The sequence below is a fragment of the Microbacterium sp. ANT_H45B genome (assembly GCF_008369345.1).
GTDB lineage: Bacteria > Actinomycetota > Actinomycetes > Actinomycetales > Microbacteriaceae > Microbacterium.
On the sequence record NZ_VOBK01000001.1, the window covers coordinates 172594 to 398242 of the forward strand.

Here is a 225649-nt window from a genome sequence, read left to right on the forward strand (position 1 = left end):
CGGCGACACCGCGGTCCTGGCCTACATCTACACACGCACCGAGCTGCTGTGCGTGGCGGTCACGAACTCCGGCGCCACGATCGTCGAGCTGTCGTGGTCGCGGATCCAGGACGCGCTCGACGGGCTCCGCGCCGATCTCGACGTCGCGGCGCTGACCCGCGGTGGCGCGATGGCGGCGCTCGTCTCCCGCTCGCTCGACGAGCGACTGCGGATGCTCGACGACGCCCTCCTCGCCCCGGCGCGCGCGGCCGCGGGGGGAGCGCGGAGGCTGGTGCTGACGATTCCCGGCATTCTGGCGGGCGTCCCGTGGGCGATGCTCCCGGGGATGTCGGGGACGCCGTTCACCCTTGCGACGTCGGTCTCGCGCTGGCTGGGGGACGTCGCTCCGGCACCCGCGGCAGGCGTGCGGACCACCGCCGGTTTCGCCACCGGTCCGCGGGTCGCGCGCGCCGACGAGGAGGTGCGTCGAGCGGCGACGGCGTGGGGAGACGCCACGGTGCTCAGGGGAGATGACGCCGGGGTGACCGCCGTCACCGCGCTCGCCGAGGACGTCGACATCCTGCACATCGCCGCGCACGGGCGTCACGCTGTCGACAACCCGCTGTTCTCCGGCTTCGAGCTCGCCGACGGCACTCTGTTCGGCTACGACGTCGATCTCATCGCGCGCGCACCGCACACCGTGGTGCTCTCGGCCTGCGAGCTCGGTCGCTCATCCGTGCGCTGGGGCGAGGAGGCGCTGGGCATGACGAGGGTCTGGCTGCACGCGGGCACGCGCTGCGTCATCGCGGCCCCGGTCGTGGTCGCCGACGACGTGGCGTGCGAGCTGCTCGGAGCCGTGCACGATCAGCTCGCGGCCGGTGTCGCTCCGGCCGTCGCCCTGGCCGCGGCATCCGAATCGACCGGGCTGAGCTCACCCTTCCAGTGCCACGGCAGCGGACTCTGAGGAGATTTCTCCACTCGATGTATCAGGACGTCGAGCGGTCACTCCTTATTTCCAGAAGGTGCCACGCGAAGGGCTTCGGAGACGGAGTGCGAGGGAGGCGCAGTCGGTATGGGGTACCTCGTGCACTGGGGAGTGTGAGGCCGACAGACACCATCTGCTCCGGGGATGTCGCGAGAAGGGTCGCGGCATCCCCGCATGGAGTCCGGCACCGGGATGCTTGCAGGGGTCGGCTCCGGGTGCGAGCATTGCAGAGATTCGGCACGGATGGCCGCGTGAACTGCCGGGGAGCTGGTACTGATGAGATCGAGAAGCATGTTGCTCGTCGCACTGGCGGTCGCCTGCGCTGCGACGACGGTGGGGTGCACGGTCCAGGAGCAGAACTCCGTGATGCCGACCCCCACGCCGTCCGCCTCGACGCTCTCGCCGAGCGACGCACTGGTGGGCGCGTGGGCCTCGCCGGATGATCCGGATGTGTCGCTGACACTCAATGGGGATGGGACCATGGTGGGCTTCGACGGCTGCAACACACAGTCCGGGACCTGGAGCGGACCGAACGGGGGAGCCATCGGTCTCGAGTTCACCGGGCAGACCGAAAGAGGCTGCCCCGACGGTGTGGTGCCCTGGCTCGGCGCGTCTGATGGCGCGATGGTCGACGGCGGCGCGCTCATGCTCTTCGGGCCCACCGACGCTCCGACCGGCGAGCTGGTGAGGTCCGAGGACTGACGCCCGACACCGGTCTCAGGACGTGAGCACCCAGCCAGTGCAGCAGGTGGGTGCCCGCCCGAGGAACTCTTGACGATTCGGCTGTCGAACCGATGGACTTGGTGAATGATGTCGACACCTGATCCCAGCGATGTCCCCGAAGTGCTCACCATCATGCCCGAATGGGGAAGTTCGCAGCGGGTCGTCGGAATATTCTCACCCTCTTTGTCGAAAGACCTCCAGGCGCGGATCCGAGCATGGAACGACGAGTGGAAGTTCACACTCAACCCGCAGAAGACGATTCATTGGCCTGAGCCCGAGGTCGGGCGTCAGTGGATAGCTGAAGGGAACGCTCTCGTCGAAGCCATCCAAGCAGAGCTCGGGTCAAGGTATCGCGTGGTCGGCGGATTCGATGACTATGCCCCGACCCCTTGAGCCCGTGTCTACGGTTGGGCCTGAATGTCGACCAGACTGTCAGCCGGTAGTCCTGCTGAAGATGTATGCCGGCTGAACTTTGGCCGGCTGCCGATTATGGGGCCAGCGCCTGACTGCATAGTCCATGCGCGACAAACGCTCCGATCACTATCAGGGCGATCCCTGTCACAGGGACGAACGACATCGACCGTCGCCGGCCGAAGAGCAACGAGATCACTCCCGATGCGACGACGATCACGACACACGCCCAGGCAAAGCCATCGATAGCGGCATAGAGAAGGGTGCCGTCGCAGGTCTGGCCGCACCCGGGTGCTCCAAGTTGACGTAACCAGACAGTGCCCCCCGCCGCCATTGCGACAACGAGCTCCAAGAACCAGAAAAGGGTGGTGCGGAGCGGACGCGGGGGATTGTCCGGCAGACGCCTCATGAGGTCAGGACCTCGTAGCCTGCCGCGCGCAGGTCGGCGAGGGTCGCGGCATCCGCGCCGTCGTCGGTGAGGAGCACGGGGAACAGCTCCGCACCGCCGACGGCGGCGAACGCGACCGTGCCGAGCTTGCTGCTGTCGGTGACCACCACGGCACGACGCGCACGCTCGGCCATCATGCGGTTCACCGCGGCCTCGCGTTCGTCCTGCGTGGTGGCGCCGGCTGCGGCATCCATGCCGTTGACGCCGATGAAGGCGATGTCGAGTCGCACCCCGCGCAGCAGCTGCTCGACGAACGGTCCGACCAGCTCGTAGCTGCGCGAATGGATCACGCCGCCCGTGACGACGACCTTGATGTCAGGGCGGGTCGCGAGCTGCGCCGCGATGTTCACGGCGTTCGTGACGACCGTGATCCCCGGACCGACCGCGAGGTCGTCGCGCGCAGCGAGGGCAGCCGCGATCGCGGTGGTCGTGGTGCCGCCGGAGAGCCCGACGACCATGCCCGGGGCGACCAGGGCGGCCGCAGCCTGGGCGATGCTCTCTTTCTGCTGCGCGCGCTGGTGGCTCTTGTAGCGGATCGGCAGCTCGTAGGCGACCGAATGCGCGACCGCCCCGCCGTGGGTGCGGGTGAGCAGACGCTGCTCGGCGAGCGAGTCGAGATCGCGGCGGGTGGTCGCGGCGGATGCTCCGAATCGGTCGACGAGCTCGTCGACGTTCACCTCGCCGTCCGCGGCCAGCAGGTCGAGGATCGCGTTCAGTCGGGCGGCGCGCTTCATGTCACCATCCTGCCCGTGTTCACGGGGTCATCCCGCAACTCCGGCGCCCTCGAGCGCGAACAGTCGCAGCATCCGGGCAGCCTCGCCGGCGAGCGCCTCGCGCGCAGGGGTCAGGTACTTCCGCGAGTCGACCAGGCGCGGGTCGGCGTCGAGCGTCGCGCGGACCGCCCGAGTGAAGAACCCGTTCAGGTGCGTCGAGACGTTGATCTTGGTCATCCCCGCGCGCACCGCGTCGGCGATCACGGCATCCGCGACGCCCGACGAGCCGTGCAGCACGAGGGGCACGTCCAGCGCCGCGCGAAGGCGGCCGATCAGCTCGAGATCGAGGGATGCCGTGCGATCCGTCATCGCGTGCGACGACCCCACCGCCACGGCCAGCGCGTCGACGCCGGTCGCCGCGACGAACGCGCGCGCCTCGTCGGGATCGGTGCGCACTCCGGGCGCGTGGGCTCCGTCTTTGCCGCCGACCTCGCCGAGTTCGCCCTCGATGTAGACACCGGCGGCGTGCGCCCGCGCGGCGACGGCGGCGGTGATCGCGACGTTCTCGTCGTAGGGCAGTGCACCCCCGTCGAACATGACCGAGCCGAATCCGAGGGCGATGGCCTCGTCGACGAGCTCGGGCCGCTCCGCGTGGTCGAGGTGCACCGCCACCGGTGTCTCCGCGCGTCGAGCGACCGCGAAGGTCGCCAGCGCGATGGGCTCGAGGCCGCCGTGATAGTCGGCGCAGTTCTGCGAGATCTGCAGGATCACCGGCAGCCCTGCATCGGCGGAGGCCCGCACCAGCCCTTCCGCGGTCTCGAGGTGGATCACGTTGAACGCGCCGATGCCGGTGCCGCGGGCTGCGGCATCCGTCACGAGCTCGCGGGCGGAGACCAGGGTCACGGGGAGTCCTCTCGAAGGTTCGGGGTGAAGGGGCCGACGGTGAGGCGGGCTTCGAGAGCCTCCCAGTCGTCGGAGATCTCGCCGGCGAGTGGCATCAGCACCGCGGCGGCCGACCAGGCGGTCGCACGGCGCAGGATCGTCTCGGGGTCACGCACGCCGTCGGCGTAGAGCACGGCGCAGGCCGCGACGGCGGCGTCACCCGCACCGGTCGGATTGCCCGCGAGCGGGGTCTCGAGCCGTGCGTGCCGCACGTCGGACGCCGTCACCGCGAGCATCCCATCGGCACCGAGCGACAGCAGCACGAGCTCGACGCCGCGCGCGATCAGCGAGCGGGCGGCCTCGACGGGGTCGGCGATGCCGGTCGCCTCGACGAGCTCGGCGGCATTGGGCTTGAGGACGGATGCTTTGGCATCCGCGGCGAGCAGCATCGCGGGTCCGGACGTGTCGACGATCACGGGCACACCGGCGTCCTGGGCCGTGCCGATCAGCAGGGGAAGCAGCGTCTCGGGCGCTCCAGGAGGCAGGCTGCCGGAGATCGCCAGCACCCGCGCGCCGGGAAGAGCGTCGACGATCTCGCCGACGAGCGTGGCCCACTCGGCATCGGTCGGGTTGATGCCTCGTTCGTTCACGACCGTGGTGTCACCCAGTTCGCGATCGACAAGCGCGATACTCCGCCGGGTGGCGCCCGCCACCGGCACGAGTCGGTGCGGCACGCCGCTGGCCGCGAGTTCGGCCGCGAGCTCGATTCCGGTGCGACCGCCCGCCGTCGAGATCGCCAGCACGGAGGCTCCGTGCGCATGGGCGACCCTGGCCACGTTGAGACCCTTGCCCCCGGCTCGCGCCGCCCCGGCATCTGCCCGATGCGTCTCGCCCGGCGTGAGCCGGTCGACGTGCCAGGTGAGATCGAGCGCGGGATTGGGGGTGACGGTGAGGATCATGCGAGCTCCCTCGCGCGCAGCGCCGCGCCGAGAATGCCGGCGTTGCCCGACAGCTCCGCGGGGACGAGGGCGGGGATGCGGTGGAAGCTCAGCCGGGCGGTGAGCCGCGCCCGCAGCTCGTCGAACAGCGCACCGCCGGCGCGGGAGAGGCCCCCGCCGATCACGATGGCCTCGGGCGCGACGACCGCGGTGAGCTGTGCCAGCGAGAGGGTGAGGGCGTCGAGTGCGGAGTCCCAGATCTCGGCGGCGACGGGGTCGCCGGCCACGGCACGGGCGATCACGTCTTTCGCGCCGTCGGGGTCGACGCCGGTCGCCTCACGGTATCGACGGGCGATGGCCCCGGCCGATGCGACGGCTTCGAGGCAGCCTCGCGCGCCGCACGCGCACACCGGGCCGTCGGCGATCGGCGAGTGGCCGATCTCGCCGGCGTAGCCCCCGGCCGTGTACGGCTCACCGCCCACGAGGAGGGCGCCGGCGATGCCCGTGCCGATCACGAGCACGACCGAGTTCGCGTACGCGCGCGCGCCGCCGAGGCGGTGCTCCGCCCAGCTCGCCGCCCGCACGTCGTGGTCGAAAGCGACCGGGAGACCGAGTTTCGCCGAGGCGAGGTCGCGCAGCGGGGAGTTCTTCCAGCCGAGATTGCTGGCGAAGACGCCGAGCCCGGCATCCGCGTCGACGATCCCCGGCACCACGAGGCCTGCGGCGCGAGGGATGACGTCGGGGTGGTCGGCCTGCAGCTCCGCGGCGAGCACACCGAGGCGGTCGATGAGCACCGCGGTGCGATCGCCGTCGGCCGCGGGAGTCGGCGTGCGCCGAAGGCCCAGCGCCGTGCCGTCGGCGTCGAACAGCGCCGACTTGATGTCGGTGCCCCCGACGTCGAAGGCCAGCACGGGGACTCCGGGGCCGACCGTGCGCGCCGCGGCGAGCGTCTCGCCGGACGGGTCACGCACGACATCGGCGATGTGCGCGGCATCCTCAGCGCTGGTCATGGACAGCTCCGGACTCGGTTCGGGTCATGCGTCCAGGATGACGGATCGCGTGAGGTTGCGCGGCAGGTCGGGGTCGAGGCCGCGGGCCACGGCGCGGTCGAGCGCGACGCGGTGCAGCCGGACGAGGTCGGCCAGAGGGTCGACCGGATGCTGCACGAAGCGCGCACCGGTGGCGCGAACCTGCGCGGCCAGCCCCTCGGGCGCCTCGCCGAACTGCCAGGTGACGCGACCGGGCGCCGCGATCGCGATCGGACCGTGGCGGTACTCCATCGAGGGGTACGACTCGGTCCACGACTGCGAGGACTCGCGCATCTTGAGCGCCGCCTCGTGCGCGAGACCGACGGTCCAGCCGCGTCCGAGGAAGGAGTACTGCTCGGCGTCCCGCAGCTCGTCGTCGTAGTCGTCGGCCAGGACTGCCGCGGCATCCTCGATCGCCCCGGTGAGGTCCTCCCCGAGCGACGCGCGGAAGAGCGCGAGCGCTGTGGTGGCGAATCGCGTCTGCACGACCGACTTCTCGTCGGCGAACGGCAGCAGCACCGCCTCGTCGACGAGCGAGACGAGAGGCGAGGTCTCGTCGCCGATCACACCGATCGTGCGCACGCGCCCCTTGATGCGGTCGACGAGCTCGAGGACCTCGGTCGTGGTGCCCGAACGCGTCAGCGCGACGACGGCGTCATAGCCACGGTCGACGAAGGACTCGGAGGCGGCGAAGGCATCGGTCTCGCCGTGCCCTGCGGTCTCGCGGAGGAACGCGTAGGACTGCGCCATGAACCACGACGTCCCGCATCCGACGACCGCGATACGCGCCCCGGATGCCGGCAGCAGAGCCTGCGCGTCACGCAGATCGGCCGCGCGCGACCAGGTCTCGGGCTGCGAGTGGAGCTCTTCGCGCATGTGGGCGCCGGGCTGAAGTTCAGGCATGTCGGATCCTCCGGACCAGATGTTGCAGGTTTGTGATCGTTTTACAGCTTATTCGATCATAGTATTTCGTCATCAGGAATCGATGCAAGGTTCCTCTTGATTTGTTTATTCTCCTGACAAATAATCGAACAAGTTCCACCGCCCCTCCACCGACCCGGTCCCGGAGGACCCCCGAGCCGACCCGGCTTGACCGATCGCCCCGCCACCGGGAAGGGCGATCACACGCACCGTCGCGTGCAGTGCGTGCGCCTGTGCACCACCTACACAGTGAGGAATGCAATACACATGAAGAAGTCACTGCGATTCGGCGCCGTCGCCCTGGCGGCGACCGCCACTCTCACGCTCGCTTCGTGCGGGTTCGGCGGCTCGACCGGAGGCGGGGGAGACGCCGACGGCGAGACCACGCTCGACCTCCTCGTCCCGAGCTACTCCGACGCCACGAAGGGCCTGTGGGAAGACGTGATCGACGGGTTCGAGAAGGAGAACCCCGACATCAAGGTCGAGCTCGAGGTGCAGTCCTGGGACAACCTCGAGAAGGTCGTCTCCACCAAGATCCAGGCCGGCGAGGCTCCTGACATTTACAACGGCGGCCCGTTCGCCGGGTTCGTCGGCGACGAGCTGCTCTACCCGGTGGAGGATGTCGTCTCGGACGACACCTACTCCGACTTCCAGGACGCGTTCCTCGCGAACGCCGAGGTCGACGGCACCGCATACGCCCTGCCGCTGATCGCCTCCGCTCGCGCGCTGTTCGTCAACAACGCGCTGCTCGAGCAGGCCGGCGTCGAGGCGCCGAAGACCTGGGACGAGCTGCTCGACGCCGCGACCAAGGTGTCGGCGCTCGGCGGCGGAGTGGCCGGCTACGGCATGCCCCTCGGCTCGGAAGAAGCTCAGGCCGAGGCGGCCGTGTGGCTCTGGGGAGGCGGCGGCTCGTTCGGCGACGCCTCCGAGATCACGATCGACACTCCGGCGAACCTCGCCGGTGCCGAGCAGATCAAGAAGATGATCGACGCCGGCGCGACGCAGGCCGACCCCGGCTCCACCCAGCGCTCCCCCCTGATGGACATCTTCATCCAGGGCAAGATCGGCATGCAGGTGGGACTGCCCCCGACGGTCGGCCAGATCGAAGAGGGCAACCCCGAGCTCGACTACTCGATCGTCCCCATCCCGACCGAGGACGGCTCGCCGTTCACCCTCGGCGTGATGGACCAGCTGATGGCGTTCGAGAACGACGGGGACAAGCAGGAGGCGATCACCACCTTCTTCGACTACTACTACTCGGCCGACGTGTACGTGCCGTGGGTGCAGGCCGAGGGCTTCCTGCCCGTCACCAAGTCGGGTGCCGAGCAGCTCTCCGGCGAGGAGGCTCTCAAACCGTTCCTCGACGTGCTGCCGGACGCGCAGTTCTACCCGTCGACGAACGCGAAGTGGTCGGCCGCCGACGGCGCCTTCAAGTCGCTCTTCGGCCAGCTGCAGACGAAGTCCGCACAGGACGTCCTGACCGAGATCCAGGCGCAGGTCGACGCGGGCTGAGTCCCGCAGACGGAGAGGTTCGGGTATTCCCATGAGCCAGACGACAGAATCCTCGAACCTCGCGGGGGCGGCCACCGGTCGCCCCCGCACCCCCGGCCGCCGTACCGGCGGCACCCGCGGCAAGCCGAGCGGGAAGGACCTCCTGCAGGCGCTGCCGTGGATCGCGCCGGCGCTGCTGCTCATCATCGGCGTCGTGCTCTTCCCCGCCGGCGTGATGTTCTTCAACTCGACCCGCGACATCTCGCTCTCCGGCCTCGACAAGGGGTCGGTCGGCTTCGACAACTTCGCGACGGTGTTCGCGTTCGCCGAGTTCTGGCCGATCATCTTCCGCACCGTCATCTGGGTCGTCGTGGTGGTCGGCTTCACCGTGATGATCTCGCTCGGGCTCGCCCAGATCCTCAACAAGGCGTTCCCCGGACGACAGATCGTGCGCATGGCCGTGATCGTCCCGTGGGCCGCATCCGTCGTGATGACGACCATGGTCTTCTACTACAGCCTCGAGCCGTACTTCGGTGTCTTCAACAAGTTCCTCTACGACATCGGACTCTCCGACGACGCGGTCGGCTACGGGTGGACGAAGAACCCGGCGACCGCGTTCGCCTGGTCGATCGTGATCGCGATCTTCGTATCCCTCCCCTTCACGACCTACACGATCCTCGCCGGGCTCCAGACGGTTCCGTCCGACACCCTCGAGGCCGCGAAGATGGACGGCGCCGGCGCCACCCGCACCTACTGGACCATCGTGCTGCCGCAGCTGCGCAGCGCGCTCGCGGTCGCCGTGCTGATCAACATCATCAACGTGTTCAACTCGCTGCCGATCCTCAAGGTGATGACCGGATCGATCCCGGGCTACGGCGCCGACACGATCATGACGATGATCTTCAAGTACATCGAGCTGCAGAAGAAGGTCGACGTCGCGAGCGCGCTGTCGGTCGTGGCCTTCCTCATCGTGATCGTGATCGTCGCGATCTACGTCAAGGCCGTCAAGCCCATGAAGGAGGTCTGATCGTGACCCTGACCGAGACCGCCCTCGTCACCACCGCCGGAGACGACGCCGCACCCCGCATCCCCGGACGCAAGCGCCGGTACACCGAAGACCAGGTGACGCTGCCCCGCGTCATCCTGCGCATGGCCGCCGGGGTGCTCGTGCTCGCGATCTTCGTGCTGCCGTACCTGATCATGTTCTTCGGCAGTGTGAAGACCAAGCCGCAGATCCGGTCGGTCGACCCGACCTACCTGCCGATCGAGTGGCACTGGGAGAACTACATCTCGATGTGGTCGACCCCCGAGACGCCGCTGCCCTACAACCTGATCTCGACGATCATCATCGCCGTGTTCGCGACCCTGCTCGTGCTCCTGGTCTCGCTGCCCGCCGCGTACTACACCGCCCGCTTCAGGTTCCCCGGACGCATGGTGTTCCTGTTCCTGGTGATCGTGACGCAGATGCTGCAGCCTGCGGTGCTGACCTCGGGTCTGTTCCGCCAGTTCACGGTGCTGGGGCTCGGCGACACGTGGGCGGCGATGATCTTCATCAACGCGGCGTTCAACCTGTCGTTCGCGGTCTGGATCATGCACTCGTTCTTCGCCGGAATCCCCAAGGAGATCGACGAGGCCGCCCAGATCGACGGAGCAGGGCGCTTCACCGTGCTCTTCAAGATCAACCTCCCGCTCGTGTGGCCGGGAATCGTCACCGCGATCGTCTTCACGTTCGTCGCCTGCTGGAACGAGTTCGCCGCATCTCTGGTGATCCTCTCCACCGACAAGAACCAGCCGCTGTCGGTCGCGCTGACCAAGTTCGTCGGTCAGTACGAGACCAGCTGGCAGTACGTGTTCGGCGTCTCGATCGTCGCGATCCTGCCGGTCGTCATCCTGTTCATGCTCATCGAGAAGCGTCTCGTCGGCGGGCTGACCGCCGGCAGCGTCAAGTAGGCCGCCGGGGTGCCCGGGCCGTCTCGCCTCGTCCCGTCTGCAGGACTCCGGCGAGCCCGAGCGGCGGGCCGTCTGCTGCCGGCCCGGTTACGCTGGCACGGTCGACTCCGCCATCCGGTGCGGTGAGGCAGGGGGGGAATCAGATGACGTGGCAGGATGCGGGGCGCGTCGACAGACGCCCGGCGACCGATGCACACCCCGGCTGGGGCTGGGGCGTGATCCTCGTGCCCGTGGCGGTCGGGCTCGCCGCTCTCGGGATGTTCTTCATCCGAGAACTCGGCCAGGGAATGGGCATCCTGATCGGCGTCGCGCTCATCGCCTGGGCCGTGTCTCTCGCGATGCCCTTCTTCGTGATCGCCTGGTACGCGGCGCAGGCGGCATGGAAGTCGTCACGCGAAGAGCACGGGCAGACATTTCGCGCGCCGTCACGCGCGCTGCGGCGCATCGGGTTCAGCATGCGCTGGAGCTTCCACGCGCGCGGCGTGCTCTTCAACCCCGCGTCGTACGACGGGCCCGACCTGCCGATGCTCGTCGCCGGCAAGATCGTGCACATCCTCGCGATCGTCGTCCTGGTGATCGCCGGACTCGTCGCCGCGCTCGTCGGGATCGCCACGCGCTGAGCGTGATCCGGCGCCGTGGAGGCGTCGGGTGCGTCGGGTGCGTCGGCGTTGATCCTCGATCAGGATGCCGGGGCGGATGCCGCGCGCAGCTGCGCCGGACTCCAGCGCACCCCCAGCGCGCGGGACAGCGCCACCTGCGCGACGCCCGTCGAGATCGAGGCGTCGGCGGCCGAGTACCGCACGGACACACCGACGGTGCCCATCGCCGGGTAGTCGATCTCGCTCTGCACGAGTCGCAGGAACCGGTCTCCGAGGGCCCGCGCCGGCCCGCCGATCACGACCTCCCGGGCATCGAGGACCGCGGCGATGAGGCGGATCGCGCCGGCCAGCGCCTGCGCGCCGACGACCAGACGCCGCTCGTCGGCGGAGGCCGCGACCTCGGCGATCACCGCCTCGTCCATCGCGTCGTCGACGTCATCGCCGAGCATGGCCGTCAGCGAGGCCACGGCTTCGAGGCATCCCCGCCGCCCGCAGCGGCACGCAGGAGCGTCGTCACCGAACTGCACCTGCACGTGCCCGATCTCCCCTGCGCGGTCGCGCGGCCCCGGGGCCAGTTCGCCGTCGAGGGTGACCGCGGCGCCGATGCCCGTGCCGAGGTGGACGAAGAGGCGGTAGCCGTCGGCCTCGTCCTCGCGGGCTGCCTCGGCGATCGCCTCGGCATCCACGTCGTTGACCAGCAGCACCGGTACGCCGATCACCCGTTCGAGACGGTCGGCGAGCGCGACGTCGGTCCAGTCGAGCTGCACGCTCTCGAGCACACGGCGGCCGTCCGTGGTACCGGGCAGCTGCACGCCGACCACGAGAAGGCGACCCTCGTACTCGGCGCCGATGCGCGCGACGGCCTCGTCGAGGACCGCATCCCTCGAGCTCGGGGAATACGAGATCCGGCGCGACTCGACCTCGGTTCCGTCGAGGGCCACCAGAGCGAGCGCGGCCTCGGAGGGCCTGATCACGACGACGACGATGAGGTGACGGGTCGCATCGATCGTCAGCGTCGTCGCCCGCTTGCCGCCGGTGCTGGCGGCCTGTTCACCGTCGACGATGAGGTCGAGATCGATGAGTTCGGCGACGAGCGACGACGCGGTCGCCGCGGTGAGACCGGTGGCCCGCGCGATGCCCGCGCGGGTCTGCACGCCGGGTTCGCTGAAGACGAGCTGCAGAGCACGGCGCAGGTTCGCTCGGCGCAGAGCCGCCTGAGTGTCGAGGGTGTCGTCGCTGTTCAGCATGGATCCGATCCCGTCGACGCGATCTGTTGACAGGTGCGAGTGCCCTGCGTACGCTCAGTCATAGTTTATTCAATAAACTTAGTTCGGTCTCCGGGCGGGTGAGTGCTGCACACACTGTCATCCGCTCGGACGACCGGATCATCGTCCTTCTGCGGCTTCGGTGTGATGGCGGATGACCTCGGCCACCACGAAGTTGAACCACTTCTCGGCGAACTCGGGGTCGAGATGCGCCTCCTCCGCGAGCGACTTGAGCCTCGCGACCTGCTGCTCCTCGCGGCCGGGGTCGGACGCCGGCATCTCGTGCATGGCCTTGAGCTGGCCGACCTGCTGCGTCGCCCGGAAACGCTCGGCGAGCATGAAGATGAGGGCGGCATCGATGTTGTCGATACTGGCACGAAGGCGGAGGAGCTCAGCCCGAGGATCTTCGACGGCGGTCATGCCCCTACTCTACGGAAACACGGGGCCACACGACCCTGCGCGTGAGCGAGCGCGGGCTCCACATCCTGCAGGCGGCACCCGCGTCGGCAGTATCGTGAGCACATGAGCCGTGAAGATCAGGACCCCTCCTCGACAGCGCCCGATGCGGCATCCGAGGCTCCCGCGGCGGCCTCGCTGCCGGCTCTCACCGTCGACACGGCAGCAGCCACCGAGCATCCCGTTCCGGCGGACCCGCACGACGCCGAACCGCACGCGACCGACCCGCACACCACCGGCCCGGCCGACACCGCTGTCGCACACGCGCTCGCCTCCCCCCGCCCGGTGATCATCGAGCCGATGACCCCCAGCCGTTCGTTCTGGACCCGGATCGACCGCCCCTTCGTGTTCGGCTTCCTGGTGACGCTCGGCGGCCTGGCCGCCCTCGTCCTCGGCCTGGCGGTCGCCAACCTCTCCACCGTCCTCATCTACATCGCCCTCGCGCTCTTCGCGGCCCTCGGCCTCGACCCGACCGTGCGGTTCCTCGAGCGACGCGGGCTCTCGCGGGCGCTCTCCGTCGTCGTCTCGATCGCCGGGCTGGTCGTGGTGATCGCGCTGGCCCTCTGGATGGTGCTTCCGGTCGTCATCGATCAGATAGCCGGCTTCGTGAAGTCCGTCCCGGGCATGATCCAGGAGTTCACGCGCAGCGACCTCTACGCGACTCTCGACGCCCAGTTCGGCGATCAGTTCCAGAGCCTCGTCGCCGACGTGCAGAAGTTCCTCACCGATCCCGGCAACATCGCCACGATCGGTGGCGGGGCGCTGCAGGTCGGCGCCTCGATCGCGAACGCCATCTCGGGAATCATCGTCGTACTGGTGCTGACGCTCTACTTCGTCGCGACGCTGCCCACGATGAAGGCGGGGATGCTGCGCCTCGCTCCCGCCCGTGACCGCGCTCGTGCGAGCGACATCACCGATCAGATCACCGATTCGGTCGGCGCCTACGTCATGGGCATGGTGGTGCTCGCGCTCTGCAACGCGATCCTCGCGTTCCTGCTGTACTTCTTCCTCGGTCTGCCGTTCCCCCCGCTGATGGCGACGGTCGCGTTCTGCATCACGCTCATCCCGCTCGTCGGTTCGGTGATCTTCTGGATCGTCGGCACCGGACTCGCGCTCTTCAGCGATCCGATCGCTGCCCTCGTCTTCGCGATCGTCTACCTCGTCTACATGCAGATCGAGGCGTACGTGATCACCCCGCGCGTGATGAACCGCGCGGTCGCCGTGCCCGGAGCGCTGGTCGTGATCGGCGCCCTCGCCGGCGGCACGCTGCTCGGCCTGCTGGGTGCACTGGTCGCGGTGCCGGTCGCGGCATCCATCCTCATCATCATCAAGCAGGTGCTGATCCCCCGGCAGGACTCCCGGGTCTAGCGCTCGCGACCCGCCCGCGGACGCAGAAGTGCCCGGCCCCTGCGCGGGACCGGGCACTTCTGCGGCGGGACGACAGTGATCAGCTGAGGTCGTTGTCAGCCAGCCACTTCTTGGCGATCTCGGCGGAGGACTGCTGGTCGACCGTGCTCAGCACGTTGAGAGCGACGAGCTCCTCGCCGGTCAGCTTGGCGCTGATCGCGTTGAGCACATCGGACACGTCGTCGGCGATGTCACTCGAGACGATCGGCACGACGTTCGACGAGATGATGAGGTTCTCGGGGTCTTCCAGGGCCACGATGTCCTCGGTCTCGAAGGCCGGGTCGGCGGTGTAGATGTCTGCGACCTGGATCTGGCCGGCGAGCAGCGACTCGAGCGTGGTCGGGCCGGTGGCCGAGAACGTCAGATCGACGCCGTACACCTCCTTGGCCTTCGCCGGGCTGTACGGACGCTGCTCGAACTCGGGCGCCGCGCCGATGGTGACCGGCGAGGTGACCTTGCTGAGGTCGCCGATCGTCTTCAGGTCGTTCTCCTCGGCGAAGCTCTTCAGCACCGTGTAGGAGTCCTGGTCGGTCGCCTCGGCGAAGTCGAGGGCCGTGAGGCTGTCGGGCAGAGCATCCTGCAGGGCGGCGTAGACGTCGTCGGGGCTGGTCACGGTCACGTCGTCATCCGAGATGTACTCGAGCAGGCTGCCCGTGTACTCGGGGAAGACGTTGATCGCGCCGGACTCGACGTCGGGCATGTACGCGTCGCGCTGACCGATGTTGAGCTTCTTCTCGACGTCGAAGCCGGCACCCTCGAGTGCCTGCGCGTAGATCTCGGCGATGATCTCGTTGGAGTAGTACGCCTGCGATCCGACGACGATCGTGTCGCCGCCGCCCGAGCCGGAGCTGGATTCGGACGGCTCGTCGAGCGGGTTGCTCGAGCTGCAGGCGGACAGGGCGAGTGCCGCCGCGGCGACAAGGCCTACGGCGAAGACGGAGCGCTTGCCTCGTGCTGTGAACATGGACTTCCTCTTCTCTGGAACTGCTGTGGGGAATGGGACGGTGAGGGGCGGTTCAGGCAGCCGCGGGTGTCACGGCTGCGGGTCGCGCCGAGGCGCGGGACCGGCGTCCGGTCTGCGGGCCGGTGCGCAGGCCTGCCGGGACCGCGGCATGCTGAGCGGCCGCGAGGAGCAGATCGACGATCAGAGCGAGCACGGCGACGATGATCGCGCCGGCGAGCACCTGATCGAACCGACGCAGCGGGATGCCCTGGATGATCGGGTATCCGAGGCCGCCGAGGTTGACGTATGCGGCGATCGTGACGGTGGCGATGACCTGCAGGAGAGCCGAGCGGATGCCGCCGACCAGCAGCGGCAGACCGAGCGGCACCTCGACCTTCCAGAAGACCTGCCAGCCGGTCATGCCCATCGCCTTCGCGGCGTCGATGACCCGACGGTCGATGGCCTCGAGACCCGTGTAGGCCCCCGCGAGCAACGACGGGATCGCCAGCAGCACGAACGTGACCACTGCGGCCTGCGGCACGCGCAGCACGCCGAGCAGCAGGACGAGCAGCACCATCAGGCCGAACGCCGGGATCGCGCGAGCCGCTCCCGACACCGCCACCGCGATCTCGCGACCGCGTCCGGTGTGACCGATGAGCCAGCCGATCGGGAGGGCGATCACGGCCGCGATCAGCACCGAGATCGCCGTGAGCACGAGGTGCTGACCGAGCAGCACGGGCAGCGCGTAGCTGCCCGTCCACTGCGAGGGGGCGAGCATCCAGGCGATGGCCTCCGCGAAGAGGTTCATGCGGGAGCCCCCACGGCGAGAGCGCGGGCGGCGGTCGGCTTGGACGCGGCGCGGGTCCACGGCATCAGCGCGCGGCCGATCACCAACAGGATGAGGTCGATCACCAGCGCGATGACGACGACAGCGATCACGCCCGCGAACACCTCGGCGATGATGCGTCGTTCGAGGCCGTTGGTGAAGAGATAGCCGAGGTTCGTGACGCCGATCAGGATGCCGACCGTGGCGAGCGAGATCGTGCTCACCGCGGTGACGCGCAGCCCCGCGAGGATGACCGGCCCGGCGAGGGGGAACTCGACGGCCCAGAAGCGGCGGAAGGCGGCGAATCCCGTTGCGGTGGCGGCCTGCCGCACCCCGTCGTCGACCGAGTCGAGGCCATCGGACACCGCGCGCACGAGAATCGCGATCGCGTAGATGGTCAGGGCGATCACCAGGTTCGACTCGCTGATGGCCGAGTAGCCGAGTGCGGCCGGCAGCAGGATCAGCAGGGCGAGCGACGGGATCGTGTAGAGCAGACCCGTGAGCACGATGATCGGCCCGCGAACGAGTCGGAACCGCCACGCGACCCAGCCGAGCGGCAGCGACAGCACGAAGCCGAGCACGATCGGGATGATGCTCTGCCGCAGATGCACCAGGGTCAGTTCGAAGATCAGCCCCAGGTTGTCGGTGACCCAGTTCACGTGCGATCGTCGCCCTGGACGACGCCGAGTGCGGCGGCATCCGGTCCTGCGAGAGGACCGTCGGACCTCTCGACGTCGGCCACGATGGCTCCCTGCGTGCGACCTTCGGAGTCGACCACGACAGTGCCGTGCGGCGTCTCCCGCAGATGCAGCGCGCGGCGTCCGCGGTCGGCGCCGATGAAGGACGACACGAAGTCGTCGGCCGGGTTCTCGATGATCTCGCTCGGGCTGCCCACCTGCACGATGCGCGCCCCCTTGTCGAGGATCACGACCTGGTCGCCGAGCAGGAACGCCTCGTCGATGTCGTGCGTGACGAAGACGACCGTCTTGTCGAGCTCGCGCTGCAGCCGCAGCGTCTCGGTCTGCAGGTCGGCGCGCACGATCGGGTCGACCGCGCCGAACGGCTCGTCCATGAGCAGGATGTTGGGGTCGGCCGCGAGCCCGCGGGCCACGCCCACGCGCTGCTGCTGCCCGCCCGAGAGCTGGCTCGGGTACCGCTCGGCCAGGGACTGGTCGAGGCCGACGGTCGTGAGCAGCTCACGCGCACGGTCGTGGGCCGGTCCCTTCTTGACGCCGGTCAGGCGCAGCACGGTGGCGACGTTGTCGATCACGGTGAAGTGCGGCATGAGCCCGGAGTTCTGCATGACGTACCCGATGCTCCGCCGCAGCTGCACGGGGTCGCCCCCGAGGACGTTCTCGCCGTCGATCTCGATGTCACCGGACGTCGGCTCGACCATGCGGTTGATCATTCGCAGCAGGGTGGTCTTGCCGCAGCCCGAGGACCCGACGAAGACCGTCGTCTTGCGGGACGGCAGCACCAGGCTGAAATCCTTGACGGCGGTGGTGCCGTCGGGGAACTGTTTGGTGACGTTGCGGAATTCGATCATGGCTGATCTCCAGTCGGTGGATCGACGAGACGGGCGTCAGCGCCCCGGCTGCGGCATACGGAGGTCATTCGGAGATCTCGACCCGCGGATCGAAGGCGACGAAGCCCGAGAAGTCCTTGCCGACGCGGTCGAACGCACTGGGGAACGGCGTCGGGTACGACCACGCGTAGTCGGTGTGCAGCTCTCCGCCGGCCTGCACCGAGAAGTACTGGGCCGCGCCCTTCCACGGACAGGTGTACGGGGTCGGGCTCTCGACGAGCGCTCCCTCGGTGATCGATGCGGGCGGGAAGTACCAGTTGCCTTCGATGCGTGCGAGATCGCTCTCGTCTGCCTCGGCGATGACGGTTCCTGCGAGTACAGCCTTCATGGTCCTGCCTCCTCGGATGTGGGTTCGAGCGTATAAGAGGTCTGCGACATCCGTCCCGGGCTTGCGCCGGGGGCTGTCGATGTGAGTAACAATCCCGGGTCAGGGCGCGCGGAACGCTCCCTGTCTCCGACGTCTGTTCGGAGCGGATGCGGGAACGGATCGCCCACCGGCATCCGCTCCTGCCCCGCTCATGCGGAGTCCCGCCCGTAGGTCTCGAGGAGTCGCAGCCAGATCTCGCTGATCGTCGGGTACGCCGGCACGGCGTGCCAGAGTCGGGCGATCGGCACCTCGCCGACGACCGCGACCGTCGCCGTCTGCACGAGCTCCGCGACCTCCGGGCCCACGAACGTCGCCCCGACGATGACGTCGCGCGCCGTATCGATCACGATGCGGGCCTGACCCGCGAAGCCGTCCTCGTACAGGCTCGCGCCCGCGATGCCGCCCAGGTCGTAGTCGACGGCCGCCACGTCGATCCCGGCCTCGCGGGCCTGCGACTCGGTGAGCCCGACCGATGCGACCTCCGGGAACGAGAACGTCACCTGCGGCGCGGCCGCGTGATCGGCCGTCGCGACGTGCTTCCCCCAGGGCGCGTCATCGACATCCGCCCCCTGAGCGCGTGCCGCGATCACGTCGCCGGCCGCACGCGCCTGGTACTTGCCCTGGTGCGTCAGCAGCACGCGGCCGTTCACGTCGCCGACCGCGTAGAGCCAGTCGGAGCCGGGCACGCGCATCGTGTCGTCGACCGCGATCCAGCGCCCGGGCTCGAGACCGACGACGTCGAGTCCGACATCTCCGCTGCGAGGCGAGCGCCCGGCGGCGACGAGGACCTCTGTCGCGGTGACCGTCGAGTCGTCGTCGAGCACGATCGTCACGCCGTCGTCGCCGCGCGTCACGCGCGTCGTGCCGGTGTCGGTGCGCACGTCGACGCCGAGCTCCCGCAACCCCGCTGCGACGCGCTCGCCCGCGAAGGGCTCCATCGAGCCGAGCAGACCGCTGCGGGCGATGATCGTGACCGTCGAGCCGAGAGCCGCATACGCCGTCGCCATCTCGACCGCGACCACTCCGCCGCCGATCACGGCGAGCGAATCGGGCAGCTCCTCGGCGCTGGTCGCCTCGCGGCTGGTCCACGGAGACGCCTCGCGCAGTCCGTCGATCGGGGGGATCACGGCATCCGAGCCCGTGCTGATCGCGACCGCGTGGCGGGCGCGGATCACGCGGGTGCCGCCGTCGGCGTCGGTCACCGTCACCTCCCGCTCGCCCGACAGGCGGCCGTGACCGCGAGCCAGATCGATGCCGGCGGAGTCGAGCCACTTCACCTGACCGTCATCGGACCAGTTGCTCGTGAAGGAGTCGCGACGGTCGAACACCGCGCGCACGTCGAGCTTTCCGGTGACCGCTTCGGCTGCGCCCTTGACCTTCTGCGCCGCACGCAGAGCCTGGCCCGAACGCAGCAGCGCCTTCGACGGCATGCAGGCCCAGTACGAGCACTCACCGCCCACCAGCTCGCTCTCCACGATGATCGCGGTCAGTCCGTCCTGCACGGCGCGGTCGGCGACGTTCTCGCCCACCGGACCTCCGCCCAGCACGATCAGGTCGTATTCGTCGGTCTTCTCTGCAGTCATGGGGTGCACCTCTCCGTCGCCCAGTCTTGCTCAAGACCAACGTCGAGTCACGGGGTGGTGTTCCGCCGCGCGCTGTGCAAGAGAGCCCGGGCGCGTCGGCGGGGCCCGAACGCAGGACCGAGGCACGGATGCAGGGCCGAGACCGGCATCTGATCCTGCATCCGTGCTGCGGTCCTGCAGACGGCCCGGGAGGAGTGGCCGGCCGGTAGGCCCGGGGTGGCTGGGCATCCCGGTTCACAACTCAGCCAGCCACCCGCGGCGAGACCCGGGGAGCGAGCACCGCCGCGGCGAGCGCGATGATCCCCGTGAAGACGAACACGGTGACGAACGGGTCGGCGACCGCGGCGACACCCGTGAACAGGACCCCCGTGATCGCGAGGGCGAGTGCACTGCCGAACGAGTCCGCGACCGACATCGCCGAGCTGTTGAATCCCTGGTTCTCGGGTGCCGACATCTCGAGGGTGAGAGCGCTGGTCCGCGGGCTCATCAGTCCCATCCCGGCGCCTGCGACGATCCACGCGACGACGATGGAGGCGACCGGCGCGGCGAGCGCGGCGGCGACGAGGGTGAGAGCGACGCCCGCGGCGACGAGGATCGTGCCGATGCGCACGGCCACGGCGCTGGGCAGGCGGGTGCTCATACGCCCCTGCACGGTCGCGGCGACCGACCACGCGAGCGCCCCGCCGGTGAGCGAGAGTCCGGCCACTGTGGGCGAGACCGCGTAGCGCTCGGTCAGCAGATACGGGATGTACACCTCCGCACCCAAGAACCCTGCGGCCGCCAGCCCTCGCACGAGCATCACGGAGGGGAGGCCGCGCACGGCGCGGAGCGTTCCCTTCGGCAGCAGGGCCCGCACCGCGACGAGCGCCACCACCACCGCTGCCCCGGCGAGGACCAGGCCCGCCCCCGGCACATCGCCGACCAGGTTGAGGGCGAGCACCGCGGCCGCGGCGAGCACCGCCCACCCGAGTCGCCCGAGCGCCCACGGCGTCGTCGCGTCGCCGGCACCGGACAGCCCGCGGAGCGCCGGGACCACCATGAGCAGGGCCGGCACGACGAGGAGCACGACGCCGAGGAACACCCAGTGCCAGCTCCACAGCTCGGTGACGGCTCCGGCCACCGTGGGTCCGACGAGGGAGGGGACGACCCAGGCGGCGGCGAACCCGGCGAAGATCGCGGGATGCAGTGCGCGGGGGTACACCCGGGCGACGACCACGTAGAGGGCGACCATCAGGCCCCCGTTCCCCAGTCCCTGGGCGAAGCGCCCGGCGACGAGCACCTCCATGGTGGGCGCGAACCCCGCCACCAGCAGTCCGACCACGAAGAGTGCGACCGATGTGTACAGCGGTGCCACCGGTCCTCGTCGGTCCGCCCAGTTGCCCGCGATGACCATGCCGATCACCCCGGTGGCCAGCGGCCCGGCGAATGCCAGCGCGTACAGGCGCTCGCCGTCGAGGTCGGCGCTGACGACGGGCATCACCGTGGTGACGGCGAGTGATTCGAACGCCCCGAGGAACACGAGCGCGCACGCCCCGATCGTGACCCAGAGGTAGGCGCCGCTCATGATTCCGGGGGCCGCGACCTTCTCGGTCGGCACCCCATCCGTGTCGATGGTCATAGGCACGACGGTAGAACCTCAACAAAGGTTGAGGTCAAGCGAGCCCGTTGAGGCTACCGGACGGGCAGGAAGTGCGTCGGCGTCGGCACCTGGGCGGTGTGGCGGATGCCGAGCGGCGCCCCCGTGCGCTCGTCGAGGTCGAGCAGGGCGATGCTGTCGGATCGCTGCCCGGCCACGAGCAGCTTGCCCTCGTGCACGAGATGATGCCGCGGCCAGTCCACGCCGGAGTCGGCGAGCGCGATCGATTCGAGGCTCTCGCCCCCGCCCCGCACACGCAGCGCGGCGATCGTGTTGCTGCCGCGCAGCGCGGTGTAGAGGAACTGTCCGTCGCGCGAGCGCACCAGCTCGGCGGGGAAGTCCACCCCCACCTCGGCGATCGGGCTCGACAGCACGGCGGACACGACCGCCCATGTGCCGTCGCGGCTCGCGGCGAGCGTGAACACCTCGCACGAGTACTCGGTCACCACGTGCAGGTGGCCGCTGGGGTGCGCGACCATGTGGCGCGGTCCGGTGCCCAGCGGCAGCACGATCTCGTGATCGAGGATCAGCCCGCCCGCCGTCGGTCGCCAGATGCGCACGAGATCGAAGCCGAGATCGGTCGTGGCGATGCGTCCGTCGGCGAGGAAGACGGCGGAGTGCGCGTGCGACTCCCGCTCGTCGCCCGAGGCCGTGTGCTCGCCGGGGTAGGGGTCGGATGCCGCGGCGGCGACGCCCGCCGGCGCAGACGTCTCCAGGGTCTCGCCGAGCAGCGCCGCCCGCAGTTCCGCGGCCCTGTTCGCGGCATCCGCGACCAGACCTCCGTCGGGGGCTATGCCGATGCGCACGACGCGACCGTCGCCGTAGCAGCTGGCGACGAGGTATCCGCCGGACGGCGACACCGCGACGTGGCAGACGTTCTCTCCGGCCTCGACCGGCTCGCCGAGGGGTCGGAGCACGGACTCGCCGCTGCGGGAGAACGCCTGCACGGCGGCATCCCCCTCGAGCGCCGCGTAGACGACGTCGAGGGTCGGATGCTGCGCGAGCCACGACGGCGACGGCGTCTGCGTGACCGCCCCGCGGTACTCGAGGGCGGTCTGCCTGTCGGCGTCGCCCGCGAGCAGCCCGATGCCGTCGGCGGAGCCCTCCATCGCGGAGCCGTATCCGCCGAGCCAGAACCGGGTCACGATGCGCTCAGTCCAGCAGATCGTGGCGGACGACCACCTGGTCGCGCTCGGGGCCGACGCCGATGACCGAGATGCGCGTGTTGCTCATCCCCTCGAGCGCGAGCACGTAGTCCTGCGCGTTCTGCGGCAGGTCCTCGAACGTGCGAGCGGTCGAGATGTCCTCGCTCCAGCCCGGGAAGTACTCGAGGATGGGCGTCGCGTGATGGAAGTCCGTCTGGTTGACGGGCACCTCGTCGAAGCGCGTGCCGTCGACGTCGTACGCCACGCAGACCGGGATCTGCTCGAGTCCGGTGAGGATGTCGAGCTTGGTCAGCACCAGGTCGGTGATGCCGTTGACCCGGGTCGCGTAGCGCGTGATGGGGGCGTCGTACCAGCCGACCCGGCGCGGACGTCCGGTCGTGGTGCCGAACTCGAAGCCGCGCGAACGCAGCCACTCGCCCTGCTCGTCGAAGAGCTCGGTCGGGAAGGGGCCCGAGCCCACCCGGGTCGTGTACGCCTTGACGATGCCGACGATGCGGTCGAGCGCGCCCGGTCCGACCCCCGATCCGGTCGAGGCGCCACCGGCCGTGGCCGACGACGAGGTGACGAACGGGTAGGTGCCGTGATCGACGTCGAGCATGGTGGCCTGGCCGCCCTCGAACACGACGACCTCGCCGCGGCGCAGCGCGTCGTCGAGAAGGTGGCCGGTGTCGGCGACCATTGGCCGCAGACGCTCGGCGTACGAGAGCAGGTCCTCGACGACCTCGTCGGCGGTGATCGAGCGGCGGTTGAAGATCTTCACCAGCAGGTGGTTCTTCTGGTCGAGGGCGCCCTCGACCTTCTGCCGCAGGATGTTCTCGTCGAACAGATCCTGCACGCGGATGCCGACGCGGTTGATCTTGTCGGCATACGCCGGCCCGATGCCGCGGCCGGTGGTGCCGATCATGCGCTTGCCGAGGAAGCGCTCGGTGACCTTGTCGAGCGTCCGGTGGTACTGGGTGATGATGTGCGCGTTGGCGCTGACCTTGAGGCGCGAGACGTCGATGCCGCGGCCGCCGAGCGCCTCGAGCTCGCTGAAGAGCACCTCGAGGTCGATGACGACGCCGTTGCCGATGACGGGCGTGACCCCGGGCGAGAGGATGCCGGAGGGCAGCAGGTGCAGTGCGTACTTCTCGTTGCCGACCACGACCGTGTGACCGGCGTTGTTGCCGCCGTTGAACTTCACGACCCAGTCGGTGCGCTCGCCGAGCAGGTCGGTCGCCTTGCCCTTGCCTTCATCGCCCCACTGGACGCCGACGATAACGATTCCTGGCATGGGTATCCCCCTTGCTTCCGCCGGGTTTGCACCGGCTGATGAGCTGGCCCTCTGCGGGCGGTCCCATCCTACCGAAGGGGTGTTTCACCGCCGTGTCGGGGCGGTCGGGGCGGTCGGGCGGTCGGCGCGCCGCACAGATGCAGGACCGATGCACGGATGGCGGAAAAGGAACGGATGCTGTCGCTCGGGCGCATCTCCGATGTCGGTGGCCGGTGCCAGGATCGAAGGATGCCGAAGACCGGTCGCGTGCAGCGCGACGACACCCTGATTCCCGCGAAGCCCCGCTCACAGGGTCCGCTCGTGCTCGTCGCCGCCCTCGTCACGGTGGTGCTGTGGGCGTCGGCGTTCATCGGCATCCGCGGTGCGGGCACTCACTTCGACCCGGGCGCCCTGGCGCTGCTGCGCATGGCCGTGGGCAGCGCAGCACTCGCGATCATCGCGGTGCGCCACGGCATCCGTCTGCCCGAACGTCGCCACCGGTGGCTCGTCGCCGTGTGGGGCGTCGGCTGGTTCTGCGTCTACAACCTCGCCCTGAACGCCGCGGAGCGCTCACTCGACGCGGGCACGGCGGCGATGGTCGTGAACCTCGCGCCGCTGATGGTGGTGATCTTCAGCGGACTGTTCCTGCGTGAAGGTTTCCCGCGGCCGCTCGTCATCGGCGCTCCGATCGCGTTCCTCGGCGTGGTTCTGATCGGAATGAATTCGTCGACGAGCGAAGGACCCGACATCACCGGGCTGCTGCTCGCCCTGCTCGCCGCCGTCATGTACGCCGGGTGCACGCTGCTGCAGAAGCGGCTGCTCAGCGCCGGGTCCGATGCGACGACACTGACCTTCCTCGGGGCCGTGGCCGGCACGGTCGCCCTGCTCCCCTGGACGGGCAGTCTCGTCGGCGCCCTGCAGACGGCTCCGCTCGACGCGACGCTCTGGGTCGTCTACCTGGGCATCTTCCCGACCGCGATCGCCTTCACGACCTGGGCCTACGTCCTGCAACGCAGCACGGCGGGCCAGACCTCCGCCACGACCTACGTCGTTCCGGCGATCGCGATCCTGATGTCGTGGGCGATCCTCGGCGAGGTGCCTACTCCGCTCATGTTCGTGGGCGGGGCGCTGTGCCTGCTCGGAGTCCTCGTCACCCGCATGCGGTGGGGCCGCCGCACCTGACCTTTGCGCTCCGCCCGGCATGCCCAGGCCTCCCCTCCCGCTTCCCCCTCCTCGCCCGATAAGGTGTGCGCGGAGGCGAAGATGACGACCTGGTGGCCCTACGCACGACTCGCTGCAGCAGTGCTCTCACTCGCCGCGATCGTCGCCCAGCTGTCCCGCAGCATCGAGAACGCCCTCGACGCCACCACCGAGTGGGGGCAGCATCTGCCGACAGTCGCCGCGAACTTCCTCAGCTTCTTCACGATCCTGTCGAACCTGCTCGCAGCGATCGTGCTGATCATCGCGGCGGCCTGGGCACTGCGCCACCGCCGTGACGGTCGGCCGGAGCCGAACGGGCTCGCCGTCGCCCTCGCGTGCGCGAGCACCTACATGATCGTCACCGGCATCGTCTACAACACGCTGCTCCGCGGCGTCGAACTGCCCCAGGGCGTCACGGTCCCCTGGTCGAACGAGGTGCTGCACGTCGTGTTCCCTCTGTTCCTGCTGCTCGACGTGCTCTTCGCCCCGCGTCGACGCGCCCTCGCCTGGAGCACGATCTTCATCGCCGCGATCTTCCCGATCCTCTGGGCGATCTACACGATGATCCGCGCGAACTTCATCACCTCGCCCGCCACGGGGAACACCTGGTGGTACCCGTATCCGTTCCTCGACCCGCGCCTCGTCGGCGGCTACCTCGGCGTCGCCGGCTACATCATCGGCATCGCGGTCGCGATCATCGGTGTGGCCGCTCTCGTCGTCTGGGTCGGTCGCCGGCGCGGTGCCAGAGTGCCCGTCGACGCCTGACCGACGCCTGACCGGCATCCGCACCGGGACCGGCAGCGGCACAGGCGGGCGCGCCCATGGGCACAAGTCCCCATGGGCGGGCCGGATCGGCGCGTTCGGATGCGGTTACGCTGGTCGCGGGGGATCGTCGACGCGTCCCCGTGGCAACGAGGAGACACATCGATGAACGAGCCCTACGCGCCCGGCGCCTCTGCAGGTGCGACGCCGCCTCCCCCCGCGCCCTCCGGCTCGTCGATGCCCCCGGCCCCGCCCGCTCCGGCCACCCGCGCCGCGGCTGCGGCCGTCGCGCCGCCCGCGTCCCCCTCGGCGAGCAGGAAGTCCGAGGCCCCGACCGATGCCGAGCTGCGTCGCGCGAGCGAGGTGCTGAAGACCGTCTCCGACGCGTACTCGGCCAAGATGGTCGGCCAGGAGCGACTGCGCATGAGCCTGCTGATCTCGCTGATCGCCGGCGGCCACATCCTGCTGGAGAGCGTTCCGGGGCTCGCGAAGACGACCGCCGCGAGCACGCTCGCCGACACGGTCAAGGCGCAGTTCAAACGCATCCAGTGCACACCCGACCTGCTGCCCAGCGACATCACCGGCAACCAGATCTACGACGCGGCGACCGGATCCTTCCGCACGGTGCTGGGTCCGGTGCACGCCAACTTCGTGCTGCTCGATGAGATCAACCGCTCGAGCGCGAAGACCCAGAGCGCGATGCTCGAGGCCATGCAGGAGCACCAGACCACGATCGGCGGCGAGGTGCATCACCTGCCCAAGCCGTTCCTGGTGATCGCGACCCAGAACCCCATCGAGCAGGAGGGCACCTACGAGCTGCCCGAGGCGCAGATGGACCGCTTCCTGCTCAAGGAGATCGTCGAGTACCCCAGCCCCGCGGAGGAGTTCGAGATCCTCGGCCGCATCGACTCCGGCGTGCTCGATCCCGACCGTCACGTCTCGAGCGCGATCAGCCTCGACGACGTCGACATGCTGCAGGACGTCGCGAGCCGGATCTACGTCGACCCCGCGATCCGCAACTACATCGTCTCGATCGCCTACGTCACGCGAAACCCCGCGCCCTACATCGGCGAGGAGCGTGCCCGGTACATCAAGTACGGCGCGAGCCCCCGTGCGAGCATCGCCTTTCTGCAGGCCGCCCGCGCGCTCGCCCTGCTCAACGGCCGTGCGCACGTGCTGCCCGAGGACATCCGCTCGCTCCGCCACCTGGTGCTGCGCCACCGCGTGCTGCTGACCTTCGAGGCCGACGCCGAGGGCATCCGCAGCGAGGAGATCATCGACCAGATCTTCGCTGCGGTCCCCACGCCCTGACACCCCCATGGCCAGCCTGATCACCCAGGTGAAGAGCAAGCTCTTCATCCACTCGTCGCGCAAGTCGCTGCACGCGCTCGACGGCGCCTACGCGTCGTTGCTGCACGGGCGCAGCCTCGACTTCGAGGATCTGCGCAAGTACGAGTACGGCGATCAGGTGCGCGACATCGACTGGCGCGCGACCGCCCGACTGGGCACGCCGCTGGTCAAGCGGCACCGCGCGATGCGCATGCACACCATCCTCTTCGTGGTCGACACCGGACGCTCGATGGCCGCCCTCGCCCACGACGAGAGGTCGAAGAAAGACCTCGCGATCCTCGCCACCGGCGTGCTCGGGGTGCTGGCGCTGCGGCACGGCGACGATTTCTCGCTCGTGTACGGCGACTCCGACCGCATCCGTCGCCGGGCACCGGGCCGCAGCGAGGGCGCTCTCGAACACGCGCTGCGCACGATCGAGGGAGCCATCGACTCCAGCACCGCGTCCAGCGACCGCGACGCCCTGCTCTCGTACGTCACCCGCACCATCTCGCGCCGAATGATCGTCGTGGTGATCGCCGACGAGGCTCCCGTGACCGACGAGACCGAGCGGATGCTGCGGCGCCTACGCGTGCAGCACGACGTGCTGTGGCTGACCGTGAGCGACGCGGATCCCGTGCTCGACCACGCGACCGGAACGATCCGCAGCGACGTGGACAGCCTGTGGGAGGTCCCGGACTTCGTGCAGGGCGACCTCGACATCATCCGCGAGCTCACCGCGCAGACCGAGGCCGACGCCGCCCGCCTCGCCGAGGTCCTCAAACGCATGGAGATCAGCCACGGTGTGCTGGCCGGTCAGGACGACGCCGTCTCGCAGCTCCTGCAGCTGCTGAATCGGAGGTCGAATGCCCGGCTCTGACGAGCTCTACCCTCCGGCCCAGTACGGCTGGGGCTGGATCCTGCTCGCGTTCGGCGTCCTGGCGCTCCTGATCGCGGGAGCCTGGCTGGTGGCCGCCCTCACCCGGCCGCGTCGCGATCTCACCCTCACCGACGAGTCGCAGGGGCCCTTGCTGCTGACCGTCGACGTGCTGTCGCAGCTGCGGGTGGAGTACCTCGACCGCATCCAGCGCATCGAAGACGACTACCGCGCCCGCACGCTCTCGGCCCGCAACGCGAACCTCGAGTTCAGCCGCGTGGTGCGCACGTTCGTCAACGAGTACAGCGGACTCGAAGCCCCGGTGCTCGCCCTCGACGACCTCGTCGCGCGCGGGGTGCACCCGGCGCTGATCGACGCCATGGGACGCCATTACTATCCGAGCATCTTCCGTCAGGGCCCCGCGATCGATCCGGCCGCGGGCGCCGAGGCCGCGCGAACGGTGGTGCGCACATGGCACTAGCCCACGGATGGCTGATCCTCGTCGCTGTCGGCGTCGTCCTCGCCGCGATCGCGATCGGGGTGGTCGTCGGCCTGCGCAGCGGCGCCAGGACCGAGGAGCACGAGCGCGCCCGCGTCGCCCGCGCCGAGCGCCTGCGGGCGCTGCCCACCTTCCGCCAGGCGTTGAACCGCCGCGTGCTCGCCCTCTCCGCCGTCCTGCTGCTCGGCGTGGTCGCCGCACTGTCGGCGGGAGTCATCGCGGCGCGGCCGATGTCGTCGCAGACCATCCAACCGGTCAACACGAGCCGCGACATCATGCTCTGCCTCGACGTCTCGGGGTCGATGAGCGAGGTCGATGTCGAGGTGCTGTCGGTCTTCGAGGATCTGCTCGACGACTTCGAGGGGGAGCGCATCGGACTGACGATCTTCAACAGCTCCCCCGTGCAGATCTTCCCGCTCACGGACGACTACGAGTTCATCCGCGGTCATCTGCAGAGCATCCGGGAGAGCTTCGACTACACCGATCAGGTTCCGGAGCACTGGGTCGGCACGCTGAACGGCAACGGCGCCTCGCTGATCGGCGACGGGCTCGCCGCCTGCACGATGGCGTTCGACCATCCCGACGACGAGCGCTCCCGCTCGATCATCTTCGCCACCGACAACGAGATCAACGGCGCCTCGATCGTGACCCTCGACGAGGCGGCCTCGTACGCCGACTCGATCGGTGTGCGCGTGTTCGCACTCAACCCCGTCGCCGGCAAGGACGACGCCGTGAGCGCCGAGCTGGCGAAGGCGGCCGAAGCCACGGGAGGCGCGGCCTACGGCCTGCGCGACACGACCACCGTCAGCGACATCGTCACCCAGGTGCAGGAGCAGGAGGCGACGGAGCTGAAGGGACAGGCGCAGGTGGTGTGGACCGACACCCCGAACCTGTGGATCGTGGTGCTGCTGATCTCGATGCTCTCGTTCCTCGTGGTGCTGTGGAGGGTGCGACTGTGATCTTCCAGCCCGTGCTGAACGTCTTCCTCCTCGTGCTGCTGTGCGCGCCGGTCGGGGCGCTCGCCGTGATCGCGCTGGCGAAGGCGAAGGGCCGCGACAAGGCGCTGTGGGTCCTGCGACTCGTGCTGCTGCTGGCCTGCGTCGTCATGTTCCTGCGCCCCGGCATCCCCGGCGGCGCCACCCAGACCCTCGCGACCGACACCGACGTCGTGCTGGTCGTCGACACCACCGCGAGCATCGTCGCCGAGGACTGGAACGGCGACGAGCCGCGCCTCGACGGAGTGCGCGCCGACGTGCAGAGCATCGTCGACGAGTACCCGGGCGCACGGTTCGCCCTGATCACCTTCGACGCCTCGGCCGACCTGCGGATGCCGCTCACCACCGACACCACCTCCCTCATCTCGTCTCTCGACGTGCTGCGCCCCGAGGTGACGAGTCAGTCGCGCGGCAGCTCGATCGGCATCGCGAGCCCGCTGCTCACAGAGACCCTCTCGAACGCGGCGGAGTCCTCACCCGACCGCTCGCGCATGGTGTTCTACTTCGGCGACGGCGAGCAGACGGTCACCTCGGCACCCGAGCCGTTCGACGGCAGCGCGGAGTTCACCGACGCCGGCGCCGTGTTCGGCTACGGCACCGCGGAGGGCGGGCCGATGCGGCTGACCACCGGCGGTCTCGGCGACTCGGGATCGGGCGAGTACATCGAGTACCAGGGGTCGAACGCACTGTCGGTGATCGACGAGGCGAACCTCGAGGCGATCGCCGGTGAGCTCGGCGTCGAGTACCAGCACCGCACGGCGGATGCCGAGATCACGCTGCCCGATGCCCCCTCGACGACGACGAACTACGCCGAGTCCGGATCCGTCGGCAACGTCACCGAGCTCTATTGGATCGCAGCGCTCGTCGTCGTCGTCCTGCTCGGCGTCGAGCTCGCGCGGGCCAGCATGCTCGTCGCCCGGCTGCGGCTGCTGCGCACCCCGCGCTCCCGGGACCGGTCGACGCGCGACGCGTCCCGGTCGACGCGCGACGCGTCGGCGACCGGCCCCGACGACGGAGGTGCCGCATGACCCCTGTGGATACAACCCAGGCGACTGCACCCGAGGCGACGGCGCCCGAGGACATCCGCGCGAGAGCGGCATCCGCTCTTCTGGCATCGAACCGCAGGCGCCGCCGCATCCGTCGCTGGATCGCGATCGGCACCCTGCCCCTCACTCTCGCCGCGCTGCTCTTCGTCGGCAAGGTGCTGAGCATGTACGCCTTCGCGCACCAGTCGATCACGGCCTACGTCGCCGACGACTTCGCGGGATCGGAGTCCGCCGCCCACGGCCAGGAGTTCCTCAACTGGTTCGAGCCGTACAAGGCTCCCTTCAACGCGGGCACCGCCCTCGCCGGCGCCGAGGAGCTGTCGGCATCCCGCGCGAAGCTCGAGGAATCGCTCGATCTGGCCACCGGCCTCGAGGTCTGCAGCGTGCGCATCAACCTCGGGCTCGTGATCGAGCGCATGGGCGATGCGGCCAGGGCCGACGGCGACGGCACGGGAGCCGCGGCGCTCTACGGCGAGGCACTCACCGTCACGTCCGAGATGCCGCCGGAGTGCGACAGCGACGAGGCCGAGGAGCAGTCCTCCGACCCCGACCGCGACATGCAGCAGAGCAAGGAGGACCTCGAGGGTCGGCTGAAGCAGAAGCAGCAGCAGACGCCGCCCGAGGAGGAGCAGCCTCAGGAGGAGTCGGAGCCGCAGCCGTCGGACGACAAGCTCGACGAGCTCAAGGACAAGCTCGAGCAGGGCACGCAGGAGCGCGACCAGCAGCAGGGCGAAGACGGCGGCGGCTCGGGGACGGACAAGCCATGGTGATGGATCACGAGAAGCAGCGCGCCCGCTACGTCGCCGGCACCGAGGGCGCGCCGCCGGTGCCGCCGCCCGGAGGATACCGCAACGCACGCCGCGCATCCGGCCCCTTCGTGCAGCAGCCCGGTGTTCCGGGAGCCACGGCCACCGCGACCGGCTCGGCGCCAGGCTCGGCATCCGGCACCGCGGACGCGCCGAAGAGACCGGCGAACGCCCTGGGCTGGATCGCGCTGGTCGCCGGCATCCTGTTCGCCGCGATCCTGCTGATCACGCTGGCCGTGGGAGCGACCGACGTGCTCTACGGCGTCACGATGCTGACGCTGCAGCTCGTCGTGGTGGCGGTGATCGTCGGCGCGCTCTTCACCGCCCGCGGACGCACCCTGGCCGCCGTGGCGCTCACGGTCACGCTGATCTTCAACGTCGCCACCGTCGGCGGCATCGGTGCGCTGCAGACCTCGGCATCCGGAAGCTACGACGGCATGAAGACCGAGGAGCAGAAGCACGAGGAGGCCTACCCGGGCATCAAGGGCACCGACCCGCAGGCAGCCCTCCGTCAGCAGTCGCTCGAGGAGGTGCGGGCGGAGGCCGACAGCGTGTTCGCCGACATCCGCGCCCGCATCACCGCCGAGTACGGGTACGAGTGGGTGCAGGTCGGCGACGAGGACCTGCGTCCCGAGCGCAACGGGTACGGCGGAGAATCGATGCTGATCGAATACACGTCGGTGGGCTGGGCGACCACGCAGCCGATCCAGGACTACAACACCAAGCTCGCCGTCATGGCCACCATCGACGCGGTCGTCGCCGAGCACGGAATGCCGCCGCTCTACTCGTTCAACGGCGAGTACTCGGGCATCGATCCGACGATGATCGCGAAGCTCTACGGCAGCGAAGACCCGCGCGCGCAGCACACGTGGGAGTACTACACCGACAACTACCCCGATCCGACGCGGCTCTACGCCAACATCTACGACCTGTCGAACGACCCGACGGGCGACTTCCGCACCACTCGCGAGGCGCAGAGCGCCCGCACCGGCGAACCGCTCGAGGGGCTGCAGATGGTCGTGCTCGCGAGCGCCGTGCTCAGCGAGAACGATCGGGCGGAGTACGAGGAGAAGCTGAAGGACTACCCCGGGTTCCAGTGACCGGGGGCGGCGGCCGTGACACGCTCTGCGCGTCGCACGGATGCCGGGGCGTCAGCCGGCGAGCTGCAACAGCATCCGAGCGGTGACGAACCTCATCTGCCCCCGTGGCGTGCGCGGGTCGTATCCGAGCTGCTCGATCAGTGCCGTCAGGCGGTCCTGCACGCTGGAGTGGTGCCGTCCCAACCGCACCGCTGCGGCCCGCACGCTCTGTTCGTCGACCACCGCATCGAGCAGTTCGCGGCTGCGCGCATCCACGCGTCCGAGCGACGCGGCATCCGGATGCAGCTCTCCGGAGTCGGCGGCGCCGGCGATCAGCAGGAAGGCGCCGAGGTCCTCGGCGACGATGACCGGCTCGGCCGCGGTCGTCAGGCGCACGGCGATCAGGGCCTCGGCCCAGGAGTTCGGCAGGTGCTCCCCCTGGCCCGCTGTCCCTAAACCGACACGCAGGTCGCTCGGAGCTGTCCACACCTCCTCCGCGGTGATCTCCGCGGGCACGATCGTGGCCCTGGTCAATCCGTGACGTGTCGCCACGACGGCGGACGGATGCCGGGGCGATGGCGCGGGGTCGGGCGGAGACGCGATCACCCGCATCGGCTCGGGCGTGAGGCGCAGTCGCGACAGCGCGGACGCCCGCTCCCCCTCGCCCGCGAAGGAGCTGATCGCCAGCTCGACCGCGCTCTCCGCATCACCCGCTCTGCGCGCGCGCAGGATGCCGAGCGCGATGGTGAGCCGCTCCAGGATCATGGCGTCATTCGTGTGGGGCTCGCCCTCGCGTTCGATCCAGGCGACACTGTCGGTGCCGCTCTCGCGCAGCATCCACCTGTCGCCGGGGTCCACAGGTTCGACACGCACTCCGTCGGCCCGCACCCGGACGATCTGACGGGTATCGCGCTGTCCCACGGTCGCACCGCTCAACACAGCTGCGCCCCGCAGCATGCTCTCGACGCCGACTCCCCGCGCGACGAGCGTGTCGAAATAGGAGACGACCTTGAGGGTCTCGCTCGCATCCGGGTCGAGGGCGGTGAGCCGCCCCAGCAGATCTTGCATGTCGGGCTCCATCGCTGGCGGGGATTCCACCCTACGGGGTCGGCGTCCGACCCCGTAGGGCGGCCGGATCAGCCGAGCAGGCGGTTCACCCAGTCGTCGCGGGCGGCGAGCGATGCCTTCGAGACCGCGGCGTGCGGAGCGAATATCTCGAATCCGTGGAAGCCGCCGGCCCACACGTGCAGCTCGGCCTGGACCCCGGCCGCCCAGAGCTTCGAGGCGTACGCGACATCCTCGTCGCGGAACACCTCGGCGCTGCCGCAGTCGATGAAGGCGGGCGGCAGTCCGTTGAGGTCGGTCGCGCGGGCCGGCGCCGCATAGATCGACACCTCGCCCGTCCCCTTACGGGCACCGAGGAGCGCGGACCACCCGACGTTGTTGGAGCCGCGGTCCCACACGCCGATGCCGTCGATCTGCTGCGTCGACACGCTCTCGTCGCGGTCGTCGAGCATGGGGCACATGAGCAGCTGGCCGATCAGGGCCGGTCCGCGCCGGTCGCGAGCGAGCAGGCTGGTGCCGGCGGCGAGGCCCCCGCCGGCGCTGGCTCCGCCGATCAGGATGCGGGTCGGGTCGATGCCGAGCTCGGCGGCGTTGGTGGCGGTCCACACCAGACCGGCATAGCAGTCCTCGACCGGATACGGATCGGGGAACTCGGGTGCCAACCGGTACTCCACCGTGACGATGACCCCGTTGAAGCGCTCGGCCCAGTCAAGGAACCCGACGACGCCGAGCCAACGGTCGCCGACGATCATGCCGCCGCCGTGGGTGTGGAAGAAGCCCGGTCCCGTGCCGGTGCGGCCCGCCTTCTCGATCACCGTGACGACGATCTCGTCCCCCTGGTGGCCGGCGATGGTCACGTCGCGGCGGGTGAAGCCGCGCTCGTCGAGCACGATGAAGATCTCGTCCTGGCCGCTCATCGGGTTCTGGCGCATCGGCGGGATCATCTCGGCCGTCAGGGTCGTGGGCATCTGGTCGCGGACCAGAGCGAGGGCGGCCTCCAGTTCGGGGTCGAATGGAGGGCGGAGGGTCGTGTCGGTCATCAGAACTCCTTTGTTCTCGGTCGCCACTGCGGAGGCGTTCCGCCAGACTCCCCGACGTCGCCCACGAGCGTAACCCGCCAGCCGGTGCCGTTCCGCGCACCGGAGTCCGCCGAGTGGCGGGTGGCGGTTCCGACTGCTGTGGGGCGCACGGTCGCCGTGGTCGTCAGGAGGCGAGGGCGAGACCTGCGGCGAGCGCGAAGCCCAGCACGGTCGCGAGCCCCGTCGATTCCTTCGCCTTGGACTGCGCCTCCGGGATCATGGAATCCACCAGCATCACGAGCAGGGCTCCGGCCGCGAAACCGCTCGCTCCGGCACGGAATCCGTCACCGGTCACACTCGTGAGAGCGAAGCCCGCGACGGTCGCCGCCGCGCAGACGACCGCGACCCCGGCCCACAGCAGCAGCACTCGCGACTTCGCCATCCCGCCCTGCAGCAGGTCCGCCGCCGAGCCGATCGATTCCGGCAGGTTCGACACGAGGATCGCGACCACGAGCGCCACGCTCACCGGCTCGCCGGACGCCAGCCCGATACCGAGCACCAGCTGCTCAGGGATGCCGTCGAGCAGCGCACCCACCGCGAGCTGCCCACCACCGGCCTGCCCCTTCTTCTTCGCGGCTCTGGCGTCGAGGATGCGGGCGGCGATGTAGTAGCTGATCGCTCCCAGCGCGACGCCGAGCACGAGCGGGATGGGGCCGGCGAGTGCGAGCCCCTCCTCCCACAGCTCGAATGCGATCGACGCCATGAGCGCCCCCGCACCGAACCCGAGCACGATGCCGAGCCAGCGCGGCGGCCAGGCGCGCAGCAGTGCGAGCACCGCGCCGACGAAGAGGGGCGCCGCCGCCACCACGCCCCAGAGGATCGCTCCGCCCATGTCCTGCCTCCTTCAGGGCCACTCTGCCACTGCGACGCCGAAACCGGTGAGTCGCCGCCTCCGCCGTTCAGTCGCGTACGCGGCGATGGATACCGAGGTCGGTGCGTCCCGGCAGCAGATCCGCCCGCAGCGCTCGGGTGCCGTGGTACTCGCCGTCGCGCAGCCGGCGGTACGGACTGGTCGGCGTCTCGTCGTCGATCCCCGCGAGTCGTGTGCGCAGGCGGGCGGATTCCCGCTCGACGTCAGCGGCGCCGAAGCGGTCGACGTCGTGCACGACGTGCAGGTCGAGCGGCTCGATGCCGGTGTACCAGAGCGTGCCGTGGGTGAGCGGGAACATCAGCGCGTCGATGTCGCCGCTGATGCCGCGGGTGCCGATCGATCGGTCGTCCTCCCCCGCGGTCACGATCACGAGCGCGCGCCTGCCGGCGAGCAGTCCCTCCCCGTACCGCAGCGGCAGCCCGGTCTCGGGATCGGTGGGTCCGTAGGCGAATCCGTTCGTGAGCACGCGATCGAACCACCCTTTGAGGATCGCCGGCGGGCCGTACCACCACAGGGGGAACTGGAGCACGACCAGATCGGCCGCCTCGAGCTTGCGCTGCTCCTCGCGCACGTCAGACGGCACCGTGCCGTCGGCGTGCGCGGCACCCATGAGGTCGACGACGTTCCCCTCCCGTCCGCCTGGCGCACCGAGGTCGGCAGCGCCGAGCACCGGATCGAACCCCTGTCGGTACAGGTCAGAGACGTGCACGTCATGATTCCGCGACAGCATCTCCACCCCCTCTCGGAACAGACGGGCGTTGACGGAGCTCTCCTGGGGGTGGGCGAGGATCCAATGGACGGTCTTCCGGGGCGCGGACAAGCGAGGCTCTCTTCCGTGGGGATGGTGATGGCGGGATGCGGCGGCGAGTGTCAGCGGATGCCGGCGACATCGCGCGGGGAGCGTTCGGCGCCCTGCGGGGCGCGTCGCACCAACGGCACGAGCGCGGCGGCGGCCACCGCGACGGCGGCGACCACGAGAGCCACCGCGAATCCGCTCGCTCCGACGACCTGCGAGATCGTGCCGAGCACGGCGATGCCGAGCCCGCCGCCGAGGGCGAAGGCGACCTCCTGGATCGCGCCGACCTGCCCGGCGTCGTCCTCCGTCGTGACGTCGAACAGGGTCGTGGCCGCCAGAGTCGCTGCGACGCCGAATCCGGCGCCGACGAGCACGAGCGGCAGCGCCACGATCTCGGGATCCAGCGCCAACCAGACCAGCCCGAGGCCCTGGATCACGAGCGCGAGCACCGTGAGCGAGGGCGAGGTCAGCCACCGCAGGAACAGGGGTGCGGCGACGCCGCCGAGGGCGATCGCGACCGCCTGCGGCAGGATCGCGATCCCCGCCTCCGCCGCGGAGTACCCGCGCAGATCCTGCAGGTGCAGGCTGGCGAGGAGCACGCAGGCCGACGACACCCCGCTGCTCGCCACGATGCGCACCACCGCAGGACTGAAGCCGGACACGCGGAACAGGCGCAGGTCGATCAGGGGGTCACGCAGCGAGCGCTGCCGTCGGATGAAGAACGCGAGGGTCACCACGGCGATCAGGCCGGCGGCGGCCGCGGGCACGGGAGCGGCCAGAATCTCGTGCAGCGCGAACACCAGGGCACCCAGCGCCACGATCGACGACACGATGCTGAGGATGTCCCACGACACCGGCCGGGAGCTGCGCGAGTCCGGCACGAGCCAGAGGGCGAGTACCGCGGCGACCACCGCCAGCGGCACGCTCCCCAGCAGCAGCCAGCGCCATCCGGGCCCTTCGGTCACCAGACCGCCGAGAACGGGACCGAGGGCGCTGCCGGTGCCGAACGTCGCGGTCCACAGCCCGTAGGCGAGCACGCGCTGACGAGCCTGATAGTGCGCGCCGATCGTGGCGACGACGCCCGCGACGACAAAGGCCTCGGCCACACCGAGGAGGGCGCGCACGACGATCAGCACGAGGCCGTCCTGCGCGAGGCCGCCGATGAGGTTGAGGACCGCGAATCCGGCGAGGCCGAGGAGCACGATCCGCTTGCGCCCGACAGCATCTCCGATGCGTGCGGCGAGGATCAGCGTCGCCGCCAGAGAGAGGGAGTAGACGTCGACGAGCCACAGCGCGCCCGTGTCGCTGAGCGTCAGATCGCCGCGGATCGCGGGCAGCGCGGTCGACACGCTGCTGATCGCGAGCGCGCCGATCAGGATGCCGAGGAGGAGGGGGATCATGGCCAGCCACGGATGCCGCGGCGAGCGCGAACGGGTGGATGCCACGGGCACAGAGGAAGTCACGTGTCCAGTGTCGCGGACCGGTACGAGGCGAGCAAGTACGGTCATTCTGGTCACATACTGACGTTTCGGATACTATGGGACCGACGAAGGGCGGGTCCGGTGAGGGAGAAGACGGCGCGCATCGTGCAGGAGTGGACGGACGCCTGCGATGCGGAGATCTCGATCGCGGTGCTCGGCGGCGCATGGAAGCCCAGCATCCTCAGTCTGCTGCGCGAGCACGAGGTGCTGCGGTTCGGCGAGCTGAGCCGCCTGCTCGACGAGCCGACGGCTCGCGTTCTGACCCGCCAGCTGCGCGAGCTCGAAGACGACGGCCTCGTCATCCGCACGGTGTACCGACAGGTGCCGCCCAAGGTCGAGTACCGGTTGAGCAAGCTCGGCCGTGGATCCCTGCCGCTCGTCGACGCGCTGACGTCGTGGGGCGGGAGCTATGCCGAGCACCAGCGGAGCCTGCTGCCGGAAGCGAGCGCGCCGGTCGCTCGCTGACCCCGCGCTAACGGCCCCGAGAGATCTTCGGTCATCGCGCACCTCGCGGACATCGGGTGCGTCCGAAACAGCCGACACGCCGCCGATAGACTGGGAGCCATGTCCAAGGTCCTCCAGTCACTTCCCGTCGGCGAGCGCGTCGGCATCGCCTTCTCCGGAGGACTCGACACCTCCGTCGCCGTCGCGTGGATGCGCGACAAGGGCGCCGTCCCCTACACGTACACCGGTGATCTCGGCCAGTACGACGAAGACGACATCGCGTCGATCCCCGGCCGCGCGCTGGAGTACGGCGCCGAGGCGTCCCGCCTGGTCGACTGCAAGACGGCGCTGGTCGAAGAGGGCCTCGTCGCCCTGTCGTGCGGCGCGTTCCACATCCGCTCCGGCGGCAAGACCTACTTCAACACCACGCCGCTCGGTCGCGCCGTGACCGGCACGATGCTGGTGCGCGCCATGAAGGAGGACGGCGTCGACATCTGGGGCGACGGCTCCACCTACAAGGGCAACGACATCGAGCGGTTCTACCGCTACGGCCTGCTGGCCAACCCTCGCCTGCGCGTCTACAAGCCGTGGCTCGACGCCGACTTCGTGACCGAGCTCGGCGGCCGCAAGGAGATGAGCGAGTGGCTCGTCGCCCACGACTTCCCCTACCGCGACTCGGTGGAGAAGGCGTACTCGACCGACGCCAACATCTGGGGGGCGACGCACGAGGCGAAGACGCTCGAGCACCTGAACGTCTCGCTCGAGACGGTCGACCCGATCATGGGCGTCAAGTTCTGGGATCCGTCGGTCGCGATCGAGACCGAAGACGTGTCGGTCACCTTCGACGCCGGACGCCCCGTCGCCCTCAACGGCGTCGAGTACACCGATCCGGTGGCCCTCGTCATGGAGGCGAACACCATCGGCGGACGCCACGGCCTCGGCATGAGCGACCAGATCGAGAACCGCATCATCGAGGCGAAGTCGCGCGGCATCTACGAGGCACCGGCCATGGCGCTGCTGTTCATCGCGTACGAGCGCCTCGTGAACGGCATCCTGAACGAAGACACCCTGGCCACGTACCACGAGTCGGGTCGTCGCCTGGGTCGCCTGATGTACGAGGGACGCTGGCTCGAGCCGCAGTCCCTCATGCTGCGCGAGTCGATCCAGCGGTGGGTCGGTCTCACGATCTCGGGAACCGTCACCGTGCGTCTGCGCCGCGGCGACGACTGGACTATCGTCGACACCACCTCGCCGAACCTGTCGTACGGCCCCGAGAAGCTGTCGATGGAGCGCGTCGGCGACGCGGCCTTCGGCCCGGTCGACCGCATCGGCCAGCTCACCATGCGCAATCTCGACATCGCCGACTCGCGGTCCCGCCTCGAGCAGTACGCCGGCCTCGGCCTGATCGGCGGCGCCACCGGCGAGCTCGTCGGCCGCGTCACCGCGGGCGAGTCCGGAGAGATCACCGGCGCGGTCGAAGACGTCGACCAGGCGCTCGCGGGCGCGGTGGACACCGCCTCTGAGGGTGCGGCCTTCGACTCCGGCACCGACTGACCGGTTAGGTCACGAGAGGGGGCGGGTGCGCGATGCACCCGCCCCCTCTGCTGTCTGTCCGATGCGACCGTCGCACCTGTGAGTCCGTCGCACTATCTTGCACACTGCTGTGCAGATTAGCTACCATGGACGCATGACCACCCGTGCTCCCCGTCGCGATTCCGTCGAGAACCGTGCCGGAATCCTCGATGCGGCCCGAGAGACCCTCGCCGCCGATCCCCGCGCCTCGATCGACGTCATCGCCCGCAGCGCCGGCCTCTCCCGCCGCACTCTGTACGGGCACTTCGACGACCGCGAGGCGCTGATCCGCGAGCTCATCTCGGTGGGCGCGCAGCGCTTCAACGCGATCGCCGAGTCCGTGACCGACGCCGACGCGCGCATCGCGCTCGCCCGGCTCGCGGCCAGACTCTGGCAGGAGGCGTCCCACGTGCAGGTCGCTGCGGCCCTCGCCCTCGACGAGGCGCATGTGCAGCACACCGCCGACGCCCTCGCGCCGCTTCGCCGCACCGTCGCGGCCCTCGCCCGACGCGGCCAGGAGAACGGCAGCTTCCGCACCGACATCGCCGCACCGACGCTCGCGCGCCTCATCGAAGAGGTCGCCCGCACGGTCGTCTCCCGCACCGATGCCGCAAGCATCGGCGCCGAGAACCTCGCCGTGCGCACGCTCCTCAGCATCGCGGGGCTGTCCTGGCGCGATGCCGACGACCTGCTGACCGCGCACCCCGACATCATCGGATCCGAGCGGGTCGACGCATGAAGATCGCTCTCCACGAGGTGAGCAAGGGGCGTGGCGGCCAGGCGCTGCCCCCCACCAGCCTCGAATTCCACACCGGTGCCGTGCGCTTCGCGATCGCCGAGACCGAGCAGCGACCGAGCGTCCTCGGGCTGATCGCGAGCGGGCGCATGCGCCCGGACACCGGCCGCGTCACCATCGACGGCAGCGCCGACAACCGACAGCTGCGCCGCACGATCGCGCTCGTCGACGCCCCGGACGTCAGCGACCCGCATGCCGACATCACCCTCGCGGGCGTCGTCGGCGAAGAGCTCATGTTCGCCGGCGTCGGAGCGACACCCCTGCACTCGCGCCGCTGGCTCACGCAGCTCGGCTTCGGAGAGCTGGCGGGCGTGCCGATCGGCAACGTCGATCCGGCCGCCCGCGTGCGCATCCTGTGCGAGCTCGCGGTGCTGCGCAAGGGCACCGAGGGCGTGGTGCTCGTCTCACCCGACCGCCATGGCGGCAGCCCGGACGGCTGGTGGCGCATCGCGTCGGAGTTCGCCGACCGCGGCTACGCGATGCTCGTCATCGTCGGCGGATCTGCCGCGGTCGCGCTCGAACGCATGCATGAGCTCGAGGCCATCAACGCCTCGGGTCCGATCCCGCCGCTCGTCCTCGACTTCCCCGACGACGACGAGCCGACGGCGGGCGCAGACATCGTCACCGACACGGCTGCGGACGACGTCGCAGACCCGGATCCCGACCCCGACGCAGACACCGACACGGCTGCGGACGAAGACGAAGACGCCACAGCCACGGATCCCGTCACCAGCACCGGCACCGACACCGACACCGACACCGACACCGACACCGACACCGACACCGACATCGACACAGACACAGACACAGACACAGACACAGACCAGAACGGAGCAGGGCGATGAAGGTCCCCTCCATGATCGCCGCCGAGCTGCGGCGACTCACCGCGAGCAAGATGGGCATCATCGCGCTGATCGCGCTCGTGTGCGTGCCGATCCTCTACGGCGGGCTCTACCTCTGGGCCAATCAGGACCCATATGCCAAGTTCCCCGACGTCCCCGTCGCGCTCGTCGTCGACGACGAGGGCGCTGCGACCCCCACCACGGGGACGGATGCTCCGTCCGGCGAGACCGTCAACTACGGCGAGGATGTCGCCGACAACCTCATCGAGGGCAACGCCTTCGACTGGCAGCGGATGTCGGACGACGAGGCCGCGAACGCCCTGCGCGAGGGCACGGTCGACTTCGCGGTGACGATCCCCACGGACTTCTCCGCCGCGCTGACCTCGGCATCCGGCGACAACCCCCATCAGGCGCGGATCGAGCTCGAGACGAACGATGCCAACAACTACCTCGCCTCGTCGATGGGCACCCAGGCGGTCGAGAAGATCCGCAGCTCGGTCGCCGAGATGGTCGGGAGCGAGGCCGCGGAGCGGCTGCTCACCGGATTGAGCGAGGTGCGCGACAAGCTTGTCACGGCCGTCGACGGCGCGACTCAGCTGACCGACGGCGCCAACACCGCGGCGACCGGCAGCGCGACCCTCGCCGACGGCACGGCGCAGCTCGCAGACGGCACGGCGCAGCTCTCGACCGGCGCACAGACGCTCGCCGGCGGAGCGCAGACACTCGCGAGCGGGGCGCAGACGCTCGCCAGCGGCGCACAGCAGGTCAGTGACGGCAATCGGCAGCTCGCCGATGTCGCCGACCGCGCAGGCAACGCGGTCCAGCAGGCCGCGAACGCGCTGCCCCAGGTGCGCACCGACATCGCGAACGCGCTGACCGAGCAGGGGCTCACCCCCGCAGAGGTCGACCAGGTCCTCGCGAAACTCGACCCGCTCGGCACCCGCCTGCAGGAGGGCAACGCGCAGGTGCAGGGGGCCGTCGGCAAGGTCGACCAGCTCGCCGCCGGCGCAGCATCCGTCGCCTCCGGAGCCGCCGACCTCGCATCGGGCGCCGGTACGCTCGCCTCCGGCGCGGGCACGCTCGCCTCCGGCGTCGGCACCGTCGCGACGGGCGCCGCCGCCGCGAACGACGGTGCCGCACAGCTGCGCGACGGACTCGGCACGCTCGCCTCCGGCACGGCCGAGCTGCGCGACGGACTCTCCGACGGGGTCGCGCAGATCCCCGTCTCGACCCCCGAGCTGCGCACCCAGCAGGCCGACACCATCGCCGACCCGGTGAAGGTCTCCAGCGACAAGGTCGCCTCCGCCGAGGACTACGGCGCAGGTCTCGCGCCGTTCTTCGCCGCGCTCTCGGCATGGATCGGCATCTACGCGCTTTTCCTCATCGTCAAGCCGATCTCCCGCCGCGCCGTCACCGCGCTGCACTCGCCGCTGCGCGTCACCCTGGCGGGGTGGCTCACCCCGGCGATGCTCGGCGCCCTGCAGATGGTGGGGCTCATGGGCATCCTGGCCATCACGCTCGGCTTCACGTTCGACAACCCGATCGGCACGCTCGGGGTGATGGTCTTCGCCTCCGCGACCTTCGCCGCCATCATCCTGATGCTGAACGTGTGGCTCGGCTCGGTGGGGCAGTTCCTCGGTCTGGTGCTCATGGTGCTGCAGCTCGTCACCGCGGGCGGCACCTTCCCGTGGCAGACGCTGCCCGCCCCTCTCGCCGCACTGCATCACGTGCTCCCGCTCGGTTACGTCGTCGATGCGATGCGGCAGCTGATGTACGGCGGCAACCTGGGCCGGGCCGGCTGGGATCTCGTGGTGCTCGGCATCTGGCTCGTCGGTGCTCTGCTGCTCGCGGCGATCGGCGTGACGCGGATGACGCATCGGAGAACGCTGCGCGATCTGCAGCCGAGCCTGATCGGCTGATCCCCCGCTCGGTGCGACCGAGAACCCGGCGGCGTCCCACGCCGTCCGTGGGTGTGAGTAGGATTCCCAGAGTGCGTCCGATGAGACGCGCTCTGGGGCTCAGTGGGACCGGGTCCCACCATGCCGTCCGAAAGAGTTCTCGATGATGACAACCGATTCGCCCGATCCTGCCCCGGTCGCGCGCACCTCTCTGCGCGGTCGCATCGGCCGCATCGCCTTCCTCGTCGTGGCCGCGCTCGTCGTGATCGCCGTGGCCGCAGCGTTCGTCATCACCTGGACCATCCAGCGGTCCTTCCCGCAGACGGAGGGCACCCTCGCCCTCGACGGACTGCAGGCGCAGGCCACGGTGCAGCGCGATGATCGCGGCATCCCGACGATCACCGCCGAGTCGACGGACGACCTCTTCTACGCCCAGGGGTTTGTGCACGCGCAGGATCGATTCTTCGAGATGGACTTCCGCCGCCACGTCACCGCAGGCAGGGTCGCCGAGATGTTCGGAGAGTCGCAGGTGGCGACCGATGCCTTCCTGCGCACCCTGGGCTGGCGCGTGGTCGCCGAAGCCGAGGTCGCGGCGATGGACGAGGTGACCCTCGGCTACTACGAGGCGTACGCCGACGGCGTGAACGCGTACCTCGGATCCCGATCCGGCTCCGAGTTGTCGCTCGAATATGCCGTTCTGGGCATACAGAATCCGGACTACGCCCCGGAGCCCTGGGAGCCCGCGGACTCCGTCGCCTGGCTCAAGGCGATGGCCTGGGATCTCCGCGGAAACGTCGACGACGAGGCGGCACGCTCGCTGCTCGCCTCAGAACTCGCGACCGGCGCCGATCCGGACTCGGCGCAGGCCACACTCGAGCAGCTCTACCCGCCGTATCCGTTCGACGAGAATCCCGTGATCGTCCCGCAGATCTCCACCCTCGAGACGGGCACCGAGCCGGTCGTGTTCACCGACGACGCGCACGACGGTGAGATGCAGCAGGCGGCCACCACCATCGATTGGCAGGAGGCCTCCGACGTGATCGAGGCGGCGAGCCTGCTCGTCGGGGATGTCGGGGAGGGCATCGGCTCGAACTCGTGGGTGGTCTCGGGCGACCTGACCGAGAGCGGCCTTCCCCTGCTCGCCAACGACCCGCACCTGGGCGCCTCCCTGCCCTCGGTCTGGTATCAGGTGCAGCTGCGGTGCAGCGAGGTCACGGATGCCTGCCCGTTCGATGTCGGCGGCTTCTCGTTCTCGGGCCTCCCCGGAATCGTGATCGGACACAATCAGCAGGTCGCCTGGGGGTTCACCAACCTGACCACCGACGTCACCGACCTGTACGTGGAGCGCCTGGAGGGTGACCAGTACTGGCGCGACGGGGTGCTCGTGCCGCTCGATCAGCGCACCGAGACGATCGAGGTCGCCGGGGGCGACGACATCGAGCTCACGATCCGCTCGACCGTGCACGGCCCCCTCATCTCGGGACTCACCGACGACTTCACCGCGATCGCCGCCCATCCCGAACCCGGACTCGCGGCGGGCGGCTCGCCCGCCACCGCCCCCACCGGCGAGGGCGCCGAGTACGCCGTGAGCCTGCGGTGGACGGCGCTGGACCCCGGAACCGCGGCGACCGCGATCTTCGCCCTCTCCACCGCACGCAACTTCGACGACTTCCGCGTCGCCGCATCCCTCTTCGACGTGCCGGCGCAGAACCTCGTCTACGCCGACGTCGAGGGCAACATCGGCTACCAGGCGCCGGGGCGCCTGCCGATCCGCGGCGCCGGAGACGGATGGATGCCGCAACCCGGCTGGGACAGCCGCTACGACTGGACCGGGTTCATCCCGTTCGAGGAGCTCCCCATGTCGTACAACCCGCAGTCCGGGTACATCGTCACGGCCAACAACGCGATCGTCGCCGACGACTATCCCTACTTCCTCTCCCGGGACTGGGACTACGGCTACCGCGCCGATCGCATCGAGCACCTGATCGAGCGTCGAGCCGCCGCGGGGCCTCTGACCGCGCAGGACATGCGCGAGATCCAGATGGACAGCGAGATGTGGATCGGCAAGCGGCTGGCCTCGGCGATGGATGACGTCACAGTGACGGGCGCGGGCACCCGGGATGCGGTCGACCTGCTGCGCTCCTGGGACGCCCAGAACACGGCATCCTCGCCCGCCGCGGCGTACGCGAACGTGCTCTGGTCGAATCTCGTGCGCAACATCTTCGCCGAGCGCGAGGATCCGCTGCCGATCGAGGGTCATGGCCGCCTGTTCACCGTGGTCGGAGATCTCCTCGACTCCCCCGCGGACCCGCTCTGGACCAACCCCACCCTGGGTGTCACCAGCATGAACGAGATGCTCGCGGTGTCTGCTGAGGAGGCCTACGACGAGCTCGTGGGCCTGCAGGGCGACGCCGTCAACGCGTGGCGGTGGGGTGACTTGCACGCGATCACCCTGACCAGCGACACCCTCGGCTCGTCGGGGATCGCCCCGATCGAGATGCTCTTCAATCGCGGACCTTACGCCGTCGGCGGCGGCGCGTCGGTGGTCAACGCCACGGGGTGGGATCTCGGCAGCTCGTACGCGACCACGACCGTCCCGTCGATGCGGATGGTCGTCGACCTCGCGGACCTCGACGCCTCGACATGGATCCACCTCACCGGCGCCTCCGGGCACGCGTTCGACGAGCACTACATCGACCAGACCGCCGACTGGGCGGCGGGTGCGCAGAAGCCGTGGGCGTTCTCGCCGGCGGCGGTCGATGCCGCCACCCGGCACACCCTCGTTCTCGTCCCGGCGGGCTAGCGGGCGTCGGGATCCGCGGGCTTCGGGTCAGCCGGCATCGGAGTCAGCGGTCTTCGGGTCAGCCGGCATCGGAGTCAGCGGGCCTCGCGGTCAGGCAGGATCGAGGTCAAGCCGGGCCGGGTGCGGCCCCGGGGCGCACGGATGCCGCGGCGGCGCGGCGCGCGATGATCCAGATGCCGACGGCCGCCGCGAAGAAGATCGCGCCCAGCATCGCCCAGCCGGGCAGTCCGAACGTGATCGCGGTCGCATTCACGACGATCGGGGCGGCCAGCGCGCCGACAGAGAACCCCATGCCGAACACGCCCTGGTAGGCGCCGGCTCGCACCGGATCGGCCAGCTCGAAACTGAGTCCCCACGCCCCCGCCTGCGACAGGATCTCGGCGAAGGTGTGGGCGATCATCCCGACGATGAGAATGACGATGGCGGCCCAGGCCGGCATCCCTGCGGCGAACGCGTAGACCAGGCATGCGGCGACCATCAGCCAGCCGGCGATCATCGTCACGCGCCCGGCGACGCGCAGGTCGTGCGTGCCGCGCGACGCCCGCACCTGGAAGAGCACCACGAGAGTCGTGTTGACGATGAGGAGCACGGCCACCATGACCTCGGGGGCGTTCGTGTTCTGCGTGATCCACAGCGGAACGCCGAACTCGGCCACCCCGAACTGCATGCCGAAGATCGCCGAGAGTCCGCTCAGCGCGAGATACCTCGGGTCGCGCCACGGCGAGCGCCGGTTCCAGTCGCTGCGCTCGGCGGATGCGGCGGCCGCGGCCTTCGTGTCGATCGACCCCGTCTCGGTGCGGAGCGTCTTGATCCGCACGCGTGCCGGCGCATCGACCGCAGGGGTGAGGCGCAGCAGCGGCAGCGAACCGAGCGCGCAGATGGCCCCCGCGCAGGCGATGACGGTGCGGTATGCCTCGGGAGTGCCCAGCGCCAGCGCGATCGCGCCGAGTCCCGACCCTGCCGCGATCGCGATGTTGGTGACGGTGCGCAGCACGGCCCGCGCGTGCACACGTCGCTCCGACGCGAATCCCCGCGCGATGATCGCCGACCGCGCCGAGTGGCCGAGGGTGTCGAAGAAGCCGGCGAGGCTGGCGAGCAGAAGGGCCGATGCGAAGTCACCCACGAAGGCGTACCCCGCCAGCAGCGCGCCGCCGGTGAGCTCGAATCCGAACGCGAGGCGTCGCGCGCTCCAGCGATCGGCGAGCCAGCCGCCGAGGAACGACGCCACGACACCGCATCCGCTCGACACGGCCAGCACCACCGCGGCCTGCGCCGGAGACAGACCGATGATCTGGGTGAAGAAGAGCACGGTGACGGCGAAGAAGACGCCGCGCCCGATACGCGAGACCGCGGTCGCCGCGACCAGGGCGCGCAGCACCGGATCGTCGAATCCCGCCGCCAGTCGCGCGAGAGGACCGCGGGTGCGGCCGGTCGGCTCCTCCACCGCCGGGACCTGGTCGGGATCGGGTTGCGGGGAAGACACCACTTCATCCTCGCACGAGGGACGGACACGGCCCATCGTCCGAGCTGCGGTGCCCGCGGTCTCTCCCTCGTGCAGAGGCCTGCGGTTCGCCGCATCCGTCCTGCTCGGTTAGCGTTGACGGGTGGTCTCCAGCTATCTCGCCCCGAAAGGCACACCCGTCACCCTGCTCGAGTACGAGCACGGCGGTTCCACGCTGATCGCCGAGACCTTCGGCGAAGGCCCCCGCACCTTTCTGCTGCTGCACGGCATCGGCATGGGTCGCAGCGTCTACCTCGACGTGGTGCAGAGGTTGCACGGGCGGGTCATCGCCCTCGATCTGCCCGGTTTCGGCGAAGCACCGGAGCCCACCCGCACGCTGACCATGGAGCGGCACGCCGACCTCGTCGCCGCCTACCTGCGGCATGCCGAGGAGGGACCGGTCGTGGTGATCGGCCATTCGATGGGCAGTCAGATCGCGGCGGAGCTCGCGGCACGGCATCCGTCGCTCGTCGCGGGCGTCGTGCTCGCCGGCCCCACCGTGAACAAAGCCGCCCGCAACGTCGCGGCGCAGGCGAGCTACCTGCTGCGCGACCTCATCGGCGAACGCCCTCTGGTGATCTGGCGCGGCGCGAGGGAATACCTCCGCGGAGGCCCCCACCTCATCCGCAAGATCCGCGCGACCATCGTGCACCAGCCCGAGAAGGCGTTCGCGCGGATCGAGCAGCCGGTGCTCGTGCTGCGCGGCGAGGACGATCCCCTCGCCCCGATGAGCTGGTGCCAGGAGATCATCGACGAGATCCCCGGTGCCGACCTCCGGGTGATCCCCGACCACGGTCACGGCACGTTGATCACCGACTCCGAGCCCGCCGCCGAGCTGATCCAGCGCTTCGCCGACGACCTCTGACCCTGGCGACGGCGCGGCCTCCGGCGCGGTGTCTGGCGCACCGCTCGCACGGCGTCGCGGCTTCCCGGCGTCCCGGTTCCGACCCTCGCCGTTCACAATTCAGCACAGACGTCCTCCCAGCCGCAGAACAGCGCCGCGTCATATCGATCGGCGGCCGCTCCTGCTGAATCGCGAACGGCGACCGCGTGTGAATCGCGGTCCCATCACCTCGATGATCTGCTCCAGTGCCTCCCGCACGACCGTGTGGTCGCCGAGGAGGTCCACCGCCAGGGGCCGGACAGTGACGTAACCCAGCCGGGCCGCAGCGACATCGCGCGCCCGATCCTGCACCTGCTTCTCCCACCCCTCGTGGAACTCCTTGCTGTCGCACTCGATGATCAACCACCCGTCGACGACGAAGTCGACGTAGCCGACACCCTCCAGATAGACCTGCGTCTCATACGAGACGCCCATCGCCCTCAGAATCAAACGCATGTAGGTCTCCGGGCCCGAGGCCGCCGACGGATCCACGAGGGCGAGCAACGGACGGAACCTGGTGGGCAGCGACTCGAACAGCTGGGCGAGTTCGTCGAAGGTCATGAGTGCGTGATGCAGGATGCTGTCGAGGGTCGCGAGCGTCTCCCGCGGGGACTGGCAAAACACCGAATGGGCGACGGCATCGACGATCGGGGCCGCATGAAGACAGCCATCGACACTCGACCGCACCCGCCAGTGCAACACGGTCGTGCTGTTCTTCGACAGACGCAGGCGCGACGATCCGGGAGTCACGAGGACGTGCAACCCGCGGCTGCGGTGAACGAAGACCCCCATCGCCACGAGCAAGGAGAGGCACGACACGCGTCCGCCGATCCGCACCGCAGTGACCACGTCGCTCGGGGCCGTGGGCAGCGCATATCGGTCACGCCGGATGTGCAGGAGGTCGCTCCTCGCCACCGCGGCTGCAATCCGGCGCCCGGTCAGTCCCTTCCGGATCAGCTGGGATCGGGAGAACACCGTCGGCGCGTAGGCATCTCCAGCTCGCTCCGCCACAGTCCGCTTGTCGACATCACCGTGCTCGCTCATGAGGGAAGTGTGCGGATGGGCGGTGTTGTGCGTGAGCCGTTTTCCCACGATTTCGGGGCGGGTCGCCGTTCGAGGGTTTTGGTGCAGGAAGAAACCACCCCGGCATCGCCTTGGGTGGACGCGGGTCACCGATCAGGTCTCAGCACCGATCCTCGATATATCGGTGGCCGCGGGCTCGGATACTCGGTCCGAGAGAGCTCATGCTGAATTGCGCACCGCGACCCGGCGAGACCGGACGGGCCGGGCGGCCGGACGGAGCGGCGCCGGCCGGACGGGACGGACCCGGGTCAGCCGGCGGCGGGAGGGGTCTGCTTGGAGTCGGCGAGCTCGTCGACGACGAGGTTGCGCTCGTCGGTCGTCCCGTTGCGATACGCCTGCCGTCCGACGATATGGGCAGACAGCGGGGCGGTGGCGAACTGCATGAGCACGATCGGGGTCACGAGGGCGAGTCCCACGAGGATGCTGCCGAGGGTGCGCTGCGACAGCGCGATCGCGAGGCAGATGAGTACGAGTCCCAGCACCTGCGGCTTCGTCGCGGCGTGCAGTCGCGACGGCACGTCGCGGAACCGCAGCAGTCCGACTGCCGCGGACAGGCAGAGCACGGCGCCGAGCAGGATCAGCACGAGGACGGCGACGTCGATGACGGCGTCGGGGATGGCAAGGCCGAACACGTTCATGGTGTCGTGTTGTCCCTTCTCGCGACGAACCGGGCGACCGAGATCGAGCCGAACACGCCCACCGCGGCGATGATCAGCAGCACGGGGATGGTGCGGGTGTGCCCGTTGATCGCCATCTCGGCGCCGAGCACGCACATGACCTCGGTGAGGAGCACATCCGACGCCACGGCACGGTCGAGGATCGAGGGACCGCGCACGATCCGGACGATCGTGAGGATCGCGGCGATGCCGAAGATGACCATGATCGCCAGCAGGAGAACGTTCATCGCACACCGCCCTTCATCGAGTCGCCCGAGCGCGCCGCGCGCTCATCGGCCTTGAGGGCACGGTACTGGTCGGGGGCGCCGAGGGCACGGACGACCCGACGCTCCCAGCGCAGCACGCCCTCGCGCTGCTTCTCGACGTCGGCCATGCTGCGCACCCCGATCACGTGCAGGTAGAGCACCTGACGGTCGCGGTCGGCCTCGACCACCAGCGAACCGGGAACGAGCGAGGAGACGACCGACACGTGCGTCATCATCAGGTCGTCGGCGTAGCGCAGCGGTACGGCGACGATGGCCGCCCCCGGCTGACGTCGGAAGTCGAACACCTGCGCGGTCACGGCGAGCGCTCCCCGCAGCATCGCGAACAGGAACTGCACGAGCAGCAGCAGGGCGTACCAGACGTTGATGCGGCCGGACAGCTCCACCGTCGGCAACCGGAACACCCGCGTCACGAACACCGCGACCACGAGCCCCGAGAGGAACGAGAGCACCGTGAACTGGCTCCACAGGAGCATCCACAGCACGACGAGCCACGCGAGGAACGGCAGCTGCACGCGCGTGTCGCGCCAGAAGTGACGGCCGGTCTCGGAGGGACTCATCCGTCGACCTCGCCTTCCAGCTGCACCAGGCTCACGGGCTCGAGGAGCACCGCGCCGATCCGGTCGCACAGGGCGTAGAGGGGACCGGCGAACACGGTGAGAGCAAGCGTCACCCCGACCATCCCTGCCGTCGCGACGGTCATGATCCGCGGGATGCGGCGGCGCTCCTGCTGCTCGTCGGCGGCGGGCGCGTTGCCGAGGTACGAGATGCGCCCCTCGGTCTCGGTGGAGTCCTCCTCCTCGCGCCAGAAAGCGAGGTTCCAGGCGCGCATCAGCGCGTAGAGGGTGAGGAGCGAGGTGACGATGCCGCCGCCGATCAGAACGATCATCAGAGGCGTTCCGACCGACGCCGCCGCCTCGAAGAGAGCGAACTTGCCGATGAATCCGGAGAACGGGGGCAGTCCACCGAGGTTGATCGCGGGAATGAAGTAGAGCACGGCGATCACCGGGGCGACTTTCAGCAGCCCCTTCACCCGCAGGATGGACGTGCTCCCCGCGCGGCGCTCGATGAGTCCGACGGCGAGGAACAGGGTGGTCTGCACGACGATGTGGTGGACGATGTAGTACACCGTCGCGCCGATGGCCGCGGGGGTCGCGATCGCCAGGCCGAAGATCATGTACCCGACGTGGCTGACCAGGGTGAACGACAGGATTCTCTTCAACTCCGCCTGTGCGACGGCGCCGAGCACCCCGACGATCATGGTTGCGAGCGCGATGATCAGCAGCACGGTGTCGATGCTGTTCTCGGCGAAGAGCTGCGTCTCGGTGCGGATCAGCGCATACACGCCGACCTTCGTGAGCAGTCCGGCGAAGACGGCGGTGACGGGTGCAGGTGCCGTCGGATACGAGTCGGGCAGCCAGAACGAGACCGGGAAGATGGCGGCTTTGATGCCGAAGGCCACGACCAGCATGAGATGCAGCACGAGCTGCGTCTCTTGTGGGAGCTCGGTCATCCGCTCGGCGATCTGCGCCATGTTCACGGTGCCGAGCGCTCCGTAGATCATCGCGATGGAGGCGAGGAACAGGATCGACGACACCAGCGAGACCACGATGTAGACGGCACCGGTGCGGATGCGGGACTCGGTGCTCCCGAGCGTTATCAGCACGTACGACGCGACGAGGAGGATCTCGAATCCGACGTAGAGGTTGAAGAGGTCGCCCGCGATGAAGGCGTTGAAGATGCCGGCGGCGAGGATCAGATACGACGGGTTGAAGATCGAGATCGGCGTCTCGTCGGTGCCGTCGGCGGCACCCTGGCCGATGGAGAAGAGGAGGACGGCGAGCAGCACGATGCTCGAGATGAGCACGAGGAGGGCGGCGAGACGGTCGACGTAGAGCACGATGCCGAAGGGCACCGGCCAGCCTCCCACCGACACGGCGATCGGGCTTCCGCCGTCGACGGCGACCAGCAGCACGGCCGCGATGACCGACACCGCCGCGAGAGTCGCGACCGTGACGAAGACCTGCAGTCGGGGTCTGCGTCCGAAGATCAGGGTGACGGCGGCGCCGAGCAGCGGCAGCCCCACCAGCAGGGGGACGAGTGCGCTCATGGGCGGTCCTCCCTGTCGGTGTCGTCGGTGTGCTCGGGGGCGGAGTCATCGGATGCCGTGTCGGCCGCCGTGTCGTGGGCGGCGTCCGCCGCATCCGTCTCGTCGGCGTCGGACGCGTGCGTATCGGCATCCGCACGGAAATCGGAACGCTCGTCCGACTCCGGCGAGGACTCGCGCTCGGCGTCGTGGCCGTCTTCGGAGGAGCCCCCGTCGTCGCGGGGGGCCTGCGACGCGTAGGCCCGATCGACCGGTGCGTCGTCGTGGATGGCGGGGTGGTCGCGCATGTGCAGCACGGTGATGGGCGCGGTCTGCACGCCGACGAAATCGGTGGTCGCGGAGTCGTCGTCGGCGTCGGCCTCGTCGTCCATGAGGTCTTCGTCGGCATCGGTGCGCTCGCGGAGGGCGATGTCGGCCTCGTCGTCCTCGACCGTGTCGGCCTGACCGAGCTGCCAGGAGCGGTAGATCAGGGCGAGCAGGAATGCCGAGACCGCGAAGGTGATCACGATGGCGGTGAGCGTCAGCGCCTGCGGCAGGGGGTCGCTGAGCTCGCCCTCGGTGCCGAAGAAGGGGGCGTTGCCGGGAACGCCCATCACGATGAGCAGCAGCAGGTTCGTGGCGTTGCCGAGCAGTAGGAATCCGATCAGCACGCGGGTGAGGCTGCGCTCGAGCATCGCGTAGACACCGCAGGCGAACAGCACCGCCATGATCACGATCAGGGTCAGCGAGACATCCATCAGACGCTCACCCCCCGCTCACGGAACTCCTGGGCCTGGCGGTCGACCTCGGCGCCGAGGCTGCGCAGCACGTCGAGCACGAGGCCGATGACGACCAGGTACACGCCGACGTCGAAGATGGTCGAGGTCACGAACTCCATGTGGCCGATACCGGGTATCTCCCACTCCCAGAAGTTGCTGGTGAGGGGGGCGAGGCCGAAGAAGAGCGGCACGATCGCGGTTCCGACGGCGAGGATCAGGCCGGTGCCGAGCAGGCGTCCTGCATCCGTCGGCGCCGCGGCTCCGAGCTCCCAGCGACCACCCGCGACGTAGCGCATGACGAGCGCCATGCCCGCGACGAGGCCTCCGGCGAAACCGCCGCCCGGCAGGTTATGGCCGGAGAACAGCAGGAAGATCGACACGACGATGATCGTGTGGAACAGGACGCGGACGATGACCTCGAGCAGGATCGACCTGTTCTCGGGCCTCATCTTCTGGCCGCCGACCAGCCAGGCGCGCGGGCTGCTCTCGTTCTCGGACGTCTGGAACCGCACACCCTCGGTCGTCTCGACGAGCGGACGGCTGAGAGTCCGGCGGCGCCGCGCCTTGGGGAGGGTCTTGGTCGCTGCGAGCATGTCGGCGCGGTGCGTGACGAACACGAGCGACGCCACTCCGGTCGCCGCGAGCACGAGCACCGACAGCTCGCCCATCGTGTCCCAGCCGCGCAGGTCGACGAGGGCCACGTTGACGACGTTCTTGCCGTGACCGATGTCGTACGCGAGCTGCGGGAACATCTCGGAGATCGGATCCGCGATCCGCGACTGCGTCGCCACGATCGCCACGAGCGCCATCGTCAGCCCCACGCCGACGCCGAGCAGCGCGCGAGGGATGCGGCCGACGGAGGCATTGTGCTCCCCCATCCGCGCGGGCAGACGACGCAGCACGAGGGCGAAGGTCACCATCGTCACGGTCTCGACGAGGATCTGCGTGAGCGCGAGGTCGGGGGCACCGCTGGTCGCGAACAGCACGACCATGCCGAGACCGGTGATCGACACGAGCACGACGCCCGTGTACCGCTTCTGCGCACGCACCGCCATCACACCGGCGGCCGCCATCATCGGCGCGACGACGAGCTGCACCGGGGTGTGCCAGGCCGAGAGCTGGAAGCGATCGATGTCAGTGGCCACGAGGGCGGTGATCTCGGCCGCGACGAACACCACGAAGATCGTTCCGACGTAGACCGGCAGCGATCCGCGCTGGGTGAGGGTGGTGCTGAGCACCGAGAGCCGGTCGACGCCGCGCATCACCAGGTAGTAGACGTCTGCTGCGGTGAACCGGATCAGGCGCGGCTTGCGATCCCACCCGGTGCGGATGCTGAGCAGGAAGAGGCCGGCGCCGAGCAGGATCGACAGGATCGAGATGCCCAGGGCGGGCTCGAAGCCGTGCCAGAGCGCGAGGTGTCCCGGCCCTTCGACCGCCTCGCCCGCGGCATCAAGGCCCGGCGTCGCGGTGAGTGCGTACCCCTGCAGCGCCACATCGAGTGCGGGGGCGCCGATCCCCGCCGCGAGCGTCACGCCGGCGAGGATGATCGGTGCCGAGAGGAAGCCGACGGGCGGGTCTGGCCACGCCGTGTCCTGCCGGCGATCGCCGGCGTCGTCGCGCTTGGTCCAGAACGCCCCCCACAGGAAGCGGATGCCGTATGCCGCAGTGAGCATGGAGCCCACGGTCACGCCGATGATCGCCACGAGTCCCCACGGGGATCCGTGCAGCGCGTCGTCGAGCAGAGCGGTGAGCGTCGATTCCTTCGCGACGAACCCGATCGTGGGGGCGACTCCCGCCATCGAGGCGACCGAGATGAACGCCGCGGTGGCCATGACCGGGGCCTGCCGCCCCACACCGCTGAGCTCGTCGATGTCACGCGTGGACAGCTGGCGGTCGATCACCCCGACGATCAGGAACAGCGCCGACTTGAACAGCGCATGGCCGATCACGAGGGCGACTCCGGCGAGTGCGCTCGCCTGCGTGCCGTAGCCGACGACGATCGCGAAGAACCCGAGCTGGCTGACGGTGCCGAACGCGAGGATGCGCTTGAGGTCGGTCTCGCGCAGCGCCTGGATGCCGCCGAGCAGCATCGTGACCACGCCCAGCGAGATGATGATGGGACGCCATGGGCCCGTGAAGGCGAAGATCGGTGCGAAGCGCGCGATCAGGTAGATTCCGGCCTTCACCATCGCCGCGGCGTGCAGATAGGCGCTGACCGGTGTCGGCGCGGCCATGGCGCCGGGCAGCCAGAAGTGGAACGGGAAGAGCGCGGACTTGCTGATCGCACCGATGAGGAGCATCACGACGGCGGCGTCGACGATCGGCCCGGTGGGTGCGAGCTCGAGGATCTCTCGGATGCTGGAGGTGCCTGCGTCGACCACGAGCAGCACGACGCCGACGAACATCACCAGTCCGCCGAGCGTGGTGACCAGGAGCGCCTGCAGCGCGGCTCGACGACTGGCCGCGCGACGCCGGTAGTGACCGATCAGGAGGTAGGAGAGGATGCTGGTCACCTCCCAGAACATGACCAGCATGACCAGGTCGTCGGTGAGGACGAGTCCGTACATCGCCCCGGCGAATCCGAGCAGGACGCCGGCGAACTGGCCGATCCCCGCGGAGTCGTCGTGGAAGTACCAGCGGCAGTAGAGGAGCACGAGCGCGCCGACGCCCGTCACGATCAGCGTGAGCACCCAGCCGAGCACGTCCATGTGCATCGACAGATCGAGACCGAGCTGCGGGATCCAGGCGATCGACACGAACGGGGCGGGGCCGTCGAGCACCTGGGGGGTGACCACGAGGGCGTGCACGAATGCCGCGGCGGGGATGATGGCCGCGACGGCGAATGCCTGCGATCCCAGCCAGCGCACCAGAACGGGCATCAGGATGGACCCGAGGAGGAACACGGCGAGGAGCGTCAGCATATACGCGGCTCCTCGAAGCTCGTCGGCCGGATGCGGCACAGGCGGGCGGGTGTCTATATCGAGTTTACCTGGTGTTTTGGCCCTTTCGGTCCGCGGATTCGGTGCAGAGGTCACACAAATGGCCGCTTCGCACCGTCATCCCGGGCAATCTGCCCTGTCCGAGATCCGTGCGGGGTGCGATCCTGGTCGAGGTGGCCGACGCCGTGACCTCCTCCCGGCGTCCTCCATCCCCGACCGCGACACCCGCACCGATGAGAGGCCCCATGCGCATCGCCCTGCACTCCGAGATCCGCGACGGCGCGATCGACCGCTACCGCTCCGCTCACGTCCGCATCCCCGACGCCCTCGCCGCGACGTTCGATCGCATCGGCATCCGCGACTGGACGATCTGGCGCTCCGGCCACCGTCTCTTCCACCTCGTCGACTGCGAAGACTGGGATGCCGCGATCGCCGCGCTGCAGGACGACCCGGCCGATCACGCCTGGCAGGCCGACATCGGCCGTTTCGTCGAGGTGTTCCGCGATGCCGAGGGGGCAGAGGGTACGGCGCCGCTCGAGGAGATCTGGGATCTGCGCACGCAGGTCTCCTGACATCCGGGTACCGGGCAGGTGGGCGCTCGGAACGCGTGACAGAGTAGCCCCGTGACACGGGTGTGGATGCGGGAGCTGTCGGGGTGGATCCTCGCCGCAGCCATCTCGCTGATCAGCGTCGCCGCGGTCGCGGCCTCTCCTCGCGCCGAACTGCTGTTCCGCGACGGCGACTCACTGGTCGTCGCGATGCTCGCCCGTTCCGTGCTCTCCGGGCAGCCGCTCGACTGGGCGATGTCGAGCGTGCTGTTCGTGCCCGAGTCCGCCGCGTTCACCGCGCTGGACATCGTGCTGCCGCTCGGCACGAACGGAGTCCTCGCTGCGAGTGCGGTGGTGAACCTCCTTGCGCTGTACGGCGCGATCCGCCTGGTCGCCGGACGCTCCCGACCGGGGCATGCCCCGATCGCCTGGTCTCTGCTCGCCCTGGGCGCTTTCGGCGCCTCGGCGATGACCGAGGTCTCGTCGTCGCGTGAGGCCCTCGAACTCGCCTCGCTGCAGGCGACCACCACGTACTACTCGGCGACCGTCGTCGCGGTCGTGCTCGCGGTCGGGCTCGTGCGCCGCATCCTCGACCGCGAGTCGCGCAGCCCGGCTATGGTCATCGTCCTCGCCGCGGTCGCGCTGGTGTCGACGTTCTCAAATCCCCTCTTCATCGCGTGGGGCGTCGCACCTCTCGTGCTCGTGCTCGTCGTCCTAGCCGTCCGCGCACCGCAGCGCACCCGCATCCTGATGCTCTCAGCGCTTCTCCTCGGAGCAGCGGCAGCGGGGATGCTCGCTCGTATTCCGTTCGCGGCATGGATCGCCAACACGGGCGCGGGATACGCGCAGCCGAGCCATTGGCGGGACTCCGCCGAGTATTACCTGGGGCTGCTCGGCGATCGGATCGTCTCGCCCTTCGGGCTCGTCGGCTTGCTGATCACCGCCGCGCTGCTGGCCCTCGCCGTCGTGCGCACCACTCGGTCACCCGATGTCGGCGCGCGCCTGATCGCGGCCGTGGCGTGGGCGACGCCGTCGGTCGTCGTCGTCGGAGCGGTCGTGCTCGGCACCCATGCCTCGCGCTACCTGCAACCCCTCGCGTTCGCGCCGGTGCTCGCGCTCGTGGCCTGGCCGACGACGCTCCGGGTGTCGGCCGATCTGCGCCGCCGCACCGCCGCCGTCGCCGGCGTCCTCCTGCTGGTCGGGGGCGGCCTCAGCGTGCCGCGGCTCACCGCCGCAGCCTCCGCCCCCGATGCCGACCTCGCGTGCGTCACCGACTGGGTCGAGGCGTCCGGTCGCACCGGAGCCGGGCAGTTCTGGACGGTGCGGCTCCCGAAGCTCCACCTCGACGATCCGTCGCAGCTGGTGCAGGTGGATCACCGGCTGAACGCCTACGCCTGGCTCGTGAACCGCCACGACGCCGATGTCGGCGAGGTCTCGTTCCTCGTCGAGGACTCGCAGACGGTGCCATGGGAGCTTCCGCAGGCTGTCGTGCCCACGGACATCATCGACTGCGGGCGCTATACGATCCGCGACTTCGGGACGTCGACGCTGCCGATCGGTCCCGCCCACAGCTGACAGGGTCAGCGCACCGGCGGTGCCGTCGTCGTTCCCTCGCGGAACCGGCACGTCAGGTGCAGGGTGAGTCCGATCTCGCCCTGCAGCATCCGGGCGACCTGCTCGCCGGCCGCACGTCCCTTCTCGACAGCCGGCTGCACGCTCGTCGTGAGCACGAGATCGCCGAGGCCGTCTGCGGCGATCCCGTCGAATCCGGCCACCGAGAGGTCCTCGGGCACACGCAGTCCGAGTTCCTCCGCCGCACGGATGACGCCGACCGCGATCAGGTCGCTCTGCGCGAGGATCGCCGTCGGTCGCGTGGCGGGATCCGCGAGCAGCATTCGACCTGCGAGCAGTCCCTCGTCGATCAGGCTGCCGCCCGCCGAGATCGCGGGAGCCGTCGGGAACACCTCGCGCATACCGGCGAGGCGATCGACCGTGACGTCGACCGTCGCCGCGGCGATACGCTCCTGCGTCACCGGTGCTCGTCCTCCCCCGGTGTCGAGGGGCAGGGTCACCAGGGCGACCTCGCGGTGCCCGAGGTCGTACAGGTGGCGCGCGACATCGGCGGCCGCGGCGGTGTTGTCGAGAGTGATCCTCGGGATCCCCTCGCCCGCATCGCCCTCGATCACCACGACCGGAAGCCCGCGGCTGCGGACGATGTCGAGCGATGCCTTGGTGCGACCCGAGCAGCCGATCAGAACGACCGCATCGACCGGCGCATTCGAGAGAGGGGAGCCGTCGTCGCCCGGGTCATCTCGCATGAGGAGGATGCCGGCGCTCATGTCCGCGAGTCCGTCGGTCAGGCCGTCCATCATCGCGGTGGTCACCGGATCGAGGAACGCCGCGCGCAGGTGTCCCTCGAGCACGACCGCGACGATGCCGCTGCGTCCGCGACGCAGCGAGGCCGCACGAGGGTCGGGACCCGCGTAGCCCAGGTCGGCCGCCGCGGCGAGCACGCGCTCACGGGTGGCTGCGGCCACACTCGCCTTGCCGCTGAAGACGACGGATGCCGTCGACGTGGCCACCCCTGCCGCGCGGGCGACGTCGGCGATCGTCGCGCGGCGCGGGGTGTCGTGACTGGTCATACTCCGAGGATAGCTCCCCCAGGTTCCGCGCGATCGAATCGATTCGATATGCTGATCCGATGGACACGGCTCTCTCCCGGTCGCAGTATGTGCGCTGGCGCACGGCGATCTTCGCGATCTTCCTCGCCAGCGGTCTGTCGATCGCCACCTGGGCATCGCGGGTCCCCGACATCAAGCTCGCCCTCGAGGTCGACAAGGCGCAGGTCGGCATGCTGCTGCTCGGCGCCGGGATCGCGTCCATCATCGGCATCTCGACGAGCCCCGCGATCATGGCGCGCACCGGTGCGCGCACCGGGATGATGGTCTCGATCTTCACTTTCGCCTCGGGCGTCGCCCTGATCGGCATCGGCACGAACGTCGTCGGCTCGTATTCGGTGGTCCTGATCGGACTGGTGCTCTTCGGCCTCGGCAACGGATGCGTCGACGTCATGATGAACGTCGAGGCCACGGCGATCGAGCAGCACTCGGGCAAGACGATCCTCCCGCTGTTCCACGCCTTCTTCAGCTTCGGCACGGTCATCGGAGCCGGGCTCGGAGCACTCGCCGCGCAGCTGCAGATCACTGTCTTCACGCACACCCTCGTCATCGCGGTGCTGATCGCCGCGATCGGTGTCGTCAGCATCGCCAGCGTTCCCCGACGCCAGGAGGCGCTCGATCCGAGCGAGGACGACGGCGAGAAGCGGCGCTGGCGCGAGCGGATGCACGTCGCGATGTCGGCCTGGCGAGAGCCGCGCACCTACGCGATCGGCGTGGTCATGCTCGGGATGTCGTTCGCCGAGGGCGGGGCCAATGACTGGCTCGCGCTCGGCGTCGCCGAGGATCACGGCGGCGGAACGGCCCTCGGTGCGGCCGCCCTCGCCACCTTCTCCGTCGCGATGACCGTCGTGCGCGTCTTCGGCGGACCTCTCGTCGACCGTTTCGGCCGCGTGGCGGTGCTGCGCATCCTCGCGGTGGCCGCGGCATCCGGCATCTTGCTGTTCATCCTCGCGCCGAGTCTGCCGCTGGTGTTCGTGGGCGCAGCCCTGTGGGGCGTCGGAGCCTCGCTCGGGTTCCCCCTGGGCATGTCCGCCGCCGCCGACGACCCGGCCAAGGCGGCCGCGCGGGTGAGCGCCGCGGCGACCATCGGCTACATCTCCTTCCTCGGCGGCCCGCCGGTCCTCGGCTTCATCAGCGAGCACATCGGCCTGCTGAACACCCTGTTCATCCTCGTCGCCCTCGTCGTCATGTCCGGTCTGTTCTCGGGCGCCGCGCGCCCGCTGCGCCAGGACGAGATGTCAGCAGAGCCTGTGGCCGCGACGAAGGACTGAACGTCAGCGTGTGACCAGAAGGCGCGGCGTCGGGCCTTCGAGCCGCGCGATCGCGATCTTCACCTCGCCGATATCCATCTCCAGTCGGTCGAACCGCGCATCCGCGCGCTGCTCGGACTTCTCGAACCGTGCATCCATCCGCCGTTCCGCCCTCTCGAACCGCGCGTCCATCCGCTGCTCGAAACTCTCGAACCGGGCATCCATCCGCTGTTCGAAACTCTCGAGCAGCGCATTCGTCCGCTGCTCGGATCTCGTGAACCGCGCGTCCGTCTGCAGTTCCGCCCGCTCGAACCGCGCATCCATCCGCTGCTCGAAACTCTCGAACCGTGCGTCCGTGCGGGTGATCATCCACCCGAACCCGGCGGCGAGTCCCAGCAGCGTCGAGGCGACGGTCACGATCATCGTCACCAGTTCGATCGACACGGTCATCTCCTCATCTTCGGTCTGCTCGCCCAGAATGTCAGGATCCAGTCCGGCACGATCGCGGAAGATGGCGGCGGCACGGGAAATGGGGAAACACCGGCGACCGAGACCGTCGCCGCAGGAGGAGTGCGTCCGACGAAGTAGGCTCGAACGGTGCGTCTCGTCATCGCCCGCTGCTCCGTGGATTACACCGGGCGGCTCAATGCCCACCTCCCGCTCGCCACGCGTCTTCTCGTGCACAAGGGAGACGGGAGTCTGCTCGTGCACTCGGACGGCGGCAGCTACAAGCCGCTGAACTGGATGAGCCCGCCGTGCTCCCTCTCTTCCGAGCAGCCCGGCGAGGAGGAGTCGATCGCCGGCGTCACCGAGGTCTGGCGTGTCACGCACAAGAAGACCGGCGATGCCCTGCGTGTGCAGATCTACGAGATCCTGCACGACACGCAGCACGACCTGGGGATCGACCCCGGGCTGCAGAAGGACGGTGTCGAAGCCGACCTGCAGCGCCTGCTAGCCGAGCAGGTCGACCGCATCTCCGACGGCGCGACGCTCGTCCGTCGCGAGTATCCGACGGCGATCGGTCCGGTCGACCTTCTCGTGCGGGATGCCGACGGCGCCGCGATCGCCGTCGAGATCAAGCGCCGCGGTGACATCGACGGCGTCGAGCAGCTGACCAGATACCTCGAGCTGCTCGGCCGCGATCCGCACCTCGCCCCCGTGCAGGGGGTCTTCGCGGCCCAGGAGATCAAGCCGCAGGCGCGCGTGCTCGCCGAAGACCGCGGCATCCGCTGCCTCGTGCTCGACTACGACGACATGAAGGGCATCGAGTCCGGCATCCCGCGTCTGTTCTGACCCCATCTGCACAGATGTTCACCGCGGTCGGTCGCATCGCCCGCTGCCCATAGGCTGGAAGGCATGGCTTCTTCCCTCTATTCGTGTGTGCTCTGGGACGTCGACGGCACGATCGCCGACGCATCGGTCGGCATCCTCCGCCGCCTGAATGTCGCTCTCACGCACTTCGGGCACCCGGCGCCGACGAGGGAAGAGCTGGTGCACTGGATCGGTCCGCCGATGTTCCAGTCCTTCCAGGCGCAGGCGGGCATGACCCCCGAGGAGTCCGCGGAGGCCGTGAGCTTCTACCGCACCCTGGGCAAGGCGGACGGGTACACGACTGACGTCGCGACCTATCCCGGCGTGCCCGAGATCATCCGTGATCTGCACGCCGCCGGTGTTCCTCAGGCGACGGCGAGCTCGAAGCCCGAGATCCAGGTCGATGCGATCATCGACTTCTTCGCGCTGCGGCCGTACTTCCTCACCACGGTCGGATCCACCCCCGACGAGTCGACCCTCGCCTCGAAGACCGACATCGTGGCCGAGGCGCTGCGTCGTCTCGCCGAGCGTGGCGCAGATGTGTCACGGCCGGTGCTGATCGGCGACCGCCACCACGACGTCGAGGGCGGCAACGCGAACGGCGTGCCCGTGGTCTTCGTCGAGTGGGGCTTCAGTGACACGCATGAAGGCGATGAGGCGGCCTTCCGCGCAGCATCCGCCGACGAACTGCGCGCACTGCTTCTGAACTGACCGCGGGCTCGACGTCTCGGGAGGAGAACTCTCCCTGGGGGAGACCCTCGGCCCGCACGCATCCTCCCGAGGGGCAGATCTCCTCCCGAGAGGGCGGAATCTCCAGGCCCTCGGGCGGGAGAACACAGCTGAATCCCGCCCACAAAGCACAGAACTCCCCGCCGAGCGGCCGCGACGGATCGCAACCCCCGGTCGGGGAGCTCTATGGACGTCCGCTCTCAGAGCGGACGGATGTTCTCAGCCTGCAGGCCCTTGGGGCCCTGCGCCACGTCGAACTCGACTCGCTGGTTCTCTTCGAGAGAGCGGTAGCCGGATGACTCGATGGCGGAGTAGTGCGCGAAAACGTCAGCGCCGCCGTCGTCGGGGGAGATGAAGCCGAAGCCCTTCTCCGAGTTGAACCACTTAACCGTGCCCTGGGTGCTCATGTACTGCCTGTTCTGCTGGAAAGAAGCCGACGCAGGATGCCCCGACGTGCTCCACGCTAGTGGAGCACGCGCTGAGCGGAAGTCCCGAGATCAGCCCGTAACCCAAATGTTGCACGAGCGGTGATGGAAGGTCATCCGTCGGGCGCGCGGAGCCGCCCGGAAAATGGTGTGGCCCTCACCGCGGGGGGAGCGATGAGGGCCGAAGACGACCGGAGGGTGCGTCAGATTCCAGACTAACCCCTCCGGAACCGTTTTGTCCCCCATTTGGGGGACAAAACCGAAAATCATCAGAGGATCGCCGATAGCGGCCCTCTCGAGCGGCCCGTTGGGGACAGAACCGCTCGAGAGGGCCCAATCGCATGCACGGATCGCCTTGCCTCTGGGGAAGGCGGTCCGTCTCTGGGGAAGACGGAGGCGATCGATCCCCTGTGCATGCATCTTCACCATAAGGGAGTGGATGCGGCTTCGCCATGGGGTTGCATCCCGGCATTTCGAGGAGAGCGTCGGCGAGTAGCCTGGTGCGGTGACCATGCTGAACAAGGACATGACGCTGTGCATCTCGCTCTCGGCGCGCCCGAGCAACAACGGCACCCGGTTCCACAACCGCCTCTACGAGGAGCTCGGCCTCAACTGGATCTACAAGGCCTTCGCCCCCACCGACCTCGCCCAGGCGATCGCGGGTGTGCGCGGACTCGGCATCCGGGGATGCGCGATCTCCATGCCCTATAAAGAGGATGTGATCGCGCTGGTCGACAGGATGGATCCGTCCGCGACCGCGATCGACTCCGTGAACACGATCGTGAACGACGAGGGCGTGCTCACCGCGTACAACACCGACTACAGCGCGATCGCCCAGCTGATCGAGCAGAACAGCCTCGACCCCGCGGCATCCGTCCTGTTGCGCGGGTCCGGCGGGATGGCGAAGGCGACCGCGGCCGCGTTCCGCGACGCCGAATTCACCCGCGTCACGGTCGCCGCGCGCAACGAGAGCCGCGGCCGCGCGCTGGCCGATCTGTACGGCTTCGACTGGACGGCGGATGCCGAGGCGGTGACCGCGGACGTGATCGTCAACATCACCCCGATCGGCATGGCCGGAGGTGCGGACGAGCACGCCGTGTCGTTCACCGACGCGCAGATCGCCGCCGCATCGGTGGTCTTCGATGTGGTCGCCCTCCCCGCGGAGACCCCGCTGATCACCGCGGCCCGGGCGGCCGGCAAGACGGTCATCACCGGTGCCGAGGTCGCGACGCTGCAGGCGCTCGAGCAGTTCGTGCTCTACACCGGCATCCGTCCCTCTGCCGAGCAGGTGCAGGCCGCCGAGGAGTTCATGCGGGCCCAGTGAGCGGCCCAGTGAGCGGCGGGGCGGGAGTGCGCGTTCACGCAGAACTCAGACGAGCCGGCCCGGCTCAGCGCGTCGGAACGGCCGCATCGACGACCTGACCGTCGACGAGGTGCAGCACCCCGTGCATGCGCGGGAGATGCACGAGGTCGTGCGTGACCAGCAGCGTGGACGTGTTTCGTTCGTCCGTGAGCCGCAGGATGAGATCGATGATCCTGGCCCCGCGTTCCTGATCGAGAGCGCTGGTGGGCTCGTCGACCAGGAGCACGCTCGGATCGTTCATGAGTGCTCGAGCGATGTTGACGCGCTGACGCTGTCCGCCGGAGAGCTGGTGCGGCCTCTTGTGCGCGTGCTCGGAGAGGCCGACCGCGGAGAGCAGCTCCTCCGCGCGAGCGGTCGTCTCGGCGCGACCGTGTCGACTGCGCGGAGCACCGAGCTCGTTCATGACGCTCAGCTGCTCGCGGGCGGTCAAGGACGGGATGAGGTTGGGCTGCTGGAAGACGATTCCGATCCGGTCCCGCCGCAGACGCGTCGCCTCTGCCGCGCTGAGCCCCGTGACGTCATGCCCGTCGATGAGGATCTCGCCGGAATCCGGACGCAAGAGGGTGCCGGCGACGGCGAGCAGACTCGACTTGCCCGAGCCGCTGGGCCCCGTGATGCCGGTGACCGTTCCCGGGTGGGCGGTGACGGAGACGCCGTCCACGGCGGTCACGCGGGACTCTCCGTCGGGAAAGGTCAGGGTGATGTCGGTCAGACGGATCATCGGTTGCTCCCGAGGGCGGTGAGAGGGTCGGCGGACGTGACGGATCGTAGGGCGAAGGCAGCGCCCGCGAGGCCGAGGGTGATCATGATCCCGCCGGGAAGGATGGTCGTGACGGGGCTCAGCAGGAACGGAAGAGCGGTGCCGGCGAGCAGGCCCAGCACGGTGACCAGCCCCAGCCCCACTCCGATGCCGACCAGAAGGACGATCAGCGCCTGACCCAGCGCGTCGCGGATCAGGGACCGCGTGCTCGCCCCGAGCGCTTTGAGGATGGCGACGTCGCCCTTGCGCTGCATGGTCCAGACGGTGAAGAACGCCCCGATGACGAGTCCCGAGATGCCGAAGAGCATGGCCACCATGAGCAGGAGCGATCCGATCTCGGAGCGGAAGGCGCTCAGGGCTGTCAGCGATTCCAGGGTGGTCTCGGAGATCGTGTCGTTCGCCGCGTCCGCAGCATCCCCATCGGGGACGCCCGAGACGACGAGGACCGTGGCGTAGGCATCGGGGTTGCCGGTGGATGCCGAGTACGCCTGCCAGTCGTGCAGAGTCATCTGCACGACCGGGGTGTGGCTGTACCACGCGTCTCCCTCGACCGTCTCGACGTCGTAGGAGACGCCGGCGATCTCGATCTGCTCTCCGGCCTTCACGGCGAGCGCCTCCGCAGCGGGCACCGATAGTCGCAGCCGACCGTCTGCGGAGGGCGCATCGGCGTCGAACCCCGGCTCGACACCGAACACCGCGATCGCAGCACGGGTGTCGGCGGTCTCGGCACGGGTCTGGCTGATGCCGAGGGGGCGTGCGTCGGTCACCCCGGCCGTCGCCGCCCAATCGATCGCCTGCTGCTCGGTGATCGCGGAGTCGGCGAAACTGGCCGCAGCGTCTCCGCCGGAGGGCGAGGAGAACACGATCCTGTCTCCGGGCAGCGCGAGCACGGCCGAGACGTTCTGGATGGCGAGGCCGCCCGTCAGTCCGCTGAGGAACCCGACGAGAAGGGTGATGAGGGCGACGACCGAGCCGATGAGGATGAATCGCCCCTTGGCGAAGCGGAGATCGCGTAACGCGACGAACATGGTGTGGCCTTTCCTGTCGCCGATACGGCGACCATTCCACTTTCGCCGCGGGCGTCATCCTGGTCATCCGCCACCGGGACGAGCTTTCGCGCCCAGGATGAGGACGCCTCGATCGTCCTTTCGGACGATGCGGCCGTTCGGTACCGCGGCGTAGAGTTCGATCCATGGCGCATACCGCTCTGACCCCGGTGTTCGTGGGTCTGCGGACGGGTCTGCACGTTCTCTTCTTCGCCCTGACGGGGCTCGTCATCGCCCGCGCGGTGCTCGACCCGTCGGATTCGAGCGTTGCCGCGACGGCGTTGGCGCTGATCGTCGGCGTCACGTACGCCTCGGGCATGCTGCTCGCTCGCCTCTCGCGCGGACGACGGCCGGTGACACTGATCTGGTTGGCGCTTCTCTCCGCAGAGTGGCTCTGCCTGCTCTGGATGAGCGCCGATGCCGCCTACCTCGTCTTCCCCCTGTTCTTCCTGTTCCTCCATCTGCTGGGGCGTTGGCTGGGATCCGCAGCCATCCTCGCGGCGACGGTCGTCGCGGTGTGCGCACTCGGCCTCCACGGCGGGTGGAGCGTCGGCGGCGTCGTCGGTCCGTTCGTCGGCGCCGGCGTCGCCCTGCTGATCGGCCTCGGCTACCAGGCTCTGGCGAAGGAGGCCCAGCAGCGCGAAGCGCTGGTCACCGAACTGCTCGCGACCCGTGGACAGTTGGCTGCACAGGAACACGAATCAGGCGTGCTCGCTGAACGCGCGCGGCTCGCCCGAGAGATCCACGACACGCTCGCGCAAGGACTCTCCAGTATCCAGATGCTGCTGCACGCCGCGGAACGCGCCGACGATACGCGCCCGGGGATCGAGCACATTCGCCTCGCCCGCGAGACCGCTGCCGCGAATCTCATCGAGGCGCGGCGATTCATCCGCGAGCTGACACCTCCCCAGCTCGACGATCAGACCCTCGGTGGGGCGCTGCGTCGGCTGGCGCGCACGCAGTGGGCGACGCAGGGACTCGACGTGCAGGTGCGCGTGTCCGACACGGTCGTGCTGCCCATGCATCTGCAGACGGCACTGCTGCGCATCACGCAGGGTGCGATCGCCAACGTCCTCCAGCACGCCCAGGCGACCACGGCGACGGTCACCATCGGCATCGAGGGCGACACCCTCCGTTTCACCGTCGAGGACGACGGCACCGGTTTCGATGCGGAGCTTCCTGAACCGGGGACCGCCGGGAAGTCGGACTCCTTCGGGCTGCGCGCCACCGCCGAGCGAGTGCAGCAGTTGGGCGGACGGCTCGATATCGACACCGCGTCGGGTCGAGGAACGACACTCACCGTCGATCTGCCCCTGACGGAGTTCGCATGATCCGCCTCGTCATCGCCGACGATCACCCCATCGTCCGGGCGGGCCTCGCCGCCCTGTTCAGTCTCGAAGCGGATCTCGAGGTGGTCGCCGAGGCAGGCGCACCCGAAGAGGCCGTGAGCTGCGCCGAGCGCGAGAATCCCGACGTGGTGCTGATGGACCTGCAGTTCGGCGCCCAGTCCCCGACCACGGGCGTGGACGCGACCCGACGCATCCGTGCGCTCGAGGCGCCTCCCTACGTGCTCGTGCTCACGAACTACGACTCGGATGCCGACATCCTCGGCGCCGTCGAGGCCGGCGCGAGCGGCTATCTGCTGAAGGACGCGCCGCCGCACGAGCTGACCGCCGCCGTGCGCGCAGCGGCCGCCGGAGAGAGCGCACTCGCTCCGGTGATCGCCTCCCGTCTGCTGGATCGCATGCGCGCACCCCGTGTCAGCCTCAGCAGCCGTGAGATCGAGGTGCTCGAACTCGTCGCCGCCGGGCGCTCGAACAGCGAGGTGGCTGACCTGCTCTTCGTCAGCGAGCGGACCGTGAAGTCGCATCTCGCGCACATCTTCTCGAAGCTCGATGTCAGCTCACGCACCGCCGCGGTCTCGGCGGCGCGCCAGAAGGGGATCCTCCGCTGAGACCTGGAGCATCCCGCGGGATCCGGGCCGGATCCAACGCTCACACGGGAGCGAGCGGTTCACCGGCTCCGGCAGGGATCTCCGCCACGATCGGATCGCCGGGTGTCACGACACCGCCTGCGCGCACGACGCCCATCACTCCCGCCTTGCGCACTGCGCGACCTTGGGCGTCGGTCCCGACGACCTGCTTCAGCAGACCGGACTCGAATCGATCGATCTGCAGACACGGGTTCCTCAGCCCCGTCACCTCTACCACGGCGTCCGCTCCCAGCCTCAGCAGCGTTCCTCGGGTGAGGGCGAGCAGATCGATCCCCTCGGTGGTGATGTTCTCACCCAGCTCGCCCGGAGAGACATCCGCGTCGACCTCATCGAGCAGTTCTCGATGGATGAGGTGAACCTGGCGGAGGTTGGGCTGCGTGGGGTCGCGTCGAACTCGGGAGAGATGCTGCACCGTTGCGCCGAAATGCGCGTCCCCCTCCACCCCCAGGCCGGCGACGAGGGTGATCGCCGCACGGCGGGGCTTGGTGAAGCGATGCTCGTCATCACTGCTGACGGAGACGACGCGGGGGAATGTCATGGCTCCAGTCTCCACCTGCGTGCTGTTCATGCGATAACCCACGACCGCCGCCACAAGTGCCTTCGATGACAACGGACATCAGTCGCTGTCGAGGCGGAGCACGACATCGCCGATCGCGAGAATCCCGATGTGGTCCTGACGGACCCGCAGTTCGGCTCCCACGCCGAGAACGCGGGGCGCTCATAGCCGCCGGATAGGCTGTGCGAATGACAGACGATGTTCGCAATGTGCTCGACGCTCTCTCGGTCGTCGACGCGCACTGGCAGCCTCATCGATTGACAAGCATCAATGACTACGACGTCAAGGTCGTCAAGATCCAGGGGGAGTTCGTCTGGCACACTCACCCGGACACCGATGAACTCTTCATGGTCGTGAGCGGACAGCTGACTATTCAGCTCCGTGATCGCGACGTCGTCCTGAACGCGAATGACGTGTTCGTCGTCCCGCGAGGCGTCGAGCACTGCCCGAAGGCGGCAGACGAGGTGCACGCGATCCTGTTCGAGCCGAAGGGCACCGTGAACACCGGTGACGCCGGGGGCGAAATGACCTCGCACCTGCAGGAACTCGACTGACGAGAGAAGCGGCCGAGCGCTGCCCGCGGGCGCGGTCGTTGAGCGAGCAGCAGCGAGACGATACGCGCCTCGATGCAGGCGCGGTGGTCGTGCGTCAGGCGGCAGGAGCGGCCGTCGACGCGCGCACGATCAGCTGAGACCCGAGGGTCACGACGTCGTCGATCGCGGTGCCGCTCATCGCCTGCAGCAGCAGGTCGACGGCGAGCGCGCCGCTGCGTTCGATCGGCATCCGCACCGTGGTGAGCGCGGGGGTGACCGCGCCCGCGAGGTCGATGTCGTCGATGCCGACGATGCTGATGTCGGCGGGGCAGCGCTTGCCGAGTTCGAGCAGCCCCGCCTCGAGTCCGAGAGCCACGAGGTCGTTGTAGGCGATCACGGCCGTGGCTCCGCTGGCGGCGGCCGGGGCAGCGGCGGCCCGGCCTCCCTGGATCGACGCGGCGTGATGGCTGAGTCCGGTGAGGAGGATCCCGTGGCGCTCGCACGCACGGGCCACCGTGTCGGCTCGGCGCGCATCCGCCCAGGACCCGCGGGGTCCCGCGGCGTAGGCGATGTGCGTGTGACCCAGGGCCGCGAGATGCTCGATGGCCTGCGCCGGGCCGTGCTCGGTGTCCATGAGCACGCAGGGCGCGCCGTCGATCTGACGGTTGACGATGACGTACGGGGTGTCGCCGACGAGCTCGAGCACATCGGCGTCGGGCAGACGCGGACTGCACAGCAGCATGCCGTCGAGCTTGCGCGCCTGCTCGATCTGCTCGCGCTCGCGCCGCAGGTCCTCGTCGGCGTCGAACAGCACGATGCGGTGACGCCCGTGCCAGGCCTGACCCTGCACGGCCTTGAGGAGAGTGGCGTAGACGGGGTTGGCGACGTCGGGAACGACGACCCCGAAGGTGCGGGTCGCGGTGGCCTGCTGCGACGCGGCGTACCCGAGTTCACCCGCAGCCTCGAGAACGCGGCCGAGCGTGTTCGGGGCGAGGCGATCCGGCTCTCCGAAGGCGCGGGAGGCGGTGGCGATCGACACGCCTGCGCGCCGTGCCACATCCGTCAGCGTCGCCGCCATGTCGACCTCCCACCCTCGCAGGCAATCCTACGATCCCCCCTCCCGATGTAAAACCGGTTGACAAGTTTGTACAAACAATGCACACTGATTTTCATGCCGATCAACGCCGATCACCCTCAGCGGTGCGCGGCCCCGAGCGAAGGAGCCACCGCGTGAGCGACGACACACCGGTCCTGCGCCGCACCACCCCCGCGAGCGCCACCCCCGGAGCCGCCCCCTCGGCTGCCGGCATCCTGCACCTCGGACTCGGAAGCTTCCACCGTGCGCACCAGGCCGTCTACACGGCAGCCGCCCTGCAGTCCGCCGGGGGCGACTGGGGGATCATCGGCGTCGCCTCGCGTTCCCGCTCCATCGTCGACGCGATGCACGCCCAGGACATGCTCTACTCGGTGGCCACCATCTCGCCCGGCAGCACCTCCCTGAGCATCCCCGGCGTGCACACCGACGCCTTCGTCGGCGCGGCGCAGCCCGAACGCGTCGTCGCGCAGATCGCCGACGACGGCATCCGCATCCTGACGCTGACGGTCACCGAGAAGGGCTACAGCTACTCCCCCGCGTCGCAGGCACTCGACCTCGACGACGACACCGTGCGCGCCGACCTCCGCGGCGGTGCCCCCCGTTCGACCATCGGACAGCTCGCCCGCGGGCTGCAGGCGAGAGCCGCCGCAGGCGGTGCCCCCCTCTCGATCCTCAGCTGCGACAACCTGTCGGCCAACGGCGCGCACACCGAGAAGCTCGTCCGCGAGTTCCTCACCGAACTGCCCGGCTCCGAGGGCTCCGACGCACTCGCGTTCCTCGACCGCGCCGTGACCTTCCCCTCGAGCATGGTCGACCGCATCGTGCCGTCGACCACCGCCGAGCTGCGCACCCGTGTCAGCGCCCTTCTGGGCGCCCGCGACGACATCCCCGTGCCCGCCGAGCCGTTCACGATGTGGGCGATCGAGGACCGCTTCGCCGGCGGCCGCCCCGCGTGGGAGGCCGGCGGCGCCGTCTTCACCGACGAGGTCGGACGCTACGAGCAGATGAAGGTGCGGCTGCTCAACGGCACGCACTCCCTCATCGCCTACCTCGGTGCTCTGAGCGGAGCGGCCACGATCCCCGAGGCGATCGGACTCGACGGCATCGAGAGCGCCGCGCGCGCCGTGCTGCGTGACGAGTACGAGCCCTCGATCGAGGTGCCCTCCGGCGTCGACATCCGTGCGTACGAGAGCGAGCTGTTCGAGCGCTGGGCCAACAGCGCGCTGGGCCACCGCACCAGCCAGGTCGGCACCGACGGCTCGGTCAAGCTGCGTCAGCGCATCCCCGAGCCGGCACTGCTCGCTCTCGGAAAGGGCGAGATGCCGCACCTGATCGCTCTGACGGTCGCCGGCTACCTCTCGTGCATCGCTCCGCTGCCCGGGTTCGACCCCGGCCTGCACGCCGCCGCGATGACCGACGGCGCCCGCGAGCGCCTCGCCGGATTCGCGGCGAGCGCCCGCACCGGTCGTGAGCTCGCACAGCGCGTGATCGGCGACCTGCACCTGTTCGGTGATGGACTCGGATCTCAGGATGCGTTCATCGCCCGCGTCGGCGAGCTCGTCGACATCATCCGGCGACGCGGCGTCGACGTCGCGATCGCGGATGCCGTCTCGGCATCCCGGACCACCGCATCATCACTCATCAGCGCAGAGGAGCCGCAGCCATGAAGTCTCTCGCCATCCACGGCAAGGAAGACATCCGCTGGGAGGACCGCGAGGTCCCGACCCCCGGTGAGGGCGAGGTGCGCCTCCGCGTGAACTACGTCGGCATCTGCGGGTCCGACCTGCACTACTACTTCCACGGCGCCAACGGCGAGTACACGATCCGCGAGCCCCTGACCCCCGGTCACGAGCTCTCCGGCGTCGTCGACCTCGATCCGTCCGGGCGCCTCGCACCCGGCACACCGGTGACCGTGCACCCCGCCCGCTACGGACCCGAGGTCCCGGGCCTCGAGAACCGTCCGCACCTGCGCTCCGGCGGCGACTACCTCGGCAGCGCCGCGGCGGACCCGCACCGTCAGGGTGGAGCATCCGAGCTCCTGATCGTCGAAGACCAGATGATCCGCGTGCTGCCGGCCTCCCTTCCGCTCGAGCGTGCAGCCCTCGCCGAGCCGCTGGCCGTCGCGATCCACGCCGTGAGCCTCGCCGGTGACATCACCGGCATGCGCGTGCTCGTGATCGGGGCCGGCCCCATCGGCCTGCTCGTCGTGGCCGCCGCGGTCAACGCCGGAGCATCCGTCGTGGGCGCCAGCGATGTGCGCGCCGAGCCCCTCGACCGCGCGCAGGCGCTCGGCGCGACCGAGGTCTCGCTCGTCGGCCGCGACACGATCGAGGACGAGTCGTACGACGTCGTCTTCGAGTGCTCCGGCGTCGGAGTCGCGCTCTCCTCGGCCGTCCGCGCGGCCCGCCGCGCCGGCACCATCGTGCAGGTCGGGATGCTGCCCAACGCCGACATCGGAGTGAACCTCGCCCCGATGCTCGCCAAGGAGCTCACGATCCGCGGTGCGTTCCGCTTCTCCACCGAGATCGACGATGCGATCGCCCTGCTCGCCGAGTCCGACGCGCTCGACTCCGTCATCTCCCACGTCATCCCGGCATCCGACGCCGTCGCGGCCCTCGAGCTCGCTCGCGACTCGTCCGCCTCGGCGAAGGTCCTGCTGTCCCTCTAGCCACACCCCTCCGCGCCCCCGCGCACCCCACCTGTTCCCGGTCCGAAGGAGTACCTCCCATGTCAGAAGCCCAGACGACGGCCCCGGCCGTCGATCCCGCCGAGAAGAGGTCGGTGCGCGACCTCGTGCGCGCAGCCATCTCCGGATGGCTCGGCACCGCCCTCGAGTTCATGGACTACCAGCTCTACTCGCTGGCCGCCGCGCTCGTGTTCGCCGACCTGTTCTTCTCGTCCGAGAACCCCGCGGTCGCGGTCGTCGCCGCGATGGCCACCTACGGCGTCGGCTACGTCGCGCGCCCCGTCGGCGCGTTCTTCTTCGCCCGTCTCGGTGACAAGACCGGCCGCACGAAGGTGCTGTTCTACACGATCCTGCTGATGGGTCTCGCGACCACCCTGATCGGCTTCCTGCCCACGTACAACCAGGTGGGTGTGCTCGCGCCGATCCTCCTCGTGCTGCTGCGCATCGCGCAGGGCTTCGGTGCGGGTGCCGAGATCTCGGGTGCGGGCGTCATGCTCGCCGAGTACGCACCGGCGAAGCGCCGCGGCATCATCGCCTCGCTCGTCGCACTGGGCACGAACTGCGGCACGCTGCTCGCCTCCGGCATCTGGGCGATCCTGCTCGTCGCCTACAGCGAGCAGGAAGTCATCGACTGGGCATGGCGCATCCCGTTCATCGGCAGCGCGGTCATCATGCTCTTCGCCATCTGGGTGCGCTTCAACCTCAAGGAGACCCCGGTCTTCGAGGAGCGCGAGGACGTCGTCGACGGCAAGGCCCTCTCCAAGGAGGACACGATCAAGCTCGCCACCGAGACCGGTGACGTGCGCACCCTCGAGGCGATGGAGCGCAAGCCCTGGAAGGCGTTCTCGATCGCCCTCCTGCTGCGGTTCGGCCAGGCCGGCAACTCGGGCATGATCCAGACCTACCTGATCAGCTACATCACCGTCGTGCTGCTGCTCGACCGCTCGATCGGCGTCAACGCCGTGATCGTCTCGTCGCTCGTCGCCTTCATCACCGTCCCGCTCTCGGGCTGGCTCGGCGACAGGTTCGGCCGCAAGCGCATGTACATGATCTGGGCGGTCATCGCACTCATCGTCATCGTCCCGACGATGCTCATGATCAGCAGCGGTGTCACGCTGCAGGTCTTCATCGGCTACGTCGTGCTGCACAACCTCGCGGTGATGAGCTTCGCCTCGCTCGAGAACCTGACGCTCCCCGAGCTGTTCGGTGCGCGCAACCGGTACACGTTCACGGCCATGGCACGCGAGATCGCCGCCATCGTCGCGACCGGCGCAGGCCCCGTCATCGCCGCCGCATGGGTGTCGGCCGCCACCGGCTCGTTCATCCCGATCATCATCATGCTGTTCATCTTCACCCTGAGCGCGCTCATCGCCTCGATCTGGATGCCCGAGGTCGCAGGCCGCGACCTGACGGACCCCCGCGACGCGATCTGATCGCGCCGCACCCACTCGGGGTGCGGCCGCGACACGCGGCCGCACCCCACTCCACCCCCACTGCTGAGGAACCCCTGCAATGACCATCGAGCTCGTCGACGTCACCATCACCAGCCCCGGCCGCAACTTCGTGACGCTGAAGATCACGACCTCCGACGGCATCACCGGCCTCGGTGACGCCACGCTGAACGGCCGCGAGCTCGCGGTCGCCGCCTACCTGTCGGAGCACGTCGCGTCGATGCTCGTCGGCCGCGACGAGGACAGGATCGAAGACACCTGGCAGTACCTCTACCGCGGACCGTACTGGCGACGAGGCCCTGTGACCATGGCGGCGATCGCCGCGGTCGACATGGCGCTGTGGGACATCAAGGCCAAGAAGGCCGGGATGCCGCTGTACCAGCTGCTCGGCGGCGCCAGCCGGGAGGGCGTGCGGGTGTACGCGCACGCCTCGGGCACCGACTATGCGGCGCTCTCCAACGCGATCACCGGCTACAAGGAGCTCGGCTACACCGCGGTGCGCGTGCAGACCGGCGTGCCGGGTCTCGGTCAGATCTACGGCGTCTCGAACGCCGGACCCGGCGTGCGCTACGACTACGAGCCGGCCAAGCGCTCGGGTGCGCGCCCCGCCGAAGAGACCTGGGACACCCGCAACTACCTCAGCCACATGCCCGGGATCTTCGCCCAGATCCGCGAGGAGTTCGGCACCGATCTGCGCATCCTGCACGACGGACATCACCGGATGTCGCCCATCGAGGCCGCGCGCTTCGCGAAGGACATCGAACCCTACGACCTCTTCTGGCTCGAGGACTGCACCCCCGGCGAGGACCAGACCGCGCTGCGTCTTGTGCGCCAGCACTCCACGACACCCCTCGCGATCGGCGAGGTCTTCAACTCGGTGTACGACTACCAGACGCTGATCACCGAGCGACTGATCGACTACGTGCGCTCGGCCGTCACGCACACCGGTGGCATCACCGCCATGAAGAAGCTGCTCGACTTCGCCGCGATCTACGGCATCAAGTCCGGCATCCACGGACCCACCGACATCTCCCCGGTCGGCATGGCCGCCGCGCTGCACCTCGACCTGGCGATCCACAATTTCGGCATCCAGGAGTACATGCCCCACAATGAGAAGACCCTCGAGGTCTTCCAGACCTCGTTCACCTTCGACGAGGGATTCCTGCACCCCGGTGACCTTCCGGGTCTGGGTGTCGAGCTCGACGAAGAGGCCGCAGCCGCTCACGAATACACCAAGGCGTATCTGCCGGTGAACCGACTTCTCGACGGGACCGTACATGACTGGTGACACCCCCCGCATCGCGCTCCCGCCCCGCTCGGTCGAGTCCCGTCTGATCGTCGTCGCCCGTGCGAAGCGGGCAGAGGACTACGACGCCGTTCTCGAGGTGCTGGTCGATGCCGGCATCCGCAGTGTCGAGCTGACGCTCACCACCCCCGGCACGTTCGACCACTTCCCCCGCCTGCTCACGCAGTTCGGCGAGGTGGCAGACCTCGGCATCGGCACCGTCACGTCGTCGGCCGACCTCGGTCAGGCAGTCGACGCCGGTGCCCACTACCTGGTCACTCCGATCACCTCGACCGCGTTCGTGCAGCAGGCCACGGATGCGGGTGTGCCCATCGTCCCCGGCGGCCTCACCCCGACCGAGCTGTTCGCGTCGTGGTCGGCCGGTGCATCGGCGGTCAAGATCTTCCCCGCAGGACAGGTCGGTCCGGCATACCTGAAGGACCTTCGCGGCCCGTTCCCCGACCTGGTGGCCGTGCCGTCAGGTGGCGTCGACCTCGACGGCGCCTCCGCGTGGCTCGCGGCCGGTGCGGTCGCGGTGAGCGTCGGCGGGCCCCTGCTCGGCGATGCGTTCTCGGGCGGCGACCTCGCCGCGCTGCGCGACCGGGCTCAGGCCTTCGTCGAGGTGTGCGCTCGATGACCTCGCCCTCCGTGGTCACCCTGGGCGAGACCATGGCGCTCATGCGCACGACCGAGATCGGTTCGCTGCGGCATGCTCACGCGATGGCGCTCGGCATCGGAGGCGCGGAGAGCAACGTGGCGATCGGTCTCGCCCGCCTGGGTGTCGCCGTGTCGTGGCTCGGACGGGTGGGCGACGACTCCCTCGGCGAGCGCGTCGCGCGGGACATCAGGGCCGAGGGCGTCGACGCGCGCGTCATCGCCGATGCCGGAGCCCCGACCGGGTTGATGGTGAAGGAGCGACCGTCTGCATCGTCGACGGCCGTGCAGTACTACCGAGCGGGGTCGGCCGGATCCCGACTGCACCCCGACGACCTGCCCGACGGGTGGATCGCCGCCGCCTCGCTGCTGCATCTCACCGGCATCACCGCACTGTTGTCCGAGACGGCGCGTGCAGCGCTGCACTCGGCCATCGATCATGCGCGGGATGCGGGGGCCACCGTCACGTTCGACATCAACTACCGTTCTGCGCTGGCATCGGCCGAGACGGCCGGTCCGGTGCTGCGTGAGCTCGCCGAGCGCGCCGACATCGTGTTCGGAGGCGCCGAGGAGTTCGCGATCCTCTACCCGGGGCTGTCGGCCGACGAGGCCGCAGCGCGGCTCCGTTCCGCGGGATGCGCGACGGTCGTGCTCAAGCGCGGCGCGGAGGGCGCGTCGGTCCTCACCGACGGCTCGGTGGTCGATGCCCCCGGTTTCTCGATCGATCCCATCGACACGGTCGGTGCAGGAGATGCCTTCGTCGCGGGCTACCTGAGCGGTCTGCTCGACGGCCTCGACGTCGAGCGCACTCTGCAGCGCGCGAACGCCTGCGGCGCGATGGCCTGCCTCGTGCCCGGCGACTGGGAGGCCGCGCCGTCGCTGCGCGACCTCGAGCGCTTCCTCGACGGCGACGCCGACCCGGTGCGACGCTGAACGTCGCGCCCGCGGCGGCATCCGGAACTCGGGTCTCCGAATCCCCCCGCACCCCGCTGTTCGCTCACGCCGCACTGAACTCCCGACCGGTCGCGCTGGTCTATCGGATCATCGCTCTCGCGGTCATCGTCACCGGCGTGGTCCGGCATTCCGACGTGCTGACCGGAGCCCCGAACGGGACGACGCTGCTGTTCTACACGATGGTCAGCAACCTGCTCTGCCTCGCCTGGGTGGCTCTGCTCGTCGTGCGCACGGCCCGCGATCTGCGTGAGGCGGGGGCATCCGGCACCTCGACGCCGAGTCCGCGAGCGAGCGGAGCGGTGATGATGGCGATCACCGTCACGATGCTCATCTACCTGGTCGTCCTGGTGCCGGCGAGATTCGCCGACGGCGACTCCGACATCTTCTCGCTGACCGACAACCTCATCCACATCATCACGCCGCTGCTGGTGATCGCGGACTGGCTGATCTTCGTCCCCAAGGGCGCGTTCCGGTGGGTCGATCCGCTGCTGTGGACGCTCATCCCCTACGCCTACCTCGTCTGGGCCTTCGTCTACGGAACTCTCGGCGGGGAGTTCACACCCGGCCAGAAGTACCCCTACCCGTTCATGGACGTCGACGTCCTCGGAGTCGGCGGCGTCGCCCAGTGGATCGTGGCGCTGACCCTGGCGCTCATCGTCGTCGGCCTGGTGTTCGTGGTGATCGATCGCACCCTCGCCGCCCTCGCACGCCGCATCGCCCGCCGCTGACTCAGTTGATGATCTCGCCACGCTCATCGTCGCGGATGGCGGCGAGCCGCTCCCGCCACGCGGTGAGAGCCTCCGGCGTCAGGCGCGTCCAGTCGTGCACTTCGCGGATCACTCGCAGCGATGCCGTGCTGCGGTATGACCGGGTCGGGTTGCCCGGGAACTTCTTGTCGGTCACGTTCGGGTCGTTCTCGAACTCCCCGGTCACCTCGACCTCGTAGACGCGCGGCTCGCGGTCGCCGGGCGCGAGCTCCGCAGCAAGGCCGGCACCGTCGGCCACGGCCGTGAAGTAGATGTGGTTCATCACGATCTCAGGGCGGTAGTTCGAGCGGAACCCTGCCGTCAGCAGGTCACCCGGTCGCAGATCGGCCTTGGTGCCGTGGAAGAAGGGGCCGTCGTCCCGTACGTCACTCACCGCAGAAGCCTACGACCGCTCCGCGCGCTGCGGAAGGACGCCTCGCGCGGGGCGCGCGCGTAGGGAGGAGAACTGCGTGTGGGGAGGAGGGGATGTCGCCTCCGCTCCTCCCGACGCGCGGTTCTCCTCCCGACGCGCCGTTCTCTCCGCCGTCAGTCCCCCGAGCGACGGGTACCCACGCCGGGTTCGTCATTGTGCACCGACTCGTCAGCCACGGATGACTCCGACGACGGATCGACGCGTACCGCGCCGGACCCGCCCGAGTCCGCGCCTGCTCCTCCTGCGGGGGTATCCGTCACCTGCCCGGGGTCGTCGCCGTCGCGCTCCTCGATGAGCGCGGCGATGCCCTCCTCCGAGGGCGCGGCTCCCCCGGCAGGGGCCGTGCCTTCGTGGCCGTCGCTCACTCGGTGCCGTCCCGCAGGTCGGTCGGGGCGTCCCCGCTGTGCGGAGCCCCCTCGTCCTCGGGCGCGAGATCGCCCTGACCGTTCTCTCCGATCTCCGCGTCGAGGGGATCGTCTTCCTGGGTCTGGGGCTGCGCGGTGTCCGTCGGGAACGTGCCGTCGCGGAAGTCGTCGACGGGGGGAATCCCGGGCATCTCCGGCGGGAAGCTGTTGGCGAAAGCATCGATGTTCGACATGGTGGCCCTCCTCGTGTGGTCGGATCTCCATGATCGGGGAGAGACCGCGGCGAGCGCAGGGCGGTTGACAGGCGCGGTCAGGACGAGGAGGATTCCTGCCCTTGACGCGCCGGATCGGAGGAGCCCAGGCCGAACGCCCGGAGCACCTCGTCGACCTGCGCGTCGATCTCGCTGACGGAGAACGGCCCGGCGAGGCCCAGCAGTCGACGTCGATGCGGCTCACCGAGAAGAGCGGTGAAGAGCAGCGCGGGCGAGACCGGCGCGTCTGCGGGGAGGTGCGCGGCGAGGAACCCCTGGGCCCGCGCCGGCCCTTCCTCGTAGAACTCGCGGGCGAGAAGCGGATGCAGGGCGGCGGCACCGGTGATCGCACGGTGCACCCCGATCGCCTCGTCCCCGAGCAGATGACGAAGGATGCCGCGGGCTGCCGATCGCAGGTCGGCCGCCCCGTCTCCGGCATCCCCGAGGTAGGCGTGCTGTCGGCGGACCGCCGCGCGCACGAGCCCTGCCCGGTCGCCGAACACCGTGTACAGCGTGCGCTTGGCGACGTGAGCGTCGGCGGAGACGCGGTCGAGGGTCAACGCCTCGAGCCCCTCCCCGGTCAACACGGCGACGACGACGTCGATGACGCGCTCATCCCTGGCACCCGCCTCCGCCGCGGAGGGCCGCCCGCGCTTTCCCGTCATGGGCATACTCTACCATTAATGCTACGAAGCCGTTTCATTAAGGAGCTGTCATGTCCGATCTGATCCACCACATCGCCATCCAGGACGACTGGGAGATGAGCCGAGGGTTCGGCGAGTACGTCGTGTCGACCCGGGGCGTGCATCTCGACGACGCCGGATTCATCCACGCCGCCACCGCAGATCGGCTCGACGAGGTGATCGCCGCCCGCTTCAGCGACCTCGCGCTCCCGCTCCTCGACATCGCGATCCGCCCCGAGGGGCTGGCCGCCGAGGGGATCGCCGTCGAGTGGGTCGACGGATTCCCGCGCATCCTCGGCGCAGTGCCCATGACGGCAGAGGTCGTGGCCTCCGAGACTCCTCTCCCGCGCTGACCCGCCTGCCGGCACTGCGGGAGTCGCACCGGTCGTCTATCGTGTGCGCATGAACCGTTCTCCTCTCCGCCCGTCGATGTGCGGCGTTCTCGCTCTCGGCACGATCACGCTTCTCGCGGGCTGCATGAACGCCCCGACCGTCGACGTGCTCGCCAGCGGCGAGTCGGCGCCCCTGCCCTCCTCCGTCGGCGCCGACCAGCGCGACAGCGTGGTCCCGGATACGGCTCGCCTGCTCGGCGAGGACTCCGAAGGGCACACTTACTACGTGGTCGAACCTCGCGAACAGGCGGGTCTCGGCAGCGTCTGCCTGGTGATCGACGGCGTCGACCACGGGCCGATGATGGGATGCGGGGCGATGCCGATCGAGGTCGGCACCGACGGCGTCCGAGCTCGGCTCAGCGTCGAGGTCACGCCCGAGCAGAGCGGCGAGAAGATCGGCGAGTACCTCCGGGTCTTCCTCTGACACACGCGACCCCCGGGATCCGGCGGTCCGCGCCCGACCGCTGCACACCGTGAGAGCATCGATCCGACACCACGAACTCGAGGGAGATCTCAGATGCTCGACACGGCAGACAGCGTGAGGCTCGGCAGCTCCGGGCTGCGGATCTCGAACGTGGTTCTCGGATGCATGAGCTTCGGCGCACCGGACCGGGGCGCGCACGGGTGGTCGCTCGACGAGGAGACCAGCAGGCCGCTGATCCGGCAGGCACTGGAGGCCGGGATCACGACGTTCGACACGGCCGACGTGTATTCCGACGGCACCAGCGAGGAGTTCGTCGGACGGGCGCTGCGCGATTTCGCGCGCCGCGAGGAGGTCGTCGTCGCCACCAAGGTGCACGGCCGCATGGGACCAGGTGCCAACCAGGCCGGACTCAGCAGGGCGCACATCCTGTCGGGTATCGATGCGAGCTTGAAGCGGCTCGGCACGGACCACGTCGATCTCTACCAGATCCATCGCTGGGATCCCCAGACGCCGATCGAAGAGACGATGGAGGCGCTGAACGACGTCGTCCGCTCGGGCAAGGCCCGGTACATCGGGGCGTCGTCGATGTGGGCGTGGCAGTTCGCGAAGGCGCAGCACGTCGCGGAGCGGAACGGCTGGACACGATTCGTCTCGATGCAGGACCAGTACAACCTGCTGCAGCGCGAGGAGGAGCGGGAGATGCACCCGTTCTGCCTCGACTCCGGGGTCGGTGTGCTGCCGTGGTCGCCCCTGGCGCGAGGCAGGCTCACACGCGACTGGGACGAGAAGACGGCGCGCACCGCGACGGACGCGTTCGGTGCGACGCTCTACCGCCGTGAAGAGGAGTCGAACCGAGCCATCGTCGAGGCCGTCGCTCACGTCGCCGAGGAGCGAGGGGTCTCCCGTGCACAGATCGCGCTCGCGTGGGTCGCGCAGCAGTCCGCGGTGACCGCGCCGATCGTCGGTGCGACGAAGGCGTCGCACATCGACGACGCCGTCGCCTCCGCCGGCATCCGGCTCGAAGACTCCGAACTGGAGCAGTTGCAGGCCGCGTACACGCCACGGGAACCCGAAGGGTTCTGAGCCGCGCAGACTCGAACGCCTACAGGTCAGGCGCCGCTCTGCGAAGATCCGGAGGTCTCCGGCCAGACCACGCGCAGGACGTTGACCACATCGTCGACACTCGATCCCGTCGAGGCAGCCTCGTCGACGAGGTCGCGGATACGCCGCATGACCGCCGCAGGCAGCAGGGCAGCCGACTCGGCGACCCTCGTGCCTGCCGCCGTCCGGCTGACCACGAGGCCCTCCTGCTCGAGGAGCTTGTACGCCTTCGCCACCGTTCCCGGGGCCACCCCCAGGTCACTCGCTGCCTGTCGAACGGTCGGCAAGCGCTCGTTCGCGCCCAGCTGGCCCGAGACGATGAGGCCGCGTAGCTGTCGATGGATGTCGGACGCCGGGTTGCTGTCCGTCGTCGTCAGCACCACGGACTCCTTCTTCATCGGGCAGCCTGGTACTGCAGTGCTCGATCGTGGGAGAGCCGACGCCACGCGACGTCGCGGGAGTACCGGATGACGACGAGAAGAAGCAGCGTCAAGGCCACGACCTCCGCGATCGGTGCACCCCATCCGGCCGCCGTGGCGAACTCTGCAAATCGCCAGATCACCTCGTACGGTCTGCCGTCGTTCTCGCCGCTGATCTCGAGACTCGACACCGAGCCCGCTCCGGCGATCACCCTCCACGATGCGGCGAGCGCCAGGAGGAGTGCCGCCGTCGCGATGCGTACGCCTCCCGTAGCCACCTGTCGACGGGCGATCCGTTCGGCCATGACGGTCTCAGGACGAATGAAGGATCGGCTGGCGTTCTTCTGCAGCAGCGCCGCCACGACGAGGAGCAGGATGCCCGCACTGACGAGAACGGGAATGCCATAGGCCCAGCCGAAGAACGGGAGCCTGATCGGATCGACCATCGCGAGGTTCGGAACGGGCAGCTCGACGCTGTTGGAGACCCCCCACCGATCCGCGGATGCGGCCATCCCGGCGGCGATGGTCGTCGTCAGAAGGACGAGCGCGACGAACAAGGCGCCGATGAGATCGCGCGGTTCGCTAAAGCTCGCCCACGTGCGCCGCGGCACGAGGGTCCCCGGTTCTTCCGGCGCCTCCGAGCCGCTGACGACGATCTGCAGAAGGACGGCACCGAGCCCGAGAGCGGCGCCGATGATCGGGGCCACGAACCTCACCCAGGAGAGCTCTTCCGGGACGGCGACGAGGTACCCGCGGACCACGACCTCCCCCACGAACCAGACGATGATCACGATTCCGACCGCCGCGAGCAGTGCATGGGCGAAACGGTACTTCGCTCGCAACGAGTGGATGCTCTTCGCGGAGAGCGGAGCGACGGCGTCTCTCGCGTGTGCAGTCCTGGAGGCCCACGCCTCGCAGGCCAACGCGAGGAAGAGGGCGATCACGAGCGAGGTGACCGGAAAGGAGAAGAACACCGCCAATGCATCACCGAAGGTCCACCCAGCTTCTCTCGGAATCATCGTCCCCCACCTCGTCTTTGTGTCATATGCCTAACACAACTTGTACCACACTTGGAGTACAAGTTTGACGGAATCACACGCGAGGCGCTGCCAGACCGCCTACTCGATCTGGCCGATGGGCTCGCGCTTCTCGGCCTGGAACTGGTCTTCGGCGCGGCCTCGCGCCCAGTACGCCGAGATCGACAGCCGCTCTCGCGGCACGTCGTGCTGCTTCAGCAGCGCCCTGACCTGCTTGATCGTGCCGCGCTCACCGTGCGCGAAGACACCCGGGTGCCCGTCGGCCCAGGGCAGGTCGGCGAGCACCGTGAGCAGCTCGTCGTCGGTCTCGGTCCACCGCAGAGTCACACCGGACGGGACGTCGGGAAGGATGCGGTCCGCGGGATCCGCCACCGTCAGGACGACGTGCCCGCCCGCATCCGCCGGCATCGCCTCGATCGCCGACGAGATCGCCGGAAGTGCCGTGTGGTCGCCGACGAGCAGGTGCCAGGGCGACTCGGGGTCGGGCCGGTAGCCGCCACCGGCGCCACTGACGACGATCGTGTCGCCCGGCTGCGCCTGCCGAGCCCACGGACCCGCGATCCCCTCGTCGCCGTGCACGACGAAGTCGATGACGAGACGTCGCTGCTCGGGGTCGGACGAGCGGATCGTGTACGTGCGGGGCGTGGGCAGCTTCTCCGGACCTTGCGCGCGCAGCTGCGCGAGGTCGTACGGCGGGGTGAGCCCGTGTCGCGGATCGGCGAACAGGATCTTGACGTACTTGTCGGTGTAGACGTTGTCGGTGAAGTCCGCGTACCCGTCGCCCCCGGCCGTGATCCTCACCAGTTCAGGGCTGACCTGCTCGACCTTCTCGACGGCGAGGACCGCCTGGCTGGGCGTACGTCGGGGCTGTTCCGGCATGGCATCTCCTGGATCATGAAACTAAGGCTCCCCTAAGTCTGCCCTCTCCCCGCGGTGGCGGGGCCATGTTGACGGTGTCGGACACCCCGCGCATACTTCGAGGATGACCACCTCTGCCACTCTGCGCGCCCTCGGCGGCACCGTCGATCGGCCCGCGGCTCTCGCGGCATCGACCGTCGTCCTCGTCGACTTCCAGAACACATACACCCGCGGCGAGATGGAGCTCGAGGGGTGGGATGCCGCGCTCGACGCCGCGGCCGACCTGCTCGCCCGTGCCCGCACGGCAGGTGCGACGGTCATCCATGTGCAGCACGACGGCGGCGCGGGCTCGGCGTACGACATCCGCGACGACATCGGGGCGATCCACGAGCGCGTCGCCCCCATCGACGGCGAGGCCGTCGTCGTCAAGAAGGCGCCGAACTCCTTCGTCGGCACCGAGCTCGGCGACCTCGTAGACGCCGCGGGTCACGAGGATGTCGTGATCGCCGGATTCATGACCCACATGTGCGTGAACTACACCACCGAAGGCGCGTTCCTGCGCGGCAACCGGCCCACGGTCGTCGCCGCGGCGACCGCCACCCGAAGCCTTCCGTCGGTCGCCGGCGACGTGCCCGCCGAGCAGCTGCACCGCGCGGCCCTCGCGGGCATCGCCGATCTCTACGCCACCGTCGTCGCGAGCGTCGACGACCTGGGTCGCTGAGAAGGCGACCTGGGTCGCTGCGAAGACGACGCAGGTCCGAGCGCCTGCGCTATCCGACGCACAGATCGGTGTCGGCGCTGCGACTCACCGCGTCGACGGGCCGCGACGGAGGCGGTGTCGCCCGGGGCTGGGAGGTCAGCTCGGTGTAGTCGGCTCCCAGCAGGATCTGTACGCCATCGACGTCCCCCGTCTGCACCGTGACGGCGAGTCCCAGCTCGGAGGCCAGCGCCTGCGCGGTCTGCTGTGCGTCGGGGGTGTCTGCGGCCGTGATCACCGTGAGGTCCGTGGCGTCGGCGTTCGCGAGCCCCGACACCGTGTACCCGTAGCCCGTCGCATCCTCCGACACGCGGGATGCGAGGCCTGCGACGCCGGCGCCGTTGAGGATCTGCACCGGGGCGGTGCGCACCGTCGTGTCGGGCGCGACCTCGTCGGTGGTGAGCACGAGCGGCGCATCATCGACGAGCGCGCGGAAGATCACATCGGCATCCGCCGTCGGCACGACGCGATTCGGATCCTCGGGTGCCGGGACCGTGGGCATCGTCACGAAGGTGACGCTGCTCATCGGCACATTCGCCACCCTGGCCGCAAGACCCGCGAGATCGGTCAACCCGCCGAGCCCTGGGTCGACCGTCATCGAAGAGGTCACCGCGTCGAGGAAGGCGTAGAGGCGGTCGGGGCGCACGAGCACGTCGGACTTGGTCGCCTTCTGCACGATCGCCGAGAGGACCATCTGCTGGTGACCGAGGCGGGCGATGTCGCTCTCCTCGGCGAGCGCGTGCCGCGTGCGCGCCAACGCGAGCGCCTGTTCGCCGTTGACCGACTGCGCACCGGCGGGCAGGTCGAGGCGTGCGTGACCATCCTGCAGCGGCTCGGGGAGGCACACGTCGATGCCGCCCATCGCGTCGACCATGCCGATGAATCCTTCGAAGTCCATCTGCACGAAGTGATCGATCGTGACGCCGGTGAGCTGCTCGACCGCCGCGACCGAGCACGCCGGTCCGTACTCCAGCGCGGAGTTCAGCATCCCGTATCCACCCTCGTACGAGCCACGTCCGGTGTCGTCGCATGCGGGCAGGTCGACGACGGTGTCGCGAGGGAGCTGTACCGCATCGATCCGGGTGCTGTCGTCCGAGACGTGAGCCAGCACCATGGCGTCGCTGCGTTCGCTGCCGTCGTCTTCGCCGAACCCGTCGGACGCGAGCGCCCGGGAGTCGGATCCGAGCAGCAGGATGTTGAGGTCGCCCTCTGCCAGCTGCGGCTCACCCGTCGACGTGTCGGGGTCGGAGCGCAGCGGGGCGGTGGTGATGTTCCCCTGCAGCTGGGCGTAGACGACGGCCCCCACAGCGACCACGGCCACGACGACCAGCGCACTGATGGCGCCGATCAGACGTCCGCGACGCCGACGGGGTCGAGCCTTCGGGACGGACGAGGTGTCGGTCGGGAGATCGCCCTGAGAGGGGTCGTTCAGGGGATCGTTCTGGGGGGAAGCAGGCGGTCGCACTGGATCACACCATCATGACCGGGGCCGGATCTCAAAGCGGCCCGCCGCATTCACAGGTCCTGTGCGGGGTTTTCCGAGGCGGGTTCAGCGGTGCCAGCGGCGGTGGCGGTAGCGACCTGCATCCGAAAACCGACGCCTAGACTTGACGGAGGTCTGGACATCGACCGTGACGTGTGAGGTGAAATCGTGTCGGAGGGGCTCACGCTCGACCCGCCCACTGACGGCGAGCTCCTCTACCGGCTGTCCCGCGGCGACGAACCGGCTTACCGTTGGCTGCACGACCGGCACCAGATGCCGGTCTTCCGCCTGTCGCTCGTGCTCATGCCCACCAGCCGGGATGCGGAGGAGGTCGCGGCGACGGCCTTCTTCGAACTGTGGCGCAAGCGCGACAAGGTTCGGGTCATCGACGGCTCCGTGCTGCCCTGGTTGCTGGCCACCACATCCGTCATCGCCAAGAACGGCTTGCGGGCCCGGCGGCGATATCACCGTCTACTTCGGCGCGTTCTGCACGACGGCGACGTTGCAGATCACGCGGATGAGGTCGCCCGGGCGATGGACTCCATGAGGATCTCAGAGAGTGTCCGTCAAGAGCTTCTTCGCCTGAACCCGCGCGAAGCAAGCGTCCTCGTCCTCTGCGTCATCCATGAGCTCCCGGTCGCCGAAGCCGCGGTCGTTCTGGGAATGCCCGAGGGGGCCGTCACCTCTCGGCTGTCTCGAGTGAAGAATCGGGTGCGCGGGGAACTCCATGAGTACTCGCCGACGGCAGAGGAGGCGAACGCATGAGTGAGCGGATGCCTCACCACCGGGAAGTGCAGGACCTCCTCGTCGAGCAGATGCGCCGCGATCTGTCGCGCCCGAAGTGGTGGACGACCATCTGGGGCCGTCTGTCCATCGCGGGCGGCGTCCTGGCGGTCGCCGGCGCCGGCGTTGCCGGCGTCGTGCTACTCGACGAGCGCCCCGTGACTGAGACGACCATCGTTCATTGCCTCGAAGGCCCGTACCGAAACTCCGACGGGACGCTGTCTGGTGCATCGGCGAGTGTTGCCACCCCGGACGGCGTCGTCGCGATCGCGGATGCGGAAGCGATGTGCATCCAGATGTGGGAGGGCGGTGCCTTCGAAGACAACGACCCGCTGTCGGCGACCCCAGTACCTGGAGTCGCGCCCGAAGAGTTCACGACGTGCGTCACCGACGATGGCGAGGCCGCGGTCGTGCCGGGGGTCATCGAATGCTCGGTGCTCCGACTGCATCCGTTCCAGAGCTAGCCGCAGCGGTCGCGTCGTCACCGCGGGACACTGACGCCCAGCAACATGACCTCTGTCTTCCGCAGCGCTACCGAGGACGGAGGTCGTGCCCGACATCCGGGCACGACCTCTGTCACTCCTGAGTCAGAGGTGGTGTCGACGGGCTCGGCGCCGCGACGTCACGGCGAGGATGATGGCCACGACGAAGCACAGAGCGCTTCCCGCACCGAGCGCGATGTCCTGGGTTCGAAGCGTCCCGATACCGGCGGAGGCGTCGACCTCATATCCGTACGCAATCACACCGAAAACCCAGGCGATCAACAAGACTATGCCGGCCGCGAGCAGTCCCCAGATCACGAATCGATTGTTTCTCTTCATGTGAATCACCAGTTACATAGCTGGGGGTTGATACCGCACCAGTATTGCGGGTCGAGCTCGACGTGACGCTGACGGCATCGTGCGCCCCGTGGACACCGTCACGGATGTGCGTGAAGCACTGTCGGCTGACTCGACGTGACACGAGGGTCGGTGGACGGCTTGTTTCCGATGACGAAGCGCTATCCAAGAAGGCGCGGACATGTCGGATGCGACAGGAAGAGCCGGTCAGAAATAACTTCTGACCGGCTCTTCCATGTACGAACAGATGGCCCTGAATAAACGAACAGGACCTGCTGTGGCCGTGTTCGTTTATTCCTCGATGCCTTGAGGCTCAAGGGATCCGAGAGAGTAATTCTCAAGGCAGTTCCACGCTAAGCCTTGGAAAGTTCCGCGGCCACCGCGTTTCTCCAGATCAGAGCTGCTTTCATCGTGCGCCGAAACGGAGCCTCATCAGTCCACTTCAGATCTAGAATCGCAGGCTCAGCCGACGTATCCGCCACGTAGACCGGAGCGCGGGCGGGGACGGGACCAGTGGCTCTGGGCTCGGATCAGTCGAGGTACTGCATCGCGCTCACCTGCTGCGCCTCAGCGCCTCGGCGCCGCGTGGACAGGTGACGTCGCTTCCGGAAGTCAGGTACCTGGTCGTTCTGGAGACGCCACATCTTGGCGTATGCGCCCTGAAGCTCAATGAGTTCATCGTGGGTTCCCGATTCGACAATGCGGCCCGAGTCCAACACGAAGATGGCGTCGCAACCTGACACGGTCGCGAGTCGGTGCGCGATGAAGACTGCTGTCGAATCACCGACATGGTCGTAGATTGCCTGCATGACTTCGACCTCGCTTGTGGGATCGAGATCGCTGGTGACCTCGTCGAACACATACAGGTCGACGCGCTTCATCAGCACTCGAGCGAGCGCGATACGGCGGCGTTCACCGCCAGACAACCCCATGCCGCCTTCGTCCAGAACTGTCGCAGCGCTCTGAGGTAGGCGGGCGACGACGTCCGCCATCCCGCACTTTCGAAGGGCCGAGTATGCCTCGGCGTCGCTCGCGTCGGGATTGGACATCTTGACGTTCTCCAGCACACTCCGCGCGTAAAGCTGCACGTTCTGAGGGCAGTATCCAACCGCTCGCCGAATATCCTTCGGATCGAGATCACCGACGTTCACCGGGCCGAAGCTGATGGTGCCCTGGTCAGGGTCATGCACCTTCAGAAGCATCCGAGCAATCGTGGACTTCCCGCTGCCGCTGGATCCGACGAACGCGACCTTCGACCCGGGCGCGATATGGAAGGAGAGGTCTCGGAGGGTTGGCTCACGCAGCGAGTATCCGAACGACACCTCGTCGAAAGTGATGTCCCCCGTGGACGCGATAGCCCCTCGCAGCTCGTCGGACGAATCTGGCTCCGATTCGTAGTCGAGGATCTCGCCTACCCGTTTCAGCGCAAGGGCCGCCTCCTGCCAGCTGAGCTGCAGCCCGATGAGACGCGTAACTGGATCGACGAAGAAGTTGGCCAGCGCGATGAAGGCCATCAGCGTTCCTATGGTCATATCCCCTTGCAGGATGCGAGATGTGCCCAGGATGAGAAGTATCAGGCCCACGAATGCCTGCGCGAGACCCATGATGGATGACTGTGCGTTGTCGAGCATTCCCTCTTTGAACGAGATGCGGAGGCTCCGCACGTACTCGCGCTCGAGCCCTTCCATCTCACGCTTCTCGTTCGCCTCGATCTTGACCCCCTCGACGCCTTTCAGGCCATCGATGATGCGCGAGTTGAGGACGGATGCTTGAGCCATCTGTTTCTGGTTGACGTTCTTGAACGGCACCCGGAATGACAGGATGAGCACGACGGCGACGATCACGAACACGGCGATGACGAAGAAGAGCGTCTGGTCCAGTGAGTACAGGACCACGCCCGCTATCACCGCCATCACGACGTCCATCACGACCGTGAGGGCAGCGCCAGTCAGGACATTCTTGATGGTCATGGCGTCGCCGAACCGAGTGAGGATGTCGCCGACCGGCCTGCTTGCGAAGAACCGGAACGGCAGGCCGTAGATGTGTCGGAAGAATCCCAGGATCAGTGGCAAGTCGATCCGTTGGGATAGGTGGAGCACGATCCACTGCCGCACGAACTGCAGCAGGTTCTGCACAATGAACACGGCTCCGAACAGCAAGAACACCGGCATGAGCAGGCTTTCGAGGCTGTACGGCACGACCTCGTCGAAAAGCACCTTCGTCACCATCGATCCCGCGATGCCGAGGATCGTGAGAATCAGGGAGGCGAGGACCGCCCAGACGAAGAGACTCATCTGCGGCGTGAGCAGCCGGACGAACCGTGCGAGGTTGCTCCGTTGTTCCCGTGCGTTCTGGACAAACTCGGATCCTGGTGCGAGAAGGACGAGGATTCCCGAGAAGTCTTTGAGGAACTCACTCTGACGCGTCCATCGCGCTTTCTCGGCCGCAGGGTCTCCAATCTTCACTCGCTTGCGTCCGACTTTGTGGAGGACCACGAAGTGGTTGACTGAGCCCGGCAAGGTGACATGTGCGATGGCAGGAAGCGTGAAGCTCGACGAGAGCGCTTCCTTTTCAATGCGCACGGCGGATGTTTCGAACCCTAGAGCCTCGGCCCCGTTGACGAGACCCCGGATGGTCGTGCCCTTGATCCCGGTACCCAATGCGTCGCGAAGTTGCGTGATCGACGTCTGGCGGCGGTAGGTGGACGCCACTGATGCGAGACAAGCCGCGGCGCAGTCGGACTGATCCAGCTGGCGGACGTGTGTTGCTCTAGACAATTCAGTTCCTGTCTGTCCATCCGACGATTGGGGAGGACTACTTCAGCCCGAGGAGGTGGAGGAAGTATTCGAAGTACGTCGTCTTGTTGTAGGTCAACGAGACCTCAACGGCAGTGCCGTTCACGAGTTGATGTTTCCCGTTTGCGTTGCTCGTGATGTACGGGTGCTCGATCTCGACCTGGGCGACGAAGTAGCTCGAGCTTGGCGACGAGTCTCCCGCACCTTCCGCGGCCACCGTGGTGACATCAGAGTCGATGGCGACGACCTTGCCGGTCGCGTTTCCGTAGTCGGTAGCGGGGAGACCTGAGACCGTCACTCGAGCTTCATCGCCAACGTCGACGAACTGACGGTCCGTGACGGATAGGTACGTATCGAGCTTGATGCCATTCTCAGTTGAGGAGATCGTCCCGATGGGGGTTCCAGCCGAGATAACGCTCCCGGTGGTGACCCGCGCGTCGAGGTACACCTCTCCGGCCTGGCCGGCCGTCACGGTGTAGGCGGACTTGCCCGTCTCGAGGCTGCCGAGTCGGATGTCCACTTCCTTGATTTGTGTCCGAAGGTCTGTTTCGATTTTCGTGGATTCGGCGAGGGCGGACTTGTCGAGCTCAACCATCTCGAGGCGATTTCCCTTGATGGCGTTGTCGATCTCGACGGCCGTGTATCCCTGGGCCTCGAGGCTTGGTCGGTCTATCCGCAACTGGGACTTCTTGTTCTGCAACGACTCGTACTGATAGCCAAAGTGAGCCTCTGCGGGATCATCCATGTTGAAGTCATTACTACCCGTCGAGACCGCATCGGTGAAGCGGGCTTGCAGGTCTGCCTGCGCGACGAGGGAGTCGCGTTGGCCGTGGAGGGTCTGGGCTTCTACCGCTAGTTCGGTGCTCTCGATGGTCAGCACAGGAACCCCGGCTTCCACGGCTGAGCCGTTGGGAGCTTGGATGTCGGATACTCGCCCAGACACGCTGCTCACAATCGTTGCGTGGTCGGCGCCTTGGATGGCCCCCGCGGCGGTGACGACACTGGGTCGAATCGTGTTCAAGGACCAGAAGAGCGTCACGGTGAGAATCGTCAGCACAAGAGCAACGACGATGAATCCGAAGATCGGAGGCCGCTTCTCGTAGAGCAGACGACTGTCCGTGAGGTTGCCAAGGGGAACAACTCTCACGCGTGGGTCTCCGCTGTCGACGCGAAGACATCCACAGTGACCTCGAGATCCACCTGCTCCACGAAAACGAGGTGGAACTCACCAGTGAGATCAATCTCGTGCTCGTAGGCGTACACGGCGATGGCGCTGTACACGATACCTAGCTCGGAAGCGTCGCCCTCGAATCGAGCAAGAACGCAATGGGCGAGTGCATGAGCGGCAGACGTGACGTACCCGGGAACCTCACGTGGCTCCTCGGCACGTGTCTGTCGCATCACGAAGTTTCTGGTGCCGTCGATGGTGACGGCGGTGTGCTGGATGAGCGGGCCTGCTGGCGCCATCTCCTTACGCCGCATCGCTCTTGTGAGGGCAGATCCAATCGCAGCAACGTCACCGAGATCTGTCATGGGGATCTCGGCGCTGACGGTGACTGCGAGGGACAACTCGCGCGGATACTGCATCGCAATTGGTGTCTTCATGGCGCAGAAGGCCGGCAGCCCCCAAAAGTCACGGGAGCCGCCGGCCGGTCCTTTCGTTAGCTCATCGAGTAGAACTTGTTCTCGAAACCGGTCATCACGATCCCCCCGGCGACGGCACCGGCCAGGCCGATGGAACCCGCGAAGGAGATGACTCCGCCGCGGACCTGCCACTTGATCTGCTGGTAGTACGAGTTACGCAGACCCGCGTAGTACGCCCGCTCACCAGCGACCTGACCGGCCCCGTACAGTGCCGCTCCCGTCGCAATCGCAGCGGTGATGATCCCGACGACGGCGCCGACGGTAATGGCACCCCCATCGATGTCATCGAACTCCTCCTCGAGCAGGTCGAGGTATTCAGCGGGACGCTCAAGCACAGCGGTCATTTCTTCTCCGGTCTCTTCACGGCGATGAGGCTTTCTCTCGCCGCAAATGAAGCTAGCCACAATGCAGGAGTTTGTCCAGCGTTTATGATTTACCCAAATAGTGGGGTTTATGGCGCACAAAAGGCCGCGTGAACAAAGCACGCAGACCGCCGCCTATTACAGCGCGCGAGTACGCTCAGCTACCGGCAGTGACAGCAGCGCTGCGGCGGTCAGCCACGAAGAGCCCGAACGCGACGACCGGAGCGGCGGCAACCGCTGCCGCCCAGGGCAGCCAGTTCAGACCGGCCGCGGAGCCGAAAATCGAGCAGGCAAAGAGTCCGGCAAGGATCACAGCGGTGGCCACCAGCGGCGCCGCGGCTCCACTGGAAGCCGCAAAAGTAGCGGTGGCTTTCGATACAAGAAGTATGCCGACGGCGCAGATCGCTGCCACGAAGGCCATACCAATCGCGGATCCCGTCAACGGAGACCAGACCGCCACTGCGGCAAGGAGACCCAAGGTCAGAAATACCCACGCCGGTGTCGAAGCGGCGGCGGCAGTCGTGCTCGAACCGTCTGCGGGTCGAATTTCGTTGCTCACAGGATCCCCCCGGAAGTGATGTCAGCATGGCTGCCCGAGATCTTCGGCGCAGCCTAATGCAGTATCTGTTGCCTTCTATTTGAAGTCAACCGTCGGGGTTCGGCGGGCGTGTTTGTCCCCCGAAGGGGGGACAACAAGTCCATCACTACCCTTCCGCGTCCACCATTTGGGGGACAACCTCGACGGATTGGGCCGAAAACGCCCGTCGGCATGTTTATGCGCCGGGCCTCAGAACCCCTTGCCTGTATGTATTTGTCCATAATCCTGTACTTAGGCTCATTCAAACGCTTGCCCATCGCAAGCAGTGGCACGTCTGTGACCTATGAGCTCTGATTCGCTCGTCCAGGGGATGCGTTGCCGAACCCGTAGCCGCGACCTCACCGCCATCTCTGACCTCCAAACGGGGGACAGAGGAGGTGGACTCCCAGTTCTGGCAAGCAGTGAAAGGCTTTGGACGGAGCTATGACATCGGCAACCTGACTCGATTCCTGTGGTGCCGGAGTTTGGTCTCAGAGCGACGGAGCGGACCGGTTCACTGAACTGCACAGGCGGAGCCGGGTCGATCTCATCCTGAGCAAGGTGACGTCTTGCTTCGCAGCCAGCGCCTCGGAGATTTCCAAGGAAGCGTCTTCGCCTCGCGGTACCTCCGAACCGTTGGCGCGCCAGCACGCCTCAGGGACGGCAGCGACAGCGACAATCGCTATGTCGACGGCGTGTTCTCTGTGAACGACTCAAGCTCGAGATTGCTGAAAAGTAGCCCCTCGCGGGAGACCGAGACATCGACGTGGCCGGCCGCACCGAACGACAACACAACCACCTCTTCTTCGACATCGACATCCGCGTCCGCGTCCGCGTCCGCGTCCGACGACTGGACCCGTTGCAATGCCAACTCGACATCTATCATCATCACGAAGTCGGCACGGTGATTCCGGTACTCCCAGTACTGGCGAACCTGAATCTCACCCACCACGGGCTCACCGACGTCCAGGATGGATACCGCTGCGACCTGGCCGCCTGTCCCGAGCTGGCGCGGAAGCAACTCAGCGATGTTCGTTTCCCATAGTTGCGCGTGCAGGTAACCACCTAGCTCCCCGGCGGTGACAGAGATCGCGTACGCCGGCTCTATCTCATCGTGGAAAACGCCAGGGACCGTCAGTTGGGTGAGGTGCTGCAGCCACCGGAACCATGGCGCCCGCGCATCCCTCTTCTCCAGCTCTTCCACGAGGTGGGGGTGGAGGTTGTCACTCGACTTACCTGACGCTCCGAAAGCCCGTCGATCTGCGCTGACGAAGATGATGTTGCTTCCTTCGTAGCGGTCGTCCACGATCTCCAGCACGGACATCCAGTGAAGGGCATCGCGATATCCGGATCCAGCGTCGTCGAACGGACGCCGTCGGCCGATTGCACGTCGCGCCACGTCCTCGTGTGAGACCTGCGGTGCATCGAGCACGTCCACCCCCACCTCTTCGAGAGCCTTCGAGATGAGCTTCGGGTACTTCTTCGCTTCTTTGAGCGCTGACGCGACTGCTCGACCAAGGTGCTTCTGAACCTCGAGTGACGCACGTCTGCCGACCGCCTGAATCTCGACCGCCTTCGCCTCTCGCCGCCGACGGTAAGTTGCCACGGCCTCTTCGAGCGCGAGGCGTGGAAGAAGAACCTCTACACGGCCTCCGGAGATCGCATCCGTGAGCTGCGGCCAGATGGATCCTCTCAGCAGTGGGTCTGAGACGAGCACGTTCGCGTCAAGGATCACAATCACAGCGCCAGGATATTGCTCGAGCTTCACGTGAATGGCACAAGTCGTTCCATGGAGCGTCCGAACGCGTAGCAGCGCGCCGCAGGGTATCGAGCATTGAACCCGAAGGAGCCCATGCAGTCATCGTCCACGACCCCGCGCCACATTCGCGCCCACTGACATTCAACCTCGAGTCGAACACTCCCAACTCGCTACCGCGGTGGACTCCGTCAGCACTTGAACGGGGAGCACCATCACGAACATCAGAGGAAGAAGCGCCAACGGAGACCGAACGGCAGTGGCGAGCCTCCAGCTTTTCAGAAGCGCCTGGACGACGACGGCCGTGAGGCAGACAACGCCAACCGCCCCAAGCTGCAAGTAGACGTCCAACTAGATATTGTGCGCCTGAAACACAACGATGGAATGGTCGATGATCCAGCTTGCGAAGCCGGAATCCCCTGGAAGCCATGGAGTCGCGAAGCCGTGACCTATGACCGGCGACCGCCCGGCGCGCTCCAACACTGCTTCCCAGATTTTCACGCGCCCGGTAAACGTGACCTGTCGACCGAGGAGGTGTGTCAGCGGCTCACGGAAAAGAAGCATCACAGCGAAAGTGAGTGCCGCGATGCCGCCGACGCCTGCAGACATCAGCGCTCGGCCACGTCGGGAGCGGATACTCCGGAAGGCGATGACGAACGCGGTGGTAACCACGACCGCTACCGCCGCGCCCAAGACAGTCGCGGAGCCGGTACGGATGAGCAACCACATGCTCGCGGTCGCCACCGTGGCCAAGTAGAGCCTTGAGCGCTGCTGCGCGAGCAATTGGGCGATGCAGACGAGAGCGGTCAAGAGGCAGAGAAAACCCAGCAGGTTCGCGTTTCCTACAGCTCCCTGTGTGCGACCACCGGAAAGGAATCCATCCACCAGGTTGCCACGAATCCAGTACCAGTGCGGGTCCGGGTCGGATGGGGCATCGGCGAAGTTCGGCATCAGTGGTGCGCGCCGGACGTCCGCGACCCATAGCTCCATCAACAGAGAGAGGGGATGACCACCGTCCTAAGCGCCCGGCCCGCTATCGCGATGAGTCGAGGTCCGTCGAACTGGTCGGCCCGGAAGAGTCCGTGGACGGTCGCTGAAGCGAAGAGCAGCAGCGTCTGTCCGAACCTCTGCAGTCATCGCGTTGGGCGAACAACGAGGACTAACGTCCTCTCTTGCTGTGCCGTCGGTCGTCCCGACTCGGCAATGAATCTCGAACGCCCATCTTGTCACCGCCGGGCGGAAGCGCCCTGAGACCTTGAAACTTCGTTGGCACCTCGCCCGCGGTGCTCTCGGCCGCCCGGTGCGACCAGCGAGCGGAACTTCTCGACGATGGCTCCGTCCCCCGCGCGGCACTCGCAGCGCAGACGGAGGCTCGAGAACGATTCGAGGCCTCAAGCTGCCGATTCATTTGCATGGACTTTTGACGAAGAAGTGCAGAGTTTGAGTCAACGTCGATGGCTCCGATCCGCGCCGTGACGCGGATGTAGGACTTAGTGCGCTCGCTCGGCGGGAACTCCTGACTCGGGCTTGGACATAACGAAGCGAATCCAACCCCTACCGGAGGAGCTTCCCTTGTTCAAACGATTCCTATCCGCGTCAGCGGCACTCGTCGCAGTGCTTGCACTTTTCACTCCCACGTCTGCGCTCGCGTCATCCGAGCCCACGGCGTGCACCGTCGGCGGCGTGGCGATTCCCGAGGGTGAACCCGCCCCCGAAGAAATCCCCACTGTCATCTCCTGCTTCGACACTGTCGAGGAGGCGGAACAGTTCATCGCGGACGGTGCGCCGGGTGACTACGAGAAGCTTTACCCGAACGACGTGTCCGCGCGTGCTGCAGCCGCGGCGACCGTCACCGTGGGCAAGATTTGGACGGGGACATCCCGCACCGGGTCTGTCCGTGTCCATTGGGGCGCTGGCAGCGGATGCTACGGCACCACTTTCGGGTTCCCAAGTCTCGGTTCCGGATGGGACAACAACATCCGGTCGGCAGAGGGGTTCAACAACTGCTGGTCATCACAGTACGACGGCACCAGCTACACCGGAACTGTGCTGACGTGTGCACCGTACTGCTCGACGCTGGGCTCGATGGCCGCACGAACGTCGTCCATCGTCTACCGGCCCGCAGGAACCTTTGGGTGAACCGGCTACAGTCTCAGTTCTGCAGAGGATGAAGTCGAAGAGTTGAGCATTCGATCTTCCCCGGGACGACGGCCGCCTCGCCTTGATCCGTGACGCACATGGTGAACTCGGGCGGGGCGGTCCCCGGGGCGGACGTTGCCGATGTCGGATCGCTCTCATTGAATGCGCCGGACTCCCACATCTGCACGCAAACAGCTTCCGCATCTTCAATCGGGACGACACCGTCTGGTGTGGCGATGCTCACTCCAGCACCAGACAGCGATCCGTCGGGGTTCCGGTACGGGCCTTCAAGGCACTGCACAACGCTGGTATCGCTGACCGGACGCTGGTCGAGAAGCACGACGCCAGCGACGCCGGCGCCCGCCACAACGAGGACACCGCCGGCGATAGTGAGTCGGCCCCATAGTGTCTTCCACCAGATAGGTCGAGAAAGGTCCCGGCGCATCTGCTCAATGAGGAGGTCCTGCACCTCTTTACGGTGCGGCATGCCTCCGGACTGATCCGTCATGCGTTCGCCTCCTCTGCGGTGGGAGCAAACTCCCGCAGCTCTCCACGCAACTTCACCTTGACTCGCGACAGCCTCGACTTCACTGTACCTACGGGAATGCCAAGCACCACAGCCGCCTCCGAGGCCGGAAGCTCATGCACGACGCAAAGCACGACCACACTCGCATCCCGAGGATTCAGCTGCAACAGGGCTTCACGAACCCCGTCCGTGATCTTCAAAGAATCCATCGCGCGGGCTACCTCGTCGGCGTGATCCGGCACATCACCCTCATGAGGGATACGGCTGAGGAGACGCTGGTATCGGCGGCGAGACCGCAGGCTGTTCTTCGCCGCGTAGGAGGTCGTGGCGAGCAACCACGGCAGGACGGATCCGTCCACAACGCGAACCTTGTCTCGCTTGCGCCACAGTTCGAAGAATGCTGTGGCCGCGACTTCTTCGGCATCCCACGTCGTGCGCATGAGAACGAGAGACATCCGGAATACCGGTGCCTGATGACGGTCATGAAGTAACCGGTAGGCGGGCTCATCACCACGCGACAGCCGGTAGAGGAGCTCACCGTCACCCGGTGTTCTCTGCTCTCGGTTCTCGGACACTGCTTCACCTCGCGCGACACGGTCATCTCGACCGTCGGCCCAAGTGTAATCGCGTCAGAAGGTGCCCTGGAGCGAGCGCCTGACACCTAGTCAGGCCGCCTTGGCGAGCGCAAGCACCGAGAGTCCGCGGTCACGCGCCGCGCGTGGGCTGCACCGCAAGTATCGGTGACACTGCGCCCGGAACGTCTCGTACGTGCCGTACCCGCAGCGTTTCGCGATCTCCGACATCGGCACTTCGGGGTTGTGCGCTGCGATGGCCACCACATGCCTAAGACGAAGCCGCGCGAGGACCTCCGCGACGCTGGGAGACCCGACAAACGCCCGATCCAGTTGTCGACGGGAGATAAACAGCTCCCGCGCCAACCACGTCGGGCCGACTCGACGGTCGCGGTAGTGGAGGTCGATGAGTACAAGGCAACGCTCACGTATCTCAATGAAGTCAGTGGTCCTCATACGACGTAATGTCCGCATGCGGCCGAAAGGTTCCTTTAACGACGAAAGACGTTCTCGGGCCCTTTGCCCTGGCTCTCGTTCGTGGTCGTCGTTCGACCATGTCTGTCCCTCATGGATGAGAGCGCAGCACGCCCTGGCGGGGAGTGTCACAGCGTCAGGGTGCAGACCGCGCATGTAGAGCATGAGGGTGCGCGCGTCCGTCGCGGCCCCGGACAGGAGAACACCATGACCACCCAGCACGACCTCGCCAGGGCCGCCTTCCACGAAGCCTCGTTCATCATCAAGCAGTCCGGCGTCGGGCGGACCGTCGATCACTGGCTCGACGACCATGCACGGGGCAGCCTCCCCCTGCTCGACCTCGACGCCACGGTCGCACTGACCGGTTGGCTCGCAGCCGCGCTCGCTGGTCTGCCACTCACTGAGGAGAACGCAGCCAACCTGGTGAACCTCTACTTCGACGAGTACGAAGTCTCCGAGCGAGAGATGCGTGAGTTCACCACCCGGTTCCTCTGGACCCTCAAGCAGTCGTGGCCGGTCATCGACGAGAACGCCGCACAACCTTGAACCCAAGGGTGAGGAGGTCAGCACGCTGGCCGCCTCACCCTCGACCGCGGTGCGTCTGAGATTTGAGACCCCAGTCCGTCATCTCCGCCGGCGAGCCGCGACCATCGCCTCGCAATCAAGTCCGTGCTCTTGAGCTTCAGGGAACCCGAACATACTGGTCCGATTCGGGCACGGACGATGCGGGAAGAGTGGTGAGCAACAACTCACTCGTCGAGGACCGGCCCTGCGCCGCGCTCGCGGTATATGTCGTGGCGACGAGACGTTTCGTGATGGCGCGACGAGGGACGTTCACCCCCACTGCTGGCGTCACCCGACCCGCAGCGTACAGAAGCGGGTTAGAGAGAAGTGCTGGATGGTTGTCGTACGACAAGAGCCACCTGAACGGCGTGTGCTGCCGGAGATAACGCCAGACAAGTCATCCACAGGCCGCGGATGACAGCGGACAAGAGCGCCTGTGAGCGACGTAGTCCCGAGTGTGAACGTAAGGCGCCTAGCTCTGTGAAAGAGCAGCGAACCGACCGCATGCGACACCGGTCCGTCGGCAATCCGGCGACGAGCAGACCTAAGCTGCGCATCAGATCAGAATAAAGAGGCCGGTCAGAAACTTTCTCTGACCGGCTCTTCCTGTACGAACAGATGGCCCTGAATCAACGAACAGGGCCCGCTGTGCGCGAGGGGGGACTTGAACCCCCACGTCCATAAGGACACTGGCACCTGAAGCCAGCGCGTCTACCATTCCGCCACTCGCGCGAGTCTGTCGGGCTCCGAAGAACTCAACTTCCCAAAGATATCACGCGATCCGCCCTGCGAAGAAACCGGGGCCGCGACCTCGGCAGGACCCGGGCACGGATGCAGGACAAGACGGCCGTTCTGGTCCTGCATCCGTGCCGAGGTCCGGCATCCGGCACCGATCGACGAGCTCGAGACACCACCACGGGATGCCTCCACACTCCCCCTCTCCCCCGGATTCTCGGCGTTCTCCCGCCTCGCGAGGGCGTTCACCCAGGCCACCTGGCTACGATGTCCCTACCGGTCGGTATGCCAGAGGAGCCCAGTGGGACTACTTGACAGCTTTGAGAAGGGTCTCGAGCGCGCTGTGAACAGCGCGTTCGCGAAGACCTTCCGCAGCGGCATCCAGCCTGTGGAGATCGCTTCGGCCCTGCGGCGTGAAGCCGACACCAAGGCGGCCGTGGTGAGCCGTGACCGCATCATCGCGCCCAACAGCTTCGTCGTGCGCCTGAGCACCGACGACGCCGAGCGCATGCGGACGCTGGGCGCAGCCCTGACCGACGAGCTGCACGCTCTTCTCTCGAAGCACGCGAAGTCCCAGGGCTACAGCTTCTCGGGGCCGCTCTCGATCGACCTCGAGGCAGACGACAAGGTCGCCACTGGCACCGTCAACGTCAGCTCGGGAACCGTCGAGGGCCGCGTCAACTGGCAGGCGGTGATCGACGTCGACGGTCGGCGCCACCCCCTCACCCGCGCTCGCACGGTCATCGGACGTGGCTCGGATGCCGACATCACGATCGGGGATGCCGGATCCAGCCGCAAGCACATCGAGGTCCTCTGGGACGGCGAGCGCGCCATGATGCGCGACCTCGGCTCGACTAACGGCACCAAGGTGAACGGTCAGAAGGTGCGCGAGGCCGCACTCCCCACCGACACCACCATGACCATCGGACGCACCGACCTGGTGTTCCGCATCGTTCCCGTCGCCACCCCGTCACGCCCTCCTCGGCCGCGTGACGACGATGCGACCCGTGCGTTCGGAGCCCTCTCGTGAGCACGCCCAGTGAACTCGTCCTCCTGCTGCTGCGCATCGGCTTCCTGCTGCTGCTGTGGTTCTTCGTCTTCGGCGTCATCTACTCGCTGCGTGCCGATCTGTTCGGCATGAAGGTGCGCAAGCTCCCGGCCGAGGCCACCGCGGGAGCACCCGCTCCGGCACCGGCCGCGGCACCCGTCGCATCGCGCCCCGCATCGGCCAAGGCCAGCACAGGTCCCGCGACCATCGCGACCGCCAAGCGGCTCGTGATCACCTCAGGACCCAAGGCCGGTCTGGAGCTGCCGCTGGGCACCGACACCCTGACCATCGGACGCTCGAGCGAGTCGGCGCTGGTGATCCGCGACGACTACACCTCCAGCCACCACGCGCGCCTGATGCTGCGCGGCGACAGCTGGGCGATCCAGGACCTCGACTCGACGAACGGCACCTTCGTCGCCGGTCAGCGCGTCACCGGCGGTCCGGTCGGTCTCGCGCTCGGCACCCCGATCAAGGTGGGCGCCACGACCTTCGAGCTGCGAGCCTGACCCGGGCATGGTCTTCGAAGGCTCGAGCGCCGCGATCTCCCATACCGGGAAGGTCCGCTCCAACAACCAGGATTCCGGGTACTCCGGGGCGAACCTCTTCGTCGTGGCCGACGGCATGGGCGGCCACGCGGGCGGGGACGTCGCCTCGAGCATCGCGATCCATCGTCTGGAGCCACTCGACCAGCCCTACGCATCCGTCGAAGACGCGCAGGCCTCACTGCAAGCGGCGGCCACCACGGCCGCGGGCGACCTGATCCGCGCTGCGAAGGATCGCCCCGAGCTCGCCGGTCTCGGCACCACGCTCAGCGCGATCATCATGGTCGACGACTACGCGGTCATCGGCCACATCGGCGACTCGCGCATCTACCTGTACCGCGACGACGCGGTGACCCAGATCACCGCGGACCACACTTTCGTGCAGCGGTTGGTGGACTCGGGACGCATCACCCCCGAGGAAGCCCGCTACCACCCTCGGCGCTCGGTGCTCATGCGCGTGCTGAGCGACATGGACGCCGATCCCGAGCTCGACATGTTCGTCATGCACACCCAGCCGGGTGACCGCTGGCTGCTCTGCTCCGACGGTCTCTCCGGAGTCGTCGACGAGGACCACATCCTCAAGGCGATGCGCATGGGCATGGCTCCCGGGCGCACCTCCGACAACCTGCTCAAGCAGGCGCTCGACGGCGGCGCCCCCGACAACGTCACGATCGTGCTCGTCGAGGTCGGCGGGCAGCACGCCATGCACTCGGGCACGCCCACGATCGTCGGGTCCGCGTCGAACCCCTCGAACGTCACGGTCCCGCCGGTGCGCGCCCCCCGCGGCAACTGGCTGCACCCTGTGCGCCAGGCCGCCAACGAACCCAGCCACTTCGAGCCGGCACCCGAGTACCTCGAGGAGCTCATCGAAGAGGACCGCCGTCGCGCCAAGCGCCGCCGCTGGGGCTGGATCGCCGGGATGCTCGTCGTACTCGCGATGCTCGCGTTCGCCGCGTTCGCCGCCTACAGCTGGACCCAGACGCGCTACTTCGTCGGCGCCGATGACGACAGCGTCGTGATCTATCAGGGCGTGCAGCAGAACATCGGGCCGATCACACTCTCGACTCCCCTGCGCGACACCGACATCCTGCTCGCGAACCTGCCGCCGTACCAGCGCGACTCCGTGGAGCGCACGATCACCGCCCGGTCGTTCTCCGACGCCGAGGCGATCGTCGCACGTCTGCAGGCCGGCGCCGATCGCGTCACCGGCGAGACGCCGCTGCCCACTCCCCTGCCCACGCCGACGGAGGATGCGGGATGACCACCGACGTCACGGCGGACACGAGCGTCATCACGGCGCTCCGACGCATGCGGATGCCGCAGACGCAGCGCAACCGCGAGTTCTGGCTGCTGCTCTTCGCGGTCGCGATCAGCGGCGCATCGCTCACCCTGGTGCAGCTCGGCGCGCTCGGCCTGATCGACCCGATGATCCTCGCGATCGGCGGGGGCCTTGCCGTGCTCGCCTTCGCGGTGCATTTCGTGCTGCGCGCCGTCGCCTCCGACGCCGACCCGTTCGTGCTGCCGATCGCGACCCTGCTCACCGGCCTCGGCATCGCGATGATCTACCGCATCGACATCGCCAAGTCGCTCACCGGCTGGAACGCCTACTCGACGAAGCAGCTCGCCTGGTCGGCGATCTCGCTCGCCGGCGCGATCGCCTGCGTCATCCTGCTGCGCAACTACCGCGTGCTGTTCCGCTACACCTACATCTTCGGCCTCTCCGGCATCCTGCTGCTGCTGCTGCCGTTCGTGCCCGGCCTGCGCATCCCCGACGCCAACGCCGCCGTGTGGGTGTCGCTCGGCGGCATGTTCGCCTTCCAGCCCGGCGAGCTCGCGAAGATCTGCCTCGCCATCTTCTTCGCCGGCTACCTGGTGCGCACCCGAGAGAGCCTCACATCGGTGGGAACCAAGTTCCTCGGCATCACCTGGCCGCGGATGCGGGAGCTCGGTCCCGTGCTCGTGGTGTGGGCGATCTCGCTCGGCATCATCGTCATCCAGCGCGACCTGGGCACGGGAACCCTGATCTTCGGCATGTTCGTGGCGATGCTCTACGTCGCCACCGGCAAGACCAGCTGGGTGCTCATCGGCCTCGCCCTGGTCGCTGCAGGTGTCGCCGTGGCGACGCAGATCCTCAGCTACGTCCAGGGGCGCTTCATCAACTGGCTGTTCCTGTTCGATCCCGAGAAGGTCGACCCCGACGGCGCCGGGTTCCAGCCCATGCAGGGTCTCTTCGGCCTCGCACACGGCGGGCTGCTCGGCACGGGTTGGGGTCAGGGGCGCCCCGAGGTCACTCCCCTGGCGCACAGCGACTACATCATCACGAGCCTCGGCGAGGAGATCGGCCTCGTCGGGCTGTTCGCGATCCTCTGCCTCTACATGGTGTTCGTCAGCCGCGGCATCCGCATCGGCCTCGCCGGTCAGGACGACTTCGGCAAGCTCCTCGCGACGGGCCTCTCGTTCACGATCGCGCTGCAGGTGTTCATCATGGTCGGCGGCGTGACCCGCGTCATCCCGCTCACCGGTCTCACCACGCCGTTCCTCGCCGCCGGTGGATCCTCCCTCGTCGCCAACTGGCTGATCGTGGCCGTTCTGCTGCGCATCTCCGACGGTGTCCGTAGCCAACCCCGGGCGGTGATCGGCTGACATGACCCAAGCTTTCGTAGGTTCGGCCGCTGAGCGCCCTTCGTCTCGCTTCGCTCGCTCAGGAACCGGGGCGCAGCGACGAGCCCAAGAGCGCTCAGTGGCCGGCGCGCACTCCGCCCAAGGGGGCGTCGCATGACCAAAGAACTCCGCCGTCTCAGCATCGTGATGCTGTTCATGTTCATCTCGCTGTTCGCCGCGACCAGCTGGATCCAGGTCGTCGAGGCCGACACCCTCGCCCAGGACCCCAACAACCGCCGGACTCTGCTCGACAGCTACGAGATCCAGCGCGGATCGATCATCGTCGACGACGTCGCGATCGCCTCGTCGAACCCGGCGGACGACCGCTACCAGTTCCAGCGCGTCTACACCGACGCGGCGATGTGGGAGCCGGTCACCGGGTACTTCAACCCCGCTCTGCAGTCGGCGACCGGCATCGAGCGCGCGATGAACGCCGACCTCTCGGGTACCGGATCCAGCGCGTTCTTCTCGGAGATCGAGCGCATCCTCTCCGGCCAGCCGCAGACCGGCTTCAGCGTCGAGCTCAGCCTCGACACCGCGGCGCAGACCGCCGCATACCAGGCTCTGCAGGGCCTCAACGGCGCTGTGGTCGCGATCGAGCCGAAGACCGGCCGCATCCTCGCGATGGCCTCGACCCCGGGGTTCGACACCAATCTGCTGGCGACCCACGATGCGGATGCCGCGAACGCGACCTACGACCAGCTCGTCGCCGAGGCGAACAAGCCGCTGTCGAACCGGGCCATCGCCGGCGACCTCAACCCGCCGGGCTCGACCTTCAAGCTCATCGTCGCGGCTGCCGCGTACGAGTCGGGAGACTGGACGCCGGACTCCACACTGCCCAACCCCGCGCGCTTCCAGCTGCCGGGGTCGAACAACACGGTGGCCAACGCCTGGGGTGGCACCTGCGGCGACGGCGACACGGTCACGATCTCCGAGGCGATCAGGCTCAGCTGCAACATCCCGATGGCGGAGCTCGCCGTGCAGCTCGGCGACGACAAGATCCGCGAGATGGCCGAGAAGTTCGGCTTCAACAAGAGCTTCTCCACACCCCTGGAGTCGACGCCGTCGAGCTACCCCCAGGGTCTCGACGACGCGCAGACCGCCCTGTCGGGATTCGGCCAGGGCCAGGTCACCGCGACGCCCCTGCAGATCGCCATGCTGTCGGCGGGGATCGCGAACGACGGAGTGGTCATGAACCCCCGACTCGTCGACACGGTGATCGGCAACGATCTCTCGGTGGTGCGGGCGTTCGATGACACCGAGTTCGGGCGTGCACTCGACGCCACGGTCGCCGATCAGGTGACGGCGTCGATGGTCGCCAGTGTCTCGAACGGCGCTGCCCAGGGTGCAAGAATAGATGGGGTCGATGTCGCCGGGAAGACCGGTACGACCGAGAACGGAAACAAGCCTTACACGTTGTGGTTCACCGGTTTCGCACCGGCGAACGACCCCGAGGTGGCAGTAGCGGTCCTCGTCGAAGACGGCGGCGGACAAGGGCAGTCAGGATCCGGCGACACCATCGCCGCTCCGATTGCGAAGAAGGTCATAGAGGCGGTGCTGGGCAGATGAGACCGACGCAGGGTGTGTCGTTCGGTGGTCGCTACGAGCTGCAGTCGCGTATTGCGATCGGCGGCATGGGCGAGGTGTGGGAGGCGACGGATCACGTCATCGGACGCACCGTGGCCATCAAGATCCTCAAGGACGAGTACATGGGGGACCCCGGGTTCCTCGAGCGGTTCCGCGCGGAGGCGCGGCACGCCGCGCTCGTCAACCACGAGGGGATCGCGAGCGTCTTCGACTACGGCGAGGAGAACGGCAGCGCCTACCTCGTCATGGAGCTCGTGCCCGGCGAGGCACTGTCGACCCTTCTCGAGCGCGACGGTGCGCTGAGCGCCGACAAGACGCTGGACATCGTCGCCCAGACGGCATCCGCTCTGCAGGCAGCGCATGCCGCCGGACTCGTGCACCGTGACATCAAGCCGGGAAACCTGCTGATCACGCCCGACGGCCGCGTCAAGATCACCGACTTCGGAATCGCCCGCATCGCCGACCAGGTGCCGCTGACGGCCACCGGTCAGGTGATGGGAACCGTGCAGTACCTGTCGCCGGAGCAGGCATCGGGACACCCGGCATCGCCGGCGACCGACACCTACTCGCTCGGCATCGTGGCCTACGAGTCCCTCGCCGGCAAGCGTCCGTTCACGGGTGAGTCGCAGGTCGCGATCGCGATGGCGCAGATCAACGAGCAGCCCCCGCCGCTGCCGCCCACCGTGCCGATCCCGGTGCAGAACCTCGTCATGGCGATGATCGCCAAGAAGCCGTCCGATCGCCCGTCGTCGTCGGCCACCGTCGCTCGCGCCGCCCAGGCGCTGCGTCGCGGCGACCTGAACTCCGCGGCCATCGCGGTGCCCGCCATCGCCACGGGCGGTATCGCGTCCGACGACGCGACCCGGCTTCTCACGTCGTCCGGCGCCGAGGGAGCGACCCGCATCCTCCCCACCACCGCACAGCTCCCCACCGGAGTCGCCGCGGAGGACGATGCCGGGACGCCGAAGAAGAAGCGCAGTCCGTGGACCTGGCCGCTCGTCGCCCTCATCGCCCTGCTGGTCATCGTGCTCGGCGGAACCGTCTTCGCGCTGACGAATCAGGGTGACGCCGACCCCGCCCCGGTCGAGACGACCGCCACCACTCCGCCGCCCACGCCCTCGAACACGCCGACGCCGTCGGACACGCCGACGCCGGAGCCCGAGCTGGTCGACGTCGATGCTCTCGGCCTCGAGGGCATGCAGTGCGAGGCCGCGCGCGCCGCGGCGACCAACGCCGGCCTGCAGGCCGAGTGCGTCGAAGGCAACTCGGTGGCGTCGAGCGCCGAGCAGGAGGGAACGGTCGAGTCCGTCCAGCCCGGCGGCAACGTGCCCCCCGGCACCGTCCTCACTCTGACCACCTACAAGGCGCAGGTCCAGGTCGGCAAGCCCGCGGGAACCCCGACGCTCGCCGGGACGCCCACCGAGGGCGAGCCCGTCACGCTCAACTGGCCGTCGTTCGAGTGCCCCTCCGGCACGCCGGCACGATCCGCCTTCGAGGTGACGCTCACGAACGCCACGTTCTCGGGCGGGAACCCGGGTGAGTCGATCCGCAGCTTCGGACCGAGCATCCTGTCGACCCAGATCATCCCCGGAACCGCGGGACAGAGCATCACCGCGACTTTCCGCGTCTTCTGCGGAAGCGACATGCCGTCCGAGCAGTCGGATGCCATGAAGGGCGTCGTGATCATCCCCGCTGTGACAGAGGGTGGCGACGACAAGGGCTGATCGGACGATCGCACCGTAGTCTGAAAGAATTCATCAGCTGGTATCAGGGGGTCAGTACGTGTCGACAGAGCCACGCGTTCTCGCGGGACGCTACCGCGTCGACGAGCTCATCGGGCACGGCGGGATGGCGAAGGTCTACCGCGGCCAGGACCTGACGCTCGGTCGTGCGGTGGCCATCAAGATCCTCGACCCCGAGCTCGCTCGTGACACGGCGTTCCGCACGCGGTTCCGGCTCGAGGCGCAGTCGGCCTCGCGCATGTCGCACCCGTCCATCGTCCGCGTCTACGACGCCGGCGACCCGTCGACGGCCGACAGCGGAACGGATGAGCCGCCGTACATCGTCATGGAGCTGATCAGCGGCACGCTGCTGAAGGACATCATCGCGAAGGGCCCCGTGCCCGTCGATGACGCGGTGCGCTACGTCGACGGCATCCTCGAGGCGCTCGACTACTCGCACCGCGCGGGCGTCGTGCACCGCGACATCAAGCCGGGCAACGTCATGGTCACCGACAAGGGCCAGGTCAAGGTCATGGACTTCGGCATCGCCCGAGCCGTGTCGGACTCCTCGTCGACGGTCGCCGAGACCACTCAGATCATCGGCACCGCCGCCTACTTCTCGCCCGAGCAGGCCAAGGGCGAGCCGGTCGACGCGCGTGCCGACCTCTACTCCACCGGTGTCGTGCTGTACGAGCTGCTCACCGGGCGCCAGCCGTTCCGCGGCGAGTCGCCCGTCGCCGTCGCGTACCAGCACGTGAGCGAGACTCCCGTGCCGCCGACCGAGGTCAACGAGGACTCCCCCGGAGCCCTCGATCCGATCGTGCTGCGCGCTCTCGCGAAGGACCCGTACCAGCGGTACCCGGATGCCGCGCACTTCCGTTCCGCGCTGGATTCCGCGGTGTCCGGTCATGCTCCGAGCCGCAAGGAGCTCGGGGCCCTGACCAGCGAGCTCTACGGTCCGAGCCCCCGCGCCGCACAGGAGACCGCCCGCTCGCTCAGGCAGCTGAGCACCGACACGACGATGGCGCGGACGCAGTCCGGTCCGCCCGTCGCCTGGATCTGGGCGGGCGTCGCACTCCTCGCCGTGCTGCTGGCGTCCGTGCTGTTCTGGGTGTGGACGCTCAGCATGCGTCCCGACGAGGTGCCGTCGACGTCACGGCAGGTGCCCGACCTCGTGAACGTGTCGTCCGAACGCGCACAGGACGACCTGAGCGAACTCGATCTCACGGCGAAGCTCATCCTCGAATCGAGCAGCGGCATCACCGAGGGCAATGTCATCCGCACCGATCCCGAGGCGGGGACAGCGGTGCGGGAAGGCGACTCGGTGACCGTCTACGTGTCCTCCGGCAAGGAGACCGTGGTGGTGCCGATCCTGGAGGGCCTGTCTCTCTCGGCGGCGAAGGACGCCCTCGCGGCCGCCGGCCTCGAACTCGGCACGGTGCGACAACAGAACGACAACGGTCTGGCAGCGGACACCGTGATGGAGGCGAGCGAGGCGGCCGAGACGGAGGTCGCACCGAAGACGGTCGTGAACCTCGTGGTCGCGAGCGGTCGCGTGACCCTCACCGATGTCACCGGCTGGACGCTGGAGGCGGCGCAGGCGGAGCTCGAGCGCATCGGCCTCACGCCGAGCCCGGTCGAGCTCACCGACTGCCCCGGAGCGACGCCACCGACGGTCGCCTCGATGTCGGCCGCGCCGGGCGATGTCGAGATCGGGTCGACGGTCGAACTGCGCTACTGCGCAGCGGCGGCGGGCTGACTCCGACCCGCGCCGGACGCCGCCAGCGGATGCAGCCGTTCCGATCGTGCGACGGCGGCGTCGTCGCCGCACATCCGCAGCCAATTCGCGAGGAGCCGGTACCCGCCCTCGGTGAGCACGCTCTCCGGGTGGAACTGCACGCCGACAATGGGCAGCGTCGTGTGCTGCAGTGCCATCACGGTGCCGCTGCCGGCACGCGCGGTGACGATGACATCATCGGGCAGCGTCGACTCCGCCAACGCCAGTGAGTGGTACCGCCCGGCGGTGAAGGGCGACGGGATGCCGGCGAACAGCGCGGACCCGTCGTGCACGACGTGCGACACCATCCCGTGCATCAGTTCGGGCGCCTCGGTGACCGGGGCGCCGAACGCGGTGCCGATGACCTGGTGTCCGAGGCAGACGCCGAGCAGCGGCCTGCGCGTGCGCGCCGCGATGCGCACGGCGTCGAGGGAGGAGCCTGCTTCGTCAGGCGATCCGGGCCCGGGTGAGACCATCACGCCGTCGACGTCGGCGAGCAGTCGCTCGAGCGCGGTGGTGTCCACCGCATCGGCCTCGACGAGCGTCACCTCGGCGCCGAGCTCTCGCAGATATCCGACCAGGGTGTGCACGAAGCTGTCGTGATTGTCCACGACGAGCACTCGCGTCATTCGAGGTCGACCTCCCCGGGAGCGACGATCGGGCTGATCCAGGGGAACACGAACCAGAACAGACCGTAGAGCACGGCCGCGATCAGGACGAGGAGGAGGAAGAGCTTGAGCCACCACGGACCGGGCAGCAGGCGCCAGAGGGCTGCATACATGTGTCGTCTCGTTCCTTCGGGCTAGATCGACGGGCCGGCCGGCGGCGGGGGCGGATCGGTCAGGGCTGGGGGCGGGCCCTCCGCGCGCGGCTGGAAGCTCTCGAACACGCCGTAGGCCACGATGCGCTCAGCGAGCGAGTACAGCGGGGAGCATGCGGTGAGGGTGATGTACCGCTCCCCCGTCTCAGCGCCGGGCATCTGCGGCACGTCGAGCAGCACCTCTGTCTGGCTGGGCTTGACGTACTCGAGCGTGCGGAAGCGGTAGGTGAACCAGCCGTCGGGCGTCTCGACGACGATCGCGTCGCCGAGCTGCAGCTTGTCGAGCTGGTTGAAGGGCTTTCCCCAGGTGGTGCGGTGTCCGGCCATCGAGAAGTTGCCGACCTCGCCGGGCATCTTCGAGTCGGTGTAGACGCCGATTCCCAGGTCGTCGAGCGTGCGAGCGCGGCTCGTGCCGCCGTAGATGCCCACGTTGTACGCGGAACCGAATCGCGGCACATGCATCTGGCCGAGCAGCTGGGTGTCGGCGGGCGGGGCCGGGATCACCGGCTCGTAGACCGTGGTGCCGTCGTCGGTCTCGATCACGGGTGGCAGCTCGGGCGGCGGTCCTTCTGCCCACTCCTGCGAGACCGCCGCGCCCTCGTCGTTCTTCTGGGCGCTGATGATGATGTCGCCGATCCACATCTGCCACGCGACGAACAGCAGCACGAGCACGCCGGCGGTGAGCAGCAGTTCACCGAGGACTCCCGTGAAGGTCGCGCGCGGACGACGGCGGCGACGGCGAAGGCGTCGCTCCCCCGAGACGACGGATGCAGTCATGGCGTGATCTTATCGCCCAGACCTGGAGTCCCGCCCACACCGCGGGATTCCGTGCGATATACGAGACTTCGGTACACTGGCGGAATGGCACGCGACCGTAACACCGAAGAACCCGAAGTTCCGCGCAGCGAAGGCGAAGCCGCGCCCAACGCCGTGTGGTTCAAGCCGGTGATGGTCGGCTTCATGCTGCTCGGCCTGGCGTGGATCCTCGTGTTCTACATCTCGGGCATGCAGTTCCCGATTCCGGGCCTCGACAACTGGAACCTGGCCATCGGCCTCGGCATCGCCCTGATCGGCTTCCTGATGACCACGCGCTGGCGCTGACCCGCCGCCGTCGCTTCGAAGAAGGCCCCTCCCGCATCTGCGGGAGGGGCCTTCTTCTGCGTGCAGCGTCGATCGGACATCCGAGTTATCCACAGGTTATCCCCACCCTGGGGAGAATTACACGGATGTTATTCACACCGGTTGAGAACCCTGTTAACAACTCCTGATCAGGAGTAAACGGTCGTGATCAGGAAGGGGGCGAGCACGAACACGAGCAGCACCAGCGCGACGACGACCGCCGCGAGCAGCAGGATCTGCGCGATCCGCTGCTCTCGACGCCGGGTACGGGTGAGGATGAACGCGACGAGCGCTCCGACAATCGCACCGCCGAGGTGCGCCTGCCAGGCGATCCCGCCGATCACGAACCCGATGATGAAGTTGATGCCGAGGATCACGAGGATGCCGGTGACGTTCGCGCCGATGTGCCGTCCGATGATGAGGAGGGCGGCCATCAGGCCGAAGATCGCGCCGGACGCACCGACGGTCGCACCGGAGGGATCGAGCAGCGCGACAGCGACGGAGCCGCCGAGTCCGCTGATCAGGTAGAGCGAGAGATAGCGCGCTCGACCCAGCATCGGCTCGAGGTTCTGCCCCAGCATCCACAGCGCGAGCATGTTCAGAGCGAGATGAAGGAACCCGCCGTGCGCGAAGACCGCGGTGAGCAGGCGCCACGGCTCGAAGGGCAGGAGCGAGAGATCGGGGTACAGGTACCTCGGTGCGAACAGCAGCTGCGCCGTGACGGCGTCGCCGAGGCCGGGGATCAGCTGCACGAGCCCGATGAACGAGGTGATCGCGAGCAGCACATACGTCACCATCGGCTTGCCGCTGCGCACGGTAGCCGTGGCGGTGTTGCGACCGCCCCATCGGCGCTCGGCCCGCTTCTGCGCGGGAGTGCGGCTCTTGCGCTGCTCAGCCATGCACTCGGGGCAGATCACGCCGACGGCGGCCTGCGTCTGGCACTCGGGGCAGATCGTGCGCAGGCACCGCTGACAGAGCACGAAGCTCTGCCGATCCGGATGCCGGTAGCAGAAGTTGTCGCGATTGCCCGCGAACTCAGGCGTCGTCATCCGGATCGGCCCGCGTCGTCAGGCTGCGACGATGTCGATCGACTGCAGCACGACCGGCTCGATCGGGCGATCGCCCGCAGCGGTCGGCACAGCGGCGATCTTGTCGACGACGGCCTTGGAGGCGTCGTCGGCGACCTCGCCGAAGATCGTGTGCTTGCCCTGCAGCCAGGGGGTCGGGTCGGTGGTGATGAAGAACTGCGAGCCGTTGGTGCCCTCTGCCTTGCCGGTGATGGCGTTGCGACGCAGGCCGGCGTTGGCCATGGCGAGGATGTAGGGCTCGGCGAAGGTGAGCTCCATGTTGATCTCGTCGTCGAAGTTGTAGCCGGGGCCGCCGACGCCCTGTCCGAGCGGGTCGCCGCCCTGGATCATGAAGTTCGGGATGATTCGGTGGAAGACGACGTCCTTGTACAGGGGGCCCTCGCCCGGCTTGCCGGTGGCGGGGTGCGTCCAGTCCTGGGTGCCGTCGGCGAGACCGACGAAGTTCTTGACCGTCTTCGGGGCGTGATCTCCGAAGAGGTTGATGACGATGTCACCGTGGTTGGTGTGCAGGGTTGCGACATGAGAAGCGTTGACCATGCGTTCATTCTCTCAGAGCTTCCGGTGCGCGGGCCGTGCGCTAGCGCTGATCGACGCCAGATGCAAGGGTTCGGCGATTCCCTCCCCCCATCCAGGGTCGCGTGGCAAGATGGGGAACCCGTACTCCAATCGACAGGAGAGCATCGTGAGCATCAGCCGCAAGCGGAAGAAGGAGCTGCGTCGTCTTCAGTCCGACGCGAACCAGCTCTGGGAGAACCAGCAGGTCCTGGTCGGCCATGCGGCCGACGTCGCGCGTGAGGCCGGACGCCAGCTCGGCCACTTCGGCCGCGAGCAGGTCGGACCCGTCGTGCAGGACACCTACAACCGTCGCGTGGCGCCGGTCGTCGATCGCGGAGTCCGCTTCGGTCATCACGTCGTCGACGACAAGGTCGTCCCGATCGTCGGTGGCGTCGTGGGCACTGCGCTCACCGCATGGGACGTCGCGAACTCCAAGCGCGAAGGCGTCGTGAAGAAGGTCCGCAAGGCGACGAAGCCCGAGCCGAAGGGCCCCAGCGCCGGGTCGATCATCGCGATCATCCTCGGTGCCGCAGCTGCGGCCGGCGTGCTGTACGCCGCCTGGCAGGCGCTTCGCGCGGATGACGAGCTCTGGGTCGCAGACGACCCGCTCTCCGCACCCGACGCGTGACTTCACCGACGGATCCGCCGGCTTCCGAGCCGGCGGATCTTCATGCACGGGTGCGGGAGGCCGCCGCGTCACGAGGCCTCGATATCGAGATCCTCGAACGTCCGGCCGCCGGGAGCCTCTACGAGGCAGCGGAGCTCCTCGGCATCCCCGCCTCCGGCATCGTCAAGACACTGGTCGTCAAGCGGTCCGACGACACCTACCTCTTCGCCCTCGTCCCGGGCGGGCGCTCGATCTCGTGGCCGAAGCTGCGTGCCGTGGTCGGCGTCAACAAGCTCCGTCTGCCGGAACCGGATCTCGCTCTGGCGGCGACGGGCTATGAACGAGGCACCATCGTGCCGATCGGCAGCACGACCGCGTGGCCGGTCTTCGCCGACGAGTCCATCGTGGGTCAGCGCATCGCGATGGGTGCTGGCGCCCACGGGTACAGCCTCTTCGTCGACGCCGACGACCTGATCGCGGCATACGACGCCACGGTCGCAGACATCTCGGTCCCCGAGGAACCGCGCGCCTGACTCAGAGGATGCCCGCCATCCGCAGGGCGATGTCGACCAGTTTGACGCGCTGCAGCTCCGCCACCGCTCTGCGGGGGAACCACTCCGCCATGTCGGTGGACCCCTCCGTCTCGAACCGCAGCCGTCCGCCGCGCACCGTCGCCCGGTAGACGATGCGCAGTGTGTGCAGGGGCTGATCCGACGGCGTCACGCGCTGGGTCGCCGGAATCACCCGCGAGTGGATCCCGAGCAGTTCGCCGACCTTGACGGTGTACCCCGTCTCTTCCCGAAGCTCGCGGCGCACCGCGTCTTCCGGAGCCTCGCCGGGCTCCAGTCCGCCACCCGGCATGGTCCAGGCGACCCGCCGTCCCTCGATCCAGCGCGCCAGGAGTATGCGCCCGTCGTCATCGGTGACGACCGCGTATGCCGCGACCCGCATGTCCATGAGAACACCATAGTTCGCGCCGACGCAGAGGTCGCCGTATGTGTCCGATGCACGGATGCCGCGGCACATCGATCAGGAATCGAGAAGCACCGCGCCGACCCGATCCGTAGTCTGAAGCCATCACGCGACACCCGAGGAGAGGATCGACCATGGCGGACGACGAGAAGAACTTCAGCGCGGAGGAGCGCGAGGCCATGAAGGAGGCGGCAGCCGACAAGCGCAGATCCCGCTCGCGCTCCAAGAAGACCCCGGAGGACGTGCGGGCAGAGGGACTGGCCGATCTCGAGGCAGCCATCGCCAAGCTGCCCGACGCGGACGACCGCACGCTGTCTGCGGCGTTGCACGATCTCGTCAGCGAGGTCGCGCCCGAACTGGTGCCTCGCACCTACTACGGCATGCCCGCGTGGGGGAAGGACGGCAAGGTGCTGTGCTTCTTCCAGCCCGCGAGCAAGTTCAAGGCCCGCTACGGCACCTTCGGCTTCGAGCCGATCTCGAACCTCGACGACGGCACCATGTGGCCCACGGCATATGCGCTGCTCGACCTGTCGGCGGGCAACCGCAAGGTGCTGAGCGAGCGCATCCGTCTCGCTGTCAGCTGAGTCCGCAGGCGTGGCGGGGTGTGCGCGCAGTAGCGTGGACGCGTGAGCACACTGCCGTTCTTCCCCGCATCCGTCTACGCCGCCCGACTCGATCGGGCGTCGGCCCTGGCCGCCGAAGCGGGTCTCGACGGGATCGTCGTGGGCCCGGGCCCAGACCTCGAGTACCTCGTGGGTGTCGAGGGCGACACGATCGAGCGCCTCACCGCGCTGATCCTCGGCCCCGGCACGGCTGCGACGGTCGTCGTCCCTCGGATGGAACTGGCGAAGGTGCGCAGTACTGCCGTGGGTGATCTCGGTCTCGCGGTCGCGGACTGGGTCGATGGCGAGGATCCGTACGAACTCGTCGCCGCCGCCCTCGGGGAGGTGTCCAGGGTCGGCGTCTCCGATGCGCTTCCGGCGCTGCACGTGGTGCCTCTGGCGCGGAGACTCGGCGTGGACATCGAGCTCGCGACGCCGGTGCTGCGCGAGGGCCGCATGATCAAGGACGCCGACGAGGTGACCGAGCTGCGCAGAGCCGGGGCGGCGATCGACGCCGTGCACCGACGTGTGCACGAGTGGCTGCGTGCCGGCCGCACCGAGCGCGCGGTGGCGGCGGACATCGCCGACGCCATCGTCGCCGAGGGACACCGCACGGTGGAGTTCGTCATCGTGGGATCCGGTCCGAACGGCGCCGACCCGCACCATGAGGTCTCGGACCGCGTCATCCAGGACGGAGACGTCGTCGTCGTCGACATCGGGGGAGCGGTGCCCAGCGGCTACAACTCCGACAGCACGCGCACCTACGTCGTCGGAACCCCCGCCCCCGACGCGGCGGAGCGGATCGACGCGCTGGTGCGCGCCCAGCAGGCCGCCGTCGACGCCGTGCGCCCCGGGGCGACCGCGCACGACGTGGATGCCGCGGCGCGCGGCGTGCTTGCCGACGCGGGTCTCGCCGACGCGTTCCTTCATCGCACGGGTCACGGAATCGGCGTCTCGGTGCACGAGGAGCCCTACATCGCGCCCGGCAACGACCTCGTCCTTCGCGAGGGCATGGCCTTCAGCATCGAACCCGGCATCTACTTCGCCGGGCACTGGGGCGCACGCATCGAGGACATCGTCGTGGTGACGGCAGACGGATGCGAGCGCCTGAACGTCGCCCCTCACGAGCTCACTCCGGTCGGCTGACACGGGGATCGCCCGACGGACCCGTCCCGGGGCGGTCAAGCCCCTGTCGCATGTCGCACCACGAGGGCAGACTGCCGGACATGGCATCTGTCGGCGGCGCGCATTCCACGACGAAGGACGACACGGGCGACGGCGGCCCCGAGCGCACTCCCGACGGTCACCATGTGATCATCGACGGACGCCGCTGGCGGGCGACGGATCCGTCGATCCCCGACTCCTTCCGGCAGGAGCTGGTGGACGAGCTCATGGCGGCGCGGCGCGCGGTCAGAGGTGCGGAGTCCGATGCCCGACGACGCGTGCAGGATGCGAAGACCGCTCTGGGCGAGCGCGGAGCGCCCTGGTGGGACGAGCGTGCAGGGGAGGCGTTCGACGAGAGGATCGCGGCGACCATCCGTGCTCTCACGCGCAGACGCGACGGCTCGTCGATCTGCCCGAGCGATGTGGCCCGCGCGATCGGCGGGGAATCCTGGCGAGCGCTGATGCCCGAGGTGCGGCGCATCGCGAGCACCCTCGCGGACGGCGACGAGATCGTGGTCACGCAGAAGGGCGAGACCGTCGACATCCGCCAGGCGAGAGGTCCGGTGCGGATGATCCGCGGGCCGCGACTCTGAACCGTCGGACGGCCTCAGATGACGTCGTAGTATCCGCCGTAGGGATAGTCGAGGTCGCCGGTGTCGCGCGAGTCGTACGCGACCGTCGCGACGCTGATGGTGACATGGCTCCGTGGGGTGATCAGCACGCTCACCGACCTGTTGCCGACCACGACGAGGTCGACGAAAGTGCCGGTGCCTCGTGTCGCCTCCTCGATGCGGTGACGAAGATCTCCCACGTCCTGGTCTTGGGACAGCAGGAAGCTCGTCCCGTCGAACGTGATCTCGGTCTGGACCATAGTGGACTTCTCCTCACCCATGACCGGCACGTTACGCCCGAGTCGCGGAGCTGAGAAGGGGGGTTGCGATCCTTGCGAAGACATGAAAGAAGGGTCCGTCGGGTCGTGGGCTGTGGCGCGGCCGTAGTTGTTAACAGGGTTGTTAACACCTGTGGAGGGCGGGAAACGAGAAGGCCCCGCACATGGCGGGGCCTTCTCGAACTGTCTCAACACAGTGTGGAGCCTAGGAGATTCGAACTCCTGACATCCTGCTTGCAAAGCAGGCGCTCTACCAACTGAGCTAAGGCCCCGTGAGGGATTTCTTGAGTTGATGAGTGGGCCCACCAGGACTTGAACCTGGGACCTCTTCATTATCAGTGAAGCGCTCTAACCGCCTGAGCTATGGGCCCGTCAACCTCCGAAACTTTACCGGAGATTTCCGGATTTACCCAATCGAGGGCGGGGGACCGTCGAACCCCCGCCCTCGACGAGGATCATCGACCGGGACGGATCGTGACGCTTCCCGCCGCGAGAGACACATCGATCGATCGCCGGGCGGCGGCGGACTGCTCGACCTTGGCGTCGAGGGACCCCGCGCTGACCTCCTGCGTGATCGCGTACGCCTCGTCCGGCACGGTGAGATCGACCGAGCCCGCGCTCACGTCGATCGTCGTCGTGGAGGGCGCCCGTCCGGTCAGATCGATGTTGAGGTCCCCCGCCGAGACGCTGAGCGTCGCGCTGTCGACACCGTCGAGCAGGGCGTCGGCGCGGCCGGCGCTCATGTCGAGGCTCAGAGCGCTCGCAGACCCCTCGACATCGAGCGCCCCCGCGTTCACGGTGATGTCGAGTTCCCCGAAGTCCCCGACCACGTCGAGACTGCCGGCATCGAGGGTCATGTCCGCATCCAGGGCGGCGTCGCGCAGACTGTCCGGCAGCGTCAGCACCGCCGACTGGTCGTCACCGAACCAGCTGCCGAACCACCATCCGAACTCGAAGTCCGGCGAGTGCACGACCAGTTCGTCTCCCTCGCGCTCGAGGGACCACGCCGGTCCACGGCTGTTGGTGATCGAGAGCCGTGCCTCATCGACATCGCCGAACTCGACGCGCATGTTCCCCGCGTCCACATCCAGATCGATGCCCTGCAGCCCGGTCACCTCCGCGGTCTGCACCGCGTCTCCCGCGTCGGTCGACGACGACGAGAGCAGACCCCGGGTGCCGGCGACGGCCGCCGTGCCGCCCGAGACGAGCAGCGCGATGCCGCCGACCACGGCCGTGACGACCAGGACCGCTGTCGCCCCCGGAGTGCGGCCGCGATCCGTGCGTGGCGCGGGGGACTGCTGCTCCGACGAAGCGGGGGCGGCCGTGGTCGTCTCGGGGGCCGCCGGCGGCGGCGTCAGGGGCGTGTGGCCGCCCCGGTGGTCGTCGTTGGTCGTCATCGTCCCGCTCCTGTCTGTCCGGTCGGCGTCGTACCGCCGGTGTTCTCGATGTGCGCGAGCGCCGCCAGCACGCGTCGGTTGCCCGACTCGCCCTGCTCGAAGCCCAATTTCTGGAAGATCGCGGTGATGTGCTTCTCGACGCTGGCCTCGGAGAGGAAGAGCAGACCGGCGATCGCCTGGTTCGACTTGCCCTCCGCGATCAGCGCCAGCACGGTGCGTTCGCGTTCGGTGAGCCGCTGCATCCGGTCGTCCCGATTGCGACGGGTGAGCAGCTGCGCCACGACCTCGGGGTCGAGCACGGTCGCACCCTCGGAGATCCGCTGGACGGAGGCGAGGAACTCCGAGACGTCCGCGACGCGATCCTTGAGCAGGTAGCCGAGCGGACCGCCCTGTGCGGCGATGAGGTCGGAGGCGTAGCGCTCCTCCACATACTGCGACAGCACGAGGAGCGGGAGCGTGGGATTCGTCGCGCGCAGCCCGAGTGCGGCCCTGATGCCCTCATCGGTGAACGTGGGAGGAAGGCGCACGTCGAGGATGCAGAGCTCGGGGTCGCTCGCGGACACCGCCTCCTGCAGTCCTTCGACATCGGGCAGGGCGGCGACCACGGTGTGCCCGGCGTCCTCGAGCAGTCGCACGAGTCCCTCACGCAGCAGGACCGAGTCCTCGCAGATCAGGATGCGCATGGCACGTTCACCTCCAGGCTGGTCGGGCCGCCGACGGGACTCTCCAGGCGGAAGGTGCCGCCGGCGGCGAGCACGCGGTTCGCGATGCCGTCGAGGCCGCCGCCGGGCTGCACCTGGGCGCCGCCCATGCCGTTGTCTTCGACGCGGGCCCAGAGGATGCCGCCCTCGCGCCGCCGCACGGTGACCCTGGCCTCGCTGGCGCGGGAGTGCTTCGCGGCGTTGGTGAGCGATTCGGCGATCGAGAAGTACACCGCGGCCTCGGCCTCACGGCTGCACCGCCCGTCCATCCGCACGTCGAGGCTCACCGGGATGTGCGAGCGTCCCGCGAGCGCGGACAGCGCGGCGTCGAGACCGCGGTCGTCGAGAACCGAGGCGTGGATGCCGCGGGCGAGCTGTCGCAGCTCGGTGATGGCCGCCTTGGTCGACGTGTGCGCCTCGGCGATGAGCTCCTTGGCGGCACCCGGGTCATGATCGATCTTCTGCTGGGCGAGCCCGAGGGTCATGCCCACCGACACCAGCCGGGGCTGGACGCCGTCATGCAGGTCGCGCTCGATGCGGGTGCGTTCGACATCGGCCGCACGCACCGCTCCCTCGCGCTGGGCGGAGCTGGCTCGCACCCTTTCGGTCAGCTCGGCCTCACGGCTGCGGACGACGATCGAGAGCGCGAGCACGCGGTGCAGCAGGGCGAGACCGATCATGCCGGCGAGTGAGGCGGCCAGTCCGAGGATGCCGACGACCGGTGCCCACGCGACGGGGATGCCCCCGCCTCCGAACGGGCCGATGACGGCGTCGGTGGCGGTCAGGGGAGCGAAGCAGATGATCACCGACCACACGACGCCCCACGCCAGGCGCAGCACGATCCAGCCGAGCACCGCGGTGATCGCGAAGTTCGCGAGCGCCCGCCACATCCGGCCGTCGATCGACTGCCGTCCCAGGGAACGCAGCCACCCGACGAAGCCGGGACGGTCCCGTGGGCGCAACCGCAGCGGTGCGATCGGAGTCCGATACAGTGCTCCCACCCGGGCGACCTCGAACCAGCCGACGCCGAACAGCGCGTAGACGAGGCCGACGAGGAGCACAGCCCCGATTCCGGCCGCGAAGAGCAGACCGAGGCCCGTGCCGAGCAGTCCCGAGAGGGTCGCGAAGATGAAGCCGCCGATGACCCCGATGCCGGCCAGATGCAGGATCGAGAGAAAGAGGCGAAGCGGCGGCTTCGTGGCCGTCACCTCGGGTGGCGTGGCAGTCTGTGTCGTCATGGTTCCAAGGTACGGCGGGGCTGACGAGGCCGACACCGAGGCAGCCGGACACCCGATGTCGGGTTTTCCCTACCTTCGCCACCCGGGAACGACTGAGGGGCGGATGCTGTGCGCATCCGCCCCTCAGAGAAACCCGGGAGGTCAGTTCGACATGAAGCCGACGAGCAGCCCGCCGGTCACCTTCACGGCGACGTTGTAGATCCCGGCCACGACAGCGCCGAGGACGGTGAAGACGATCAGGTTCAGGATCGAGACCACGGCCGCGAACGCCATCACCTGCGGCAGACCGGCGATCTCGGAGATGCGCACGGACTCGTCGGTGACGACGCCGACGAAGTCGTCCGCCTGAGCGAGGATCCCGGTGGCCTGGAGCACGAGGTAGATCAGGAAGAACGACACCATCGTGACGATCGCGAGCGCGACGGCTCCCAGGAACGAGAGCTTCACAGCCGACCAGAAATCGACGTACACCAGACGCAGGCGCACCTGCTTGCCTCCGGTCTTGCGCGTGGACTTCTTCGCCAGCTTGTCGGCTACTGTGCTCATGCGTCTGCTTCCTCAGGGTTCTCGGTCGTCTCGGGGGCGGCGGCACCGGGGTCCGATTCCGCCTCGTCCGCTTCGGCGTCGTCGGTGAGGCCGCGCTCGCTGTTGCGGGCGATGGCGAGGATCCGGTCCGCTTCCGTCGTGCGGGCGAACACCACTCCCATGGTGTCTCGGCCCTTCGCCGGCACCTCGGCCACGGCAGAGCGTACCACCTTGCCGCTGGAGAGAACCACCAAGACCTCGTCGTCCTCCGCCACCATCAGACCACCTGCGAGGGTGCCCCGATCGTCGTTGAGTTTGGCGACCTTGATGCCGAATCCACCGCGTCCCTGGACGCGGTACTCCTCGATCGCGGTGCGCTTCGCGTACCCGCCGTCGGTGACCACGAACACGAAGTGCCCCGGTGCGGCGACGGATGCGGAGAGCAGGCTGTCGCCCTCGCGGAACTTCATGCCCTTCACACCGGCCGTCGCACGGCCCATGGGACGCAGCGCCTCGTCCGTCGCACTGAACCGTACCGACATCCCTCGACGGCTGATGAGCAGGATGTCGTCCTCGGCGTTGACCATGAGGGCCGAGACGAGCTCGTCCTCGTCGTTCAGACGGATCGCGATGACGCCGCCCTGGCGGTTGGTGTCGTAGCTGTCGAGTCTCGTCTTCTTGACCAGACCGTCGCGCGTCGCGAGGACGAGGTAGTCCGCCACCGCGTAATCGCGGATGTCGAGCACCTGCGCGATGTTCTCGTCCGGCTGCAGGGCGAGCAGGTTCGCGACGTGCGTGCCCTTCGCATCGCGACCGGCCTCGGGGACCTCGTAGGTCTTCGAGCGGTACACGCGACCCTTGTCGGTGAAGAACAGCAGCCAGTGGTGCGTGGTCGTCACGAAGAAGTGCTCGACGATGTCATCCGCGCGCAGCTGTGCGCCCTTGATGCCCTTGCCGCCACGGTGCTGCGACCGGTAGTTGTCACTGCGCGTGCGCTTGATGTACCCGGCGCGGGTGATGGTGACCACCATCTCCTCTTCGGCGATGAGGTCCTCCATCGACACGTCGCCGTCGAATCCGTGCAGGATGTGCGTGCGACGGTCGTCGCCGAAACGGTCGACGATGCCGGTGAGCTCCGCCCGGATGATGTCGCGCTGCAGGGACTCGTCGGCCAGGATCGCCTTGTACTCGGCGATGAGGGACTCGAGCTCCGCTGCCTCATCGAGGATCTTCTGTCGCTCCAGTGCCGCCAGACGACGCAGCTGCATCGACAGGATCGCGTCGGCCTGGTCGTCGTCGATGTCGAGAAGGACCTTCAGACCGGTGCGCGCCTCGTCGACCGTGGGGGAGCGGCGGATGAGCGCGATGACCTCATCCAGCGCATCGAGCGCCTTCAGGTATGCGCGCAGGATGTGCATGCGCGCCTCCGCCTTCGCCAGGCGGAAGCGGGTGCGACGGACGATGACCTCGAGCTGGTGGGTGATCCAGTGGGTGACGAAGCCGTCGATCGCCAGTGTCCGGGGGACACCGTCGACGATCGCCAGCATGTTCGCGCCGAAGTTCTCCTGCAGCTGCGTGTGCTTGTACAGGTTGTTGAGCACGACCTTGGCGACCGCGTCGCGCTTGAGGACGACGACGAGGCGCTGACCCGTACGGTCCGAGGACTCGTCGCGGATGTCGGCGATGCCGGTGATCTTGCCGTCACGGGCGAGGTCGCCGATCTTCACCGCCACGTTGTCGGGGTTGACCTGGTACGGCAGCTCGGTGATCACGAGGCACGTGCGACCCTGGATCTCCTCGACGTTGACGACCGCGCGCATTGTGATCGATCCACGCCCGGTGCGGTACGCCTCCTGCACGCCCTTGGTTCCGAGGATCTGCGCACCGGTGGGGAAGTCCGGGCCGGGGATGCGCTGGATCAGTCCCTCGAGCAGCTCCTCGCGGGGCAGACCCGGGTTGTCGAGCGCCCAGAGCGCGGCCGCCGACACCTCGCGCAGGTTGTGCGGGGGGATGTTGGTCGCCATGCCGACCGCGATGCCGACCGACCCGTTGACGAGCAGATTGGGGAAGCGGGCCGGGAGGACCGTGGGCTCCTGCGTCTGACCGTCGTAGTTGTCGGTGAAGTCGACCGTGTCCTCTTCGATGTCCCGCACCATCTCGAGCGCGAGCGGGGCCATCTTCGTCTCGGTGTATCGCGGAGCCGCGGCGCCCATGTTGCCGGGCGAACCGAAGTTCCCCTGCCCCAGGGCCAGCGGATAGCGCAGCGACCACGGCTGCACGAGGCGGACGAGGGCGTCGTAGATCGCCGAGTCGCCGTGCGGGTGGTACTGACCCATGACCTCGCCCACGACACGGGCGCACTTCGAGAAGGACTTGTCGGGGCGGAAGCCACCGTCGTACATGCCGTAGATCACCCGTCGGTGCACGGGCTTGAGTCCGTCGCGCACGTCGGGCAGCGCACGACCGACGATGACGGCCATCGCGTAGTCGAGGTAGCTGCGCTGCATCTCGGACTGCAGGTCGACCTGGTCGATCTTGCCGTGATCGTGTGCCAGCTCGGGGCGTTCTTCGTCAGTCATGTGTGTTGTCGATTCCGGTCGGTGTCGAACGAATGCGGGCGCGCCTCAGCGCGTCAGATGTCGAGGAAGCGGACGTCCTTGGCGTTGCGCTGGATGAATCCGCGGCGGGACTCGACGTCCTCGCCCATCAGCACGCTGAAGATCTCGTCGGCTGCCGCGGCATCCTCGATCGTGATCTGCTGCAGAGTGCGGGTCGCGTGGTCCATCGTCGTCTCCCACAGCTCCTTCGGGTTCATCTCACCGAGACCCTTGTAGCGCTGGATGCCGGCATCCTTGGGGATCCGCTTGCCGTTCTCGAGGCCGTGCTTGAGCAGAGCATCGCGCTCGGCGTCGCTGAACACGTATTCGTGCGGCTGGTTCGTCCACTTGAGGCGATACAGCGGCGGCATCGCGAGGTACACGAAGCCGGCCTCGATGAGCCCGCGCATGTAGCGGAAGAGCAGCGTCAGCAGCAGGGTGGTGATGTGCTGACCGTCGACGTCGGCATCGGCCATCAGCACGATCTTGTGATACCGCGCCTTCTCGATGTCGAACTCCTCGCCGATGCCCGTGCCGAAGGCCTGGATCATCGCCTGGACCTCTTTGTTGGCCAGAGCCTTGTCGAGGCGCGCGCGCTCGACGTTGAGGATCTTTCCGCGGAGAGCGAGGATCGCCTGCGTGTGCGGGTCGCGACCCTGCACGGCCGAGCCGCCGGCGGAGTCACCCTCGACGAGGAAGATCTCACTGATCGACGGGTCCTTGCTCGTGCAGTCCTTGAGCTTGTCGGGCATCGCGGCCGATTCGAAGACGCTCTTGCGGCGTGCGGTCTCGCGGGCCTTGCGGGCCGCCAGACGTGCGGTCGCGGCGTCGATCGCCTTGCGGATGATGTTCTTGGCCTGGATCGGGTTGCGGCCGAACCAGTCGCCGAGCTGATCGCCGACGACCTTCTGCACGAACGCCTTGGCCTCGGTGTTGCCGAGCTTGGTCTTGGTCTGGCCTTCGAACTGCGGCTCGCCCAGCTTGATCGAGATGACCGCGGTCAGTCCCTCGCGCACGTCGTCGCCGGAGAGGTTGTCGTCCTTCTCTTTGAGGAGGTTGTTCGCACGCGCGTACTTGTTCACGAGCGTGGTCAGTGCCGCGCGGAAGCCCTCTTCGTGCGTCCCGCCCTCGTGAGTGTTGATCGTGTTCGCGTAGGTGAAGACGTTCTCGGTGTAGGAGGTGGTCCACTGCATCGCGACCTCGAGCGAGATCTTGCGCGAGGTGTCCTCGGACTCGAACGCGATGATCTCGTCGTTGACGACCTCGGCGTGACGGGCCTTGTTCAGGTACTCCACGTAGTCGACGAGGCCACGCTCGTACAGGAACACGTCGTTCGGCTGGGTGAGCGTCGCCTGACCGTCGACCTCGACCTCGTATGCCGACTTCGGTCGCTCGTCGGACAGCTCGATGCGGAGTCCCTTGTTCAGGAACGCCATCTGCTGGAATCGTGTACGCAGCGTGTCGTACTCGAAGTCCGTGGTCTCGGTGAAGATCTCGGCGTCGGGCCAGAACGTGATGCTGGTTCCGGTCTCGTCGGACGCCTCGCCCTTCTCGAGCTTCTGCTGCGGAACGCCGCCGTCGGCGAAGCTGTGGCGCCAGACGAAGCCCTTCTGCTTCACCTCGACGTCGAACCGGGTCGAGAGCGCGTTCACGACGGACGAGCCGACGCCGTGCAGACCGCCGGAGACCGCGTACGCGCCGCCGCCGAACTTTCCGCCGGCGTGCAGGATCGTCAGGACGACCTCGACGGTGGATTTCGTCGGGTCGGAGGAGTGCGGGTCGACGGGGATGCCGCGGCCGTTGTCGATCACCCGCACGCCGCCGTCCTCGAGCAGAGTCACGAAGATCGTGTCGGCGTAGCCAGCCAGCGCCTCGTCGACGGAGTTGTCGACGATCTCGTAGACGAGGTGATGCAGACCGCGCGGTCCCGTGGAGCCGATGTACATTCCCGGGCGCTTGCGGACCGCTTCGAGACCCTCGAGGATCTGGATGGAGTCGGCACCGTACTCACCGGGCTGCTTCACCTTGGGTGAGATCTTGTTGTTCTCGGTGGCGGGGGTCTCCCCGGTGGTGGATTCCGTCTCGTCAGCGGGGGATTCAGGCGTCATCAGAGGGCATTCTCCACATCGATATCACGAACTCCCAGTCTAGCGGTCTTTCGTGCCGATATGCGGCTCAGCGGCCTCGTGTGGCCCTCTGAGCCGTCCGGACCCCCTTCGTGGTGTCCTACCCGTAGGTATCGCGCGGGCCCCGTCCTGGAACGACTCTGGGACCCCATTTCCATGACGGTACGTCCGGTCCGATGAAGCGGAGGTTCTCGACCCCAGCGTCGGGATACCGCCGTCCGATCTCTGTGAGGATCGTCCCGCGCATGAACTGCAGGTTCTTCGCCCAGGCCGTCGAATCGCACTTCACCGTGAGGACGCCGCGCTCGAGAGAGACCGGCTCGGAGTGCTTCGCGGTGTCGGCGCCGGCCAGATCGGCCCACTGACGCACCAGATCCTCGCGCGCCAGGGTCTTCTGCCACCCCGAGTCGTGAGCCAGCTTGTCGAGCACCGCGCCGAGGGGTCCGGGGTCGCGACCGGGCGTGAACGGAGCGTTGTCGTCGTCGGTGACCACCCGGCGCTTGCGCTTCCAGTTCTTCGAACTCGGCTTCAGTCCACGCAACCGGAGATAGGTGGCGACCGTCTCGGGGGCCTCGGATGCCGGCACGGCGGCGGGATCAGTCATCCGACGCCTCCCTCTCATCGCTGATGGTCCCTGCGGAGATCCTCACGACGTGCGCGTGCAGGACCTCGGGGATGTCCTCTTCGACCGCGGCGGTCACCACCACCTGCTCGTACCCGGCGGTGAGGGTGGCGAGGCGCTGACGACGATCGGCGTCGAGCTCGGCGAACACGTCGTCGAGGATGAGCACCGGATCTCCGGCCGGCGACTCGGCGCGCAGCAGCTCGGCCGACGCGAGACGCAGGGCGAGGGCCACGGACCAGGATTCCCCGTGCGAGGCGTAGCCCTTGACGGGGAGACCGCGCACGCTGAGCACCAGGTCGTCGCGATGCGGACCGGTGAGGGTGAGGCCGCGATCGAGCTCGTTCGAGCGCTTCGCGAGCAGCGCGGCGTGGAACATCTCGGCGATGTCGCCGGAGCTCTCGGCGGTGGCGGGCACTCCGGCCTCGGGCTCCTCGGGATCCGCGCCGCGGACCGAGAGCGCCCACTCCAGCCGCGGCCGGTGATCCTCTCCGGCGATCGCCGCGTAGGCCTCGGCGACCGGCTGCTGGAGGTCGATGGCCAGGCGCTGTCGCGCGGAGATGATCTCGGCGCCGAGTGACACGAGCTTGTCGTCCCAGACGTCGAGAGTGCTGAGCCCCTCGCCCTTGATCCCCCGCGCCCGTGCCGATTTCAGCAGCGCGTTGCGCTGTTTGAGCACGCGGTCGTAGTCGGCGAGCACCGATGAGAGGCGCGGAGTGCGCTGGATCAGCAGCTGGTCCACGAATCGACGTCGCGCGGAGGGATCTCCGCGCACGATCTGCAGGTCCTCCGGCGCGAAGAGCACGACGTGGGCGTAACGCGGGAGCTCGTTCGTCTTGGACGGAGACCCGTTGATGCGCGCCTTGTTGGATCCCTGCTTGTTCAGCTGGACCTCGACGAGGACCTTGCGCTCACCGTGCGAGAGACGAGCGCGGATGACGGCGAAATCCTGTCCTTCCCGCACCATCGGCGCGTCGGAGGAGACCCGATGGGATCCGAGCGTCGCCAGGAACACCACGGCCTCGGCGAGATTCGTCTTGCCCTGGCCGTTTCTGCCCACCAGCACGTTGGGACCGCGGTGGAGGGCGAGATCGGCGGTCGCGTAATTGCGGAAATCGACCAGACTCAGGTGCTCCACAATCACGCTGTCAGCCTACCTTCGGGGTCTGACACTGCCCAGGTCGTGCCGGACGACGCGGAACCGGACGTGCTCGTCGCGGGATCAGCGCAGCAGCAGGTTGGGCTGGAGCAGGTACTTGAACGAGTCGAGCCCTGCCTGGTCGACCGAGGTCTGGCTCGTGATGAGCACCGGGCTGAGCTTGTTGGCGTTGTCGCTCGAGGTGAACGTGACGCGCACGAACTCGCTCTTGACGGCGCCGAGCGCCTCGATCAGGTACTGCGGATTGAGTCCGAGGGTCACTTCGTCGCCCCCCGAGAGGATCGCGTCCACCGACTCCGATGCACGGGCGTGCTCGCTGCCGGACGCGTCCATGGTCACTCCGTCGGCCGCGAAGGTGAAGCGCAGCGGGGCGGCGCGGTCCAGCACGAGCGACACGCGGCGGACCGCCTCGACGAGGTCGGCGGTGTTGACAACCGCGTAGTGCTCGGTCTGCTCGGGGAACAGGCGGCGGACCGGCGGGAAGTTGCCCTTGATGAGCAGCGAGGTCACCGTCTTGTTCCCGGCGGTGAACGCGATGATCTCTCGGTCCCCCGCGCCGGAGAAGGCGATCTGGATCGTGCCCGCATGTCCGAAGGTCTTACCGACCTCGAGCAGAGTGCGGGCGGGGACCAGTGCGGTGGCTTCAACCGATTCTCCGTCCCACGGGACGTCGCGGAGCGAGACGCGGTAACGGTCCGTGGCGACGAGGCTGAGGGTGTGACCCGACACCTCGAGCTGGACACCGGTGAGCACGGGAGTCACGTCGTCGCGGGATGCAGCGAAGCCGACCTGTGCGATCGCCGTGCCGAACTCGTCGGCGGGAACGACTCCCGAAGAGCCCGAGACCTCGGGGATCGAGGGATATTCCTCGACGGGCATGGCTGCGAGCGTGAACCGAGCCGACCCGCAGGTCACCGTGATGCCGCCGTCGTCCTCGACGGCGATCTCGATCGGTGCGTTCGGAAGCCGGCTGGCGATGTCGGACAGGAGTCGGCCGTGGACGAGGATCGTGCCCGGCGTCTCGACCGTGGCCTCGATCGTCGTACGAGCGGATGCCTCGTAGTCGAAGGCCGAGAGGGTCAGTCCCGAGCCGTCGGCCTCGATCAGCACGCCGGCGAGGATCGGCTGCGGGTTGCGCTGCGGAAGAAGCTTGACGACGAACGACACAGCCTCGCTGAACACATCGCGATTGACCTGAAACCTCACGGGTGCTCCCTTGTCGTCGTTCTGAGACGTGTCGTCATCGGTCCTGCCGGTGCAGGGCTTCCCATGCTAGCCCCACAGTCGGGCGTACTCCTACGACGGACGTGAAGCCCGCCCCGTCCGAACTCTCCCCACCGTCTGGTGATCGGATCGCCCCTGAAATGAATTAACTCCTTAACGGTGTTAACGCCTGTGGATTCTGTGGATAACTCGGTGGATAGCAGACGCGAGTAAGGAACTACACGGATGTCAGTTGTGGAATCCCTGAGGAATCCGCGGGTGGACGGGGTGAGCCGACCGGAAGTGTCGTCCGCGGTTATCCACAGGTTGCGCCGCTTCCCACACATCCGTCCCGATCTCAGCGGGATCCATCCACAAGTTATCCACATGTGCAAACTGGCATCGATCCGTCATCTCATATGCCTCATCCGGAGACCAGAAGGGGGTCACGACGGCCTCGCGGCTGTCGTGACCCCCTTCGAAGCCGTCGGACGACGCTCAGCGGCGTCCGAGCTGCGTGGTGATCTCGGTCACCTGGTTGTAGATCGAGCGGCGTTCCTTCATGAGCTCGCTGATCTTCTTGTAGGCGTACATGACCGTGGTGTGATCGCGATTGCCGAACAGCTGTCCGATCTTCGGCAGCGAGAGACTGGTGCGCTCTCTGCAGAGGTACATGGCGATCTGTCGTGACGTCGCGATCTGCTGCGATCGGCTCGAGCCGTACAGGTCATCGACGGTGAGCTTGAAGTACTGCGCGGTGGCCGTGATGATGTCGGTCGGCGAGATGATGTTGTCCTCCGCCGTGTCGATGATGTCGCGCAGGACGGTCTGGGCCAGCGAGATGTCGAGCGCGGAGCGGTTGAGGCTCGCGAACGCGGAGACGCGGATGAGAGCACCCTCGAGCTCGCGGATGTTCGAGGACACGACGGTGGCGATGTACTCGAGCACCTCGTCGGGAATGTGCAGCGCCTCGCTCTGGGCCTTCTTGCGGAGGATCGCGATGCGGGTCTCGAGGTCGGGGGCCTGGACGTCGGTGATGAGACCCCACTCGAAGCGGCTGCGCATCCTGTCCTCGAACCCGGTCAGGTGCTTCGGCGCCACATCGCTGGTGATCACGACCTGCTTGTTGTGATCGTGCAGCGTGTTGAAGGTGTGGAAGAACGCCTCCTGGGTCTCGGCGCGACCCTGCAGGAACTGGATGTCGTCGATGAGGAGGATGTCCACCTCGCGGTAGCGCGCCTGGAACGCGGCGCCGCGGTTGTTGGCGATCGAGTTGATGAAGTCGTTGGTGAACTCCTCGCTCGAGACGTACCTGACCTTCACCCCTGCATAGAGGGATTGGGCGTAGTCGCCGATCGCGTGCAGGAGATGGGTCTTGCCGAGTCCGGAGTCGCCGTAGATGAAGAGCGGGTTGTACGCCTTGGCCGGAGCCTCCGCGACGGCGACGGCCGCTGCATGGGCGAATCGGTTGGACTGTCCGATGACGAAGTTGTCGAAGGTGTACTTCGGATTGAGTCGCGACTCGTGCCGCAGCTGCGTGGGCTGCTCCATCGGCGACTCGACGCGCGACTGCTCCTGGCGGCCGTAGTCGGCGACCGCGATCGGTGCCGTGGCCTGCTCGGCGAGCTCGTGGTTGACCACGACACGGTACGAGGTGACCTCTTCGCCGATGTGCGACAGCGCCTCCATGATCGGGAGCCGCAGACGCTTGTTGATCTGTGCCGCGGTGAGGTCGTTGGGCACCTCGAGGTACAGGGTCGCGGCCATGACGCCGGCCGGCACGGCGAGACTGAGGAATCCCTGCAGCTGCGGGGTGACCCGGTCATCCGCTTCGAGCAGCTCCTGCACCGTGGTCCAGATCGGAACGTCGGGCTGGGCAGGTGATGACATGACGCTCCGTGCTGCAGATGTGCGGAGGGCTCCCGAGACGTCAGGACCCTGTGGATAACTCCGGATGCCACGGTAGTCACAGCGGCTGTGAACGGCAACCTGCCCTGAGGAATCCGCGCGCGTGTTGCGCATACGTGCAGGCGAGGGGTTGTGGATAATAGCTGTGCGGATCTCGCAGGTCATCCACTGCCGAAGCGCGCAGATTTGCTCTGCGCGCCGTCAAGACGTACCCTTAATCGGTTGACTTATGCCTGAACGGCAGATCCCTATGTCTCCGGTCAAAATGATCCCGGTGGCAGCATTCCCGGAGTGATTCCATGAGCAAGCGCACCTTCCAGCCCAACAACCGTCGTCGCGCCAAGAAGCACGGCTTCCGTCTTCGCATGCGCACCCGCGCCGGCCGTGCCATCCTGTCGGCTCGCCGTGCGAAGGGCCGCACCGAGCTCTCCGCGTAGAACGCTGTGCTCGCCCGCCCGTATCGTGTGACCCGCGGGAGCGACTATCGACTGGTCGTTCGACGCGGTTCACGTTGTGGCGGAGCCCGCGTCGTCACATCGATGCTGACGACGGGTGAGAGCAGAGCCGCGAGGTTCGGATTCATCATCAGCAAGCAGGTAGGTACCGCGGTGGTGCGCAACACCGTCCGTCGGCGACTCAAAGCCGTCTGTGCGGAGGCGCTGTCACGCGTACCCGAGGGCACGGATGTCGTCATCCGTGCCCTTCCTGCATCCGCGACCGCGAGCTTCTCCGAACTGAGTGCCGATGTGAATCGCTGCCTCGACCGACTCGTGAAGACACGATCATGACCGCCCTACCGGCGTCGTCGATCGGCACGGGACGGATGCAGGCGAGTGACCTGCTGCGCAGCATCCCCCTGATCCCCAGGAATCTCGTGCTGGGTTTCCTCACCGGGTACCGCAAGGTGATCTCCCCGATGTACGGAGACGTGTGTGCGTACTACCCATCCTGTTCGGCTTACGCTGTAGGGGCGGTGCAACAGCACGGTGCCGTGCGGGGAACAGTGTTCTCGGCGTGGCGCATTCTCCGTTGCAATCCCTGGAGTCACGGCGGCGTCGATGACGTCCGTCCGCATGAACACTTCCGCTATGACCTGACCGCTCGCGGTTTCGTCGTCCCTTCCCGAAAGGACTGATCGGTGGGTCTTGACCTTCTGTTCGCCAGCGCAACACCGTCGCCGGCGCCTGCCTCCGGCGGCTTCGACCTGATCGGCACCATCCTGTGGCCGCTCAAGTGGGTCGTCGAGCTCGTTCTCGTCGCCTGGCACTGGCTGCTGACCGCGGTCGGCCTCCCGGCCGCATCCGGTCTGACCTGGGTGCTGTCGATCGTCGGCCTCGTCATCGTCGTGCGTGCTGCCCTGATCCCGCTCTTCGTGAAGCAGATCAAGAGCCAGCGAAAGATGATGGAAATTGCTCCTGAACTGCGAAAAGTTCAGGAGAAGTATCGGGGCAAGAAGGATCAGCTCTCTCGCGAGGCCATGAGCCGCGAGACCATGGCGCTGTACAAGAAGCACGGCACGACACCGATGTCGAGCTGTCTGCCACTGCTGGTGCAGATGCCGATCTTCTTCTCGCTGTTCAGCGTGCTGAGCGATGTGACCAAGCATCACAATGCCGGTATCGGTGGAGTCGGCTTCCTCAGCGCGGAGCTCACCGAGCAGTTCTACGACGCGAAGCTGTTCGGTGTGGCCTCGCTGCACGAGACTCTCGGCAACGCCGTGGACGCGGGGAACACCACCGCGATCGTCATCCTGGTCACGCTCGTCGTCCTGATGATCGGATCGCAGTTCTTCACGCAGCTGCAGATCATCTCGAAGAACCTGTCGCCCGAGGCCAAGACCGGCCAGGCGTACCAGATGCAGAAGATCATGCTCTACGTGCTGCCGCTCGGGTTCATCTTCTCGGGAATCTTCTTCCCGCTCGGTGTCGTCGTCTACTGGTTCATCTCGAACCTGTGGACCATGGGTCAGCAGTTCCTCGTCATCCGCGAGATGCCGACTCCCGGCTCCGAGGCCGCGAAGGCCCGTGAGGAGCGCCTGGCGCGCAAGGGCAAGGCCATCGATTCCTCGGGCAAGGTCGTGCCGATGGCGGTGTACGAGGCTGAGCAGCAGCGCATGCTCGACGAGGTGGAGAAGGCCAAGGCCGAGGCTCCCAAGCGTCAGCAGCCGGTCGGTAAGAAGCGTTCGAAGAAGAAGGGGAGCGGTGCATGACGGAGAACATCACGGCCATCGAGGAGCCGACAGTCGCACAGCTCGAGAACGAGGGCGACATCGCAGCTGACTACCTCGAAGAGCTCCTCGACATCGCCGACATCGATGGCGATCTGAACCTGGACGTCCGTCAGGGTCGGGCATACGTGTCCGTCGAAGCCGAGGGGAATGGTCTCTCTCTGCTGTCGGCACCTGACACGGTGCAGGCTCTGCAGGAGCTCACTCGTCTGGCAGTTCAGAACCGGACAGGCTCGTTCTCGCGTCTCATCCTCGACATCGGCGGCTCGCGAGACGCGCGCCGGGCACAGCTCGAAACCCTCGTGAACGCGGCCGCTGCCAAGCTGGACGAGGGCGCGAGTCAGGCATCCCTTCCCGCGATGTCGAGCTACGAGCGCAAGCTGGTGCACGACATCGCTGCCGATCAGGGTCTCGTGTCCGAGTCCTACGGCGAGGGTGCCGACCGTCACACGGTTCTCCGTCGTCGGTGATGTTCCACGTGAAACATCACGTCGGACTCCGCCGGTGAGTGTGCTCGAGCCGGAACCGGTGGTAGCCGCCGAGCTGTTCGGCGACAGGATCGATGTCGCCCGTCAGTTCACCGCGGCGCTCGCGGATCAGGGTGAGGAGCGAGGGCTCATCGGTCCTCTCGAGCTTCCACGACTGTGGACGCGACACATCCTCAACAGTGTGATCGCCGCCCCGCTCTTCCATGGATCGGTTGCCGATATCGGGTCGGGCGCAGGATTGCCCGGACTGGTTCTCGCAATTGCGCGTCCTGATGTGCACTGGACTCTCATCGAGCCGATGGAGCGACGGATCACCTGGCTCAATGAGCAGGTAGAGGCACTGTCACTCGACAACGTCGAGGTACTGCGCGCCCGCGCCGAAGACGTCGATCGCCCCGGCGGGTTCGATGTGGTCACCGCTCGTGCTGTCAGCGCGCTGCGAACCCTGTTGCCGCTGACCGCACCTCTTGTGCGTGATGGCGGTGAACTCGCGGTACTCAAGGGGATGAACGCCGCGAACGAGATCGACGCGGCGCAGAAGCAGATCAAGAAGTATCGGCTGTCTGACGTACGGGTCGAGGTGCTGGGAGAGGGCGTGCTGCCCGAGATCACCAGAGTGGTGCGCGCGACCGTCCGGTGAGGCGCTCTCCCTCCGTCGGCGTGATGTCCGTATGGCGGCGTGATCGTTTGTCGATTGTTCGACTTTTCGGGTTATCGCTAGTTCTACGTTTCGTGTTGCGCCCGACGGTGGGTGCTGCTCTCCAGTGGGATCCCGGCGGATGATGTGAGCATATAGTCGCCGTGTCTCGAGTGCTGCGGGACTGGCGCAGGCCGGGTCGAGTCACTGTCATGCGTCACCTCGGGTATCACGTATGCGACTCTGCGGAGCAGTGCGCTCCGAGAGACCACTCGCTGCTGTGACTGCGGAGCGGACTCGTCTCCTAGGAAGGCCTATCGTTGCGCCGGGGGCACCGGGGCCGCCGACGAAGCTGCAGTGTTTCACGTGAAACGCGGCGGACTTCAACGACTCGATGTTCCACGTGAAACATGTGAGGTGTGATGGAGCGGGTGTTCGTCGCGGAACAAGCGGACTCCGTTCGAGGGTGATGTTTCACGTGGAACATAAAGCTAGCCGCAGCCGCCCGAGGGATCGCAGAGCTTCGCATCCGTGTTGCTCGTCGATGCGGCCTGGTGGTTACGCCTCGGTAGTCCCGCAAGGTGTGGGAAGTTCATGCAGAGCGGCAAATCTGTTGCGTATGTCCTCGACCGGACGCGGGCCCACCACCTGTCACGGCGTGGCCAGTCCTTGGTCGTCTGCCAGACCCGCGGGGGAGTGGCGCCCGCGGTGGAGAGCTTCGGTGATTGCCTCCTCCCTATCAGGGCGGGGCAGCGGATGATCCCGGTCAGCGCGAGGGTGGTCGACCCCCACTCGAGTGACGCTCCATTGGTGATGATGCTGGAGGGACTGATCTTCGGGGTCCTCGTCACGTGCCGGGATGTCAGACATCCGGGTGGGTGGTTCTCGCAGCCACGGCGATCGGGATGGGCGCTCTATCGGTGAGGAGTGGACCAGCCGGTGGACGTCGAGAGATTCGGTCATGTGATGAGAACTCGAACCGGCACGCAGCGTGGTGGTGGTGAAGCTCTCGTGGTGATGATCCTCGAGTGATGCTGAATTCCCGGGGGACGAGTCCCGGGGGATCGTCGAGTTGCACACAGCCGTAGGGGAGGGGCGGAGACACCGGCGCTAGGAGCCCAGCCGGTGCTGTGTGATCGGGGTCGGACGTGCTTCGCGACACACCGCCGGCAAGTGCCTCGTCGGGAGGCACCATCCTCGTGGCGTGTGTTCCATCCGTAGGAGGGTGAGCTCACGGGCACCGCGGAGGGGAACTGGTGTCGCACCCGGCGTCTTCGCCCTCGTCGAGCTCATCAGGAACCGGCTCTCGACGAGATATCCACCTTGCGCGGCCGAGCGGAGTGCGATGGTTCCCTCAGATCCCCGGGTCCTTTCTCCCTCCATATAGGACGTCATCGGTGAGAGGACCATGCTTCTGGCGAGGCGAGGCGAGGCGAGGCGAGGCGAGGCGAGGCGAGCAGAGTAGAGCAGAGGTTGGGTTCGACCTCATCCTGGCTATTGGGAGCGCCCGCTCTGACTCTCAGCACCTGTTCCTCTCGGGCACAAGGAGCCCGCGTTTCACGTGCAACACGGGCGTGCCGCTTCGGAGATCGGCGCAGAGGTCAGCGCCCGCTCGGCCCAGAGAGGGGGGATGCGCCCCGCCAGCTCTCAGTAGCCGCCGCAGCGTGGTCGACCGATATCGAGATAGCCTCATGGTGTGACGAGGATACTGATCACGGGGATGTCGGGAGTGGGGAAGTCCACGCTCTTATCGGTTCTGGGGAATCGCGGTCATCGGGTGATCGATACGGACTACGGAACGTGGAAGACCGCAGACGGACTGTGGGATGAAATGCGACTGTCTGCGTTGCTGGACTCGGCGCCATCCGTCGTCGTCGCGGGAACCGTGGAGAACCAGGGAAGGTTCTACGATCGATTCGATCACGTGGTCTTGCTCTCTGCACCCGAGGATGTGATTCTCTCTCGAGTCGCTTGCCGCACGAACAATCACTACGGTCATACCGAGAGCGATCGGCGGGAGACTCCCACGTATCTCCAGGATGTCGAACCCCGGCTGCGCGCGACTGCGACAGAGGAACTCCACGGCACGGACACCCCAGATCACCTCGCCGATCGTATCGAGCAGCTTCTTCGGGAGTAGGTGTTTCACGTGAAACAGGCGGAACGAGAGGTCGTCTGTCCGGAACAGGGGACTGTGGTCGGGGATACAGCTATGCCACAGGGCCCTGGAGCCCACGGAGGTAGCTGTGCTCCTGCACAGGTGAGCCCGACATGCCGGACCCAACTCCGACGAGGTCATTGCAGCTCGGACTCCCATCAATGCCGAATCGCTCCCACTGAGACGGGTCGTACTCGTGTGCGCGAACCCTCAACCCCCGATCACGCGTGGTTTCCTACTTCCGTCTCACTCGGCATCGGATACACGATCTTCAGGAGTCGGAGGCGACGGACGCCGGGATACACCCGGGCGCTCACCGTCACTGTCTGCCGCAACGATTAGAGTGGAAGGCGGCCCCGAAAGGAGTGGATGTTTCACGTGAAACAGCCCGAAAAGGCATCACCGAAGAGCGATTTCGGGATGGACACACCCCTCGCACGGGAGATCGCCGACCTGTCCGCCCGTCGACGCGCTCTCGACGGTGTGCAACTCCACTTCGGCGGAGAGACTCGCATCCTCACAGTCTCGAACCAGAAGGGCGGGGTCGGTAAGACGACCAGCGCGGTCAACGTCGCGGCCGCTCTCTCGGGCCTCGGAGCGAAGGTCCTCGTCATCGACCTGGATCCTCAGGGAAACGCGTCCACCGCGCTCGGCGTACCGCACAACGCGGAGACCCCGAGTGTGTACGACGTGCTGATCGAGGACACCGCACTCGCCGATATCGTGCAGCAGAGCCCTGAGGATGAGAACCTCTTCTGCGCCCCCAGCACCATCCACCTGGCCGGCGCGGAGATCGAGCTCGTCGCCCAGGTCGCACGTGAACACCGTCTCCGCAGGGCGCTCGATGTCTACCTCATCGACAGCCCCATGGACTTCGTCATCATCGACTGCCCACCGTCGCTCGGACTCCTCACCATCAACGCCTTCACGGCAGCGCGTGAGGTCTTCATCCCCATCCAGTGCGAGTACTACGCACTCGAGGGACTGAGCCAGCTGCTGGGCAGCATCCAGATGATCCAGAAGCACCTCAATCCGGACCTTCACCTGTCGACGATCCTCCTCACGATGTTCGACGGGCGCACCCGTCTCGCACAGCAGGTCGCCGACGAGGTCCGCACCCACTTCCCGCAGCAGGTTCTGGACACCGTCATCCCGCGCTCCGTGCGGGTGTCGGAGGCACCGAGCTTCGGACAGACCGTGATCGCCTATGACGGGCAATCCGCCGGCGCCGTCGCCTACCGCGAGGCCGCTGTCGAGATCGCGTCGCGCACGGCGACGCAGAGCAAGGAGAAATGATGGCGAAGCGCACTGGACTGGGTCGGGGCATCGGTGCCCTCATTCCGACGGCGGATCAGTCGGAACGCCCCGTGGACGTCTTCTTCCCCGGAGCGAGTCTGCGATCGAACCAGGTGACCGCGCCGGTCGAGCCCGCTGCCGACCTCGAGGCGGTGCCCGGCATCCATCTCATCCAGATCGATCCTCAGAAGATCGTGCCGAACCCGCGGCAGCCGCGTACGCACTTCGACCCGAGCGACCTCGCGGAGCTCGTGCACAGTGTGCGCGAATTCGGCGTCCTGCAGCCGGTCGTGGTTCGCAAGAACGCGGATGGCGAGTACGAGCTGATCATGGGGGAGAGGCGCACACGCGCCGCGCGCGAGGCCGGTCTGGACGCCATCCCCGCAGTGGTGCGCGAGACGGCGGACGAGGATCTGCTGCGTGACGCCCTTCTCGAGAACCTGCACAGGTCGGAGCTGAACCCTCTGGAAGAAGCCTCCGCCTACCAGCAGCTGCTGGAGGACTTCGGCATCACCCAGGAGGAGCTGGCCACGCGCATCGGTCGATCGCGCCCCCAGATCAGCAACACGATCCGCCTGCTCAAGCTGCCGGTTCCCGTGCAGCAGCGCGTGGCGGCCGGCGTGCTGACGGCTGGGCACGCACGCGCGATCCTCAGCCTCGACACCCCGGAAGCGATGCAGCGCCTCGCCGACAAGGTCGTGAACGAGGACCTCTCGGTCCGCGCCACCGAGGTCGCCGCCAAGACGGAGCCGACCACAGCGACGCGCACCGCGAAGCCGACGCCCGGGGCCCGTCGTGCCTACCTCGACGAGGTCGCAGGCAACCTCGGAGATCGCCTCAACACCCGCGTCAAGGTCTCGTTGGGTGCACGAAAGGGGCAGGTCATCATCGATTTCGCATCGATTCAGGACCTGAACCGCATTCTCACCGAGCTCGGCGAATCGGGCTACGGTTCGGCGTGACACGCCCCTGCAGGAGCTGACGGGACGTAGACTCCCGACATCGCGATGATGAGAGGGATGCCATGGCCACTGCATTGAATCCGGAAGGCGTCCGGCGCCGCGTCATCGCGGTCAGCATCGCCGCCGCCCTCGGCGGTTTCCTGTTCGGCTTCGACACGGCCGTGATCAACGGTGCGGTCGACGCTCTTGCGGGCACGACGTCGGGCTTCGACCTCGGCGTCGGGCTCAAGGGCTTCGCCGTCTCGTCCGCGCTGATCGGCTGCGCGGTCGGGGCGTGGTTCGCGGGGCCGATCGCGAACAAACGCGGACGCATCCCCGTGATGGTGGTCGCGGCGGCGATGTTCTTCGTCTCCGCCATCGGCTCCGGTCTCGCCTTCAGCGTGGTCGACCTCATCATCTGGCGGGTGATCGGCGGACTCGGCGTCGGAGCGGCGTCCGTCATCGCGCCGGCCTACATCGCCGAGGTCTCTCCCGCGGCCATCCGTGGCCGGCTGGGATCACTCCAACAGCTCGCCATCGTCACGGGCATCTTCGCGGCCCTGCTGTCGGATGCCCTGCTCGCGAACCTCGCCGGCGCGGCGGACCAGCCGCTGTGGGGGCTCACCGCCTGGCGATGGATGTTCATGGTCGCGGCGATCCCCGCGCTCGTCTACGGGCTCATGTCCCTGAGGCTTCCCGAGTCGCCGAGGTACCTCGTGCGCAAGGGCGACCTGAAACGGGCGGGGGAGGTCCTGCATACGGTGACCGGCGCCGTCGACGTCGAGGCGAAGATCAAGGAGATCACCAGCACGATCGACACGGAGCGCAAGGAGTCCCTGAGCGATCTGCGCGGCAGCCGCCTGGGCCTGAAGCCGATCGTGTGGGTCGGCATCCTGCTCTCGGTCTTCCAGCAGTTCGTCGGCATCAACGTCATCTTCTACTACTCGACCACGCTGTGGCAGTCCGTCGGATTCGACGAGTCGAGCGCGCTGCTGACCTCCGTCATCACGTCGGTGACGAACATCGTGGTGACGATCGTGGCGATCCTGCTCGTCGACAAGGTGGGCCGCCGCATCATGCTGCTCGTCGGCTCCGTCGGAATGACCGTGACGCTGGGTCTGATGGCACTCGCGTTCTCGTTCGGCACGCTGGATGCCGAGGGCACGGCGACGCTGCCCGACCCCTGGGCCACGGTGGCCCTGATCTGCGCCAACGGGTTCGTGGTGTTCTTCGGAGCCACCTGGGGCCCGCTGGTCTGGGTGCTTCTGGGAGAGATCTTCCCGAACTCGATCCGCGCGGGGGCCCTCGCGGTCGCCGCGGCGGCGCAGTGGGCGGCGAACTTCTTCATCTCGACGACGTTCCCGATCTTCGCTGACATCGGCCTCACGTTCGCCTACGGCTTCTACGCGTTCTTCGCTCTGCTGTCGTTCTTCTTCGTCTACTTCAAGGTTCCAGAGACCAAGGGCAAGGAGCTCGAGGAGATGACAGACGAGTTGACGGTGGAGCGCCGGGGCACGCGAAAGGCCACGTAGGCTGGAAGCATGACCGAGTCCGTTCCCCGTCGCGCCAGCCTCGAGGTGCTGAGAGCCGAAGCCTCGGACGAGCTCGCCGTGTTGATCCAGGAGCGCCTTCTCGGGGGCGAGGATCCCTGGGATTTCATGGAGGAGCTCCCCAGCGTCGATGAGCTCGTGGTCTTCCTCCTCCGGGCCGACAACATCACCGCGAACGACGGCGTGCGGCCCAACGCGGCTCGTCACTATCGAGTGCTGCGACAGATCGCGTTGGAGTATCCGGAACTCACCCCGGCGGTCTGGCGCCTGCTCGACGAGACGCAGCGTCATCGCCGGTGGGATCCGACGGTCGCCGACGCGTCCTGATCCGTCGGATGCCGCGCATACTCGTCCCGTACGATCCGTCGTGGCCGGCGCGTTTCGCGTCGTTCGCCTCGGAGCTGCGTGAACTCGCCGGTGCGGACTGGGCCATCGAGCACATCGGATCCACGGCGATCCCGGGCATGCGCGCGAAGCCGATCATCGACCTCGCCGTCAGGATCAGGGACCTCGAGGACTTCGGGACTCACCTGACCGCGCTCGAGAGCGGAGGGTGGCGGCGTGGCAGCGCGGTACGCTCGCATCCGGTCATGATCCTCGAGCGTGAGGGCGCTCGTGTCGCGATCGCGCATTTCTTCACGGCCGGGGAGTGGGATGCCGTGCACCAGCGCATCCTGCGTGACTGGCTCCGGTCGCATCCCGATGACGCCGACCTCTACGTGCACGCGAAGTGCGACGCCGTGGCTGCCGCCGCACGCGGGACATCGGCCTACAACGCCGCGAAGACGCCGGTCATCCAGGAGATCGTCGATCGTGCGCGGGCGGCACGGGGACTGCCCTCCGTCCCGGTCTCCGACAAGTAACCGCGGCCGCGCGTCCGGAGAGCGCTCCGGGCGGGCAGGAGCGCGGACGGATGCGGATCCGGACACGGAAAAGGCCGCCACCCCCGAAGGGGTGACGGCCTGGGAAAGATCCTGATCAGCCGATGAAGTCGGCGAGGTCCTTCTCGAGAGCGGGCTTCGGCTTGGCGCCGATGATGGTCGTCTTGACCTCACCGCCCTGGAACACCTTCATCGCGGGGATCGAGGTGATCTGGTACTTCATCGCCAGCTGCGGGTTCTCGTCCACGTTCAGCTTGAGGATGGTGATCTTGTCGGGGTTGTCCGCCTGGATCTGGTCCAGAACGGGGGCGACCATACGACACGGTCCGCACCACTCGGCCCAGAAGTCCACGAGGACGGGACCTTCGGCCTGCAGAACGTCCTGCTCCCAGGTCGCCTGGCTCGTAGCCTTTGCACTCATCAGAGTTCTCCTTGTTCGAGGTTCGCCTACTACAACAGCAGGCGTCGTGAAACTGTTCCCGACCGCTCAGGCCGTGAGGATCTCCGCGGCTTCCGCGGCCGGGACCTCGACGGAGGCGTCTTCGAGATCGGCGAGGAAGTGCTCGGCGTCGAGGGCCGCGACCGTGCCCGACCCGGCAGCGGTGATCGCCTGACGGTAGGTCGGGTCGATCACGTCGCCGGCGGCGAACACCCCGGGAACCGAGGTCTTCGACGAGCGGCCGTCGACCCAGATGGTCCCTTCAGTGGTCAGCTCGAGCTTGTCGTGCACGAGGTGGGTGCGCGGGTCGTTGCCGATCGCGATGAACAGGCCGTCGAGGGCCAGATCGCTGAGTGTGCCGTCGACCGTGTTGCGCAGCTGCACTCCCGAGACGGAGTCACCGCCGAGGATCTCGGCGACCTCGCTGTTCCAGACGAACTCGATCTTCTCGTTCGCGAAGGCGCGCTCCTGCATGATCTTCGAGGCACGCAGCGTGTCCTTGCGGTGGATGACGTAGACCTTGTCGGCGAAGCGGGTGAGGAACGTCGCCTCCTCCATCGCCGAGTCTCCGCCGCCGACCACGGCGATCGTCTTCTCACGGAAGAAGAACCCGTCGCACGTGGCGCACCACGAGACGCCGTACCCGGAGAGACGCTCTTCGCCCTCGATGCCGAGCTTGCGGTACGCCGAGCCGGTCGCGTAGATGAGCGTCTGGGCCTCGTGCACCGTTCCGCTGCCGAGCGTGACCTTCTTGACGGTGCCGTCGAGGTCGAGTTCGGTGACGTCGTCGTAGACGACCTCGGTGCCGAACTTCTCGGCCTGCTCCTGGAACTTGGCCATGAGCTCAGGCCCCTGGATCCCCTCGGGGAAGCCCGGGTAGTTCTCGACCTCGGTGGTGTTCATCAGCTCTCCGCCGACCTCGACGGTGCTCGCGATGAGCAGCGGCTTGAGGTTCGCGCGAGCCGCGTAGATGGCGGCGGTGAATCCGGCGGGACCGGAACCGATGATGATGACCTGACGCATGTGCTCTCCGTCGTAGATGCTGAGACGCCGAAAGACGTTCGACTGCTTCAACCAATGGTAACCGCGCGACATTCCCGCGCGTGGGCGGTCAGCGGCCCGGCAGGAAGCGGCGCAGCATCGAGCCGGCGACCGTGAGCTCCGGGGCGCGCATGAGCGCCAGGATGCCGATGTAGACGACCACGACCACGGCACCGATGATGCAGGTGCCGATCGCGCCGAGGAGCTTGTCCGCGGTTGTCCAGCCGGTGGGGCCCCCGAGCAGCAGGAAGACACCCCATCCCGCGAAACCCGCGGGCAGGGCGGCGACAGCGAAACGCAGGATGGCGGACATCCAGCTTCCGATCTGGAGACCGCCGATCTTGCGGTGCAGGAGCCAGACGGCCACGACGGTCTGAATGGTGCTGGCGAGCGACTGACCGAGAGCGATCGCGGCTGCGAGAGACGTCAGCTCTATGACGCCGGCCGTGAGCAGCCATTGGGCACCGAAGGCACTGACGACCACGAGCGCGCACTGGAAGATCGTGAACCAGAACGGCGTACGCGTGTCGCCGTAGGCGTAGAAGGTCCGCTGCACGATGAAGAGGATCGTCAGAGGAACCAGGCACACGAGGAAGCAGACCAGCACGAGAGCAGCCTCCACGGCGTGCGACGCCTGATTGGTGAACACGCGCGACGCGGGAATGGATGCCGCGGCGACCGCCGCGACCGCGACAGCGATGAAGAACAGCAGCGTGCGGATGCTCTTCGCGATGTCACCACGCACCTCCGCATCACGTCCGGCTGCCGCGTGCTCGCTGATCTGAGTGAAGTAGGGGGTTCCGATCGACAGCACGATGATCGAGTACGGCAGCATGAAGATGAGCCACGCGTACTGGAAGGTGGCGACCGACGCACCGCGACCCGCCGCCTCGGTGAGGATCTGGGTCTGGATGAGACCGGCGATCAAGCTCGTGACCGCCATGAGGAAGGTCCATCCCGCCAGGCGGCCGACATTGCCCAGGCCCACCCCGCGCCAGCGGAAGTCGGGCCGCAGCGAGAGTCCGGTGCGTCGCCAGAAGAACAGCAGTATCGCTGCCTGGATCAGGATGCCCAGGGTCGCGGTCCCACCCAGCGCGGCGATCATCTCGGGCGACCAGTCCGCGACCCGGGTGAGGGGGCCGCCGAAGAGGGCGCCGATGATGAGGAAGCCGATGATCGACACCACGTTGTTGACCACGGGCGCCCACGTGAACGGACCGAAGATGCGTCGTGCGTTCAGCGCTTCGCCCAGCAGGGCATAGAGCCCGTAGAAGAGGATCTGCGGCATGCACCAGTAGGCGAAGGCGGTGGCGAGCGCGAGGAACTCGGGCGACCCCTTCGCCCCGGCGTACAGCAGCACCAGCCAGGGGGAGGCGATCGTCGCAATCCCCGTGATCACGACGAGCGACACGGTCCCGAGCGTGAACAGCTTGGAGATGAACGCGTTGCCGCCGTCGGCATCGGCGCTCGCCTTCACGATCTGAGGGATGATCACGGCCGTGAGCACACCCACCGAGATGAGCGAGAAGACGTTGTTGGGGAGCTGGTTCGCGATCGCGAAGGCATCGGCGGCGCCGGCGTTGACGGAGCCGATCACCCCGACGAGCACAATCGTCCGAAGAAGACCGGTGACACGGGAGATCAGAGTTCCGGCGCCGATCACGGCGCTGGCACGGCCGAGGCTACTCATCGCGCTCCTCGCGGGCTCTGCGCCCATCGACGTCGTCGACGTTCTCGACAATGCCGACGGTCTCGGGCACGTCGTCGGTCTCGTCGGGATCGGCGGCATCCGTCTCGACGCCCGCTTCTGCGTCGCTCTCGCGACGACGGCGGCGCACCGTGCGGATCACGCCGACGCTGAGCAGAAGCACGATCAGCCCGCCGAACAGGGCGAGGCCGATGGTCTCCCATTCGGCCCGCACCGAGACGCGGACCCGCTCGGGCTGGCTGATCTGCACGCCCGTCGGGCTCGACAGTTCAAGGGTCAGCGTGACCTCACCGCTGCCCACTCGCGCCGATACGGGCACCTTCACTCTGCCGTTCGAATTGGGCTGGATGGTCGCCGCCGTGACCTTCTGCACGTCGAGGCGCGGATCGCTCGGGCGCACCGAGAGCATGACGTTCACCGGCCACGGCAGATCGTTGCGCACCGAGAACGGCAGATCGGCGTTGGCCGTGAGCAGCTGGATGGTGCTGGACGGCGGGATGTCCACGGCGTCGAGCGTGGCGGTCGTCGCGATGTGCACCGCGGCGGTCGCCTCGTCGAACTTCTTCGCCGTCAGACCCACGGCGGTCGCACGGAGGATCTGGATGCGCTTGGGGCTCAGCAGCAGCTGACGATCGTTGAGGATCGAGGCGAAGTCGTCGAGGACGACCTCGTCGGCGAGCATCCGCTGCAGTGCGGCGCCACGCGAGGTGTCCGGTTCCGCCACGAGAGAGACGGGGACGCTGGGCGTCGCGAGGACCTCGGTGAGCCCGAAACCGGGGGAGTCGACGGCGGCGATCGCCTCGCGCAGGGCGTCGGCCGAGCGGGTGTCGTCGCGATCGAGCCCCACGAGGAGGGGCGTGGCGGGGTTGGGGAGCGCCGAGAGGTACACCTGCGCGGTGGCCTCGGAGAGCAGTCGCTGGCGGGACGCGGCATCGTTCTCGCTCGCGGCGTCGGAGAGGGCGTCCGACGCGGCGGTGTCCGAGACGAGGATGTCGCTGGTGCCTGCGGTGGCTCGAGCTCCGGCAGCGCCGCCGAGACTGGCGGAGGAGAGGATCGTGACGCCGCCGTCCCCGACGTAGCAGGCGAAGGCGTCGAGATCGGTCGCGGTGACGTCGCTGCGCGGCCACAGCACGCCCGCGGTCGCTCCGTCGACCGCACGCAGATCGGCATCGCTGGGGATGCTCGGGCTGCCGGGCGACGGGCTGGGCGTGCCCGACGACGAGGGTGAGGGCGTCGGGGCGTCGGACGGCGTCTCGCCCGGAGGGGTGGCGAAGTCGCTCGGGTTCACGAACGGCAGGAGCGAGGTCGGCTGCAGCAGCGCGGTGAGCCCGGCCTGCGCCTGGGTAGTCGCATCCGCGTCGCCGAACTGCAGGGCGAAGCGGTCATTGGGCAGTTCGTCGAGCTGGCGCAGCCAGTCCCGGGCGCTCTGCGGTGCGGACGAGCCGAGCACGTTGACGGCGGCGGTGATCGCGGGGTCGATCGCGAGGATGGCGCCTGTGCCTCTGACCCCGTCGATCGCCGCGGTGAGCGCGCCGTCGGGTGCGGTGAGCACCGTCAGCTCCTCCGACGTCAGGAGGGCGCCGCGGGCGGGAGTGGCCGTGATCGGTACGATCACCGCGATCGGAGGATTCGGCGTCGCGGTGACCACCAGCACAGAGGTCGACGTCACGGCATCCGAGTCGTTCTGCCCCTGCGTCTGGGCCCCGCTGAGCGTGGCGCGCAGCGGGTAGACGCCCGGCGCGAGGTCGGCCAGCGCTTCGGGGGGAACGGCGATGGTCGTGGTCGCTGCCGACTCGGCGTCCACTGTTCCCGTCGCGTCGGTGCCGAGCTCGTCGAAATCGCCCGTGACCTCGGCGTCGTCGAGCCAGGAGGTCACCGCGGTGGGGCTCGACAGGGCGGTGCGGTTGATCTCGACGGTGACGCGACCCGCGGAGAGCGATGACGACTCGTCGTTCTGCACGGTCAGCGAGGCGGTGGTGCCGCTGCCCGGGGCGATCGCGCCACGCACGCCCGCAGAGAGGATCAGCTCGATCGCGGGTGCGTCGTCCGCGTCGGAATCGGTCGCGGCGACCGCGCTCCCCGTTCCCGTCGCACACAGGCCGAGAGCGATCGCCGAGATGACGGATCCGCACGCGACGCGCTGCAGGCGCGTGCGGTGGCCGTTCTCGGGGGTGGTCGCGGTCATGGAAGTCTTCCTCGAACGCCGGTGATCTCAGGCTGCTCGTGAGTGCTGACCTTGTGATTCTAGGTGGCACGCGCGAGGAGAACCCTGAAGACGCGTAGAGTGACGGCCGTGTCCGACGCCCCGTTCCCCGTGCCAGATCCGATCCGCGCCACCGCGCTCGCGGCCGACCTCGACGCCGCCGACCTGCGCTCGGAGCCGCTGCGCCGACTGTGGGGAGAAGAAGAGGACGACGCCCTCGCTCGCGGCATGAGGGAGCCGATCCTGCGCGCGATCGCGCACGATGACGGACCGCTCGCGACCCTCGGACGCCTGCTCGTGCTGGGAATGCCGCAGCCCCTCGCGGCAGTGGCCACGGCCCTGCCGACCCTCGGAGCGGACGGCCTGGTGGCTCTCGGGCTGGCGCGCGTGGACGCGGCATCCGTGATCCCGACCGCCCTGCTGCGGCCGCAGTCCTTCGTCGACGCCGACGGCTTCGGCGAATGGTGGATCGCCAGCGATCTCGACGAGACGGCGCTGGACGGCGCCCTCCCCGCCGACCATGTGCTCGGCGTCGGCGGGGCCTCCCGCACGCTCGCCGAGATCGTGATGCCGGTCGAGGTCGACCGCGCGCTCGACCTCGGCACCGGATGCGGCATCCAGGCCCTCCTGGTCGCCCGGCACGCCCGCTCGGTCGTCGCCACCGACATCTCGGCGAGGGCTCTCGCCTTCGCGGAGCTGAACGCGCAGCTGAACGGGGTGTCGACCATCGAGTTCCGCCTCGGCAGCATGTTCGAGCCGGTCGCCGGAGAGACCTTCGACCTGATCGTGTCGAACCCGCCGTTCGTCATCACCCCTCGCGCCGAGGGTGTGCCGGAGTACGAGTACCGTGACGGCGGCCTCGTCGGCGACGCTCTGGTGGAGCAGTTCATCGCCACCGCTCCGCAGCACCTCACACCCGGCGGGTCGGCGCAGCTGCTCGGCAACTGGGAGTCTCGTGGAGGGCAGCGGTCGCTGACCGGTCGAGCGGGACTCGATCGCGTCTCGTCCTGGGTTCCCGGCGAGCTCGACCTGTGGGTCGTGCAGCGCGAGGAGCTGACCCCTCTCGCCTACGCCGAGCTCTGGATCCGCGACGGCGGAACGACGCCACGGGATGCCGCCTTCACCCCGCTGCTGCGCGCCTGGCTCGACGACTTCGCCGCACGCGGGGTGACCGCGGTCGGCTTCGGGTACATCCTGATCCGACGTCCTGCGCACACCGGTGCTCCGCTGCGCAGGCTCGAGCGTCTGCCGCAGCCGGTGTCGAACGTCGGGAGCGCGCTGCGCGACGGCCTCGCCGCACACGACCTGCTGGCCGGGGGCGTTCCACCGATGCTGCTGACCGCGGCGGACGTCACCGAAGCACGCCACCTGCTGCCGGGCAACGACGACCCCAGCATCATCGAGCTGCGTCAGGGAGGGGGCTTCGCCCGGACCCTCACGGTGGATCCTGCGCTCGCCGCGTTCGTGGGCGCGTGCGACGGCGACCTCACGGTCATGCAGATCGTCGCGGCGCTCGCCGACCTGTTCGAGGTGCCGCTCGCCGACCTCTGGGCGGACCTCGAACCGCGCATCCGGCAGCTCATCCTCGACGGCCTTCTCGTGGCGGGTGGTCGGTAGGGAATACCCGCCGACATCCATGCGTTCGAATACACCATGAAGGCTTTCGGATTCCTCTCTTTCGGGCACTACGCCGATGTGCCGGGTTCGGCGACCCGCACGGCCGGCGACATGCTGAAGCAGACCATCGAGATCGCGGAGGGTGCTGACGAGATCGGCGTCAACGGCGCATCGGTCCGTGTGCACCACTGGGCCCGCCAGGCCGCCTCGCCGATGCCGCTGCTGTCGGCCATGGCCGCGCGCACGAAGCGCATCGAGGTGGGCACCGGCGTGATCGACATGCGCTACGAGAACCCGTTCCAGTTCGCCGAGGAGGCGGCCGCCCTCGATCTCATCGCCGACGGGCGCATCGCGCTCGGCGTGAGCCGTGGGTCACCCGAGACCGCGCTGCGCGGGTACGAGACCTTCGGTTTCCACGATGAGGAGGACCCCGAGCGCGGCAGCGTGATCGCACGCGAGAAGTTCGACCTCTTCCTGCGGGCCATCGACGGTGAAGGCCTCGCCCCGGGAGATCCCCGCATGGTCGGCGCCGGACGCTACCTGGCGATCGAACCGCAGTCACCGACGCTGCGCGACCACATCTGGTGGGGCTCGGGATCGCGCGCCACGGCCGAGGAGACCGGACGTAAGGGCCTCAACATGATGAGCTCGACGCTGCTCACCGAGGCGACCGGCGTGCCGTTCCACCAGCTGCAGCGCGAGCAGATCGATCTCTTCCGCGCCGCCTACAAGGAGGCCGGTCACACCGGCGCTCCGCGCGTCTCGGTCAGCCGCAGCGTCTTCCCGCTGGTCTCCGACATGGATCGTGCCTACTTCGGTCTGCGCAGCGAGGAGAACGCCGACCAGATCGGCATCATCGACGGGTTCCGGTCGACCTTCGGCAAGACCTATGCGGCGGAGCCGGACGTGCTGATCCGGCAGCTCCTCGCCGACGAGGCGGTGATGTCGGCGGACACTCTGCTGCTGACCATCCCGAACCAGCTCGGGCCGGAGTACAACCTGCACGTTCTCGAGGCGTTCGCTGAGCATGTCGCTCCCGCGCTCGGGTGGAAGCCCAACACGGAGGGCCCGGTGCAGGGAGACGCGATCTAGCGCAATCCGTTCGTGGTGTGGATCACCCTGAGCCGCTCGCACACGACCGGCATGGACGGGTCGAAGCCGCGCGGATCCTCCGAGTGCGCACGCCAGAACCGCTCATGCGTCTCGCGCCAGTACGCCAGAGTGCGGTCGCCCTCTCCTTCGGCGAAGGCGTGCGCCTCGGAGACGTCGCCGAAGGGGACGACGTCGACGGATGCGGTCTCCACGAGAGCACGCGGTGCTCCGCGTCCGTCGAGAACGATGTTCAGCAGGCCGGGTTCGGGAACGGGGTCGTGCGCGTACTCGTAGTCCCGGAGGGAGGATGCCGTCGCGGTCTTCGTGCCGTCGAGCACGAGGGCCAGGAGATCGTCGGCCTGCGCCGGGGTCGCCCCGAACGCCCAGGCGTCGGGGACGGCCTCAGGCAGCGCCGGCACGGCGGCGCGGCACTCTCGCCAGAACTCGTCGATGTCGAGGGGGTCGTTCATCCGGTCAGCCTATTCGTCGCTAGGGTGCAGTCATGACGAGCGAGCGCGGACCGGAGGAGGAGTGGGACTACTCTCCCCTTCCCGCCGATATGCGGCTCTACGACGCACGCACCTACACCGACCTCGGGACACTCGAGGTCGACGGCGAGACGTTCGCGATCCGCGGGAGCGACGACGGCGCACATCACTACGACTGGGTGTCCGGGCCCAACCCGGGGTACGGCTTCACGGTCGGCGGTGGGTCGTCGCCGCGCAGCCGCGACCGGCACGTGGCAGAGATCCGCGACTTCCTTGCGGCGGTGGATCCGGCGACGGGGTACCTCTGAGGCGGAGGTCGACCTGCAGGCCTCGCGCGCAGCACCGTCGTCGCCCGACGGTCAGGCCGGTCCGAAGAGCTCCTCGCCGTGCTCGTGCAGCAGCCGGTAGGCGTCGGCGAACGTCTCGGGCTCGGGCTCACCGGGCGCGCCGTACTTCGCGATGAGCAGACCGAGCAGCCCGCGGGCGGGAGGAGTCAGCGGTTTCATCTCGGAGGGGTCACCCGGTGTCGGCTCACGCGCCTCGGGATTCGGCGGTGTGTAGGCGGGCGTGGTGATCGGCCAGTCGGCGGGATGCCGCGGCTTGTCGAGGTTCACGACCTCGAAGAGCGTGTTCGCCGACTGATCCCTGTCGTTGAGCGGCTTCAGGCCGTGCAGGCGCGACAGGGTCGCGGTGACGGAACCGTGGTGCATCTCCTCGTGCACGATGGTGCCGCGTTTCGTGTACGCCGACACCGCGATGGCCGGCACACGGCATCCGAGGCGGTCGAAGGTGAAGCCCATCTCGCCGGGCCCCGTGTCGGGCGTCGGCGTCGTCGCGGCCGGAGGCGGCACGTGGTCGTAGCATCCGCCGTGCTCGTCGAACGTGATGAGCAGCAGGGTGTTGACCGCGTTCGACCCCTTCGGGGACGCGCTCGTGCGCACCGCCTCGTAGATGTCGTGGATGAGCCGGTCGCCCGCGCGCACGTCAGAGATCGCGCTGTCGTAGACGGGCTCGCCGTCGGCCTCGCTCTCGCGCGGCGCCCCGAACGGCGGGTGGAAGTCGTTGTGGTCGTAGACCATGCGCGGTTCGATGAACGCGTAGGCCGGGAGCGTGCCGTTCTTCGCGTCGTCGTAGAAGTCCTCCATCGTGCCGAAGTGCTCGGTGCGCCAGTACTTCTCGAGCACCGCCGCGTGCAGCATCCCCGTGAAGGACACCAGCTGCAGCTTGTCGATGTAGATCTTCCAGCTGACCTTCTCGTCTTCCAGGCGGTTGAAGACCGTCGGCGCCGCGGGTGCATCGATCCATTTTCGGTACCCGCCGCCCGCCTGGTTGGTGACGAATCCGTGCGATGTGGAGGCGTGGAAGAACGACCGGTTGCAGAACGTCTGCGACGGCACTCCGGCGAACCAATGATCGAACACCGCGAACTCCGCCGCGAGCGTCGAGAGCACCGGGAGCATCTCGGGCGAGAAGGATCCCATGATGTGCGCCGCCTCCTGCGGGGCGGGGTCGGCGCCCTTGCGCAGCCGACGGAAGTTGATGATGTAGTCCTCGAGGAACCCCGACATCGTGGCCTTCTCGCCATGCGTCGGGGCGTTGAAAGGGGCCGTCATCTGGTCGACGAACAGGTCGGCGTTGCCCGGCGGGTCGACGGTGCCGAAGATCTGCGTGTTGACGTGCGGGTACTCCTCGCCGGGATCCGGGTCGGGCAGGCTCATGATCCGGTCGGTGTTGCCCGTGTACACATGCGCGTCGACCACCGTGCCGTCACGGGCCGTGTTGCTGTGCGTGCCGAACGCGAGCCCCTCGAACCGCTCGCTCGCGGGCAGGTTCTCGGTCGAGTAGAGGTAGCCGAGCAGGTTGTCGAAGGAGCGGTTCTCGCCCATGACCACGACGAGGTGGTCGAAGCCCGGCTCACTGCGGGGGGTGAGCGCGGCGAACGGATCGGGATCCGCCGCGAAACCACGCCGGTCTCCGGCGGCGACGCCTGCGCCGATGGCCGCCCCGCCGGCCCCGCCGATCACGGCACCGGCGAGGGCCGCCCCGCCCATCTTGAGGAATCCGCGCCGTGACGGGTCCTTCGTGCCCTGCGGCTCGTCTGCAGTCATGGAGCCGATCCTAGGCTCGGGCCGCGTCGCGCGCATCGTGTTGGCTACGGTGGGGGCATGACCTCTGCAGACGAGACCTCCATCGCGGCGCGCGTCCAGGCGGTCAACACCGACTTCACCCGACGCCAGACGCGGCTGTTCCTCACGTTCGCGCTGATCGAGGGGCCGGTGCTGCTGCTCCTGGCCGTCGCCATCTACGGCTTCGAGCTCATCGAACCGCAGATCGGCGTCTGGTTCCTCCTCGCCGTCGCCATGATCGGCGGCTTCCTGCTGAGCGCCCTCCTGCTGCGGCTCGTGCAGGCGCGAGCACGCGCGGTCGCACAGGCACGAGGCGACAACCCGCTGTTCTGACCGCGGACCCTTCGCGCCGACGGGCGGTGCGCGCTCCCCGGTACGCTGGAACCCATGCTCAACATGGCTGACGGCCTCGCCCGTCTCGGTGCGCTCGCCGGGAATCCGGTCGTCCGCACCCTCGCAGAGGCGTTCTCGGCTGCGGGCTACGATCTCGCCGTCGTCGGCGGCCCCGTGCGCGATGCTCTGCTCGGTCGCCCCACGCACGATCTCGACTTCACCACGAACGCACGCCCCGACGACATCCTGCGCATCGTCACGCCGATCTCGACCGCCCAGTGGGACATCGGCCGCGCATTCGGCACCATCGGCGCGCGGGTGCAGGGCGAGCAGGTCGAGGTCACCACGTACCGCGCCGACAGCTACGACGGGGTGACGCGCAAGCCGACCGTCGAGTTCGGCGACACGATCGACGCCGACCTGCACCGTCGTGACTTCACCGTCAACGCCATGGCGCTGCTCGTGCCCGAGGTGAAGCTCGTCGACCCGACCGGGGGAGTCGAGGACCTCGTCGGCGGTGTCCTGCGCACGCCCGCCGATCCCCAGATCTCGTTCGGCGACGACCCGCTGCGCATGCTGCGGGCTGCACGATTCAGCGCACAGCTCGGATTCCGGATCGACGACGGCACGGACGAGGCCATCACGCAGCTGCGCACGACCCTCGGGATCGTGAGCCCCGAGCGCATCCAGTCGGAGCTCGTGCGGCTGATGCAGACCGACGACCCCGTGCGCGGCATCCGTGTGCTCGTCGACACCGGCCTGATCGAGGAGTTCCTGCCCGAGGTGAGCGCGCTGCGCCTCGAGGTCGATGAGCACCATCACCACAAGGACGTCTACGAGCACTCGCTGACGGTGCTCAGCCAGGCGATCGCGCTCGAACGGTCGCGCCACCCGGGCTCGGCCCCCGACGTGCCCCTGCGGATCGCCGCGCTGCTGCACGACATCGGCAAGCCGCGCACGCGCAAGCTCGAAGACGGCGGTGCGGTCACCTTCCACCACCACGACGTCGTCGGCTCGCGCATGGCCCGCAAGCGACTGCAGTCGCTGCGCTTCGACACCGCGACCACGACGAGCGTCGCCACGCTCATCGAGCTGCACCTCCGCTTCTTCGGATACGCCGAAGGCGCATGGACGGATGCCGCCGTGCGCCGCTATGTGCGCGACGCCGGAGACGAGCTCGAGCGCCTGCACATCCTCACCCGCGCCGACGTCACCACCCGCAACAAGCGCAAGGCCGGACGCCTCGCCTCGGCCTACGACGACATCGAGTCTCGTATCGCCGCGCTGCGCGAGCAGGAGGAGCTGGACTCCATCCGCCCCGAGCTCGACGGCAACCGGATCCAGAGCATCCTGGGGATCGCGCCCGGCCGCGAGGTCGGCGAGGCCTACCGGTTCCTGCTCGAGGTGCGACTCGACGAAGGCGTGATCGGTGCGGATGCCGCCGAGCAGCGCCTCCGCGAGTGGTGGGCCGCGCGGGCCTGAGCCCGGTCGCTCAGGCGAAGGCCCTCACTCCTCCGACTCTTCGGTCTCGGCCGTGAGGCCCAGTGCCTCCCGCACGAGGTGGGAGATGTCGATCGAGATGATCCGCTCGCTCATGATCCGGTCTCAGGGAACGGGGGACTCGGTCGGCTGCGGCGACGGCGTCGGGCTCTCCTGCGCGGATTCGATGCTCGGCGCTTTCTGAAAGGGAGGCTCGGGGCGCGTGATCGCCGACGTGTCCGGCTGGAACATGTCGGTGTCGATGTCGGCCTCATCGAGCGGGTAGATGTTCCATACCGGCTTGCCGCGATAGTCCTCGATGGGAACGGTGGCGATGAGGCCGTCGTCCTGCACGCCGAACTGCGATTCTCCATCCTCGGTCGAGAAGAGATTCTGCCCACCGCTCGCTCCGTACAGGTCGAGCGGGGTTCCCTTGCCCGTGAAGAGCTGCACGCGGTCGATCGGATTCCCCTCCGCGTCGTAGGCGAAGATGTTGTTGATCTGCACGCCGTCGAGCATGAGGCCCTGCGGTGAGTACTCATCGCCGACGTACTCGACGCGCGGGGTGAGGGTCGACGCGAGGATGAACGGCAGCATCACCACGGCGATGACGCTCACAACTGTCCGCACATGACGCAGCCGGTTCTGAGGGAGCCACAGCCCGCGACCCCATTGCACGCTGACGATCACCAGCGCGAGGCCGATGAGCCAGTTCATCGGCGCGAGGGGCATGATCGCTCCGAGCGGAGTGCCGACGACGAGTGCGAACATCGCGATGCCCCGCAGAACCCACCACACCGGGCGCAGGGCGATGAGCAGATCGAGCAGCCAGGCTCCGAAGGCACTGCCGCGGATGCTGTCGGCGGTCGCCCTCCGCCAGGCCGCGAAGCGGTCCCGCATCCGGATTCGCTGACCGTCCTCCGACCGCGGGGGGAGCCCTGCGGCCGACCGCAGCTCCTCGGCGTAGGCCGCGGGATCGCCCAGTTCCAGGACGTCGTCGTTGTCGGCGGCCTGGTCGGCGAGGTCTGCGGCGAGTCCGCTCATGATCTCGTCGAGTTCGTCGGCGTGGAGGTCGTCGAGATGTGCGCGCACGGCTGAGGCGAACGCCTGGATCTGCTCGTCGATCGTGACGGCGGTGTCGTTCATCGGTTCTCTCCGATCGTGGATGGCCCGGTGCCTGAGTCGGCGGTGAGGAGGGCGGACATCGCGCCCGCGAAGTCCAGCCAGGTGACGGTCTGGGTGTCGAGAGCGGCGCGGCCCTGGGGGTTGATCGCGTAGTACTTGCGATGGGGACCGCCCTCGGAGGGGACGACGTAGCTCGCGAGGCTCCCTGCGGCATAGAGGCGACGCAGTGTGCCGTAGACCGACGCATCGCCGACATCGCCGAGGCCGGCGTCGCGCAGTCTGCGCACGATGTCGTAGCCGTAGCCGTCCTCGGTGCGCAGCACCGCGAGCACGGCGACGTCGAGCACTCCCTTGAGGAGCTGAGTGGTGTCCATCGGACCTCCTTCACTGCAATGCACGCTACCACGCACTGCACAGTAGTGCGCAAGGCGCACCCGGTCGTGTATCCATGGCGCCGGAATATCGCACCTTCCGCGCACGACATCCGGCTCCTACACTGAGGAAAAGCTCCGCCGACGACGATCGGAGATGCCATGGTGGCCCGGTGGGAGACGTCACATGGAGGCCCGCTCGAGACCTCTCGTCTGCTGGTCGAGCGTGCGCATGAGGAGCTGATCGCCGGCAATCTCGACGACCACCGACTGCAGCAGGTGCGCCCGCTGGTGCGGGAGTCGTGGGTCCGCTCCTGGCGTGGACGCGTGGGGCCCGAGAGCATGCCGGGGATAGCACTCGAGACCGAGGAGCTCGAGGCGTATCGGCTCACGCATCCGCTCGCCTCCGCGATGGACATGATCCGTGCCCTGCTCCTGCCCGGGCACGCGAAGGACACCGGGGTCGTCATCGCCGTCGGCGACCAGGCCGGTCGCCTGCTGTGGATCGAAGGCGATCGGGAGCTGCGAACCCTGACCGAGGCCATGGGCTTCGTCGCCGGGGCGAACTGGGCGGAGGATGCCGTCGGCACCTCGGCCCCCGGTACAGCGCTGGAGCTCGGACACTCGGTGCAGATCCGCGGCGCCGAGCACTACAACCGGCTCGTGCGACCGTGGTCCTGTTCCGCGGCGCCGGTGCGCGACCCCGAGACGCAGCGGGTGCTGGGGGTGATCGACATCACCGGCGGCGACGATGTGATCTCACCGCAGGCGCGGATGCTCGTCGATGCCACCGCTCGCGCGGTCGAGTCCGAGCTCATGGTGGCCCGCCTGCGGGCACGCGCCGACACCCCGCGGCCGACCACGATCGCATCACGCGCCAAGCCCACCAGACGCGCCACCCTGCACGTCCTCGGCAGAGACAAGGCGCGGCTCGAGACCGAGACCGAGCTCGAGGAATCGGTGATCGATCTCAGCGCTCGGCACGCCGAGATCCTGCTGATGCTCGCCATGCACCGTCAGGGACTGTCGGCCGAAAGGCTGAGCGAGCTGGTCTACGGCCCCGATGCCTCCGCCGACACCCTGCGCCCCGAGATGGTCCGCCTGCGCAAGGTGCTCGAGAAGCACGCCCCCGGCCTGGTGCCGGATTCCCGGCCGTACCGGCTGCGGGTGGCCCTCGAGACCGATGCGCAGGACGTACTGTCGCTGCTCGACCGCGGCGCGCACCGTGTGGCGCTCACCGCCTACCGCGGACCCGTGCTGCCGGAGTCGACCTCGCCCGGAGTCGAGGAGGTCCGCGAGACGGTCAGAGCCGCGTTGCGCGAGGCCATGCTGTCAGAGGCGAGCCTCGACGTGCTGCTCGCCTACGCCGACATCCCCGAAGGGCAGGCGGATGCCGCGGCGCTGCGCCTGGCGCTCGAGATGCTGCCGGCCCGGTCGCCCAGACGGGGCGGACTCGTCGCGCGCATCGAGCGCCTCGAGGAGCGCTGACGCCCGCAACCCGGTGCAACGTTGCGCATCGGGGTGCAACGTCGGTCGACCTACCTTCGAGTCATCAGCCGCAGCACCGACGCGCGGCCCGTCGAAGGAGTCACCGATGACCATCGTCGAAGAAGACGTCACCACTGCCCCGGCATCCACTGCGTATGCCGCCCCCGGCCAGCCCGGAGCCGTCGCCAGCTACCGTCCGCGCTACGGGCACTACATCGGCGGAGAGTTCGTCGACCCGGTCAAGGGACAGTTCTTCGAGAACGTGAGTCCGGTGAACGGCAAGACCTTCACGGAGGTGGGCCGAGGAACCGTCGAGGACATCGACCGCGCCGTGGACGTCGCCTGGAAGGCGTTCGCGAGCTGGGGGAAGACGAGCCCGGCCGAGCGCTCGGTGATCCTCAACCGGATCGCCGACCGCATCGAGCAGCACCTCGAAGAGATCGCGGTCGCCGAGACGTGGGAGAACGGCAAGCCGGTGCGGGAGACACTGGCCGCCGACATCCCGCTCGCCGTCGATCACTTCCGCTACTTCGCCGGCGTTCTGCGCGCTCAGGAGGGCGGCATCAGCCAGCTCGACGAGAACACTGTGGCGTACCACTTCCACGAGCCTCTCGGCGTGGTGGGCCAGATCATCCCCTGGAACTTCCCGATCCTCATGGCCGTGTGGAAGCTCGCGCCGGCGCTCGCCGCGGGCAACTGCGTGGTCATCAAGCCGGCCGAGCAGACGCCGGCATCCCTGCTCTTCCTGTTCGACATCATCGGCGACCTGCTTCCGGCCGGCGTCGTCAACATCGTCAACGGCTTCGGGATCGAGGCGGGCGCACCGCTCGCGCAGCACAAGCGCATCCGCAAGGTCGCCTTCACCGGAGAGACCACGACCGGGCGTCTGATCATGCAGTACGCCTCGCAGAACCTCATTCCCGTGACGCTGGAGCTCGGGGGCAAGAGCCCCAACGTGTTCTTCGAAGACGTCGCCCGCGACACCGCCGACCCGTTCTACGACAAGGCTCTCGAGGGCTTCACGATGTTCGCGCTGAACCAGGGCGAGGTGTGCACGTGTCCGTCTCGCGCTCTCATCCAGCGCTCGATCTACGACGGGTTCCTCGCCGACGGCCTCGAGCGGGTGAAGAAGGTCGTGCAGGGGAATCCGCTGGACCCGGCCACGATGATCGGAGCACAGGCGTCGAACGACCAGCTGGAGAAGATCCTCAGCTACATCGACATCGGCACGAAGGGCGGTGCGAAGCTGCTGATCGGTGGTGACCGCGTCGATCTCGGCGGCGACCTCAGCGAGGGCTTCTATGTCGCACCGACCGTCTTCGAGGGCACGAACGACATGCGCATCTTCCAGGAGGAGATCTTCGGGCCCGTGCTCTCGGTCACCTCGTTCGAGGACTTCGACGAGGGGATCTCGATCGCGAACGACACGCTCTACGGGCTGGGAGCCGGCGTGTGGAGTCGCAGCGGCGACACCGCCTACCGCGCGGGGCGTGCGATCGAGGCCGGTCGAGTCTGGACGAACACGTACCACCAGTACCCCGCGCACGCCGCGTTCGGCGGGTACAAGCAGTCGGGCGTGGGGCGCGAGAACCACAAGATGATGCTCGACCACTACCAGCAGACCAAGAACCTCCTGGTCTCGTACGCAGAAGGCCCGATGGGGTTCTTCTGAGCTCGGCGGCCGCCCTTCGTCTCGTCGCTGCGCTCCTCGCTCAGGGGGCGGGGCGGGGCGGAGCGAGACGGCCGCCTCCTGAGCGAGCGAAGCGAGACGAAGGACGGGACAGGACCATGGTGAAGATAGGCAGCTACCAGCGTGTGGACGTGACGGATGCCGCGGCATCGCTCGTCCGCGACCTCACGGTGCAGCACGGCCCCCTGATGTTCCACCAGTCGGGAGGATGCTGCGACGGCTCGTCGCCCATGTGCTTTCCGGTGGGCATGTTCCTGATCGGACCGAGCGACGTGCTCCTTGGCGCGCTCGACGTGGGACTCGATGCACCGGTGGAGGTCTTCATGTCGGAGTCGCAGTTCGAGTACTGGAAGTACACGCATCTCACGATCGACGTCGTTCCGGGGCGAGGAGCCGGATTCAGCGTCGAGGGGCCGACGGGGATGCGGTTCCTGATCCGTTCGCGAATGTTGAATGACGCAGAGCTCGAGTACTTCGGGCTCACGTCGTCATCGACCTGACGGCCCCGGGATCGACGCCGTGAGCGCATGGCGGGGCCGTGTCGTGGAGAGTGCGCAAAGGCGGAGGGAGGATGATGTGCCCCGTGGACACATTATCGGTCGCGAAGCTCGTCGCGGGGCGCCCCCTGGGGGAGCAGCTCTTTCACGTGCTGGCCGGGGCGATCGTCTCGGGCGAACTCGCCGAGGGGGAGCGGATCAACGACGAGAGCATCGCCCGGCACTTCCAGGTCTCGCGGATGCCGGTGCGCGAGGCCTTGCAGCGGCTGGACAGGCTGGGCCTCGTGCAGATCCTGCCGAGCAGGCGCACCGTCGTCACCGTCGTCACCGAGCAGTCGATCCGAGAGGCTCTCTCCTACGCGGGCTACGAGGCCGGTGTCGCCGTGCACGCCGGACTTCCGCGATGCAGCCCTGACGAGCGGATCGAGGCCGAGGCGCTGGTGCGCGCCGTGGTGGATGCGCTGGACGAGCCCGCTCGGGCCTCGAAGGCCCGGCGAGACCTGTACGCCTACTTCTCGGAGCGTGCGGGCAACGAGCTCCGGCACGCCCACATGATCGACATGGAGTACGTCTTCGAACGCACCCTGCGTGATCTGGTGCCGCCCGTAGAGAACCTCGGCGAGGTCACGCGCGCATACGCGGACCTCGGTCGCGCGATCCTCGACGGCGACCACATCGAGGCCGAGCGACTGGCGCGCGCACTGCACGGGATCGGCGGCATCGGCATCGGCCGCGCCGCGGACTGACGGTCAGCGCGGCAGGCGGGGGACCGCCGCCACCAGCGCCCGGGTGTACGGGTCGCTCGGGGCGTGCAGAACGGATGCCGTCGAGCCCTGCTCCACCACCCGACCGTGCTGCAGCACGAGCGTGCGGTCGCAGGCCGAGGCGATCGCGCTGAGGTCGTGCGACACCATCACGAGCGACAGCCCGTTCTCACGACGCAGCCGGTCGAGCAGCTCCAGCACCTGCACCCGCGTCGTCACGTCGAGGGCGCTGACCGGCTCGTCCGCGAGCAGCACTCGGGGACGCGAGACCACAGCCCGCGCGATCGCGATGCGCTGACGCTGTCCACCCGAGAACTCGTGCGGATAGCGGCGGGCGGTGTCGGCGGGCAGGCCGACCGAGTCGAGAGCCTCGGCGATGCGGCGTTGCGCGTCGGCGCCCGATGCGAGGCCCAGCGAGCGGAGAGGCTCGCCGACGATGCGGTCGATGCGCTGCCGGGGGTCGAGCGAGGAGTACGGATCCTGGAACACGGGCTGCACGGCCGTGCGGAAGCGGCGCATCTGCGCGCGGCGCGCCGACAGGCTCAGCGACCCGGGGTTCAGGGGCTCGCCCTCGAACAGCACCTGTCCGCCGCGGGGTGCCGACAGCCCGAGCAGCAGACGGAGGATCGTCGACTTGCCCGCGCCGGACTCGCCGACGAGACCGAGGGAATCTCCCTCGTCGAGGTGCAGCGAGACGTCGTCGAGCACCCGTCGGGAACCGTAGGCGAAGCCGGCCCCCCGCAGTTCGAGAAGGCTCATGCTCCGGCCTCCCGCTCGTCGATGGGGTCGTCGAGGAACGCATCGAGCGCGCGGGCGCTGTCGACCAGCATCCGTGTGTACGGCTCCCCCGGCTCCTGCAGCACCTGCGAGACCGTGCCCGCCTCGACGACGAGGCCGTCGCGCAGCACGACGATGCGGTCGACCATCCGTGACACGACGGCGAGGTCGTGGCTGATGAACAGCAGCGCCATGCCCCGCTCGGCGACGAGGCGCTCGAGCAGGCTCAGCACGGCATCCTGCACCGTCACATCGAGCGCGGTCGTCGGCTCATCCGCGATGAGCAGCTGCGGCCTGGCGGCGAGGGCGATCGCGATCGCGACGCGCTGACGTTGACCGCCCGAGAGCTCGTGCGGGTACGCGCGGCCGATGCGGGGATCGGGCAGCGCGACCTCGTCGAGTGCGGCGGCGACGGCGCTCTTCAGCTCCGCTCCGCGCAAGCCCAGGTGGCGCCGCAGCGGCTCGGCGATCTGTCGTCCGACGCGCATCAGCGGATCGAGCGCGGTGAGCGGCTCCTGGAACACGATCTGCACGACCGGACCGCGCAGGCGGCGCAGGTCGGCATCCGGAGCGCCGACGACCTGCTGCCCGTCGAGCAGGACCGACCCCGACGACCTCAGCGCCTCGGGGAGCAGACCCGTCACGGCGAGCGAGGTGAGCGATTTGCCCGACCCCGACTCCCCGATCAGGCCCAGCCTCTCGCCGGGTGCGACGGAGAACGAGACATCGCGCACCGGTGCTGCCGAGCCGGATCTCACGGTGAGGGCGGAGACGTCGAGAATGCTCATCGGCTCCTCCGGCGGGTCGGGTCGGCGAGGTCACGCAGACCGTCGGCGAGGAAGTTCACTCCGAGCACGAGCGCGATGATCGCGATGCCGGGGGCGATGGCTCCGACGGGTGCGGTGAGCACGGTGCCCTGGGCCTCCTGCAGCATCCGCCCCCACGAGGCGTTGGGGGGAGGGGCGCCGAGTCCGAGGTACGACAGGCTCGCCTCCGCGAGCACGGCCGCGCCGAACTGCAGGGCGAGGCTCACCGCGAGGGTCGGGGCGATGTTGGGGAGGACGTGCTGGAAGACGATTCCGAGCACGCCCGTGCCACTGGTGCGTGCGGCGGTGACGTACTGCTCCTGCAGCACGCGCTGAGCGAGGATGCGGGTGAGGCGCGCCACCACGGCGGACATCGCCAGGCCGATCGCCAGCACCGCCGACCACAGCGAGGCGCCCTGGATCGCGACGACCAGCATCGCCAGCAGCAGCACCGGGAATGCGATCACGACGTCGAGCCCGGCCGAGAGGGTGTCGTCGACCCACGGACGAGAGAACGCGGCGAGAAGGCCGATGATCGTGCCGAGCACAGCGGCGATCGCGACCGCGCAGGCGCCGACGATGAGCGCGATCCTGGCGCCCCACATGAGCTGAGACAGCAGGTCGCGACCGAGGCGGTCGGTACCGAGCAGGTGCAGACCGCTGGGCCCCTCGAGGCGGCTGCCGCTGGTGTCGGCGAGCGGGTAGGGCAACCAGAACAGCGACACCAGGGCGATGAGCACGATCGTGCCGGTGAGGACGAGGCCCAGGATCAGGGTCGCCTTCGGTCGCCTCCGCACGGCGACGGAGTCGGTGACGAGCTGTTCGACGACGCCGCTCATCGATTGCCCGAGACGCTCGTGCGCAGACGCGGATCGATCAGACGCTGCACGATGTCGGCGGCGAACCCGACCAGCAGCACGAAGAGGGTGCTCACAACCAGTACGCCCTGGATGACCTGGAAGTCGTGTTGCTGGATGGCCGACAGCAGCAGGCTCCCGAGACCGGGGAGGGTGAACACGCTCTCGACGACCACCGCCCCGAGCAGCGTCGTCGACAGCTCGATGCCGAGGATCGCGACGACGGGCACGGCGCCGTTGCGCACACCGTGGCGCAGCAGCGCCTCGGACATGGCGGATCCGCCGGCGCGGGCGGTGCGGAGGTAGTCGCTGCCGAGCACGTCGAGCGTCGCCGAGCGGACGTAGCGGCTGAGCGACGCGCTCATGACGATCACGATGGTGATCACCGGGAGGGCGAGCGAGCGCAGCGCGTCGCCGGGGTCCTCCCAGTCGTCGCGGGGGAACCCTCCGGAGGGCAGGACACCGAGACCGAGCGCGAAGATCCAGACCAGCACGACCCCGACCCAGAACACGGGCACGGCGACTCCCAGCTGCGCGAACCCCGAGAGCGCCACGCCGTACCAGCGGTCCGACTTCACGGCCGCGACGATGCCGATCGCCAGCGACACGAGCAGGGCGAGGCCGAACGCGATGAGCGTGAGTGGGACGGTCACGGCGAGACGTGCCGCGATGTCGGGCCCGACGGGCCGGGAGCTGAGGAAGGACTCACCGAGATCCAGACGCAGCAGCTGTCCCGCCCAGGTCGCGAACTGCTGCAGCACGGGCTGGTCCGAGCCGACCTGCGCCCGCGCCGCGGCGATCTGCTCGGGGGTCGCATTGACCGAGAGCAGGGCGTTCGCCGGGTCGCCGGGCAGCAGCCGCAGCAGCACGAAGATGGCGATCATCGCGACGATGAGCGACACCACCAGGAAGGCGAGGCGACGGAGCAGGTAGGCGAGCATGGCTTCTCAGGACGACGGTGCGGAGGGGATGCCGACCCGCGGCATCCCCTCCGACATCAGGACTTGACGATGTCGTAGGCGAAGAACTGCGAGTTCAGGCCGTTGACCGGGTATCCGCTGAGGTCGCTGGAGGCAACCACGATCTGCGGGTAGAGGTACAACCATACGCTCGCCGCATCCTCGGCGATCTTCTCGTTGACCTGCTTCAGCAGAGCCGTCTGCTCGTCGGTCGTGGCGGCCTGCTCGGCCGCCGAGACCCACTGCTGCACCTCGGCGTCGTCGTAGCCCCAGTAGAAGTCGGGATTGCCGTACCAGACCACATCGCGGTCGTTCACGTGCTCCTGCAGGGTGGCCTCGAAGTCCTGCTCCTTGAACACCTTGGTGTACCACTCGTCGGCGCTGATCGTGTTGATCTCGACGGTGATGCCGACCTCGGCGAGCTGCGACTGCAGGAACTCCGCCACGGCGGGATGCGGGTCGTAGCTCGGGGTGTCGAGCGTGAACGTGAAGCCGTCGGCGTAGCCGGCCTGCGCGAGCAGGTCCTTCGAGAGGTCGACGTCGTACGGGTTCACCGCGGTGAGGTCCTCGTACCAGGGGTCGGTCGGCGGGACCATCGAGCCGATGAGCGTGCCGTAGTCGCCCCAGATGGACTCGAGGAGCTTCTTCGTGTCGATGGCGGAGTAGATCGCCTTGCGCACGAGTGCGTTGTCGAAGGGGGCGACGCGGTCGTTGAACGCGAGCAGCTCCTTCGTCGTCGACGTGCCTTCGCTGATGACGTAGTCGTCACCTGCGAACTGGGCGAGCGAGTCGGGGCTCTGCACGCTCGTGATCACGTCGATCTCGCCCGTGAGCAGGGCGTTGTTCTCAGCGGTGGCGTCGGTGAAGTAGGTGTAGACGACCTCGGCGTTCGTGGCGGGCTCGCCCCAGTAGTCGTCCCAGCGCTCGAGGGTGAGGGTCGAGCCCTTCTTCCACTCGTCGAGCGTGTAGGGACCGGTGCCGTCTTCCTTGCCGGTGATGTCGCCCGCCTCGTCGTTCACGATCCAGACGTAGCTGAGGTTGTAGAGGAACGAGATCGACCGCTGCGACAGCGTGAAGACGACGGTCTGGTCGTCGGGCGTCGCGATGTCGGAGATGGTGGTGAAGCTCGACTTGCGCGCCGACACGGAGTCCTCGGCGGTGACGGCCTCGACGCTCGACTTCACGTCGGCGGAGGTGAGCGGGTCGCCGGAGTGGAACGTCACGTCGTCGCGCAGCGTGATCGTGTAGGTGAGGCCGTCGTCGGACACCTGGGCGTCTTCGGCGAGCAGCGGCTCGACGTCGCCGTCGTCGGTCAGACGGTAGAGACCCTCGTAGACGTTGCCGGTCAGCGCCTCGGTCACACCCTGGCCGCCGCCCTGCGTGTTGCTCAGGTTGGTGGGCTCGTACAGCGACCCGATGAAGATGGTGGCGTCTTCGCTCGCGGCGTCGTCGGTGGCGCCCGACGCGCAGCCGGTCACGAGGGCGAGCGTGGCGACGGCGCCGAGCGCGCCGAGGATGCGGGTTCTTCTCATGAGTACTCCAGGGTGAGAGTGTGCGGCGTCACGCCGCGTAGATGTCGAAGCCGTCGCGGAAGACGACGTTCTTCTCGCCTGCTCGGATAGGCAGGGGGAAGCGATTGGATGCCGGCGGCAGCGGGCAGTTGTACTGGGCGCTGAATCCGCACGGGGGCACGAAAGCCCGGTTGAAGTCCAGCACGACGGTGCCCTCGTCGTCGCGCAGCTGCACGAACAGGAAGCGCCCGGAGCCGTACGTCTCGGATCCGTTGGTCTCGTCGCCGAACACGAGCAGCAGCGTGCCCCCGTCGTCGAAGGCGGCGAGGTCGTACTCCCGGCCGTCGAGCTCGACGCGGATGTCGCCCGGCACGACGAGATCGCGGGTGCCTCCGTTGTCGCGGATGTGCTCGAACGACACGCGACGCTCACCCGACACGGGCGTGAAATGGCCCTCGAGCACCCAGGCGGGGTCGTACTCGTAGGTGTCGATGCGGTCGAACGCGCGGATCGCGGGTGCGTCGGCATCCCACACGCGCAGCCCGTGCTCGGGCGCACCGGTCTCGATGTTCGTGCGCTGGAGCGGGGTCACGGTGACGGTCTCGCGTGCGGACCGTCGCTCGGCCTCGAGATCGGGCAGATCACCGGTCCACCGGGTCTCTGTCAGCGCCAGGTTGCCGGTCGCCGAGGTGACGGAGGCACGGCGGTCGGCCTGCCACTGGGTGTGTTCTGAGAGTTCGGACATCGTCTTCCATTCTCTTGCATGCAGAACGGCCCAGGGCCGCCGCCGTCACCCGGGGTAATGACAGCGAAATCCGCGCCATCGACATCCGGCGCGTGCACGAGAGCCTTTTCTCTCATGCACGAATGTCGCCCTGATAATGACGATATGGCGAGTAATTCGTGCATCGGCGCACGGGATTCAACGTGTTCGGTGGACTATTCCCGACGCAATGGAATGCAACGTACATCGGTATACCATTACTCGTATACGCGCAGAGTCGTCAGTCCCCAGCTGACCCGCGCGTGGACGGTTCGACCGTCCTGCGGAGGGAGAGTCAGATCTTCCTCTGATCCCGAGGGGGGATGGGGTGGGTCGCTGTTCCCCAGACAGCCCCACCCCCACAACCCCGCCTCGGGCTCCCTTCTCAGAAGGATCTGAACCAGATCCAGAACGCGGCGAAGCCGATCACGACGACGATCGGCAGCCAGCGGAAGCTCCGCTTGAGCCTGCGTCCCTCATGCGCCACCCCCGGCGGCGGCGAGAGCAAGCCGGCCGGCGGTGCGAACGGCAGCCGCGGATTCGCGGCCGACGAGGCGGCATCACCGCGAGAGGATGCGGCGGCCGTCGGATTCTCCTGCAGCAGTCTCTCGTCTCGCCAGCGCTCCCACTGATCGAGCTTCGTGATCACGGCGCCCACCGCGCCGAACAGCCAGCCCCACGTGGCCGGGTCCAGCGTCGACGCCTTGCGCTGCGTGTAGAGGAACAGCCAGTCGTCGACGATCTCGACATCGAGTTCCGCCGCGTTGTCGATGAACCGGGCCATGATGTCGGGCGTGAAGAGGTAGAGAGCGTCCTGCTCGTAGCCCTCCGGGCAGTACAGCGTGAAGTACCGATCGAAATCGCCCTCGAGCGACAGGCGCTGCTCGCGCTGGAACGACGCGGGCAGATTCGTCCCGAAGCCGTTGTTGCCCTTCGCATCGAGCACGATGTTCGGAAGCGGCACGTCGAGCTTGACGGCGACATAGCCCCAGTGGTGTGTGGTCGAGTTCTTTCCCGACCCCGTCGTATACCGGTAGTTGCCGAACTCGACGAAACGGGGCACGGTGCCGCGCACGAGATCCGTGGCCTCCCGCGAGCGTCCGAGGCCGAACAGCATGCCCGGCAGGCGCGGATCGGACACCCGCGCCTCATACGACATGCCGTTCGCCCGGGCGAACGCATCGAGGCGATACCGCGCGACCCGGGTGCGGCGCCAGCTCACGACCCCGATCGAGATCGCGACGGCGGCCGCCGCGAGGATGCCGATACCGGCCACCGACGACGACCCCCCTGAGCCTGTGAGCAGTGAGAACATCGTCGCGCCGACGAACGTGAGGGCGACGAGGAACACGAGTCCGACGATCACGACGGTGATGATCGTCGAGACCGAGGATCCGGACGAACCCCGCGTGCGGAGTTCGGCGCTGAACGCGCTCACGGCCCGCGCATCCACGGGATCGGTGAGCGGGCGCGCGTCGAACGACGGAGCCGACTGCGGTGCGGTCATCGGTTCACCTCATCGGCGTCCCAGGTCAGGTCGGCGTTCTCGGGGATCGGGAAGGCCTCGAGGCGCTCATCGGCGCAGATGGCGGCGATGAGGGCGCCGGATCCCGCGACGATCGTCGAGTCGTAGTCGATCTCGCTCACGAGAATCCAGGCCCGGTCGTCGGGCCAGAGGATCGAGGGTGTCTGCGCCCGGGGGGCGAAGCCGTGCGCCTCGCTCGGGAGGTCGCGCCACGGAACGTGCAGCACCCAGTCCGGACGGGTGAAATCGCTGATCGCCCCGTGGAACAGCACGTGATCGCGCCCGGGGAGGTGGAACCGCGGCCCTTCCGAGATCTCGCGCGACAGGATGCCCTCCTGCCAGGTCGGCTTGCGGAACGAGTTGTTCAGCGGGTCGTGGATGCTGCGATCGAGCATCGCCTGGTGATTCGGGTCGTCACTGAACGGGAGGAAGTCCCGGGACGGGGAGTGGCCGAGGAATCCGACCAGATCTCCCCGCCCCGCCCAGAGCGCCGCGAGGCCAGCATCCGGGGTCGTGGTGTGGGAGACGAGGTGCGAGGCGATGATCGACAGGGTCTCCGGCGCGATCTCGCCCTCGAACGGTGCGGTGAATTCCCGACCGTCGGGCGAGAGTCGCAGGTGCCAGTCGCCGTCGGTCGGCGTGCGCACGATGCGCTGCCACTGGGCGAGCGGATGCAGCGTCGTGCCGAACGCGGACGCCGTCTCGGCCCACGTCGCGGGCTCGTCGACGTACTGGTCGCGCAGCCGCAGGTGCTCGGCCTCTGACATCCGCTCGTATTCCTCGTGCGAGGGCACGGGACGGTCGGGGAGCGACCGCACGGTCGCCGGGTGCAGGATGCGCGCGTACGCCGCGAATCCGTGCGGGACCACGGCGTGCATGGTCGCGTTCCACGGGTCGTCGAGGTGCTCACGCAGCCAGTCCCCGGCCGAGGTGTCAGACATCCAGTGCATGCGACCCACGGTACCGGCGCGGAAACTCTTCACCCGAGGGCGCGGCGGAGGGGCCAGAATATGCGGAGGAGTGCGCTGTCCGTCGCAGACGGGCGCGGGAAACGAGACGGTTCGGGAGGGCGTCCGATGATCGATGGTGTCTCAGTGGTGTCGGGCGAACGGGTCTTCCGTCGGCATCCGGCTCGGGCCGTGGTGAGCGCGATCCTGCTCTCGTCGGTGCTGTCGGCGGCGACGCTGTTCATCCTCCCGCAGTTCCTGCCACGCCGGATGGACCTCTCGACGCGGGGGATGATCGTGCTGGCGGTGGCGATCGCCCTGACCCTCGTGGTCTTCGTGTCGATCCTCTGGCTGCGCAACACCCGCATCGTCGTGCGTTCAGACCAGGTCGAGGTCGGTCGCGCCGGGAACCGCGAGGTGTACGACCGCGCCACCACCGCCTTCCGATCGAAGATCACCGAGCACCGCACGAACGGACTGCGCAGTGGCATCACCCGTGCACTCATCATCGAGAACGCCGGCCGGGAGATCACGGTGGAGCTCCCCGGATTCACGCGTGCGACGTTCAACGACCTGATGGCGACGCTCAACCCGATCGCGCCGTCGCCTGCGACGGACCCCGTCGCCGCAGCCAGGGAGAGAGCGCAGCTGCCCTCCTCGTTCACGGTCGATGCGTCGGGCGAACGTCGGCTCGCGAACGGGCTGGCGATCGGCGCGGTCGTGCTGCTCGTCGTCGCCGCGGCCGTCGTCGTGCTCGCCCTGCAGCCCGGCTTCCTCGACGGGGAGCTCTCTGCGCTGGTGCTGCTGGTGCCGTTCGCGGGGCTCGCCGGCATCGTGCTCGCGATCGGAGCGCTCCAGCGACGGCGCGTGCTGAAGGCGATCCCTGCGCACATCACGGTGAGTCACCACGGCCTGCGTCTCGACGACGCCGATCTGCCGTTCTCTCAGCTCACCCGCATCTGGCTGACGCCGCCGGGGTACCCCGTCAGGCGCATCCGGTTCGAACGGGTGGCGGGCCGCGCGACCGTGCACGTGCTGGGGTCGCCGCGCGTGCAGATGACTCCGGAGTACACGGCCCTCTTGCTCGCGCTGCGGGCCGAGACCGCTCAGCACCCCGAGATGCTTCGGCTCGACCTCGAATGAGGGTCAGACGAAACGGTGCCGACGATGAGCGCCGCCGCCGTTTCGTCTCACGACCTTCGACGCGCGAGCGGCCGGGCCAGACGGTTCACCGGCGGTTCTGAGCGCTGCCGGGACGCCCTCCATAATCGGATCATGACGTCCTCTGCATCCATCCCTTCGCTCGACGGCCGCCGCTTCACGATGGTCTCCTCGACCACCTCGGTCGTCGACGCCGATGCCCCCAGCGAGTTCGTCTACCGCGAGAAGGACGGCGCGATCTGGGGCGACTACTCGGGCGACACGGTGACCTTCGGCCGTTTCGTCGGCACCCGCACCGGCGACACCATCTGGGTCTCGTTCGTGCACGTGCTCGCCGCCGACGGCACCGTCGTCACCGGCAACGGCGAGAGCGAACTCGAGCTCACCGACGACGGCCGCATCCGGCTCGTCGAGCACTACGAGATGCACGACCTGCCTCAGCTCAGCATCTGCGAAGAGGCCGCGGCGGCCTGACCTCCTGCGTTCGGCTTCGCGGTTCCTGAGCGCCCTTCGTCTCGCTTCGCTCGCTCAGGGTGCGGGGAGTGTGCGCGTCGGACGCCCTTCGTCTCGCTTCGCGGTTCCTGAGCGCCCTTCGTCTCGCTTCGCTCGCTCAGGAACCGGAGCGCAGCGACGAGACGAAGGGCGCTCAGGATGCGGGGGCGGGATGGGCTCAGCGCGGGGGAAGCGCGTCGCGACCCGGAGTCGCCGGCGTCCACCGCGTCATGCCCAGAGGCGTCGCCAGATCGCGCTCGGGCAGATCGCTCGGCAGCAGATACGACCGGCGGATGACCTCGTCGAGGACGACGACGCTGACCACCGTGCGCACCTCGGGCAGCTGCGCGATGACGCCGGTCGTGAACTCGTGAACGCCGCTGACGTCGACGGCCCTGATCAGCAGCATCGCATCGTGCTCGCCGGTCGTGATCGCGCACCATTCGATGTCGGGCATCTCGAGCACGCTCTCGCGGAACGACGCCCAGGCCTGCGGGTGCACGGTGACGAAGACGAGCGCGCCGATCGACAGCCCGGCCTTCGATTGATCGACCCTCGCGCTGAAGCCCGTGATCACCCCGTCCTGCATGAGCGACTCGACGCGCGTGTAGGCGTTGGCCCGCGAGATGCCGACCGTCTCGGCCAGCGCGGCGATCGAGATGCGACCGTTATCGCGCAGCGTCTCGAGGATTCTGTATCCGATGTCGTCCAGTGGGGCGCCACTTCGTCCAGATTGCCTCGCAGCTTCGTCGCTCTTGGTGGACACAATGCTCCTCACGGAAGGGGTCTTGGACAGACTGTGATGCGGTCTGCATTCTTGCTGGACACATAGTCCCATACAATGCGAATCTGATCACCGGTCGTCCACCCGGCGTCGACCGAACCCGTTGAACTCCTCGCCCTTGGAGGCCCCCATGTCGTCACGTCGCAGCACGTCCGTCATCGCGATCGGAGCCGTCGCGCTCCTCGCTCTCGCAGGTTGCTCCGGTGGCAACTCGGCGAACACCGGGGGCGACTCCGCAGGCTCCGACTCGCTCGTCATCGACACCGCGTTCTCGATCGAGACGACCGACCCCGGGCACACCTACGACCCGACCGGCAACATGATCGCGAAGGCGCTCTACGAGACCCTCGTCGACTTCGAGGGCTCCGACGTGTCGACCCCTGTTCCCGGGCTCGCCTCGTGGGAGCAGAACGACGAGGCCACCGAGTTCACGTTCACGCTCGAGGGCGACCGGGTCTTCTCCGACGGCTCGCCGATCGAGGCGAAGGACGTCGTCTTCACCCTGCAGCGCATCCAGGGCATGACCGACGCCAAGCCCAACTTCCTCCTCGGCGGACTGACGATCACCGAGGTCGACGACAAGACGATCTCGATCACCTCGGAGACGCCCCTGCTGCAGCTGCCGGCGATCCTCGCGAACCCGGCCCTGGGCATCGTGAACTCCGATGTCGTGATCGAGAACGGCGGAACGACCGACGGTTCCGACACCGCGCAGGAGTTCCTCGACGGGACCTCGGCCGGTTCCGGTCCGTTCGTGCTCGACACCCTCGACCTGTCGTCGCAGGTCGTGCTGACCAAGAGCGACGAGTACAACGGTGACGAGAAGGCCGCCTACGGCCGCGTCGTCGTGCGTAACGTCTCCGAAAGTGCGACGCAGCTCGCGAACCTCAAGGGCGGCGACTCCATGGTCGCGATGGACCTCAACGGCGACCAGGTCTCGGGCCTCGGCGACGGACTGAACGTCGAGTCGGTGCCGTCGGGTCAGACCATCTTCCTGCTGCTGAACCAGTCCGAGGCCGTCGCGGGCGACCTCGCCAACGTCAAGATCGCCGAGGCGATCCGCTACGCCCTCGACTATGACGCGCTGCTCGAGCTCGCGGGTGCGGGCGCCGTGCAGGCGACCGGAGTCATCCCTCCCGGATTCGAAGGCGCGCTCGACAGCGGTGTGGAGCAGGACCTCGACAAGTCCAAGGCTGCTCTGGCAGAGGCCGGCTACACCGGCCAGACCCTGAAGCTGCAGTTCCCGAACGACTACCCCGTCGGCGGTGTGGAGTTCACCCCGCTCGCCGAGCGCGTCCAGGCGCAGCTGGAGGATGCCGGCATCACCGTCGAGCTCGCTCCGGCGCCGTTCGCCACCGAGCTCGACGCCTACGTCAACGGGACCGAGGGCTTCGGCCTCTGGTTCTGGGGCCCCGACTACGCCGACTCCGCGAACTTCCTCCCGTTCGCTCCGGGCCTGAAGGTCGGACTCCGCGCAGGATGGGCCGCCGAGGCGAACCCCGAGATCGCGGGCATCGCGGCCGGAGCCGCCGCGGCGACCGACGAGGCCCAGCGCAGCGATGCCTTCACCTCGTTCGCCGAGGCGATGCAGGCCGAGGGCCCCTTCGTTCCGCTGATCGTCCCCGGTCGCAACATCGCCACGGCTGACGCCGTCACCGGCGCCGTGTACAACTCGGTGTGGGAGATGGACATCGCCGAGATCACGCCTGCCGGCTGAGCGGAGCGCGCACATGACGACGGTGGCCGTGCGACGGCAGGCACAGCGTCGCAGGTCTCCGCTCGTCGGATACCTGCTGCGCAGGATCGGCACCTCCCTGCTGCTTCTGGTGGGGGTCACGATCGTGACCTTCGCGCTGACGAACCTCGTGCCCGGCGACCCCGTGTCGGCGGCGCTGGGTGAAGGCGCGTCGCAGAACCCGGCGACGCGCGAGGCGTTCATCAAGGCGCAGGGCCTGGATCAGCCGCTCTTCGTGCAGTACTTCATCTACATGGGGAACCTGCTGCGCGGCGACCTCGGACGATCGCTGGTGACCGGGCGACCGGTCGCCAGCGATCTGGCCACGGCGGTGCCCGCCACGATCGAGATCGCGATCGGCGCCATCATCCTCAGCCTCGCCGTCAGCGTGGTGCTCGGCACCCTCGCCGCGTACCGTCGCGGGCTCGTCACCGACCAGGTCATCCGCATCGTCACGCTGGTCGGACTGAGCGTTCCGACCTTCTGGCTCGCTCTGGTCAGCTTCTACGTGTTCTTCCTCGAGCTGCGGATCGCTCCGGGATCCGGCCGCATCTCGCCCTCGATCACCCCGCCGCCACGCATCACCGGGCTCTACACCGTCGATTATCTGCTCAACGGCGATGGCGTCGGGTTCGCCGACGCGCTGGCCCACCTCGCTCTCCCCGTGATGGTGCTCTCGCTCGTCACGATCGGCCTGCTCACCCGCTTCATCCGCACCTCGGTGCTCGAAGTGCTCGGCAGCGACTACGTCCGCGCGGCCAGGGCCAAGGGCCTTCCCGCGATGCGCGTGATCCTCGACTACGTCCTGCGGGGCGCCTCCCTGCCGATCCTCACCGTGGTCGGCGTCGCGTTCGGCTCGCTGCTGTCGGGCACCGTGCTCGTGGAGTCGGTGTTCGCGTGGCCGGGGCTGGGCACCTACGCCTACAACTCCGCGGCGAACCTCGACCTCCCCGGCATCATGGGCGTGGGTCTGGTCGTCGGGGTCATCTACCTCCTCATCAACTTCGTCGTCGACCTGCTCTACGGCGTCCTCGACCCGAGAGTGAGGATCGCATGAGCCGCATCGACTCGGCATCCGGCCCCTGGCGGTTCCGGTTCCGCTGGCCGCGCGCGTGGCGTACGCCCCTGGGCGTGATCGGCACCGTGGTCGCGGGAGCGTGGATCATCGTCGCCTTCACCGCCCAGTGGTGGGTGCCGTTCGGTCCGAACGCGCAGGTGCTCCCTCGCCTGCAGGCCCCCGGCATCGACACCCTGCTCGGCACCGACGGCAACGGCCGCGACATCTTCTCCCGTCTGATGACGGGCGCCACCGTGAGCCTGCCGCTCGCGCTGATGCTCGTGATCGCCGCGATGGTCATCGGCACCGTGATCGGCGCGGTCGCCGGCTACTTCGGCGGCTGGGTCGATGAGACGCTCATGCGCATCACCGACCTGTTCATGGCGTTCCCGACGGTCATCCTCGCGATGGTCGTGGCGGCGTCGCTCGGGCCGTCGCTGTTCAACGCGGTGATCGCGGCGATCGTGGTTTCCTGGCCGCAGTACTCGCGTGTCACCCGCAGCATCGTGCTCGGACTCCGCGGGCAGAACTATGTGATCGCCGGGCGCCTGCTCGGCCACTCCCCGCTGCGGACGCTGTTCGTCGACATCCTGCCGAACATCGCCGGACCCGTGCTGGTGCTCGCGACGCTCGACATCGGCGCGGCGATCCTGCTGCTCTCCGGCCTCTCGTTCCTCGGCCTCGGCGCGCAGCCGCCGACCGCCGAGTGGGGATCCATGATCTCGGCCGCCATGCAGAACTTCGACGCCTGGTGGCTGGGGGTCTTCCCCGGCCTCGCGATCCTCACGGTGGTGCTCGCCTTCAACTTCCTGGGCGACGCGATGCGCGACATCCTCGACCCGACGGCCGAGGTCACGCACGAGAAGCAGGCCGACCACGCCGCATCCGCGAAGGGGGTGGCAGCATGACCGTCTCGACGACACCCGCGCTGAGGATCCGTGACCTGACGATCGACATCGGGCGTCCCCTCGTGCACGGCATCTCGCTCGACCTCGAGGCCGGCCGCATCCACGGGCTCGCCGGAGAATCCGGGTCGGGCAAGACGCTCACCTCCCTCGCCGTGCTCGGGCTGCTGCCTCGGCAGGCGCGCACCGGAGGATCCATCACGCTCGCGGGGGAGGAGCTGGTCGGCATGCGCCGCCGGGCGCTCAACCGCATCCGCGGCCGTCGCATCGCGATGATCTTCCAGGACCCGTCGGCGTCGCTGCACCCGCAGCTGCCGATCGGTCGGCAGCTCACCGACCACATGCGCGTGCATCTCGGCCTGCGCGGCGAGGCGGCGAAGGCCAGGGCCGTCGAGTTGCTCGAGACGGTGCAGGTGCCGAATCCGGATGCCGCGCTCAAGCGCTACCCGCACCAGTTCTCCGGCGGTCAGCGCCAGCGCATCGCGATCGCCTGCGCTCTCGCGTGCGACCCCGAGGTGCTGCTGGCCGATGAGCCGACCACCGCGCTCGACGTCACGGTGCAGGCCGGCATCCTTCGGCTGCTGCGCGATCTCGCGACCGAGCGCGACCTCGCGGTGCTGCTCGTCACGCACGACCTCGGTGTCATGAGTGCGATCGCCGACGAGGTCGCCGTCATGAAGAACGGACGGATCGTCGAGCGGGCCGACCGCGAGACGCTGTTCCGCGACCCGCAGCACGAGTACACCCGCACGCTGCTCGCTGCGTTGCCGGGGTCGAAGCTCGAGATCGCGGATGCCGATGCCGCAGTGCGGGATCCCGAGCTGCTGGATCCCGTGCTGTCGGATGCTGAGCTGTCGGATGCTGCGGGGGAGGCCCGAGATGAGTGAGATCGCCGTCCTCGATGCGAAAGACGTGGTCGTCCGGTACCCCGGCAGCCCGCCGGTCGTGGCCGTCGACGGCGTCTCGCTGACCGTCGCGCCGGGTGAGACCGTGGCGCTGGTCGGAGAATCCGGCAGCGGCAAGTCGAGCCTCGCCCGCGCGGTCGTGGGCATCGAGAAGCTCGCCGGGGGAGAGGTGCGCTTCCGTGATGCGCCCGTCACGCCGCTCGGCATCCGCCGTCGCAACGTGGCCCTCACCGGCATCCAGATGGTGTTCCAGGATCCGTCGACGTCGCTGAACCCGCGCCGTCGTGTGGGCGATCAGATCGCCGACGGCATCGCCACGGCGCGCGCTCGCGGCGCCGAGGGTTCGACCGTCGCGGAGTGGCTCGAACGGGTCGGGCTGCCGACCGAGGTCGCCACGCGATTCCCGCACCAGTTCTCGGGCGGTCAGAAGCAGCGCCTCGCGATCGCGCGGGCGCTCGCCGCCCGGCCCTCACTGCTCGTCGCCGACGAGCCGATCTCGGCTCTCGACGCCTCGACCCAGACCAGCGTCGCGGGTCTCATGCGCGACCTCGTGGCCGAATCCGGCGCCGGGATGCTGTTCATCTCGCACGACCTCGCCGTCGTCCGTCGCATCGCCGACCGCACCTTCGTGATGTTCGCGGGTCGGGTGCTCGAGGCGGGGGCCACCGACCGCGTGTGGTCTGCGCCGCAGCATCCGTATACTCAGGCGCTGCTCGCCGCGATCCCCGAGCCCGACGGTGCCGGACGCATCCCGATCGCGCCGTCGACGAACGAGCGCACCGTGTGGTCGGAGATCGCCCCCGTCATCGACTGACGCCGCGCTCGGTCTCGCCTTCGGGAGGAGAACTCCGCCTCGGGAGGATGCTTTCGGCTGATCTCTCCTCCCGAGGGCGAGTTCTCCTCCCGAAGGTCACACCGATGCATGGCCCGCGTGCTTCTAGATAAGCTTAGGCAACCCTTATCTGAGCGAACAGGTCTCTCCATGCCACTCACCCGCACCACGGCGCTCGGCGCCCTCCTCGTCGCCGTCGTCTCCGCAGCGGCGCTGACCGCGTGCGCCCCCGCCGCCGAGAACACCGACGGCGCCCCCGTGGTCGATTCCGACGCCTTCCCGGTCACGGTCGAGCACGCCTACGGAGACACCGAGATCCCCGAGCAGCCGCAGCGCGTCGTGACCGTCGGCGTCACCGAGCAGGACACCCTGTGGGCGCTCGGCGTGAAGCCCGTCGGCGTCACCGAATGGTACGGAGGCCACGACTTCGCCTCCTGGCCCTGGGCCGACGACGCCCGCGGCGACTCGGAGCCGGAGGTGCTCTCCACCAGCGACGGACTCGACTTCGAGGCGATCGCCCTGCTCGACCCCGACCTGATCATCGGCACCAACGCGGGGATGACGGAGGAGGACTACGACCGCCTCTCCGACATCGCCCCCACCATCGCGCACTCGGGCGACTACTCGATGTACTTCGAGCCGTGGGATGTGCAGACACTCCAGATCGGTGAGGCGGTGGGCCTGAAGGACGAGGCGCAGCAGCTCGTCGACGACATCGACGCGCAGTTCGCGGAGGCCGCCGCCGCCCACCCGGAGTTCGCCGGAAAGTCGATCGTGTTCCTGCAGAACGCGATCTACGACGGCGCGGCCATCGCCTACCAGGACGGCCTGAGCACCGACTTCCTCACCGATCTCGGCTTCACGATCCCCTCGGAGATCGACGCCTACGCACCCGACGACGCCTCCGGCGGGCAGGCGACCATCCCGGTCGAGAACCTCGACGTGCTCAACTCCGCCGACGTGCTCATCTGGGGCACCGAATCGGATGACGACATCGCCGCGCTCGAGGACGAGCCGTTCGTCACCGCGATCAGCGCCATGCAGAACTCGTCGGTCGTCTACACCGACGGCGTCACCGCCGGGGCGATCTACTTCACCTCGGCCCTGAGCCTTCCCTACGTGCTCGACTCCCTCGTCCCCGCGCTCGCGGACGCCGTGGCAGGCGACGGGCCGGCGCGCACCGCCGAGTGACCGCGCCCGCGCGCACGAGTCGCGATCCGCACCGGGTGTCCACCCGGCGGGCCGCGCTCGTCGTCGTGCTCGCCGTCGTCGCGCTGCTCGCGACCGTTTTCGTGGGCCTCACGGTCGGGACGAAGATGGTCGGGCTCGACACCGCCGCCGATGCGATCCTCCGGTTCGACGGCAGCGACCTGCAGCTGGTCGTGCGCGAGTCGCGCATCCCGCGCACCGTGCTCGGCCTCGTCGTCGGCCTCGCGCTGGGGGCCGCGGGCGCCGTGATGCAGGGCCTCACTCGCAATGCACTCGCCGATCCCGGCATCCTGGGCGTGAATGCGGGAGCATCCGTGGCCGTCGCGATCGCCGTCGCCGCCCTCGGCATCCGCGACCTCCCCCACCTCATGGCTTTCGCCCTCGCCGGAGCGCTCGTGGCGACCATCGGGGTGGTGCTGCTCGGAGCCGCGGGCGGCGGCAGCCCCGTGACGCTCATCCTGTCGGGCGTCGCGCTCGCCGCGGTGCTGGGCGGCATCACGACCGCACTCGTGCTGCTGAATCCGACGGCGTTCCTGCAGATGCGCAGCTGGGAATCGGGGGCCCTCGCCGGACGAGACCTCTCGATCCTCCTCACGGCAGGACCCCTGATCGCCCTCGGTCTCGCCGTCGCCCTGCTGATGACCCGCGGCCTCGACGTGTTCGCCCTCGGCGATGAGACCGCCGCGGCGCTCGGCGTCAGGATCGGCCGGCTCCGCGCCGCGGCCGTCGTCGCCGTCACCCTGCTCGCGGGAACGGCGACGGCGATCGCCGGTCCGATCGCGTTCCTCGGTCTCGCCGCCCCGCACATCGCGCGCGGGGTCGTCGGAGCCTCGCAGAAGGCCGTCGTCCCGCTCGCAGCGGTCATCGGCGCGATCGTCGTCGTGCTCGGCGACGTCATCGGCCGGGTGATCATCGCGCCGCAGGAGGTGCCGGTCGGCATCGTGATGGCGTTCGTCGCCGCTCCCTTCCTCATCTGGATCGGCCGACGCAGGAACCCGGTGCAGCTGTGAGCGCCGACGCCCGCCGGGCCCTGCGTCGGGCACGCCGCACGCTCGATCGCCGGGGCCGCATCGCGATGAGCATCCTCGTGGCCGCGCTGCTGGTGTCGTTCCTGGGCGGCCTGTCGATCGGCGACACCGTGCTGTCGCCGATCAGGGTGGTCCAGGCCCTGTTCGAGACCGACGGCGGCATCCGCATGGTCGTGGTCGACTGGCGTCTGCCGCGGGCGCTCGCCGCGGTGTTCTTCGGAGCCGCGCTCGCCCTCTCGGGGACCGTCTTCCAGACCATCACCCGCAATCCGCTGGGCAGCCCCGACGTGATCGGACTGACGACCGGCGCCTACACGGGCGCCCTGATCGTGATGACGAGCGGCAGCGGGTCAGGCCTCGCCGTCGCGATCGGTGCGATCCTCGGCGGCTTCGGCACCGCCGCGCTCGTGGCACTGCTCATCGCCGGTCGAGGGGCGCTGGGATACCGCATCGTGATCGTCGGCATCGGGGTGAGTGCGGTCCTGGCGGCGATCAACTCCTGGATGCTGCTGCGCGCCCGGCGAGAGGTGGCGGTCTCCGCGGCGATCTGGGATGCCGGATCGCTCAACGGTGTCGGCTGGGCGCAAGCCCTGCTGCCGATCGCGGTCGTGACGGTGCTCATGATTGTGCTGTGGCTCGCGCAGCGCGGACTGTGGCTGATCGAGCTCGGCGACGACATCGGCACCAGCCTGGGCGGACGGATGGGTCTCACCAAGGCCGGGCTCGTGGCCATCGCGGTCGGCCTGATCGGTGTGGTGACAGCGGTGATCGGTCCCATCGCGTTCATCGCACTCGCCGCTCCGCACCTCGCGAAGCTGATCGCGAAGAACGGCCCCGCGCACCTGATCGCGACCGCGCTGATGGGAGCGACGCTGCTCTCGCTCGCCGACATCATCGGACAGAACGCCGTGCCGAAGCACGCGCTGCCGGTCGGCGTCGTCACCCTCGTTCTCGGCGGGGTGTACCTGATGTTCCTCGTGGTGCGCACGGCGCGACGACGGTTCTGAGTCCGCGGCCGGAGGGTCGATCCCCGGCGGGCGTGTGACTATCATGTCTCGGTGCCGGACCGGGAAGATTTGAGAACTGTTCCACAGGCACCCCTCGAAGGGGTGCGCGTGCTCGACGTGTCCACGCTGTTCGCCGGGCCGTTGGCGGCGACCTTCCTCGGGGATTTCGGTGCGGACGTCATCAAGGTGGAGCACCCGATACGTCCGGATGCCTCGCGGGGGCACGGACCCCAGAAGGACGGCGTCAACCTCTGGTGGAAGACGCTCGGGCGCAACAAGCGCACCGTGACGATCGACCTGAGCGAGCCCGCCGGCGCCGAGGTGCTGCTGCGCCTGGTGGCCGACGCCGACGTCATGATCGAGAACTTCCGCCCCGGCACGCTCGAACGCTGGGGGCTCTCGCTCGAACGTCTGCAGGAGGCGAATCCTCGGCTGGTGCTGGCCAGAGTGACCGCGTTCGGACAGTTCGGTCCCTACGCCGGGCGCCCCGGATTCGGCAGTCTCGCCGAGGCGATGAGCGGTTTCGCGGCACTCACCGGTGACCCGGAAGGGCCTCCCACGCTGCCCCCGTTCGGTCTCGCCGACGGGATCGCCGCTCTCGCCACCGCCTATGCCGTGATGGCCGCGCTGCGCAGTGCCGAACGCGACGGCCGAGGGCAGGTCGTCGACATGGCGATCATCGAGCCGATCCTGATGCTTCTGGGTGGGCAGATCACCGCGTGGGATCAACTGGGCGTGGTGCAGCCCCGCACCGGGAATCGCTCGGTCAACAACGCGCCGCGCAACGTCTATCGGTCGCGCGACGGCGTGTGGCTGGCGGTGTCGACGAGCTCGCAGTCGATCGCCGAACGGGTGATGACCGTCGTCGGCCGCGCCGAGCTCATCGAGGAGCCCTGGTTCCGGTCAGGACACGAGCGTGCGCTGCACGCCGATGAACTCGATGAGGCGGTGCAGTCCTGGATCGGAGCTCACGACGCCGACGAGGTCGTGGCGGTGTTCGAGGCGGCATCAGCGGCCATCGCTCCGGTCTACGACGTACGCGGTGTCGTCGAGGATCCGCAGTATCAGGCTCTGGGCACGATCGTGCGCGTCGAAGACGAAGACCTCGGCGACGTCGCGATGCAGAACGTACTCTTCCGTCTTTCGCGCACCCCCGGGGCGATCCGCTGGGCCGGACGAGCCCACGGCGCCGACACCGATGAGGTGCTCCGGGGCGCCGGATTCTCGGATGCCGAGATCGCAGACCTCCGCGGCGCAGGGGTGGTGTGATGACCGCCCGCTACCGCACCGGACTCTACGTGCCGGGAGACCGCCCCGATCGCTTCCGCTCGGCGGAGGACAGCGGCGCGGGTCTGGTGGTGTTCGACCTCGAGGATGCAGTGGCACCCGAGCGCAAGTCGGCGGCGCGCGACGCCGTGGCCGAGTGGTTCCGCGACGGACGGAGGGGCAGCGCGGCCGCGCAGGTGCGTGTGAACGCGGGCGACGAAGAGGATCTGCGGGCCGTCTGCGCACTCGCTCCTGAGGTCGGCATCCGCTTGCCGAAGGTCGAGAGCACCCGCGATCTCGACCAGGCGGTCGCGCTCGCTCCGGGTCGACCGCTCATCGCACTGCTCGAATCCGCTCGTGGCGTCGTCAACGCCGTGGAGATCGCTCAGCATCCGGCCGTCGTCGCCCTCGCGCTCGGGGAGAGCGATCTGCGCAGCGAGGTCGGGGGAGGGGAGGCGATGATCACTCACGCGCGGCTGTCGATGCTGTTCGCGGCGCGCGCCGCGGGGCTGCCGGCCCCCATGGCGTCGGTGTATCCCGCGATCCGCGACCTCGAAGGGCTGGCCGACGACACCCGCCGCGCAGCCGATCTGGGACTGTTCGGCCGCATGGCCGCGCATCCGCTGCAGCTCCCGGTGATCGATGCGGTCTTCGCCCCGACGGATGCCGATGTGGCCTGGGCGCGGGAGGTCCTCTCCGCCGTTCGGCGGGGAGGAGTCGCGACGCTCGCCTCCGGCGAGATGGTCGACCCCGCGATGCGGGGGCGCGCCGAGCGGATCCTGGGGTCGATCGAACCGAGGTCTTGACAGCCGAGGGGAGTCCGCCTAGATTCCCTGGAGCCCAACCACCGCCGATTTGGAAACGTTTCCAAAATTGAGTGTTGGAAACGTTTCCGCTCGACGAGGAGGATCATGGGAACGAAGCCGACTCTGCACGAGGTCGCCGCCGCGGCCGGCGTCTCGCTGGCCTCCGCGTCTCGTGCCCTCACCGGTCGATCTGCGAGTCCGGAGATGGTGCGCAAAGTGCGCCTGGCTGCCAAGCGCATCGGCTACCTGCCCGACGCCACGGCTCGTTCGCTGCGTCTGGGCGGTCATCCGCAGGTCGTCTTCGCGGTCGACGACATCGGCAACCCGAACTACGTGCAGATGCTGCGGGCCATCGAAGAGGAGCTCGGGGAGACGACGCGCATCAGCGTCTCGGCGACCGGGCGCCGGCCCGATCAGACCGTCGAACTCGTCCGCATGCTGAGCATGGGGGCCGGTGACGGCCTGATCATCTCGCCCCTTCGCGTCACCCCCGCGCTTCGCCAGGCGCTCGCCGACACGGTCGTACCGGTCGTGGTCATCGGCACCCTGCACTCCGAGCTCAGCATCGACAGCGTCTTCGTCGACTCCGCGGTCGCCGTCGGGATGGTGGTCGACCACCTCGTCGAGATCGGGCGCACCCGGATCGGCGTGATCAACGGGCCGGGCAACACCAATCCGGGAGCAGCGCGCCGCGCCGGATTCGCCGCCGCCGTCGAGCGGCACGGCCTCGTGCGCACCGAGGCCCTGCAGATCACCGCGGCCGACTTCACCGTCGGCGCAGGGGTGGACGCCGCCGAGCGGCTGCTCGCCGCGACGACGGAGAGCGGCGACAAGATCGACGCGATCGTCTGCGCGAACGATCTGATCGCGATCGGCGCCATCAATGCGATCCGCCGTCAGGGCCTGCGGGTCCCGGAGGACATCGCCGTGACCGGCATCGACGACACCGACCTCGCCGCGCTCTACAGCCCGCCGCTGACCTCGGTCTCTCTCCAGTCCGAGCGACGGGGACGGATCGCCGCGCGCATGCTCAGCGAGCGCTTCGCCGATCCTTCGCGTCCGACGCGGCGGGAGACGGTCGAGGCCACGCTCGTCATCCGAGCGTCGACGATCGGGGAATCCGCGTGAGCACCACAGCTGCAAAGACCACCACCGCGAAGAGCATCGCGCCCCGGCCTGGCGGACTCGCCCGCTCGCGCCGCAACGAGGCGATCGGTCTCATCATCCCCACATTGATCCCGATCCTCGCGCTCAGCGTGATCCCGTTGTTCATCGGCGTCGCCACGGCGTTCACCGACTCCCGCCTGGCCCGGCACCATGAGACGCAGTTCATCGGATTCGAGAACTTCATCAAGCTCGGCTCCGACACGCAGTTCTGGCAGTCGTTCGGCATCGGCATGATCTGGGCCGTCACCGTGACCGCCCTGCAGCTGATCGGCGGACTCAGCCTCGCGCTGCTGCTCAACACGGATCTGCGCTTCCGCGGCATCACCCGCGTGCTGGCGCTGATTCCGTGGGCGATGCCGCCCGTCGTCGTCGCCGTGATGTGGCAGATGATCTACTCGCCGACCAACGGGCCGCTGAACTGGCTGATCGAATCGCTGGGCGGGCCGGAGAACATCAACTGGCTGGGCGACTTCGGGCTGGCACTGCCTGCCGTCATCCTCGTCGGGGTGTGGGTCGGCATGCCGCAGAACACCGTGGTGCTGCTCGCCGGCCTGCAGCAGGTGCCGGGAGAGCTCCTCGAGGCGGCAGCCGTCGATGGGGCGAGCACGTGGCGCCGGTTCGTGAGCGTCACCCTGCCGGCACTGCGTCCCGTGATCTTCTCGATCGCCAGCCTCAGCTTCATCTGGAACTTCAACTCCTTCGGCATCGTCTACGTCATGACCGAGGGCGGTCCGGGCGGTCGCACCATGCTGCCGATGCTGTTCACCTACCTCGAGGCATTCAAATCCCGCAACACCGGAGGGGCGGCGGCGATGGGCGACGTCATCGTGATCTTCCTGGTCGTGATCCTGGTGATCGCCCTGTGGCGTCAACTGCGTCCTGAGAGGAGCCCGCGATGACTCAGAGCACCGTCACCCGCACCATGGTCACCCAGAACACGACGAAGAAGCAGCGCAGGTCGATGAACCGGCGCACGAAGAAGCCGCTGGTCCGCATCCTGCAGTACGTGGCACTCGCGGGGTTCCTCCTCTTCCTCGGATTCCCCCTGCTGTGGTTGATCTCGACCGCCTTCAAGTCCTCCGCCGAGATCAACTCGCTCGCCGTCAACCTGTTTCCGCTGCAGCCCACGATCGACAACTTCGTGGTGGCGCTGGAGCGCCAGGGCCTCGTGCGTGCGGCAGGCAACAGCCTCCTCGTCGCGATCGCCACGACCATCATCGTCACGCTGCTCTCGATCCCCGGCGCGTACGTCATGGCGAGGTACCAGGGCAAGCTCCGCTCGATCGGGGTGGGCTACATCCTGGTGAGCCAGATCTTCCCGGTGATCCTCATCGTCATCCCGCTGTTCTTCATCCTGCGGTCCGTCGGCCTGGTCGACTCCCTGCTCGGGCTCGTGGCGGTCTACTCCGTCTACACCCTGCCGTTCTCGCTCTGGATGCTGCAGGGCTATGTCGCCGCGATCCCGTTCGATATCGAGGAGGCCGCATCGATCGACGGAGCCAACAAGGCGCGCACGCTGCAGAGAGTCGTGTTCCCGTTGCTGATGCCGGGGCTGGTGGCGACCGCGATGTTCAGCTTCGTCTCGGCGTACAACGAATTCTTCTTCGCCCTGGTGCTGCTGCAATCCCCCGAGAACTACACCCTCCCCATCGCGCTCAGCACGTTCGTCGGAGGCGAGGGGAAGGTCGCGGTCGGGCCGCTCGCAGCCGGAGCGCTGCTGTCGAGCATCCCGAGCATCGTGTTCTTCACGCTGCTGCAGAAGCGTCTCGCCACCGGCCTGCTCTCCGGCGCCGTCAAGGGCTGAGCTGAGCCCATGGACTTCCCGCAATTCCCATCACATAAAGAAAGAGGTATGAAGTGAAGAAGCTTCATCGCGCGTCCATCGCGCTCGCCGCAGCCGCGGTGACGGCGCTGACCCTCGCATCCTGCTCCGCGGGCGGCGACACGGCCGACGACGCCGGCGACGGCGAGCCGGTGTCGATCACCTTCCAGTCCTTCTCCGACCAGCCGGCCGCGATCGAGGCGACCAAGGAGATCGTGGATGCCTGGAACGATGACAACCCCGACATCCAGGTCGAGATCGTGCAGGCGCCGACCGACAGCCTGGACGACAAGCTGACGACGCAGTTCGCCGGTGAGGTGGCGCCGGACATCATCCACTACGAGGTGCTCGGCATCGTGCCCTTCGCGCGAGACGGCTACCTCGCCGACCTGAGCGAACTGCTCAGCAAGGAGACCATCGACGACATCGACCCCGGTGTGCTCGCCTCGGTCACCGTGGACGATCAGATGATCGGCGCCCCGACAGAGCTGCAGACCTACGTCGTGTTCGCGAACAAGAAGCTGCTCGAGGCGGCGGGCGTGGAGATCCCGACCGGCGACTCCATGACCTGGGATGAGCTCGACGAGATCGCCAAGGCCACGACGTCGGGCGACGTGCACGGCATCACCTGGGGGCTGAAGAGCCCCACCGCGGCGTTCATGAGCCTCGGCATGGGCTTCGGCTCCGAGTACTTCACCGGCGAGGGCGACGACATGAAGGTCGACGTGAAGGATGCCGACCTCGAGGTGCCGAACCGCGTGCGGTCGATGATCGAGGACGGTTCTGTCGACCCGATCGGCGTCACGCAGTCGGGCTCCGATGTGCTGGCGACGTTCTACGCCGGCAAGGCCGCCATGACGGTACAGGGCTCGTACCAGGTGGCGAACATCGCCACCGACGCTCCGGCCGACATGGACTGGGTCGTGCTGCCCCCGCTCGCCGGTTCCGAGGGCGCGGTGCAGGCCGCCAACCCGCAGACGCTGTCGATCAACATCGACTCGCCGTATCAGAAGCAGGCCGCGAAGTTCCTCGACTACTTCATGCAGACCGACAACCTCGTGAAGATGAACATCGCCGACGGACTCATCCCCACGACGATCTCGGCCCGTGAGGCTCTCGCCGAGCAGACGGCCGATCAGAACGGCTGGCCGGAGATCGTGCAGTCCGCCGAGGGCCTCGACGGACCGGTGTTCCTGCAGGCCAACGGTTTCGTGCGCTGGAAGGACACCGTCGCGACTCCGGCGTTCCAGAAGTTCCTGGGCGGGGAGACCGACGACAAGGGGCTGGCGTCCGAGCTCGACGACGGCTGGGCACAGGTCAACGGTTGACGACGGTGGGGCGGATGCATGCGTCCGCCCCACCTCTAGGAGAGGAATGGCATGAGCTGGATTCGGGAACGCACCGCGGCCGTACTGGCGGGGTCGGCCATCGGCGACGCCCTGGGCGGAGCGGCTGAAGGGTTCAGTCCGGAGAAGATCAAGGAGCGCTACGGAGGCCCCATCACGGGCATCGTGCCGCCCTACCATCCGGACTGGCAGACCGCTCGACCGGTCAGCCCGTATCACAAGGGCGACGGGCACATCACGGACGACACCCTCATGACACAGGCGCTGATCCGGGTGTACGCGGAGCGCCGGGACCACATCGACGCGTTCGCCATCGCCGAGTTGCTGGTGCCGCTGCTGCAGACCGAGATCCGCTGGATCCCCGAGCTCGAGCGCGAGTCGATCCTGCTGCAGCGCATCTTCCTGGCCGAGAAGTGGCTGGTCACCCGTCTGCAGTACGGCCATGTCGATCCACGGGAGGCGGGCGTCGGGAACGTGGTCAACTGCGGTGCCGCGATGTACATGGCACCCGTCGGCATCATCAACGCCGGCAACCCGGAGGCGGCGTACGCCGAGGCGATCGACGTCGCCGGGGCTCACCAGTCGAGCTACGGGCGTGAGGCCGCAGGGGTGTTCGCCGCCGCGGTAGCCGCCTCCGTGGCTCTCGATGCCACGGTCGACTCGGTGATCGACGCCGCGCTGCGCGTCGCCCACGACGGCACCGCTGCGGCGATCCGGGCGGTGGTCGATGCGGCCCGCGGCCTGGGGCCAGACGCCGATGAGGAGCAGATCGGGCTCGCCCTGCGTGATGCCATCCGGCCCTTCGACACCGTGGGCGACGCGTATCGCGAGCCGCTCATGGACGCGCGGGTGCCGTCCCGGACCAAGTCGATCGAGGAGCTGCCCGTCGCGCTCGGCTTCCTCGTCGCGCATGAGGGAGCGTTCCTGCCCACCGTGCTCGGCGCCGTGAACTACGGTCGCGACTCCGACTCCATCGCATCGATGGCCGGAAGCCTCGCCGCCGGCATCGGTGGTCAGGCGGTCATCCCGTCCGACATCCTCCAGACGATCGCCGCTGCCAGCCGGGTCGACTTCGATGAGTACGCCGCGCTGCTGTCGAGCGTCGCGGTGGATGTCATGCAGAAGGACGCGGCTCGGGCCGAGGCCGACCTGCGCCGCGTGGCCTCCCTCCGGGAGGCGTGATGCGCCTGACCTGGGCCCAGCCGGAAGACCTGCTGCCGCACGAGCTGGTGCAGGCGCACGCCGAAGGCAAGGACGTCGAGGCGATCGCCGCCCGCTGGACGGCTGCGGGCGGCGCACTCGACCCCGTGCGCGGCGGGGCGACGGCGACCGCGGCATCCGACGACCTCCGGACGCTGGCCCGCGCGCTGCTGATCGAACTCGACGCAGTTGCCGCCGAGGAGCCCGAGCTGGCGACGTGGGGCGAGGTGCTGGCCGTGCTCACCGGCGTGCCCGCACGGATCGCGATGCCGGATGACGCCGTGCTGCGGGCCCGCATCCACGGCGCGTGGGCCGGACGGTCGGCCGGCTGCCTGTGGGGCAAGCCCGTCGAGAAGATCCCGAGGGCGGGGATCGAGGAGATCCTGCGGGCGACGGGTCGCTGGCCGCTCACGGACTACTTCACCGCCCGCGGGCTGCCCGACGACGTCGCGCGGCGCTGGCCGTGGAACCGTCGCTCGGCGGTCAACTCCCTGGTCGAGAACATCGCCGGGATGCCCGAGGACGACGATCTCAACTACCCGCTCCTGAACCTGCGGGTGCTCGAATCCGCGGGCCGCGGGTTCACGACCGACGACGTCGCGCAGGCGTGGTTGGCTGACCTGCCAGCGGGACGCACCTTCACCGCCGAGCGGATCGCGTACCGCAACCTCCTCGACGGCTATCGCCCGGATGAGGCGGCTCGCGTGCGCAACCCGTTCCGCGAGTGGATCGGCGCCCTCATCCGCACCGATGTGTATGGCTGGATCAACCCCGGTGACATCACCGAGGCCGCCCGCATGGCCTGGACGGATGCCCGCCTCAGCCACACCCGCAACGGACTGTGGGGAGCGATGTGGGCGGCGGCGCTGACCTCGGCCTCGCTGGTCGCGGCATCCGTCGACGAGGTGCTCGATCTCGCAGCGACCGCCGTTCCCGCCGGGAGCGACCTGGAGGAGGTCATCGCCTTCGGTACCGCGCTCGGGCGGGGCGACCTCGACGACTCCGCAGCGATCGACGCGCTGCACGACGCCTACGGGCACCTGCACTGGGTGCACACGATCAACAATGCTGCGCTCATCGCGTTCGCGCTGGCACGCAGCGGCGGAGATTTCACACGCGGCGTGCCGCTGGCGGTGATCACGGGGTGGGACACCGACTCGGCGGGAGCCACGGTCGGGTCGGTGCTCGGCGGGCTCGCCGGCGTCGACGGTCTGCCTGCCCGCTTCATCGATCCTCTGCAGAACCGCATCGCGACGAGCCTTCCCGGGCTCGACGGGGTCGAGATCGACGACCTCGCCCGCCGCACCCTCGCGCTGGTCCCCGCCCACTCCGCTCATTCCCAGAGACAAGGACAGTCATGACCCCTCCCACGCCCACCCTGCAGGACCGCGCGCGCGGTTCGCTCGCCGGGCTCGCCATCGGCGATGCGATCGGGCGACCGGTCGAAGGCTTCTCCGCGGCGGAGATCCAGGCCGCCCACGGACGCGTGATCGGCTACCTCGATCCGGAACCGGCCGGCAGCGACGACACCGAATACGCCCTGCTGACCGCGAAGACCGTGCAGCGTGTCGGCGTGAACGCCACCGCCGACGACTTCGCGCAGACCTGGATCGAGGACGTGCTCCCGCAGGCAGACGACTTCAAGGGCGGCGGGTTCAGCGAGATGGCCGCGATCGACAACCTGCGTCGCGGCATCCGCCCGCCCCTGAGCGGCGACACCATGCACGGCTGGAGCGACGGACTCGCGATGCGGGTCAGCCCGCTCGGCATCGTCGCCGACGGCGATGTCGAACTCGCCCGCCGCCTGGCTGAGGCCGACGGTGCAGTGAGCCACACGACCGAAGGCATCTGGGCCGGAGTGGTCGTCGCGGTCGCCGTGACTACCGCTCTCACCGGAGCGGATGCTGCCGCCTGCTACGACGCCGGGCTCGCCGCGATCCCCGCGGACAGCTGGACGGCCCGCAACCTGCGCGATGCGCGCGACCTGGTCCGCTCCGGACTCGACGACGACGCGCTCGCGCTCGCGCTCCACGACCGTCTCGCCGTCGCCGACTACTTCTGGGCCGACCTCGCGCCCGAAGCCGTCGGCCTCGCGATGGCCTCGGTGCTGCACGCCGAAGGGCGCGCAGCCGACAGCATCCTGTTCGCGGTCAACATGGGACGCGACGCCGATACGACCGCTGCGATCGCCGGCTGCATCGGAGGGGCGATCTCCGGCATCGGCGATCTGCCCGAGGAGTGGGTGGCAGGGCTGCGGCCCGTCGTCGGATCGTGCATCCGGTCGATGGCCGGAATCCACCCCCTGGACGCCGCCGACACCCTGACCCGCATCGTCGAGGAGGCGCGCGCATGACCACCCCCCTGATCGACCTGTTCACCCGGGGCATCGTCGCCGGGGAGTCGGCGTCCTCCATGAACGCGGACTTCCGCGTCTACGCCCTTCCCCCCAAGCGCGTGAACCGCGTGCGGATCCTGGCGAAGCTGGGCGACGAGGACCGCACCACCACCGTGCCCCGCCCCTTCACCCACGCCGCCCCTCCGACCACGCTGCACCCCGGCGCGGGTGAGAACGTCGAGTGGTTCGCGTTCTCCGCCCGTCAGCACGCCAGGGGTCTCGACCTCACCGAGTGGCGGCATCTCGCCGAGATCGAGGAGGACCCCGCCTCAGGGTTCCGCGCCCGCATCGGCACGAAGCTCGCGCTGCAGAACCTCCGCCACGGAGCCGTTCCTCCGCAGTCCGGGCACGACAACGCGCACTACTTCGACGACATCGCCACCGTGCGCGCGCTCGCCGCGGTCGCCGTGCACCGCGGGAACGGTGCGGTCGACGCGGCGGAGGCGGATGCCGCCATCACGCACTCGCTCGACGGCGTCTGGTGCGCTCGCGCCTCCGCCGTCCTGTTCGAGTCGCTGCTCGACGGGGCCACGGCAGCGGATGCCGTAGCCCTCGCGGTCGACGAGCTGCCCGAGGACACCTGGAGCCGGCGCATGGCCGAGACATCGTTGCGCGTCGCGGCGGAGGCGAACGGTCCTCTCGATCGGGCGCGACGCCTGAGTACGGAGGTCGGTGATTGGGTCTACAGCTACCCGATCGCGGCGCCCGAGACCTTCGGCTTCCTGCTCGCTCACGTCGCGACCGCGACAGATGCCGACGACCTCTTGCTCGGCGCGCTCGCACAGCCGCGCAACGCCGCATCGCTCCCAGCACTGGCGGGAGCGGCGGCGGCCGTGCTGTTCGGCGAGGAGTGGATCCCCGCGGGGCTCGATGCCGACGGCATCCGGCTCACGGGTCTGGGGATCCCGGACCTGGCTGGGCTCACCGTCAGGGAGGCCATCGCACGATGACCCTGTGCTCGGGAGGATCGGGGGTCCCGACGTGGGAGTGATCGTGCTCGGCAGCGCCAACCACGACACCTCGGTGTCGATGCCGCGGATCCCCGGCCCGGGCGAGACGATCCTCGCCACCGGGGCGGCGAGCGGCCCCGGTGGCAAGGGGCTGAACCAGGCGGTCGCCGCTGCCCGTTCTGGAGCCTCGACCACGTTCGTCGGAGCCGTGGGCGACGACGAGGCCGGTGAGCGACTCCGCGGAGTGCTCATCGAAGAGGGGGTGCGCGCGGGACTCGGCGTCTCCGAGCGACCCACGGGCACGGCGTTCGTCATGGTCGCCGACGACGGCGAGAACGCGATCGTCGTCGTCGCCGGGGCCAACGGCGACGGCGCCGCGATCACCGCGGAGGCGGCATCCGCTCTCGCGTCGGCGGGCTCGGGCGACCTCGTCCTCGCGCAACTGGAGGTGCCGCTCGACGCCGTGTTGTCGGCGTTCCGCTCGGCGAAGGAGCGCGGGGCGACGACCGTTCTCAACGCCGCACCCAGCAGGCCGCTCTCGGACGATCAGCTGGCTCTCGTGGATGTGCTGATCGTGAACCAGCACGAGTGCCTCGACCTCGCGGGGGCACCGGTCGAGGGGGTCGCGGGTGCCGCTGTCGCCGATGCCGCGCGCCTCCTCGCCGCACGCGTCGGGACCGTCGTCGTGACGCTCGGCTCCGAGGGCGCGCTCGTCCTCTCCGCGGGCGAGGCGACGCGGATCCCCGCGTTCCCGGTCACTGCCGTCGACACGACCGCCGCGGGCGACACGTTCTGCGGGGCACTGGTCTCCCGCCTCGCGGCAGGAGACCCCCTCGCGGCGGCCGTGCCGTTCGCCTCGGCGGCCGCGGCCCTGTGCGTGCAGCGGTCGGGGGCCGCGGCATCCGCTCCCCGCCTCGACGAGATCATGGAACTGCTCGAGAGCCGCGCCTGGAGCGCCTGATGCGGCGTTCCAACTCCTCAAGATACGCGCGACTCCGGCTCCCTCCAGCCCGGATCAGCCCGGATGGACCCGTTCTTGAGGAGTTGTGAACCGCCGCCGCCACCGCACGCGGCCCGACAAGCGTCCGGCCCGAGCCGCGCTCGCCCGAGACGCACGAAGGGCCGGGGCGCGCGCCCCAGCCCTCGGTTCTCGCGCATGAATCAGAGGGGCGCGACGATGTCCTGGGCCACGTCCCACTCGGTGATCTCCAGCGAGGTCTCGATGCTCTGCCCTGCGGCCTCGGTGGTGCCGCTCGTGGCGAGCACCACGTAGTCCTTCGTGACCTCGAAGGTCACGTCGACGTCCACGCCCTGAGCCTCCGAGGTGCCGCTGACGAGATAGACCTCCTGGCCGAGGCGCGTGCCGGTACCGGTGACGGTGAAGTCGCCGGTCAGCGCGCCGGCGGCCTCAGCCGGGTCGGTGCTCGCGGCCGTCACCGCGCCGCTGCTGAGCGCAGCGATGATGGGATCGCTGGAGTTCGGGTCGGCGACCTGCCAGTCGCTCGTCGACGACTTCACCCACGCGTCGTCACCGATCACGATCAGCGAGCCCATCGGAGTGGTCGTCTCGATGGCCTTGTCCACCGGGTCGTACCGGGCGGTGGTCTCCATGCCCAGGATGTTCGTCTTCGCGACGTACCCGGCGGTGTCCTGCATCGCATCGGTGATGCAGGATCCCAGAGCGTCACCGTCGACGGTGGCTCCCTGAGAGAGCTCGGGGCAGTCGGATGCGGGTGCGGTGGTCTCCTCCGCTGCCGCAGAAGGCGTCGGATCCGCGGGCTCCTCGGCACCTGCGGTGCAGCCGGTGAGCAGGACACTGGCGGCCAGCACGAGGCCGACCCCCCATTTGTTGACGCGCATGGCGTTCCCCCTTCGGTCGTGTGCGTGCGATGCCTGTCGGCATGCACGGGAACCAGCTTGCCAAGTCCTCGGCGACCACGGTGGAGGCGACGCGGAGGTTTCTCCGCTACACTGTCAAGGTTGTCTGCCTTCCGGCATCCATTCGGGATGCCACGGCGGATGACGTGCACACACCCTCCTGTTTCCGGGAAATCCTCGGAAACCGTTCTAGTCCGAAGGAGGTGGGTAAGTGACGCACCAGTACGAACTCATGGTCATTCTGACCCCCGAGATCGATGAGCGCCAGGTCGCTCCTACGCTCGACAAGTTCCTCAAGGTCATCACCAACGATGGCGGTTCGATCGACAAGGTCGACATCTGGGGCAAGCGCCGTCTCGCGTACGAGATCCAGAAGAAGAACGAGGGCATCTACGCCGTCGTCAACTTCACCGCGACCAGCGAGGCCACGCAGGAGCTCGATCGTCAGCTGAAGCTGAACGAGCAGATCATGCGCACCAAGGTCCTCCGCTCCGAGGAAGCTCAGGCGATGGTCGCGACCGAAGCCAAGCGCACCGAAGAGAAGGCTGCCCGCAAGGCCGCCAAGGCTGCGAAGGCCTGAGTCCGATGGCCGGCGAAACAGTCATCACCGTGGTGGGTAACCTCACGGCCGACCCCGAGCTGCGGTACACGCAGAACGGACTGCCGGTGGCGAACTTCACCATCGCTTCGACGCCTCGGAACTTCGATCGCGCCGCCAACGAGTGGAAGGACGGCGAAGCGCTGTTCCTCCGTGCGTCGGTCTGGCGTGAATTCGCCGAGCACGTGGCGGGTTCGCTGACCAAGGGCATGCGCGTCATGGCGCAGGGCCGTCTGCGTCAGCGCTCCTACCAGGACCGCGAGGGCAACCAGCGCACCGCTATCGAGCTGGAGGTCGACGAGATCGGCCCCTCGCTCCGGTACGCGACTGCACAGGTCACCCGTGCGGCCTCGAACGGTGGCGGCGGCGGTGGCGGCGGACAGTCGCGTCCCGCTCAGCAGCAGCAGGTGTCGGAGGAGCCGTGGTCAACCCCCGGCTCGTCGACCAGCGCCGATGCCTGGAGCACTCCGGGCAGCTTCGGCGACGACACCCCCTTCTGAAACAGGATCTCCGGATGCTTCGGCATCTGTCTCAAAACTAAGGAAAAACAATGGCTGGAAAGTCGAGCGGCGACCGCCGCAAGCCGCGGAAGGGCGCGAAGAACGCCGCTCCCGCGAAGTCGATCCGGGTCGGAGTCATCGATTACAAGGATGTCTCCACCCTCCGTAAGTTCGTCTCGGAGCGCGGCAAGATCCGCGCCCGTCGTATCACCGGTGTCTCGGTGCAGGAGCAGCGTCTGATCGCCACGGCGATCAAGAACGCACGCGAGATGGCGCTCCTGCCCTACGCTGGCGCCGGCCGGTAAGGGGTATCGAGATGGCAAAGCTGATTCTCACGAACGAGGTCGCCGGGCTGGGCAGTGCCGGTGACGTGGTCGAGGTCAAGAACGGGTTCGCCCGTAACTACCTCATCCCCCAGGGCTTCGCTACGGCGTGGACCCGCGGTGGCGAAAAGCAGGTCGCTTCGATCCAGGCTGCTCGTCAGGCGCGTGCGATCCACGACCGCGACGAGGCCGTGGCCCTGAAGAACTCCCTCGAGAGCACCAAGGTGCGCCTGGCCGTCAAGGCCGGCAACGAGGGTCGCCTCTTCGGCTCGGTCAAGACCGATCACATCGCGGATGCTGTCGCAGCCGCGGGTCTCGGCTCGATCGACAAGCGCAAGGTGCACATCCCGTCGCCCATCAAGGTCACGGGCGAGCACGAGGCCACGGTTCGTCTGCACGACGACGTGACCGCAGTCATCACGCTGCAGGTCGTCGCCGCCAAGTAAGGCGCGACGTCTCGAACACCCCCTGTCCCTCGGGACAGGGGGTGTTCTGCGTGTTCGGAGGCCTGTTCCGAGGCGCGTTCGCGAGGTTGCGAACTGTGACGCGCCCGGTGAAAATCCAGCTTGACTTTCCCCAGGTTGTACACATCTCGTCTGGGATTCCCTCAACCTTCAATGTGCGGTTGAAGCGCATTCTCATCCACAGCCTGGGGAAACGATAAAACCCTGGTCAAGGTCATATTACGGGTTTCAAGATCGGGTACTCCACCGGGTTATCCACAGCCGTTCTGCACAGACTCTCCGGACTTGTTCGCACGCTTTCCACAGAGTTATCCACAGGCTGTGTTGCGACCGGAAACCGCCGCTCGTAGCGTGGTCCAGCGACCCGATGTCGGAAGTGCCTGGTTTGCTGCGCGGACAGGCATTCTCGACCGAGAGCCCCGCGCGTTGCCGACTCCTCGGCTCCGCCGGAGGAACGTCGCAGCGAAGGGAGCAGCGTGTCGATCGCCGACATCTCAGAGGACCGCATGGGCAGCAAGCGGTCGCACGAGCGCACACCGCCGCACGACCTCCTCGCCGAGCAGAGCGCCCTCGGCGGAATGCTCCTCTCGAAGGATGCCGTCGCCGACGTCATCGAGACGCTCAAGGGTGCAGACTTCTACATCCCCAAGCACGAGCTGATCTTCGAGGCGATCCTGTCGCTGTACTCGCACGGTGAGCCGACCGACGTCGTCGCCGTCACCGACGAGCTCATTAAGACGGGCGAGCTGAGTCGCGCCGGCGGCGCCGACTACCTGCATACCCTCACCTCGATCGTCCCCACGGCCGCGAACGCCGGCTACTACGGCGGGATCGTCTCGGAGCGCGCCATCCTGCGCCGCCTCGTCGACGCGGGCACGCGCATCGTGCAGCTTGGGTACGACGGGCAGGGCGATGCCACCGACATCGTCAACAACGCCCAGGCGGAGATCTACTCCATCACCGGGTCCGAGACGGCCGAGGACTACGTCCCCCTGCAGATCGCCGTCGACGCGGCGCTCGAGGAGATCGAGGCGGCCAGCGGGCGCGACGGATCGATGACCGGCGTGCCGACCGGCTTCAAGGAGCTCGACGAGCTCACCAACGGCCTGCACGGCGGCCAGATGATCGTCGTCGCCGCGCGTCCCGCGATGGGTAAGTCGACGCTCGCGCTCGACTTCGCGCGCTCGGCCTCGATCGGGCACAACATCCCCTCCGTCTTCTTCTCGCTCGAGATGGGCAAGAGCGAGATCGCGATGCGTCTGCTCAGTGCCGAGGGCCAGATCCCGCTGCAGAACATGCGCAAGGGAAACCTCGACCCGCGCGACTGGACCACGGTCGCCGCGACGCGAGGTCGCATCAACGACGCTCCGCTCTACATCGACGACAGCCCCAACATGACCCTCGTCGAGATCCGTGCGAAGTGTCGTCGCCTCAAGCAGCGCGAGGGACTGCGCATGGTCATCATCGACTACCTGCAGCTGATGACGTCGGGAAAGCGCGTCGAGTCGCGTCAGCAGGAGGTCTCGGAGTTCTCGCGAAGCCTCAAGCTGATCGCGAAGGAGCTGCAGGTCCCGGTCATCGCCCTGTCGCAGCTGAACCGTGGTCCCGAGCAGCGCACCGACAAGAAGCCCGCGATCAGCGACTTGCGTGAGTCCGGCTCGATCGAGCAGGACGCCGACATGGTCATTTTGCTGCACCGCGACTCGGTGTACGACAAGGACGTCCGCCCGGGTGAGGCCGACCTGATCGTCGCCAAGCACCGTAACGGCCCGACGGCGACGATCACGGTCGCGTTCCAGGGTCACTACTCGCGCTTCCACGACATGGCGCCGGGCGGCGACTTCAACTGAGCCGAGCGTCTGGGAGAACCCGATACCGCTGAATCCGACGTCGGTTCTCAGAACGTGTCGACGACGACTCGGACATCACTCGGGGTGTGGGTTCGGCCCGGTCCTGCCGAAGCTCGGAGTCACGCCCTCGCGCTTTCGTGCCAACCAGACGGTGTGATCGCCGATGCTCGGATCTCTGCTGGTGTGCGCGACGACGTCGAATCCGTGCTGATCGAACAGTGCACGATACTCACCGGGGTCGAGGCTGGCGTGGTAGAGCAGGTCGCCGTGTAGGTTTCCGACAACCTCGCCGGCTTCCGGACCGGTTGTGAGGAGGAGTGGGGCTCCGGTCGTCGCGTGATGCTCGAAGAGGGGGAACATCGCTCGCTGGTCGACAGGGGAGAGATGGAAGAAGCTATCCCAGGCCACGATCCCCTCGAATCGGATGGCGAGGTCCAGACGGCGCATATCGAGCACTTCGGCCCGCGCGGCAGGCACGTTCGTGCGGAAGAGTCGGATCATCTCCGATGAACTGTCGATGCCGGTGACAGTGAAGCCGTTGTCGTCGAGCCATTGCGCGATCGGTACTCCAGAACCGCACCCGACGTCGAGGACGGATGCATGAGGTTCGAGCAGGGTGGTGAACAACGACAACCACCCATGTTCGACGAGGGCGGTACTTCTCGCTCTCACCCATTCCGCCGCATGCTTCTGGTACACCTCGCCAACCTGGTCCACCGGATCGTTCATGAAGCCATCGTCTGCTGTTCGCCCTCAGTGACATCAGCGACGCGCGGGAGGCGCAGCCGACGAGTGACGGAACTGGCCCCGTCGACCTCGTGTGCGGTGTGTGCGCTCTTCGCCTGAATCCGGGCGTGGTCGTCGGATGATCCAGCCCGCCGCTCCCCGCCCTAGGCTTGAACATGCGGGCCCGGGTTTGACCGGTGCGGTGCTGCGCGGCGATCATGAGGTTCACGCGCTGACGGGTGCGCACGGATGAGGAGCGGAATATGCAGCGTGGGTCGAACCTCCCTGCTGTGGGCGTCTACAACCAGGCGCTCGTCTTCGACCTCATCCGCCGCTCGGAGGAGGGGCTCAGCCGCAGCGAGCTCGCCGAGCGCACGGGGCTGTCGACGCAGACGCTCAGCAATGTCACTCGCCGGCTGGCCAACGAGGGGCTGATCGAGGAGACCGGAAAGGTCATCTCGGGCCCGGGAAAGCCCCGCACGCTCCTCGCGCTGCGATCGGATTCGCGCTACGCGGTCGGTGTGCACCTCGACCCGGCCGTCGACACCGTCGTGGTCGTCGATGCCGCCGGCGCGGTCGTCGCCAGGACCGAGCAGACCCCCGGAGGTGCTGACGCATCGCCGGATGAACTCGTGGGACGTCTCGGAGACAGCGTCCGGGCGCTCATCGGCGAGGCGCAGCTTCCTGCCGAGCGCGTGCTCGGGATCGGCGTGGCCGCTCCGGGGCCCTTCGACCGCGACGCGGGTCGACTGCTGAACCCGCCTCTCCTGCCCGCGTGGCACAACGTGCCCGTGCGCACGGAGCTGGAGCGGGTCAGCGGGCTGCCGACACTGCTCGAGAAGGATGTCGTGGCGACCGTCGTCGGCGAGCAGTGGTTCGACGCGGGGCAGGAGCTCGCCGACGCGATGTTCCTCTACTACGGCGCGGGCCTCGGCCTCGGGCTCTCGGTCTCGGGGGCGCCGGTGCACGGCAGGACGGGCAACGCCGGCAACATCGCGCACATCGTCGTCGACACCGAGGGGCCGATCTGCACCTGCGGATCCCATGGCTGCATCGGAGTGATCATGGAGCCGCGCATGCTCCTTGCCCAGGCCGGGCACGCGACACCGCCGAGCGGCACAGGAGATGCGCGGATGCAGCTCGAGCGGCTGTCGTCGTTGGCCGCCGCCGGAGACGAGGGAGTGCTCGCAGCCCTCGAAAGCGCCGGGAGGCACCTCGCGACGGCCATCGTCGAAGTGAACAACCTCCTCGATCTCGGCATCGTCGTCCTGGGCGGTCCCGCGTGGTCGCGGCTCGGCGAGCGGCTGCTGCCGGTCCTGGACCACTGGGTGCACACCACGGCCGTCAGCACCTCCACCGAACCCGTGCAGCTGCGCCCCTCGCAGATCGGCGCGGACTCCGCCGCCGTGGGAGCCGCGTGCCTCGTGCTCGACGATGCGCTCACGGCTCGGGCGTCGCGACTCATGATCAGCCGCTGACCGCTGACGGATCTCCACAGCGTTCCGTGACGGAACTGTTACTCCGCCCTCTCGACCTATTTATCCCATTTGATAGGATTATCCGTCTGAGGGCCTCAACAGCGAGGTCCGCATGCAAAGGAGCAAAGCAGATGCGAACGAAGCCCCTCGCCGCCATCGGCGCGATCGCGGTCGGCGCGATCGTCCTCTCGGGATGCGGTGCGTCCGGGGACGCAGAGACGTCCGACAGCGGCGACCGCACCATCACCGTCGCGTATCAGATGACGTCCGCGTTCCACCAGCTCGATGACCTCTTCCAGAAGGTCAAGCCCGAGTTCGAGGCCGCGAACCCCGGGGTGACGGTCAAGCTCCAGCCGATCGAGTCCGAAGACGAGTACTTCACGAAGCTGGCTCTGATGAACGGCTCGCCCGACACGGCACCCGACGTGATCTACGAGGACACCTTCCAGCTGCGCTCCGACGCCGCGGCCGGCTACCTGCTCCCGATCGACGACTACCTCGCGGACTGGGATGACTGGGACCAGTTCTACGACGCGGCCAAGGAGGCGGGTCTCGGAGGAGACGGCAGCACCTACGGCGTCTCGATGGGCACCGACACCCGTGCGATCTACTACAACAAGGAGATCTTCGCGGCCGCGGGACTCCCCACCGACTGGCAGCCCGAGTCGTGGCAGGACATCCTCGATGCCGCTGAAGCCGTGAAGGCCTACGACGCCGACCTGATCCCCCTGAACATCTACGGCAGCAAGAGCGCGGGTGAGCAGACGTCGATGCAGGGTCTCGAGATGCTCCTCTACGGCACCGAGTCCACTCTCTACGACGCCGACTCCGACAAGTGGGCGGTGGGCTCCCAGGGTCTCACCGACTCCTTCGGCTTCTACGACACGCTCTACAAGAACGATCTCGCCACTCCGCTCGATCTCGCCCTCGACTCGACCATCGGCAGCCGCGTCTCGACGGAGCTGCTCCCCGAGGGCAAGCTCGCCATGGCCATCGACGGATCATGGCTCCCCGGTGGCTGGATCAGCGGCGACGGCGCCTGGGACGGCTGGGCGGACAAGATCGGTCTCGCGAAGATGCCGACGCAGGACGGCGGCAAGCCCGGCTTCACCTCGATGTCCGGGGGCTGGACGCTCGCGGTCGGCTCTCAGACCACGCACCCGCAGACGTCGTTCGACTTCATCGCGATGGCGCTGAACCAGGAGAACTCGCTCAAGTACGACACCGAGAACAGCCAGATCGCCGTCCGTGAGGACGTCGCGACCGACGACGCGTACCTCGCGTACAACCCGACCTTCGCGTTCTTCTCCGACCTCGTGCAGTACACGCACTTCCGTCCGACCACGCCGGACTACTCGCAGATCACCAGCGCTCTCCAGCAGGCCACCGAATCGGTGATCACCGGAGAAGCGACCCCGGAGGATGCGGCGAAGACCTACGACGACGCGCTCACCCAGATCGTCGGCCAGGACAAGGTCGAGTAGGAGTCCCTCAGTGACCTCCGCCTCCGCAACGCGCAGCCCGGCCCCGGTGCACACCGGGGCCGGGCGGCGCACCCCGCTCCGCGAGCTGCTGCGCTCCGTCCCGCTGCTGCCCGCCGTGGTGCTGCTGGTCGTGTTCCTGCTCGGGCCGATCATCTACGCCATCTGGGGGTCGCTCACCAACCGCGCCCTCACGGGCTATCGGGCGGCCAACCCCGAGTTCGTCGGATTCGACAACTACATCTCGCTGTTCACCGACCCGAACTTCTGGACGGCGCTGGTTCTCACGGTCGTCTTCGTGCTGTTCTCCGCGATCATCGGTCAGAACGTGCTGGGACTCGGTGTCGCCGCGCTCATGCGCATCGGCTCGAAGTCGGTCAACAGCGTCGTCGGCGCGCTCGTCGTCGTGGCCTGGGTGATGCCCGAGATCGTCGCCGCGTTCGCCCTGTACGCCTACTTCTCGAAGGACGGCACGCTCAACGCGCTGCTGGAGGGCATCGGCATCCCCGCGGTGAGCTGGCTCATCGAGTACCCGATGTTCGCCGTCATCCTCGCCAACGTCTGGCGCGGCACGGCCTTCTCGATGCTCGTCTACGGAGCCGCCCTCAACGAGGTGCCGCCGGAGGTGATGGAGGCCGCGCAGATCGACGGCGCGAACGCCGCCCAGCGCTTCTTCCTCATCACCATCCCGATGATCCGCCGCTCGATCTCGACGAACCTCATGCTCACCACCCTGCAGACGCTCGGCACGTTCGGGCTCATCTGGGTGATGACCAAGGGAGGGCCGGGCGTCTCGAGTTCCACCCTCCCCGTCCTCGCCTATCAGGAGGCCTTCCAGTACTCCCAGATCGGCTACGGCACGGCGATCGCTGCGGTGACGCTCGTGCTCGGTGCGATCTTCGCGATCTTCTACATCCGCATCCTCAAGCCGGAGGTCGATTGATGACTGCCACCGAAGCACTCGTCCGCCCCACCGTCCGGCGCGGCCCGCGCATCTCGGTCGCGTCGCCCGCGAAGCGCCGCTCCACGGGGCTCGCCAACGCCGTCCTGATCGTGATCGGGGTCGTGTTCCTCGTGCCCATCGCGTGGATCGCGTTCTCGGCGGTGTCTCCGTCGGCCACGGTGTCGATCTCGGTGCCGGAGAGCCTCACGCTCGACAACTTCGTCGCGGTGTTCGACTGGTCGATGACGCTGCTGCCGCTGTGGAACTCGGCGCTGATCTCGTTCGGCACCGCCCTCATCACCGTCGTCGTCGGCGTGCTCGCCGCGTATCCGCTGTCGCGGCACAACTCCCGTTTCCAGCGCGGCTTCATGTACTCGGTGCTGTTCGGTTCCTGCCTGCCGATCACGGCGATGATGGTGCCGGTCTACGCGCTCTTCGTGCAGTTGAAGATGCTCGATTCGCAGGTCAGCGTGATCCTGTTCATGGCAGCCACATCGCTGCCCATGGCGATCTGGATGCTGAAGAACTTCATGGACTCGGTGCCGGTCTCCCTCGAGGAGGCCGCGTGGGTCGACGGCGCCTCCGCCATGCGGGCACTGTGGACCATCGTCCTGCCCCTCATGCGCCCCGGCATCAGCGTCGTCTTCATCTTCGTGTTCACGCAGGCGTGGGGGAACTTCTTCGTCCCGTTCGTCCTGCTGTTCAGCTCGGAGAAGATGCCGGCAGCCGTCGCGATCTTCACGTTCTTCGGCAACCACGGCGCGGTCGCCTACGGACAGCTCGCCGCGTTCGCCACGTTGTACTCCGTGCCGATCCTCGTCCTGTACCTGCTCGTGCAGCGTCTGTCCGGCAGCAGCTTCGCGCTGGCCGGCGGCGTCAAGGGCTGATCCCCGCCTCCTCGCACACCCCCACGATCCAGAAAGCACCACTCATGCACGACCGCACCGCGCTCATCGAGATGCGCATCGACCGATTCATCCGCGAGCGTCTGCGCCCGGCTCGTCACCGGCTGAGCCACCCGCTCGAGGTCCGCGCCTGGGAGGTGCCGGGTGAGCCGGTGCCCTTCGCGGACGCTGCGCAGGCGGACTACACGTCCACCGCGGTCGGCACCGCGTGGGGGCGCCCCTGGGGCACGACGTGGTTCCGGGTGAGCGGGCAGGTCCCGGCCGAGTGGCGCACGGCATCCGGCGATCTCCCCGACGGCACCAGGGCAGAGCTGGTCGTGGACCTCGGCTTCACGGCCGGACAGAGCGGCTTCCAGGCCGAGGCTCTCGTCTGGGGTCTCGACGGGAGTCCGATCAAAGGCATCTCGCCGTTCAACAACGCGGTCGCCGCAGCGGTGCAGCCGGACGGACGCATCGACGTGCTGCTCGAGGCGGCATCCAACCCCGACGTGGGCAGCATCTTCACGTTCGACCCGACGCGACTCGGTGACCCCGACACCGCCGGCGTCGATCCGATCTACGTGCTCCGGGTCGTGGACGTGGCCCTGCGCGACCTGACCGTCGAGTCGCTGCTCGACGACACCGTGATCCTGCGCGGGCTCCTCGGCGAGCTCGATGCCTCTTCGCCGCGACGGGCGGAGATCGTGCAGGCACTGGATCGGATGATCGACCTCGTCGACCCGCATGATGTCGCGGGCACGGCGGCGGAGGGCCGGGAGGCGCTGCGCGCGGTGCTGGCGAGTCCCGCGCATGCCAGCGCGCACGTGCTGCATGCCGTCGGGCACGCGCACATCGACTCGGCGTGGTTGTGGCCCGTGCGCGAGACGGCGCGCAAGGTGTCGCGGACCTTCTCGAACGTGCTCGCGCTGATGGACGAGAACCCCGACGTCGTCTTCGCCAGTTCGTCGGCGCAGCAGTTCGCGTGGATCAAGGAGCGCTACCCCGAGATCTGGGAGCGTCTGGTCGAGCGCGTGCGCGAAGGCCGCTTCGTGCCTGTCGGCGGCATGTGGGTCGAGTCGGACACGAACATGGTCGGCTCCGAGGCCCTCGCCCGTCAGCTCGTCGAGGGCAAGGGGTTCTTCCTCCGGGAGTTCGGGATCGACACCCCCGAGGTCTGGCTGCCCGACTCCTTCGGCTACAGCGGCGCCCTTCCGCAGATCATCAAGGCCTCGGGATCCAAGTGGTTCCTGACGCAGAAGATCTCGTGGAACGAGACGAACCGGATGCCGCACCACACCTTCCTCTGGGAGGGCCTCGACGGCACACGCGTGTTCACGCACTTCCCCCCGGTGGACAAGTACAACTCGGATGCCTCGCAGGCCGATCTCGCGCATGCGCAGCGGAATTTCCAGGACAAGGGCAGGGCGCGGGTCTCGCTGCTGCCCTACGGGTACGGCGACGGCGGAGGCGGTCCGACCCGGGAGATGGCCGCGCAGGTCGAGCGCGCGGGGTCGCTGGAAGGGTCCCCGGTCGCCCGGCATTCCACGCCGCGGGCGTTCTTCGAGCAGGCCGAGTCCGAATACCCGTCGCCCGAAGTGTGGAGCGGCGAGCTGTATCTCGAGTTCCACCGCGGCACGTACACGAGTCAGCTGCGCACCAAGCAGGGCAACCGTCGCAGCGAGCACCTGCTGCGCGAGGCCGAGCTCTGGGCGGCGACGGCGTCCGTCCGCACCGGTCGCCCCTACCCGGCCGAGCAGCTCACCCGTCTCTGGCAGCTCGTGCTCCTCCAGCAATTCCACGACATCCTTCCCGGCACGTCGATCGCCTGGGTGCATCAGGATGCCGAGCGCAACTACGCGGCGATCGCCGCCGAGCTCGAGCAGATCATCGCCGACTCCCTGCGGGCACTGGTCGGCGAGGGCACGCGCAGCCTCGTCGCCAACGCGGCGCCGCACGGGTACGCCTCGGTCGGAGCGCTGGCGATCGGCGAGGCGGATGCGGTCGCACCCGTCGCACCGGTCGCCGCGGAGGGCGGGTTCGTGCTCGATAACGGCCTCGTGCGGGCGACGATCGACGCGCGCGGTGTGCTGACCTCGATCATCGACCTGACGAGCGGGCGCGAGGTCGTGCCTGCCGGTCAGAGCGCCGGCGTCTTCCAGCTGCACCGGGACACCCCGACGCAGTGGGACGCGTGGGACATCGACGAGCACTACCGCCGCAACGTCACCGACCTCCTCGACGTGGACGGCATCGAGATCGTCGACGGCGCCGTGGTGATCTCGCGCACGTTCGGTGCATCGACGCTGGTGCACAGCATCCGTCTCGATGAGGGATCGCGCACGCTGAAGCTGGCTGTCGACGTCGACTGGCGCGAGCGGCAGAAGCTGCTCAAGCTCAGCGTCCCCGTCGATGTGCACACCGATCACGCCGCCTCGGAGATCCAGTTCGGGCACATCGTGCGTCCGACCCACACCAACACCTCGTGGGACGCTGCGCGCTTCGAGACCGTGGCGCATCGATGGGTCAGAGTGGGGGAGAGCGACTTCGGCGTCGCGGTCACCAACGACTCCACCTACGGCCACGACATCACCCGGCACCCGCGCGAGAGCGGCGGCACGTACTCGACCGTGCGGCTCTCGCTCGTGAGGGCGGCGCTGTTCCCCGACCCGCAGCAGGATCAGGGCCGGCACCATCTGGAGGTCGGCATCGTCGTCGGCGGCGAGCTCGTCGATGCGATCGCCGAGGGGTACCGCACGAACCTCGCGGAGCGTCGCGTCGTGGGCGCCGACGATGTGCACCCCCTCGTCGCGATCGATCACCCGGGTGTGGTGGTCGAGGCGGTCAAGCTCGCCCAGGACGGCAGCGGCGACGTCATCGTGCGACTGTACGAGGCTCTCGGGCGTCGCGCCGATGCCACGGTCGCCGTGGGATTCCCGAGCGGTGACGCCGGCGAGGTCGACCTGCTCGAGCGTGAGATCGAGCCGGCCGCGCTGTCGGGTCAGGATGCCGACGGCATCCGTCTGTCGCTCCGACCGTTCCAGCTCGTGACGCTGCGGCTGCCGCGAGGCTGAGGGGAGGACGGGACGCCCCCACCACGGGGGAGGCGGCAGAAAGGGCGCCCCATCCGATGCCGCCATCTGGACGGCACCCCAGCTGCCGCGACAGGCGCGACAGAGCTGTATCGCAAGAGTGACACCGGAGCGCCCGCCGCGCAAGGGCTATCGCGCACGGCGGGGGCTCCGGATCACCTCAGCCGAGCGTCACGGGGTGGGCATGCCGCCGTTCACGTTCAGGGTCTCGCCGATCACGTAGCTGGACTCGGCCGACGCCAGGAACACGTAGGCGGGAGCCAGCTCCGCGGGCTGCCCCATGCGTCCGAGCGGGGTCTCCTCGCCGAACTGGTCGAGCTTCTCCTGCGGCTGACCGTCGCTCGGCTGCAGCGGCGTCCAGATCGGGCCGGGGGCGACCGCGTTCACGCGGATGCCCTTCGGCGCGAGCTGGTCGGCGAGGCCCTTCGTGAAGGCGTTGATCGTCGCCTTCGTCGAGGCGTAGTCGACGAGCATGCCCGACGGCGAGTACGCCTGGATCGAGGTGGTGTTGATGATCGACGACCCGGCAGGCAGGTGCGGAAGCGCCGCCTTGGTGATCCAGAACATCGCGTAGACGTTCGTCTTGAAGGTGTCGTCGAACTGCTCGTCGGTGATGTCGCCGAGCGACTCCTGGTAGATCTGCTTGCCGCCGTTGTTGACGAGGACGTCGAGGCCGCCGAGAGCGCCCACGGCCTCGGCCACGAGCGTGCGGCAGTACTCCGCGTCCCGGAGGTCGCCCGGCAGGGTGGCCACGGTCGCGCCGGCCTCGCGGAGGATGCCGGCGATGCGAGCCGCGTCCTCCTCTTCTTCCGGCAGGTACGAGAGCGCCACGTCGGCGCCCTCTCGGGCGAACGCGATCGCGGTGGCCGCACCGATGCCGGAGTCGCCGCCGGTGATGAGAGCCTTGCGGCCGGTCAGGCGGCCGCTGCCACGGTAGCTGTCCTCTCCGAGGTCGGCCTTCGGGGCGAGGTCGGCGTCGAGACCGGGCTCGGGCATGTGCTGCTTCTGGGGCTCGATGTCGGAGTAGAGCTCAGCGGGGTTGACGAAGGTGTACTGGTCACGAGACATGGTGTGTCCTCTCCTTGTTTTCGTTCGTTCGGTCTGGGGTCGGGGCGCGGTCGACGGAGCCGGATCGGGATCCGGCTCAGCGATCGCGGAGCTTGTCTGCGGGGACGACCTCGCGGATCGTCATCGCCGCGGTGAGGAAGGCCAGATGGCTGAGCGCCTGCGGGGTGTTGCCCCACGCGGCCCCGTCGTCGGCATCGATCATCTCGGCGTAGATGCCGACGTCGTTGGCGTGCCCGATCAGCGTCTCCATGTGCGCGAGGGCCTCGTCGTGGCGTCCGACGCAGGCGAGCGCCTCGACCCGCCAGAAGGCGCAGGCGACGAAGGTCTTCTCCTCCGCCGCGACGCCGCTGTAGCGGTACATCAGAGCCCCGGCACCCAGCTCGAGGCTGAGGGCGTCGATCGTCGACGCCATGCGCTCGCCGCGGTCGAATCCGCTCGGGGCGTGCAGCAGCACCGAGGCGTCGAGCTGATCGGAGCCGGCGAAGAAGACGTACGCGCCGCGGCTCTCCGACCAGCAGTGCGCATCGATCCAGGCGCGGATGCGGTCGCGCTCCGCCCGCCAGCGGTCGACGCTGCCCGGGATCGCCCCCGAGTCGGCGAGAGCGATCGCATCTTCCAGCGCCTTCCAGCACCCCATCTTCGACGAGGTGTAGTGGCGCTCCTCGGGGAGCTCCCACATGCCGGAATCCGGATTGCGCCAGACGTCGCAGGTGCGGTCCGCGATGTCCGCGAGCAGCCGTGACGTCTCGACGTCGAGCACGTTGCCCGCATCGACGTACGTGCGGCAGATGGCCATCAGGTCGCCGTAGACCCCGAGCTGCAGCTGGGCTCCGGCGGGGTTGCCCGTGACGACGGGGCCGATGCCGCGCCACCCCGACACGTCGTGCTCGCGCGGCTCGGGAACCGCAGAGCCGTCGAGCGCGTACATGACGTGCAGGTCGGATCCCTGCTCGCGGATCGTGCGGAGAAGCCACGACAGGGCGGCGTGGGTCTCCTCCCGCAGCCCGAAGCGCACCAGGGCGTGTGCGGTGTACGCGAGGTCGCGCACCCACGCGAAGCGGTAGTCCCAGTTCTTCCCGCCACGCGGGTTCTCGGGAAGAGACGTCGTCGCCGCTGCGGCGATGGCGCCGGACGGGCTGTAGATCAGGAGCTTGAGCGCGAGGGCGTTGCGCTGCACGTGCGAGCGCCACGGGCCGTCGTATGAGAACACCGACGACCAGTGCTGCCAGTGCTGCACCGTGCGGTCGACCCCGAGGTCGATGTTGTGCGGATCGGGGATGTGCAGCGGCTCCCCGTGCGTCGCCGCCAGCGCGATCAGGTGCCGGGATCCCGGTGAGGTCGTGAACGACCCTGTCTGCTCGGGGCCGACGGAGGACTCCGAGGTCGTAGCCATCGGGCCGTGCGCGAAGCCGACCACCACCAGGGCCGTGGCGCCGCTGCGGATGATGTCGGCGTGCGCGGTGCGCTCCACCCACGGCGCGGCGGTCTGCAGGGAGGATCCGGGCTGCACGCGCCAGTGCATCGCGACCTCGCCCTCGACGCCGTCGATGCGCCGGGCGAGCTCGGCCCAGGGCAGTCGTCCGGCGACGCCGAAGATGAGGGCGTCGGTGATCCGCACCGTACCCGCATCCGTGTGAAACGTCGTCTCGAGCACGTTCGTCTCGGGAACGTAGCGTCGCTCGGTGCGGAACTCTGCGGTGGGACGCAGCTCCACGCATCCGCCGGTCTGCTCGTCGAGCAGGCTCGCGAACACGGGAAGATCCGTGAGCCCCGGGAGCGGCAGCCAGTCGATGCGCCCGTCGAGACCGATCAGCGCGACCGTCCTGCCGTCGCCGATCGGCGCGTACGACGCGAGAGGACGAGCGAAGCGGGGCATGGGTCCATCGTGCGGCCGGGGGAGAGATACCGCCTACCGCCTTGCGCGTCCTGCATCCGCTCGCTATACGAGCCGCCCCGGATGGGGGTCAGGGGCGGACGCGGACGGTGCGGCCCTCGAAGGTGACGAGGTCGCCGTCGTGCAGCTGGCGTCCACGGCGGCGATCGACCTCGTCGTTCACTCGTACGTAGCCGTCGATGATGACCTCCTTGGCGTCGCCACCGGAGTCGAGGAGTCCCGAGAACTTGAGGAACTGCCCGAGGCGGATCATGTCGCCGCCGATGGAGACATCGTCGATTCGGCCGGAATTCGTCATGTCTGAATGCTAATCGCCCGATACGGTGCGAGCCGCCGTCCGGATCGGACGGCGGCTCGGGAACGACCCCGGCGGATCAGTCGTCGATGTCCGTGCCGACGACGGCGAAGTCGGCGCTGAAGTCGATGTCGACCGACCGTCGATCGCCCGTGAGCACCGACACGTCGTAGGGGCTCACGTCGTCGTTGTCGGCGTCGAGATCGGTGATCAGGCCCTCGGCCTCGGTGAGCGCCGCGTCGACGAGGGCGCGGATGGTCGCCTCATCGAGCGTGCGGGTCGGCGCGGAATCGTCGTCGTCCTGCTCGGTGGAGACGACGGTCGTCGCGAGATCTGCGGTCACGCGGACCTCGCTCTCGCTGCCGTCCGACGCGGTCAGCTGCACCTCCCAGGTGCCGTCGCGCTTCGCGTCGATCGAGGTGACCTCGCCGTCGGCGGCGCCGCGTGCGGCATCCGCGATCGCGACGATCTCGTCGGCCGAATCGGAGCCGATCTCACCCGCGGGTCCGCCCGTGCCGGGCCCGCCCTCGGCGGGTGCGCCCTGCTCGGCGTCGTCGCGGTCGTCTCCGGGGCGTCCGCCGCGGTCGTCGGCGTCGCGGTCGTCGCCGCCGCGAGGACCGTCGGAGACCGAGGGGCGGTCATCGTCGTCGCCGAACTCATCGCCGACGGCTGCGCCCAGGGCCACCCCGCCGCCGACGAGCACGACGGCTGCGGCGATCCCGCCGCCGATGAGCAGTGCGCGCGTGCGTCGGGGCTTCGCCGGGGCGGATGCCGGGGTCTGGGGAGCGGACTCCGCGGCGATCGGCGCGACGGGCACGGTCTCGGCATCCGCGGCCGGGGGAGCCGGGGGAGCCGGAGGCGCTGGGGGAGTGTTCGCGGGGAGGTTCTCGGGGGTCTGGTCGGGTGTCGGGTTCTTGTCGTTCATGAGTCGATGGTCCCGCGGAGGTGCTGAACCCACCCTGAAGCCCCCTGAAGACCTCTTCAGGAACGGGTCAGCCGCGCACCGCACTCGCCACATCGGCGAAGGATGCCGGCACGAACCCGCCGTGCGCCTGATCGCCGTGCACGAGCTCACCCGACCCGGTCTCCGCGCTGCCGAGCACGCCCCACGGGTCGACGATCCTCACGTCGTGACCGTCGAGGTGCAGCCGGCGGACGCCCTCGAGCAGCATCCGCTTCGCGATGTCGTTGGCGCGCTGCACGCGGTCGAGGTCGATGACCACCGGGTCGTCGCCGGCCTGCTCCTCGGCGAAGCCTCGCAGCACCCGCTCCGCCTCCATGAAGTGCAGGTCGCCCGCGATCTCGTGCACCGCGATCCCGTCGTGCTCGACGCGGCGCGACACCGACCGCGCCCGCTCGGTCGAGGTCATCAGGTGCAGGCCCAGATCGTGGTTCATGCGCTCGAACATCCGCACCCCGCGCGTGCTGTTGCCGTGCTCGTCGAGCCGGGGCGAGAACACCGCGATGCCGACCTGACCGGGCAGCACGCCCATCAGACCCCCGGCGACGCCGCTCTTGGCGGGGATGCCGACCGAGGTGAGCCAGTCGCCGGCGGAGTCGTACATGCCGCAGGTGGTCATGACGCTCAGCACCTGCCGGGTCACGACGGGGTCGATCAGCTGCTCGCCCTCCGGCGACAGCCCGCCGGCGGCGAGCACCGAACCCATGCGGGCGAGATCGCGCACCGAGACCGACACCGAGCACTGGCGTGTGTACCCACGCACGATGTCGGCCGGGTCGGCGTCGAGCACGCCCACGGTGCGCAGCATGTACGCGAGCGCCATGTTGCGGTCTGCGGTCGACAGCTCGGACTCGAAGACGTCCTCCGCGATCGAGAGCTCGCGGCCCGCGAGGCGGCTGTACAGGTCGAGGATGCGCTCGGCGCGACCATCGGCGTCCGTGCCGTCGACCAGGGCGTGGGCGGCGATCGCTCCCGCATTGATCATCGGATTGCGAGGGCGACCGCTCCCGGGCTCCAGCGAGATCTCGTTGAACGCGTCGCCGGACGGCTCGACGTCGATCCGTTCGAGCACGGCATCGAGACCTCGATCCGCGATCGCGAGAGCGTAGGTGAACGGCTTCGAGATCGACTGGATCGTGAACTCGACGTCGGCATCCCCCGCGACGTAGACCTCGCCGTCGAGCGTGGCGACCGCGATGGCCAGGCGATCCGGGTCGGCATCCGCGAGCTCCGGGATGTACGAGGCGACCTCGCCGGCATCCTCCCCGCAGGAGTCGAGCAGCAGCTGGAGGTAGTCGATCATCGGGGTCTGCATGTGCTCCATGCTCCCACGGGCGTTCAGTCGGAGAGAGGGAGGGCGACGACGAACCGCGCCCCGTCCCAGCGTGACGCGTCGACGGAGACGGTGCCCCCGCCGGCCGTCGCGATGCCCCGGACGATCGCCAACCCGAGTCCGCTCCCGCCCGCATCGCGGCTGCGCGCCTCATCGAGCCGCACGAAGCGCTCGAAGATGCGCTCCCGCTCGGACTCGGGCACACCGGCGCCGTCATCCTCGATCGTCACGAACACCCACGAGCCCTGCGGGATCACGCTGATCGCGACGCGTCCGGCGCTGTGCCTCGCCGCGTTGTCCGCGAGATTGCGCAGCAGCTGGCCGAGCAGCCGTGGGTCGCCGACGACGCGCGCGGCGGCGATGCCTGTCCCGTCGACGTCGACCCCGCGCGAGCGCAGTCGGCGCACCTCTCCGAGCGCCACATCGTCGAGATCGACCGCCTCGTCGTGAGTGCCCGCTCCCTCGTCGAGGCGGGCGAGCAGCAGCAGCGACTCGACGATCCCCTGCAGGCGCAGCCCCTCGTCGGAGACGACCTCGGCCAGCTCGTCGATGCTGGTCGTGGCGGGGTGCGCCTGGGCGAGTTCGGCGTGCTGGCGGATCGTGGCCAGCGGCGACCGCAGTTCGTGCGAGGCATCCGACACGAAGCGGCGCTGAGCGGTGGCCGAGGCGTCGAGCCGATCGAGCATCCGGTTCATGGTGGTCGCGAGCGCCGCGATCTCGTCGGACGACGGGGGCACCTCGACCCGTCGGTGCAGGTGCTCGGCGGTGATCCCGTCGACCTCCCGCCGGATCCGCGTCACGGGTCTCAGCGCACGGCCGACGACGAGCCAGGTCGTGACGGCGACGAGCACGAGCAGCAGGGGCACGGCGACGGCGAGCAGGATCGCGACGGTCGACAGGGTCTCGACGGCGTCCTCGATCGGCACGGCGAGGACGAGGGTCTCGTCGCCGTGCAGATCATCCGAGACGATCAGCATCGGTGTGCGGTCGATCGTGCGGGTGCTCGCCCCGTCGACGATCGGCAGGGCGGTGGACCCCAGATCGTCGAGGGCGTCCTCGCTCGCCGCGCGCACCGATCCGTCCGGTGCGATGATCTGCACGATCTCGTCGTCGAGGGTGTCGATCCCCCGGCCTCCGGGCCCGTCGAGTCGCTCCGTCAGCTCGTCGAGTCGCTGCTCCGCCGCCCGTTCGGCACTCGCATGGATGCTGGAGCTCAGGATGCCGTAGAACGAGAACGCTCCGATCAGCAGCGCGACGGCGACCACGAGGGTGGCGCCGAACGTGGTCCGAGCCCGCACCGATCGCCACGCGCGGCTAGCCACCGTCGGCCGCCAGTCGGTAGCCGGCGCCGCGGATCGTCTCTATCGCCTCGCGACCGAACGGCTTGTCGAGCTTGCGGCGCAGATGCCCGACGTAGACCTCGACGATGTTCGGATCGCCGTCGAAGTCGTCATCCCAGACGCCCTCGATCAGCGTGCGCTTCGAGAGCACCTGACCGCGATGGCGCATCAGGTACTCCAGCACCGCGAACTCGCGGGCGGTCAGGGTGACGGGCGTCTCGCCGCGCCACACGTGGTGCGACGAGGGATCGAGACTCAGGTCGCCGGCTTCGAGGACGGCGGGGCGGGCGACCGCGCCGCGGCGCACCAGGGCGCGGATGCGGGCGACGAGGATCGCGAACGAGAACGGCTTCGTCACGTAGTCGTCGGCGCCGGTCTCGAGCGCTTCGACCTGGTCCCATTCACCGTCCTTTGCGGTGAGCATGAGCACGGGCGTCCAGTTCTCTTCGGCGCGCAGCGCCTCGCACACCTTCCAGCCGCTCATGCCGGGCATCATCAGGTCGAGGACGATCGCGTCGTAGCGCGTCTCGCGCGCCCGCCAGAGCCCGTCGACCCCGTTGTGGGCGACGTCGACCGCGAAGCCCTCGGCCTCGAGTCCTCGGCGTACGGCGTCGGCGAGACGCGCCTCGTCGTCCACCACCAGGATCCGCATGATCCCAGTGTGGCGGGCGCACGCTGAATCCGCGCTGAAGCGGGGCGGGAGGAGATGTGGTCGGCGGCGGGCGCGGAGAGCCCGGCGGGAGGTTGGCAGCGCGGATCGCGTGTGGTTCCATGAGGGGATGGCCAGGATCCGGGGGGACAGGTCGAGAGGCACGCGTCTGCTTCTCGTCATCGCGACGACCATGCTGCTCGCGGGATGCGCGACGGCGACCACCGGGCTGTCGACGGCATCGCCGACGGCATCCGCATCCTCGACCGCATCCCCGAGCCCCACTCCCACTGCGGCGTGCCCGCAGGTCGAGGGCGTCGAGCTGCCCCCGGACTGCGCGCCGTACGATCCCGACGACGCGATGGCGCAGAACGACCGCTACCGCGATCGCGTGGATCTGTCGGAGGCGAGCCGAGCGGCGGCCGAGCGGCCGGCGACCGACATCCGCACGGCGCTCGAGGCCCTGCGCACCTCGGGAGACCTGTCGGTCGACGCCGTGGAGGACGCGATCTCGGATGCCGGGCTGAGCGACATCCAGATCATCGGCGACGAGCGCGCCGTCGCATTCGGTGTCGCCGCACCGGAGGGCGGATGCATCTTCGGAGAGGTGTCGGCGGATGTCCTCTCCGTCGAGGTCGGCGGCATCATCATGGACGGCGGCTGCCTGCCGGCGGTCGGGCACTGACCGGCGACCACTCCGTCGGGAGGAGAACTCCGTCTCGGGAGGACCCGATCCCGCGGATTCTCCTCCCGACAGGCGGTTCTCCTCCCACGGCGCGTCGACCGACAGCGCGGAAATCACGTGTCGGTGCGGAATCCCGATGCCTTGTGCGTGCCGTCGCAGAACGGCTTGATCGTCGACAGACCGCACCGGCACAGCGCGACGGTGCGACGGCTGACGGGGATCTGCTCGCCGTCGGATGTCTCGAGCACCGCGGCCCCTCTGACCAGCAGCGGCCCGTCGGGGTACGCGGTGATCGTGACGGCCTCCTCGCGCTCGCTCATCGCAACGACCGCTCCCGCAGCGAGGATTCGCCGCGCGTCCAGGACTCGAGCATGTGCCCGGCCGCCCACCCGTCGACGGTCAGGCAGGCCGCAGCGCCGAACATGATGTCCTCGAGCAGCTCGGGGTGGTCCTCGGCCAGAGCGCCTGCGAGGTCGCGCGCCGCGATCTGCTCGTGCACGGCATCCGCTTCGACATGCTCGTCGAAGTACTCGGTCACGTCCTCGGCGAAACCGAGCCGGCGCAGGCCGTCGCCGTACATGCGGTTGGGGATCGACGAGGTGATCTCGAACGCGGCGAGGTGTCCGACGATCGCTCCGACGAGCCGGCGGTTGATGCCGAACATCGACATCGTGTTGAGCGACGCGAGCGTGATCGCCGGGACGTCGTCGACGTATCCGCCGTAGGTGTCGTCGAGGCCGGCGCCCCGCATCGCGCGCGCGAAGATCGTCGCATGCACGCGGTCCGGCCGTCCTCCGCCGTACTCGTCCGACTGGATCTCGACGAGCGCGGCCTTCGCTCGACCGTGCAGTCGCGGAATCGCCCAGGAGTGCGGATCTGCCTCCCGCAGCGTGTAGATCGAGCGCTGCATGAAGAACTCGCGCATCTGCTCCTCGGTCGCCTTCTTCGCGACGTAGCGCGACAGGCTCGGCCCGGTGTCCGCTTCGGCGAGGGCGAAGAGCGCGCGGCCGACGGCATCGACGGTCGGCTCGGGCAGTGCGGGAGCCGGGACCGTGGCCCGCAGCGCCCGCTCGAACGCGTGCTCGAGGATCGCTCGGGTGGCGATCAGCGCCGGATCCCACTCCAGAGCAGGGTCGAGCTCAGGCAGCGAACCGTACGACGACGCGTAGAGCACGAAGAGGGCGAACTGGATGTCGTCATCGCGCACGATGTCGGCGCTCGCGGCGAGGGCGAGCTCTGCCCGCGCGCCGAGATCGTCGACATCGTCTCCGGTCAGTCGGCGGATGACGGCGTCGCTCAACGGGCCGCGAGCGGTGCAACCGTGGAGCGCGGACGGAACGAGGGTCGGTGCAGACATGATCGCAGTCTCGCCCTCGGTCGATCGACCGAGAAGGGACTTGACGGCGCGCATCGGATGCGGAAGGGCGGATGCCTCGGCATCCGCCCGCCCGTCGCACCCATCCCGCTGCGTCAGGCGTGCACGGGGTAGTGGCTGCTGATCGCGATGCGGTTCCAGCTGTTGATCACGACGACGAGCCAGGTCACCGCCGCGATCTGCTTCTCGGTCAGCAGGCCGTCGATCGCGACTCCCCGGTCGGCGAGGCGACCGGGGTCGCCGATGATCGTGACGTTCTCGGCGATCTGCAGTGCCGCCTGCTCCTCGGCGGAGAAGTACTGCGATTCCCACCATCCTGCGAGCACGGCGAGGCGGTCGGCCGTCTCCCCGGCCGCGATGGCGTCGGCGCAGTGCATCCTGAGGCAGAACGCGCAGCCGTTGAGCTGCGAGGCGCGAACCTTGACCAGTTCGACGAGCAGTGGCGAGAGCCCGGCATCCGCCCCCGCCTCTGCAGCCTTCGCGGCGAACTCGAGCATCGCCTGGTACGGGGCTGCGTAGATCTTGCCGATGTTCACGTGCGACACGTCGTCTCCTTCACTGGGGAGGCGCCCGATGCGCCTCACCGGTACTGACGACGCAGCATCCGGATCTGTGACGTGCGCCCTGCCGCCTAGGCTGGAACCATGAACAAGAACTCGCTGTGGACCGTCATCGGAGTCGTCCTCGCCGTGGTGATCGCCTGGTGGATCGTCAGCGCGCTGTTCTCGATCCTGTGGTTCATCGCGAAGCTCGCGATCGTGCTCGTCGTCGCGGGCGTGGTGTTCCTCGTCCTGCGCGGACTCTTCAGCTCGAAGGCCGAGTGACCGCCCGCACGACCAGTTGATCAGGCGACCGGAGCCTTCGCCCCCACCCGGTAGCGCGCGGCGCGATGCGTGTCCTGCACCCGGTCGCCCTTGCCCTGCAGCTTGTGACGCAGGGTGCCCGGCGTGTACTCGTTCGGGTAGACGCCGCGCTCGCGCAGCACCGGGATGACGTGCTCGATCACGTCCTGCCAGGTGCCGGGAGTGACCGCATAGGCGAGGTTGAAGCCGTCGATGTCGGTCTCCTCGACCCACGACTGCAGTTCGTCGGCGATCTCGACGCCCGAGCCCACGACGGTCGGGCCGAGGCCGCCGATCGCGTTGTGGCGGCCGAAGTCGCCGACGGTCCATTCCCGACCGAGGTCGGCCTCCTCCTTCAGGTGCTGCAGCACCGACCGGATGGCGTTCGACTCGACGTTCCCGACCGGCTCGTCCTCGGCGTACTGCGACAGGTCGACGCCCATCCAGCCCGACATGAACGTCAGTGCGCCTTCGGGGCTCGCGTACGAGAGGTACTCGGCGTGCTTCGCCGCGGCATCCTCGCTCGTCGCCCCGGTGATCACCGTGAGCAGCGTGTAGATCTTCGCGTCGTAGCGGTCGCGACCGGCATCCTCGAGCGCGTCGCGGATGCGCTTCACGGTGCCCGCGAGCACCTCCTTCGAGGGCGCGGCCACGAAGATCGCCTCGGCGTTCTCCGAGGCGAACTTCACCCCGCGGGGACTGGCACCGGCCTGGTAGATCACCGGGGTGCGCTGCGGCGACGGCTCGGAGATGTGGATGCCGGGCACGCTGAAGTGCTTTCCCTCGTGGCCGATCGGATGCACCTTCGCCGGGTCGGTGAAGATGCCGCGTTCGCGGTCCTCGACCACGGCGTCGTCTTCCCACGACCCTTCCCACAGCTTGTAGAGCACCTCGACGTACTCGTCGGCGTGGTCGTAGCGGTCGTCGTGGGCGAGCTGGTCGGTCTGGCCCATGTTGCGCGCGGCGCTGGGCAGATACCCGGTCACGACGTTCCAGCCGACGCGGCCGTTCGTCAGGTGATCGAGCGTGCTCAGGCGACGCGCGAACGGATAGGGGTGCTCGAACGCGGTGCCCGCGGTGATGCCGAATCCGAGATGCTCGGTGACGGCGGCCATGGCGCTCACGAGCAGGATCGGATCATTCACGGGCACCTGGGCGCCGTTGCGGATGGCCGCCTCGTTCGTGCCGCCGTAGACGTCGTAGGTGCCCAGGACGTCGGCGATGAAGATGCCGTCGAAGGTCGCGCTCTCGAGCAGCTTCGCCAGATCCGTCCAGTACGAGAGGGTGTTGTACTGGCGGGAGCGGTCGTCGGGATGCCGCCACAGGCCGGACGACTGGTGGGCGACGCAGTTCATGTCGAAGGCGTTGAAGCGGATCTGACGGGTCATGGCGTCTAGCAAACCCGCCGATCGGCCGCCCGGCCAGCCGCGCGACACGTGCCGACACATTCGGGGGAGTCCCCGGCGGATCGCTCGATGCGAATCGGGGCCTGGTCAGTCCCGGTCCGGGCCGACCGTCAGTCCCGGTCCGGGCCGACCGTCTTCACGGTCGACGTGATCGGTCGGGGGTCGGGCATGATCGTCTCGACCTGAGGTTTCGCGTTCGCCTGTGCGCGGCACCAGACGACGAAGCCGACCGCGGTGAAGACGCCGTAGAACACGTACATGAACCCGGTCGCGTAGAACCCCGAGCTGAACAGCAGCGGCACGCCGACCACGTCGACGGCGATCCAGATGAGCCAGAACTCCGTCCAGCCCTTGGCCATGCCGTACGTGGCGAGCAGGGATCCGACGAACGTCCAGGCGTCAGCCCAGACGGGCTCCCACGACCCGAGCGCGCGGAAGAGCGGAGTGAGGGCGATCGTGCCGATCACCATCACCAGCACGAGGCCGATCCGGGCGCTGTTCGGAGCCCAGCGGGGCGTCACGCGCCCGCCGTCCGACGACGCCTGCCGCCAGCGCACCCACCCGTAGATCGCCACGATGATGAACATGACCTGGCGTCCTGCCTGACCGAGCAGGTGCGGGAGTTCGTGGTCGGGGTTGAGGATCGACCCGAGGAACACCGTGAGCAGCAGCAGGTTGCCGACGATGCCCACCGGCCACGCCCAGATCTTGCGCTGCATGCCGCCGAGGGCGCTCGCCAGACCGAAGGCGTTGCCCACCACCTCGCGGATCAACAGCACCTGGCCGCCGGGCAGCACCCACTGCGAGTTGAACGCATCGGCGAGCCAGAGCAGGGCATTCACGTGAGCTGGTCCGGGAAGGGGCGCTCGTCGAGCACGAGCTGCAGCAGGGTGAGATCGAGCCAGCGGTCGAACTTGGCGCCGACCTGCGGCATCCGCCCGACCTGCAGGAAATCGAGGCGCTTGTGCATGACGATCGAGCCGGTGTTGCCGCTCTCGACCGCCGCGACCATCACGTGCACGCCGAGCCTGCGCGCACGATCGATCAGCTCGATCATCAGCGCCTTGCCGATGCCGCGCCCGCGCTCGCCGTCGCGCACATAGACGGAGTGCTCGACCGTGTGCCGGAAGCCGTGGTGCGGACGGAAGTCGCCGAACGTCGCGTACCCCAGCACTCCGGTGTCGTCCATCGCGACGAGCACCGGATATCCCCGCGCGGTGCGCTCGGCCATCCACGCCGTGCGGTCGGAGAGGTCGACGGCGTCATCGTTCCAGATGGCCGTCGTGCGCAACACCGCATCGTTGTAGATGGCCAGGATCGCCTCGAGGTCTGCGGTCTCGGCATCCCGGATCTGGTGGTCGCTCATCGGGTCTCCTGCATCTGCGCGGGGGGTGCGCACGGGACGACGCTAGCAGGATGCCGTGTGGGTGGGTGTGCGCAAGACTGGGCTCATGTCTCCTGCCGAAACGATCCGCGACCGCATCGTCCGCGCCATCGACGACGAGCAGCTGGGCGCATACGGGGTTCACGTGCTCGTCGGTGACGAATCGACCCAGCATCGATGGCGCAGTGATGACCGGGTGAACCTGTACTCCGTGTCCAAGGGGGTGAGCGCACTCGCGGCCGGGATCGCCGTCGACGAAGGCATCCTGTCGCTCGACACACGAGCCGTCGATGCCCTTGCGGTGCCCGAGCACGGCGCGGGCGTCGAGCGGGTGACCCTCCGGCATCTGCTCTCGATGACGAGCGGGATCGACTTCGAATGGTTCGGGGATCAGGAGGTGCCGTGGCCCGACCTCGCCCACGAGATGCTCGCGCGTCCGAGCCGAGGCCCGGGAGAGCACTTCCAGTACTCGGATGCCAGCACCTATGTCGCGATGCGGATGCTCGGGGCGGCCGTCGGCGATGTGCGGGACTGGGTGCTGCCCCGGCTGTTCCAGCCGCTCGGAATCCACAACCCGCAATGGCACAGGTGCCCGCTCGGATGGATCGTGGGCGGAAGCGGACTCGAGCTGCGCACGGAGGAGCTGGCCCGGATCGGTCGGGTCCTGCGAGACGGCGGCCGCTTCGGTGAGGAGCGGATAGTGGCCGAGAGCTGGATCGATCGGATGCACGCCGAATGGGTCTCGACGGGAGAGAGCGGCCGCTACTCGTCGTATGGGCTCGCCGCCTGGGGTGGGCCGAGAGACGGCTGGCGGCTGGACGGTCGATACGGACAGTACGTCTTCGTCGACGAGTCCGCCGACGCGGTCATCACTATCACGGCGCACGAGGAGGGCAACGACGGTCGACTGATCGAGATCGCCGCGGACGCCGTTGCCGGATCCGTGTCAGGTCGCATCGATCGAGGGCACTGACCCCTGATTCTGGCCGCTCGCTTCGTCGGTCTCTCAGGGGGAGGGCCGCCAGTGGGTGAGCTTGGCGGGGTTGAGGACGATCCACAGCTGGGTGATCACGCCGTGTTCGACGAGGAGGTTCATGACCGAGTGCACGGCGCCCTCGTTGCGGAACACCAGTCCGATCCCGTCGCCGAACCGCTGTTCCTCCACCGTCAGACGTGGGCTCTTTGCGGCGATCCCGAGCAGGAAGCGGGCGACGTGGTCGGCTCCGCTCACGACGTTGCGCGCGGCGCTGACGACACCGCCGCCGTCGCTGCGGAGTTCGACATCGGGGGCGAGGAACCGCAGAAGCGCGCCGATCTCACCGGTTCGCGTGGCGTCCTGGAACGCGCGGACGACGCGATCGTGCTCATCGCGAGGAACCGCGACCGCCCGGCTCTCGCGCACGTGGCGACGAGCGGATGCCGCCAGCTGCCGCACGGCGGCGGAGGATCGGCCGACCGCCGCGGCGATCTCGTCGAACGGCACGGCGAAGACGTCGTGCATCACGAACGCCACGCGTTCGGCGGGTGTCATCGCCTCGAGCACCACGAGCAGTGCGGTCGAGACGTCGTCGTCGAGGGTGATGCGGTCGAGGGGATCCGCGGGTGACGCCGTGCGCGCTCCGATCGTCCCGGCGAACACATCGGCCGGAACGGGCTCGGGCAGCCACGGCCCGACATACTGCTCGCGTCGACGACGTGCGGACCCGAGGAGGTCGAGCGCGACGCGGCCGGCGACGGTCGTCAGCCAGCCCGCCGGGTTCGCGATGCCCTCGCGCTCGACATCGGTGAGCCGGTACCAGCGCAGGTACGTCTCCTGCACGATGTCCTCGGCATCGGCCAGTGTCCCCGTCATCCGGTAGCCGAGGGCGAGCAGACGGCGGCGTTCGCGGAAGACATCGTCGAGATCGTCGTCCATGGGTGTCTCCTCCGGTGCGGCATCCGCCGTGTTCTTGTCGTGTGTGGCGCTCGCGGGTCGTGTTCGCGGGTGTTCTTTTCGCGTGCTTCCTGTCGCGTGTGCTTTCGCAGGATATGACGATGCAGCGCGCGCACGTGTGAGGCCTCACATTCTCGACGGCCGTCTCGTCATCACAGCGGGAGGGTGCGCGGTGGGTGCACGCACCGCGCGCAGGCGGGTTCCCGGAGCGGAGAGGAAGTCGGATGAGGATCGCCGTCGCAGGAGGAACGGGTGTCGTGGGCCGGCATGCCGTCGCGCAGGCGCGGGCCGCGGGGCATGAGGTCGTCGTGCTCTCGCGCGCGGGCGGTGTCGACGTGGGCGGTGTCGACGTGGGCGGTGTCGACGTGATCACGGGCGCCGGTCTCGTCGAGGCGCTGCAGGGCGCGGATGCCGTGATCGACGTCACGAACACGACCACGCTCTCGGCGGCGAAGGCCATCGCCTTCTTCGAGACGGCGACCCGCACCCTGCTCGCCGCGGAAGAGGCTGCGGGCGTCGGGCATCACGTCGCGCTGTCGATCGTGGGGATCGATGGGATCGACTCCTCCTACTATGCGGGCAAGCTCGCGCAGGAGCGCGCGGTGGCGACGGGGCCGGTGCCGTTCACGATCGCGAGAGCGGCGCAGTTCCACGAGTTCGCCGGGCAGGTGCTCTCGGGGATGCGCGGGCCCGTGGCACTCCTGCCGACGCTGCTCATGCGGCCGGTGGCCGCCCGGGAGGTCGGTGCGCATCTGGTGCGGCTCGCGGAGGGTGCGGCGACCGGTCGGGCGAGCGACCTGGTCGGTCCGCGCGACGAGATCCTGCTCGACGTCGCCCGGCGGCAGCTCGCGTACGACGGTCGGCGCCGGCGCGTGGTGGGGGTGCGCCTGCCCGGCGCATACGGCGCGGGGCTCGCGTCGGGGGCGCTGCGCGGCGGCGCCGATGCCCGGCAGGGGCGCATCACGTTCGACGAGTGGCTGCGCAGTGAGGACCACGTGCGCGGCGGGTGAGGCCGCAGTGCGCTGTGGTGGGACGCGTGTGCGCCCGGTGTGGAGGCGGTGTTGCACAGTGTGCGGAGGCCGCGATTGCGCGGCGAGTGAAGCCGCATCGCATGCCGGCATTCCGACCATAGTTTAGAACATATGTTCTAAACTGAGATCATGACCACGACCCGTCTGACGCCGCTCCTCGAGGCCATCGAGCGCCTCGGCGATGCGTGGGCCGATGCGGAGAGGAGCACCGATCTCTCGCGGGCCGAACTGCTCGACGCGCATCGTGCGGTCGGCGAGGTGCAACGCTGTCTCGACGGGATCCACGCCGAACTCGCGGCGACGATCGCGCACGAATCGCGGCCGGAACTCGGCCCCGAGGGGCTGGCCAAGGAACAGGGATTCCGTAACGCCGGAGCACTGATCGCGACCACGACGGGCGGTTCGCCGGGAGACGCGAAGCGCCTCATCACGGTCGGTCAGGCCGCCGCACCGCGCAGCAATCTGCTGGGCGAGGTGCTGCCCGCGAAGTACCCCGCACTGGCGGCAGCGCTCGCCGCCGGTGAGATCTCCGTGGCCGCCGCCGCAGTCATCGTCGCACTGCTCGAACGACTTCGCCTCCGTGTGGGGTCGGCGCGGGTCGACGAGGCCGAGGGGCTGCTCGTCGCTCGCGCCGCGGGGATGACGCTCGACGACGTGCGTACGCTCGTCGCCCGCACCGAAGCCTGGCTCGACCCCGACGGGGTGGCTCCCAAAGAGCAGCAGTCGCGTGATCGTCGCTCTCTCACCATGTTCGAGCGCGACGGCTCCTTCCACCTCAACCTGCAGACCGACATCGCGTCGAGCGCGCCCATCAGGGCAGCGATCCAGGCCTACGTGTCCGCGACGTTCCAGGCGCGGGTCACGGCACCCGAGCCCGGTGCGGCCGACGCCGATCACCGCACCGTGGTGATGATCCAGGCCGACGCCGTCACCGCCCTGTGCGAGCATGCGATCGCCTGTGACAACGGCGGGATGCCGGCGACCGGCGCGACAGTGGTGGTGCGTGTGAACCTCGACGACCTCACCTCGGGGCGGGGAGTCGCGACGATCGACGGCAGCGACCAGCCCGTGAGCATCAGCACCTGCCGACGGATGGCAGCGGGTGGCGGGATCATCCCGGTGGTGCTCGGCTCTGCAGGAGAGATCCTCGACTGGGGCCGAGAGAAGCGACTGTTCACGCGGGCGCAACGTCTCGCCCTCGTCGAGCGAGACGGTGGATGCGCGATGTGCGGCCTCCCGCCCCAGATGACCAAAGCGCACCACATCAGGTGGTGGCAGCGCGACACCGGTCCGACCGATCTGAACAACGGCGTGCTGCTGTGCGAATCGTGTCATCACCGCATCCACGACAACGGATGGGACATCAGCGTCGACGGTGTCGGCGTCGCCGCGCGGGTCTGGCTCATTCCTCCGCCGCACGTTGATCCGGCGCGGACTCCTCGCCTCGGAGGACGGGCTCGCTATGACATCGCCGCGTGAGAAGACCGCGACGAGGGATGCATCGAGGGTTGCGTCGAGCGACGCGTCGAGGGACGCGTCAGGCGTGCACGTCGACGGGGGATTCCCCGCCCTCGTGGAAGTTCGGCTTCTTGCCGAAGAGCTTCGCGATGCCCAGCACGATGGCCACGATGATCAGGCCCGCGACCAGTCCGGCGAGGGCAGAGAACAGGGTGTCGCCGATCCAGACGATCACACCGCCCGCGGGCTCGAGGAGGTGCTCGATGCCGTGCAGGATGTCGGCCCCGAAGTGCACGCCGACCTCGCCGAGATTGACGAGCAGCAGGTGGCCCCCGACCCACAGCATCGCGACGGTGCCGAGGATGCTGATGAAGCGGAAGACTCCCGGCATCGAGCGCACGATCCTGGTGCCCGTGTGGCGCACGCGCTGCACAGGGCTCTTCGCCATCTTCAGGCCGATGTCGTCGATCTTCACCAGGAGCGCGACCGCGCCGTACACCACACCGGTCATGATCAGGGCGATCACGGCGAGGATCGCGAGGGTGGTCCAGATATCGAGACCGGCCTCGAGATTCGCGAGCGAGATCAGCATGATCTCCGTCGAGAGGATCAGATCCGTGCGCACGGCGCCGAGCACCAGCTTCCGCTCGTCGCGCGCGCTCTCGTCAGCGTGCCCGTGCTGCACGCCGAACCACTCGAGCACCTTCTCGGCCCCCTCGAAGCACAGATAGGCTCCGCCGAGGATCAGCAGATAGGGCAGCACCCACGGCGCGAAGGCGGTCAGCAGCAGCGCCACCGGGATGATGATCAGGAACTTGTTGGCGAGAGATCCCACCGCGATCTTCGCGACCACCGGCAGCTCACGCGCAGGCGTGATGCCCTGCACGTACTGGGGCGTCACGGCGGCATCGTCGATCACGACGCCCGCAGCCTTGGCGGATGCCTTCATCGCGGCGCTCAGAATGTCATCGACGACCGCGAGCAGTCCAACCGACATGTGTGTCTCCCCTGTGGTGTGTGTGGCGGAGCAACTCTACCGACTGCGACGAAACTCACAGCCCGCTCACAGTCCTGCGGGACCAAAACCGGGCATCCGCCGGTTGTGCTCTATGACGCCGCAGCCAGCCGCGTCGGAAAAGGAGACGCATCATGTCGAATGACTACGGCAGGACTCCGGAGGCCGTCAGCGACCTCACCCACCTGCAGTACGAGGTGACGCAGGAGGATGCCACCGAACCGCCCTTCCGCAACGCCTACTGGAACACCCACGACGACGGCATCTACGTCGACGTGGTGTCGGGCCAGCCCCTGTTCTCGTCGACCGACAAGTTCGACAGCGGCACCGGCTGGCCGAGCTTCACCCGCCCGATCGAAGAGGGCGCGGTCACCACGCGCACCGACCGGAAGCTGTGGATGACGCGCACCGAAGCCCGCTCCACCGGAGCCGACAGCCATCTCGGACACGTGTTCGACGACGGACCCCGTGCCGCCGGTGGCCTCCGCTACTGCATGAACTCCGCCGCCCTGCGCTTCATCCCGGCTGACAGCCTGGATGATGAGGGGTACGGTCGCTACCGTCACCTCTTCGCCGGCGCCGAAGCCGACACCCCCACCGCCATCCCCACCTCTGAGGAGCAGTCATGACAGACACCGGAACCATCACCCGCACCCCAGGCACCGAGACCGCTGTGCTCGCAGGCGGCTGCTTCTGGGGGATGGAAGACCTCATCCGTCGCCAGCCCGGAGTGCTCGACACCCGGGTCGGGTACACCGGCGGATCCAACGACCACGCGACCTACCGCAACCACCCCGGCCACGCCGAGGCCGTGGAGATCGTGTTCGACCCGACGAAGACGACGTACCGCGACATCCTCGCGTTCTTCTTCCAGATCCATGACCCGTCGACGCTCGATCGTCAGGGCAACGACCGAGGGTCCAGCTATCGCTCGGCGATCTTCCCGCTCTCTCCCGAGCAGGAGACCGTCGCCCGCGACACCATCGCCGACGTCGACGCGTCGGGCCTGTGGCCGGGCAAGGCCGTCACCGCGATCGAGCCCGCCGGACCCTTCTGGCAGGCCGAGGAAGAGCACCAGGACTACCTGATCAAGTACCCGAACGGGTACACCTGCCACTTCCCGCGCGCCGGATGGGTGCTGCCGAAGCGCGAGCAGAGCGCCGCGGTCTGATCGCCGCACCGAGAGCCCTTCGTCGTGCCCGTGTGACTCCGTCCCCTGAGCGAGCGCAGCGAGACGAAGGGCTCTTGTCGTGCCCGTGTGGCTCCGCTCCCTGAGCGAGCGCAGCGAGACGAAGGGCCGCGTCAGCTCCCGGACAGGAAAGCCAGGGCCGCCTCCTTGAAGGAACGGGATCCCGGAGCGTTGAAGTGATTGCGGTCGGGGATCTCGAAGAACCGACCCTGCGGGGCGGCGGAGGCGAGGGCCCGGGAGCCCTCGATGATCGCATCCTTCGATCCCGTCGCGAACAGGATCGGACTCGCCGGAGCGTTCGACGGATCCGGGTCGATCGTCCGTGACGAGCGCATCCCCTCGGCGAGGGCGACCAGTGCCGCGAGGTCGTTGCCGGGCACGCGTTCGGTCAGCGTGATGTAGTTCTGCGTCGTCGGATCCGACACCGGGGTGCCGTCCGCCAGATACGCGCGCACCTGATCGAGATCCAGTCGGGCGAGCGGGATGCCGTCCGGCACCCCGCCGAGCACCGCACGGCCGATGCGCTGGGGCAGGTCGCGGACGACCTCCCAACCGACGCGCGCACCCAGCGAGTACCCGAGGTAGAACGCGTCATCGACGAGATAGGCGTCCATGACCGTCTCGACATCCGTCGCGAGGGTGCGGATCCCGTAGGCATCGGCCTGATGTGGCTTCTCGCTGAGCCCGTGGCCGCGCTGGTCGAGCGCGAGAACGCGATAGCCGGCCTTGGTGAGCTCCCGCACCCACCCCGTGAGCACCCACGTGTCGCGGGCGCTGGAGGCGAAGCCGTGCACGATCACCACCACGGGTGCGTCGAGGTCGCCCCACGTGTACGTCGCGAGGCGCGTGCCGTCAGCCGCGTACACCTGCTGGGGCTCAGGCATGTTGTTCAGGTCAGAGAGAGGGACTGCCACGGCATCCATTCTGGCCCTTCCGAAAAGCGACCATGGCCGCGCACGCGACGGGGGCCGACACGCCACTTACAGGACGGTTGGTGCAAAACCATCCTGCACGTGGCGTGTCGGCCCCCGAAGTGGAGCGGCCCGGTCACCGGATTCCGGATGCGGGTCGGCGGATGCCGGTCACCGGAATCCGGCCAGCGGATGCCGAGCGGGCCCGCCGCTCAGAAGCGGGCGCGCAGCGCGTCGCCGAGCGAGGCGTCGACGTTCGTCCAGTACTGGAAGAAGCGCTCGCGGATCGCGTCGATCGTGATGCCCTGACCCTGACCGGTGAGGGTGTCGAGGAATCGGGCGCGCTGCTCCTCGTCGAAGACCATGCGGTACAGCGTGCCGGCCTGACCGAAGTCGTCGTCGTCGAGGTGCAGGGTCGCCGCGGAGCGGATCAGCTCGCCGTCGGACTCCCAGCTCGCCTCGACGCCGGCCAGCGGGTCGGCCTCGGGGCCGCCCTCGGCACCGTACGAGTTCGGGGTGTACACGCGGTGCTCGGCCGGGTTGAACCGGTACTGCATGTGCCCCTCGTGCATGTAGTTGCGCACCTCGGCGGCATGCGGCTGGTTGACCGGCAGCTGGTTGTAGTTCGTGCCGACGCGGTGACGCTGGGCGTCGGGGTAGGCGAAGACGCGGGCCATCAGCATCTTGTCCGGCGAGATGCCCGTGCCGGGCACCTGGTTGCCGGGCGAGAACGCCGCCTGCTCGATCTCGGCGAAGAAGTTCTGCGGGTTGCGGTTCAGCGTGAACGTGCCGACCTTGATGCGCGGGTAGTCCTTCTTCGACCACGTCTTGGTGAGGTCGAACGGGTTGAAGCGGTACTCCTTCGCCTCCTCGTACGGCATGACCTGCACGTAGACGTCCCACGAGGGGTGCTCGCCACGGGTGATCGCGTCGAACAGGTCGCGGCGGTAGTGGTCGGCATCCGAGCCCGCCAGCTGCTCGGCCTCGGCCGCACCCATCGCCTCGACGCCCTGGTTGGACATGAAGTGGTACTGCACCCAGAAGCGCTCGCCCTGGGCGTTCACCCACTGGTAGGTGTGTGAGCCGTAGCCGTTCATGTGGCGCCAGCTGCGGGGCAGGCCGCGGTCGCCCATGAGGTAGGTGACCTGGTGG

226 protein-coding genes, 3 tRNA genes and 1 pseudogene (2 of these 230 running past the window's edge) are annotated in these 225649 nt (G+C 68.3%); 119 read left to right on the top strand and 111 right to left on the bottom strand.

Annotated elements, in window-relative coordinates:
- A protein-coding gene (locus FQ142_RS00780; RefSeq protein ID WP_149421837.1) for a CHAT domain-containing protein crosses the window boundary here: on the top strand, window positions 1-943 show its 3' end. It extends 1493 nt beyond the left edge of the window; only the last 943 of its 2436 coding nucleotides appear in the window; the start codon falls outside the window, past its left edge; its stop codon occupies window positions 941-943.
- Window positions 944-1255: 312 nt separating this feature from the next.
- A complete protein-coding gene (locus FQ142_RS00785) occupies window positions 1256-1666 on the top strand; it encodes an META domain-containing protein (RefSeq protein ID WP_188042255.1) in 411 nt (136 codons plus the stop codon).
- An 837-nt stretch (window positions 1667-2503) separates the two neighbouring features.
- Here the strand turns inward: FQ142_RS00785 and FQ142_RS00790 are convergent.
- Genes FQ142_RS00790 through FQ142_RS00810 form a run of 5 tightly spaced genes read right to left on the bottom strand, consistent with a single transcriptional unit; the run spans window position 2504 to window position 7010 of the window.
- Complete coding sequence (locus FQ142_RS00790) at window positions 2504-3280, bottom strand: DeoR/GlpR family DNA-binding transcription regulator (protein ID WP_149421839.1); 777 nt, start codon at window positions 3278-3280, stop codon at window positions 2504-2506.
- A 27-nt stretch (window positions 3281-3307) separates the two neighbouring features.
- Window positions 3308-4162, bottom strand: coding sequence for a ketose-bisphosphate aldolase (locus FQ142_RS00795; protein ID WP_149421840.1), 855 nt, complete (start codon window positions 4160-4162; stop codon window positions 3308-3310).
- Complete coding sequence (locus tag FQ142_RS00800; protein ID WP_149421841.1) at window positions 4159-5100, bottom strand: 1-phosphofructokinase family hexose kinase; 942 nt, start codon at window positions 5098-5100, stop codon at window positions 4159-4161. The genes FQ142_RS00795 and FQ142_RS00800 overlap by 4 nt, the downstream gene beginning before the upstream one ends.
- On the bottom strand, window positions 5097-6089 hold the full coding sequence (locus FQ142_RS00805; protein ID WP_149421842.1) for an ROK family protein: 993 nt from the start codon (window positions 6087-6089) through the stop codon (window positions 5097-5099). The genes FQ142_RS00800 and FQ142_RS00805 overlap by 4 nt, the downstream gene beginning before the upstream one ends.
- Window positions 6090-6113: 24 nt before the next feature.
- On the bottom strand, window positions 6114-7010 hold the full coding sequence (locus FQ142_RS00810; protein WP_149421843.1) for an SIS domain-containing protein: 897 nt from the start codon (window positions 7008-7010) through the stop codon (window positions 6114-6116).
- Between the two features lie 285 nt (window positions 7011-7295).
- Between FQ142_RS00810 and FQ142_RS00815 the strand changes: the two genes are divergently transcribed.
- From FQ142_RS00815 to FQ142_RS00830, 4 genes are all read left to right on the top strand, one after another.
- Window positions 7296-8540 (top strand): extracellular solute-binding protein, encoded by a 1245-nt coding sequence (locus FQ142_RS00815; RefSeq protein ID WP_149421844.1) that lies wholly within the window; start codon window positions 7296-7298, stop codon window positions 8538-8540.
- Between the two features lie 31 nt (window positions 8541-8571).
- Window positions 8572-9546, top strand: a complete 975-nt coding sequence (locus tag FQ142_RS00820; protein ID WP_149421845.1) for a carbohydrate ABC transporter permease — start codon at window positions 8572-8574, stop codon at window positions 9544-9546.
- A gap of 2 nt (window positions 9547-9548) precedes the next feature.
- Entirely contained in the window at window positions 9549-10469 is a 921-nt protein-coding gene (locus FQ142_RS00825; RefSeq protein ID WP_188042256.1) for a carbohydrate ABC transporter permease, read from the top strand.
- Between the two features lie 143 nt (window positions 10470-10612).
- Entirely contained in the window at window positions 10613-11089 is a 477-nt protein-coding gene (locus FQ142_RS00830) for a hypothetical protein (RefSeq protein ID WP_149421846.1), read from the top strand.
- Window positions 11090-11148: 59 nt separating this feature from the next.
- Here FQ142_RS00830 and FQ142_RS00835 read toward each other — a convergent pair whose 3' ends face one another.
- The gene (locus FQ142_RS00835) at window positions 11149-12315 is read right to left on the bottom strand and encodes an ROK family protein (RefSeq protein ID WP_149421847.1); all 1167 of its coding nucleotides are present in this window, start codon (window positions 12313-12315) and stop codon (window positions 11149-11151) included.
- Window positions 12316-12453: 138 nt separating this feature from the next.
- Window positions 12454-12753 (bottom strand): chorismate mutase, encoded by a 300-nt coding sequence (locus tag FQ142_RS00840; RefSeq protein ID WP_045252643.1) that lies wholly within the window; start codon window positions 12751-12753, stop codon window positions 12454-12456.
- Window positions 12754-12855: 102 nt separating this feature from the next.
- Here FQ142_RS00840 and FQ142_RS00845 point away from each other — a divergent pair, with 102 nt between their 5' ends.
- Window positions 12856-14157, top strand: coding sequence for an AI-2E family transporter (locus FQ142_RS00845; protein ID WP_262492011.1), 1302 nt, complete (start codon window positions 12856-12858; stop codon window positions 14155-14157).
- 79 nt (window positions 14158-14236) lie between these two features.
- On the opposite strand, the gene FQ142_RS00850 is transcribed toward FQ142_RS00845, so the two are convergent.
- The 9 genes from FQ142_RS00850 to FQ142_RS00890 form a co-directional block, all read right to left on the bottom strand.
- Window positions 14237-15160 carry an ABC transporter substrate-binding protein gene (locus tag FQ142_RS00850; RefSeq protein WP_149421848.1) on the bottom strand — a complete coding sequence of 308 codons (924 nt, stop codon included), beginning with the start codon at window positions 15158-15160 and terminating at the stop codon, window positions 14237-14239.
- A gap of 52 nt (window positions 15161-15212) precedes the next feature.
- A complete protein-coding gene (locus FQ142_RS00855; RefSeq protein WP_149421849.1) occupies window positions 15213-15947 on the bottom strand; it encodes an ABC transporter permease in 735 nt (244 codons plus the stop codon).
- A complete protein-coding gene (locus FQ142_RS00860; protein ID WP_056414185.1) occupies window positions 15944-16624 on the bottom strand; it encodes an ABC transporter permease in 681 nt (226 codons plus the stop codon). The genes FQ142_RS00855 and FQ142_RS00860 overlap by 4 nt, the downstream gene beginning before the upstream one ends.
- Window positions 16621-17511 carry an ABC transporter ATP-binding protein gene (locus tag FQ142_RS00865; RefSeq protein WP_082539257.1) on the bottom strand — a complete coding sequence of 297 codons (891 nt, stop codon included), beginning with the start codon at window positions 17509-17511 and terminating at the stop codon, window positions 16621-16623. Before FQ142_RS00865 ends, FQ142_RS00860 begins: the two co-directional genes overlap by 4 nt.
- 64 nt (window positions 17512-17575) lie before the next feature.
- Complete coding sequence (locus tag FQ142_RS00870; RefSeq protein WP_056414187.1) at window positions 17576-17878, bottom strand: DUF427 domain-containing protein; 303 nt, start codon at window positions 17876-17878, stop codon at window positions 17576-17578.
- Between the two features lie 188 nt (window positions 17879-18066).
- The gene (locus FQ142_RS00875) at window positions 18067-19500 is read right to left on the bottom strand and encodes a dihydrolipoyl dehydrogenase family protein (protein ID WP_149421850.1); all 1434 of its coding nucleotides are present in this window, start codon (window positions 19498-19500) and stop codon (window positions 18067-18069) included.
- A 241-nt stretch (window positions 19501-19741) separates the two neighbouring features.
- A complete protein-coding gene (locus FQ142_RS00880) occupies window positions 19742-21118 on the bottom strand; it encodes an MFS transporter (protein ID WP_410477423.1) in 1377 nt (458 codons plus the stop codon).
- Window positions 21119-21171: 53 nt separating this feature from the next.
- Window positions 21172-22281, bottom strand: coding sequence for a lactonase family protein (locus FQ142_RS00885; protein WP_149421851.1), 1110 nt, complete (start codon window positions 22279-22281; stop codon window positions 21172-21174).
- A 7-nt stretch (window positions 22282-22288) separates the two neighbouring features.
- The gene (locus tag FQ142_RS00890) at window positions 22289-23575 is read right to left on the bottom strand and encodes an adenylosuccinate synthase (protein ID WP_056414200.1); all 1287 of its coding nucleotides are present in this window, start codon (window positions 23573-23575) and stop codon (window positions 22289-22291) included.
- A 228-nt stretch (window positions 23576-23803) separates the two neighbouring features.
- Between FQ142_RS00890 and FQ142_RS00895 the strand changes: the two genes are divergently transcribed.
- The 9 genes from FQ142_RS00895 to FQ142_RS00935 all read left to right on the top strand — a co-directional run bounded on the left by FQ142_RS00895 (window position 23804) and on the right by FQ142_RS00935 (window position 32165).
- Window positions 23804-24736, top strand: a complete 933-nt coding sequence (locus FQ142_RS00895) for a DMT family transporter (RefSeq protein ID WP_149421852.1) — start codon at window positions 23804-23806, stop codon at window positions 24734-24736.
- Window positions 24737-24817: 81 nt separating this feature from the next.
- Window positions 24818-25519 carry a Pr6Pr family membrane protein gene (locus tag FQ142_RS00900; protein ID WP_149421853.1) on the top strand — a complete coding sequence of 234 codons (702 nt, stop codon included), beginning with the start codon at window positions 24818-24820 and terminating at the stop codon, window positions 25517-25519.
- Between the two features lie 162 nt (window positions 25520-25681).
- Window positions 25682-26827 carry an AAA family ATPase gene (locus FQ142_RS00905; protein ID WP_253385123.1) on the top strand — a complete coding sequence of 382 codons (1146 nt, stop codon included), beginning with the start codon at window positions 25682-25684 and terminating at the stop codon, window positions 26825-26827.
- A 7-nt stretch (window positions 26828-26834) separates the two neighbouring features.
- Window positions 26835-27722, top strand: coding sequence for a DUF58 domain-containing protein (locus FQ142_RS00910; protein WP_149421854.1), 888 nt, complete (start codon window positions 26835-26837; stop codon window positions 27720-27722).
- Window positions 27709-28200, top strand: coding sequence for a hypothetical protein (locus tag FQ142_RS00915; protein ID WP_056414210.1), 492 nt, complete (start codon window positions 27709-27711; stop codon window positions 28198-28200). The genes FQ142_RS00910 and FQ142_RS00915 overlap by 14 nt, the downstream gene beginning before the upstream one ends.
- The gene (locus FQ142_RS00920) at window positions 28191-29177 is read left to right on the top strand and encodes a VWA domain-containing protein (protein WP_262492012.1); all 987 of its coding nucleotides are present in this window, start codon (window positions 28191-28193) and stop codon (window positions 29175-29177) included. The genes FQ142_RS00915 and FQ142_RS00920 overlap by 10 nt, the downstream gene beginning before the upstream one ends.
- Window positions 29174-30241, top strand: coding sequence for a vWA domain-containing protein (locus FQ142_RS00925; RefSeq protein WP_149421855.1), 1068 nt, complete (start codon window positions 29174-29176; stop codon window positions 30239-30241). The genes FQ142_RS00920 and FQ142_RS00925 overlap by 4 nt, the downstream gene beginning before the upstream one ends.
- Window positions 30238-31029 (top strand): hypothetical protein, encoded by a 792-nt coding sequence (locus tag FQ142_RS00930; RefSeq protein WP_262492013.1) that lies wholly within the window; start codon window positions 30238-30240, stop codon window positions 31027-31029. Before FQ142_RS00925 ends, FQ142_RS00930 begins: the two co-directional genes overlap by 4 nt.
- Window positions 31023-32165, top strand: coding sequence for a hypothetical protein (locus FQ142_RS00935; protein ID WP_149421856.1), 1143 nt, complete (start codon window positions 31023-31025; stop codon window positions 32163-32165). The genes FQ142_RS00930 and FQ142_RS00935 overlap by 7 nt, the downstream gene beginning before the upstream one ends.
- 51 nt (window positions 32166-32216) lie before the next feature.
- Here FQ142_RS00935 and FQ142_RS00940 read toward each other — a convergent pair whose 3' ends face one another.
- The 5 genes from FQ142_RS00940 to FQ142_RS00960 all read right to left on the bottom strand — a co-directional run bounded on the left by FQ142_RS00940 (window position 32217) and on the right by FQ142_RS00960 (window position 37418).
- On the bottom strand, window positions 32217-33212 hold the full coding sequence (locus tag FQ142_RS00940) for a hypothetical protein (RefSeq protein ID WP_262492014.1): 996 nt from the start codon (window positions 33210-33212) through the stop codon (window positions 32217-32219).
- Between the two features lie 68 nt (window positions 33213-33280).
- Window positions 33281-34249: an alpha/beta hydrolase gene (locus FQ142_RS00945; protein WP_149421858.1), complete on the bottom strand. Its 969-nt coding sequence runs from the start codon at window positions 34247-34249 to the stop codon at window positions 33281-33283.
- A gap of 163 nt (window positions 34250-34412) precedes the next feature.
- Window positions 34413-35120 (bottom strand): ZIP family metal transporter, encoded by a 708-nt coding sequence (locus FQ142_RS00950; RefSeq protein ID WP_149421859.1) that lies wholly within the window; start codon window positions 35118-35120, stop codon window positions 34413-34415.
- Between the two features lie 67 nt (window positions 35121-35187).
- Complete coding sequence (locus FQ142_RS00955; protein WP_149421860.1) at window positions 35188-35979, bottom strand: NAD(P)H-dependent oxidoreductase; 792 nt, start codon at window positions 35977-35979, stop codon at window positions 35188-35190.
- 50 nt (window positions 35980-36029) lie between these two features.
- Entirely contained in the window at window positions 36030-37418 is a 1389-nt protein-coding gene (locus FQ142_RS00960; RefSeq protein ID WP_262492015.1) for an MFS transporter, read from the bottom strand.
- 99 nt (window positions 37419-37517) lie between these two features.
- On the opposite strand from FQ142_RS00960, the gene FQ142_RS00965 reads away from it, so the two are divergent.
- The 6 genes from FQ142_RS00965 (at window position 37518) to FQ142_RS00995 (ending at window position 45791) form a co-directional block, all read left to right on the top strand.
- On the top strand, window positions 37518-37901 hold the full coding sequence (locus FQ142_RS00965; protein ID WP_262492016.1) for a winged helix-turn-helix transcriptional regulator: 384 nt from the start codon (window positions 37518-37520) through the stop codon (window positions 37899-37901).
- A gap of 99 nt (window positions 37902-38000) precedes the next feature.
- On the top strand, window positions 38001-39434 hold the full coding sequence (gene argG / locus FQ142_RS00970) for an argininosuccinate synthase (protein ID WP_045252663.1): 1434 nt from the start codon (window positions 38001-38003) through the stop codon (window positions 39432-39434).
- A 133-nt stretch (window positions 39435-39567) separates the two neighbouring features.
- Window positions 39568-40191: a TetR/AcrR family transcriptional regulator gene (locus tag FQ142_RS00975; RefSeq protein WP_149421863.1), complete on the top strand. Its 624-nt coding sequence runs from the start codon at window positions 39568-39570 to the stop codon at window positions 40189-40191.
- Window positions 40188-41093: a hypothetical protein gene (locus tag FQ142_RS17345; protein WP_188042258.1), complete on the top strand. Its 906-nt coding sequence runs from the start codon at window positions 40188-40190 to the stop codon at window positions 41091-41093. The genes FQ142_RS00975 and FQ142_RS17345 overlap by 4 nt, the downstream gene beginning before the upstream one ends.
- Window positions 41090-43009: a YhgE/Pip domain-containing protein gene (locus FQ142_RS00990; protein ID WP_149421864.1), complete on the top strand. Its 1920-nt coding sequence runs from the start codon at window positions 41090-41092 to the stop codon at window positions 43007-43009. The genes FQ142_RS17345 and FQ142_RS00990 overlap by 4 nt, the downstream gene beginning before the upstream one ends.
- A 145-nt stretch (window positions 43010-43154) precedes the next feature.
- Window positions 43155-45791 (top strand): penicillin acylase family protein, encoded by a 2637-nt coding sequence (locus FQ142_RS00995; protein ID WP_149422642.1) that lies wholly within the window; start codon window positions 43155-43157, stop codon window positions 45789-45791.
- A gap of 106 nt (window positions 45792-45897) precedes the next feature.
- Here FQ142_RS00995 and FQ142_RS01000 read toward each other — a convergent pair whose 3' ends face one another.
- Complete coding sequence (locus FQ142_RS01000) at window positions 45898-47274, bottom strand: MFS transporter (protein WP_188042259.1); 1377 nt, start codon at window positions 47272-47274, stop codon at window positions 45898-45900.
- A 121-nt stretch (window positions 47275-47395) separates the two neighbouring features.
- Between FQ142_RS01000 and FQ142_RS01005 the strand changes: the two genes are divergently transcribed.
- Window positions 47396-48157: an alpha/beta fold hydrolase gene (locus FQ142_RS01005; RefSeq protein ID WP_149421866.1), complete on the top strand. Its 762-nt coding sequence runs from the start codon at window positions 47396-47398 to the stop codon at window positions 48155-48157.
- Window positions 48158-48295: 138 nt separating this feature from the next.
- Here the strand turns inward: FQ142_RS01005 and FQ142_RS01010 are convergent, their stop codons facing one another.
- The 7 genes from FQ142_RS01010 to FQ142_RS01040 form a co-directional block, all read right to left on the bottom strand.
- A complete protein-coding gene (locus tag FQ142_RS01010) occupies window positions 48296-49219 on the bottom strand; it encodes a hypothetical protein (protein ID WP_149421867.1) in 924 nt (307 codons plus the stop codon).
- A gap of 287 nt (window positions 49220-49506) precedes the next feature.
- Entirely contained in the window at window positions 49507-49896 is a 390-nt protein-coding gene (mnhG, locus tag FQ142_RS01015; protein WP_056414241.1) for a monovalent cation/H(+) antiporter subunit G, read from the bottom strand.
- On the bottom strand, window positions 49893-50162 hold the full coding sequence (locus FQ142_RS01020; protein ID WP_149421868.1) for a monovalent cation/H+ antiporter complex subunit F: 270 nt from the start codon (window positions 50160-50162) through the stop codon (window positions 49893-49895). The genes mnhG and FQ142_RS01020 overlap by 4 nt, the downstream gene beginning before the upstream one ends.
- Window positions 50159-50758 carry a Na+/H+ antiporter subunit E gene (locus FQ142_RS01025; RefSeq protein ID WP_149421869.1) on the bottom strand — a complete coding sequence of 200 codons (600 nt, stop codon included), beginning with the start codon at window positions 50756-50758 and terminating at the stop codon, window positions 50159-50161. Before FQ142_RS01025 ends, FQ142_RS01020 begins: the two co-directional genes overlap by 4 nt.
- Window positions 50755-52308 (bottom strand): Na+/H+ antiporter subunit D, encoded by a 1554-nt coding sequence (locus FQ142_RS01030; protein WP_056414249.1) that lies wholly within the window; start codon window positions 52306-52308, stop codon window positions 50755-50757. The genes FQ142_RS01025 and FQ142_RS01030 overlap by 4 nt, the downstream gene beginning before the upstream one ends.
- On the bottom strand, window positions 52305-53042 hold the full coding sequence (locus FQ142_RS01035) for a Na(+)/H(+) antiporter subunit C (protein WP_262492017.1): 738 nt from the start codon (window positions 53040-53042) through the stop codon (window positions 52305-52307). Before FQ142_RS01035 ends, FQ142_RS01030 begins: the two co-directional genes overlap by 4 nt.
- Entirely contained in the window at window positions 53042-55984 is a 2943-nt protein-coding gene (locus tag FQ142_RS01040; protein ID WP_149421870.1) for a Na+/H+ antiporter subunit A, read from the bottom strand. The genes FQ142_RS01035 and FQ142_RS01040 overlap by 1 nt, the downstream gene beginning before the upstream one ends.
- 263 nt (window positions 55985-56247) lie before the next feature.
- Here FQ142_RS01040 and FQ142_RS01045 point away from each other — a divergent pair, with 263 nt between their 5' ends.
- Together FQ142_RS01045 and FQ142_RS01050 are read left to right on the top strand one after the other, a co-directional pair.
- Window positions 56248-56574 carry an L-rhamnose mutarotase gene (locus FQ142_RS01045; protein ID WP_149421871.1) on the top strand — a complete coding sequence of 109 codons (327 nt, stop codon included), beginning with the start codon at window positions 56248-56250 and terminating at the stop codon, window positions 56572-56574.
- Window positions 56575-56625: 51 nt separating this feature from the next.
- Window positions 56626-58125 carry a hypothetical protein gene (locus tag FQ142_RS01050; protein WP_149421872.1) on the top strand — a complete coding sequence of 500 codons (1500 nt, stop codon included), beginning with the start codon at window positions 56626-56628 and terminating at the stop codon, window positions 58123-58125.
- Window positions 58126-58130: 5 nt separating this feature from the next.
- Here the strand turns inward: FQ142_RS01050 and FQ142_RS01055 are convergent, their stop codons facing one another.
- The gene (locus FQ142_RS01055) at window positions 58131-59192 is read right to left on the bottom strand and encodes a LacI family DNA-binding transcriptional regulator (protein ID WP_149421873.1); all 1062 of its coding nucleotides are present in this window, start codon (window positions 59190-59192) and stop codon (window positions 58131-58133) included.
- A gap of 59 nt (window positions 59193-59251) precedes the next feature.
- Here FQ142_RS01055 and FQ142_RS01060 point away from each other — a divergent pair, with 59 nt between their 5' ends.
- Complete coding sequence (locus FQ142_RS01060) at window positions 59252-60499, top strand: MFS transporter (protein ID WP_149421874.1); 1248 nt, start codon at window positions 59252-59254, stop codon at window positions 60497-60499.
- 3 nt (window positions 60500-60502) lie between these two features.
- On the opposite strand, the gene FQ142_RS01065 is transcribed toward FQ142_RS01060, so the two are convergent.
- Complete coding sequence (locus FQ142_RS01065; protein WP_149421875.1) at window positions 60503-60928, bottom strand: response regulator; 426 nt, start codon at window positions 60926-60928, stop codon at window positions 60503-60505.
- Between the two features lie 147 nt (window positions 60929-61075).
- Here FQ142_RS01065 and nucS point away from each other — a divergent pair, with 147 nt between their 5' ends.
- The gene (gene nucS, locus FQ142_RS01070; protein ID WP_149421876.1) at window positions 61076-61771 is read left to right on the top strand and encodes an endonuclease NucS; all 696 of its coding nucleotides are present in this window, start codon (window positions 61076-61078) and stop codon (window positions 61769-61771) included.
- A gap of 63 nt (window positions 61772-61834) precedes the next feature.
- Window positions 61835-62500, top strand: a complete 666-nt coding sequence (locus FQ142_RS01075; protein ID WP_149421877.1) for an HAD hydrolase-like protein — start codon at window positions 61835-61837, stop codon at window positions 62498-62500.
- A 218-nt stretch (window positions 62501-62718) separates the two neighbouring features.
- Here FQ142_RS01075 and FQ142_RS01080 read toward each other — a convergent pair whose 3' ends face one another.
- A complete protein-coding gene (locus FQ142_RS01080) occupies window positions 62719-62925 on the bottom strand; it encodes a cold-shock protein (RefSeq protein WP_042540947.1) in 207 nt (68 codons plus the stop codon).
- Between the two features lie 529 nt (window positions 62926-63454).
- On the opposite strand from FQ142_RS01080, the gene FQ142_RS01085 reads away from it, so the two are divergent.
- Complete coding sequence (locus tag FQ142_RS01085; protein WP_149422643.1) at window positions 63455-64267, top strand: shikimate 5-dehydrogenase; 813 nt, start codon at window positions 63455-63457, stop codon at window positions 64265-64267.
- Window positions 64268-64331: 64 nt separating this feature from the next.
- On the opposite strand, the gene FQ142_RS01090 is transcribed toward FQ142_RS01085, so the two are convergent.
- Together FQ142_RS01090 and FQ142_RS01095 are read right to left on the bottom strand one after the other, a co-directional pair.
- Window positions 64332-65027, bottom strand: coding sequence for an ABC transporter ATP-binding protein (locus FQ142_RS01090; protein ID WP_149421878.1), 696 nt, complete (start codon window positions 65025-65027; stop codon window positions 64332-64334).
- Window positions 65024-66094: an ABC transporter permease gene (locus FQ142_RS01095; protein ID WP_149421879.1), complete on the bottom strand. Its 1071-nt coding sequence runs from the start codon at window positions 66092-66094 to the stop codon at window positions 65024-65026. Before FQ142_RS01095 ends, FQ142_RS01090 begins: the two co-directional genes overlap by 4 nt.
- Before the next feature lie 164 nt (window positions 66095-66258).
- Between FQ142_RS01095 and FQ142_RS01100 the strand changes: the two genes are divergently transcribed.
- Window positions 66259-67443: a sensor histidine kinase gene (locus FQ142_RS01100; protein WP_149421880.1), complete on the top strand. Its 1185-nt coding sequence runs from the start codon at window positions 66259-66261 to the stop codon at window positions 67441-67443.
- Window positions 67440-68066, top strand: a complete 627-nt coding sequence (locus FQ142_RS01105) for a response regulator transcription factor (protein ID WP_149421881.1) — start codon at window positions 67440-67442, stop codon at window positions 68064-68066. Before FQ142_RS01100 ends, FQ142_RS01105 begins: the two co-directional genes overlap by 4 nt.
- A 40-nt stretch (window positions 68067-68106) precedes the next feature.
- On the opposite strand, the gene FQ142_RS01110 is transcribed toward FQ142_RS01105, so the two are convergent.
- Complete coding sequence (locus FQ142_RS01110) at window positions 68107-68643, bottom strand: MOSC domain-containing protein (RefSeq protein ID WP_149421882.1); 537 nt, start codon at window positions 68641-68643, stop codon at window positions 68107-68109.
- Between the two features lie 206 nt (window positions 68644-68849).
- On the opposite strand from FQ142_RS01110, the gene FQ142_RS01115 reads away from it, so the two are divergent.
- Window positions 68850-69215, top strand: coding sequence for a cupin domain-containing protein (locus tag FQ142_RS01115; RefSeq protein WP_149421883.1), 366 nt, complete (start codon window positions 68850-68852; stop codon window positions 69213-69215).
- A gap of 94 nt (window positions 69216-69309) precedes the next feature.
- On the opposite strand, the gene FQ142_RS01120 is transcribed toward FQ142_RS01115, so the two are convergent.
- Window positions 69310-70272 (bottom strand): LacI family DNA-binding transcriptional regulator, encoded by a 963-nt coding sequence (locus tag FQ142_RS01120; protein ID WP_149421884.1) that lies wholly within the window; start codon window positions 70270-70272, stop codon window positions 69310-69312.
- Window positions 70273-70424: 152 nt separating this feature from the next.
- On the opposite strand from FQ142_RS01120, the gene FQ142_RS01125 reads away from it, so the two are divergent.
- From FQ142_RS01125 to FQ142_RS01155, 7 genes are all read left to right on the top strand, one after another.
- Window positions 70425-71957: a mannitol dehydrogenase family protein gene (locus tag FQ142_RS01125; protein WP_262492018.1), complete on the top strand. Its 1533-nt coding sequence runs from the start codon at window positions 70425-70427 to the stop codon at window positions 71955-71957.
- Window positions 71954-72958 (top strand): L-idonate 5-dehydrogenase, encoded by a 1005-nt coding sequence (locus tag FQ142_RS01130; RefSeq protein WP_149421886.1) that lies wholly within the window; start codon window positions 71954-71956, stop codon window positions 72956-72958. The genes FQ142_RS01125 and FQ142_RS01130 overlap by 4 nt, the downstream gene beginning before the upstream one ends.
- Before the next feature lie 59 nt (window positions 72959-73017).
- Window positions 73018-74409: an MFS transporter gene (locus FQ142_RS01135; protein WP_149421887.1), complete on the top strand. Its 1392-nt coding sequence runs from the start codon at window positions 73018-73020 to the stop codon at window positions 74407-74409.
- Window positions 74410-74488: 79 nt separating this feature from the next.
- A complete protein-coding gene (gene manD / locus FQ142_RS01140) occupies window positions 74489-75715 on the top strand; it encodes a D-mannonate dehydratase ManD (RefSeq protein ID WP_149421888.1) in 1227 nt (408 codons plus the stop codon).
- Window positions 75705-76349, top strand: a complete 645-nt coding sequence (locus FQ142_RS01145) for a bifunctional 4-hydroxy-2-oxoglutarate aldolase/2-dehydro-3-deoxy-phosphogluconate aldolase (protein WP_149421889.1) — start codon at window positions 75705-75707, stop codon at window positions 76347-76349. The genes manD and FQ142_RS01145 overlap by 11 nt, the downstream gene beginning before the upstream one ends.
- Window positions 76346-77299 carry a sugar kinase gene (locus FQ142_RS01150; protein WP_149421890.1) on the top strand — a complete coding sequence of 318 codons (954 nt, stop codon included), beginning with the start codon at window positions 76346-76348 and terminating at the stop codon, window positions 77297-77299. The genes FQ142_RS01145 and FQ142_RS01150 overlap by 4 nt, the downstream gene beginning before the upstream one ends.
- 137 nt (window positions 77300-77436) lie before the next feature.
- On the top strand, window positions 77437-78048 hold the full coding sequence (locus FQ142_RS01155; RefSeq protein WP_149421891.1) for a Pr6Pr family membrane protein: 612 nt from the start codon (window positions 77437-77439) through the stop codon (window positions 78046-78048).
- A 1-nt stretch (window position 78049) separates the two neighbouring features.
- On the opposite strand, the gene arr is transcribed toward FQ142_RS01155, so the two are convergent.
- From arr to FQ142_RS01175, 4 genes are all read right to left on the bottom strand, one after another.
- On the bottom strand, window positions 78050-78460 hold the full coding sequence (gene arr / locus FQ142_RS01160) for an NAD(+)--rifampin ADP-ribosyltransferase (protein ID WP_149421892.1): 411 nt from the start codon (window positions 78458-78460) through the stop codon (window positions 78050-78052).
- A 152-nt stretch (window positions 78461-78612) separates the two neighbouring features.
- On the bottom strand, window positions 78613-78864 hold the full coding sequence (locus tag FQ142_RS01165; protein ID WP_149421893.1) for a hypothetical protein: 252 nt from the start codon (window positions 78862-78864) through the stop codon (window positions 78613-78615).
- Window positions 78861-79097 (bottom strand): hypothetical protein, encoded by a 237-nt coding sequence (locus FQ142_RS01170; protein ID WP_056414305.1) that lies wholly within the window; start codon window positions 79095-79097, stop codon window positions 78861-78863. Before FQ142_RS01170 ends, FQ142_RS01165 begins: the two co-directional genes overlap by 4 nt.
- 77 nt (window positions 79098-79174) lie before the next feature.
- Entirely contained in the window at window positions 79175-79780 is a 606-nt protein-coding gene (locus tag FQ142_RS01175; protein ID WP_056414308.1) for a TetR/AcrR family transcriptional regulator C-terminal domain-containing protein, read from the bottom strand.
- Window positions 79781-79830: 50 nt separating this feature from the next.
- Here FQ142_RS01175 and FQ142_RS01180 point away from each other — a divergent pair, with 50 nt between their 5' ends.
- From FQ142_RS01180 to FQ142_RS01190, 3 genes are all read left to right on the top strand, one after another.
- The gene (locus FQ142_RS01180) at window positions 79831-80151 is read left to right on the top strand and encodes a DUF952 domain-containing protein (RefSeq protein ID WP_149421894.1); all 321 of its coding nucleotides are present in this window, start codon (window positions 79831-79833) and stop codon (window positions 80149-80151) included.
- A gap of 49 nt (window positions 80152-80200) precedes the next feature.
- Window positions 80201-80614: a hypothetical protein gene (locus FQ142_RS01185; protein WP_149421895.1), complete on the top strand. Its 414-nt coding sequence runs from the start codon at window positions 80201-80203 to the stop codon at window positions 80612-80614.
- A gap of 93 nt (window positions 80615-80707) precedes the next feature.
- Entirely contained in the window at window positions 80708-81697 is a 990-nt protein-coding gene (locus tag FQ142_RS01190; protein ID WP_149421896.1) for an aldo/keto reductase, read from the top strand.
- Between the two features lie 26 nt (window positions 81698-81723).
- Here the strand turns inward: FQ142_RS01190 and FQ142_RS01195 are convergent, their stop codons facing one another.
- The 3 genes from FQ142_RS01195 to FQ142_RS01205 all read right to left on the bottom strand — a co-directional run bounded on the left by FQ142_RS01195 (window position 81724) and on the right by FQ142_RS01205 (window position 84050).
- The gene (locus tag FQ142_RS01195; RefSeq protein WP_149421897.1) at window positions 81724-82113 is read right to left on the bottom strand and encodes a GntR family transcriptional regulator; all 390 of its coding nucleotides are present in this window, start codon (window positions 82111-82113) and stop codon (window positions 81724-81726) included.
- On the bottom strand, window positions 82110-83153 hold the full coding sequence (locus tag FQ142_RS01200) for a hypothetical protein (RefSeq protein ID WP_149421898.1): 1044 nt from the start codon (window positions 83151-83153) through the stop codon (window positions 82110-82112). Before FQ142_RS01200 ends, FQ142_RS01195 begins: the two co-directional genes overlap by 4 nt.
- 99 nt (window positions 83154-83252) lie before the next feature.
- Window positions 83253-84050, bottom strand: a complete 798-nt coding sequence (locus tag FQ142_RS01205) for a siderophore-interacting protein (RefSeq protein ID WP_149421899.1) — start codon at window positions 84048-84050, stop codon at window positions 83253-83255.
- 103 nt (window positions 84051-84153) lie between these two features.
- Here FQ142_RS01205 and FQ142_RS01210 point away from each other — a divergent pair, with 103 nt between their 5' ends.
- Window positions 84154-84750: an isochorismatase family protein gene (locus tag FQ142_RS01210; RefSeq protein WP_149421900.1), complete on the top strand. Its 597-nt coding sequence runs from the start codon at window positions 84154-84156 to the stop codon at window positions 84748-84750.
- A gap of 49 nt (window positions 84751-84799) precedes the next feature.
- On the opposite strand, the gene FQ142_RS01215 is transcribed toward FQ142_RS01210, so the two are convergent.
- Window positions 84800-86251: an LCP family protein gene (locus tag FQ142_RS01215; RefSeq protein ID WP_149421901.1), complete on the bottom strand. Its 1452-nt coding sequence runs from the start codon at window positions 86249-86251 to the stop codon at window positions 84800-84802.
- Window positions 86252-86437: 186 nt separating this feature from the next.
- On the opposite strand from FQ142_RS01215, the gene FQ142_RS01220 reads away from it, so the two are divergent.
- Together FQ142_RS01220 and FQ142_RS01225 are read left to right on the top strand one after the other, a co-directional pair.
- Window positions 86438-87034: an RNA polymerase sigma factor gene (locus FQ142_RS01220; RefSeq protein WP_149421902.1), complete on the top strand. Its 597-nt coding sequence runs from the start codon at window positions 86438-86440 to the stop codon at window positions 87032-87034.
- Window positions 87031-87516 (top strand): hypothetical protein, encoded by a 486-nt coding sequence (locus FQ142_RS01225; RefSeq protein ID WP_149421903.1) that lies wholly within the window; start codon window positions 87031-87033, stop codon window positions 87514-87516. Before FQ142_RS01220 ends, FQ142_RS01225 begins: the two co-directional genes overlap by 4 nt.
- Before the next feature lie 123 nt (window positions 87517-87639).
- Here FQ142_RS01225 and FQ142_RS01230 read toward each other — a convergent pair whose 3' ends face one another.
- The 8 genes from FQ142_RS01230 to FQ142_RS01265 form a co-directional block, all read right to left on the bottom strand.
- The gene (locus FQ142_RS01230) at window positions 87640-87852 is read right to left on the bottom strand and encodes a hypothetical protein (RefSeq protein WP_149421904.1); all 213 of its coding nucleotides are present in this window, start codon (window positions 87850-87852) and stop codon (window positions 87640-87642) included.
- Window positions 87853-88421: 569 nt separating this feature from the next.
- The gene (locus tag FQ142_RS01235) at window positions 88422-90668 is read right to left on the bottom strand and encodes a peptidase domain-containing ABC transporter (protein ID WP_149421905.1); all 2247 of its coding nucleotides are present in this window, start codon (window positions 90666-90668) and stop codon (window positions 88422-88424) included.
- Between the two features lie 37 nt (window positions 90669-90705).
- Entirely contained in the window at window positions 90706-91833 is a 1128-nt protein-coding gene (locus FQ142_RS01240; RefSeq protein ID WP_149421906.1) for an HlyD family secretion protein, read from the bottom strand.
- Entirely contained in the window at window positions 91830-92291 is a 462-nt protein-coding gene (locus FQ142_RS01245; protein WP_149421907.1) for a hypothetical protein, read from the bottom strand. The genes FQ142_RS01240 and FQ142_RS01245 overlap by 4 nt, the downstream gene beginning before the upstream one ends.
- Before the next feature lie 56 nt (window positions 92292-92347).
- Entirely contained in the window at window positions 92348-92674 is a 327-nt protein-coding gene (locus FQ142_RS01250) for a hypothetical protein (RefSeq protein WP_149421908.1), read from the bottom strand.
- 175 nt (window positions 92675-92849) lie between these two features.
- Window positions 92850-93251 (bottom strand): hypothetical protein, encoded by a 402-nt coding sequence (locus FQ142_RS01255; RefSeq protein WP_149421909.1) that lies wholly within the window; start codon window positions 93249-93251, stop codon window positions 92850-92852.
- Window positions 93252-93951: 700 nt separating this feature from the next.
- Window positions 93952-95010 (bottom strand): PIN domain-containing protein, encoded by a 1059-nt coding sequence (locus tag FQ142_RS01260; RefSeq protein ID WP_188042261.1) that lies wholly within the window; start codon window positions 95008-95010, stop codon window positions 93952-93954.
- Window positions 95011-95376: 366 nt separating this feature from the next.
- Complete coding sequence (locus tag FQ142_RS01265) at window positions 95377-95976, bottom strand: O-antigen ligase family protein (protein ID WP_149421911.1); 600 nt, start codon at window positions 95974-95976, stop codon at window positions 95377-95379.
- A gap of 732 nt (window positions 95977-96708) precedes the next feature.
- Between FQ142_RS01265 and FQ142_RS01270 the strand changes: the two genes are divergently transcribed.
- The gene (locus tag FQ142_RS01270) at window positions 96709-97164 is read left to right on the top strand and encodes a hypothetical protein (RefSeq protein WP_149421912.1); all 456 of its coding nucleotides are present in this window, start codon (window positions 96709-96711) and stop codon (window positions 97162-97164) included.
- A 13-nt stretch (window positions 97165-97177) separates the two neighbouring features.
- Here FQ142_RS01270 and FQ142_RS01275 read toward each other — a convergent pair whose 3' ends face one another.
- The 3 genes from FQ142_RS01275 to FQ142_RS17350 form a co-directional block, all read right to left on the bottom strand.
- Window positions 97178-97672 (bottom strand): hypothetical protein, encoded by a 495-nt coding sequence (locus FQ142_RS01275; protein ID WP_149421913.1) that lies wholly within the window; start codon window positions 97670-97672, stop codon window positions 97178-97180.
- Window positions 97669-98265: an RNA polymerase sigma factor gene (locus FQ142_RS01280; protein ID WP_149421914.1), complete on the bottom strand. Its 597-nt coding sequence runs from the start codon at window positions 98263-98265 to the stop codon at window positions 97669-97671. Before FQ142_RS01280 ends, FQ142_RS01275 begins: the two co-directional genes overlap by 4 nt.
- A gap of 90 nt (window positions 98266-98355) precedes the next feature.
- Window positions 98356-98718 (bottom strand): helix-turn-helix domain-containing protein, encoded by a 363-nt coding sequence (locus tag FQ142_RS17350; RefSeq protein WP_188042262.1) that lies wholly within the window; start codon window positions 98716-98718, stop codon window positions 98356-98358.
- A gap of 225 nt (window positions 98719-98943) precedes the next feature.
- On the opposite strand from FQ142_RS17350, the gene FQ142_RS17355 reads away from it, so the two are divergent.
- On the top strand, window positions 98944-99282 hold the full coding sequence (locus FQ142_RS17355) for a hypothetical protein (RefSeq protein ID WP_188042263.1): 339 nt from the start codon (window positions 98944-98946) through the stop codon (window positions 99280-99282).
- 667 nt (window positions 99283-99949) lie between these two features.
- On the opposite strand, the gene FQ142_RS01290 is transcribed toward FQ142_RS17355, so the two are convergent.
- Window positions 99950-100032: transfer RNA gene (locus FQ142_RS01290), tRNA-Leu, on the bottom strand.
- Window positions 100033-100336: 304 nt separating this feature from the next.
- Between FQ142_RS01290 and FQ142_RS01295 the strand changes: the two genes are divergently transcribed.
- The 7 genes from FQ142_RS01295 (at window position 100337) to pknB (ending at window position 109353) form a co-directional block, all read left to right on the top strand.
- Window positions 100337-101065, top strand: coding sequence for an FhaA domain-containing protein (locus tag FQ142_RS01295; protein ID WP_045254031.1), 729 nt, complete (start codon window positions 100337-100339; stop codon window positions 101063-101065).
- On the top strand, window positions 101062-101589 hold the full coding sequence (locus FQ142_RS01300) for an FHA domain-containing protein (RefSeq protein WP_045254030.1): 528 nt from the start codon (window positions 101062-101064) through the stop codon (window positions 101587-101589). The genes FQ142_RS01295 and FQ142_RS01300 overlap by 4 nt, the downstream gene beginning before the upstream one ends.
- 7 nt (window positions 101590-101596) lie before the next feature.
- Complete coding sequence (locus tag FQ142_RS01305) at window positions 101597-102886, top strand: PP2C family protein-serine/threonine phosphatase (protein WP_056414373.1); 1290 nt, start codon at window positions 101597-101599, stop codon at window positions 102884-102886.
- On the top strand, window positions 102883-104268 hold the full coding sequence (locus FQ142_RS01310; RefSeq protein WP_149421916.1) for an FtsW/RodA/SpoVE family cell cycle protein: 1386 nt from the start codon (window positions 102883-102885) through the stop codon (window positions 104266-104268). The genes FQ142_RS01305 and FQ142_RS01310 overlap by 4 nt, the downstream gene beginning before the upstream one ends.
- A gap of 132 nt (window positions 104269-104400) precedes the next feature.
- Window positions 104401-105855, top strand: coding sequence for a peptidoglycan D,D-transpeptidase FtsI family protein (locus tag FQ142_RS01315; protein WP_149421917.1), 1455 nt, complete (start codon window positions 104401-104403; stop codon window positions 105853-105855).
- Window positions 105852-107597 (top strand): protein kinase domain-containing protein, encoded by a 1746-nt coding sequence (locus FQ142_RS01320; protein WP_149421918.1) that lies wholly within the window; start codon window positions 105852-105854, stop codon window positions 107595-107597. Before FQ142_RS01315 ends, FQ142_RS01320 begins: the two co-directional genes overlap by 4 nt.
- Before the next feature lie 58 nt (window positions 107598-107655).
- Window positions 107656-109353, top strand: coding sequence for a Stk1 family PASTA domain-containing Ser/Thr kinase (gene pknB / locus FQ142_RS01325; RefSeq protein ID WP_149421919.1), 1698 nt, complete (start codon window positions 107656-107658; stop codon window positions 109351-109353).
- Here pknB and FQ142_RS01330 read toward each other — a convergent pair.
- From FQ142_RS01330 to FQ142_RS01335, 3 genes are read right to left on the bottom strand one after another with little or no spacing between them, the layout of a single operon-like run.
- Entirely contained in the window at window positions 109329-110000 is a 672-nt protein-coding gene (locus tag FQ142_RS01330) for an anthranilate synthase component II (RefSeq protein WP_149421920.1), read from the bottom strand. The genes pknB and FQ142_RS01330 overlap by 25 nt on opposite strands.
- On the bottom strand, window positions 109997-110152 hold the full coding sequence (locus FQ142_RS17360) for a hypothetical protein (RefSeq protein ID WP_188042264.1): 156 nt from the start codon (window positions 110150-110152) through the stop codon (window positions 109997-109999). The genes FQ142_RS01330 and FQ142_RS17360 overlap by 4 nt, the downstream gene beginning before the upstream one ends.
- Window positions 110153-110173: 21 nt before the next feature.
- Complete coding sequence (locus tag FQ142_RS01335; protein WP_149421921.1) at window positions 110174-110968, bottom strand: class E sortase; 795 nt, start codon at window positions 110966-110968, stop codon at window positions 110174-110176.
- 84 nt (window positions 110969-111052) lie between these two features.
- On the opposite strand from FQ142_RS01335, the gene FQ142_RS01340 reads away from it, so the two are divergent.
- Entirely contained in the window at window positions 111053-111292 is a 240-nt protein-coding gene (locus FQ142_RS01340; RefSeq protein WP_045254022.1) for a cell division protein CrgA, read from the top strand.
- Window positions 111293-111459: 167 nt separating this feature from the next.
- Here FQ142_RS01340 and FQ142_RS01345 read toward each other — a convergent pair whose 3' ends face one another.
- Both FQ142_RS01345 and FQ142_RS01350 read right to left on the bottom strand, forming a co-directional pair.
- Window positions 111460-112359, bottom strand: a complete 900-nt coding sequence (locus FQ142_RS01345; RefSeq protein ID WP_149421922.1) for a rhomboid family intramembrane serine protease — start codon at window positions 112357-112359, stop codon at window positions 111460-111462.
- Between the two features lie 18 nt (window positions 112360-112377).
- Window positions 112378-112935, bottom strand: a complete 558-nt coding sequence (locus FQ142_RS01350) for a peptidylprolyl isomerase (protein ID WP_045254020.1) — start codon at window positions 112933-112935, stop codon at window positions 112378-112380.
- Between the two features lie 145 nt (window positions 112936-113080).
- Between FQ142_RS01350 and FQ142_RS01355 the strand changes: the two genes are divergently transcribed.
- Together FQ142_RS01355 and FQ142_RS01360 are read left to right on the top strand one after the other, a co-directional pair.
- Window positions 113081-113581, top strand: a complete 501-nt coding sequence (locus FQ142_RS01355; RefSeq protein WP_056419116.1) for a hypothetical protein — start codon at window positions 113081-113083, stop codon at window positions 113579-113581.
- A 50-nt stretch (window positions 113582-113631) separates the two neighbouring features.
- Complete coding sequence (locus FQ142_RS01360; protein ID WP_188042322.1) at window positions 113632-114093, top strand: aminoacyl-tRNA deacylase; 462 nt, start codon at window positions 113632-113634, stop codon at window positions 114091-114093.
- A gap of 1 nt (window position 114094) precedes the next feature.
- Here the strand turns inward: FQ142_RS01360 and FQ142_RS01365 are convergent, their stop codons facing one another.
- The gene (locus FQ142_RS01365) at window positions 114095-114517 is read right to left on the bottom strand and encodes an NUDIX hydrolase (RefSeq protein ID WP_056414396.1); all 423 of its coding nucleotides are present in this window, start codon (window positions 114515-114517) and stop codon (window positions 114095-114097) included.
- Between the two features lie 149 nt (window positions 114518-114666).
- On the opposite strand from FQ142_RS01365, the gene FQ142_RS01370 reads away from it, so the two are divergent.
- The 3 genes from FQ142_RS01370 (at window position 114667) to FQ142_RS01380 (ending at window position 116891) form a co-directional block, all read left to right on the top strand.
- Window positions 114667-115116, top strand: coding sequence for a DUF1801 domain-containing protein (locus FQ142_RS01370; protein WP_056414398.1), 450 nt, complete (start codon window positions 114667-114669; stop codon window positions 115114-115116).
- 42 nt (window positions 115117-115158) lie between these two features.
- Window positions 115159-116280 (top strand): M24 family metallopeptidase, encoded by a 1122-nt coding sequence (locus FQ142_RS01375; RefSeq protein ID WP_149421923.1) that lies wholly within the window; start codon window positions 115159-115161, stop codon window positions 116278-116280.
- 80 nt (window positions 116281-116360) lie between these two features.
- The gene (locus FQ142_RS01380; protein WP_149421924.1) at window positions 116361-116891 is read left to right on the top strand and encodes a DUF3253 domain-containing protein; all 531 of its coding nucleotides are present in this window, start codon (window positions 116361-116363) and stop codon (window positions 116889-116891) included.
- Between the two features lie 14 nt (window positions 116892-116905).
- Here FQ142_RS01380 and FQ142_RS01385 read toward each other — a convergent pair whose 3' ends face one another.
- From FQ142_RS01385 to dnaA, 13 genes and pseudogenes are all read right to left on the bottom strand, one after another.
- A complete protein-coding gene (locus tag FQ142_RS01385) occupies window positions 116906-117169 on the bottom strand; it encodes a hypothetical protein (protein ID WP_149421925.1) in 264 nt (87 codons plus the stop codon).
- A 217-nt stretch (window positions 117170-117386) separates the two neighbouring features.
- Window positions 117387-117459, bottom strand: a tRNA-Ala gene (locus FQ142_RS01390).
- Between the two features lie 25 nt (window positions 117460-117484).
- Window positions 117485-117558: transfer RNA gene (locus FQ142_RS01395), tRNA-Ile, on the bottom strand.
- A gap of 84 nt (window positions 117559-117642) precedes the next feature.
- Entirely contained in the window at window positions 117643-118584 is a 942-nt protein-coding gene (locus FQ142_RS01400) for a DUF4097 family beta strand repeat-containing protein (RefSeq protein ID WP_188042265.1), read from the bottom strand.
- Complete coding sequence (locus tag FQ142_RS01405; protein ID WP_149421926.1) at window positions 118581-119267, bottom strand: LuxR C-terminal-related transcriptional regulator; 687 nt, start codon at window positions 119265-119267, stop codon at window positions 118581-118583. The genes FQ142_RS01400 and FQ142_RS01405 overlap by 4 nt, the downstream gene beginning before the upstream one ends.
- Window positions 119255-120523, bottom strand: coding sequence for a sensor histidine kinase (locus FQ142_RS01410; RefSeq protein ID WP_149421927.1), 1269 nt, complete (start codon window positions 120521-120523; stop codon window positions 119255-119257). Before FQ142_RS01410 ends, FQ142_RS01405 begins: the two co-directional genes overlap by 13 nt.
- A gap of 141 nt (window positions 120524-120664) precedes the next feature.
- Window positions 120665-121069 (bottom strand): DUF3566 domain-containing protein, encoded by a 405-nt coding sequence (locus FQ142_RS01415; RefSeq protein WP_056414409.1) that lies wholly within the window; start codon window positions 121067-121069, stop codon window positions 120665-120667.
- Window positions 121066-123627, bottom strand: a complete 2562-nt coding sequence (gene gyrA / locus FQ142_RS01420; RefSeq protein WP_149421928.1) for a DNA gyrase subunit A — start codon at window positions 123625-123627, stop codon at window positions 121066-121068. Before gyrA ends, FQ142_RS01415 begins: the two co-directional genes overlap by 4 nt.
- 53 nt (window positions 123628-123680) lie before the next feature.
- Window positions 123681-125753 carry a DNA topoisomerase (ATP-hydrolyzing) subunit B gene (gene gyrB / locus FQ142_RS01425; protein ID WP_056414416.1) on the bottom strand — a complete coding sequence of 691 codons (2073 nt, stop codon included), beginning with the start codon at window positions 125751-125753 and terminating at the stop codon, window positions 123681-123683.
- Window positions 125754-125871: 118 nt separating this feature from the next.
- On the bottom strand, window positions 125872-126375 hold the full coding sequence (locus FQ142_RS01430; protein ID WP_056414419.1) for a DUF721 domain-containing protein: 504 nt from the start codon (window positions 126373-126375) through the stop codon (window positions 125872-125874).
- On the bottom strand, window positions 126368-127537 hold the full coding sequence (gene recF, locus FQ142_RS01435) for a DNA replication/repair protein RecF (RefSeq protein ID WP_149421929.1): 1170 nt from the start codon (window positions 127535-127537) through the stop codon (window positions 126368-126370). Before recF ends, FQ142_RS01430 begins: the two co-directional genes overlap by 8 nt.
- A 78-nt stretch (window positions 127538-127615) precedes the next feature.
- Window positions 127616-128758, bottom strand: coding sequence for a DNA polymerase III subunit beta (dnaN, locus tag FQ142_RS01440; RefSeq protein ID WP_056414426.1), 1143 nt, complete (start codon window positions 128756-128758; stop codon window positions 127616-127618).
- Between the two features lie 495 nt (window positions 128759-129253).
- A pseudogene (dnaA, locus tag FQ142_RS01445) lies at window positions 129254-130582 on the bottom strand (chromosomal replication initiator protein DnaA); the annotation flags it as partial.
- A gap of 380 nt (window positions 130583-130962) precedes the next feature.
- Here dnaA and rpmH point away from each other — a divergent pair.
- The 12 genes from rpmH to FQ142_RS01505 all read left to right on the top strand — a co-directional run bounded on the left by rpmH (window position 130963) and on the right by FQ142_RS01505 (window position 140823).
- Window positions 130963-131100, top strand: coding sequence for a 50S ribosomal protein L34 (gene rpmH, locus FQ142_RS01450; protein ID WP_022889115.1), 138 nt, complete (start codon window positions 130963-130965; stop codon window positions 131098-131100).
- Window positions 131101-131127: 27 nt separating this feature from the next.
- A complete protein-coding gene (gene rnpA, locus FQ142_RS01455; protein ID WP_235564034.1) occupies window positions 131128-131451 on the top strand; it encodes a ribonuclease P protein component in 324 nt (107 codons plus the stop codon).
- Window positions 131448-131798, top strand: coding sequence for a membrane protein insertion efficiency factor YidD (gene yidD, locus FQ142_RS01460; protein ID WP_149421931.1), 351 nt, complete (start codon window positions 131448-131450; stop codon window positions 131796-131798). Before rnpA ends, yidD begins: the two co-directional genes overlap by 4 nt.
- Window positions 131799-131801: 3 nt before the next feature.
- Window positions 131802-132872, top strand: a complete 1071-nt coding sequence (yidC, locus tag FQ142_RS01465; RefSeq protein ID WP_149421932.1) for a membrane protein insertase YidC — start codon at window positions 131802-131804, stop codon at window positions 132870-132872.
- A complete protein-coding gene (locus FQ142_RS01470; protein ID WP_056414441.1) occupies window positions 132869-133360 on the top strand; it encodes a protein jag in 492 nt (163 codons plus the stop codon). Before yidC ends, FQ142_RS01470 begins: the two co-directional genes overlap by 4 nt.
- Before the next feature lie 34 nt (window positions 133361-133394).
- Window positions 133395-134018 (top strand): 16S rRNA (guanine(527)-N(7))-methyltransferase RsmG, encoded by a 624-nt coding sequence (gene rsmG / locus FQ142_RS01475; RefSeq protein ID WP_188042323.1) that lies wholly within the window; start codon window positions 133395-133397, stop codon window positions 134016-134018.
- 1693 nt (window positions 134019-135711) lie between these two features.
- Window positions 135712-136155, top strand: a complete 444-nt coding sequence (locus FQ142_RS01480; RefSeq protein ID WP_149421934.1) for an AAA family ATPase — start codon at window positions 135712-135714, stop codon at window positions 136153-136155.
- Window positions 136156-136593: 438 nt separating this feature from the next.
- A complete protein-coding gene (locus FQ142_RS01485) occupies window positions 136594-137469 on the top strand; it encodes a ParA family protein (protein ID WP_188042266.1) in 876 nt (291 codons plus the stop codon).
- Window positions 137469-138431, top strand: a complete 963-nt coding sequence (locus tag FQ142_RS01490) for a ParB/RepB/Spo0J family partition protein (RefSeq protein WP_188042267.1) — start codon at window positions 137469-137471, stop codon at window positions 138429-138431. Before FQ142_RS01485 ends, FQ142_RS01490 begins: the two co-directional genes overlap by 1 nt.
- Window positions 138432-138493: 62 nt before the next feature.
- Window positions 138494-139942 (top strand): sugar porter family MFS transporter, encoded by a 1449-nt coding sequence (locus FQ142_RS01495; protein WP_149421937.1) that lies wholly within the window; start codon window positions 138494-138496, stop codon window positions 139940-139942.
- Window positions 139943-139951: 9 nt separating this feature from the next.
- The gene (locus FQ142_RS01500; protein ID WP_045253998.1) at window positions 139952-140287 is read left to right on the top strand and encodes a hypothetical protein; all 336 of its coding nucleotides are present in this window, start codon (window positions 139952-139954) and stop codon (window positions 140285-140287) included.
- An 8-nt stretch (window positions 140288-140295) separates the two neighbouring features.
- Window positions 140296-140823: a GrpB family protein gene (locus FQ142_RS01505; protein WP_149421938.1), complete on the top strand. Its 528-nt coding sequence runs from the start codon at window positions 140296-140298 to the stop codon at window positions 140821-140823.
- Window positions 140824-140938: 115 nt separating this feature from the next.
- On the opposite strand, the gene trxA is transcribed toward FQ142_RS01505, so the two are convergent.
- From trxA to FQ142_RS01525, 4 genes are all read right to left on the bottom strand, one after another.
- A complete protein-coding gene (gene trxA, locus FQ142_RS01510; RefSeq protein ID WP_056414458.1) occupies window positions 140939-141262 on the bottom strand; it encodes a thioredoxin in 324 nt (107 codons plus the stop codon).
- Between the two features lie 66 nt (window positions 141263-141328).
- Window positions 141329-142303, bottom strand: coding sequence for a thioredoxin-disulfide reductase (gene trxB / locus FQ142_RS01515; protein ID WP_149421939.1), 975 nt, complete (start codon window positions 142301-142303; stop codon window positions 141329-141331).
- Window positions 142304-142391: 88 nt separating this feature from the next.
- The gene (murJ, locus tag FQ142_RS01520; protein ID WP_149421940.1) at window positions 142392-144011 is read right to left on the bottom strand and encodes a murein biosynthesis integral membrane protein MurJ; all 1620 of its coding nucleotides are present in this window, start codon (window positions 144009-144011) and stop codon (window positions 142392-142394) included.
- Window positions 144004-146214 (bottom strand): DUF6049 family protein, encoded by a 2211-nt coding sequence (locus FQ142_RS01525; RefSeq protein ID WP_149421941.1) that lies wholly within the window; start codon window positions 146212-146214, stop codon window positions 144004-144006. The genes murJ and FQ142_RS01525 overlap by 8 nt, the downstream gene beginning before the upstream one ends.
- A gap of 99 nt (window positions 146215-146313) precedes the next feature.
- On the opposite strand from FQ142_RS01525, the gene FQ142_RS01530 reads away from it, so the two are divergent.
- On the top strand, window positions 146314-147849 hold the full coding sequence (locus FQ142_RS01530; protein ID WP_149421942.1) for a methyltransferase: 1536 nt from the start codon (window positions 146314-146316) through the stop codon (window positions 147847-147849).
- Window positions 147850-147885: 36 nt separating this feature from the next.
- Window positions 147886-148941 (top strand): LLM class flavin-dependent oxidoreductase, encoded by a 1056-nt coding sequence (locus FQ142_RS01535; RefSeq protein WP_149421943.1) that lies wholly within the window; start codon window positions 147886-147888, stop codon window positions 148939-148941.
- Here FQ142_RS01535 and FQ142_RS01540 read toward each other — a convergent pair.
- On the bottom strand, window positions 148938-149411 hold the full coding sequence (locus FQ142_RS01540; RefSeq protein ID WP_149421944.1) for an ASCH domain-containing protein: 474 nt from the start codon (window positions 149409-149411) through the stop codon (window positions 148938-148940). The two genes, FQ142_RS01535 and FQ142_RS01540, sit on opposite strands and share 4 nt — an antisense overlap.
- Window positions 149412-149443: 32 nt before the next feature.
- On the opposite strand from FQ142_RS01540, the gene FQ142_RS01545 reads away from it, so the two are divergent.
- The gene (locus FQ142_RS01545) at window positions 149444-149737 is read left to right on the top strand and encodes a hypothetical protein (protein ID WP_149421945.1); all 294 of its coding nucleotides are present in this window, start codon (window positions 149444-149446) and stop codon (window positions 149735-149737) included.
- A 51-nt stretch (window positions 149738-149788) separates the two neighbouring features.
- Here the strand turns inward: FQ142_RS01545 and FQ142_RS01550 are convergent, their stop codons facing one another.
- A complete protein-coding gene (locus FQ142_RS01550; RefSeq protein ID WP_149421946.1) occupies window positions 149789-151537 on the bottom strand; it encodes an alkaline phosphatase family protein in 1749 nt (582 codons plus the stop codon).
- Between the two features lie 57 nt (window positions 151538-151594).
- Here FQ142_RS01550 and FQ142_RS01555 point away from each other — a divergent pair, with 57 nt between their 5' ends.
- Together FQ142_RS01555 and FQ142_RS01560 are read left to right on the top strand one after the other, a co-directional pair.
- Window positions 151595-151888, top strand: coding sequence for a hypothetical protein (locus FQ142_RS01555; RefSeq protein ID WP_149421947.1), 294 nt, complete (start codon window positions 151595-151597; stop codon window positions 151886-151888).
- Between the two features lie 54 nt (window positions 151889-151942).
- A complete protein-coding gene (locus tag FQ142_RS01560; RefSeq protein ID WP_149421948.1) occupies window positions 151943-153370 on the top strand; it encodes a CCA tRNA nucleotidyltransferase in 1428 nt (475 codons plus the stop codon).
- Window positions 153371-153493: 123 nt separating this feature from the next.
- Here FQ142_RS01560 and FQ142_RS01565 read toward each other — a convergent pair whose 3' ends face one another.
- Together FQ142_RS01565 and FQ142_RS01570 are read right to left on the bottom strand one after the other, a co-directional pair.
- Entirely contained in the window at window positions 153494-154513 is a 1020-nt protein-coding gene (locus tag FQ142_RS01565) for a hypothetical protein (RefSeq protein WP_149421949.1), read from the bottom strand.
- Entirely contained in the window at window positions 154510-154866 is a 357-nt protein-coding gene (locus FQ142_RS01570) for a PadR family transcriptional regulator (protein ID WP_056414491.1), read from the bottom strand. The genes FQ142_RS01565 and FQ142_RS01570 overlap by 4 nt, the downstream gene beginning before the upstream one ends.
- 159 nt (window positions 154867-155025) lie before the next feature.
- On the opposite strand from FQ142_RS01570, the gene FQ142_RS01575 reads away from it, so the two are divergent.
- The 4 genes from FQ142_RS01575 to FQ142_RS01590 all read left to right on the top strand — a co-directional run bounded on the left by FQ142_RS01575 (window position 155026) and on the right by FQ142_RS01590 (window position 159284).
- Window positions 155026-156351, top strand: coding sequence for a helix-turn-helix domain-containing protein (locus FQ142_RS01575; protein WP_149421950.1), 1326 nt, complete (start codon window positions 155026-155028; stop codon window positions 156349-156351).
- Between the two features lie 106 nt (window positions 156352-156457).
- Complete coding sequence (locus FQ142_RS01580) at window positions 156458-158023, top strand: aldehyde dehydrogenase family protein (RefSeq protein WP_056414498.1); 1566 nt, start codon at window positions 156458-156460, stop codon at window positions 158021-158023.
- Window positions 158024-158139: 116 nt separating this feature from the next.
- Window positions 158140-158541: a DUF779 domain-containing protein gene (locus FQ142_RS01585; RefSeq protein WP_149421951.1), complete on the top strand. Its 402-nt coding sequence runs from the start codon at window positions 158140-158142 to the stop codon at window positions 158539-158541.
- A gap of 83 nt (window positions 158542-158624) precedes the next feature.
- Window positions 158625-159284, top strand: coding sequence for a GntR family transcriptional regulator (locus tag FQ142_RS01590; protein WP_188042268.1), 660 nt, complete (start codon window positions 158625-158627; stop codon window positions 159282-159284).
- 3 nt (window positions 159285-159287) lie between these two features.
- Here FQ142_RS01590 and FQ142_RS01595 read toward each other — a convergent pair whose 3' ends face one another.
- The 8 genes from FQ142_RS01595 to FQ142_RS01630 all read right to left on the bottom strand — a co-directional run bounded on the left by FQ142_RS01595 (window position 159288) and on the right by FQ142_RS01630 (window position 167441).
- Window positions 159288-160061 carry an ABC transporter ATP-binding protein gene (locus tag FQ142_RS01595; RefSeq protein ID WP_149421953.1) on the bottom strand — a complete coding sequence of 258 codons (774 nt, stop codon included), beginning with the start codon at window positions 160059-160061 and terminating at the stop codon, window positions 159288-159290.
- Window positions 160058-160867 (bottom strand): ATP-binding cassette domain-containing protein, encoded by an 810-nt coding sequence (locus FQ142_RS01600; RefSeq protein WP_149421954.1) that lies wholly within the window; start codon window positions 160865-160867, stop codon window positions 160058-160060. The genes FQ142_RS01595 and FQ142_RS01600 overlap by 4 nt, the downstream gene beginning before the upstream one ends.
- Window positions 160864-161724, bottom strand: a complete 861-nt coding sequence (locus FQ142_RS01605; RefSeq protein ID WP_149421955.1) for an ABC transporter permease — start codon at window positions 161722-161724, stop codon at window positions 160864-160866. Before FQ142_RS01605 ends, FQ142_RS01600 begins: the two co-directional genes overlap by 4 nt.
- Window positions 161721-162683, bottom strand: a complete 963-nt coding sequence (locus FQ142_RS01610; protein ID WP_149421956.1) for an ABC transporter permease — start codon at window positions 162681-162683, stop codon at window positions 161721-161723. Before FQ142_RS01610 ends, FQ142_RS01605 begins: the two co-directional genes overlap by 4 nt.
- Before the next feature lie 56 nt (window positions 162684-162739).
- Window positions 162740-164233 carry an ABC transporter substrate-binding protein gene (locus tag FQ142_RS01615; protein ID WP_149421957.1) on the bottom strand — a complete coding sequence of 498 codons (1494 nt, stop codon included), beginning with the start codon at window positions 164231-164233 and terminating at the stop codon, window positions 162740-162742.
- 28 nt (window positions 164234-164261) lie between these two features.
- Window positions 164262-164957: a DUF1684 domain-containing protein gene (locus FQ142_RS01620; protein WP_056414522.1), complete on the bottom strand. Its 696-nt coding sequence runs from the start codon at window positions 164955-164957 to the stop codon at window positions 164262-164264.
- A 403-nt stretch (window positions 164958-165360) separates the two neighbouring features.
- Window positions 165361-166482 (bottom strand): hypothetical protein, encoded by a 1122-nt coding sequence (locus FQ142_RS01625; RefSeq protein WP_149421958.1) that lies wholly within the window; start codon window positions 166480-166482, stop codon window positions 165361-165363.
- The gene (locus FQ142_RS01630; protein ID WP_262492019.1) at window positions 166479-167441 is read right to left on the bottom strand and encodes a hypothetical protein; all 963 of its coding nucleotides are present in this window, start codon (window positions 167439-167441) and stop codon (window positions 166479-166481) included. The genes FQ142_RS01625 and FQ142_RS01630 overlap by 4 nt, the downstream gene beginning before the upstream one ends.
- A 135-nt stretch (window positions 167442-167576) precedes the next feature.
- Here FQ142_RS01630 and FQ142_RS01635 point away from each other — a divergent pair, with 135 nt between their 5' ends.
- Together FQ142_RS01635 and FQ142_RS01640 are read left to right on the top strand one after the other, a co-directional pair.
- A complete protein-coding gene (locus FQ142_RS01635) occupies window positions 167577-168590 on the top strand; it encodes a hypothetical protein (protein WP_149421960.1) in 1014 nt (337 codons plus the stop codon).
- 132 nt (window positions 168591-168722) lie between these two features.
- Window positions 168723-169082, top strand: a complete 360-nt coding sequence (locus tag FQ142_RS01640) for a hypothetical protein (RefSeq protein ID WP_262492020.1) — start codon at window positions 168723-168725, stop codon at window positions 169080-169082.
- A 196-nt stretch (window positions 169083-169278) separates the two neighbouring features.
- Here the strand turns inward: FQ142_RS01640 and FQ142_RS01645 are convergent, their stop codons facing one another.
- Window positions 169279-169866, bottom strand: coding sequence for an Lrp/AsnC family transcriptional regulator (locus FQ142_RS01645; protein ID WP_235564038.1), 588 nt, complete (start codon window positions 169864-169866; stop codon window positions 169279-169281).
- Between the two features lie 148 nt (window positions 169867-170014).
- Between FQ142_RS01645 and FQ142_RS01650 the strand changes: the two genes are divergently transcribed.
- From FQ142_RS01650 to FQ142_RS01740, 19 genes are all read left to right on the top strand, one after another.
- Window positions 170015-171601: an ABC transporter substrate-binding protein gene (locus FQ142_RS01650; RefSeq protein WP_056414538.1), complete on the top strand. Its 1587-nt coding sequence runs from the start codon at window positions 170015-170017 to the stop codon at window positions 171599-171601.
- A gap of 13 nt (window positions 171602-171614) precedes the next feature.
- Window positions 171615-172676, top strand: coding sequence for an ABC transporter permease (locus tag FQ142_RS01655; RefSeq protein WP_149421961.1), 1062 nt, complete (start codon window positions 171615-171617; stop codon window positions 172674-172676).
- Window positions 172673-173584, top strand: a complete 912-nt coding sequence (locus FQ142_RS01660) for an ABC transporter permease (protein ID WP_149421962.1) — start codon at window positions 172673-172675, stop codon at window positions 173582-173584. The genes FQ142_RS01655 and FQ142_RS01660 overlap by 4 nt, the downstream gene beginning before the upstream one ends.
- Window positions 173581-174468, top strand: coding sequence for an ABC transporter ATP-binding protein (locus FQ142_RS01665; protein WP_149421963.1), 888 nt, complete (start codon window positions 173581-173583; stop codon window positions 174466-174468). The genes FQ142_RS01660 and FQ142_RS01665 overlap by 4 nt, the downstream gene beginning before the upstream one ends.
- Window positions 174461-175300: an ABC transporter ATP-binding protein gene (locus FQ142_RS01670; protein WP_149421964.1), complete on the top strand. Its 840-nt coding sequence runs from the start codon at window positions 174461-174463 to the stop codon at window positions 175298-175300. The genes FQ142_RS01665 and FQ142_RS01670 overlap by 8 nt, the downstream gene beginning before the upstream one ends.
- 168 nt (window positions 175301-175468) lie before the next feature.
- Complete coding sequence (locus FQ142_RS01675; protein ID WP_149421965.1) at window positions 175469-176509, top strand: ABC transporter substrate-binding protein; 1041 nt, start codon at window positions 175469-175471, stop codon at window positions 176507-176509.
- Between the two features lie 35 nt (window positions 176510-176544).
- On the top strand, window positions 176545-177537 hold the full coding sequence (locus FQ142_RS01680; protein ID WP_262492021.1) for a FecCD family ABC transporter permease: 993 nt from the start codon (window positions 176545-176547) through the stop codon (window positions 177535-177537).
- Window positions 177534-178562 carry a FecCD family ABC transporter permease gene (locus FQ142_RS01685; RefSeq protein WP_149421966.1) on the top strand — a complete coding sequence of 343 codons (1029 nt, stop codon included), beginning with the start codon at window positions 177534-177536 and terminating at the stop codon, window positions 178560-178562. Before FQ142_RS01680 ends, FQ142_RS01685 begins: the two co-directional genes overlap by 4 nt.
- A 51-nt stretch (window positions 178563-178613) precedes the next feature.
- Window positions 178614-179831 carry a CaiB/BaiF CoA transferase family protein gene (locus tag FQ142_RS01690; protein ID WP_262492022.1) on the top strand — a complete coding sequence of 406 codons (1218 nt, stop codon included), beginning with the start codon at window positions 178614-178616 and terminating at the stop codon, window positions 179829-179831.
- Window positions 179831-180634, top strand: a complete 804-nt coding sequence (locus FQ142_RS01695; protein ID WP_045253967.1) for an HpcH/HpaI aldolase/citrate lyase family protein — start codon at window positions 179831-179833, stop codon at window positions 180632-180634. The genes FQ142_RS01690 and FQ142_RS01695 overlap by 1 nt, the downstream gene beginning before the upstream one ends.
- Window positions 180635-180739: 105 nt before the next feature.
- On the top strand, window positions 180740-181762 hold the full coding sequence (locus FQ142_RS01700) for a LacI family DNA-binding transcriptional regulator (RefSeq protein WP_223145256.1): 1023 nt from the start codon (window positions 180740-180742) through the stop codon (window positions 181760-181762).
- Window positions 181759-182700 carry a carbohydrate ABC transporter permease gene (locus tag FQ142_RS01705; RefSeq protein WP_262492023.1) on the top strand — a complete coding sequence of 314 codons (942 nt, stop codon included), beginning with the start codon at window positions 181759-181761 and terminating at the stop codon, window positions 182698-182700. The genes FQ142_RS01700 and FQ142_RS01705 overlap by 4 nt, the downstream gene beginning before the upstream one ends.
- On the top strand, window positions 182697-183605 hold the full coding sequence (locus FQ142_RS01710) for a carbohydrate ABC transporter permease (RefSeq protein WP_230111415.1): 909 nt from the start codon (window positions 182697-182699) through the stop codon (window positions 183603-183605). Before FQ142_RS01705 ends, FQ142_RS01710 begins: the two co-directional genes overlap by 4 nt.
- A 53-nt stretch (window positions 183606-183658) precedes the next feature.
- Window positions 183659-184951, top strand: a complete 1293-nt coding sequence (locus tag FQ142_RS01715; RefSeq protein WP_149421970.1) for an ABC transporter substrate-binding protein — start codon at window positions 183659-183661, stop codon at window positions 184949-184951.
- Between the two features lie 51 nt (window positions 184952-185002).
- Window positions 185003-186151, top strand: coding sequence for an ADP-ribosylglycohydrolase family protein (locus FQ142_RS01720; RefSeq protein ID WP_045253963.1), 1149 nt, complete (start codon window positions 185003-185005; stop codon window positions 186149-186151).
- Window positions 186151-187530, top strand: a complete 1380-nt coding sequence (locus FQ142_RS01725) for an ADP-ribosylglycohydrolase family protein (RefSeq protein WP_149421971.1) — start codon at window positions 186151-186153, stop codon at window positions 187528-187530. Before FQ142_RS01720 ends, FQ142_RS01725 begins: the two co-directional genes overlap by 1 nt.
- A complete protein-coding gene (locus FQ142_RS01730; RefSeq protein ID WP_149421972.1) occupies window positions 187527-188522 on the top strand; it encodes an ADP-ribosylglycohydrolase family protein in 996 nt (331 codons plus the stop codon). The genes FQ142_RS01725 and FQ142_RS01730 overlap by 4 nt, the downstream gene beginning before the upstream one ends.
- The gene (locus tag FQ142_RS01735) at window positions 188519-189514 is read left to right on the top strand and encodes an ADP-ribosylglycohydrolase family protein (protein ID WP_149421973.1); all 996 of its coding nucleotides are present in this window, start codon (window positions 188519-188521) and stop codon (window positions 189512-189514) included. Before FQ142_RS01730 ends, FQ142_RS01735 begins: the two co-directional genes overlap by 4 nt.
- A gap of 31 nt (window positions 189515-189545) precedes the next feature.
- Window positions 189546-190475 carry a ribokinase gene (locus FQ142_RS01740; protein ID WP_223145257.1) on the top strand — a complete coding sequence of 310 codons (930 nt, stop codon included), beginning with the start codon at window positions 189546-189548 and terminating at the stop codon, window positions 190473-190475.
- A gap of 200 nt (window positions 190476-190675) precedes the next feature.
- On the opposite strand, the gene FQ142_RS01745 is transcribed toward FQ142_RS01740, so the two are convergent.
- Window positions 190676-191374 (bottom strand): hypothetical protein, encoded by a 699-nt coding sequence (locus FQ142_RS01745; protein WP_149421975.1) that lies wholly within the window; start codon window positions 191372-191374, stop codon window positions 190676-190678.
- Window positions 191375-191603: 229 nt separating this feature from the next.
- Here FQ142_RS01745 and rpsF point away from each other — a divergent pair, with 229 nt between their 5' ends.
- From rpsF to dnaB, 5 genes are all read left to right on the top strand, one after another.
- The gene (rpsF, locus tag FQ142_RS01750) at window positions 191604-191972 is read left to right on the top strand and encodes a 30S ribosomal protein S6 (RefSeq protein ID WP_045253958.1); all 369 of its coding nucleotides are present in this window, start codon (window positions 191604-191606) and stop codon (window positions 191970-191972) included.
- 5 nt (window positions 191973-191977) lie between these two features.
- Complete coding sequence (locus FQ142_RS01755) at window positions 191978-192490, top strand: single-stranded DNA-binding protein (protein WP_045253957.1); 513 nt, start codon at window positions 191978-191980, stop codon at window positions 192488-192490.
- 50 nt (window positions 192491-192540) lie between these two features.
- Complete coding sequence (gene rpsR, locus FQ142_RS01760) at window positions 192541-192795, top strand: 30S ribosomal protein S18 (protein WP_045253956.1); 255 nt, start codon at window positions 192541-192543, stop codon at window positions 192793-192795.
- Between the two features lie 11 nt (window positions 192796-192806).
- On the top strand, window positions 192807-193259 hold the full coding sequence (rplI, locus tag FQ142_RS01765; RefSeq protein WP_045253955.1) for a 50S ribosomal protein L9: 453 nt from the start codon (window positions 192807-192809) through the stop codon (window positions 193257-193259).
- A gap of 524 nt (window positions 193260-193783) precedes the next feature.
- Window positions 193784-195127, top strand: coding sequence for a replicative DNA helicase (gene dnaB, locus FQ142_RS01770; protein WP_167541592.1), 1344 nt, complete (start codon window positions 193784-193786; stop codon window positions 195125-195127).
- 75 nt (window positions 195128-195202) lie between these two features.
- On the opposite strand, the gene FQ142_RS01775 is transcribed toward dnaB, so the two are convergent.
- Window positions 195203-195856: a class I SAM-dependent methyltransferase gene (locus FQ142_RS01775; RefSeq protein ID WP_149421976.1), complete on the bottom strand. Its 654-nt coding sequence runs from the start codon at window positions 195854-195856 to the stop codon at window positions 195203-195205.
- A 260-nt stretch (window positions 195857-196116) separates the two neighbouring features.
- Here FQ142_RS01775 and FQ142_RS01780 point away from each other — a divergent pair, with 260 nt between their 5' ends.
- From FQ142_RS01780 to FQ142_RS01800, 5 genes are all read left to right on the top strand, one after another.
- Window positions 196117-197331, top strand: a complete 1215-nt coding sequence (locus FQ142_RS01780) for an ROK family transcriptional regulator (RefSeq protein WP_149421977.1) — start codon at window positions 196117-196119, stop codon at window positions 197329-197331.
- A 131-nt stretch (window positions 197332-197462) separates the two neighbouring features.
- Window positions 197463-198815 carry an extracellular solute-binding protein gene (locus FQ142_RS01785; protein ID WP_149421978.1) on the top strand — a complete coding sequence of 451 codons (1353 nt, stop codon included), beginning with the start codon at window positions 197463-197465 and terminating at the stop codon, window positions 198813-198815.
- Window positions 198816-198825: 10 nt separating this feature from the next.
- The gene (locus FQ142_RS01790) at window positions 198826-199755 is read left to right on the top strand and encodes a carbohydrate ABC transporter permease (RefSeq protein ID WP_374611674.1); all 930 of its coding nucleotides are present in this window, start codon (window positions 198826-198828) and stop codon (window positions 199753-199755) included.
- Entirely contained in the window at window positions 199755-200642 is an 888-nt protein-coding gene (locus FQ142_RS01795; protein ID WP_045253950.1) for a carbohydrate ABC transporter permease, read from the top strand. The genes FQ142_RS01790 and FQ142_RS01795 overlap by 1 nt, the downstream gene beginning before the upstream one ends.
- 44 nt (window positions 200643-200686) lie before the next feature.
- On the top strand, window positions 200687-203710 hold the full coding sequence (locus FQ142_RS01800) for an alpha-mannosidase (RefSeq protein WP_149421980.1): 3024 nt from the start codon (window positions 200687-200689) through the stop codon (window positions 203708-203710).
- 189 nt (window positions 203711-203899) lie between these two features.
- Here the strand turns inward: FQ142_RS01800 and FQ142_RS01805 are convergent, their stop codons facing one another.
- From FQ142_RS01805 to FQ142_RS01835, 7 genes are all read right to left on the bottom strand, one after another.
- The gene (locus tag FQ142_RS01805; RefSeq protein ID WP_149421981.1) at window positions 203900-204796 is read right to left on the bottom strand and encodes an SDR family oxidoreductase; all 897 of its coding nucleotides are present in this window, start codon (window positions 204794-204796) and stop codon (window positions 203900-203902) included.
- A gap of 76 nt (window positions 204797-204872) precedes the next feature.
- Complete coding sequence (locus FQ142_RS01810) at window positions 204873-206672, bottom strand: glycoside hydrolase family 15 protein (RefSeq protein ID WP_149421982.1); 1800 nt, start codon at window positions 206670-206672, stop codon at window positions 204873-204875.
- A gap of 88 nt (window positions 206673-206760) precedes the next feature.
- Entirely contained in the window at window positions 206761-206988 is a 228-nt protein-coding gene (locus FQ142_RS01815) for an RNA-binding S4 domain-containing protein (protein WP_045253946.1), read from the bottom strand.
- Window positions 206989-207064: 76 nt separating this feature from the next.
- Window positions 207065-207910 (bottom strand): hypothetical protein, encoded by an 846-nt coding sequence (locus tag FQ142_RS01820; RefSeq protein WP_149421983.1) that lies wholly within the window; start codon window positions 207908-207910, stop codon window positions 207065-207067.
- 67 nt (window positions 207911-207977) lie between these two features.
- Entirely contained in the window at window positions 207978-209261 is a 1284-nt protein-coding gene (locus FQ142_RS01825; RefSeq protein WP_149421984.1) for a glutaminase, read from the bottom strand.
- 23 nt (window positions 209262-209284) lie between these two features.
- Window positions 209285-210601: a sensor histidine kinase gene (locus FQ142_RS01830; protein WP_262492024.1), complete on the bottom strand. Its 1317-nt coding sequence runs from the start codon at window positions 210599-210601 to the stop codon at window positions 209285-209287.
- Complete coding sequence (locus FQ142_RS01835; protein ID WP_149421986.1) at window positions 210594-211271, bottom strand: response regulator transcription factor; 678 nt, start codon at window positions 211269-211271, stop codon at window positions 210594-210596. Before FQ142_RS01835 ends, FQ142_RS01830 begins: the two co-directional genes overlap by 8 nt.
- Window positions 211272-211398: 127 nt before the next feature.
- On the opposite strand from FQ142_RS01835, the gene FQ142_RS01840 reads away from it, so the two are divergent.
- Window positions 211399-211953, top strand: a complete 555-nt coding sequence (locus tag FQ142_RS01840) for a hypothetical protein (protein WP_149421987.1) — start codon at window positions 211399-211401, stop codon at window positions 211951-211953.
- Between the two features lie 113 nt (window positions 211954-212066).
- Here FQ142_RS01840 and FQ142_RS01845 read toward each other — a convergent pair whose 3' ends face one another.
- The 3 genes from FQ142_RS01845 to FQ142_RS01855 form a co-directional block, all read right to left on the bottom strand.
- Window positions 212067-212273, bottom strand: coding sequence for a CDGSH iron-sulfur domain-containing protein (locus FQ142_RS01845; protein ID WP_149421988.1), 207 nt, complete (start codon window positions 212271-212273; stop codon window positions 212067-212069).
- Window positions 212270-213310: an iron-containing redox enzyme family protein gene (locus tag FQ142_RS01850; RefSeq protein ID WP_149421989.1), complete on the bottom strand. Its 1041-nt coding sequence runs from the start codon at window positions 213308-213310 to the stop codon at window positions 212270-212272. Before FQ142_RS01850 ends, FQ142_RS01845 begins: the two co-directional genes overlap by 4 nt.
- Window positions 213311-213423: 113 nt before the next feature.
- Window positions 213424-213873: a carboxymuconolactone decarboxylase family protein gene (locus FQ142_RS01855; protein WP_149421990.1), complete on the bottom strand. Its 450-nt coding sequence runs from the start codon at window positions 213871-213873 to the stop codon at window positions 213424-213426.
- A gap of 99 nt (window positions 213874-213972) precedes the next feature.
- Between FQ142_RS01855 and FQ142_RS01860 the strand changes: the two genes are divergently transcribed.
- Complete coding sequence (locus FQ142_RS01860; RefSeq protein ID WP_045252830.1) at window positions 213973-214152, top strand: hypothetical protein; 180 nt, start codon at window positions 213973-213975, stop codon at window positions 214150-214152.
- 20 nt (window positions 214153-214172) lie between these two features.
- Here the strand turns inward: FQ142_RS01860 and FQ142_RS01865 are convergent, their stop codons facing one another.
- The 3 genes from FQ142_RS01865 to FQ142_RS01875 form a co-directional block, all read right to left on the bottom strand.
- On the bottom strand, window positions 214173-215558 hold the full coding sequence (locus tag FQ142_RS01865) for an LLM class flavin-dependent oxidoreductase (protein WP_149421991.1): 1386 nt from the start codon (window positions 215556-215558) through the stop codon (window positions 214173-214175).
- A gap of 128 nt (window positions 215559-215686) precedes the next feature.
- Entirely contained in the window at window positions 215687-216418 is a 732-nt protein-coding gene (gene pnuC, locus FQ142_RS01870) for a nicotinamide riboside transporter PnuC (RefSeq protein WP_188042269.1), read from the bottom strand.
- The gene (locus FQ142_RS01875; protein ID WP_149421992.1) at window positions 216415-216942 is read right to left on the bottom strand and encodes a GNAT family N-acetyltransferase; all 528 of its coding nucleotides are present in this window, start codon (window positions 216940-216942) and stop codon (window positions 216415-216417) included. The genes pnuC and FQ142_RS01875 overlap by 4 nt, the downstream gene beginning before the upstream one ends.
- Window positions 216943-217027: 85 nt before the next feature.
- Here FQ142_RS01875 and FQ142_RS01880 point away from each other — a divergent pair, with 85 nt between their 5' ends.
- Window positions 217028-217933, top strand: coding sequence for a serine hydrolase domain-containing protein (locus tag FQ142_RS01880; RefSeq protein ID WP_149421993.1), 906 nt, complete (start codon window positions 217028-217030; stop codon window positions 217931-217933).
- A gap of 33 nt (window positions 217934-217966) precedes the next feature.
- Here FQ142_RS01880 and sigJ read toward each other — a convergent pair whose 3' ends face one another.
- Complete coding sequence (sigJ, locus tag FQ142_RS01885; protein WP_149421994.1) at window positions 217967-218875, bottom strand: RNA polymerase sigma factor SigJ; 909 nt, start codon at window positions 218873-218875, stop codon at window positions 217967-217969.
- A gap of 242 nt (window positions 218876-219117) precedes the next feature.
- On the opposite strand from sigJ, the gene FQ142_RS01890 reads away from it, so the two are divergent.
- The gene (locus FQ142_RS01890) at window positions 219118-219903 is read left to right on the top strand and encodes an SDR family oxidoreductase (protein WP_149421995.1); all 786 of its coding nucleotides are present in this window, start codon (window positions 219118-219120) and stop codon (window positions 219901-219903) included.
- 150 nt (window positions 219904-220053) lie between these two features.
- Entirely contained in the window at window positions 220054-221403 is a 1350-nt protein-coding gene (locus tag FQ142_RS01895; protein WP_149421996.1) for an HNH endonuclease signature motif containing protein, read from the top strand.
- Window positions 221404-221461: 58 nt separating this feature from the next.
- Here FQ142_RS01895 and FQ142_RS01900 read toward each other — a convergent pair whose 3' ends face one another.
- Window positions 221462-222379 carry a DUF808 domain-containing protein gene (locus tag FQ142_RS01900; RefSeq protein WP_149421997.1) on the bottom strand — a complete coding sequence of 306 codons (918 nt, stop codon included), beginning with the start codon at window positions 222377-222379 and terminating at the stop codon, window positions 221462-221464.
- 152 nt (window positions 222380-222531) lie between these two features.
- On the opposite strand from FQ142_RS01900, the gene msrB reads away from it, so the two are divergent.
- Together msrB and msrA are read left to right on the top strand one after the other, a co-directional pair.
- Entirely contained in the window at window positions 222532-223026 is a 495-nt protein-coding gene (msrB, locus tag FQ142_RS01905; RefSeq protein ID WP_149421998.1) for a peptide-methionine (R)-S-oxide reductase MsrB, read from the top strand.
- Entirely contained in the window at window positions 223023-223568 is a 546-nt protein-coding gene (gene msrA / locus FQ142_RS01910) for a peptide-methionine (S)-S-oxide reductase MsrA (protein ID WP_045252821.1), read from the top strand. Before msrB ends, msrA begins: the two co-directional genes overlap by 4 nt.
- Window positions 223569-223699: 131 nt before the next feature.
- Here msrA and FQ142_RS01915 read toward each other — a convergent pair whose 3' ends face one another.
- Together FQ142_RS01915 and FQ142_RS01920 are read right to left on the bottom strand one after the other, a co-directional pair.
- Window positions 223700-224509, bottom strand: coding sequence for an alpha/beta fold hydrolase (locus tag FQ142_RS01915; RefSeq protein WP_149421999.1), 810 nt, complete (start codon window positions 224507-224509; stop codon window positions 223700-223702).
- 200 nt (window positions 224510-224709) lie between these two features.
- Window positions 224710-225649: the 3' portion of a catalase gene (locus tag FQ142_RS01920; RefSeq protein WP_149422000.1), read on the bottom strand. The gene runs 512 nt beyond the window's last position; the window shows 940 of its 1452 coding nt (coding positions 513-1452); the start codon falls outside the window, past its right edge; it ends in the stop codon at window positions 224710-224712.

Bases quoted from the DNA above. Each gene is read 5' to 3' on its own strand.
- FQ142_RS01310 (WP_149421916.1), top strand. From the start codon at position 102,883: ATGACCACCGACGTCACGGCGGACACGAGCGTCATCACGGCGCTCCGA.
- FQ142_RS01850 (WP_149421989.1), bottom strand. From the start codon at position 213,310: ATGTCTGCACCGACCCTCGTTCCGTCCGCGCTCCACGGTTGCACCGCT.
- FQ142_RS00900 (WP_149421853.1), top strand. From the start codon at position 24,818: ATGACGACCTGGTGGCCCTACGCACGACTCGCTGCAGCAGTGCTCTCA.
- FQ142_RS01800 (WP_149421980.1), top strand. From the start codon at position 200,687: ATGCACGACCGCACCGCGCTCATCGAGATGCGCATCGACCGATTCATC.
- FQ142_RS01625 (WP_149421958.1), bottom strand. From the start codon at position 166,482: ATGACCGCACCGCAGTCGGCTCCGTCGTTCGACGCGCGCCCGCTCACC.
- FQ142_RS01535 (WP_149421943.1), top strand. From the start codon at position 147,886: ATGAAGGCTTTCGGATTCCTCTCTTTCGGGCACTACGCCGATGTGCCG.
- FQ142_RS01385 (WP_149421925.1), bottom strand. From the start codon at position 117,169: ATGGTCCAGACCGAGATCACGTTCGACGGGACGAGCTTCCTGCTGTCC.
- FQ142_RS01175 (WP_056414308.1), bottom strand. From the start codon at position 79,780: ATGACGGGAAAGCGCGGGCGGCCCTCCGCGGCGGAGGCGGGTGCCAGG.
- FQ142_RS01405 (WP_149421926.1), bottom strand. From the start codon at position 119,267: ATGCGCATCCTGATCTGCGAGGACTCGGTCCTGCTGCGTGAGGGACTC.
- FQ142_RS01185 (WP_149421895.1), top strand. From the start codon at position 80,201: ATGAACCGTTCTCCTCTCCGCCCGTCGATGTGCGGCGTTCTCGCTCTC.
- argG (WP_045252663.1), top strand. From the start codon at position 38,001: ATGTCCAAGGTCCTCCAGTCACTTCCCGTCGGCGAGCGCGTCGGCATC.
- FQ142_RS17360 (WP_188042264.1), bottom strand. From the start codon at position 110,152: ATGTATGCAGCCCTCTGGCGCCTGCTGCCCGGTCCGTGGTGGCTCAAG.
- manD (WP_149421888.1), top strand. From the start codon at position 74,489: ATGACCATCGAGCTCGTCGACGTCACCATCACCAGCCCCGGCCGCAAC.
- FQ142_RS00840 (WP_045252643.1), bottom strand. From the start codon at position 12,753: ATGACCGCCGTCGAAGATCCTCGGGCTGAGCTCCTCCGCCTTCGTGCC.
- FQ142_RS01370 (WP_056414398.1), top strand. From the start codon at position 114,667: ATGGCGGACGACGAGAAGAACTTCAGCGCGGAGGAGCGCGAGGCCATG.
- FQ142_RS01620 (WP_056414522.1), bottom strand. From the start codon at position 164,957: ATGTCCGAACTCTCAGAACACACCCAGTGGCAGGCCGACCGCCGTGCC.
- FQ142_RS01045 (WP_149421871.1), top strand. From the start codon at position 56,248: ATGCGCATCGCCCTGCACTCCGAGATCCGCGACGGCGCGATCGACCGC.
- FQ142_RS01330 (WP_149421920.1), bottom strand. From the start codon at position 110,000: ATGACGCGAGTGCTCGTCGTGGACAATCACGACAGCTTCGTGCACACC.
- FQ142_RS01380 (WP_149421924.1), top strand. From the start codon at position 116,361: ATGGCATCTGTCGGCGGCGCGCATTCCACGACGAAGGACGACACGGGC.
- trxA (WP_056414458.1), bottom strand. From the start codon at position 141,262: ATGAGTGCAAAGGCTACGAGCCAGGCGACCTGGGAGCAGGACGTTCTG.
- FQ142_RS01580 (WP_056414498.1), top strand. From the start codon at position 156,458: ATGACCATCGTCGAAGAAGACGTCACCACTGCCCCGGCATCCACTGCG.
- mnhG (WP_056414241.1), bottom strand. From the start codon at position 49,896: ATGAACGTGTTCGGCCTTGCCATCCCCGACGCCGTCATCGACGTCGCC.
- FQ142_RS01900 (WP_149421997.1), bottom strand. From the start codon at position 222,379: ATGTCGGTTGGACTGCTCGCGGTCGTCGATGACATTCTGAGCGCCGCG.
- FQ142_RS01180 (WP_149421894.1), top strand. From the start codon at position 79,831: ATGTCCGATCTGATCCACCACATCGCCATCCAGGACGACTGGGAGATG.
- FQ142_RS01600 (WP_149421954.1), bottom strand. From the start codon at position 160,867: ATGAGCATTCTCGACGTCTCCGCCCTCACCGTGAGATCCGGCTCGGCA.
- FQ142_RS01610 (WP_149421956.1), bottom strand. From the start codon at position 162,683: ATGCTCGCCTACCTGCTCCGTCGCCTCGCCTTCCTGGTGGTGTCGCTC.
- FQ142_RS01595 (WP_149421953.1), bottom strand. From the start codon at position 160,061: ATGAGCCTTCTCGAACTGCGGGGGGCCGGCTTCGCCTACGGTTCCCGA.
- FQ142_RS01335 (WP_149421921.1), bottom strand. From the start codon at position 110,968: ATGACTGCATCCGTCGTCTCGGGGGAGCGACGCCTTCGCCGTCGCCGC.
- FQ142_RS01470 (WP_056414441.1), top strand. From the start codon at position 132,869: ATGACGGAGAACATCACGGCCATCGAGGAGCCGACAGTCGCACAGCTC.
- FQ142_RS00790 (WP_149421839.1), bottom strand. From the start codon at position 3,280: ATGAAGCGCGCCGCCCGACTGAACGCGATCCTCGACCTGCTGGCCGCG.
- FQ142_RS00990 (WP_149421864.1), top strand. From the start codon at position 41,090: ATGAAGGTCCCCTCCATGATCGCCGCCGAGCTGCGGCGACTCACCGCG.
- FQ142_RS01505 (WP_149421938.1), top strand. From the start codon at position 140,296: ATGCCGCGCATACTCGTCCCGTACGATCCGTCGTGGCCGGCGCGTTTC.
- FQ142_RS00995 (WP_149422642.1), top strand. From the start codon at position 43,155: ATGACAACCGATTCGCCCGATCCTGCCCCGGTCGCGCGCACCTCTCTG.
- gyrB (WP_056414416.1), bottom strand. From the start codon at position 125,753: ATGACGCCTGAATCCCCCGCTGACGAGACGGAATCCACCACCGGGGAG.
- FQ142_RS01570 (WP_056414491.1), bottom strand. From the start codon at position 154,866: ATGGACACCACTCAGCTCCTCAAGGGAGTGCTCGACGTCGCCGTGCTC.
- FQ142_RS01490 (WP_188042267.1), top strand. From the start codon at position 137,469: ATGGCGAAGCGCACTGGACTGGGTCGGGGCATCGGTGCCCTCATTCCG.
- FQ142_RS01735 (WP_149421973.1), top strand. From the start codon at position 188,519: ATGACCACCCCCCTGATCGACCTGTTCACCCGGGGCATCGTCGCCGGG.
- FQ142_RS01060 (WP_149421874.1), top strand. From the start codon at position 59,252: ATGGACACGGCTCTCTCCCGGTCGCAGTATGTGCGCTGGCGCACGGCG.
- rpmH (WP_022889115.1), top strand. From the start codon at position 130,963: ATGAGCAAGCGCACCTTCCAGCCCAACAACCGTCGTCGCGCCAAGAAG.
- FQ142_RS00880 (WP_410477423.1), bottom strand. From the start codon at position 21,118: ATGACCATCGACACGGATGGGGTGCCGACCGAGAAGGTCGCGGCCCCC.
- FQ142_RS01720 (WP_045253963.1), top strand. From the start codon at position 185,003: ATGAGCTGGATTCGGGAACGCACCGCGGCCGTACTGGCGGGGTCGGCC.
- FQ142_RS00945 (WP_149421858.1), bottom strand. From the start codon at position 34,249: ATGACCGACACGACCCTCCGCCCTCCATTCGACCCCGAACTGGAGGCC.
- FQ142_RS01065 (WP_149421875.1), bottom strand. From the start codon at position 60,928: ATGACCGTGTCGATCGAACTGGTGACGATGATCGTGACCGTCGCCTCG.
- FQ142_RS01805 (WP_149421981.1), bottom strand. From the start codon at position 204,796: ATGTCTCGTGACCAGTACACCTTCGTCAACCCCGCTGAGCTCTACTCC.
- FQ142_RS00855 (WP_149421849.1), bottom strand. From the start codon at position 15,947: ATGAACCTCTTCGCGGAGGCCATCGCCTGGATGCTCGCCCCCTCGCAG.
- FQ142_RS01555 (WP_149421947.1), top strand. From the start codon at position 151,595: ATGACCTCTGCAGACGAGACCTCCATCGCGGCGCGCGTCCAGGCGGTC.
- FQ142_RS01010 (WP_149421867.1), bottom strand. From the start codon at position 49,219: ATGAGCGAGCACGGTGATGTCGACAAGCGGACTGTGGCGGAGCGAGCT.
- FQ142_RS01915 (WP_149421999.1), bottom strand. From the start codon at position 224,509: ATGGATGCCGTGGCAGTCCCTCTCTCTGACCTGAACAACATGCCTGAG.
- FQ142_RS00835 (WP_149421847.1), bottom strand. From the start codon at position 12,315: ATGCTGAACAGCGACGACACCCTCGACACTCAGGCGGCTCTGCGCCGA.
- FQ142_RS00805 (WP_149421842.1), bottom strand. From the start codon at position 6,089: ATGACCAGCGCTGAGGATGCCGCGCACATCGCCGATGTCGTGCGTGAC.
- FQ142_RS01150 (WP_149421890.1), top strand. From the start codon at position 76,346: ATGACCTCGCCCTCCGTGGTCACCCTGGGCGAGACCATGGCGCTCATG.
- FQ142_RS01030 (WP_056414249.1), bottom strand. From the start codon at position 52,308: ATGAGCGCACTCGTCCCCCTGCTGGTGGGGCTGCCGCTGCTCGGCGCC.
- FQ142_RS01585 (WP_149421951.1), top strand. From the start codon at position 158,140: ATGGTGAAGATAGGCAGCTACCAGCGTGTGGACGTGACGGATGCCGCG.
- FQ142_RS01320 (WP_149421918.1), top strand. From the start codon at position 105,852: ATGAGACCGACGCAGGGTGTGTCGTTCGGTGGTCGCTACGAGCTGCAG.
- FQ142_RS01700 (WP_223145256.1), top strand. From the start codon at position 180,740: ATGGGAACGAAGCCGACTCTGCACGAGGTCGCCGCCGCGGCCGGCGTC.
- FQ142_RS00910 (WP_149421854.1), top strand. From the start codon at position 26,835: ATGGCCAGCCTGATCACCCAGGTGAAGAGCAAGCTCTTCATCCACTCG.
- FQ142_RS01340 (WP_045254022.1), top strand. From the start codon at position 111,053: ATGGCACGCGACCGTAACACCGAAGAACCCGAAGTTCCGCGCAGCGAA.
- FQ142_RS01120 (WP_149421884.1), bottom strand. From the start codon at position 70,272: ATGGCGGCGACGCTGACGGATGTGGCACGGCGCGCAGGCGTGTCGATC.
- FQ142_RS01865 (WP_149421991.1), bottom strand. From the start codon at position 215,558: ATGACCCGTCAGATCCGCTTCAACGCCTTCGACATGAACTGCGTCGCC.
- FQ142_RS01655 (WP_149421961.1), top strand. From the start codon at position 171,615: ATGACGACGGTGGCCGTGCGACGGCAGGCACAGCGTCGCAGGTCTCCG.
- FQ142_RS00935 (WP_149421856.1), top strand. From the start codon at position 31,023: ATGGTGATGGATCACGAGAAGCAGCGCGCCCGCTACGTCGCCGGCACC.
- FQ142_RS00800 (WP_149421841.1), bottom strand. From the start codon at position 5,100: ATGATCCTCACCGTCACCCCCAATCCCGCGCTCGATCTCACCTGGCAC.
- FQ142_RS01090 (WP_149421878.1), bottom strand. From the start codon at position 65,027: ATGATCCGTCTGACCGACATCACCCTGACCTTTCCCGACGGAGAGTCC.
- FQ142_RS01205 (WP_149421899.1), bottom strand. From the start codon at position 84,050: ATGCCGGAACAGCCCCGACGTACGCCCAGCCAGGCGGTCCTCGCCGTC.
- FQ142_RS01845 (WP_149421988.1), bottom strand. From the start codon at position 212,273: ATGAGCGAGCGCGAGGAGGCCGTCACGATCACCGCGTACCCCGACGGG.
- FQ142_RS01055 (WP_149421873.1), bottom strand. From the start codon at position 59,192: ATGACCAGTCACGACACCCCGCGCCGCGCGACGATCGCCGACGTCGCC.
- FQ142_RS01080 (WP_042540947.1), bottom strand. From the start codon at position 62,925: ATGAGCACCCAGGGCACGGTTAAGTGGTTCAACTCGGAGAAGGGCTTC.
- FQ142_RS00975 (WP_149421863.1), top strand. From the start codon at position 39,568: ATGACCACCCGTGCTCCCCGTCGCGATTCCGTCGAGAACCGTGCCGGA.
- FQ142_RS01485 (WP_188042266.1), top strand. From the start codon at position 136,594: ATGGACACACCCCTCGCACGGGAGATCGCCGACCTGTCCGCCCGTCGA.
- FQ142_RS00830 (WP_149421846.1), top strand. From the start codon at position 10,613: ATGACGTGGCAGGATGCGGGGCGCGTCGACAGACGCCCGGCGACCGAT.
- FQ142_RS01145 (WP_149421889.1), top strand. From the start codon at position 75,705: ATGACTGGTGACACCCCCCGCATCGCGCTCCCGCCCCGCTCGGTCGAG.
- FQ142_RS01815 (WP_045253946.1), bottom strand. From the start codon at position 206,988: ATGACGAATTCCGGCCGAATCGACGATGTCTCCATCGGCGGCGACATG.
- FQ142_RS01840 (WP_149421987.1), top strand. From the start codon at position 211,399: ATGGCCAGGATCCGGGGGGACAGGTCGAGAGGCACGCGTCTGCTTCTC.
- FQ142_RS01200 (WP_149421898.1), bottom strand. From the start codon at position 83,153: ATGATTCCGAGAGAAGCTGGGTGGACCTTCGGTGATGCATTGGCGGTG.
- FQ142_RS01210 (WP_149421900.1), top strand. From the start codon at position 84,154: ATGACCACCTCTGCCACTCTGCGCGCCCTCGGCGGCACCGTCGATCGG.
- FQ142_RS17345 (WP_188042258.1), top strand. From the start codon at position 40,188: ATGAAGATCGCTCTCCACGAGGTGAGCAAGGGGCGTGGCGGCCAGGCG.
- FQ142_RS01665 (WP_149421963.1), top strand. From the start codon at position 173,581: ATGACCGTCTCGACGACACCCGCGCTGAGGATCCGTGACCTGACGATC.
- FQ142_RS00895 (WP_149421852.1), top strand. From the start codon at position 23,804: ATGCCGAAGACCGGTCGCGTGCAGCGCGACGACACCCTGATTCCCGCG.
- FQ142_RS00890 (WP_056414200.1), bottom strand. From the start codon at position 23,575: ATGCCAGGAATCGTTATCGTCGGCGTCCAGTGGGGCGATGAAGGCAAG.
- FQ142_RS01890 (WP_149421995.1), top strand. From the start codon at position 219,118: ATGAGGATCGCCGTCGCAGGAGGAACGGGTGTCGTGGGCCGGCATGCC.
- FQ142_RS01575 (WP_149421950.1), top strand. From the start codon at position 155,026: ATGGTGGCCCGGTGGGAGACGTCACATGGAGGCCCGCTCGAGACCTCT.
- FQ142_RS01095 (WP_149421879.1), bottom strand. From the start codon at position 66,094: ATGTTCGTCGCGTTACGCGATCTCCGCTTCGCCAAGGGGCGATTCATC.
- FQ142_RS00870 (WP_056414187.1), bottom strand. From the start codon at position 17,878: ATGAAGGCTGTACTCGCAGGAACCGTCATCGCCGAGGCAGACGAGAGC.
- FQ142_RS17350 (WP_188042262.1), bottom strand. From the start codon at position 98,718: ATGAGGACCACTGACTTCATTGAGATACGTGAGCGTTGCCTTGTACTC.
- FQ142_RS01115 (WP_149421883.1), top strand. From the start codon at position 68,850: ATGACAGACGATGTTCGCAATGTGCTCGACGCTCTCTCGGTCGTCGAC.
- FQ142_RS01350 (WP_045254020.1), bottom strand. From the start codon at position 112,935: ATGGTCAACGCTTCTCATGTCGCAACCCTGCACACCAACCACGGTGAC.
- FQ142_RS01545 (WP_149421945.1), top strand. From the start codon at position 149,444: ATGACGAGCGAGCGCGGACCGGAGGAGGAGTGGGACTACTCTCCCCTT.
- FQ142_RS01825 (WP_149421984.1), bottom strand. From the start codon at position 209,261: ATGCAGACCCCGATGATCGACTACCTCCAGCTGCTGCTCGACTCCTGC.
- FQ142_RS00920 (WP_262492012.1), top strand. From the start codon at position 28,191: ATGGCACTAGCCCACGGATGGCTGATCCTCGTCGCTGTCGGCGTCGTC.
- FQ142_RS01785 (WP_149421978.1), top strand. From the start codon at position 197,463: ATGCGAACGAAGCCCCTCGCCGCCATCGGCGCGATCGCGGTCGGCGCG.
- FQ142_RS01410 (WP_149421927.1), bottom strand. From the start codon at position 120,523: ATGACGACACAGACTGCCACGCCACCCGAGGTGACGGCCACGAAGCCG.
- FQ142_RS01860 (WP_045252830.1), top strand. From the start codon at position 213,973: ATGAACAAGAACTCGCTGTGGACCGTCATCGGAGTCGTCCTCGCCGTG.
- FQ142_RS01075 (WP_149421877.1), top strand. From the start codon at position 61,835: ATGGCTTCTTCCCTCTATTCGTGTGTGCTCTGGGACGTCGACGGCACG.
- FQ142_RS00875 (WP_149421850.1), bottom strand. From the start codon at position 19,500: ATGACTGCAGAGAAGACCGACGAATACGACCTGATCGTGCTGGGCGGA.
- FQ142_RS01675 (WP_149421965.1), top strand. From the start codon at position 175,469: ATGCCACTCACCCGCACCACGGCGCTCGGCGCCCTCCTCGTCGCCGTC.
- FQ142_RS01500 (WP_045253998.1), top strand. From the start codon at position 139,952: ATGACCGAGTCCGTTCCCCGTCGCGCCAGCCTCGAGGTGCTGAGAGCC.
- FQ142_RS01245 (WP_149421907.1), bottom strand. From the start codon at position 92,291: ATGAAGACACCAATTGCGATGCAGTATCCGCGCGAGTTGTCCCTCGCA.
- FQ142_RS01695 (WP_045253967.1), top strand. From the start codon at position 179,831: ATGACCGCCCGCTACCGCACCGGACTCTACGTGCCGGGAGACCGCCCC.
- rplI (WP_045253955.1), top strand. From the start codon at position 192,807: ATGGCAAAGCTGATTCTCACGAACGAGGTCGCCGGGCTGGGCAGTGCC.
- FQ142_RS01250 (WP_149421908.1), bottom strand. From the start codon at position 92,674: ATGACCGCTGTGCTTGAGCGTCCCGCTGAATACCTCGACCTGCTCGAG.
- FQ142_RS01835 (WP_149421986.1), bottom strand. From the start codon at position 211,271: ATGCGGATCCTGGTGGTGGACGACGAGGCGCGTCTCGCCGACGCCGTA.
- FQ142_RS17355 (WP_188042263.1), top strand. From the start codon at position 98,944: ATGACCACCCAGCACGACCTCGCCAGGGCCGCCTTCCACGAAGCCTCG.
- FQ142_RS01195 (WP_149421897.1), bottom strand. From the start codon at position 82,113: ATGAAGAAGGAGTCCGTGGTGCTGACGACGACGGACAGCAACCCGGCG.
- FQ142_RS01495 (WP_149421937.1), top strand. From the start codon at position 138,494: ATGGCCACTGCATTGAATCCGGAAGGCGTCCGGCGCCGCGTCATCGCG.
- dnaB (WP_167541592.1), top strand. From the start codon at position 193,784: ATGGGCAGCAAGCGGTCGCACGAGCGCACACCGCCGCACGACCTCCTC.
- FQ142_RS01040 (WP_149421870.1), bottom strand. From the start codon at position 55,984: ATGCTGACGCTCCTCGCCGTGTTCCTCCTCGGGTCCATCCTGATGCCC.
- FQ142_RS01615 (WP_149421957.1), bottom strand. From the start codon at position 164,233: ATGAGAAGAACCCGCATCCTCGGCGCGCTCGGCGCCGTCGCCACGCTC.
- FQ142_RS01895 (WP_149421996.1), top strand. From the start codon at position 220,054: ATGACCACGACCCGTCTGACGCCGCTCCTCGAGGCCATCGAGCGCCTC.
- gyrA (WP_149421928.1), bottom strand. From the start codon at position 123,627: ATGACTGACGAAGAACGCCCCGAGCTGGCACACGATCACGGCAAGATC.
- FQ142_RS01630 (WP_262492019.1), bottom strand. From the start codon at position 167,441: ATGTCTGACACCTCGGCCGGGGACTGGCTGCGTGAGCACCTCGACGAC.
- FQ142_RS01525 (WP_149421941.1), bottom strand. From the start codon at position 146,214: ATGACCGCGACCACCCCCGAGAACGGCCACCGCACGCGCCTGCAGCGC.
- sigJ (WP_149421994.1), bottom strand. From the start codon at position 218,875: ATGGACGACGATCTCGACGATGTCTTCCGCGAACGCCGCCGTCTGCTC.
- FQ142_RS01345 (WP_149421922.1), bottom strand. From the start codon at position 112,359: ATGACGACGCCTGAGTTCGCGGGCAATCGCGACAACTTCTGCTACCGG.
- FQ142_RS00950 (WP_149421859.1), bottom strand. From the start codon at position 35,120: ATGGGCGGAGCGATCCTCTGGGGCGTGGTGGCGGCGGCGCCCCTCTTC.
- FQ142_RS01745 (WP_149421975.1), bottom strand. From the start codon at position 191,374: ATGCGCGTCAACAAATGGGGGGTCGGCCTCGTGCTGGCCGCCAGTGTC.
- FQ142_RS01810 (WP_149421982.1), bottom strand. From the start codon at position 206,672: ATGCCCCGCTTCGCTCGTCCTCTCGCGTCGTACGCGCCGATCGGCGAC.
- FQ142_RS01605 (WP_149421955.1), bottom strand. From the start codon at position 161,724: ATGAGCGGCGTCGTCGAACAGCTCGTCACCGACTCCGTCGCCGTGCGG.
- FQ142_RS01305 (WP_056414373.1), top strand. From the start codon at position 101,597: ATGGTCTTCGAAGGCTCGAGCGCCGCGATCTCCCATACCGGGAAGGTC.
- FQ142_RS01430 (WP_056414419.1), bottom strand. From the start codon at position 126,375: ATGACTGATCCCGCCGCCGTGCCGGCATCCGAGGCCCCCGAGACGGTC.
- FQ142_RS01755 (WP_045253957.1), top strand. From the start codon at position 191,978: ATGGCCGGCGAAACAGTCATCACCGTGGTGGGTAACCTCACGGCCGAC.
- FQ142_RS00865 (WP_082539257.1), bottom strand. From the start codon at position 17,511: ATGATCGAATTCCGCAACGTCACCAAACAGTTCCCCGACGGCACCACC.
- FQ142_RS01540 (WP_149421944.1), bottom strand. From the start codon at position 149,411: ATGAACGACCCCCTCGACATCGACGAGTTCTGGCGAGAGTGCCGCGCC.
- FQ142_RS01565 (WP_149421949.1), bottom strand. From the start codon at position 154,513: ATGAACGACACCGCCGTCACGATCGACGAGCAGATCCAGGCGTTCGCC.
- FQ142_RS00785 (WP_188042255.1), top strand. From the start codon at position 1,256: ATGTTGCTCGTCGCACTGGCGGTCGCCTGCGCTGCGACGACGGTGGGG.
- FQ142_RS01670 (WP_149421964.1), top strand. From the start codon at position 174,461: ATGAGTGAGATCGCCGTCCTCGATGCGAAAGACGTGGTCGTCCGGTAC.
- FQ142_RS01105 (WP_149421881.1), top strand. From the start codon at position 67,440: ATGATCCGCCTCGTCATCGCCGACGATCACCCCATCGTCCGGGCGGGC.
- FQ142_RS00845 (WP_262492011.1), top strand. From the start codon at position 12,856: ATGAGCCGTGAAGATCAGGACCCCTCCTCGACAGCGCCCGATGCGGCA.
- murJ (WP_149421940.1), bottom strand. From the start codon at position 144,011: ATGAGTAGCCTCGGCCGTGCCAGCGCCGTGATCGGCGCCGGAACTCTG.
- FQ142_RS01730 (WP_149421972.1), top strand. From the start codon at position 187,527: ATGACCCCTCCCACGCCCACCCTGCAGGACCGCGCGCGCGGTTCGCTC.
- FQ142_RS01795 (WP_045253950.1), top strand. From the start codon at position 199,755: ATGACTGCCACCGAAGCACTCGTCCGCCCCACCGTCCGGCGCGGCCCG.
- FQ142_RS01400 (WP_188042265.1), bottom strand. From the start codon at position 118,584: ATGACGACCAACGACGACCACCGGGGCGGCCACACGCCCCTGACGCCG.
- FQ142_RS01415 (WP_056414409.1), bottom strand. From the start codon at position 121,069: ATGAGCACAGTAGCCGACAAGCTGGCGAAGAAGTCCACGCGCAAGACC.
- FQ142_RS01315 (WP_149421917.1), top strand. From the start codon at position 104,401: ATGACCAAAGAACTCCGCCGTCTCAGCATCGTGATGCTGTTCATGTTC.
- FQ142_RS01265 (WP_149421911.1), bottom strand. From the start codon at position 95,976: ATGCCGAACTTCGCCGATGCCCCATCCGACCCGGACCCGCACTGGTAC.
- FQ142_RS01110 (WP_149421882.1), bottom strand. From the start codon at position 68,643: ATGACATTCCCCCGCGTCGTCTCCGTCAGCAGTGATGACGAGCATCGC.
- FQ142_RS01640 (WP_262492020.1), top strand. From the start codon at position 168,723: ATGACGTCCTCTGCATCCATCCCTTCGCTCGACGGCCGCCGCTTCACG.
- FQ142_RS01725 (WP_149421971.1), top strand. From the start codon at position 186,151: ATGCGCCTGACCTGGGCCCAGCCGGAAGACCTGCTGCCGCACGAGCTG.
- FQ142_RS01130 (WP_149421886.1), top strand. From the start codon at position 71,954: ATGAAGTCTCTCGCCATCCACGGCAAGGAAGACATCCGCTGGGAGGAC.
- FQ142_RS01635 (WP_149421960.1), top strand. From the start codon at position 167,577: ATGATCGATGGTGTCTCAGTGGTGTCGGGCGAACGGGTCTTCCGTCGG.
- FQ142_RS01100 (WP_149421880.1), top strand. From the start codon at position 66,259: ATGGCGCATACCGCTCTGACCCCGGTGTTCGTGGGTCTGCGGACGGGT.
- FQ142_RS01275 (WP_149421913.1), bottom strand. From the start codon at position 97,672: ATGACGGATCAGTCCGGAGGCATGCCGCACCGTAAAGAGGTGCAGGAC.
- FQ142_RS01650 (WP_056414538.1), top strand. From the start codon at position 170,015: ATGTCGTCACGTCGCAGCACGTCCGTCATCGCGATCGGAGCCGTCGCG.
- FQ142_RS00810 (WP_149421843.1), bottom strand. From the start codon at position 7,010: ATGCCTGAACTTCAGCCCGGCGCCCACATGCGCGAAGAGCTCCACTCG.
- FQ142_RS01550 (WP_149421946.1), bottom strand. From the start codon at position 151,537: ATGACTGCAGACGAGCCGCAGGGCACGAAGGACCCGTCACGGCGCGGA.
- FQ142_RS01225 (WP_149421903.1), top strand. From the start codon at position 87,031: ATGAGTGAGCGGATGCCTCACCACCGGGAAGTGCAGGACCTCCTCGTC.
- FQ142_RS01170 (WP_056414305.1), bottom strand. From the start codon at position 79,097: ATGTCGAACATCGATGCTTTCGCCAACAGCTTCCCGCCGGAGATGCCC.
- trxB (WP_149421939.1), bottom strand. From the start codon at position 142,303: ATGCGTCAGGTCATCATCATCGGTTCCGGTCCCGCCGGATTCACCGCC.
- FQ142_RS00820 (WP_149421845.1), top strand. From the start codon at position 8,572: ATGAGCCAGACGACAGAATCCTCGAACCTCGCGGGGGCGGCCACCGGT.
- FQ142_RS01710 (WP_230111415.1), top strand. From the start codon at position 182,697: ATGACTCAGAGCACCGTCACCCGCACCATGGTCACCCAGAACACGACG.
- FQ142_RS00930 (WP_262492013.1), top strand. From the start codon at position 30,238: ATGACCCCTGTGGATACAACCCAGGCGACTGCACCCGAGGCGACGGCG.
- FQ142_RS01820 (WP_149421983.1), bottom strand. From the start codon at position 207,910: ATGAACGACAAGAACCCGACACCCGACCAGACCCCCGAGAACCTCCCC.
- msrB (WP_149421998.1), top strand. From the start codon at position 222,532: ATGTCGAATGACTACGGCAGGACTCCGGAGGCCGTCAGCGACCTCACC.
- FQ142_RS00940 (WP_262492014.1), bottom strand. From the start codon at position 33,212: ATGCAAGATCTGCTGGGGCGGCTCACCGCCCTCGACCCGGATGCGAGC.
- msrA (WP_045252821.1), top strand. From the start codon at position 223,023: ATGACAGACACCGGAACCATCACCCGCACCCCAGGCACCGAGACCGCT.
- FQ142_RS01190 (WP_149421896.1), top strand. From the start codon at position 80,708: ATGCTCGACACGGCAGACAGCGTGAGGCTCGGCAGCTCCGGGCTGCGG.
- FQ142_RS01775 (WP_149421976.1), bottom strand. From the start codon at position 195,856: ATGAACGATCCGGTGGACCAGGTTGGCGAGGTGTACCAGAAGCATGCG.
- yidD (WP_149421931.1), top strand. From the start codon at position 131,448: ATGACCGCCCTACCGGCGTCGTCGATCGGCACGGGACGGATGCAGGCG.
- FQ142_RS00815 (WP_149421844.1), top strand. From the start codon at position 7,296: ATGAAGAAGTCACTGCGATTCGGCGCCGTCGCCCTGGCGGCGACCGCC.
- FQ142_RS01135 (WP_149421887.1), top strand. From the start codon at position 73,018: ATGTCAGAAGCCCAGACGACGGCCCCGGCCGTCGATCCCGCCGAGAAG.
- FQ142_RS00850 (WP_149421848.1), bottom strand. From the start codon at position 15,160: ATGTTCACAGCACGAGGCAAGCGCTCCGTCTTCGCCGTAGGCCTTGTC.
- FQ142_RS01085 (WP_149422643.1), top strand. From the start codon at position 63,455: ATGCTGAACAAGGACATGACGCTGTGCATCTCGCTCTCGGCGCGCCCG.
- FQ142_RS01020 (WP_149421868.1), bottom strand. From the start codon at position 50,162: ATGAACGTTCTCCTGCTGGCGATCATGGTCATCTTCGGCATCGCCGCG.
- FQ142_RS01560 (WP_149421948.1), top strand. From the start codon at position 151,943: ATGCTCAACATGGCTGACGGCCTCGCCCGTCTCGGTGCGCTCGCCGGG.
- FQ142_RS01780 (WP_149421977.1), top strand. From the start codon at position 196,117: ATGCAGCGTGGGTCGAACCTCCCTGCTGTGGGCGTCTACAACCAGGCG.
- FQ142_RS00905 (WP_253385123.1), top strand. From the start codon at position 25,682: ATGAACGAGCCCTACGCGCCCGGCGCCTCTGCAGGTGCGACGCCGCCT.
- rpsR (WP_045253956.1), top strand. From the start codon at position 192,541: ATGGCTGGAAAGTCGAGCGGCGACCGCCGCAAGCCGCGGAAGGGCGCG.
- FQ142_RS01025 (WP_149421869.1), bottom strand. From the start codon at position 50,758: ATGAGTCCCTCCGAGACCGGCCGTCACTTCTGGCGCGACACGCGCGTG.
- FQ142_RS01365 (WP_056414396.1), bottom strand. From the start codon at position 114,517: ATGGACATGCGGGTCGCGGCATACGCGGTCGTCACCGATGACGACGGG.
- FQ142_RS01035 (WP_262492017.1), bottom strand. From the start codon at position 53,042: ATGGATGTCTCGCTGACCCTGATCGTGATCATGGCGGTGCTGTTCGCC.
- FQ142_RS01880 (WP_149421993.1), top strand. From the start codon at position 217,028: ATGTCTCCTGCCGAAACGATCCGCGACCGCATCGTCCGCGCCATCGAC.
- FQ142_RS01875 (WP_149421992.1), bottom strand. From the start codon at position 216,942: ATGAGCGACCACCAGATCCGGGATGCCGAGACCGCAGACCTCGAGGCG.
- FQ142_RS01660 (WP_149421962.1), top strand. From the start codon at position 172,673: ATGAGCCGCATCGACTCGGCATCCGGCCCCTGGCGGTTCCGGTTCCGC.
- FQ142_RS00915 (WP_056414210.1), top strand. From the start codon at position 27,709: ATGCCCGGCTCTGACGAGCTCTACCCTCCGGCCCAGTACGGCTGGGGC.